The organism is Actinobacillus pleuropneumoniae (genome assembly GCF_003290385.1).
GTDB classification, from domain to species: Bacteria; Pseudomonadota; Gammaproteobacteria; order Enterobacterales; family Pasteurellaceae; genus Actinobacillus; species Actinobacillus lignieresii.
Window position 1 is genome coordinate 1384112 of the sequence record NZ_CP030753.1, and the last position, 230686, is coordinate 1614797.

215 protein-coding genes, 18 tRNA genes, 3 rRNA genes and 3 pseudogenes (1 of these 239 only partly in view) are annotated in these 230686 nt (G+C 41.6%); 91 read left to right on the forward strand and 148 right to left on the reverse strand.

What is annotated here, in order from left to right; all coding sequences use genetic code 11:
* The 3 genes in view from DRF63_RS06360 to DRF63_RS06370 are tightly spaced (at most 56 nt apart) and all read left to right on the forward strand, a layout consistent with a single transcriptional unit that may run on beyond the window.
* Window positions 1–291, forward strand: the final stretch of a protein-coding gene (locus DRF63_RS06360; protein WP_005598079.1) for an aminodeoxychorismate/anthranilate synthase component II. The gene continues 297 nt to the left of window position 1, outside the view; 291 of the gene's 588 nt are visible here — the last part of the coding sequence; the start codon falls outside the window, past its left edge; its stop codon occupies window positions 289–291.
* A gap of 56 nt (window positions 292–347) precedes the next feature.
* Complete coding sequence (gene trpD, locus DRF63_RS06365) at window positions 348–1352, forward strand: anthranilate phosphoribosyltransferase (RefSeq protein ID WP_005598082.1); 1005 nt, start codon at window positions 348–350, stop codon at window positions 1350–1352.
* A gap of 42 nt (window positions 1353–1394) precedes the next feature.
* Window positions 1395–2150: a class I SAM-dependent methyltransferase gene (locus DRF63_RS06370; protein ID WP_005598083.1), complete on the forward strand. Its 756-nt coding sequence runs from the start codon at window positions 1395–1397 to the stop codon at window positions 2148–2150.
* A gap of 26 nt (window positions 2151–2176) precedes the next feature.
* On the opposite strand, the gene DRF63_RS06375 is transcribed toward DRF63_RS06370, so the two are convergent.
* A complete protein-coding gene (locus DRF63_RS06375; RefSeq protein WP_005598085.1) occupies window positions 2177–3262 on the reverse strand; it encodes a prolipoprotein diacylglyceryl transferase in 1086 nt (361 codons plus the stop codon).
* Between the two features lie 195 nt (window positions 3263–3457).
* Between DRF63_RS06375 and DRF63_RS06380 the strand changes: the two genes are divergently transcribed.
* The gene (locus tag DRF63_RS06380) at window positions 3458–3673 is read left to right on the forward strand and encodes an HP1242/YdcH family protein (protein ID WP_005598087.1); all 216 of its coding nucleotides are present in this window, start codon (window positions 3458–3460) and stop codon (window positions 3671–3673) included.
* Between the two features lie 88 nt (window positions 3674–3761).
* Here the strand turns inward: DRF63_RS06380 and rplI are convergent, their stop codons facing one another.
* From rplI to rpsF, 4 genes are read right to left on the reverse strand one after another with little or no spacing between them, the layout of a single operon-like run.
* The gene (gene rplI / locus DRF63_RS06385; protein ID WP_005598089.1) at window positions 3762–4211 is read right to left on the reverse strand and encodes a 50S ribosomal protein L9; all 450 of its coding nucleotides are present in this window, start codon (window positions 4209–4211) and stop codon (window positions 3762–3764) included.
* Between the two features lie 17 nt (window positions 4212–4228).
* The gene (rpsR, locus tag DRF63_RS06390) at window positions 4229–4456 is read right to left on the reverse strand and encodes a 30S ribosomal protein S18 (protein ID WP_005598105.1); all 228 of its coding nucleotides are present in this window, start codon (window positions 4454–4456) and stop codon (window positions 4229–4231) included.
* Entirely contained in the window at window positions 4431–4805 is a 375-nt protein-coding gene (gene priB / locus DRF63_RS06395; RefSeq protein ID WP_005598106.1) for a primosomal replication protein N, read from the reverse strand. The genes rpsR and priB overlap by 26 nt, the downstream gene beginning before the upstream one ends.
* Window positions 4780–5154: a 30S ribosomal protein S6 gene (gene rpsF / locus DRF63_RS06400; protein ID WP_005598107.1), complete on the reverse strand. Its 375-nt coding sequence runs from the start codon at window positions 5152–5154 to the stop codon at window positions 4780–4782. Before rpsF ends, priB begins: the two co-directional genes overlap by 26 nt.
* Window positions 5155–5445: 291 nt before the next feature.
* Between rpsF and purD the strand changes: the two genes are divergently transcribed.
* Complete coding sequence (purD, locus tag DRF63_RS06405; RefSeq protein WP_005598108.1) at window positions 5446–6732, forward strand: phosphoribosylamine--glycine ligase; 1287 nt, start codon at window positions 5446–5448, stop codon at window positions 6730–6732.
* A 91-nt stretch (window positions 6733–6823) separates the two neighbouring features.
* On the opposite strand, the gene pnuC is transcribed toward purD, so the two are convergent.
* The 5 genes from pnuC to DRF63_RS06430 form a co-directional block, all read right to left on the reverse strand.
* Window positions 6824–7516 (reverse strand): nicotinamide riboside transporter PnuC, encoded by a 693-nt coding sequence (pnuC, locus tag DRF63_RS06410; RefSeq protein ID WP_005598109.1) that lies wholly within the window; start codon window positions 7514–7516, stop codon window positions 6824–6826.
* Between the two features lie 127 nt (window positions 7517–7643).
* A complete protein-coding gene (locus tag DRF63_RS06415) occupies window positions 7644–8267 on the reverse strand; it encodes a YfgM family protein (RefSeq protein WP_005598110.1) in 624 nt (207 codons plus the stop codon).
* 15 nt (window positions 8268–8282) lie between these two features.
* A complete protein-coding gene (hisS, locus tag DRF63_RS06420; protein ID WP_005598111.1) occupies window positions 8283–9554 on the reverse strand; it encodes a histidine--tRNA ligase in 1272 nt (423 codons plus the stop codon).
* Between the two features lie 127 nt (window positions 9555–9681).
* Window positions 9682–10794: a flavodoxin-dependent (E)-4-hydroxy-3-methylbut-2-enyl-diphosphate synthase gene (ispG, locus tag DRF63_RS06425; RefSeq protein WP_005598113.1), complete on the reverse strand. Its 1113-nt coding sequence runs from the start codon at window positions 10792–10794 to the stop codon at window positions 9682–9684.
* Between the two features lie 9 nt (window positions 10795–10803).
* Window positions 10804–11772 carry a RodZ domain-containing protein gene (locus DRF63_RS06430; RefSeq protein WP_005598115.1) on the reverse strand — a complete coding sequence of 323 codons (969 nt, stop codon included), beginning with the start codon at window positions 11770–11772 and terminating at the stop codon, window positions 10804–10806.
* Window positions 11773–12051: 279 nt separating this feature from the next.
* Between DRF63_RS06430 and DRF63_RS06435 the strand changes: the two genes are divergently transcribed.
* The gene (locus tag DRF63_RS06435; RefSeq protein WP_005598119.1) at window positions 12052–13608 is read left to right on the forward strand and encodes a SulP family inorganic anion transporter; all 1557 of its coding nucleotides are present in this window, start codon (window positions 12052–12054) and stop codon (window positions 13606–13608) included.
* 310 nt (window positions 13609–13918) lie between these two features.
* On the opposite strand, the gene argH is transcribed toward DRF63_RS06435, so the two are convergent.
* A complete protein-coding gene (argH, locus tag DRF63_RS06440; protein ID WP_005598124.1) occupies window positions 13919–15295 on the reverse strand; it encodes an argininosuccinate lyase in 1377 nt (458 codons plus the stop codon).
* Between the two features lie 281 nt (window positions 15296–15576).
* Window positions 15577–16620, reverse strand: a complete 1044-nt coding sequence (locus DRF63_RS06445; protein ID WP_005598126.1) for a Gfo/Idh/MocA family oxidoreductase — start codon at window positions 16618–16620, stop codon at window positions 15577–15579.
* 247 nt (window positions 16621–16867) lie between these two features.
* On the opposite strand from DRF63_RS06445, the gene DRF63_RS06450 reads away from it, so the two are divergent.
* The 3 genes from DRF63_RS06450 (at window position 16868) to DRF63_RS06460 (ending at window position 20597) form a co-directional block, all read left to right on the forward strand.
* Entirely contained in the window at window positions 16868–18676 is a 1809-nt protein-coding gene (locus DRF63_RS06450) for a monovalent cation:proton antiporter-2 (CPA2) family protein (protein ID WP_005598128.1), read from the forward strand.
* A 369-nt stretch (window positions 18677–19045) separates the two neighbouring features.
* The gene (locus DRF63_RS06455; RefSeq protein WP_005620203.1) at window positions 19046–19570 is read left to right on the forward strand and encodes a hypothetical protein; all 525 of its coding nucleotides are present in this window, start codon (window positions 19046–19048) and stop codon (window positions 19568–19570) included.
* Window positions 19563–20597: a ComEC/Rec2 family competence protein gene (locus DRF63_RS06460; RefSeq protein WP_005598129.1), complete on the forward strand. Its 1035-nt coding sequence runs from the start codon at window positions 19563–19565 to the stop codon at window positions 20595–20597. Before DRF63_RS06455 ends, DRF63_RS06460 begins: the two co-directional genes overlap by 8 nt.
* Window positions 20598–20702: 105 nt before the next feature.
* On the opposite strand, the gene DRF63_RS06465 is transcribed toward DRF63_RS06460, so the two are convergent.
* Complete coding sequence (locus DRF63_RS06465) at window positions 20703–21596, reverse strand: LysR family transcriptional regulator (RefSeq protein WP_005598130.1); 894 nt, start codon at window positions 21594–21596, stop codon at window positions 20703–20705.
* A 123-nt stretch (window positions 21597–21719) separates the two neighbouring features.
* Here DRF63_RS06465 and DRF63_RS06470 point away from each other — a divergent pair, with 123 nt between their 5' ends.
* The 4 genes from DRF63_RS06470 (at window position 21720) to DRF63_RS06485 (ending at window position 25703) form a co-directional block, all read left to right on the forward strand.
* On the forward strand, window positions 21720–22172 hold the full coding sequence (locus DRF63_RS06470; protein ID WP_043991859.1) for a nuclear transport factor 2 family protein: 453 nt from the start codon (window positions 21720–21722) through the stop codon (window positions 22170–22172).
* A gap of 371 nt (window positions 22173–22543) precedes the next feature.
* A complete protein-coding gene (locus DRF63_RS06475) occupies window positions 22544–24202 on the forward strand; it encodes a MotA/TolQ/ExbB proton channel family protein (protein ID WP_005598133.1) in 1659 nt (552 codons plus the stop codon).
* Window positions 24202–24894, forward strand: a complete 693-nt coding sequence (locus DRF63_RS06480; protein ID WP_005598134.1) for an OmpA family protein — start codon at window positions 24202–24204, stop codon at window positions 24892–24894. Before DRF63_RS06475 ends, DRF63_RS06480 begins: the two co-directional genes overlap by 1 nt.
* Window positions 24894–25703 (forward strand): HNH endonuclease, encoded by an 810-nt coding sequence (locus DRF63_RS06485; protein ID WP_005598136.1) that lies wholly within the window; start codon window positions 24894–24896, stop codon window positions 25701–25703. Before DRF63_RS06480 ends, DRF63_RS06485 begins: the two co-directional genes overlap by 1 nt.
* 46 nt (window positions 25704–25749) lie before the next feature.
* On the opposite strand, the gene DRF63_RS06490 is transcribed toward DRF63_RS06485, so the two are convergent.
* The 7 genes from DRF63_RS06490 to DRF63_RS06520 all read right to left on the reverse strand — a co-directional run bounded on the left by DRF63_RS06490 (window position 25750) and on the right by DRF63_RS06520 (window position 31337).
* Window positions 25750–26376, reverse strand: coding sequence for a glutathione S-transferase family protein (locus DRF63_RS06490; protein WP_005598138.1), 627 nt, complete (start codon window positions 26374–26376; stop codon window positions 25750–25752).
* 146 nt (window positions 26377–26522) lie between these two features.
* Entirely contained in the window at window positions 26523–26954 is a 432-nt protein-coding gene (locus tag DRF63_RS06495; RefSeq protein WP_005598140.1) for an organic hydroperoxide resistance protein, read from the reverse strand.
* Between the two features lie 181 nt (window positions 26955–27135).
* Window positions 27136–27636: an opioid growth factor receptor-related protein gene (locus DRF63_RS06500; protein WP_005598142.1), complete on the reverse strand. Its 501-nt coding sequence runs from the start codon at window positions 27634–27636 to the stop codon at window positions 27136–27138.
* Window position 27637: 1 nt separating this feature from the next.
* On the reverse strand, window positions 27638–28603 hold the full coding sequence (locus DRF63_RS06505) for an acyl-ACP--UDP-N- acetylglucosamine O-acyltransferase (protein ID WP_233432360.1): 966 nt from the start codon (window positions 28601–28603) through the stop codon (window positions 27638–27640).
* A 126-nt stretch (window positions 28604–28729) separates the two neighbouring features.
* A complete protein-coding gene (locus DRF63_RS06510) occupies window positions 28730–29911 on the reverse strand; it encodes a PD-(D/E)XK nuclease family protein (RefSeq protein WP_233432361.1) in 1182 nt (393 codons plus the stop codon).
* Window positions 29912–30076: 165 nt separating this feature from the next.
* The gene (locus DRF63_RS06515) at window positions 30077–30868 is read right to left on the reverse strand and encodes an HpcH/HpaI aldolase family protein (RefSeq protein WP_005598145.1); all 792 of its coding nucleotides are present in this window, start codon (window positions 30866–30868) and stop codon (window positions 30077–30079) included.
* 10 nt (window positions 30869–30878) lie between these two features.
* On the reverse strand, window positions 30879–31337 hold the full coding sequence (locus DRF63_RS06520) for a ferritin-like domain-containing protein (RefSeq protein WP_005598146.1): 459 nt from the start codon (window positions 31335–31337) through the stop codon (window positions 30879–30881).
* Window positions 31338–31455: 118 nt separating this feature from the next.
* On the opposite strand from DRF63_RS06520, the gene DRF63_RS06525 reads away from it, so the two are divergent.
* A complete protein-coding gene (locus tag DRF63_RS06525) occupies window positions 31456–32310 on the forward strand; it encodes an AraC family transcriptional regulator (protein ID WP_005598147.1) in 855 nt (284 codons plus the stop codon).
* 58 nt (window positions 32311–32368) lie between these two features.
* Here the strand turns inward: DRF63_RS06525 and DRF63_RS06530 are convergent, their stop codons facing one another.
* Window positions 32369–33268 carry a LysR family transcriptional regulator gene (locus DRF63_RS06530; protein ID WP_005598148.1) on the reverse strand — a complete coding sequence of 300 codons (900 nt, stop codon included), beginning with the start codon at window positions 33266–33268 and terminating at the stop codon, window positions 32369–32371.
* Between the two features lie 90 nt (window positions 33269–33358).
* Here DRF63_RS06530 and DRF63_RS06535 point away from each other — a divergent pair, with 90 nt between their 5' ends.
* Together DRF63_RS06535 and DRF63_RS06540 are read left to right on the forward strand one after the other, a co-directional pair.
* Window positions 33359–34420, forward strand: coding sequence for an NADH:flavin oxidoreductase/NADH oxidase (locus DRF63_RS06535; RefSeq protein WP_005598150.1), 1062 nt, complete (start codon window positions 33359–33361; stop codon window positions 34418–34420).
* An 81-nt stretch (window positions 34421–34501) separates the two neighbouring features.
* Window positions 34502–35539, forward strand: coding sequence for an LLM class flavin-dependent oxidoreductase (locus tag DRF63_RS06540; RefSeq protein ID WP_005598152.1), 1038 nt, complete (start codon window positions 34502–34504; stop codon window positions 35537–35539).
* Window positions 35540–35596: 57 nt separating this feature from the next.
* Here the strand turns inward: DRF63_RS06540 and DRF63_RS06545 are convergent, their stop codons facing one another.
* On the reverse strand, window positions 35597–36499 hold the full coding sequence (locus DRF63_RS06545; RefSeq protein ID WP_267978433.1) for an NAD(P)-dependent oxidoreductase: 903 nt from the start codon (window positions 36497–36499) through the stop codon (window positions 35597–35599).
* A 278-nt stretch (window positions 36500–36777) separates the two neighbouring features.
* Here DRF63_RS06545 and DRF63_RS06550 point away from each other — a divergent pair, with 278 nt between their 5' ends.
* The 3 genes from DRF63_RS06550 (at window position 36778) to DRF63_RS06560 (ending at window position 38853) form a co-directional block, all read left to right on the forward strand.
* On the forward strand, window positions 36778–37440 hold the full coding sequence (locus tag DRF63_RS06550) for an NAD(P)H-dependent oxidoreductase (protein ID WP_005598154.1): 663 nt from the start codon (window positions 36778–36780) through the stop codon (window positions 37438–37440).
* A 153-nt stretch (window positions 37441–37593) separates the two neighbouring features.
* Window positions 37594–38211 (forward strand): MarC family protein, encoded by a 618-nt coding sequence (locus tag DRF63_RS06555; protein ID WP_005601708.1) that lies wholly within the window; start codon window positions 37594–37596, stop codon window positions 38209–38211.
* A 30-nt stretch (window positions 38212–38241) separates the two neighbouring features.
* Window positions 38242–38853: an ACP phosphodiesterase gene (locus DRF63_RS06560; protein WP_419843684.1), complete on the forward strand. Its 612-nt coding sequence runs from the start codon at window positions 38242–38244 to the stop codon at window positions 38851–38853.
* A 73-nt stretch (window positions 38854–38926) separates the two neighbouring features.
* On the opposite strand, the gene fghA is transcribed toward DRF63_RS06560, so the two are convergent.
* The 6 genes from fghA to DRF63_RS06590 form a co-directional block, all read right to left on the reverse strand.
* Entirely contained in the window at window positions 38927–39784 is an 858-nt protein-coding gene (fghA, locus tag DRF63_RS06565; RefSeq protein WP_005598157.1) for an S-formylglutathione hydrolase, read from the reverse strand.
* Window positions 39785–39798: 14 nt separating this feature from the next.
* Window positions 39799–40593, reverse strand: coding sequence for a glutathione-dependent disulfide-bond oxidoreductase (gene yghU, locus DRF63_RS06570; protein ID WP_043991860.1), 795 nt, complete (start codon window positions 40591–40593; stop codon window positions 39799–39801).
* A gap of 175 nt (window positions 40594–40768) precedes the next feature.
* Entirely contained in the window at window positions 40769–41188 is a 420-nt protein-coding gene (locus DRF63_RS06575) for a type II toxin-antitoxin system VapC family toxin (protein WP_005598161.1), read from the reverse strand.
* Window positions 41189–41197: 9 nt separating this feature from the next.
* Complete coding sequence (locus DRF63_RS06580) at window positions 41198–41455, reverse strand: type II toxin-antitoxin system Phd/YefM family antitoxin (RefSeq protein WP_005598164.1); 258 nt, start codon at window positions 41453–41455, stop codon at window positions 41198–41200.
* Between the two features lie 149 nt (window positions 41456–41604).
* Window positions 41605–42723 carry an S-(hydroxymethyl)glutathione dehydrogenase/class III alcohol dehydrogenase gene (locus DRF63_RS06585; RefSeq protein ID WP_005598166.1) on the reverse strand — a complete coding sequence of 373 codons (1119 nt, stop codon included), beginning with the start codon at window positions 42721–42723 and terminating at the stop codon, window positions 41605–41607.
* Window positions 42724–42877: 154 nt separating this feature from the next.
* Entirely contained in the window at window positions 42878–44905 is a 2028-nt protein-coding gene (locus DRF63_RS06590) for a BCCT family transporter (protein ID WP_005598168.1), read from the reverse strand.
* Window positions 44906–45201: 296 nt separating this feature from the next.
* Here DRF63_RS06590 and DRF63_RS06595 point away from each other — a divergent pair, with 296 nt between their 5' ends.
* Both DRF63_RS06595 and DRF63_RS06600 read left to right on the forward strand, forming a co-directional pair.
* A complete protein-coding gene (locus DRF63_RS06595; RefSeq protein ID WP_005598169.1) occupies window positions 45202–45912 on the forward strand; it encodes a GNAT family N-acetyltransferase in 711 nt (236 codons plus the stop codon).
* Complete coding sequence (locus DRF63_RS06600) at window positions 45906–46748, forward strand: DUF72 domain-containing protein (RefSeq protein ID WP_005598171.1); 843 nt, start codon at window positions 45906–45908, stop codon at window positions 46746–46748. Before DRF63_RS06595 ends, DRF63_RS06600 begins: the two co-directional genes overlap by 7 nt.
* Before the next feature lie 78 nt (window positions 46749–46826).
* Here the strand turns inward: DRF63_RS06600 and tehA are convergent, their stop codons facing one another.
* The 11 genes and pseudogenes from tehA to ybaK form a co-directional block, all read right to left on the reverse strand.
* Window positions 46827–47777, reverse strand: coding sequence for a dicarboxylate transporter/tellurite-resistance protein TehA (gene tehA / locus DRF63_RS06605; RefSeq protein WP_005598173.1), 951 nt, complete (start codon window positions 47775–47777; stop codon window positions 46827–46829).
* Between the two features lie 95 nt (window positions 47778–47872).
* Window positions 47873–48523, reverse strand: a complete 651-nt coding sequence (gene hxpB, locus DRF63_RS06610) for a hexitol phosphatase HxpB (RefSeq protein ID WP_005598175.1) — start codon at window positions 48521–48523, stop codon at window positions 47873–47875.
* Between the two features lie 177 nt (window positions 48524–48700).
* Window positions 48701–48748: pseudogene (locus tag DRF63_RS11450) on the reverse strand (SEC-C metal-binding domain-containing protein); the annotation flags it as partial.
* Between the two features lie 12 nt (window positions 48749–48760).
* A pseudogene (locus DRF63_RS11415) lies at window positions 48761–49322 on the reverse strand (flavin reductase family protein).
* 86 nt (window positions 49323–49408) lie between these two features.
* Window positions 49409–51253, reverse strand: a complete 1845-nt coding sequence (locus DRF63_RS06625) for an ABC transporter ATP-binding protein (RefSeq protein WP_005598177.1) — start codon at window positions 51251–51253, stop codon at window positions 49409–49411.
* Between the two features lie 105 nt (window positions 51254–51358).
* Window positions 51359–51868 (reverse strand): S-ribosylhomocysteine lyase, encoded by a 510-nt coding sequence (luxS, locus tag DRF63_RS06630; RefSeq protein ID WP_005598178.1) that lies wholly within the window; start codon window positions 51866–51868, stop codon window positions 51359–51361.
* Window positions 51869–51922: 54 nt separating this feature from the next.
* A complete protein-coding gene (locus DRF63_RS06635) occupies window positions 51923–54589 on the reverse strand; it encodes a PqiB family protein (protein WP_005598181.1) in 2667 nt (888 codons plus the stop codon).
* A gap of 147 nt (window positions 54590–54736) precedes the next feature.
* Window positions 54737–55186, reverse strand: a complete 450-nt coding sequence (gene fur / locus DRF63_RS06640; protein ID WP_005598183.1) for a ferric iron uptake transcriptional regulator — start codon at window positions 55184–55186, stop codon at window positions 54737–54739.
* 30 nt (window positions 55187–55216) lie between these two features.
* Complete coding sequence (gene fldA, locus DRF63_RS06645; protein ID WP_005598185.1) at window positions 55217–55741, reverse strand: flavodoxin FldA; 525 nt, start codon at window positions 55739–55741, stop codon at window positions 55217–55219.
* 21 nt (window positions 55742–55762) lie between these two features.
* Entirely contained in the window at window positions 55763–56047 is a 285-nt protein-coding gene (gene ybfE, locus DRF63_RS06650) for a LexA regulated protein (RefSeq protein ID WP_005620439.1), read from the reverse strand.
* Between the two features lie 208 nt (window positions 56048–56255).
* Window positions 56256–56732 carry a Cys-tRNA(Pro)/Cys-tRNA(Cys) deacylase YbaK gene (gene ybaK / locus DRF63_RS06655; RefSeq protein WP_005598189.1) on the reverse strand — a complete coding sequence of 159 codons (477 nt, stop codon included), beginning with the start codon at window positions 56730–56732 and terminating at the stop codon, window positions 56256–56258.
* Window positions 56733–56816: 84 nt separating this feature from the next.
* On the opposite strand from ybaK, the gene DRF63_RS06660 reads away from it, so the two are divergent.
* The 4 genes from DRF63_RS06660 to DRF63_RS06675 all read left to right on the forward strand — a co-directional run bounded on the left by DRF63_RS06660 (window position 56817) and on the right by DRF63_RS06675 (window position 60821).
* Window positions 56817–57818, forward strand: a complete 1002-nt coding sequence (locus DRF63_RS06660) for an oxidoreductase (RefSeq protein WP_005598190.1) — start codon at window positions 56817–56819, stop codon at window positions 57816–57818.
* Window positions 57819–57878: 60 nt separating this feature from the next.
* On the forward strand, window positions 57879–59174 hold the full coding sequence (locus DRF63_RS06665) for an NCS2 family permease (RefSeq protein ID WP_005598191.1): 1296 nt from the start codon (window positions 57879–57881) through the stop codon (window positions 59172–59174).
* Between the two features lie 109 nt (window positions 59175–59283).
* Entirely contained in the window at window positions 59284–59634 is a 351-nt protein-coding gene (locus DRF63_RS06670; RefSeq protein ID WP_005598192.1) for a DsrE/DsrF/TusD sulfur relay family protein, read from the forward strand.
* Window positions 59634–60821, forward strand: coding sequence for a BaiN/RdsA family NAD(P)/FAD-dependent oxidoreductase (locus DRF63_RS06675; protein WP_005598193.1), 1188 nt, complete (start codon window positions 59634–59636; stop codon window positions 60819–60821). The genes DRF63_RS06670 and DRF63_RS06675 overlap by 1 nt, the downstream gene beginning before the upstream one ends.
* 77 nt (window positions 60822–60898) lie before the next feature.
* Here the strand turns inward: DRF63_RS06675 and infA are convergent, their stop codons facing one another.
* Both infA and DRF63_RS06685 read right to left on the reverse strand, forming a co-directional pair.
* Window positions 60899–61117, reverse strand: coding sequence for a translation initiation factor IF-1 (infA, locus tag DRF63_RS06680; RefSeq protein ID WP_005598198.1), 219 nt, complete (start codon window positions 61115–61117; stop codon window positions 60899–60901).
* A gap of 91 nt (window positions 61118–61208) precedes the next feature.
* Window positions 61209–61871 (reverse strand): YtjB family periplasmic protein, encoded by a 663-nt coding sequence (locus DRF63_RS06685; RefSeq protein WP_005598201.1) that lies wholly within the window; start codon window positions 61869–61871, stop codon window positions 61209–61211.
* Window positions 61872–61963: 92 nt separating this feature from the next.
* Here DRF63_RS06685 and serB point away from each other — a divergent pair, with 92 nt between their 5' ends.
* From serB to glgP, 4 genes are all read left to right on the forward strand, one after another.
* The gene (gene serB / locus DRF63_RS06690) at window positions 61964–62833 is read left to right on the forward strand and encodes a phosphoserine phosphatase SerB (protein ID WP_005598203.1); all 870 of its coding nucleotides are present in this window, start codon (window positions 61964–61966) and stop codon (window positions 62831–62833) included.
* 49 nt (window positions 62834–62882) lie between these two features.
* The gene (locus DRF63_RS06695; protein WP_005598205.1) at window positions 62883–63374 is read left to right on the forward strand and encodes a YajQ family cyclic di-GMP-binding protein; all 492 of its coding nucleotides are present in this window, start codon (window positions 62883–62885) and stop codon (window positions 63372–63374) included.
* A 48-nt stretch (window positions 63375–63422) separates the two neighbouring features.
* On the forward strand, window positions 63423–63620 hold the full coding sequence (locus DRF63_RS06700) for a DUF5363 domain-containing protein (RefSeq protein ID WP_043991861.1): 198 nt from the start codon (window positions 63423–63425) through the stop codon (window positions 63618–63620).
* Window positions 63621–63727: 107 nt separating this feature from the next.
* The gene (glgP, locus tag DRF63_RS06705) at window positions 63728–66127 is read left to right on the forward strand and encodes a glycogen/starch/alpha-glucan family phosphorylase (RefSeq protein WP_005598208.1); all 2400 of its coding nucleotides are present in this window, start codon (window positions 63728–63730) and stop codon (window positions 66125–66127) included.
* 77 nt (window positions 66128–66204) lie between these two features.
* Here glgP and malT read toward each other — a convergent pair whose 3' ends face one another.
* The 4 genes from malT to malK all read right to left on the reverse strand — a co-directional run bounded on the left by malT (window position 66205) and on the right by malK (window position 72493).
* Window positions 66205–68922 (reverse strand): HTH-type transcriptional regulator MalT, encoded by a 2718-nt coding sequence (malT, locus tag DRF63_RS06710; protein ID WP_005598210.1) that lies wholly within the window; start codon window positions 68920–68922, stop codon window positions 66205–66207.
* A gap of 113 nt (window positions 68923–69035) precedes the next feature.
* The gene (gene malM, locus DRF63_RS06715; RefSeq protein ID WP_005598211.1) at window positions 69036–69920 is read right to left on the reverse strand and encodes a maltose operon protein MalM; all 885 of its coding nucleotides are present in this window, start codon (window positions 69918–69920) and stop codon (window positions 69036–69038) included.
* Between the two features lie 71 nt (window positions 69921–69991).
* A complete protein-coding gene (locus DRF63_RS06720) occupies window positions 69992–71284 on the reverse strand; it encodes a maltoporin (protein WP_005598213.1) in 1293 nt (430 codons plus the stop codon).
* A gap of 69 nt (window positions 71285–71353) precedes the next feature.
* Window positions 71354–72493, reverse strand: a complete 1140-nt coding sequence (malK, locus tag DRF63_RS06725; protein WP_005598215.1) for a maltose/maltodextrin ABC transporter ATP-binding protein MalK — start codon at window positions 72491–72493, stop codon at window positions 71354–71356.
* 331 nt (window positions 72494–72824) lie between these two features.
* Between malK and malE the strand changes: the two genes are divergently transcribed.
* From malE to DRF63_RS06755, 6 genes are all read left to right on the forward strand, one after another.
* A complete protein-coding gene (gene malE, locus DRF63_RS06730) occupies window positions 72825–74009 on the forward strand; it encodes a maltose/maltodextrin ABC transporter substrate-binding protein MalE (RefSeq protein ID WP_005598217.1) in 1185 nt (394 codons plus the stop codon).
* A 78-nt stretch (window positions 74010–74087) separates the two neighbouring features.
* Window positions 74088–75638, forward strand: coding sequence for a maltose ABC transporter permease MalF (malF, locus tag DRF63_RS06735; RefSeq protein ID WP_005610464.1), 1551 nt, complete (start codon window positions 74088–74090; stop codon window positions 75636–75638).
* Window positions 75639–75688: 50 nt separating this feature from the next.
* Complete coding sequence (gene malG / locus DRF63_RS06740; RefSeq protein WP_005598221.1) at window positions 75689–76579, forward strand: maltose ABC transporter permease MalG; 891 nt, start codon at window positions 75689–75691, stop codon at window positions 76577–76579.
* A gap of 60 nt (window positions 76580–76639) precedes the next feature.
* On the forward strand, window positions 76640–78688 hold the full coding sequence (gene malQ / locus DRF63_RS06745) for a 4-alpha-glucanotransferase (RefSeq protein WP_005598223.1): 2049 nt from the start codon (window positions 76640–76642) through the stop codon (window positions 78686–78688).
* A gap of 217 nt (window positions 78689–78905) precedes the next feature.
* Window positions 78906–80492, forward strand: a complete 1587-nt coding sequence (locus DRF63_RS06750; RefSeq protein WP_005598225.1) for a carbon starvation CstA family protein — start codon at window positions 78906–78908, stop codon at window positions 80490–80492.
* 65 nt (window positions 80493–80557) lie between these two features.
* Window positions 80558–81352: a TatD family hydrolase gene (locus DRF63_RS06755; protein ID WP_005598227.1), complete on the forward strand. Its 795-nt coding sequence runs from the start codon at window positions 80558–80560 to the stop codon at window positions 81350–81352.
* A gap of 58 nt (window positions 81353–81410) precedes the next feature.
* Here DRF63_RS06755 and gorA read toward each other — a convergent pair whose 3' ends face one another.
* The 19 genes from gorA to cueR all read right to left on the reverse strand — a co-directional run bounded on the left by gorA (window position 81411) and on the right by cueR (window position 101921).
* On the reverse strand, window positions 81411–82781 hold the full coding sequence (gene gorA / locus DRF63_RS06760) for a glutathione-disulfide reductase (RefSeq protein WP_005598229.1): 1371 nt from the start codon (window positions 82779–82781) through the stop codon (window positions 81411–81413).
* A gap of 85 nt (window positions 82782–82866) precedes the next feature.
* Complete coding sequence (locus tag DRF63_RS06765; RefSeq protein ID WP_005598231.1) at window positions 82867–83385, reverse strand: TIGR00645 family protein; 519 nt, start codon at window positions 83383–83385, stop codon at window positions 82867–82869.
* Between the two features lie 101 nt (window positions 83386–83486).
* Window positions 83487–84125, reverse strand: a complete 639-nt coding sequence (locus DRF63_RS06770; protein ID WP_005598232.1) for a nitroreductase family protein — start codon at window positions 84123–84125, stop codon at window positions 83487–83489.
* 162 nt (window positions 84126–84287) lie between these two features.
* Window positions 84288–84581 carry an AzlD family protein gene (locus DRF63_RS06775; RefSeq protein ID WP_009875257.1) on the reverse strand — a complete coding sequence of 98 codons (294 nt, stop codon included), beginning with the start codon at window positions 84579–84581 and terminating at the stop codon, window positions 84288–84290.
* Window positions 84581–85285, reverse strand: a complete 705-nt coding sequence (locus DRF63_RS06780) for an AzlC family ABC transporter permease (protein WP_005598238.1) — start codon at window positions 85283–85285, stop codon at window positions 84581–84583. The genes DRF63_RS06775 and DRF63_RS06780 overlap by 1 nt, the downstream gene beginning before the upstream one ends.
* 28 nt (window positions 85286–85313) lie before the next feature.
* Entirely contained in the window at window positions 85314–86114 is an 801-nt protein-coding gene (locus DRF63_RS06785; protein ID WP_005598241.1) for a peptide ABC transporter ATP-binding protein, read from the reverse strand.
* A gap of 115 nt (window positions 86115–86229) precedes the next feature.
* Window positions 86230–87306, reverse strand: coding sequence for a class II fructose-bisphosphate aldolase (fbaA, locus tag DRF63_RS06790; RefSeq protein WP_005598244.1), 1077 nt, complete (start codon window positions 87304–87306; stop codon window positions 86230–86232).
* Window positions 87307–87407: 101 nt separating this feature from the next.
* Entirely contained in the window at window positions 87408–88583 is a 1176-nt protein-coding gene (locus DRF63_RS06795) for a phosphoglycerate kinase (protein ID WP_005612697.1), read from the reverse strand.
* Window positions 88584–88740: 157 nt separating this feature from the next.
* Window positions 88741–90129 (reverse strand): SLC13 family permease, encoded by a 1389-nt coding sequence (locus tag DRF63_RS06800; protein ID WP_005619201.1) that lies wholly within the window; start codon window positions 90127–90129, stop codon window positions 88741–88743.
* Between the two features lie 231 nt (window positions 90130–90360).
* Window positions 90361–91635, reverse strand: a complete 1275-nt coding sequence (sdcA, locus tag DRF63_RS06805; RefSeq protein ID WP_005598252.1) for a sodium/C4-dicarboxylate transporter SdcA — start codon at window positions 91633–91635, stop codon at window positions 90361–90363.
* Window positions 91636–91938: 303 nt separating this feature from the next.
* A complete protein-coding gene (locus DRF63_RS06810; RefSeq protein WP_005598255.1) occupies window positions 91939–93330 on the reverse strand; it encodes a DASS family sodium-coupled anion symporter in 1392 nt (463 codons plus the stop codon).
* A gap of 194 nt (window positions 93331–93524) precedes the next feature.
* Entirely contained in the window at window positions 93525–95438 is a 1914-nt protein-coding gene (parE, locus tag DRF63_RS06815) for a DNA topoisomerase IV subunit B (RefSeq protein WP_005598257.1), read from the reverse strand.
* A 77-nt stretch (window positions 95439–95515) separates the two neighbouring features.
* Window positions 95516–96808 (reverse strand): phosphate regulon sensor histidine kinase PhoR, encoded by a 1293-nt coding sequence (gene phoR, locus DRF63_RS06820; protein ID WP_005598259.1) that lies wholly within the window; start codon window positions 96806–96808, stop codon window positions 95516–95518.
* Window positions 96808–97497: a phosphate regulon transcriptional regulator PhoB gene (gene phoB, locus DRF63_RS06825; protein ID WP_080549926.1), complete on the reverse strand. Its 690-nt coding sequence runs from the start codon at window positions 97495–97497 to the stop codon at window positions 96808–96810. Before phoB ends, phoR begins: the two co-directional genes overlap by 1 nt.
* Before the next feature lie 131 nt (window positions 97498–97628).
* On the reverse strand, window positions 97629–98408 hold the full coding sequence (gene pstB, locus DRF63_RS06830) for a phosphate ABC transporter ATP-binding protein PstB (protein WP_005620432.1): 780 nt from the start codon (window positions 98406–98408) through the stop codon (window positions 97629–97631).
* Window positions 98409–98416: 8 nt separating this feature from the next.
* Window positions 98417–99160 carry a phosphate ABC transporter permease PstA gene (gene pstA / locus DRF63_RS06835; protein ID WP_233432375.1) on the reverse strand — a complete coding sequence of 248 codons (744 nt, stop codon included), beginning with the start codon at window positions 99158–99160 and terminating at the stop codon, window positions 98417–98419.
* Window positions 99161–99267: 107 nt separating this feature from the next.
* The gene (gene pstC / locus DRF63_RS06840; RefSeq protein ID WP_005598268.1) at window positions 99268–100221 is read right to left on the reverse strand and encodes a phosphate ABC transporter permease subunit PstC; all 954 of its coding nucleotides are present in this window, start codon (window positions 100219–100221) and stop codon (window positions 99268–99270) included.
* Window positions 100222–100369: 148 nt separating this feature from the next.
* Window positions 100370–101413, reverse strand: a complete 1044-nt coding sequence (pstS, locus tag DRF63_RS06845) for a phosphate ABC transporter substrate-binding protein PstS (RefSeq protein WP_005598270.1) — start codon at window positions 101411–101413, stop codon at window positions 100370–100372.
* A gap of 121 nt (window positions 101414–101534) precedes the next feature.
* A complete protein-coding gene (gene cueR, locus DRF63_RS06850) occupies window positions 101535–101921 on the reverse strand; it encodes a Cu(I)-responsive transcriptional regulator (protein WP_005598272.1) in 387 nt (128 codons plus the stop codon).
* A gap of 85 nt (window positions 101922–102006) precedes the next feature.
* Between cueR and DRF63_RS06855 the strand changes: the two genes are divergently transcribed.
* From DRF63_RS06855 to DRF63_RS06865, 3 genes are all read left to right on the forward strand, one after another.
* Window positions 102007–102459, forward strand: coding sequence for a DUF411 domain-containing protein (locus tag DRF63_RS06855; RefSeq protein WP_005598275.1), 453 nt, complete (start codon window positions 102007–102009; stop codon window positions 102457–102459).
* A 17-nt stretch (window positions 102460–102476) separates the two neighbouring features.
* A complete protein-coding gene (locus tag DRF63_RS06860; protein WP_005598277.1) occupies window positions 102477–102677 on the forward strand; it encodes a heavy-metal-associated domain-containing protein in 201 nt (66 codons plus the stop codon).
* A gap of 238 nt (window positions 102678–102915) precedes the next feature.
* Window positions 102916–105066 carry a heavy metal translocating P-type ATPase gene (locus DRF63_RS06865; protein ID WP_005598279.1) on the forward strand — a complete coding sequence of 717 codons (2151 nt, stop codon included), beginning with the start codon at window positions 102916–102918 and terminating at the stop codon, window positions 105064–105066.
* 97 nt (window positions 105067–105163) lie between these two features.
* Here DRF63_RS06865 and DRF63_RS06870 read toward each other — a convergent pair whose 3' ends face one another.
* Both DRF63_RS06870 and DRF63_RS06875 read right to left on the reverse strand, forming a co-directional pair.
* Window positions 105164–105985 carry an SDR family NAD(P)-dependent oxidoreductase gene (locus tag DRF63_RS06870; RefSeq protein ID WP_005620429.1) on the reverse strand — a complete coding sequence of 274 codons (822 nt, stop codon included), beginning with the start codon at window positions 105983–105985 and terminating at the stop codon, window positions 105164–105166.
* Window positions 105986–106012: 27 nt separating this feature from the next.
* Window positions 106013–106588, reverse strand: coding sequence for an NAD(P)H nitroreductase (locus tag DRF63_RS06875; protein ID WP_005598283.1), 576 nt, complete (start codon window positions 106586–106588; stop codon window positions 106013–106015).
* Between the two features lie 102 nt (window positions 106589–106690).
* Here DRF63_RS06875 and sppA point away from each other — a divergent pair, with 102 nt between their 5' ends.
* The 4 genes from sppA (at window position 106691) to DRF63_RS06895 (ending at window position 111362) form a co-directional block, all read left to right on the forward strand.
* On the forward strand, window positions 106691–108547 hold the full coding sequence (gene sppA / locus DRF63_RS06880; RefSeq protein WP_005598286.1) for a signal peptide peptidase SppA: 1857 nt from the start codon (window positions 106691–106693) through the stop codon (window positions 108545–108547).
* Between the two features lie 134 nt (window positions 108548–108681).
* Complete coding sequence (locus tag DRF63_RS06885) at window positions 108682–109449, forward strand: ribonuclease T2 family protein (protein WP_005598288.1); 768 nt, start codon at window positions 108682–108684, stop codon at window positions 109447–109449.
* The gene (locus DRF63_RS06890) at window positions 109450–109971 is read left to right on the forward strand and encodes a SprT family zinc-dependent metalloprotease (RefSeq protein ID WP_005598290.1); all 522 of its coding nucleotides are present in this window, start codon (window positions 109450–109452) and stop codon (window positions 109969–109971) included.
* Window positions 109972–110075: 104 nt separating this feature from the next.
* Complete coding sequence (locus DRF63_RS06895; protein ID WP_005598292.1) at window positions 110076–111362, forward strand: NAD(P)/FAD-dependent oxidoreductase; 1287 nt, start codon at window positions 110076–110078, stop codon at window positions 111360–111362.
* A 189-nt stretch (window positions 111363–111551) separates the two neighbouring features.
* On the opposite strand, the gene DRF63_RS06900 is transcribed toward DRF63_RS06895, so the two are convergent.
* From DRF63_RS06900 to DRF63_RS06930, 7 genes are all read right to left on the reverse strand, one after another.
* Window positions 111552–113891, reverse strand: a complete 2340-nt coding sequence (locus DRF63_RS06900; protein WP_005598295.1) for a Tex family protein — start codon at window positions 113889–113891, stop codon at window positions 111552–111554.
* Window positions 113892–113965: 74 nt separating this feature from the next.
* The gene (pilW, locus tag DRF63_RS06905; RefSeq protein WP_005598298.1) at window positions 113966–114514 is read right to left on the reverse strand and encodes a type IV pilus biogenesis/stability protein PilW; all 549 of its coding nucleotides are present in this window, start codon (window positions 114512–114514) and stop codon (window positions 113966–113968) included.
* A gap of 53 nt (window positions 114515–114567) precedes the next feature.
* A complete protein-coding gene (rlmN, locus tag DRF63_RS06910; protein ID WP_005598300.1) occupies window positions 114568–115749 on the reverse strand; it encodes a dual-specificity RNA methyltransferase RlmN in 1182 nt (393 codons plus the stop codon).
* Between the two features lie 249 nt (window positions 115750–115998).
* Window positions 115999–116074: transfer RNA gene (locus DRF63_RS06915), tRNA-Val, on the reverse strand.
* A gap of 50 nt (window positions 116075–116124) precedes the next feature.
* Window positions 116125–116200 (reverse strand) — tRNA-Val (locus DRF63_RS06920).
* 50 nt (window positions 116201–116250) lie between these two features.
* Window positions 116251–116326: transfer RNA gene (locus DRF63_RS06925), tRNA-Val, on the reverse strand.
* Between the two features lie 47 nt (window positions 116327–116373).
* Window positions 116374–116449: transfer RNA gene (locus DRF63_RS06930), tRNA-Val, on the reverse strand.
* A 203-nt stretch (window positions 116450–116652) separates the two neighbouring features.
* On the opposite strand from DRF63_RS06930, the gene gltX reads away from it, so the two are divergent.
* From gltX to DRF63_RS06950, 4 genes are all read left to right on the forward strand, one after another.
* Window positions 116653–118092: a glutamate--tRNA ligase gene (gltX, locus tag DRF63_RS06935; RefSeq protein WP_005598316.1), complete on the forward strand. Its 1440-nt coding sequence runs from the start codon at window positions 116653–116655 to the stop codon at window positions 118090–118092.
* Window positions 118093–118141: 49 nt separating this feature from the next.
* A tRNA-Ala gene (locus tag DRF63_RS06940) sits at window positions 118142–118217 on the forward strand.
* 211 nt (window positions 118218–118428) lie between these two features.
* On the forward strand, window positions 118429–118680 hold the full coding sequence (yefM, locus tag DRF63_RS06945; RefSeq protein ID WP_005598318.1) for a YoeB-YefM toxin-antitoxin system antitoxin YefM: 252 nt from the start codon (window positions 118429–118431) through the stop codon (window positions 118678–118680).
* Entirely contained in the window at window positions 118677–118937 is a 261-nt protein-coding gene (locus tag DRF63_RS06950; RefSeq protein WP_005605064.1) for a Txe/YoeB family addiction module toxin, read from the forward strand. Before yefM ends, DRF63_RS06950 begins: the two co-directional genes overlap by 4 nt.
* A gap of 158 nt (window positions 118938–119095) precedes the next feature.
* On the opposite strand, the gene DRF63_RS06955 is transcribed toward DRF63_RS06950, so the two are convergent.
* The 4 genes from DRF63_RS06955 to clpP all read right to left on the reverse strand — a co-directional run bounded on the left by DRF63_RS06955 (window position 119096) and on the right by clpP (window position 122188).
* Window positions 119096–119263: a Trm112 family protein gene (locus tag DRF63_RS06955; protein ID WP_005598320.1), complete on the reverse strand. Its 168-nt coding sequence runs from the start codon at window positions 119261–119263 to the stop codon at window positions 119096–119098.
* A 1-nt stretch (window position 119264) separates the two neighbouring features.
* The gene (gene lpxK, locus DRF63_RS06960; RefSeq protein WP_005598322.1) at window positions 119265–120245 is read right to left on the reverse strand and encodes a tetraacyldisaccharide 4'-kinase; all 981 of its coding nucleotides are present in this window, start codon (window positions 120243–120245) and stop codon (window positions 119265–119267) included.
* Between the two features lie 93 nt (window positions 120246–120338).
* A complete protein-coding gene (gene clpX, locus DRF63_RS06965; RefSeq protein WP_005598324.1) occupies window positions 120339–121598 on the reverse strand; it encodes an ATP-dependent protease ATP-binding subunit ClpX in 1260 nt (419 codons plus the stop codon).
* Window positions 121598–122188 (reverse strand): ATP-dependent Clp endopeptidase proteolytic subunit ClpP, encoded by a 591-nt coding sequence (gene clpP / locus DRF63_RS06970; RefSeq protein ID WP_005598326.1) that lies wholly within the window; start codon window positions 122186–122188, stop codon window positions 121598–121600. Before clpP ends, clpX begins: the two co-directional genes overlap by 1 nt.
* Before the next feature lie 121 nt (window positions 122189–122309).
* Here clpP and DRF63_RS06975 point away from each other — a divergent pair, with 121 nt between their 5' ends.
* Complete coding sequence (locus DRF63_RS06975) at window positions 122310–122702, forward strand: SufE family protein (RefSeq protein ID WP_005620423.1); 393 nt, start codon at window positions 122310–122312, stop codon at window positions 122700–122702.
* Window positions 122703–122763: 61 nt separating this feature from the next.
* On the opposite strand, the gene DRF63_RS06980 is transcribed toward DRF63_RS06975, so the two are convergent.
* From DRF63_RS06980 to ettA, 4 genes are all read right to left on the reverse strand, one after another.
* A tRNA-Asp gene (locus DRF63_RS06980) sits at window positions 122764–122840 on the reverse strand.
* Window positions 122841–122881: 41 nt separating this feature from the next.
* Window positions 122882–122958, reverse strand: a tRNA-Asp gene (locus DRF63_RS06985).
* Between the two features lie 102 nt (window positions 122959–123060).
* Window positions 123061–123834 (reverse strand): DNA polymerase III subunit epsilon, encoded by a 774-nt coding sequence (dnaQ, locus tag DRF63_RS06990; protein ID WP_005598329.1) that lies wholly within the window; start codon window positions 123832–123834, stop codon window positions 123061–123063.
* Between the two features lie 86 nt (window positions 123835–123920).
* Window positions 123921–125591 (reverse strand): energy-dependent translational throttle protein EttA, encoded by a 1671-nt coding sequence (gene ettA / locus DRF63_RS06995; protein ID WP_043991868.1) that lies wholly within the window; start codon window positions 125589–125591, stop codon window positions 123921–123923.
* A 164-nt stretch (window positions 125592–125755) separates the two neighbouring features.
* On the opposite strand from ettA, the gene DRF63_RS07000 reads away from it, so the two are divergent.
* The 3 genes from DRF63_RS07000 to DRF63_RS07010 all read left to right on the forward strand — a co-directional run bounded on the left by DRF63_RS07000 (window position 125756) and on the right by DRF63_RS07010 (window position 126917).
* Window positions 125756–126094, forward strand: a complete 339-nt coding sequence (locus DRF63_RS07000) for a carboxymuconolactone decarboxylase family protein (RefSeq protein ID WP_005598331.1) — start codon at window positions 125756–125758, stop codon at window positions 126092–126094.
* A complete protein-coding gene (locus DRF63_RS07005) occupies window positions 126087–126455 on the forward strand; it encodes a rhodanese-like domain-containing protein (protein ID WP_005598332.1) in 369 nt (122 codons plus the stop codon). Before DRF63_RS07000 ends, DRF63_RS07005 begins: the two co-directional genes overlap by 8 nt.
* Window positions 126456–126563: 108 nt before the next feature.
* Complete coding sequence (locus DRF63_RS07010) at window positions 126564–126917, forward strand: hypothetical protein (protein ID WP_005598333.1); 354 nt, start codon at window positions 126564–126566, stop codon at window positions 126915–126917.
* Window positions 126918–126974: 57 nt separating this feature from the next.
* Here the strand turns inward: DRF63_RS07010 and murA are convergent, their stop codons facing one another.
* The 7 genes from murA to mlaF form a co-directional block, all read right to left on the reverse strand.
* Window positions 126975–128249 (reverse strand): UDP-N-acetylglucosamine 1-carboxyvinyltransferase, encoded by a 1275-nt coding sequence (gene murA, locus DRF63_RS07015; RefSeq protein WP_005598334.1) that lies wholly within the window; start codon window positions 128247–128249, stop codon window positions 126975–126977.
* A gap of 119 nt (window positions 128250–128368) precedes the next feature.
* Window positions 128369–128629, reverse strand: a complete 261-nt coding sequence (locus DRF63_RS07020; RefSeq protein WP_005598336.1) for a BolA family protein — start codon at window positions 128627–128629, stop codon at window positions 128369–128371.
* Between the two features lie 12 nt (window positions 128630–128641).
* Complete coding sequence (locus DRF63_RS07025; RefSeq protein ID WP_005598339.1) at window positions 128642–128995, reverse strand: STAS domain-containing protein; 354 nt, start codon at window positions 128993–128995, stop codon at window positions 128642–128644.
* A gap of 9 nt (window positions 128996–129004) precedes the next feature.
* Window positions 129005–129643 carry a phospholipid-binding protein MlaC gene (gene mlaC / locus DRF63_RS07030; RefSeq protein ID WP_005598341.1) on the reverse strand — a complete coding sequence of 213 codons (639 nt, stop codon included), beginning with the start codon at window positions 129641–129643 and terminating at the stop codon, window positions 129005–129007.
* Between the two features lie 71 nt (window positions 129644–129714).
* Entirely contained in the window at window positions 129715–130242 is a 528-nt protein-coding gene (gene mlaD, locus DRF63_RS07035; RefSeq protein WP_005598344.1) for an outer membrane lipid asymmetry maintenance protein MlaD, read from the reverse strand.
* An 18-nt stretch (window positions 130243–130260) separates the two neighbouring features.
* A complete protein-coding gene (mlaE, locus tag DRF63_RS07040; RefSeq protein WP_012478520.1) occupies window positions 130261–131091 on the reverse strand; it encodes a lipid asymmetry maintenance ABC transporter permease subunit MlaE in 831 nt (276 codons plus the stop codon).
* A complete protein-coding gene (gene mlaF, locus DRF63_RS07045; protein ID WP_005598347.1) occupies window positions 131030–131833 on the reverse strand; it encodes a phospholipid ABC transporter ATP-binding protein MlaF in 804 nt (267 codons plus the stop codon). Before mlaF ends, mlaE begins: the two co-directional genes overlap by 62 nt.
* 260 nt (window positions 131834–132093) lie before the next feature.
* Here mlaF and DRF63_RS07050 point away from each other — a divergent pair, with 260 nt between their 5' ends.
* Window positions 132094–133485: a DegQ family serine endoprotease gene (locus DRF63_RS07050; protein ID WP_005598348.1), complete on the forward strand. Its 1392-nt coding sequence runs from the start codon at window positions 132094–132096 to the stop codon at window positions 133483–133485.
* Between the two features lie 39 nt (window positions 133486–133524).
* Here DRF63_RS07050 and DRF63_RS07055 read toward each other — a convergent pair whose 3' ends face one another.
* Window positions 133525–134412: a TIGR01777 family oxidoreductase gene (locus tag DRF63_RS07055; RefSeq protein ID WP_005598349.1), complete on the reverse strand. Its 888-nt coding sequence runs from the start codon at window positions 134410–134412 to the stop codon at window positions 133525–133527.
* Window positions 134412–134873: a transcriptional regulator ArgR gene (argR, locus tag DRF63_RS07060; protein WP_005598350.1), complete on the reverse strand. Its 462-nt coding sequence runs from the start codon at window positions 134871–134873 to the stop codon at window positions 134412–134414. Before argR ends, DRF63_RS07055 begins: the two co-directional genes overlap by 1 nt.
* Window positions 134874–135066: 193 nt before the next feature.
* On the opposite strand from argR, the gene mdh reads away from it, so the two are divergent.
* Together mdh and DRF63_RS07070 are read left to right on the forward strand one after the other, a co-directional pair.
* Window positions 135067–136020: a malate dehydrogenase gene (mdh, locus tag DRF63_RS07065; protein WP_005598352.1), complete on the forward strand. Its 954-nt coding sequence runs from the start codon at window positions 135067–135069 to the stop codon at window positions 136018–136020.
* An 89-nt stretch (window positions 136021–136109) separates the two neighbouring features.
* The gene (locus DRF63_RS07070) at window positions 136110–136379 is read left to right on the forward strand and encodes a hypothetical protein (RefSeq protein WP_005598355.1); all 270 of its coding nucleotides are present in this window, start codon (window positions 136110–136112) and stop codon (window positions 136377–136379) included.
* Between the two features lie 67 nt (window positions 136380–136446).
* Here the strand turns inward: DRF63_RS07070 and adk are convergent, their stop codons facing one another.
* The 6 genes from adk to zipA form a co-directional block, all read right to left on the reverse strand.
* On the reverse strand, window positions 136447–137091 hold the full coding sequence (adk, locus tag DRF63_RS07075) for an adenylate kinase (RefSeq protein ID WP_005598358.1): 645 nt from the start codon (window positions 137089–137091) through the stop codon (window positions 136447–136449).
* Window positions 137092–137242: 151 nt separating this feature from the next.
* Window positions 137243–139366, reverse strand: a complete 2124-nt coding sequence (locus DRF63_RS07080) for a TonB-dependent receptor domain-containing protein (protein WP_005620410.1) — start codon at window positions 139364–139366, stop codon at window positions 137243–137245.
* A gap of 176 nt (window positions 139367–139542) precedes the next feature.
* Window positions 139543–140823: an AmpG family muropeptide MFS transporter gene (locus DRF63_RS07085; protein ID WP_043990952.1), complete on the reverse strand. Its 1281-nt coding sequence runs from the start codon at window positions 140821–140823 to the stop codon at window positions 139543–139545.
* Window positions 140824–140961: 138 nt separating this feature from the next.
* Window positions 140962–141978, reverse strand: a complete 1017-nt coding sequence (gene galE / locus DRF63_RS07090) for a UDP-glucose 4-epimerase GalE (RefSeq protein WP_005598364.1) — start codon at window positions 141976–141978, stop codon at window positions 140962–140964.
* Between the two features lie 63 nt (window positions 141979–142041).
* Entirely contained in the window at window positions 142042–144090 is a 2049-nt protein-coding gene (gene ligA, locus DRF63_RS07095; protein ID WP_005598365.1) for an NAD-dependent DNA ligase LigA, read from the reverse strand.
* Window positions 144091–144153: 63 nt separating this feature from the next.
* Window positions 144154–145164, reverse strand: a complete 1011-nt coding sequence (gene zipA, locus DRF63_RS07100) for a cell division protein ZipA (RefSeq protein WP_005598367.1) — start codon at window positions 145162–145164, stop codon at window positions 144154–144156.
* Between the two features lie 119 nt (window positions 145165–145283).
* On the opposite strand from zipA, the gene cysZ reads away from it, so the two are divergent.
* Complete coding sequence (gene cysZ / locus DRF63_RS07105) at window positions 145284–146165, forward strand: sulfate transporter CysZ (RefSeq protein WP_005598369.1); 882 nt, start codon at window positions 145284–145286, stop codon at window positions 146163–146165.
* 59 nt (window positions 146166–146224) lie between these two features.
* On the opposite strand, the gene DRF63_RS07110 is transcribed toward cysZ, so the two are convergent.
* The 10 genes and pseudogenes from DRF63_RS07110 to nudE all read right to left on the reverse strand — a co-directional run bounded on the left by DRF63_RS07110 (window position 146225) and on the right by nudE (window position 155017).
* The gene (locus DRF63_RS07110; RefSeq protein ID WP_005598371.1) at window positions 146225–146551 is read right to left on the reverse strand and encodes a hypothetical protein; all 327 of its coding nucleotides are present in this window, start codon (window positions 146549–146551) and stop codon (window positions 146225–146227) included.
* 91 nt (window positions 146552–146642) lie between these two features.
* Complete coding sequence (gnd, locus tag DRF63_RS07115; protein ID WP_043991876.1) at window positions 146643–148097, reverse strand: decarboxylating NADP(+)-dependent phosphogluconate dehydrogenase; 1455 nt, start codon at window positions 148095–148097, stop codon at window positions 146643–146645.
* A 70-nt stretch (window positions 148098–148167) separates the two neighbouring features.
* A complete protein-coding gene (locus DRF63_RS07120; protein WP_005598376.1) occupies window positions 148168–148602 on the reverse strand; it encodes a hypothetical protein in 435 nt (144 codons plus the stop codon).
* Window positions 148603–148663: 61 nt separating this feature from the next.
* Window positions 148664–149200 carry a PDDEXK nuclease domain-containing protein gene (locus DRF63_RS11365; protein WP_249980086.1) on the reverse strand — a complete coding sequence of 179 codons (537 nt, stop codon included), beginning with the start codon at window positions 149198–149200 and terminating at the stop codon, window positions 148664–148666.
* A 51-nt stretch (window positions 149201–149251) separates the two neighbouring features.
* Window positions 149252–149686 (reverse strand): annotated as a pseudogene (locus DRF63_RS11370) (DUF1016 N-terminal domain-containing protein); the annotation flags it as partial.
* A gap of 146 nt (window positions 149687–149832) precedes the next feature.
* Entirely contained in the window at window positions 149833–151155 is a 1323-nt protein-coding gene (locus tag DRF63_RS07130) for an MFS transporter (protein ID WP_005598383.1), read from the reverse strand.
* Window positions 151156–151287: 132 nt separating this feature from the next.
* Window positions 151288–151986: a 6-phosphogluconolactonase gene (gene pgl, locus DRF63_RS07135; RefSeq protein WP_043991869.1), complete on the reverse strand. Its 699-nt coding sequence runs from the start codon at window positions 151984–151986 to the stop codon at window positions 151288–151290.
* Between the two features lie 86 nt (window positions 151987–152072).
* Window positions 152073–153560: a glucose-6-phosphate dehydrogenase gene (gene zwf, locus DRF63_RS07140; protein ID WP_005598388.1), complete on the reverse strand. Its 1488-nt coding sequence runs from the start codon at window positions 153558–153560 to the stop codon at window positions 152073–152075.
* Window positions 153561–153631: 71 nt separating this feature from the next.
* Entirely contained in the window at window positions 153632–154447 is an 816-nt protein-coding gene (gene cysQ, locus DRF63_RS07145; protein ID WP_005598390.1) for a 3'(2'),5'-bisphosphate nucleotidase CysQ, read from the reverse strand.
* A 12-nt stretch (window positions 154448–154459) separates the two neighbouring features.
* Window positions 154460–155017: an ADP compounds hydrolase NudE gene (gene nudE / locus DRF63_RS07150; protein WP_005598392.1), complete on the reverse strand. Its 558-nt coding sequence runs from the start codon at window positions 155015–155017 to the stop codon at window positions 154460–154462.
* Window positions 155018–155159: 142 nt separating this feature from the next.
* Between nudE and hslR the strand changes: the two genes are divergently transcribed.
* Both hslR and hslO read left to right on the forward strand, forming a co-directional pair.
* Window positions 155160–155564, forward strand: a complete 405-nt coding sequence (hslR, locus tag DRF63_RS07155) for a ribosome-associated heat shock protein Hsp15 (RefSeq protein WP_005598394.1) — start codon at window positions 155160–155162, stop codon at window positions 155562–155564.
* Between the two features lie 130 nt (window positions 155565–155694).
* Window positions 155695–156585, forward strand: coding sequence for an Hsp33 family molecular chaperone HslO (hslO, locus tag DRF63_RS07160; RefSeq protein WP_012478523.1), 891 nt, complete (start codon window positions 155695–155697; stop codon window positions 156583–156585).
* Window positions 156586–156652: 67 nt separating this feature from the next.
* Here the strand turns inward: hslO and DRF63_RS07165 are convergent, their stop codons facing one another.
* On the reverse strand, window positions 156653–157987 hold the full coding sequence (locus tag DRF63_RS07165) for an anaerobic C4-dicarboxylate transporter (RefSeq protein ID WP_005598398.1): 1335 nt from the start codon (window positions 157985–157987) through the stop codon (window positions 156653–156655).
* A gap of 852 nt (window positions 157988–158839) precedes the next feature.
* On the opposite strand from DRF63_RS07165, the gene DRF63_RS07170 reads away from it, so the two are divergent.
* A complete protein-coding gene (locus DRF63_RS07170; protein WP_005598400.1) occupies window positions 158840–159844 on the forward strand; it encodes an ornithine carbamoyltransferase in 1005 nt (334 codons plus the stop codon).
* Between the two features lie 21 nt (window positions 159845–159865).
* Window positions 159866–160813 (forward strand): carbamate kinase, encoded by a 948-nt coding sequence (arcC, locus tag DRF63_RS07175; protein WP_005598402.1) that lies wholly within the window; start codon window positions 159866–159868, stop codon window positions 160811–160813.
* A gap of 247 nt (window positions 160814–161060) precedes the next feature.
* On the opposite strand, the gene DRF63_RS07180 is transcribed toward arcC, so the two are convergent.
* From DRF63_RS07180 to thiP, 3 genes are all read right to left on the reverse strand, one after another.
* Window positions 161061–162482 carry a sucrose-specific PTS transporter subunit IIBC gene (locus DRF63_RS07180; RefSeq protein ID WP_005598403.1) on the reverse strand — a complete coding sequence of 474 codons (1422 nt, stop codon included), beginning with the start codon at window positions 162480–162482 and terminating at the stop codon, window positions 161061–161063.
* A gap of 189 nt (window positions 162483–162671) precedes the next feature.
* The gene (gene thiQ / locus DRF63_RS07185) at window positions 162672–163316 is read right to left on the reverse strand and encodes a thiamine ABC transporter ATP-binding protein (protein WP_005598404.1); all 645 of its coding nucleotides are present in this window, start codon (window positions 163314–163316) and stop codon (window positions 162672–162674) included.
* A complete protein-coding gene (thiP, locus tag DRF63_RS07190) occupies window positions 163313–164938 on the reverse strand; it encodes a thiamine/thiamine pyrophosphate ABC transporter permease ThiP (RefSeq protein ID WP_005598405.1) in 1626 nt (541 codons plus the stop codon). Before thiP ends, thiQ begins: the two co-directional genes overlap by 4 nt.
* Before the next feature lie 236 nt (window positions 164939–165174).
* Between thiP and ptsH the strand changes: the two genes are divergently transcribed.
* The 8 genes from ptsH (at window position 165175) to hypE (ending at window position 175057) form a co-directional block, all read left to right on the forward strand.
* On the forward strand, window positions 165175–165432 hold the full coding sequence (gene ptsH / locus DRF63_RS07195; protein WP_005598406.1) for a phosphocarrier protein Hpr: 258 nt from the start codon (window positions 165175–165177) through the stop codon (window positions 165430–165432).
* A 123-nt stretch (window positions 165433–165555) separates the two neighbouring features.
* Complete coding sequence (gene ptsI / locus DRF63_RS07200; RefSeq protein ID WP_005598407.1) at window positions 165556–167277, forward strand: phosphoenolpyruvate-protein phosphotransferase PtsI; 1722 nt, start codon at window positions 165556–165558, stop codon at window positions 167275–167277.
* A gap of 84 nt (window positions 167278–167361) precedes the next feature.
* Window positions 167362–167862, forward strand: a complete 501-nt coding sequence (gene crr / locus DRF63_RS07205; RefSeq protein WP_005598408.1) for a PTS glucose transporter subunit IIA — start codon at window positions 167362–167364, stop codon at window positions 167860–167862.
* A gap of 184 nt (window positions 167863–168046) precedes the next feature.
* On the forward strand, window positions 168047–169474 hold the full coding sequence (miaB, locus tag DRF63_RS07210) for a tRNA (N6-isopentenyl adenosine(37)-C2)-methylthiotransferase MiaB (RefSeq protein ID WP_005598409.1): 1428 nt from the start codon (window positions 168047–168049) through the stop codon (window positions 169472–169474).
* Window positions 169475–169703: 229 nt separating this feature from the next.
* The gene (gene uvrD / locus DRF63_RS07215) at window positions 169704–171902 is read left to right on the forward strand and encodes a DNA helicase II (RefSeq protein WP_005598412.1); all 2199 of its coding nucleotides are present in this window, start codon (window positions 169704–169706) and stop codon (window positions 171900–171902) included.
* A gap of 203 nt (window positions 171903–172105) precedes the next feature.
* Window positions 172106–172915, forward strand: a complete 810-nt coding sequence (gene hypB, locus DRF63_RS07220; protein ID WP_005598416.1) for a hydrogenase nickel incorporation protein HypB — start codon at window positions 172106–172108, stop codon at window positions 172913–172915.
* A gap of 11 nt (window positions 172916–172926) precedes the next feature.
* A complete protein-coding gene (gene hypD, locus DRF63_RS07225; protein WP_005598419.1) occupies window positions 172927–174042 on the forward strand; it encodes a hydrogenase formation protein HypD in 1116 nt (371 codons plus the stop codon).
* A gap of 1 nt (window position 174043) precedes the next feature.
* Window positions 174044–175057, forward strand: a complete 1014-nt coding sequence (hypE, locus tag DRF63_RS07230) for a hydrogenase expression/formation protein HypE (RefSeq protein ID WP_005598422.1) — start codon at window positions 174044–174046, stop codon at window positions 175055–175057.
* Window positions 175058–175136: 79 nt separating this feature from the next.
* Here the strand turns inward: hypE and hypF are convergent, their stop codons facing one another.
* The gene (gene hypF, locus DRF63_RS07235) at window positions 175137–177422 is read right to left on the reverse strand and encodes a carbamoyltransferase HypF (RefSeq protein ID WP_005598424.1); all 2286 of its coding nucleotides are present in this window, start codon (window positions 177420–177422) and stop codon (window positions 175137–175139) included.
* Window positions 177423–177656: 234 nt separating this feature from the next.
* On the opposite strand from hypF, the gene hybO reads away from it, so the two are divergent.
* The 7 genes from hybO to hybG are packed head-to-tail and all read left to right on the forward strand — an operon-like array spanning window position 177657 to window position 184008.
* Window positions 177657–178799 carry a hydrogenase 2 small subunit gene (gene hybO, locus DRF63_RS07240; RefSeq protein WP_043991870.1) on the forward strand — a complete coding sequence of 381 codons (1143 nt, stop codon included), beginning with the start codon at window positions 177657–177659 and terminating at the stop codon, window positions 178797–178799.
* Window positions 178792–179829 (forward strand): hydrogenase 2 operon protein HybA, encoded by a 1038-nt coding sequence (gene hybA, locus DRF63_RS07245; protein WP_005598428.1) that lies wholly within the window; start codon window positions 178792–178794, stop codon window positions 179827–179829. Before hybO ends, hybA begins: the two co-directional genes overlap by 8 nt.
* Window positions 179822–181003, forward strand: coding sequence for a Ni/Fe-hydrogenase cytochrome b subunit (hybB, locus tag DRF63_RS07250; RefSeq protein WP_005598431.1), 1182 nt, complete (start codon window positions 179822–179824; stop codon window positions 181001–181003). Before hybA ends, hybB begins: the two co-directional genes overlap by 8 nt.
* Window positions 181000–182709, forward strand: a complete 1710-nt coding sequence (gene hybC / locus DRF63_RS07255) for a hydrogenase 2 large subunit (protein ID WP_005598432.1) — start codon at window positions 181000–181002, stop codon at window positions 182707–182709. The genes hybB and hybC overlap by 4 nt, the downstream gene beginning before the upstream one ends.
* Window positions 182709–183206: a HyaD/HybD family hydrogenase maturation endopeptidase gene (locus DRF63_RS07260; protein WP_005598434.1), complete on the forward strand. Its 498-nt coding sequence runs from the start codon at window positions 182709–182711 to the stop codon at window positions 183204–183206. Before hybC ends, DRF63_RS07260 begins: the two co-directional genes overlap by 1 nt.
* Window positions 183199–183702 carry a hydrogenase-2 assembly chaperone gene (hybE, locus tag DRF63_RS07265; RefSeq protein WP_017357826.1) on the forward strand — a complete coding sequence of 168 codons (504 nt, stop codon included), beginning with the start codon at window positions 183199–183201 and terminating at the stop codon, window positions 183700–183702. Before DRF63_RS07260 ends, hybE begins: the two co-directional genes overlap by 8 nt.
* 27 nt (window positions 183703–183729) lie before the next feature.
* Window positions 183730–184008 (forward strand): hydrogenase maturation factor HybG, encoded by a 279-nt coding sequence (gene hybG, locus DRF63_RS07270; protein WP_005598438.1) that lies wholly within the window; start codon window positions 183730–183732, stop codon window positions 184006–184008.
* Between the two features lie 94 nt (window positions 184009–184102).
* On the opposite strand, the gene hypA is transcribed toward hybG, so the two are convergent.
* From hypA to mfd, 8 genes are all read right to left on the reverse strand, one after another.
* A complete protein-coding gene (hypA, locus tag DRF63_RS07275) occupies window positions 184103–184444 on the reverse strand; it encodes a hydrogenase maturation nickel metallochaperone HypA (protein ID WP_005598440.1) in 342 nt (113 codons plus the stop codon).
* Between the two features lie 129 nt (window positions 184445–184573).
* Window positions 184574–184649: transfer RNA gene (locus tag DRF63_RS07280), tRNA-Gly, on the reverse strand.
* Window positions 184650–184695: 46 nt separating this feature from the next.
* Window positions 184696–184782: transfer RNA gene (locus DRF63_RS07285), tRNA-Leu, on the reverse strand.
* A 32-nt stretch (window positions 184783–184814) separates the two neighbouring features.
* A tRNA-Leu gene (locus DRF63_RS07290) sits at window positions 184815–184901 on the reverse strand.
* Window positions 184902–184923: 22 nt separating this feature from the next.
* Window positions 184924–184999 (reverse strand) — tRNA-Gly (locus DRF63_RS07295).
* A gap of 26 nt (window positions 185000–185025) precedes the next feature.
* Window positions 185026–185112: transfer RNA gene (locus tag DRF63_RS07300), tRNA-Leu, on the reverse strand.
* Between the two features lie 11 nt (window positions 185113–185123).
* Window positions 185124–185199 (reverse strand) — tRNA-Gly (locus tag DRF63_RS07305).
* Between the two features lie 167 nt (window positions 185200–185366).
* Window positions 185367–188816, reverse strand: a complete 3450-nt coding sequence (mfd, locus tag DRF63_RS07310) for a transcription-repair coupling factor (RefSeq protein WP_005598442.1) — start codon at window positions 188814–188816, stop codon at window positions 185367–185369.
* A gap of 101 nt (window positions 188817–188917) precedes the next feature.
* On the opposite strand from mfd, the gene pepN reads away from it, so the two are divergent.
* Entirely contained in the window at window positions 188918–191527 is a 2610-nt protein-coding gene (gene pepN / locus DRF63_RS07315) for an aminopeptidase N (protein WP_005598444.1), read from the forward strand.
* A 137-nt stretch (window positions 191528–191664) separates the two neighbouring features.
* Here pepN and plsY read toward each other — a convergent pair whose 3' ends face one another.
* Window positions 191665–192255, reverse strand: a complete 591-nt coding sequence (gene plsY, locus DRF63_RS07320) for a glycerol-3-phosphate 1-O-acyltransferase PlsY (RefSeq protein ID WP_005598446.1) — start codon at window positions 192253–192255, stop codon at window positions 191665–191667.
* Between the two features lie 71 nt (window positions 192256–192326).
* On the opposite strand from plsY, the gene folB reads away from it, so the two are divergent.
* Together folB and cdd are read left to right on the forward strand one after the other, a co-directional pair.
* The gene (gene folB / locus DRF63_RS07325; protein ID WP_005598448.1) at window positions 192327–192680 is read left to right on the forward strand and encodes a dihydroneopterin aldolase; all 354 of its coding nucleotides are present in this window, start codon (window positions 192327–192329) and stop codon (window positions 192678–192680) included.
* Between the two features lie 108 nt (window positions 192681–192788).
* Entirely contained in the window at window positions 192789–193682 is an 894-nt protein-coding gene (gene cdd / locus DRF63_RS07330; RefSeq protein WP_005598450.1) for a cytidine deaminase, read from the forward strand.
* A gap of 46 nt (window positions 193683–193728) precedes the next feature.
* On the opposite strand, the gene ftsX is transcribed toward cdd, so the two are convergent.
* From ftsX to ftsY, 3 genes are all read right to left on the reverse strand, one after another.
* Window positions 193729–194667 carry a permease-like cell division protein FtsX gene (gene ftsX / locus DRF63_RS07335; protein WP_005598452.1) on the reverse strand — a complete coding sequence of 313 codons (939 nt, stop codon included), beginning with the start codon at window positions 194665–194667 and terminating at the stop codon, window positions 193729–193731.
* A gap of 9 nt (window positions 194668–194676) precedes the next feature.
* A complete protein-coding gene (gene ftsE, locus DRF63_RS07340; protein WP_005598455.1) occupies window positions 194677–195330 on the reverse strand; it encodes a cell division ATP-binding protein FtsE in 654 nt (217 codons plus the stop codon).
* A gap of 90 nt (window positions 195331–195420) precedes the next feature.
* Window positions 195421–197154 carry a signal recognition particle-docking protein FtsY gene (gene ftsY, locus DRF63_RS07345; protein WP_005598458.1) on the reverse strand — a complete coding sequence of 578 codons (1734 nt, stop codon included), beginning with the start codon at window positions 197152–197154 and terminating at the stop codon, window positions 195421–195423.
* A gap of 77 nt (window positions 197155–197231) precedes the next feature.
* Between ftsY and rsmD the strand changes: the two genes are divergently transcribed.
* The 4 genes from rsmD to tehB all read left to right on the forward strand — a co-directional run bounded on the left by rsmD (window position 197232) and on the right by tehB (window position 199727).
* On the forward strand, window positions 197232–197825 hold the full coding sequence (gene rsmD / locus DRF63_RS07350) for a 16S rRNA (guanine(966)-N(2))-methyltransferase RsmD (protein WP_005598459.1): 594 nt from the start codon (window positions 197232–197234) through the stop codon (window positions 197823–197825).
* A gap of 65 nt (window positions 197826–197890) precedes the next feature.
* Window positions 197891–198202 (forward strand): HI1450 family dsDNA-mimic protein, encoded by a 312-nt coding sequence (locus DRF63_RS07355; protein WP_005598462.1) that lies wholly within the window; start codon window positions 197891–197893, stop codon window positions 198200–198202.
* Between the two features lie 15 nt (window positions 198203–198217).
* The gene (gene hpaC / locus DRF63_RS07360) at window positions 198218–198730 is read left to right on the forward strand and encodes a 4-hydroxyphenylacetate 3-monooxygenase, reductase component (protein WP_005598464.1); all 513 of its coding nucleotides are present in this window, start codon (window positions 198218–198220) and stop codon (window positions 198728–198730) included.
* A 124-nt stretch (window positions 198731–198854) separates the two neighbouring features.
* Window positions 198855–199727: an SAM-dependent methyltransferase TehB gene (tehB, locus tag DRF63_RS07365; RefSeq protein ID WP_005598466.1), complete on the forward strand. Its 873-nt coding sequence runs from the start codon at window positions 198855–198857 to the stop codon at window positions 199725–199727.
* Between the two features lie 137 nt (window positions 199728–199864).
* On the opposite strand, the gene artM is transcribed toward tehB, so the two are convergent.
* The 5 genes from artM to DRF63_RS07390 form a co-directional block, all read right to left on the reverse strand.
* Window positions 199865–200548, reverse strand: a complete 684-nt coding sequence (gene artM, locus DRF63_RS07370; protein ID WP_005598468.1) for an arginine ABC transporter permease ArtM — start codon at window positions 200546–200548, stop codon at window positions 199865–199867.
* On the reverse strand, window positions 200548–201219 hold the full coding sequence (gene artQ / locus DRF63_RS07375) for an arginine ABC transporter permease ArtQ (protein ID WP_005598470.1): 672 nt from the start codon (window positions 201217–201219) through the stop codon (window positions 200548–200550). The genes artM and artQ overlap by 1 nt, the downstream gene beginning before the upstream one ends.
* A gap of 5 nt (window positions 201220–201224) precedes the next feature.
* Window positions 201225–201944, reverse strand: a complete 720-nt coding sequence (locus tag DRF63_RS07380; RefSeq protein WP_043991873.1) for a transporter substrate-binding domain-containing protein — start codon at window positions 201942–201944, stop codon at window positions 201225–201227.
* A gap of 19 nt (window positions 201945–201963) precedes the next feature.
* Window positions 201964–202698, reverse strand: a complete 735-nt coding sequence (gene artP, locus DRF63_RS07385; protein ID WP_005598473.1) for an arginine ABC transporter ATP-binding protein ArtP — start codon at window positions 202696–202698, stop codon at window positions 201964–201966.
* A 224-nt stretch (window positions 202699–202922) separates the two neighbouring features.
* Window positions 202923–203420 carry a YbhB/YbcL family Raf kinase inhibitor-like protein gene (locus DRF63_RS07390; protein WP_005598474.1) on the reverse strand — a complete coding sequence of 166 codons (498 nt, stop codon included), beginning with the start codon at window positions 203418–203420 and terminating at the stop codon, window positions 202923–202925.
* Window positions 203421–203492: 72 nt separating this feature from the next.
* Here DRF63_RS07390 and DRF63_RS07395 point away from each other — a divergent pair, with 72 nt between their 5' ends.
* Window positions 203493–204446 carry a calcium/sodium antiporter gene (locus DRF63_RS07395; RefSeq protein WP_043991874.1) on the forward strand — a complete coding sequence of 318 codons (954 nt, stop codon included), beginning with the start codon at window positions 203493–203495 and terminating at the stop codon, window positions 204444–204446.
* A 77-nt stretch (window positions 204447–204523) separates the two neighbouring features.
* Here the strand turns inward: DRF63_RS07395 and DRF63_RS07400 are convergent, their stop codons facing one another.
* Together DRF63_RS07400 and DRF63_RS07405 are read right to left on the reverse strand one after the other, a co-directional pair.
* Window positions 204524–204817: a helix-turn-helix domain-containing protein gene (locus DRF63_RS07400; protein ID WP_005598477.1), complete on the reverse strand. Its 294-nt coding sequence runs from the start codon at window positions 204815–204817 to the stop codon at window positions 204524–204526.
* The gene (locus tag DRF63_RS07405; protein ID WP_005619674.1) at window positions 204798–205169 is read right to left on the reverse strand and encodes a type II toxin-antitoxin system RelE/ParE family toxin; all 372 of its coding nucleotides are present in this window, start codon (window positions 205167–205169) and stop codon (window positions 204798–204800) included. The genes DRF63_RS07400 and DRF63_RS07405 overlap by 20 nt, the downstream gene beginning before the upstream one ends.
* 193 nt (window positions 205170–205362) lie before the next feature.
* On the opposite strand from DRF63_RS07405, the gene DRF63_RS07410 reads away from it, so the two are divergent.
* Window positions 205363–207114, forward strand: coding sequence for a protein-disulfide reductase DsbD (locus DRF63_RS07410; protein ID WP_005598482.1), 1752 nt, complete (start codon window positions 205363–205365; stop codon window positions 207112–207114).
* Window positions 207115–207171: 57 nt separating this feature from the next.
* Entirely contained in the window at window positions 207172–207741 is a 570-nt protein-coding gene (locus tag DRF63_RS07415) for an elongation factor P hydroxylase (protein WP_005598484.1), read from the forward strand.
* 43 nt (window positions 207742–207784) lie between these two features.
* On the opposite strand, the gene rsmI is transcribed toward DRF63_RS07415, so the two are convergent.
* Window positions 207785–208639 carry a 16S rRNA (cytidine(1402)-2'-O)-methyltransferase gene (gene rsmI / locus DRF63_RS07420; RefSeq protein WP_005598486.1) on the reverse strand — a complete coding sequence of 285 codons (855 nt, stop codon included), beginning with the start codon at window positions 208637–208639 and terminating at the stop codon, window positions 207785–207787.
* A 72-nt stretch (window positions 208640–208711) separates the two neighbouring features.
* Here rsmI and DRF63_RS07425 point away from each other — a divergent pair, with 72 nt between their 5' ends.
* The 4 genes from DRF63_RS07425 to dolP are packed head-to-tail and all read left to right on the forward strand — an operon-like array spanning window position 208712 to window position 212002.
* Window positions 208712–210460 carry a penicillin-binding protein activator gene (locus DRF63_RS07425; RefSeq protein ID WP_005598488.1) on the forward strand — a complete coding sequence of 583 codons (1749 nt, stop codon included), beginning with the start codon at window positions 208712–208714 and terminating at the stop codon, window positions 210458–210460.
* Window positions 210435–210806, forward strand: coding sequence for a YraN family protein (locus DRF63_RS07430; protein WP_005598490.1), 372 nt, complete (start codon window positions 210435–210437; stop codon window positions 210804–210806). The genes DRF63_RS07425 and DRF63_RS07430 overlap by 26 nt, the downstream gene beginning before the upstream one ends.
* 8 nt (window positions 210807–210814) lie before the next feature.
* Window positions 210815–211393 (forward strand): D-sedoheptulose-7-phosphate isomerase, encoded by a 579-nt coding sequence (locus DRF63_RS07435; protein ID WP_005598492.1) that lies wholly within the window; start codon window positions 210815–210817, stop codon window positions 211391–211393.
* A 21-nt stretch (window positions 211394–211414) separates the two neighbouring features.
* Entirely contained in the window at window positions 211415–212002 is a 588-nt protein-coding gene (gene dolP / locus DRF63_RS07440; protein WP_005598495.1) for a division/outer membrane stress-associated lipid-binding lipoprotein, read from the forward strand.
* Between the two features lie 69 nt (window positions 212003–212071).
* Here dolP and DRF63_RS11145 read toward each other — a convergent pair whose 3' ends face one another.
* The 17 genes from DRF63_RS11145 to DRF63_RS07520 all read right to left on the reverse strand — a co-directional run bounded on the left by DRF63_RS11145 (window position 212072) and on the right by DRF63_RS07520 (window position 225776).
* Complete coding sequence (locus tag DRF63_RS11145) at window positions 212072–212209, reverse strand: hypothetical protein (protein WP_005598497.1); 138 nt, start codon at window positions 212207–212209, stop codon at window positions 212072–212074.
* 4 nt (window positions 212210–212213) lie between these two features.
* Window positions 212214–213665 (reverse strand): membrane-bound lytic murein transglycosylase MltF, encoded by a 1452-nt coding sequence (gene mltF, locus DRF63_RS07445; protein WP_005598500.1) that lies wholly within the window; start codon window positions 213663–213665, stop codon window positions 212214–212216.
* A gap of 161 nt (window positions 213666–213826) precedes the next feature.
* Window positions 213827–213903 (reverse strand) — tRNA-Arg (locus tag DRF63_RS07450).
* Between the two features lie 72 nt (window positions 213904–213975).
* Window positions 213976–214052: transfer RNA gene (locus DRF63_RS07455), tRNA-Arg, on the reverse strand.
* Window positions 214053–214065: 13 nt separating this feature from the next.
* A tRNA-Ser gene (locus DRF63_RS07460) sits at window positions 214066–214160 on the reverse strand.
* A gap of 291 nt (window positions 214161–214451) precedes the next feature.
* Window positions 214452–216401 (reverse strand): heme lyase CcmF/NrfE family subunit, encoded by a 1950-nt coding sequence (locus DRF63_RS07465; RefSeq protein WP_005598502.1) that lies wholly within the window; start codon window positions 216399–216401, stop codon window positions 214452–214454.
* Complete coding sequence (gene ccmE, locus DRF63_RS07470; protein WP_005601970.1) at window positions 216401–216946, reverse strand: cytochrome c maturation protein CcmE; 546 nt, start codon at window positions 216944–216946, stop codon at window positions 216401–216403. The genes DRF63_RS07465 and ccmE overlap by 1 nt, the downstream gene beginning before the upstream one ends.
* Before the next feature lie 183 nt (window positions 216947–217129).
* Window positions 217130–217327, reverse strand: coding sequence for a heme exporter protein CcmD (gene ccmD / locus DRF63_RS07475; protein WP_005598506.1), 198 nt, complete (start codon window positions 217325–217327; stop codon window positions 217130–217132).
* Between the two features lie 12 nt (window positions 217328–217339).
* Window positions 217340–218071, reverse strand: coding sequence for a heme ABC transporter permease (locus tag DRF63_RS07480; RefSeq protein WP_005598508.1), 732 nt, complete (start codon window positions 218069–218071; stop codon window positions 217340–217342).
* Between the two features lie 50 nt (window positions 218072–218121).
* Window positions 218122–218784, reverse strand: a complete 663-nt coding sequence (gene ccmB, locus DRF63_RS07485; protein ID WP_005598509.1) for a heme exporter protein CcmB — start codon at window positions 218782–218784, stop codon at window positions 218122–218124.
* Window positions 218781–219416 carry a cytochrome c biogenesis heme-transporting ATPase CcmA gene (gene ccmA, locus DRF63_RS07490; protein WP_005598510.1) on the reverse strand — a complete coding sequence of 212 codons (636 nt, stop codon included), beginning with the start codon at window positions 219414–219416 and terminating at the stop codon, window positions 218781–218783. Before ccmA ends, ccmB begins: the two co-directional genes overlap by 4 nt.
* Window positions 219417–219556: 140 nt before the next feature.
* Window positions 219557–220267, reverse strand: coding sequence for a DnaA regulatory inactivator Hda (gene hda, locus DRF63_RS07495; RefSeq protein ID WP_005598511.1), 711 nt, complete (start codon window positions 220265–220267; stop codon window positions 219557–219559).
* Between the two features lie 238 nt (window positions 220268–220505).
* Window positions 220506–220621: ribosomal RNA gene (rrf, locus tag DRF63_RS07500) — 5S ribosomal RNA — on the reverse strand.
* A 159-nt stretch (window positions 220622–220780) separates the two neighbouring features.
* Window positions 220781–223682 (reverse strand): 23S ribosomal RNA (locus DRF63_RS07505).
* A gap of 266 nt (window positions 223683–223948) precedes the next feature.
* Window positions 223949–224024 (reverse strand) — tRNA-Ala (locus DRF63_RS07510).
* Window positions 224025–224075: 51 nt separating this feature from the next.
* Window positions 224076–224152 (reverse strand) — tRNA-Ile (locus tag DRF63_RS07515).
* An 82-nt stretch (window positions 224153–224234) separates the two neighbouring features.
* Window positions 224235–225776, reverse strand: a 16S ribosomal RNA gene (locus DRF63_RS07520).
* Together the 16S, 23S and 5S rRNA genes with 2 tRNA genes alongside form the textbook arrangement of a ribosomal RNA operon.
* Window positions 225777–226260: 484 nt before the next feature.
* On the opposite strand from DRF63_RS07520, the gene DRF63_RS07525 reads away from it, so the two are divergent.
* The 4 genes from DRF63_RS07525 to DRF63_RS07540 all read left to right on the forward strand — a co-directional run bounded on the left by DRF63_RS07525 (window position 226261) and on the right by DRF63_RS07540 (window position 230677).
* Window positions 226261–227094: a DUF5718 family protein gene (locus DRF63_RS07525; RefSeq protein ID WP_005598525.1), complete on the forward strand. Its 834-nt coding sequence runs from the start codon at window positions 226261–226263 to the stop codon at window positions 227092–227094.
* A gap of 180 nt (window positions 227095–227274) precedes the next feature.
* Window positions 227275–227532 (forward strand): oxaloacetate decarboxylase subunit gamma, encoded by a 258-nt coding sequence (locus tag DRF63_RS07530; protein WP_005618986.1) that lies wholly within the window; start codon window positions 227275–227277, stop codon window positions 227530–227532.
* A gap of 15 nt (window positions 227533–227547) precedes the next feature.
* Window positions 227548–229356, forward strand: a complete 1809-nt coding sequence (oadA, locus tag DRF63_RS07535; protein WP_005598528.1) for a sodium-extruding oxaloacetate decarboxylase subunit alpha — start codon at window positions 227548–227550, stop codon at window positions 229354–229356.
* A gap of 16 nt (window positions 229357–229372) precedes the next feature.
* Complete coding sequence (locus DRF63_RS07540; protein ID WP_005598530.1) at window positions 229373–230677, forward strand: sodium ion-translocating decarboxylase subunit beta; 1305 nt, start codon at window positions 229373–229375, stop codon at window positions 230675–230677.
* Window positions 230678–230686: the final 9 nt, after the last annotated feature.

The following is a 230686-nucleotide window of genomic DNA, read 5'->3' on the forward strand; positions in this document are numbered from 1 at the left end:
CATACCGGTACCGTTTTACACGGCAAGGTGTCAAAAATTGAACACGATAACCAAGCAATGTTCCACGGTATTAATAACCCGATGCCGGTTGCCCGTTACCATTCACTAATGGGTGATAATCTGCCAGAGGAGTTAGAAATTAATGCTCGCTTCGATAATATCGTGATGGCGATTCGCCACAAACAATTACCGATTTGCGGCTTTCAATTTCACCCAGAATCAATCCTAACCGTAGAAGGCACTAAATTATTAAAACAATCGGTCGAATGGCTGCTTTCCACACAACATTAAGCAAAAAAATTTAGAAAAATAACCGCTTATCAGTATAACGAAAACAGGATAACACTATGCAACTCGACAACATTCTTAGCCAATTATTTGAAAATCAAGCGCTCACGAAAGCAGAATCGCAATACTTTTTTGAACAAGTAATTCAAGGTAATGTTTCTAACGAACAACTCGCCGGCGCATTAATTGCGTTAAAAGTACGGGGCGAGACAATTGAGGAAATTGCCGGAGCGGTTGAAGCGGCATTTGCAAATGCAACCGCATTCCCAGCTCCCGATTACGCTTTTGCCGATATTGTCGGAACCGGTGGTGATGGACAAAACACAATCAATATCTCTACCGCCAGTGCGATTGTAGCGGCGACCTTAGGCTATAAAGTAGCAAAACACGGTAGCCGTAGCGTTTCCAGTAAAACCGGCGCAAGCGATGTGCTATCCGCATTAGGGATTAATGTTACGATTTCACCCCAAACCGCACGCCAAGCGTTAGATGAAAATAATCTCTGTTTCTTATTTGCTCCGCTTTATCACGCCGGTTTTAAACACGCCGTACCGGTGCGACAAACGTTGAAAACTCGCACGCTATTTAACATTTTAGGGCCGTTGGTCAATCCGGCACACGCTAAACGCCAATTACTCGGCGTTTATTCACCGGAAGTTTTGAAAATTTATGCAGAAACGGTACGCACCTTAAATTATCAACATTCGATTGTGGTGTACGGTTCCGGTTTAGATGAAGTGGCTGTACACGGCGAAACTTTAGTCGCCGAAATTGAAGATGACAAAATTCACTATTTCAGCCTCATACCGGAGGATTTTGGGGTTCAACGCCATTCGATTGAAGCTTTAAGAGGTGGAGAACCTACAGAAAATGCGGAAAAAATTACCGCTTTATTACAAGGCAAAGGCGAAGCGGCACATATTGATGCGGTAGCTGTAAATACCGCTATGCTCATGCGTACTTTCGGCGAACGAGATTTAAAAGCTAACGTACAACGTGTCAAAGACTTGCTGAGAACAGATAAAGCCTATCAGACCTTGCAAAATCTCGCCCAATACCAGTAACATATCGCCCACATTTGTGGGCTTTTTTATAGGAATAAACAGTTGAAAAAAAGTATTTACGATACCCCGATTTTCTTTGAACGTTATCAACAATTACGTGAAAACCCAATCAGTATGAATGAAGTGGTGGAAAAGCCTACGATGTTTTCACTTTTACCGGATCTTACCAATAAAAAAGTGTTAGATTTAGGCTGCGGTACCGGAGTGCATTTGGCGCATTATTTGGAATTAGGTGCGAATAAAGTTGTCGGGCTGGATTTATCGGAGCTAATGCTAAAACAGGCGGAAAGTGATTTAGCAAAAAATTGGCAAAAATCGACCGCTTTCTCACTGCACTGCTTGCCAATGGAACAATTAGATAAAATTCCGGAAGATAATTTTGATGTGGTCACCAGTTCATTTGCGTTTCACTATATTGAGGATTTTGCCGATTTACTTGCAAAAATTTCTGCAAAAATGACCGCTTGCGGCACACTGATTTTTTCCCAAGAACATCCTATTGTCACTTGCTATAAAGACGGCTATCGTTGGGAGAAAAATGAGCAAAAACAACAAGTTGCTTATCGTTTAAATTTCTATCGAGATGAGGGGGAGCGAGATAGAAGTTGGTTTCAACAAGCATTCAAAACCTATCATCGCACGATGGCAACGATTTGCAATCAGCTGATTCAAGCCGAGTTTGAAATCGTGCAAGTGGAAGAGCCGATGCTGGCGGAACAACCGCAATGGCATAATGAGTTTAAAGATCTACAACATCGCCCGCCACTTTTATTTATTAAGGCAGTTAAAAAAAATTAAGCAGCCAATCAACTGCTTAATACTCCTTATGAAAGAGGAAGTTTATAGTCCGGTGTCGGATCCATTTCCGGCATAATTTCTTTTTCCGGGTTTTCTACTTCTTCTTTAGATTGTTTCTCCGGCGAAGTGGTTTCTTTTGCTTTAGCCGGTTCTACCGGCGTTTCCGATTCTAACGGTTTCTCGGCTTGCGTTTCTTTAACCTCTTCCGCTTTTTTCTCTATTGCAACCGCTTCTTTATTAGGCTCTACGCTTTCTTTAGCTTGAGAGTTTTTTTCCGCTACCGCTGTTTGCGAATCAGTCGTCTTATGCTCAGTTACGGCTTCTTTTTTCGTTTCTACCGTTTTTTCAGCTTCTAACGGCTTTTGCTCAACCTGTTCTTTCACACCCGCTTTGTTCTGCGCCGAAGATTTATTCATAATCGGAGAAAGTAAGCTCGGTACTCCGATAGATTTTATCGCTTTAGTCGATTCTAATTTTGTCGATAATTGTTCGGAATCCACCGCTTGTTCCGTATGCGCCGTATCATCGCTCAATTCGGAAACCGCTGAAATATTTTCTTTGCTTGGCTCAAGCGACACTTCCTCTAAACTTTGCGTATATTCCAATGAACGATGAACCACTTGCTCGGCACCTTCCACTTTTTTAGTGATGAGCTTTTGGCTAAACTCAACTTTAGGATCGAGCCAAATCGCTAACATTGCATTATTAAACGCTCGATCAAATTCTTGCTCAATTACCTGATCGTTTAATACAAAATAGCCTTTATCCTCTAAGGCAATATAACTTAGCTCATCATCAGCTTTGATGTCCGGTAAAATCTTACGTAAGCGATCAATCACTTCATCTTGTTTCGGTAACGTAATACCTAAATCCGTCCACGATTTGGCAACGGAAATCGCAAAATCCCGACCGTCCACCGGCTTACTGTATTTTAAAGTCAGCATAATCGGGCGAGATTCTTGTTTGTATTCGCCTGTTTCGGTAAAAAGGGAGATATTATAAATTTTGAAAGGACCCCAAGTGTAATCAATATCATTAATTTTTTCCCACTTAGCGTAAGCCGTACCGCTTACTAAAGCGAAGAAAAAGGATAAGAGAGCTTTGTAACGCATTATTATTGTCCCTGTAAAACAAGCTGAGGCAGTATTATACCTGAGCTAATATTAGAGTAAATTCATCAATCTATTCCAATACAAATATTTTGTGATCAGCTTCAAAAAATCAAAAGAAAATCAATGCCGAATAAATAAAAAGGAGTAGTATCAAACTAAACCAATTGATTAACTAAGACATAATAGGAGTTGTATATGTTCCCTGAATTTCGTGAATTAATTACTCAATTAAAAAATAGCGATACGCATTTTTCTCGTTTATTCGACAAACATAACGAGTTGGATCAACGGATTAAAAATATGGAATCAAATATCGAGCTTGCTACAAATGATGAAATAGAAGTTCTTAAAAGAGAAAAATTACATATTAAAGATGAATTATATGCAATTCTTAAGAAAAAATCCGCATAGTTTCATCAAGTTCAGTATAAACGCTTAGATAATATATAAAAAAATACCCAGCTAAAAAGCTGGGTATTTCAGTTAATCATTACGATTATTATTCAGCAACTACGTTTATGGTAACTGCCGCATTCACTTCAGGGTGTAAGTGAACTTTAACTTCGTGTTCGCCGGTTGTGCGAAGCGGACCTTCACCTAAACGAACTTCTGATTTAGCTACTGCAACGCCTGCCGCTGTTAATGCATCAGCGATATCTTTTGCAGAGATTGAACCGAATAAACGACCGTCATCACCTGCTGTTGCAGATACTGATACTGCTGCGATTTCAGCAATTTTAGCTGCACGAGCTTGTGCTGCCGCTAACGCTTCAGCCGCTTTCGCTTCTAACTCGGCACGACGTGCTTCGAAGTGAGCGATGTTTGCTGCTGTTGCCATAACCGCTTTACCTTGTGGGATTAAGAAGTTACGTGCAAAACCTGATTTAACAGTTACTTGGTCGCCCACAGAACCTAAGTGAGCAACTTTATCTAATAAAATAACTTGCATTGTACTCGACCTCTCTATTACTGATGGTTGTCAGTGTATGGAAGTAACGCTAAGTAACGAGCGCGTTTGATTGCGCGAGCTAATTGACGTTGATACTTCGCACGAGTACCAGTGATACGGCTAGGAACAATCTTGCCGCTTTCAGAAATGTAGTTCTTTAATGTAGCGATATCTTTGTAATCGATCTCAACAACATTTTCCGCTGTGAAACGGCAGAACTTACGACGACGGAAATAACGTGCCATTTGGCTTCTCCTGATCTATAAATTCAATATGTTCGGCATGAACGACTAATTGGCTTAAACCGTTATAGTCTTTGTGAGTGTGGATAAATCCGTAAACTCTAATTTTATCGCCGAGCTTTATTTGTTGGGTTATTAAACTAAATTGATTGCCATTTAAAATCACTTGGATTTTACACCACGCTTGACGCTCTAAATTTACTTCGGTTTGAATTGAACGATGTTCAAGCCAAAAACGGTAATTCGGAACCCCTAACGGGTTTTGGCTTTGCTTAACCGTTGAAGCGACCGAGCCGCTCAGAATTAAGCAATTATCAATCGGCGAATTACTCGCCAGCTTCCTCTGATTCAACTTCAGCTACCGCTTCAGCAACTTTGCTTTCTTTCGCTTTCACCATTGGTGACGCTTCAGTTACTGCCGCTTTAGTGTGAACGATTAAGTTACGAAGAACTGCATCGTTATAACGGAAGTTAGTTTCTAACTCGTCGATTACACTTTGAGGTGCTTCTACATTCATTAACACGTAGTGTGCTTTGTGAAGTTTGTTGATTGGGTATGCTAATTGACGACGACCCCAATCTTCTAAGCGATGAACTTGACCGCCAGCTTCTTTAACAGACGCTGTGTAACGCTCAATCATTGCCGGTACTTGTTCGCTTTGGTCCGGGTGAACCATAAAAACGATTTCGTAGTGACGCATTGACTATCCTTACGGGTTAGCAGCCTCCAACTTTAGCCAGTCACCAACTTGTGGAAGCAAGGATTAAAAAAACAAATGTGACTGAACGGTGGAATTATACATGAATCTGTTGCTTTTGCAAGCGAATTTTATGGTTATGACGGTATTTTAAACGGAGTTTAACGGCAAAATTGACCATTTAAAAACGAAAGTCGGGTTTATTGATAAAAATACGAATAATAGTTCAGTATTTTGCAATCTTCTAGTACAATTACGCAAACGTTTGCTTTTGTTAATTTATAAGGAATCCAAATGAATGTATTAATTATCGGTAACGGTGGTCGTGAACACGCTTTAGCTTGGAAAGTTCGTCAATCGCCTTTAGTAAAAAAAGTGTTTGTCGCACCGGGCAATGCCGGCACCGCATTGGAAGAAGGTATCGAAAATTTGGCGATAGTCGCAACCGATGTTCCCGCATTAGTTGCTTTTGCGAAGGAAAACCAAATCGGCTTAACCATTGTCGGACCTGAAGCACCGCTTGTTATCGGTGTAGTTGATGCATTCCGTGCGAACGGCTTAAAAATCTTTGGCCCGACTCAAGCGGCAGCACAGTTAGAAGGTTCAAAAGCCTTTACTAAAGATTTCTTAGCTCGCCATCAGATTCCGACTGCCGAATATCAAAACTTTACCGAAATTGAACCGGCACTTGCTTACTTAAAACAAAAAGGTGCGCCGATTGTAATTAAAGCGGACGGTTTAGCTGCAGGTAAAGGTGTGATTGTTGCGATGACGCTTGAAGAAGCGGAAGAAGCGGTAAAAGATATGTTATCGGGCAATGCGTTCGGCGAAGCCGGTAGCCGCGTAGTTATCGAAGAATTTTTAGACGGTGAAGAAGCCAGTTTTATCGTGATGGTGGACGGTAAAAACGTTGAGCCGATGGCGACTAGCCAAGATCACAAACGTGTCGGCGAAGGCGATCAAGGTTTAAATACCGGCGGAATGGGGGCATACTCACCGGCTCCGGTCGTTACGCCGGAAATCCATAATCGTGTTATGCAAGAAGTCATTTACCCGACCGTGAAAGGTATGGCGGCGGAAGGCAATCCATATACCGGTTTCCTCTATGCCGGTTTAATGATTATGCCGAACGGACAGCCGAAAGTAATCGAATTCAACTGCCGTTTCGGCGATCCGGAAACCCAGCCGATTATGATGCGTTTAGAGTCGGATCTTGTACAACTTTGTTTAGCGGCTTGCGATGAAAAACTTGATACGATTAAATCAAAATGGTGTGAACAAGCGGCGTTAGGCATCGTGCTTGCAGCGGAAGGTTATCCGGGCGATTACCGTAAAGGCGACGAAATCAGCGGTATTCCAACTCAAGCACAAAAATCACAGAAAGTATTCCTTGCCGGTGTGGAGCAAAAAGACGGAAAATTAGTCACTAACGGCGGGCGTGTTTTATGTGCAACCGCATTAGGTAATTCGGTGTTTGATGCACAGCAACAAGCGTTAAAACTTGCCGAACAAATTCAATGGCAAGGACGTTTCTATCGCCGTGATATCGGCTACCGTGCGGTGGCAAGAGAAAAAGCGTAATTTGCTTTTTAAGCTAACAGCAAAAAATCAAGCGGTCTAATTGGTAAAATATTTTGCAAATTAGACCGCTTGTTATTTGTTGATAAAACGATTAACGCTGTGCGCTTTTCTCTAACTGTGTCCAGTTATAGAAACCGTAGAGCGAGTTAAGCAGATAAGCTCCGTACATTAAATACATCGCCGGTGTTTCCGCCCATAAGGCGATTGATAACACATTAAGTACAATCCACAATAACCATTGCTCACGATAGCGTAAAATCATCAGTAATTGTGCCGCTACGGTTGTGATAGTGGTAACGCCGTCTAAACCGGTCGAGCTACCGCCCGCCGCTTTGAGTGCTTGAATAAATAGAAAAGTCCCGATACCGATTGCCGCTAACAAAATAATCCAGCCTTTGACACTTAACGACTTGGCAATCACCGCCCCGCCGCCTTGACTGTCTTTTTGCATATTCGCTTGCCACACGAAGTAACCGATAAATTGCGCCGGCAAATACACATAAAGCACACTGTTCATTTCCCCGATAAAATTATTACCCCACGCCACATAAAAGTAGGTATAAGCAAAAATTAAACCGAATAAATAGTTACTGACTTTCCCCTTACTGACCAATACAACACAGATAATGCCGGCAATGCCAGAAATCATTGCCAAAATAGAATCCGGTGCTTGCACATAAGCCCAAACTTGCGCCGCAATAAAGGCAACTAACCAAATCACCTCAAAAGGTTTCCAGCCGGAAAGTTCTTGTTTAACAAAATTTGAAATTGTTTGCGTATTCATAACACGACCTCCAAATATAATAAAACCTGTACTATTCTAAGTGAAAACAAATATTAATGTAAAATATAAATCACATAATTTCCGATAAATATAAAAAAATAGGGCTGCACAAACAGCCCTATTTCGATTATAGATTATTTAAACGTACGTCAATCAATACTTTATCTTGATTGGTTGCGGTCGCTTTCGCTTTTTCATAAACGCCTTTCGCCGAAGCCTTATCGCCTTTCGCCACCAGAATATCACCGGTTAAGACTAATTTACGTTGCTCCCATACTTGATCCGTAATTTGACCTAAAGTCGCCAACGCATCGTCATAATTTTTTAGTTGATAATCCAACGTTGCCAAACGGAAGCGAATGATCGTTTGTAAGCTGGCATCGCTTGTTGAAGTAAGTGCGCTTTGCAATACGGTTTTCGCCGCTGCAAAATCCGCTTTTTCAACCGCTTGTTTTGCCGATTCCAATTGTGAGAACACCGCATAACTCGAATCTTTATTCTCACTGATAAACTTCTCGATGAGCGGTTGATTTTTCTCGGGATCTTGCAAATAGCTTTCCATAACATTTTGGTAGGTCGCCGAGGTTTGTTGCGCCGCCTGAACTTGGTGATTCTGCCAAAAGTTCCAGCCCAAAGTCGCCGCACAAGCAATGATGACGGCAACTAAAATCGGCGTACCGTTCTCTTTAAACCAATTCTTCGCCTCTTCGAACTGTTGTTCTTCCGTTTTATTTAAATATTCGTTACTCATTCATTTTTCCTAATGTTAAAAACGTTTTGTAAGTTCCGCGATTAAATCCGCTTGCGCGATTATGACTTGTTCCGCACCGCTTTGTAAATCTTTTAGCACCACGGTTTGTTGTTCAACTTCGCTTTCGCCGATAACCAATGCGATTTGCGCTTCCACTTTATCCGCACGTTTAAATTGTTTTTTGAAGTTACCGCCCGAGCAGTGAGTCATCACACCTAATTGCGGTAATTCGCTACGGATACGTTCCGCCATTTGGAACGCATTTAAAGTCGCGCCTTCACCCGAATAAACCACATAGACATCAACCGCTTTCGGTAAGTTGATCTCTTTATTCACTTCTTGAACAAGCAGAACCAAACGCTCTAAGCCCATCGCAAAACCGACGCCTTGCGTTGCATGACCGCCGAGTTGTTCGACCAAGCCGTCATAACGGCCGCCACCGCATACCGTGCCTTGAGAACCTAATGCCGAAGTTACCCACTCGAATACGGTTTTATTGTAGTAATCCAAACCGCGTACCAGTTTCGGATTCACTTCATAAGTGATACCCATCGCATCTAGTAAATGACAAAGGTGCGCAAAATGCTCACGGCTGTCATCATCTAAGTAATCCAATAATTTCGGCGCATCATTAAGTACTTCTTGTAACGCCTGGTTTTTGGTATCAAGAATACGTAACGGATTTTTAACTAAACGTTCTTTTTCTTCATCGCTCATTAAAGCAGTGTGATTTTCTAAGAATTTTACCAATGCCGAACGATAATTCGCACGAGCTTCAAGCGAACCGATAGAGTTTAATTGTAAAGACACGTGTTGATCGATGCCCAGTTCTTTCCATAAACGTGCGGTTAAAATAATTAATTCCGCATCAATTTCCGGATTAGGAATACCGAAAACCTCTACACCGGCTTGGTGAAATTGGCGGTAACGACCTTTTTGCGGACGCTCGTGACGGAACATTGGACCCATATACCATAAACGTTGTTCGTTATTGTAAATCCACCCGCGTTCGATCGCCGCACGCACGCAACCTGCCGTCCCTTCCGGACGAAGGGTTAATTGTTCGTCATTATCCCAGAAGGTGTACATTTCTTTTGAAACCACATCGGTCACTTCGCCGATTGCACGTGCGAAAAGCGGGGTGCTTTCGACAATCGGCATACGCACTTCGGAATAACCGTAACCGGCTAATACGTTACGTACTTTATTTTCAATCCACTGCCATAACGGCGATTCTGTCGGTGAGCAATCGTTCATCCCACGAATTGCTTGAATATTTTTAGCCACTTTATTTTCCTTTTATTACGCTAAAACCACGGACAACACAAAATAGTACGGCTGGTAAATTTTTGAAGAAAATTGACCGCTTGTTTTGCACAATATCCGTAAATCGGTGTCACCGTGGTTACTAAAATTAAATTTGTTCGATTTGAATTCGATTGTGTTGTTCGGCAACTCTTGCTCGAATTTTTGCTTCCAGTTGGTCAATTAATTTTTCATTATCGAAACGCTCTTTTTGGCGAACGCCGTCAAGATAGAAACCGCTCATTTTATTGGAACCGGTTACCCCTAAATCGGAAATCAGCGCTTCACCCGGCCCGTTTACCACACAACCGATAATGGAAACGTCCATCGGAGTTAAAATATCTTCCAAACGTTGTTCCAACGCATTTACCGTAGCAATAACGTCGATTTCTTGACGTGAACAAGTCGGGCAAGCGATGAAATTGATACCGCGAGAACGAATACGCAACGATTTTAAAATATCGAAACCGACTTTCACTTCTTCAACCGGATCCGCTGCAAGCGAAATACGCAACGTATCACCGATACCTTCCGACAGTAATAGTCCTAAACCGACTGCGGATTTGACCGAACCGGCTCTCGCACCGCCCGCTTCGGTAATGCCTAAATGCAACGGCTGTACGATTTGTTTGGCTAAAAGACGATAAGATTCGACCGCTAGAAAAACATCGGATGCCTTTACGCTCACTTTAAAGTTCTCAAAATTAAAGCGATCTAAAATATCTACATGACGTAATGCCGATTCCAATAATGCCTGCGGAGTCGGCTCGCCGTATTTCTCTTGTAAATCACGTTCAAGTGAACCGGCATTCACACCGATTCGAATCGGAATATTTTTATCTTTCGCACAGTCCACAACGGCGCGAATACGCTCTTCGTTACCGATATTACCCGGATTGATACGTAAACAATCCACACCGTATTCCGCCACTTTTAATGCGATACGATAATCGAAATGAATATCCGCCACGAGCGGTACGTTCACTTGCTGTTTAATCACTTTAAACGCTTCCGCCGCATCCATAGTCGGTACCGAAACGCGTACGATATCCGCACCGACACGCTCAAGCGATTTGATTTGTGCAACGGTAGCTTCCACATCGGTGGTACGCGTATTGGTCATCGACTGCACCGAAATCGGCGCATCGCCGCCGACTGCGACATTCCCCACCCAAATCTTTTTAGATTCGCGACGTTTAATTGGCGATTGATGAATTGACATTTCCAATCCTTATTGTGCTAAAGGTAATCTAATACGAGCAACACGCCCGTCAATTTTTAACGGTACTTCTTGGCCTTTATAATAAAGTTTTACATTCGCCGGCGCACCAATGGTTAAACGATACTGTTCATCGCCGTTAAATGTCAGCACTTCACCGTTACTATATAATTTTTCCGCTAAACTTTTCTTACTCTTACTGCCTTTTACCGTGATCCAGCTTTCTTTACCGGTAATTTCGATACGTAACTCATCATTACCGACGGCAGCCGCTTGAGATTGTTCCGCTGCCGGTTCGATAGCCGGTTGTTGTAACACATTAACCGCTTCGGTTGTCGCTTCCGGCGTAACGCTAACTTGCGGTTGTTCTGTCGCCGCAGCCGTATTTAGCGCATTATTTTCCGTCGGCATCGGTGAGGTAGTTTCCGCTTTAGGCGTTTCCATAACAGGTGCAACGGCTACAGGTGCGGACGGTGTTTCTACCACAGGGGCGGTAATTGGCGCAGTAGCCTGCGTCGCCATCGGCTCTACAACGGAACTGCTCACAATATGTTCTCGGCTTTCTTGTTCTTTTTGGTAATCTTGCCACCACCAAAGTAACGTCATCCCCACCGCACCTAATAAGACAAGAATAGTAAGATATTTCACCCATTTCGTTTGAGATTTTTGCACGACTTTAGGCGAAGGCGTTTTAATCGCGTCTTTAGGAATAATCACTTCGCCGTAATTTACGGTCGAAACCAAGGCCTCCGGCAGACGTAAGAAGCGTAAATAGTTGCGTACATAACCGCGTACGAAGGTCGGCGCTACATTTTGTAAAATAAAAATATCGTTTTCTAAAGACTCGATGTGAGATTTTTTTAAATTCGTTTTTTTGGCGACATCCTCAATGCTTAAATGCAACGCTTCACGCGCTTGTTTCAGCTTTTGTCCTAAAGGAATATCTTGATTTTCTTGCATTGGATGAGTTGATTCGGTCATAACGAGGCTCTTGATTAAAAAATTACAAAAAATTATTCGGAAGTTTAAAGATGTCACGCTTGTTTTGCAATCTTAACTCGCAATTTTGCACGAAAAATTTTCTTACCATGAATATTTTCGGCAAATTTATTCCATAGAATAAAAGAATTATCAAAATCTCTGATATAAACCAAAGATTATGCCGGTAAAAGGCGTAGAATATATTTCGCACTTTAGTCATTGTGCTAAAGCATGCTCGAAATATAGAAATAAAAAATATAGAAATAAGTGGTACCCATAATGATTTCCGAAAAAGATAAAACCCGTTTATTTAAACAAAATTTTGCCTCCGGTTTAGTCGTATTTTTAGTCGCCTTACCTCTATGCCTCGGTATCGCATTGGCGTCTGGCGCACCGCCGCTTTCGGGAGTCGTATCAGGTATTATCGGCGGTATTGTTATCGGCGCATTGAGTTCGTCACATATCAGCGTGGCAGGGCCTGCCGCCGGGTTGGTTGCGATTGTGCTTGCGGCGATTACTCAATTAGGCTCATTCGAATTATTTCTTTGCGCGGGTATCATCGCCGGCGTTATTCAACTCTCGCTCGGTTTTTTACGTGCCGGCAGTATTACCAACTATATTCCGATTGCAGTGATTGAAGGGATGTTAGCCGGTATCGGTATTTTAATTATTTTCTCGCAACTGCCGTACGCATTGGGGAATAAACAATTCTTCCAAGAACTGAGCCAATCCTTTATTAATATTCATCTAGGCTCGTTCAGCATTGCTCTGCTTTCGCTGTTTCTTATGTTGGGTTGGGACTCTTCCCCTACTCTTAAAAAAATTAAAATGCTTCCTTCGGCATTAATTGCAGTCATTATCAGTATTTGTCTGAATCGCTTATTTATCGGTATGGACAGCTCACTAGCCATTCCTGCAACACAGCTCGTCCAGTTACCGATTCCTAATTCTTGGGCGGAAATGAGCGATTTAATTCGTTTTCCGGATTTTGCCGGTTTCAGTTCGTCAATTGTCTGGGTAACCGGTGCAACCATGGCGATTGTCGCCTCAATCGAAACGTTATTATCAATTGAAGCCGCCGACCGTTTAGACAGTAAACGCCGCATTACCGATACCAACCAAGAATTACGCGCGCAAGGGGTGGGCAATATTGTTTCTTCCGTATTAGGCGGCTTACCGATTACTGCCGTGATCGTACGTTCTTCCGCTAACGCCAATGCCGGTGCAACCCACAAATTATCCAGTATCATTCACGGTGTTTTATTGTTGGTCTGTGTTTTAGCGATTCCGAGCATTTTAAATCAAATTCCGCTAGCCACTTTATCTGCCGTCTTAATTTTGGTCGGTTATAAATTGGCTCGTCCAACGGTTTTCAAACACTTCTGGCATAAAGGGATTTATCAATTTATTCCGTTTGTGGCAACGGCAGCAGCAGTGGTAGCGTTTGATTTACTCAAAGGGGTCGGATTGGGCTTAGTGATTAGTATTATCTTTTTATTACAAGGTAATATGAAGCGAGCTTACTATTTAAGCCGTGAAGAATTGGAAGACGCAAGTTACATCAAAATGCAGCTTTCCGAAGAAGTTTCTTTCTTAAATAAAGCGGCGATTAAAAAGACCTTAAAAAATATTCGCCCGAATTCTAAAGTGATTATTGACGCCTCTCGCACCTCTTACATTGCTTCAGACGTATTAGAATTAATTGAAGATTTCGCCAATATTACCGCACGAGAAAATCATATTCGTGTTTATTTGAAAGGCTTTAAATCCGATTACAATAACCAAGAAATCGACCACGCCAGCCACGTCAAAGTGGAACACGGCAGCCGAATTTAGATATTATTCTGAACCACGGAAAATACCGAATACACAGAATAAAAGAGAATTTGTCGTGCGTAGGCTACAAATAAACAAGCGGTCTGATTTTGCAAATTTCTTACAAAATCAGACCGCTTGATCTTATCCAAATCTCCAAAGATAGTACTCAACTCCTGTCGAGTGCTACTCGTTAATTGATATATAAGTAAAAAAATTAAAGGCACTCGTCAAAGGCTAGTACCATCACAAAGTGTTCTAGAGCCACAGAGTGGCTCACTCAGCCGTAGGCTGATCGTAACCACGTACGGCTTTGCCGTGCGTGGTAAAACTAAGCCCCTAAATTTACTTTAGCCGCTTCAATCGCTTCACGTACACGTTCCGGATTCACCCCGCCTTTCGCACTACGTTTTTCTAAACAAGATTCTAACGAAAGAATCAGGTAAACGTCTTCATCAATCACCGGGTGGAACTGTTTAAATTCCGCTACGCTTAACGCTTCCAACGGTTCACGTTTGCTGATCGCATAAACCACCGCTTCACCCACGATATGATGAGCTTCACGGAACGGAATACCTTTCGCTACTAAATAATCGGCAAGTTCGGTCGCATTGGAATAACCTTGCTGTGCCGCTTCACGGGTACGTTCTACGTTCACATTGATATCTTCCAACACTAACGCCCCAATCTCTAAGCAAGCCTGCCAGGTTTCCATCGCATCAAAGATGCCCTCTTTGTCCTCTTGCATATCTTTGTTATAAGCGAGCGGTAAACCTTTTAAGGTAGTGAGTAAACCTGATAATGCCCCGAAAACACGGCCTGATTTACCACGAATTAGCTCGCACGCATCCGGATTTTTCTTTTGCGGCATTAATGAAGAACCGGAAGTAACACGATCCGATAATTCTAAGAATGCCGACTCACCGCTATTGAAGAAAATCAAATCTTCGGCAAAACGCGATAAATGCACCATACTGATCGAAGCGGTTGAGAGCAGTTCTAACACGTGATCACGATCCGAAACCGAATCCAAACTGTTACGTGTACCGATTGCAAAACCAAGATCCTGTGCCAGTGCATCACGATCGATTGAATAAGCCGTACCGGCTAATGCGCCTGAACCTAACGGGCAAGTGTGCATACGTTTATAAGCATCGGTTAAACGGCTGAAATCACGCTCTAACATTTCGTAATACGCCATACACCAGTGTGCAAAAGTAATCGGCTGCGCACGTTGCAAATGGGTATAACCCGGCATCACCGCATTTTGATTTGCTTCGGCAGTTTCAACCAGTTTGTGCTGTAAGTTACGGATACGCTCTTGCAATACGACCGCTTGCACTTTACACCACATTTTCATATCCACCGCAACTTGGTCGTTACGGCTACGACCGGTGTGGAGTTTTTTACCTAAATCGCCGACTTTTTCGATCAGTTTTGATTCTACCCAGCTATGAATATCTTCCGCATCATCACGTAAAATAATCGCAATATTCGGCTCGATTTCCGCACGTAATTCTTTTAACGCCACCACTAATTGTTGGTGTTCCTGCTCGGTTAAAATACCGACCGAAGTAATCGCTTTCGCCCAACCGATTGAACCGTCAATATCTTGTAATGCTAAACGATAGTCAAAACGTAACGAGTCATTGAAAAATTTAAATTTTGCATCAGCTTCTTGTTTAAAACGTCCACCCCAAAGTGCCATATTGTGTTCCTTTTCGCTTCTTTAATCTTATTAAAAGATGTCCTGTACATCTGAATAGTGATATTTTGCATAAATATGCAAAATTATTCAATAATTATTTATTGCAAGCGGTGAAATTTCCTCGTTTTTTTGCAATTTGTATGATTTACATACAGAAAGTTGTAAATGTAGGCGAGTTAGATAGAGAGATCAAGAGATTTAAAGGCTATTTAGCAAAACAAAAAGCGGTGAAATTTGCAAAATATTTTACAAATTCCACCGCTTGTCATCTCAAATTTTTCTTACAACTTGATTTTCTGCCCATTACTTGCACTTTCAAATGCCGCTTCGATAATCTGTAAAACCAATATCACTTCCGCTAATTTAACGATAGGTTCAATACCTGCGGTAATCGTTTGATACAAATCATCTAGCAAATTTTGATAACTGGCTTGCGCATTCGGATAAGGCTTACGAATGACTGCGCCGTCAATTTCCGTATGCAATACGCCCCATTCGCTTTCCGGCTCAACGTTCCAATCGCCAATCGGCATTACTCCGCTGTTTAAATGCGCTTCTTGGCTGTCGAGCGATTTTTTCACATAAGAACCGTTTTTACCGTGTAATACGAAGGTCGGACTTGGCTCTCGTGCGTATTTAGATGCTTGTAAGGCAACCTTTAAGCCGTTTGCATAATAAAGATGTATATCAAAGTTATCATCCACCAATGCGCCGTCGTGTTGATAACGAATATCGGCAAACACCGCTTGCGGTTTACCGAACAGATAAATGGATTGATCGATTAAATGTACACCCAAATCATAAACTAAACCGGTACCGCGATCGCCGGCTTCTTTCCATGCTTTAGCATTTTTGCCTTTCGCATAACGATCGAAGCGGATTTCGCAATCCACGACCTCACCCACTAAATTTTTAGCCAAAACTTCTTTTGCGGTGGCAATATGGCTGTCCCAACGGCGGTTTTGATAAACGTACAGCACGACATTTTGCTGTTTGGCTAACCGTTCCAGTTCTAATGCCTCCGCCGAGCTTGCGACTAACGGTTTTTCAACCAACACGTGTTTACCGGCTAATAAGGCGCTTTTTACCATCTCATAATGCGTTTGGTTCGGCGTAGTAATAATAACCAAATCGATTTCCGGCGTAAGTAACGCTTGATATTCATGCACAATATTCACATCCGGCAGCCATTCTTTTGCTCGCTCGGTAGTACGCTCGTACACTTTCTGAATATGAAAGCGTTTGTCATTTTTAAGAAAAGGAATATGGAACAAGCGACTGGAATAACCGCTACCGGCAATCGCAACATTAAGAATTTTCATCATTTATGCTCCTGATTAAAGAAAATTAAATCCAGTATAGAAGAAAAAGAAAAAAATGCCCCGCTTTTTCTAGTTGTGGTTATTGTTTATAGTAATCCGAATCATTATGACAAGCGGTCTTTTCCTTACGAAAATTTGTTAAAACTCAACCGCTTGCCTGATCTTTTTCTAACTTTTCAATTCTTATCAAAGCTTTAGCTATTTTATGCTATTTTTATAATAAGATTTTTATTTTGAATTCGGAGGTTTTATGGCGGCAGAAGGTGCAAGCCAACTTACCAGTGTGGTAGCTTTATTAGGGGCGGCAATTATTGCCGTACCGATTTTTAAACGTATCGGTTTAGGATCAGTGCTGGGCTATTTAGCCGGCGGTTTAGCCATCGGGCCTTTCGGCTTCGGTTTATTTTCCGATCCGCATACCATTTTACACGTTGCCGAACTCGGCGTGGTGATGTTTCTGTTTTTAGTCGGGTTGGAAATGCAGCCGGCGCATTTATGGGGCTTACGCAAATATATCTTCGGCTTGGGCAGTTTTCAGGTGATTGGCGCGGCGATTGCGCTCACCGGTTTAGTGATGGCATTCGGTTATTCATGGCAAGTGGCATTTGTCAGTGCAGCAGGTTTCGTATTGACCTCCACGGCGATTGTGATGCAAGTATTAAGCGAACGAGGCGAAATGACTTCTGATCGCGGTCGCAAAATGGTATCGATTTTGCTATTTGAAGATATGTTAATCGTACCGCTATTGGCAGTAGTCGCTTTTCTGTCGCCTATCCATTCCTCGGAAACAGCCAGCACGCCGATTTGGCAAAAAATTGCGATTGCCGTGTTTGCGATGGTTTTCTTATTTATTATCGGCACCAAAGTACTGAATCCGTTCTTTAAAATGCTGGCACGCACCAAAATCCGAGAAATGATGACCGCCGTAGCACTTTTCGTAGTGCTTGGCTCGGCGTTATTAATGGAAGTGAGCGGACTTTCAGCGGCAATGGGAGCGTTTGCCGCCGGCGTATTGCTTTCCACCTCCAGCTTCCGCCACCAATTAGAGGTGGATATCGACCCGTTTAAAGGCTTATTACTCGGCTTATTTTTCCTTGCGGTCGGGATGTCACTGGATTTGAATGTGGTATGGGATAACTTAGGGTTAATTCTATCCGGCGTTATCTTAATGATGTTGGTTAAAGGCGGGGTAATTTTCCTAGTGGCTCGTCTTTCCGGCAGTAACAAATTAGATGCGCACGACCGTGCGATTGTGATGGCGCAGGGTGGTGAATTTGCGTTTGTATTATTTGCTGCAGCGCACGCTCAAAAAGTAATTGATGACACGGTACACGCCAATATGACGGCAATTGTGGTGCTATCGATGGTCTTCACGCCGTTAATGATTATTGCGAGCCAGAAATTTATCGTGCCTCGTTTGCAAAAAATTGACGAAATCAAACCGCATGATCATATTGAAGAACAGAACCCGATTATCTTGGTCGGCTTAGGTCGTTTCGGGCAAGTGGTCAATCATTTATTGCAAATGACAGGTTATCATCCGACCATTATCGAGCTGAATCCGAAACTTATTGCCGCCATGAAAAAGCGTGGCGTAAAAAGTTATTATGGTAACGGCGCTCACCCTGATTTACTTAAAGCGGCGGGTATTCAAACCGCACAAATGCTGATTGTGGCGATTGATAATCCGAAACAAACGTTAGAAATCGTGAAATACGCACGTAGTGTGAATCCACATATTAAAATCATCGCTCGTGCTTATGACCGTTACCACGTTTACGACTTGGTACAATCCGGTGCGGATATTGAAGTACGAGAAACCTTTGACAGTGCATTGCGTACCGGTAAACAAGCATTACGCGAACTCGGTTTGGATGCAGACAAAGTACATGAAATCGGTAATATGTACTTCGGCAAAGATCGCCATAGCGTGAAACTTATGTCAGAAGTGTACGACCCGAAAATCGAGCGTTTCAAAAACGAAGAAATGTATCGTATCGCTCTCGAACAAGACCAAGAAATTATGGCGGAAATCCAAAAGATTTTGGCGAGAGAGTAATCTTAGGAATACTCTACAAGCGGTCGTAAATCGTCAAAAATTTACGACCGCTTGTTTCGATGAGGGAATGTTATGCAAATTACCCCAAAACAAAAATATTAGCCTATTCACCATAAAACGGAAGATTCAAGTCAAGTTTGATTGAGTGATAAAACGGATAAAACCCACCGAACTTTTGGATTCATTTATAAATGAAGCTTTTTGAGATTCTAAAATCTATCACATTTAATGTGATCACTAAGGGCGAATCTATACCCTTATGATAGAGATTATCATTTTAAAAGTTTTAAAAAAGTTCCATTAAGCACTTGAAATATAAACTGGTCGAACCAATATATATTTTAATCTATTTTACATAAGGAGAATAACTTGTATCCAAAGGAACAGTATTGTTGGGCTATAGGCATAATTACTTATTTATTTCTATTACTAGGTTTATACATTTGGTTTGGAGGATTAACAATAAACCTTTTCTGTATTATCGAAGAAGGTTCTTCATGGAATCTATTTTTTAAAGCTATTAGAGAATATAGCTCTTTTCTTAATAGCTGCCTTATTGGTGGTGTTGGTGGAATTGTTTATTGCCTTAGAGCTGTTTACATAAATTTTTCAGTCTTAAAAAGATGGGATGAATCTTACCTAGTATGGTATTTAATCAGGCCTATTATTAGCTTAATTATTGGAGGAGTTAGTTATTTATTTATAAAAGCAGGGTTAGTTCTATTTAGTTCTTCTGAACAATATGAATTAAATCAATTAAGTATTCTTTCACTAGCTTTTCTTAGTGGATTAAATGTAGATAAATTCTTAAAAAAACTTGAAAGCATTGGTGAAACGGTATGGGGAATATCCCCATCAAATTTAGGGAAGACCGAAGGAGATAAAAATGCCTGATTTTTTTGAAATTGATTTTTTAGCTGTAGAAACTAAAAAAAGTGGGGATGCAATTACTATTCGATATTCTATTGATGGTAAGGAAACAATTCATGTTGTTGATGGGGGATTCGAAGCTACAGGAAAAGCAATAATTAAGCATTTACAGGAATATTATGGACAAAGCGGGACCGTAAATATTAGTAGAGTAATTGTTACTCACCAAGATCACGATCATACAAGAGGTCTAAGAACTGTTTTAGAAGAATGTAATGTCGGTGAACTCTGGATGTTAAGACCTTGGATATATAGCAATGAATTAGTTGATAAATTTAAACGATGGACAAATCCTGATAATTTATCTAAGCGATTAAAAGACATTTACCCAAACATACTGGCTCTTGAAGAAATTGCCAATAGAAAAGGAATTCCAATCTATGAGCCATTTCAAGGGAAAAAAATTGGAGAGTTTTTAGTTTTAGCACCATCAAAAAATCGATATTTAGATCTTGTTGCAGAATCATTAAGCTCTATATGGAATAGCGTTATACATTTTATTAATGCTAATTGGGGAGATGAAAACTTATCCAAAGAGCCAACAAGTGCTGAAAATAATATGAGCGTTGTACAATATGCCTCATTGAATGAACAAAATATTTTACTTACAGGAGATGCTGGTATAGAAACATTATCAGAAGCTATTGAATATCTAGAAAATCGAAATAATGGAATTATGCCTAAAATTCATCGATTCCAAGTTCCACACCATGGTTCAAGAAGAAATTTATCTTCTGAGCTATTAGATAAATTATTCGGAGAGAAATTACCTTTTCCACCAACGGTGGATAAATTTACTGCTTTAATTTCTTCAGCGAAAGAAGATAAAGATCACCCAAGAAAAGCTGTTATTAGAGCATTAAAACATCGAGGTGTTAGAGTTATTGCAACAGAAGGAATAACCATCTGTAGTAGTTCTTCTAATGCTCCTCACAGATCTGGTTGGGGACCAGTTACTCCATTAGAGTATCCGAACGATCAAGAAGAGTAAATTTTGAAGTAATATTACAGTTATTCTCTTTATTTATAATTATTTAACCAACAAACGGTCGATTTCCTGTAAAACCTTGCAAATCGACCGCACTTTCCCTTTTCCCTACCAATCCCTCTTCCCCTCAAACTCTTCCACTAAAAAATCTACAAAACTTCGTACCGCTTGGGAGAGTTGGCGGCGGGAGGGATAGACGGCGTACACTTGATAAGTCGGCATTTGCCAGTCGGGTAGAACAATTTGTAGTTGGTTGTTTTTGAGCTGTTGTTCAATAAAATACTTCGGCAACATGGCAATGCCACCGTCTGCTAAGGTGAAATTAAGTAATGCCCCTGTGTCGTTGATGGTAAGTTGGCTGGTCAGTTCCAACACGGTTTCTTGCCCGCCTTTGATAAATGTCCACTCTTTTCGGTTTACATTTGCGTGTGCTAAATAACGATGATTAGCTAATTCTTGCGGTGAGTGAATTGTGCCGTGCTGAGTCAAATAAGCAGGCGTTGCCACTAATAAAGAATGGCAAGTGAATAATGGGCGAGCCACAGCATTTGGATCGGGATTGTTCGTAAAACGGACGGCAAGATCGATTCCCTCTTCAACTAAATTTACCGTGTTATCCGCCAAAATCAGCTGAATATTCAGCTTCGGATGTTTGGCTAAAAAAGTGCGAATCGCATTGAGCAAATGGGTGCTACCAAATGCTGCATTCGAGGCAATTCGTAACGAACCTCGCAATTCCCCTCGCTGAGTTAAAAAATCCTGTTCAATAGCCGAGGTTAATTCCGTCATTTTTTTGCAATATTCGACCGCTTGTTCGCCTGCATCGGTCAGTGAAACGTGGCGGGTGGTACGTTGCAAAAGCCGAGCATTAAACCATTCTTCCATAAGAGCGACTGCGCGGGTAACTTTCGGGCGTGAAAGATCCAATCGTTCTGCCGTTGCAGTAAAACTGCCTGTTTCCGCCACCATTAAAAACACTTGAATTGCGGTAATTCTATCCATTTTCCACCCTTATTATTTCAATTTTTAAAACAATTATATTCAAAAAACCGCCTTTTTCCCATTTTTTATTTCAATATAATGGCAACAGATTATTTGAAACTCTTCAAGCAAAGGAAAATCAATATGAAAAAATTACTTAAAATTGCAGTAATTTCAACCGCACTTTTAGCCACAACAGCGGCAATGGCACACACCACACCGGAGCAAAATAAGAAAAATGCTCTTGAGTTTTACGAGTTAGTGTTCAACCAACACAAAGTACAAGAAGGTACAGACAAATACATCGGCAAAGAATATTTACAGCACAATCCGACCGTAGCGGACGGTGGCAAAGCCTTTGTGGACGCATTTGCGCCGTTCTTAAAAGAACATCCGCAATCACGTGCTGAAATCAAACGTGTGGTGGCGGAAGGTGACTTAGTGATGTTGCACGTTCATAGCACGTTAAATCCGCAGGATAAAGGCGAAGCGGTGGTGGATATTTTCCGCTTTGATGAAAACGGCAAAATCGTAGAACACTGGGACGTAATTCAAGCCGTACCAGAAAAAACGGCAAGCGGTCGTTCAATGTTCTAACGCAAATTTCAATTCACAAGCGGTCGAAAAACGAGAAAGTTTTGCGACCGTTTTTTATTGTAAAATATGCAGATAATACGACAGTGCCTTAGACACGAACAAAATTCACCGTTTGATGAAATGTTTCGCTTCGAAAAAGAGATGAAAACACCGTGAAAACCGTCGCTCTTATCCTTTACCCACATTTCAGCTTATTTCATTTTGCCGTGCCGCAAATGGTATTTTCCGCAACAGGATTGGCAAATGAGCCGTTATTTGATTTGAAAGTTGTGATGGGAAACTTTTGGGAGATTATTGTAATTTATAAATAAAACTTTCCCAATAATTATAAAGTTTAAGTTATAATACGAACCTTACCTTAGGAGCATATTATGATCACCTTTATTGAAAATTATTTAAAAAGCCTTCCTGCAGAAAGTATTACTAACTACTTTTTCTATCTAATGCTTGGTATTACTACTTTTAATCTTTTTTTATTCTTTGCATTACCTAATATTCGAGAAAGTTTCCGTTCTAGAATTCTTGATTACGCCCCAACACTTTTAACTTCATTGGGGATATTAGGAACATTCACAGGGATTGTGTCAGGGTTACTAAATTTTGATATTGAGAATATCGATAACAGTATTACTGAATTACTATCAGGAATGAAAACAGCTTTTTTAACCAGTGTAATCGGGGTTACGCTCTCTATTTCCCTCAAAGTAATCTTTACTCTATTTAAGAAAAAGAATAAGAAAAGTGATGAAAATAATTCAATGGATATTAAGAGTATTGTTAATACGCTATTCAAGCAAACAGAATACTTAAAATTGCAAACAGAAAAATCAGATGTATTAGCCGATAATTTGCAAGCAATGGTAAAAATGTTAGGCAGTGAGTCAGATGGTAGCCTACTTGGACAAGTCAAATTATTAAGAAGTGATTTATCCGACCAACAAAAATCATTGCAAAAAACGTTTACTCCAATGGCAGAAAATTTAGAAAAAATTCTAAATTCATTTAACGATCAAAAACAAATATTCTCAAATTTTGAAAATAAGTTATGGATTAAATTACAAGACTTTGCGGATATGATGTCTAAATCTGCTACGGAAGCAGTTATTGATGCTCTAAAAAAAGTAATCCAAGACTTCAATAATAATTTAACTGAACAATTTGGTGAGAATTTTAAACAATTAAATTTGGCTGTTATTAATTTGGTTGAATGGCAAGAGAATTACAAAAATCAATTAAATGAAATGATCTCTTTGTATAATTCAGGAATACAATCTTTAACAACCACAGAAACTGCAATTTCAAATATTGAAAATTCAACTCAGTCTATTCCAACTACGATGGAAAAATTAGATATGATAATTCGTTCTAATCAACAACAAATTGATCAGCTCGATGGGCATTTAAAGAGCTTTGCACAGTTGCGTGACAAAGCTGTCGAAGCAATTCCAGAAGTTCAGAAACAAATTTCAGCAATGTTGGAGAATGTAAACAAAGCAAATTCAGATTTAACTCAAGGTTTAAAAGAGAGTGGGGAAAAATTACAACAACATATTGCAAATACGTCGGATAAATTAGGACAATCAATAACAGAAACTTCGCAGAAACTAGGCGAAACAGCTAATTTAATTTCAACACAAAATAAAGAATTAACAGCATATCAAAAACAATTATTTGAGCAAATTACGCAATTTGCGAGTCGTTGGAATCATGAATTCAACGATAATGTAAAGCGTATTCATGAAGCATTTAACCATTCTGTTGAAGAAATGATTAAGTCGCAAGTTTCAGAAAACCGTAAGCTAATGCTTTCACTCGAAAAAGAAAGTGAAAATGCCTTGAAATCTACTGCTGAAAGTGTACAGAAACAATTAGATTTAATTGATAAGTCAATGCAAGAAGAAATAAATCGAGTAATGAAAGAAATGGGAGGAGCCCTTGCCGCAATTGCTAATAAGTTTACTGATGACTATGTCCGTTTAACAGAACAAATGGCAAAAGTAGTTCAGCAAAATAATCGAGGTAGATTCTAATGCAGATTGATTTTTCTAAATTGAAATTACAGCAACAAGAATCTGAAGATTCTCAATGGTTACCTGTTTCCGATTTAATGTCTGGTTTAATGATTTTATTTCTCTTTATTGCGGTGAGTTTTATCTTAAACGCCAAGCGTGTTGCCGATAATTACCAAGATAATCAAGAAAAAATCTATCAGGCATTGCAAACAGAATTCTCTCCTAAACTGAAAGACTGGAAGGCAAAAATTGATAAAGATACACTAACTTTTATTTTTACTGATCCAGAAGTTCTATTTGAAACAGGGCGTTCTGATCTCAATGCACCATTTAAGAAAATTTTAGATGATTTTTTCCCTCGGTATATGAAAGTGGTTGATAATTATAAAACATCAATTAGCGAAATTCGGATTGAAGGGCATACCAGCACTGAATGGGATCATAAATCAAGTGATGATATGGCTTATTTCTTAAATATGCAACTTTCCCAAGATAGAACTCGCTCAGTGTTAATTTATTTATATCAACTAGAAAACATTGCTCAATACCGCGATTGGATAAAAAGCAATTTATCTGCCGTAGGATTATCATCATCTAAAACCATTAAAAATACCCAAGGTATAGAAGATAAAGAGGCTTCTAAGCGAGTAACTTTTAGAATTATCACTAACGCTGAAGAACAATTAAGAAAACTTTCTGAGATAAAATAATGAAATTGTCAGTAGATTTTAGAGCCTTATTTACAGCAGTAAAGAAAATGGGGGTGGAGAAAATCACACCTATTTCCTTATTACCAACCAACCAAGCGATAAAAACAGATTTTGAAGTTCAAATCAATTCTCGATCTGGTTTTGAAGTATCAAACATTGAAGATGTTGAGGTAAAATTTGGTGTATTTACTTATAACGGCTGGCACGTTCTGCTATTTATACCTGACCATAGCTATGGCTCTACTTTTGATAGAACAATAGAAGATTCAAGCCAAGGAAATAAATATCATTTAACAGATTGTAGTACTTTGGAAAATATGCGACAAAGAGGGAGATTCCAACGCTACCACGCAACGAATAATACTGAAGGAATATTTACTATTTTTGATGCTTATGGGCGAGAAGCTGAAGTTGCGTTGCATGCTTGTAAGAATTGCTTACGCCAATTAGGATATTATCCATACAACACATTTAATTTAGTTGGTTTTTTTGAAAAATATGACTCCCATTTTTGCAATTTACCCAAAGCAATTAATCAGGATAAAGCAGGCTATCATCAAGACTGGGAAAATATTTCTCGACAATATCGTGAAAGCCACCAGTATTGTTGTGAGCAATGTGGAGTAAATTTAACATCTCATAAGCATCTATTAGATGTACATCATAAAAATGGTGTAAAGCAAGACAACCGAAAAGATAATTTAATTGCACTATGTAAAATTTGCCATAGCGAGCAGGATAGCCATGGTCATTATTATGTTAGTTTAATGGATAGACAAATCATTGAATCATTACGTTCTCCATTTTAATTCCTAAAAGACCGTAAACTCCTAACAATTTACGACCGCTTGTATTTTAGAATCGACTCAAATCCAACCCACCATCTGTTTTCTCATTCGCTTTGAGATAAGCTGGGTGGGTTTCGATTTGTTCGAGGTAACGAGTGATATTTGGATAATCCGCTTTATTCACATAGTTTAAGCCCCATTGCAGTGGGAAGCTTAATGCAAAATCTGCACCGGTAAGTTGTTCACCCACGATCCAAGTTTTGCCTTCTAACGATTTTTCTACGTGGCTGAAATATAAGCCCACTTGTGCATTGGTGTATTGGGCGAAGTCGCCTAAATCACCTTTCTTCGACACTAACGCCAGTAAGTTTGCGGAGAACATTGAGGCTGAAATCGCTAGCCAATAAACGTAATTAGAATAAGCATCGGTTTTGTGTGCTGGGGTGAAGCGGTTTTCAGTATCATAACGATCAAGCAAGTGTTGGATAATCGCATTGCCTTCCGCTAACACTAAATCGCCGTCTTGTAACACAGGTGCTTTGCCGAGTGGGTGTTGCGCTTTTAGTTCTTCTGGTGCGAATCCAGTGCCTTCTAAGCGGTCATAAATTTTGAGTTCGTAATCCAAACCGAGGGCTTCAAGTAGCCATACAATGCGGTGTGAGCAAGACTGCTTAAGATAATGTAGTGTAATCATATTTACTCCTAATAAGCGGTTGAATTTACAAGATTTTTTGCAAATTTGACCGCTTATTCTTAACCTAAATCGTCCCTACATTTGGTAGGTTTTACGGTGAACATTTTTCAAAAAAAAGACGCCTGAAATCAGACGGCAAAGGGGGATTATAAATCGAATGATTGGATTACATTCACATGTAGACGTACGTCCACGTTACCGCGCGTTGCGTTTGAATATGGGCAAACTTCGTGCGCTTTGTTGATTAAGGTTTTTGCTTCTTCAAGGCTTAAGCCTTCAACAGTGATCGTGATATCTAAATCTAGCGCAAATGCACCGTCTGGTTTTTGACCGATTCCCACGCCTACAGTGGTGCTAGATTTGGTTGGTTTTAAACCTAAAGCTGGAGCAACGTGGTTCATTGCACTGTCAAAGCATGCTGCATAGCCCATTGCGAAAAGTTGTTCTGGGTTTGTGCCGACTTTGCCACTTTCATTTTGGAAGCTAACTAAATCTAAACCAAGTGAACCGTCATCTACTCGAGTATGACCATCACGACCGCCAACTGCTGTTGCTGATGTTTTGTAAAAAATTTTCATAATATTGTCCTTGTTGAAGTGTTGTCTGAATGATGCTTATTTTATGGTTTTCATTCACCAATGCGGTAGCACATTTCTTTAAAATTCTTGCCTATTTCTACAAATATTTATATCACAGGGAAGTTTTACATCCATTTCAAATATTATCTGTAATATCAACAAGGGCTGTTTATAATTCATCCTAATATTCATCAAGCAAATGTTGCCAAATATCTAAAGTTCCCTCTTTTAAAACACCTTTTTCTTGTATCAATGCTATCGCTAATTTTTGCAAATTTTGAGCTAATTCTAAATGTCCACACCAAGCCAAAGAACGAATAATTCGGCTAATTTTCTTTTCTTCGTGTCCAATATTTCGTAGCCAATAATTGCGAACCTTTAATTCATCTGTAAGAAAAAGTGCAGTTCCTTTTCGATAAATTCCAAAATAATTAATAATATTATCAAATGAAATCAAATACTTTTCTTGAATCCCGATATTTTCCTTAAAGAAAACAAGATCTTCTCCTAATAACATTGGTGTGCTTCGATTCCATTTGGACGCTTGATTGACAGGAAATAGCCATTCAATCCAAAAATAACCGTCCCCAATCGCTCTTGGTTTAAGTTCCCAAAGACTCTGTAAATCAAAACCGAATTCTGTTTTGCGTAAACCTAAATAAAATTCATTAATCGGATGCATATTATTTCCCCAAAATCCGACTTTTTACTAACGCCACCAACAACTCAAATTCTCGATATTCTTTTTCTGCATAATGCTGTTTTGCAAAGGTAAGAAAATCATCAATGCCACTACAATGCTCAATTTTTTCTTCATCAAATTCATTCACATAACTGACCCAAATGCCATCATTCAGCGTATTGTAAAAACTAATTTCGTAATTATTCTTACCCATTACACAGCAAAAGCAGTCTTCTTCTCGTTTTAAATATGCATTATTTCCAATATTTGCAGAACCTCGTACCACAGCTTTTTCATCAATAATGGCGTTCCCCAAAATTTTAGATGAACCATAAATTTGTCCATTTCGTACCTTCGCATTTCCTATAACACCAGCACTATCCGTGATATATCCTCCTGAAATTTCAGCATTCCCCGCAATTTTAAAATAGCCAAATATGTTCATAATATGTGCATTGCCAAAAATTTTCGTATTATCCCAAATTCTACCAGCCCCACAAATGTGGGCATTGCCATAAATTTGCGCATTATTAAAAATATGAATCCCTCCATCAATTCGAGCATTATCAAAAACTTTAACGTTATCTGTTAAAGATAATTTTTGTGAAATATCACAGCCTGAAATAGATAAATAGGCATAGCCAAAAATTTCGACATTATCATTGATAAAAGCATAACTGCCACCATAAGCATCAACTTTGGCGTATCCATAAATTTGAGCATGATCGCAGATTTCTACATTACCACTAACGATAGCGTTATCTAATACTTTTGCATTGCCATAAATCAACACTCCACAAGCAACCCAACAATGATCAGCTTGTGATAAGTTGTCCTCACTTTCAATAAATCCCCCTAACTCTCCCGCTTTAACATAACTAAAGTCTTGTAATGCTTGAATTTGGTATAAAATTCGACCGTACTTTTCAATGTAGTTTTCTGTTAAACAGTATTTTTTGCGTTCCATCATTACTCCTTGGTTGAATTGTAGGAAATGATATGGAAGTCAACGACATTTTCTGTCGTACAAAGAAAAGCGGTGAAATTTGCAAATTCCTTTGCGAATTTCACCGCTTGTTAGATTATTTATCTACTATTTTTTAGAAACAGCTAAAAATTGTTGCCATAAATTGTGGACTAATGTCCAAAGGTATGTAGCTAATTCTTGATTTTCAGTATCAATTGCAAGCCAAGTTTCTTTTTCCCAATACCTTAAATTTAATGGCTGCATAGGGCAATGTAGCAATTTTCCCCACCATTCAGTCGTTTTTCCTCTTGCAATACGTTGAATTAAGGGTAAATATTGCTCGTTTTCGATAACATTCTTTGTATCCTTCCATTTAAACCCATAATACATTCCACTTGAATCTCGTTCAAAATGAATAACAAAAGGGAAAGATTTAGGAACCAACTTAATTAATTCATATTTATAGTTATTTTCTTCTGTAACCAAATCCCATTCAGATTTATCAAAAAGTTTATCTTCGTTAAATTTAACTTCTAATTGATAAATTAACTTAGATTTCAATGCGTTATAAAAATTATCTTTTAACACTAACATATCAAGCATTAATTCAATATTATCACGACTTGCAAATACAGTTTCTAGTAATTGATCATTTAATTTAGTCATATTCATGATTTCCATTTCTAAGAATTTTTTGAAATCTTCAATCCATATATTAAGTTTTTCAGACTGAATAGGGACATCATCTAGCCAATCTATTAAATCTAATGGTGTCCATACTTGCCCTTTTTTCTGCTCTACCATTTCATTCCAATTTTGAATAGAGGATTTTGAAGGCTCACATTTATAATTCGGCAGATATAGAACAAAATAATTTTCAGTATGGTAATACTTTAGATCTTCATAATAATCCTTTAATTGTTCGTATTGATCTACTGCACCACGCAATTTATTTTCAATGGATATAACCCACGTTATTACACCATTTTTTGTACCTTGAACAAAAATATCGTGACGTCGACCACATTCCGTTGGATGTTCCAACCAAACTGAAACATCATCGGCATTTTCGATAAATTGATCTAAAGATAATTTTCGCAAAAATGTTGTTAGAAATGATTTCCCCTGCCCATGACTCTCTTTAGGATCTAAAAGAAAGCCTAATATGCTAGATAACCCTATCTCATCTGTTCTTACAAATCTGAATAAATTAAGCTCTTGAAAATCCTTTTTCTCTAAAACCTTATTTTTATCTTTTAATATAAGATATTCAGATAATAGTATTTCTAATTTTTCTTTTATTGTCATATAAACATCCTATAGATAACTATTTAAAATAAAATAGAGTAATTTCAATGATATTTTTCTAACAGGTTTTAACTCTTGCTAAGCCCCAAGTTCTTTTTCTCAGAAATATTAAAGAAAAAAGTCATTAGCTATCAAGCTAATGACCTTTAATTAGTATGAAGGTAACTATTTCTCTAATTCTGCTTTAAAACTGGTAACTGTACTATCTGCAGCACTCGCAAGGAAAGCCGTATCTGCACCGAGAGCGAAGAATGATACGCCAAGATCAGCGTAGTGTTTTGCTTGTTCAGGTGTTGCAGCGATTGTGCCCACTGGTACGCCGAATTCACGAATACGCTTGATCGCATATTCCATTTTTGCCACTACGTCTGGATGCAGAATATTCGGACCTAATCCCATATCCACCGCTAAATCCGCAGGGCCTAGGAAAATCGCGCCTACGCCTTTTGTGCTTGCAATAGCATCTAAATTTTCCATACCTTTTAGGCTTTCGATTTGCAACATAATCATTGATTCATCATCAATGCGTTGTTGGTAATCAGGAATACGCCCAAAGCGAGATGCTCGCACTACGCCAGCCCCCATACCACGTTTGCCTTCAGCCGGATATTTCGCCCAACGAATGATTTGTGCCGCTTCTTCGCCACTTTCCACCATTGGTACGATGATATTTTGAATCCCTGAATCCATTAACTGCTTGAATGTGCCTGCCGCTGCCTCGCCCACACGCACCACTGGGGTCATTTCGTAAGGGGCAATCGCACGAGCCACGTTTAAAATGGTTTGAATGTTGTGCGGGCCGTGTTCCGCATCAATGAAAAGCCAGTCATAATCCGTGGTCGCAAGCACTTCCGCCACCTCAGCTGAGGTGGTTTCTAACGCCACGCCATACTGCATTTTACCCGCTTCAATATTATGTTTTAGGTTGTTATATAAAAAATCTTTTACGATTGCCATGATGAATTCCTTATAGCATTTTTGCTAAATAAACTTGTTTTCCGACCGCTTGGATTAAGTCGATTTGCGACTTCGTCCAGTTCAAATCTTCTTCCTCATCTTTATAATATTCTTTGATAAGGTCGTAAGAGGTAATATCTAAATAACCTGCATTTAATACTTCTTCAATAATTGGTAAGCCGTCTAGTGAGGCTTTTAAATCGTATGCTAAGAAGTCTTCAATATCGCTGAATATTTGACGAGCCGGAACTTCGTCTTGGCGAATTTCACCGTCTAAATCTAAAATTCGGTTATGGAATTGTGCAATAAAATCCAATTCGGATGTACCGTGTTCCGCATATTTTTCTGCAAGTTTAGTAAAGCCTTGGCTAGCAAATACACGAGCCATGATTTGGTGGTTTAGCGCATTTGCCGTAAGTTGTGTAGAGATATGTTGTAAAATTTCAATTGTTTTTTGTACGTCTTTCATTTTGTTTCTCCTTGATCACATCGATAAATTCATTGCGTTTGAAACTGTGATTATCTTATGATAGCTTTTGTTTTACAGGTATATTATTTCTCCAAACAACTTGCCTAATTCTACAAATATGCAAATTATTGATAAATTATTACCGCTTATACCGAAAAACCAAATTTGGCAAACGCCGATTGATGGACTTGTGATTCAGCACGCCGATCGCCCTACACCGGTGGCGAACACAATTCTAGAACCTCGCATTTGTATTGTGTTACAAGGCGAACGAAAAATTTGTATCGGTGATCAATGTACGCTATTTAGCAATCAACATTTTATGTTCTGTCCGGTAAACGTGCCATTGTCGGTAGAAGTGGTGGAAGCAAGCCCTGAAAAGCCCTACTTGATGATGACGATGAAAATCGACCTAAAAATGGTGGCAAGTATCGTGCCGCATATTCCAAAAACAATTGCAAAAAATCAACCAAAATCGACCGCTTTCTTACAATGGCAATTAGAAGAAAATTTGCTGGCTCAGTTTGAACACTTGATTGACTTGCTCAAAACACCGGAAGACATAGATTTTCTTGCGCCGCTTATTCAACAACAAATTTACTATGTTCTGCTAAAAAGTGATCAAGGGCAGAAATTACGAGAATTGGTACAAGTAGGCAGCCACACAAATCGAATCGCTCAAACCGCACTTTGGATCGAGCAACATTTGTCTGAGCCGTTACGAGTGGACGATTTAGCAAAACAGGCGGGAATGTCGGTTTCAGGTTTTCATTCGCATTTTAAAAAAATGACCAATATGTCACCGTTACAATATCAAAAATCACACCGCTTACTGGCTGCACAACGTTTGATCCAAGCCAAACAGAGCAATATCGCAAGCGTTGCTTTCCAAGTCGGTTACGAAAGTCCAAGTCAGTTTAGCCGAGAATATAAAAGACATTTTGGGGTAAGCCCAAAAGGAGATGCGAGCTAGTGTATTAGTGATAACAAGCGATCTAATTTCCCTAATTTTTTGCAAATACGTTCGTCAATTATTGTTTCGTCAAACTCTCCACCAACAAATTTCTGATCCATTGATATGCTGGGTCTTGGTGGGTGCGTTCGTGCCACGCCATTTGGATTGCAAAGCCCTGTACTTCAAGCGGAAGCTCTTTGCAAATCAATCCGCTAAAGTTATGAGATAAACGTGATGGCACCAATGCCACTACGTCTGTGCTACGTAAGATATTCGGTAGCAAAGAAAAGTGATTGACTGAGACTGACACACGACGAGCTTTACCGAGTTTAGCCAATGCCTCATCGCACACACCGTAAAATTGTCCGCCGTCATAAGACATCATTGCAAAATCCAATTCACAAAAGTTGTCTAAATTTAACAGTTGGTTTGCCATTGGGTGATCTGCTCGCATCACACAAACATAATGTTCTGTCAGCAACGGTTTGCTGTGTAAATCCGCCGGAATATGTTGGGTGGAAACCAAGGCAATATCAATTCTTGCCTGTTCAAATTGGGCTAACAAATCCACGTCTTGTGCCGGTAAAAAAGCGACACGAATTTTCGGTGCAAGTTGCTTTAAATGGGATAAAAAAGGTGTACCGATCGCTTCCAAGCCATAATCGGTAGAAGCAATCTTAATCGTCATTTCAGCCGTTTGCGGATCAAACTCCACCGGACGCAGCATACGATTCACTTCCGCCAAAACGGTCTTGACCGAAGGCATTAATGCCAAGGCTCTGGCAGTTGGCTCAATCCCGTGTTGTACACGTACAAATAACGGGTCACCAAAACTGTCACGCAGGCGATTAAGCATCGCACTCATTGCCGGCTGAGTCACCGACAAACGTTGTGCCGCTTTGGTCACGTTTCGCTCTTGCAAGAGTGCATCAAACGCTTTCAATAAGTTTAAATCCACCGTTCTAATATCACGCATCTTTATAACTTCCATAAACAAATATGATTAGTTTTTATATTATAACAAGCGGTAAAATTTATACAATTTTTTGCAAGTAAGGATTTAGACATGGCGAAATTTAGATATTTACAAACACCTTTCAAGCTCAAAAATCTTGAACTTAAAAACCGTATCGTGATGCCGCCGATGTGCCAATATTCGGCAACAGACGGTATGCCGAACGACTGGCATTTTGTGCATTACACCGCTCGTGCGATTGGTGGTGTCGGTTTAATCATTGTGGAAATGACCAACGTTGCGCCAAACGGTCGTATTACACCTAAGTGTTTAGGGCTATGGAATGATGAACAACGTGATGCGTTTAAACCGATTGTGGATTCAGTGCATAAATACGGCAGTAAAATTGTGGTGCAAATCGGTCACGCCGGTCGTAAAGCACAAGATTGTGATGATGTGGTTGCCCCTTCTGCAATTCATTACGGTGAATTAGATTATACAGGTCAGAATTTAAAAACTCCTCGTGAATTAAGCAAAGCGGAAATTCAGGAAGTGATTCAATCTTACCAAGATGCGGTAAAACGTGCAGTGGAAGCCGGCTTTGATGCGATTGAGATTCACGGCGCACACGGTTATTTAATTCACCAATTCTCATCACCGAAATCAAACCAACGTAGCGATGAATACGGTCAAGATCGCTTCTTATTCGGTGAGCAAGTAATTAAAGCCGCTAAAGCGGTAATGCCGGCGGATATGCCGTTGATCGTGCGTATTTCGGCACAAGAATTCGGTGCGGACGGCTTTGATGCGGATTACGGTGTGGAAATGGCAAAACGCTTTACGGCAGCCGGTGCGGATTGTATGCACGTAAGTGCCGGCGGTGACGGTGTGTTAGCGGAAAGTAAACATCCGCCATTTAATGCAGGCTATCAAGTGTATCTAGCTCGTGCGGTAAAACAAGCGACCGGTTTACCTACTATTGCTGTCGGTATGTTAGACGATGCGAATGTGGTTGATCATGTGTTATCAATCGGCGATGCGGATTTAGTAGCGGTTGGACGTGCGTTATTACGTGACCCGCAATGGGTATTAAATGTACAATATGCACAAAATGCGACAAATAGCAGTGGTGTTGAGTTTGTGCCGGCACAATATCAACGTGGTTATTTCTAATTAACGTCTATACAAGCGGTGTAAAAAGAAGCATTTTTTACACCGCTTTTTCTTATTTATCACACTCGGATGTATCACACTATGCAACTTTCTATTTTAAATCTCGTCCCAGTGCGTGAAGGACAAGACTACGCACAAGCAATGCAATCTATGGTAAAACTGGCACAACTGGCGGAAGAGCTGGATTTGGCTCGCTATTGGATTGCCGAACACCATAATATGAAAAACTTAGCCAGCTCGGCGACCACTCTGCTGATTCAACACACCTTAGCCAATACTAAGAAAATTGCGGTCGGCTCAGGCGGTGTGATGTTACCGAACCACAGCCCTTATATTGTGGCGGAACAATACGGCACGCTTGCGACTCTTTATCCGAATCGAATTCAGCTCGGTTTAGGCAGAGCGCCCGGTACTGATATGCGTACTGCGAATGCGTTACGCCGAGGAGCAAAACACTTCGAATTTCCGGATGAAATCGCAGAACTGCGTGGTTATTTCCAAAATACCAATCCGGTTTCCGCTTACCCTGCCGCCGGTTTAGATATCCCATTCTATATTTTAGGCTCCAGCACCGAAAGTGCGTATTTAGCCGCAGAATTAGGCTTACCTTATGCATTTGCTGCACATTTTGCACCACGAATGATGATAGAAGCGGTCGAAATTTATCGCCGTTATTTCAAACCGTCCGACTATTTGGCAAAACCTTATGTGATTATGGGCGTGAATGCGATTGTGGCGGACAGCGATGCGGAAGCACAAAGTCTGGCAACGACACAAACGCAATTCTTTATCAATGTCGTCACCAACGCACAGCAGAATTTACAACCGCCGATGGCAAATGATGCGGAAGTGTGGCAAAACTTTAATCGTACGGAAAACGAGCTACACTTCGGACCGGTCGATTTAAATGAAATTCCGATTTATCATCAAGAAAAAGCGGTGGTAAAACAAATGACCGCTTGCACGCTAGTCGGCTCGCCGACAACAGTTAAAGCTCAATTAACCCAATTAACTAAACAAGTGGAAATTGATGAAATTATGGCGGTGACTTATATCTACGATGAACAAAAACAAGCGAAATCTTACCGCTTGTTAAAGGATATTGTAGCGAGTATGTAATAGAAAAGCGGTCGTAAATTTTTAAAGATTTACGACCGCTTGTTTATGCAAATTGAATTATTCTTTCGCTAATTGTAAGTAAATACCTGAAACGTCTTGGCTACCTAAATCCGCTTTTACCGCTTCACGATATTGTGCGGCAACCGTTTCAACCGCCGGTAGCGTTAAGCCGGCTTTTTCCAATTCTCCGCAAGCTAAATTCAGATCTTTACTGGCGTGTTTGAGCATAAATGCTGCAGGGAATTCTTTCGCAAGCAATAATGGTTTTTTAGTTTGGAACATCGGTGAGTTCATTGCCGATCCGCCAATTGCTTCGGCAAGATCATTTAAATTAATGCCGAATTGTTCGCCCATTAACATCGCTTCCGCATAGGCTTCGCCAAATACGCCTAATAACGAATTAAGTACTAATTTCGCACCGGAGCCTTTACCCACATCACCGAAATGGAAAGTACGCTGACCGAGTACGTCAAATACCGGTTGTAACGGTTTTAACACCGCTTCTTGTCCGCCGAATAAAATCAGTAATGTCCCGTTTGTTGCAGGCACAACCGAACCGGAAACCGGTGCTTCGGCAAACAAGCCGCCGTGTTCTTCCACCAATACTTTTAGTTTTAAGTTTTCAGTCGGGGAAACCGTACTCATATTAACGATAACTTTACCTTGCAGTTTTGCACAAACGTCCGGATTTAAAATATCCGCTGCCGCCGCATAGTCCGAAACCATCAAAATAACCGCTTGGTTTTCAGATACTAATTGTTCTACCGAACTCGCAACTTTTGCACCTTTTGCTGCAAATTCAGCACTTTTCGCCGTATTTCGGTTATAAACACTGACATCGATATTATTCGCCAGTAAACGATTAACCATAGGTACGCCCATTTGACCTAAGCCGATCCAACCAATTTGTGTAAATGCTGTTGTCATAGTATTTTCCTTCTGATGTGGGACAAATTTAATTGATTGTAGCTTATTTTTTAAGGTTGTAAACGCTTAAAAAGCGACTTTCTAACATAAATTTCAATTATATTCCCTATAATAAAATATGATTAGATTTTATATCTTGGCATAGATTAAACTTCAGAATCATTCTTATATTATTTTTTACTCGGAAAGCAAATGTGAAATTGTGCAGAGTTATCGCATCTTTAACGATTGCACTAACTAAGCCATACAAATAATACGGATAAACTTGTTACAGCAAGTTGTTCAAACCTATAAAGAAAAGGAAAAAAACAATGTTTAATATTGAAAAAGAAAACGTTTTAGCGGCATTTAAATATCGTCGTGCAACACGTAACTATGATGCGTCTAAAAAAATCAGCGATGAAGATTTCGCTTATATTTTAGAGTTAGCGCGTCTTTCACCAAGCTCGGTCGGTTCAGAGCCGTGGAAATTTGTGGTGATTCAAAACCAAGAATTACGTAACAAATTAAAACCGGTTGCGTGGGGTATGGCGGCACAAATGGACGCTGCAAGCCATTTAGTGGTTTTACTTGCCAAGAAAAATGCAAGCCACGATAGCGAATACTTCAAAAAAGCGTTGGAACAGCGTGGTTTAACTGCTGAAGAAATGGAAAAAACTTTAGCGTTATACAAACAATTCCACGTGGAAGACATTAAGATTGCCGGTAACGAGCGTGCATTATTCGACTGGTGCTCAAAACAAACCTATATCGCTTTAGGCAATATGATGAGCGGTGCAGCGATGATCGGTATCGATAGCTGCCCAATCGAAGGTTTCAACTACGATGCAGTGAATAAAATCCTTGCAGAAGCCGGTGCATTCGATCCGAATGAATACGGCGTTTCCGTAATGGCGACTTTCGGTTATCGTGCCGGTGCAATCGCACCGAAATCACGTAAACCGATCGAAGAAATCGTAAGTTGGATTAAATAATCTTTAATACATTAAACGGTATGAGATCCTCTGATTTCATACCGTTTTTACTTATTACCTTCCCCACCCAAAAACACTGCTTTTATCGCCTTGACGAAATCGAAAATTCTGTTACTTTAACGAATAACTAAGTGATTTATTTGGAGTTTTACTGTGTTTGATTCATTAATTGTACAGTTTGTGGTGCTATGGGCGGTGATTGATCCGATAGGTTCTATTCCGGTCTATTTAGCCAAAACCAGTCATCTTTCCGCAGCAGAACGAAATAAAGTCGCTTTAAAAGCGGTCGGAATTGCCACTATCATCTTGCTCTTCTTCTTAGTTGCCGTGCAATCCTTATTTGAAATGATGCAAATTCCGCTTTCCGCCTTCCAAATTGCCGGCGGTTTAGTACTTTTGATCTTCGCTTTAACTATGATTTTTGGCGAAGGTAAGCCGGAAAACGAGATCAAAATGCAAACCAGCTTAAGCGAATTAGCGGTTTATCCGCTTGCCGTTCCGTCTATCGCCTCTCCCGGTGCAATGATGGCGATCGTATTATTAACCGATAATCACCGCTTTAGCCTAACGGATCAATTTATTACCACGCTGATTATGTTAGCGGTGTTGCTCATTACCTATTTCCTACTTCTTGTAGCAAGTAAAATTCAAAACGTCATCGGCAGTGTCGGTGCTTCGGTTATCAGCCGCGTAATGGGATTAATTCTCGCCGCCGTTGCAGTAAATAACTTGTTGGTTGGGATTCAGCAATTCTTCGGTTTAGCAAGTTAATTTGCTAGTAAAAACAAATAAAAAGAGACGATGAACTTTCTTGCCCACAGTATGATTTCCTTTGAATTGGATACAATAATGCCGAATAGCCGTACCTTATTCGGTAATTTTGCCGGCGATTTTTATAAAGGACGAATCGAGAATTTAGCGGTGGCAAGCCATATTCAAAACGGGGTTAGGTTACACCGTTTGATCGACAGCACGACAGATCGGCGAGAAAACTTCCTCAACCCGTTACTTGCCGAAGAATTGGGGCGATTTAAAGGGATTGTGTCGGATATTGTGATTGACCACTTTATCGCAAAAAATTTTAACCGCTTGTTTGGGCAAGAACTGGCACAAGTTGAAACAGACATTTTGAATAACATTGTCCAATATCAATCAATTTTTCCACAAGGCTTCTCTTCACTATTTAATTGGTTGGCACAGAATCGAGCGTTATCTCACTACGCTGACTTTGATTTTTTAGTTGAGCGAGTATTTACAGGAATGGCACAACGTATCACACGAGGCGAGATACTGCGCTCCGCAGGAAATGTGTTGAAAAAGCACTATATAGAATTGGAAATATTGGCGATACAAGAATTTAGCTACACCAAACAGGAAAGCCTACGTAAATACTTAACAGAATTTAATAACTAAAATCACAAACAAGCGGTCAAAATTTGCAAATTTTTTGTAAAATTTAACCGCTTACTTGTAATCAGTATTCTTCTTAGCGATCTTCCTGTGATTCCATTAACGCTTTTGCATGAAATGCAATATGCTTTTCAATAAAACTCGCGATAAAGAAATAGCTGTGATCATAGCCTTCGTGCAAATTGAGCGTGACATCAAAGCCCAGTTTTTGTGCTTTTTCGGCAAACATTTCCGGCTGCAATTGTGTTGGATAGAAGCTATCGGCAAGCCCTTGCTCAATCAAAATAGGGCGAGCCGGCGATACGTTATCTAATAACGCAAAGCTGTCATATTCAGCCCAAGCGGTCTGATCTTCGCCTAAATAAGCGGTAAAGGCTTTTTGTCCCCACGGCACTTGGCTTGGGGTAACGATCGGCGAGAAAGCCGAGATCGCACAGTAACGATCAGGATTCTTTAGACCGATTTGGATTGCACCGTGTCCGCCCATACTGTGACCTGAAATTGAACGTTTATCGCTAACTGGGAAGCTTACCTCAATAAGCGCCGGCAGTTCTTGCACGATGTAGTCATACATTTTGAAATATTTATCCCACGGTTGTTGGGTGGCATTGAGGTAGAAACCGGCACCTTGGCCTAAGTCGTAACCTTCATCATTTGCAACGGCTTCACCACGTGGCGAGGTATCCGGCATCACAATTGCAATACCGTGCTGGGCAGCAAATTGTTGTGCGCCGGCTTTAGTGGCAAAGTTCTCATCGGTACAAGTCAGCCCTGAAAGCCAATAAAGCACTGGTACTTTTTGCCCTTGTTCCACTTGCGGCGGCAAGTAGATGGCAAAAGTCATTTCACAGTGGGTGCTGTTTGAATAATGCGTATAACGTTCGTGATAGCCGCCAAACATTTTATAGCGGGCAAGTTGAGTAAGCGCGGTCATTTTTCTCCCTTTTTTTACGATTTAATCGGACGATATTCTTTGGCTAAGGCACGAATCACAGCCGAACGGTTAGCAATCTGTTCCGCCCAACTCATCAGGTGCGGATATTCGTGTACCGCTAAAAATTCAGCAGCATCATACACGCGATTTAACACGATTTGTCCATACCAGCCCCAAATTGCAATATCGGCAATGCTGTAATGTTCACCGCAAATATAGGTTTTGTCGGCAAGCTGTTTATTTAACAAATCCAATTGACGTTTCGTTTCCAGAGTAAAACGGTTAATCGGATACTCTTGCTTGGTTGGTGCATATTTGTAGAAATGCCCGAAACCGCCGCCAACGTAAGGCGCACTTGCCATTTGCCAAAATAACCAAGACAAACATTCGGTACGTTCGCTGAAATCGCTCGGTAAGAACGCATTAAATTTTTCTGCTAAATAAAGCAAAATCGTACCGCTTTCAAATACCGGCTGCGGTTTTTCACGGCTGTAATCGAGTAATGCCGGAATTTTTGAATTTGGGTTAATCGCCACAAAATCCGAACCGAATTGATCGCCCTGTCTAATATCGATCAGAAACAGATCATAAGCGGCTTTTTCGATGCCAAGTTCTAACAATTCCTCAAGCATAACGGTAACTTTTACGCCGTTTGGCGTACCCATAGAATACAGCTGTAAATCGTGTTCGCCTTTCGGTAAATGCTGTTCAAATAACGCACCTGAAGTCGGGCGATTGATATTAGCAAATTGTCCGCCGTTTGGCGCTTCCCACCGCCATACTTTTGGCGGTTGATATTCGGTTGTCATTGCTTTTCTCCATTGAATTTGCAAAAAATTGTATAAATTTTACCGCTTGTTAAGTTATAAAGGCTAATCACTTTTTCTGATATTTAATATAAAACGGGTTGATGTCTGGTTGTATAGGACGGAGATAAAAATAAGCAGAGTTTCATTCTGCCTATTTTGTTGGTGGAAAATGTGGCTACTCTTGGAACGGATTAAACACTCGCACGCCGTTTTTTGTAAAATCCGCCACATTGCGAGTGACTAAAATCAGATTGTGTTGAATCGCAGTCGCTGCAATCCACGCATCATTTTCAGGGGCATGATCGGGAATATGTAATTTGGCACAAATGCGGGCAGTTTCTTCATCAATGGTAAGAATTTTGCCTCTAAAAGTCGTTTTAATATCATTTTCAAACCACTTTCTTAGTATTGTTCCTTGTATGGGATCTTTACGTTCCATCGCTAAGATCCCTCGTTCAAGTTCCATTAAGACAACCGCATTAGTATAAATTTGAAATGCTGGAATAGTCGCAAGCCACACAACAACACCTTGATTAGCCTTTCCTTTTTCAATCTTACGAGTTTCACTAATTAAATTTGTATCCAGTAAATACATTAGCTCCTCCTAAAACTCTACCGGACGGCGTTGTCCGCGACTACGAGGTTGCAATTCAAGTTCTATATCCGCCACATTTGGATCGCTTGGTGTTAAGGCTTCTAATGCACTTCTGAATACAGGAGCCGTTTGGCGTTCATATTCAGTATAGTTCATCAACACAAACGCCGGTTCGCCTCGGTTGGTGATAATTACAGGGGCGGTAAGTGCCGCCTTTTGAGCTTTGCCAAGGTTTTGATTAAATTCACGGCTGGTTATAATTTTCATATTATTTCTCCTTTTGTAGCTAAGTTGCTACAAAAATAATAGTCTATTTTATGAACATTCGCAAGCCTATTGAAAAATGGTAGGGAAATTTTGAGAGAAGAAATTCGGTAGGAAAAACAAAAGGGGCTTACGCCCCTTATTTAATGAAATTAAAAGTGAATCACCGTGCGGATTGATTTACCTTCGTGCATTAAATCGAAGGCTTTATTGATGTCTTCCAACGGCATTGTGTGAGTGATGAAATCACGCAATTTAAATTCGCCTTTCATAAATTGGTCGATAATACCCGGTAATTCGGTACGACCTTTCACGCCGCCGAATGCCGAACCACGCCACACACGGCCGGTAACTAATTGGAACGGACGAGTACGGATTTCCGCACCTGCCGGTGCGACACCGATAATGATGCTTTCACCCCAACCTTTGTGGCAACATTCTAATGCCGAACGCATTAAATCCACGTTACCCACACATTCAAATGAGAAATCCACACCACCGTCAGTCATCTCGATAATCACATTTTGGATTGGCTGCTCGTAATCTTTCGGGTTGATACAATCCGTTGCACCAAGCTCTTTAGCTTTCTCAAACTTAGCCGGATTAATGTCGATCGCAATAATACGACCTGCACCCGCCATTCTTGCCCCGATAATTGCAGCAAGACCGATACCGCCTAAGCCGAAAATTGCGACTGTATCGCCTTTTTTCACTTTTGCCGTACGAGTGACTGCGCCGATACCGGTGGTTACGCCGCAACCAAGTAAACACACTTCATCAAGCGGTGCATTTTCTTGAATTTTTGCCAATGAATATTCGGAAACCACGGTATATTCAGAGAAAGTTGAAGTCCCCATATAGTGGAAAATCGGCTGACCGTCTTTAAAGAAACGTACCGTACCGTCCGGCATTAAGCCTTTACCTTGGGTTTCACGTACTGCCGAACAAAGGTTAGTTTTGCCCGATAAACAGAATTTACATTTACGACATTCTGCAGTGTAAAGCGGGATAACGTGATCACCCACTTTAAAATCGGTGACACCTTCGCCGACTGCTTCTACAATCCCTGCACCTTCGTGACCAAGTACGCACGGGAACACGCCTTCGCTATCTTGACCGGAAAGAGTATAAGCATCGGTATGACACACACCGGTTGCCACTAAACGGACTAACACTTCGCCTTTTTGCGGCGGCATTAAATCCAATTCTTCAATTTTTAGCGGTTCATTCGGCGCCCAAGCGACCGCCGCACGAGTTTTGATAAATTCCATGATTGCTTTCCTATTATCATAAAAAGTCTATTTTGCTATTTTATCCTATACTGAGATATAAAATATAATCATCTTTTCTTATAAGGATTATAACTGTAAATGATGTCTAAACTTGCTAAAAAATCAGTAAATTTGACCGCTTACGTTTACCGCTCTACTCCGCCAATTCGGTCGGTTCATGTGACATTAACTCTTGACCGACATCGCGTAACAAGCTGAGATAACGCTCATAATGTTTCAGAATATCGGCAATGATTTCATTATGCGTCATATATTGCACATCATAGCCGTTACGACCGTCAAAGAAATAGCTTAGCGGCTCGTAAGTCGTTTCATTCTGAATATGCGGTAAATGTTCGTCATTGATTAATTGCTCGGAAACTTGATGGCCGACCGAACGAATCCCATACATAAAATTTTGTAGCGACTCGGTATGAATCACAAACTCGACCGCCGGTTCGACTTCATCGAATTTAGTGATCACGTCCACATTCAGATCATATTCCGAAATGAGCTCTCGGCGTAATTCTCTCATCGCCGGTAAAGCGGTATGTTTTAAGAATTTTAAAATATCTTTGTCTTCGGTCTGGTTCAGCATTTGATTGAGACGAGTTTTCCAGTTTTCGCCTGACCATAAAACCGTAGTCGGATTAAATTTCGCCTCAAAATATTTTTTATCCACCGCTAAGGCTTTCATTAAACTGACACAAATAACGACCATCAACATCGCAAAAGGTAATGCGGTAATTAATGTCATTGTTTGTAAGGTCGCTAATCCGCCCGAGCCAAGTAAAGTAATAGCAACGATTGACATTAATATGCCCCACATCATCGCTTGCCAACGTGGCGAAGCTAAACTTTTATCACGAGAGGCAATATTGTTCAGCACATAAATCCCCGAATCCGCTGATGTGATAAAAAATAACGCAATACTAACCAACGCAATAAAACTGGTTAAACCTGAAAACGGTAAATACTCAAGGAATTTAAACAGTAAGGTTTCCGGCGTTGAAATCAAACCGGATAACATACCCTGTGCAACATTGTTATCCAGCCAAATCGCACTGTTACCAAATACGGTAAACCATAAAATGCCGAATAAGCTCGGAATGGCTAACACGCCGAATACAAATTCACGAATGGTTCTACCGCGCGAAATTCGAGCGATAAACAGTCCGACAAACGGCGCCCATGAACACCACCAAGCCCAATAAAGAATTGTCCAAGCATTAAACCATCCCGTTTGCTTACTCTCATAGGCATAAGTTTTAAAACTCAGTTGAACTAACTGGCTAAAATAAGTACCGATGTTCTCGCTAAACGCCGATAATAAATACAGTGTCGGACCGCTAATTAACACAAATAACAATAAGAATCCGGCTAATCCTAAATTAGTTTCGCTTAAAATTTTTACACCTTTTCCTACGCCCGAAATCGCTGACAAAATCGCAAGAGTCATCACGGTGATAATTACACCGATTTTCAGCCCAAAACCGCTTTCGTTTAACCAACCCAGCGCAACCAAACCTGATCCTAACTGTGCCGCACCAAAACCAAGTGTAGTAATGATACCGAATAGCGTAGCAACCAATGCCATAATATCGATCACATCACCTAAACGTCCGTTAATACGATCTTTTAACAGCGGATAAAAACAAGAACGTAATGCAAGTGGCAATTTATAACGAAAGCCAAAATAAGCGAGAGCCAGTGCAATCACACCGTAAATCGCCCAAGCGTGCATTCCCCAGTGAAATACCGTGTGTAATAAGGCTTGTTGCGCCTGCTGCTCGGTACTACCGGTACTAATACCGGACACATAATGCGAAAGCGGTTCGGCAACCCCGAAAAACATTAATCCCACCCCCATTCCGGCGGCAAATAACATTGCCATCCAAGACATAAAGTGAAATTCCGGTTCTTCTTCATTCGTACCTAACTTGATATTGCCGAAACTGCTCAACGACACAAAAATCAAGAAAAATAAAAATAACGATCCGACTAAAATATAAAACCAACTGAAATGTTGGAAAATTGTCGCTTTTAACCAATCCAATACCGTTTGGGTTTGGCCGGGTAAGAGCAAAGTAAAGGCAACAAGTAAAATAACAATGAATAAAGTGATACTCGTTACAAACGGATTAAATGATGATTTATCACGTAAAAATGCCGTGAGTTTCATAAATACTCCTTTGTCGATTTAAGATTAAAATAGTGTTCTATAACAGATGAAGAAGGTTCGAACGGAACCGAAAGAAAAGGCACAGACACCCTTAATTGACGAACAAGGATTGTTCAGATTGATTAAAACTGATATACCTTAGCATAAGATATCAATTTTATGCAAATTTTTAGCATTTTAATTTATTTTTATAGTTATTATAACCGTTTAAATAGCGGTTAAATTCCTAAAACTTTTTGTAAAGCAAGTTATTTAGTTTTAGAATCATCTTACTTTAGTTTTACGAGGAACAAGCGATGAGATATAACAGATTTAAACAGCCGATTGGCGAAGCGATGGAAAGTTTTTCTGAAGGAACACATCCACAAATTAAACAATTAATAGGACAATATACCGTTGTCAAAAAATTGGATACGGAAATACTGAAAAATCCTCAATATCTTGAAGATCTCTGGCAACTTTATGGTAGCGAAAGCCCTCTACAATACTGGACTTATCTTCCGATTGAACCCTTCTCAAATAAACAAACGTTATACTCATACCTCACCGATATGATTCAATCGCAAGATCCTTATTATTTAGCCATTTTCGATAAACAAACGGATAAATTGCTCGGCACTTTCGCTTTAATGCGTATTGATAGACAAAATCGAGTCATTGAAATGGGTTGGGTAATCTATTCCGAACAGCTACAACGTAGCCGAATTGCAACGGAAGCTCAATTTTTAGTCATGCAATATGTATTTGAAACACTGCAATATCGCCGTTATGAATGGAAATGCGATTCGCTTAATCAACCGTCTTATCGCTGTGCCGAACGTTTGGGCTTTCATTACGAAGGTACATTCCGCCAATTAGTCGTCTATAAACAACGTAGTCGTGATACCGCTTGGTTTTCATTACTTGATTGCGAATGGCAAGCGAATAAACAAAGATTAGAAAAATGGTTAAATCCGAATAATTTCGATGAAAACGGACAACAAATTTTAGCTTTAGGAAAATGTTAATGCCGAAAATTTATCTCGGTACGGGCGGATATAGCGATACCGATCTGATCGGCACGCTTTATCCGCACGGCACATCAAAAACCGACTTTCTAAATATTTATAGTCGCCATTATGACACGATTGAGATCAATAGTACTTTTCATGCGCCTATCGGCGGAAAAGCATTACAAGGTATGGTTGAAAAAGCGGAAGATAGGCTAAAATTCTCGGTAAAATTGCATCAAGATTTCAGTCATCAACGCACGGCAAACGAAGCACAAGCAAAGCTGTTTTTAAATGCGTTACAGCCTTTAATAGAACGAAATTGCTTGGCGAATCTGTTCATTCAATTTCCGCATACTTTTGAACGTACCACCGCCAATCGCCTATATTTGGCACAGCTGACCAAATGGTTTAGCGGTTTTCCGCTTGCCGTCGAGTTTCGCCACAGCAGTTGGCACATCGAACCGGTACGACAAACCTTTGCCAAACAACAAAACTTGATTTGGTGTAATGTCGATTATCCGACAAATATCGGACTACCCGCCTTTCATTTTTACAGCAATCAAAGAATCGCGTACCTGCGTTTACACGGACGCAATCCGCATTGGTGGAAAGCGGAAACCGCTCAACAACGACACGACTACCGCTATTCCGATCCGGAACTGCAACAATTGGCAAACTTACTTCATCAGCATCGTTCATCATTTGAACAGCTGTATATCTATTTTCAAAACACGACGAACAGCCACTCGTTTTACAATATCGCCACCTTAAAAGGCTATTTAGCCGAACTGAATTTTGAAGTAAAAACTGAAATTGATAAAACGGCGGGAGAACAGGGCGTACTATTTTGACGTAACAAAATAAACAAGCGGTTAAATTCGCAAATTTCTTTGTAAATCCGACCGCTTGTAAGCCAACTAGACACAATCTTATTTCAGCAAAAATCTGTTTGTGGCAATGAGGCGTAACGTCATTAAAGCTAACGTTAAAATTACTGTCGAGCCGATAATAAACATTAGCATTCCTAGAATTGCAATCGGTTCAGCCGATAATTCGTGATAGAAATGTAGTCCTACGCCCGCCATTGAGGCGGCGCCGAACGAGAAAGACCAAAGCCCCATAGACAGACCGTTTTGCATAATCCACGGCAGTAACTTAGCTAATAATAAGAATTGTAAAAGCCCATAGCCGATAAGCAAATAAACGAAATTATCTATTTTACCGCCATTTAAGCTAAAGTACGCCGAGCAGCAGACGAAAGCCGGTGCGAACTGAATACCGAACACCGGACGGACTGCCGGCGGAACGGGTTCTAAATTACGTAAACGTTGTTGTACCGCCGGTTCTAAACAGAACCAAGAAAATACGCCGGCACCGAGGAAAATCATCCCGAATTCATTTTGCCCCGCCATACCTAACGCATTGGCACTAACAAAATTCGCCGCCACCAACGGCAAATAAAGTACCGGTGTGGTAGCTTCGGTCGGGTGATTACCTTGCCACAGCTTACCGATACGCAACATCGCAAAACCTACCTGCCCGATAATGCCGCCGACTAATAAAATACGACTGATTAACAAACTATAGGGCTGAATTGCTATCGCTATGAGTAATGAAGTAATCATCGTCAGACTGACAAAACAACCCATAATCGAGTGAGCCAGTTCCGCTTTAGCTAACTCGGGATACTTCAGCCATTTATAGAGATAAACGCTAATCAAACTTGCCCAAACTAAGCTTGCAACCGCTAAAATCGATTCGCCGATAAATGTTGGAATTGCCAAAATTGTCGCCGCATAACGCCACGCTAAACCGAGTCCGGCAAGCCCGAGCACCATTCCTAAGTAATTGACCGGAATGGGAAACGTTTTTGTCATCATTATTCCTTTTTAATCTCTCTGTTTTTCAAACCGAATAAATGCGCAAACGGTCGTAAATTTTGCCAGATTTACGACCGCTTGCGACAAAATGTAAATTAAAGTTGCGCTAAAAATTGCTGATTGATTTCATTCATTTTCGCTAATTTAAAATCGGCTAACGCCCAATAATTTTCGTGAAAATCTAATTCATTAGGGATCACAATACAGCTCATCGAAGCGGCTTTCACCGAAATCATACCCGGTTTAGAATCTTCAATCCCGACACATTCTGCAGGCTCGATACCTAAACCTTTCGCCGCCTGTAAATAGACCGCCGGATGCGGTTTGCTATACGGCAGTTCCGCACCGGATGCGATATAGCTAAAATAATCGGCAATACCGCAGCTTTTCACGATATTATCCAACATATAACGGGGCGAAGCGGAGGCAATCGCAATTTTTATATCATGTCGTGCAAGTAATTCTAACGTTTCCGTTACACCGTTGATGAGCGGTTTCGCCTTTAAAATATTACTAATTGCCGCATCTAACAGCTCTTGAGCCACTTTTTCAATATCTAGCGGCTTTTGATACAGCTCGCTTGCATAACGCAACACCGGTACGGACGGCATGCCTCGTGTTCGAGCCAATTCCTGTTCGGTAATCGGAATACCGTAACCGTGTAAAAGCTCCAATTCCGTTTGTTGCCATAACGGCTCGGAATCAATTAATACCCCGTCCATATCAAAAATAAATGCCTTTTTCATCTCTTTCCCCTCACTGTAAATATCGCAAATGAAATATTGTACGAGATCCGACTCTTAAGGTTATATCAATTATTTCGTATCTCTTGGCTACGATCAAAAAGCGGTCTGATTTATCGGATTTTTTACAAAAAAATACCTTGCGATATACAAGGTATAAAATAAACAGAATCCGGCAGATTATTGCTTCATACAGCATTTTTTGTATTTTTTACCACTGCCGCACGGATAATATAAATATTACTTAACATCTAAACTTTCACCAATCAGATAAAACTGTCCGCCGGCAACATAATGTAACGTGCGTAAGTCATTTGTCGCTTGATCAAAAATCCAATGATTATCTTTAAACACGCGATCATCAGCATAAGCCGCTAATACTTTTCCGATAAAAAGATCGTGATCTTGTTGGTTCTCCGGATTACGGATCAATTCGCATAAAATCCAACCGGCGCAACCTTTTACTAACGGAATATCAAAACCGTCTTGATAAAAGATTTCTACATTATCCAATTTATGCATCAGTACGGCGTGAAGTCGAACCGAGTTTCAATACTAATTCCGCCTGATTTGCCACCGGAATTTGAATTGCAAATAAACCGCTTTTCTCGACTAATCCACGAGTAAATGCCTGCTTATCTAACACGGTCGTTACCTTAGAAAGCGGACCGTAATCCAAGGCACAAGACCAAGCTACCGCCATAACGTTTTCAATATTATCCGCTTTTGCCGACACCAAAGTTGTCGGTCCGATATTAAGTAAACGATATGATTTTTCAACCGGAACAGAAACAATCGCCATTTTTTCCTCGTGAATAAGCTTAAATCTAAGTGAATAAAACAAGCGGTCAGATTTACAAAATTTTCTACAAATCCGACCGCTTTCGATTAATGAATATCTTCAGCTAAAAAGCCACCGCTTTGATGCGCCCAAAGTTTAGCGTAAACGCCGTTTTGTGCCAATAATTCTTCATGGCTGCCTTGTTCCACAATTTCACCTTTATCCAACACAATCAGTCTATCCATCGCCATAATGGTTGAAAGACGGTGAGCTATCGCTACTACGGTTTTACCGTCCATTAACTCGGTTAAGTTTTCTTGAATAGCCGCTTCCACTTCCGAATCCAACGCACTGGTTGCTTCGTCTAGTAACAGAATCGGCGCATCTTTTAACATCACTCGTGCAATCGCAATACGTTGGCGCTGACCGCCGGAAAGTTTTACGCCTCGCTCACCCACATGCGCATCAAAACCGGTTCTACCTTTCGCATCTTGTAGATTCGGGATAAATTCCGCCGCTGCCGCTTTTTCTACCGCTTTCAGCATTTCTTCCTCGGTCGCATTCGGACGACCGTAAAGTAAGTTTTCACGTACCGAGCGATGTAATAACGAAGTATCTTGTGTCACTAAACCGATTTGTGAGCGAAGGCTTTCTTGGGTAATATCTCGTACGTTTTGCCCGTCAATCGTAATTGAACCGTTTTGAATATCGTAAAAACGTAGCAATAAGTTCGTGAGCGTGGATTTACCTGCACCGCTACGTCCGACTAAACCGACTTTTTCACCGGCTTTAATGGTTAATTCAAAATCTTTAAGTAACGGTTTTTTCGGATCATACGCAAAATTGACGTGTTCAAATTTAATTTCGCCTTTGCTAACTTCAAGCGGTTTTGCATCCGCTTTATCCACCACCGTATGCGGTTTTGATAAGGTTTGCATACCGTCTTGCACCGTGCCTAAGTTTTCGAATAAACGGGCAAACTCCCACATAATCCACTGCGATAAGCCTTTGATACGTAACGCTAATGCGGTTGAAGTGGCAATCGCACCGGCAGTAACTAATTCTGCTCCCCAAAGCCATAAACCGATACCGGCGGTTGCAACGATTAAACCGATACTCATCGCATTGGTAAGGGTTTCTATGACCGTTACCAAACGCATTTGTTTATGCACGGTAACCATAAATTCCTGCATTGATTCTTTCGCATAAGCCGACTCACGATTACCATGCGAGAACAGTTTTACCGTGGCGATATTTGAATACGCATCGGTAATGCGACCGGTCATTAAGCTGCGTGCATCAGATTGTTCTTGTGCAGCTTCCGCCAATTTCGGTACGAAAATGCGGATCGTCACCGCCAATGCAATCACCCATAGAATAAACGGTAAAAATAACCAACCGTCAAACTGTAAAAGGATAACACTGGAAGTCGTTAGATAAACCGCAACATAGACCAACATATCGGCACAGGTCATAATCACATCACGTACGGCTAAAGCGGTTTGCATCACTTTTGCTGAAACTCGTCCGGCAAATTCGTCTTGATAAAAGCCCATACTCTGACCGAGCATTAAGCGGTGGAAATTCCAGCGCAAACGCATTGGGAACACACCTTGTAACGACTGGAAACGGATGCTACTCGCTAAAAAGACGAATAAAATCCCTAACAAGGCGGTGCAAAACATCGCAATAATACTACCGCTTTTCTCCGCCCAAAGTTGCGCCGGAGAATATTGAGCGACCCAATCAACCAATTCGCCCATAAATTGAAACAGTACCGCTTCGATAATCCCGACTGCAGCGACTAATACGGTCAGCATAACTAAATAGCCTCGCATGCCTTTAGTCGCTTCAAAAATAAACGGGATTATTCCCGATTTGGGCGTTTTCGGCGGTGCTTCGGGGTAAGTTTCCACTCTTGCTTCAAACCAACTAAAAATTTTGTTGAACATCTTACTTTCCTGAAAAAACTAAAAGACGCCATAAGCGTCTGTCAAAGATTAAAATATATTTTTAAGAAGAAAAAGACGTAATAAACATTACGCCTTTTTGAAGGATTATGGATTTAATAATTTCTCATCAAGCGCTAAATCTTCGTTACGGTTTACGCCGATACCCTTGGCTAACACATCACGAGCGATTTGATGCGCTTCTTCAAGCGAATGCTCTTTATAAGAGCCGCATTGATATTCGTTTAATTCCGGAATTTTTGACACGTCCGGTACTTTATTTAAAGCATCTTCCATCGATTTTGTCCACGCCGAAACCACATCCGCTTCGCTTGGCGCACCGATTAACGACATATAGAAACCGGTACGGCAACCCATCGGCGAAATATCAATAATTTCTACACTTTCACTATTTAAATGATCACGCATAAAGCCGGCAAATAAGTGTTCCATCGTGTGGATACCACGCACCGGTAAAATATCAATATTCGGACGGCAAAAACGTAAATCGAATACGGTAATCGTATCGCCCTTCGGCGTCGTCATCGTTTTTGCAACACGCACTGCCGGTGCGTTCATACGAGTGTGATCCACTTTAAAGCTATCTAATAAAGGCATTTTTTACTCCAATTTAAAACTTAAAGGGGTAAGGTGATTACCCCATATCTGAAATTATTCTGCGATTCCTTGATCCCATTCAGGCGCTTCTTGCGGAATCTTACGTTGTAATAAGAAGTGGCGATTCGGTTTTGCTTGCGGCTGCACCACTCTGCCCGATGGCGTCGAGAATTCAATACCACCTTTTAATAACTGCGACATCGTTCCCGAATTCATACTCACCCCTTGTAGGCTGATATCCATGGTATAGCCGGAAGCCGCCCAGAATTCGGTATTATTACGCACCAAATGTTGGTATTTACTTTCGATACTCAAGTGAATCATCACTCTGTCGCCTAATTCACTTAGATTTAGACGTTTCACAATCCCCACTTGCATCCCTCGGTAAAGCACCGGCGCATCTACTTCAATCCCACGCGCATCACTGGTTTCCACAATCACCGGGAAGCCGTTCGCATAAATGGTTTTGTTGGTATCGGTATCGCTTAAACTAAATTGCGTTTTACGATTGCCGCTACCCGCATCGACATTAATGTAATTTTGTAACGCCGCATCAATATTTTTAACGCCGCTGGTGGTAATTTCCGGCGAGATTGCACTAAATCGGCTGCCTTCTTTCGCCACCAAAGCATAATATTGGCTATCAATGTAAGCGGTCGCTTTTATCTGTTTTTTTGCATTTTGCAACTCAAGCGATTCAATCTGACCGATAGTTAATCCCATATATTTGATGTCCATACCTTTTGAGAGTTTGGAGGCGTCTTTCGCAATTAAAGTAATACGGGTATTACCTGAAGTTGCTTTTGCTTGGCTGGCATATAAGGTTTTATCGCCTTTTGTACCACCGTTATCAAAGCTGATCGCACCTTTCAGAGTACGCATAAGCGGTGCGGCTTGCACGTTTAAACCTTTCATTGAAAGCTCGGCAGACACCGCCGGTTCAATCCAGAAACGGCTTTTATCACTGAGTAAATGGCGATATGCCGGCTCAACAAATAAATCGACATCAAATTTGTTTTTTTGCGGGCGCACTTTCAGCACTTCGCCGATTTGGAAGTTGCGATAAAGTACCACAGAACCTTTATCAATGCCGGACAAATCATTAGCCGATAAGGTTAATGTCGTTTTTTTCTCATCATCAATAATACCGGCTTCGGCACTTTCAACATCTTTATAAAGCGGATACTGCTTTTTCGCTTCGCCCTGCGCTTTGTTCGTCAGTAAACGAATACCGCCTTTTAACCAGTCGCTTGGCGAACCGGCTTGCACCCGCATCCCATCTAACCCGACCGATACGTCTAAATTTGAAATTGCCACAAATTTACTGTTAGCGGCAACTAAATGGCGATATGGCGGATAAATAATGCCTTGGAAAGTAACTCCGTCCAAAGTTAACTTACGTTTCAGCAATTCGCCGATTTGTACGTCGTTATAGTAAATCCCCTGTCCTTGATCCACACTATACGATTGCGGTGCGCTAAAAGTTAGTGCCAGTAAATTCGGGCGAGAAAGTAAATAATCCGCTTCCTTCTGCACTTCAAATTCGAGTTTAGGCTCGCCTTTGCCCGCACTAATATCAAAGTAAATCCCTCGTAGCAACTCTCCGACTTTACTGATTTGTTCTTTATTTAATGCAAACTTAGGTTCTTTTAGCAAAATTTGAGTACCGCTTTTAAATAAATCCACATGATTCGGATCAATTAACAGCGTACCTCGCGCCATTCCTTTCGCTAAAGGCTTACTTTCCGTTTTTGCATCTTTTTCATCACTCGGCGCCGATAAAGCTAAACCGGAAAGCACGCCGACTTGGATATTCTGATAGAAAACCGGCGTTTCATTCACTTTTAAATTCGGCATTATCGGCATAACGACATGGATTTCTTTACCTCGTTGCGCCGATTTTAAACTTTCGTATAGCGTAAACTTTTGTCCCTGCTCGGCAATCTTTGATTCATCCGGAGAATCAAAAGCTACCGCTCCCTGAACTACCGAAGCAATACTATCGACATTTACCGATACTCCGGATAAACCGATATTCGCATTAATTCCGCTAATGTTCCAAAAATGACTGTCTTGTTTTACTAAATTGGCATATTTTTTATCAATAACAACGTCAATTTCCACTTTCTTTTGATCAGCGGTAAAACGATAATCCGCAATACTGCCCACCGGTACTTTACGGAAGTAAACGCTTGCCCCGACCGTAATCGAGCCGAGATCATCCGAAATCAAACGGATCAATAAATCGCCGTCGGTTACCGCCACTGTCGGCGGTTCTTCTTCCGCAATAAATTCGTTGCTGCTTTTTCCTTCACCCGGTAACAGCGTAATATAGTTACCGGAAACCAACGCGTCTAAGCCCGATACGCCGGCAATCGAGGCACTCGGTTTTACCAACCAGAATTTGGTTTGTTCTCGTAACACGGATTTGGCTTCGGGATTCACTTCCGCTTGCACTTCGACTTTTTTAAGATCTTCTACAAAATAGACTTTTTTCACTTGCCCTATCTGCAAACCTTGGTAGCGAATGACGGTTTTTCCTGCGGTGATCCCGTCGCCTTCGTTGAAACGAATCGTGATCATTTCGCCCTGCTCTTTAAGGATCTGGAAAAATAACAATCCGCCAATCACGAAAGCAACGATTGGTAGTAACCAAAAAGGTGAGATTTTACGAGGCTGTCGAACCTTGGCCTCTACAGGCTGTGAAATATTATCCGTCATTAAATCGAGGTCTCTTTCAGATAGCGGTCGTTTTTACTAAAAATTTTACAAAACAACCGCTTAATTTCATATCCTTTAGATAACACAAAACCGAAGGCCTGCAAAACCTTCGGTATATGTCTGCTTTATACTGAACGATAAGATAAATTATTTTTTATCTTTTGAAGAATCACAATGTGAAATATCGCTACATTTCGCATAGAGATATAAACTGTGCGTCGCTAATTTCATACCGTGCTGTTCGCTGATTTCACGCTGACGGCGTTCGATATCCGGATCTTTAAACTCGAATACCTTACCGCAATCCATACAGATAATATGATCGTGTTCTTGCTCTACGTTAAGCTCGAATACCGCTTTATTCGCATCAAAGTTATGGCGAAGTAAAATACCGACCTCTTCAAATTGGTTTAATACGCGGTAAACCGTTGCCAAACCGATATCGGAACCCTGCTCTAATAAAATTTTATAAATATCCTCGGCAGAAAAATGTTGCATTTGTTCGCGATGTTGCTGCATTAACGCAAGGATGGTCAAACGAGGCTCAGTAACTTTCAAACCTACACTTTTAAGAAGTTTTGCATTTTCTTCAGACATAACTTGTTACCCTTCTCTCTCTTATATTCATTATGCTAACTGATCTAAGCACATCTCATCAAAGATCTGTTTACACCAACGGTTTACACGTTCACCGGTTAATTCCGGTTGGCGATCTTCATCAATACATAAACCGACAAATGTATTTTCGTCCACTAACGCTTGCGATACTTCAAAGCTATAACCTTCCGTCGGCCAATGTCCGACAATCACACCGCCGTTTTGCTCAACGACATCGCGAATGGTTCCCATCGCATCACAGAAATATTCCGCATAATCTTCTTGGTCACCGCAACCGAAGATACCGATGACTTTACCGCTAAAATCGATTTCTTTTAGCGTCGGCATAAAATCATCCCAATCCGCTTGAGATTCGCCGTAATACCATGTCGGAATACCTAAAAGTAAGAAATCGTACGCTTCAATATCTTCTTTAGCACTTTTTGCGATATCGCGTACATCGATTAAATTCGCACCGATTTCTTTTTGAATCATTTTTGCAATGTTTTCTGTATTACCAGTATCGCTACCGTAGAATAAACCTACTACTGCCATTTGAATTTACCTATTTTCTCTCTAATCAGTCTGATGACTATGAATATAGTCATTTAAAATAATTTCGATTAACTGTCCGCGTGTTACTCCGCGTTGCGACGCTTCATCCTCTAGAGTCTGGACTAAATCCGCATGTAATTTTAACTCTACACGTTTTAAGCCGGACGAACGATCTCGTTTCAGCTGATTACGTTTATTAATACGAACTTGTTGTTCTCTACTTAACGGATTAGTACGGGGTCGCCCGACTTTTGGCACGGTTGCGAACAGATCTAAGGTTATACAATCTGCATCCTGTTTTGCCATTTGTTCCACACGAAAAGATATTTGCCTATCATTCTAATAGACAAGTCTAATTGAGAATGAGAAGCTACTTACTAATAAGGCGACACTATATCACACTAATTTAATCTTGAAAATTGTACGTCCTAAATTTAATCCGGATTTTCAAAACTTTCCGTAACGATTATTATTCTTTATTTAAAATTACAAAAAACGGTAAAAATTCGACCGCTTATTCCTCCTTAATATCGGCAAAAGTTGCATTGAGCAAACTTGCCAAATCTTGCGGTGCAAGCTCTACGTCCAACCCTCGTTTACCGCCGGAAACAAACATCGTGGAAAATTGTTGTGCGGAGCTGTCAATCACGGTGGTTAAACGTTTTTTCTGTCCGAGCGGGCTGATTCCCCCTAATAAATAGCCGGTTGTTTTTTGGGCGATATCTTTATCCGCCATTTCCACTTTTTTCACGCCGAGCGCACTTGCCGCTCGTTTTAAATTCAAGGTATGCGAAACCGACACCACCATCACGGCTAATTTTTTCTGATCGCCGTTTTCCGCCACCAATAAGGTCTTAAATGTCTGATTGGCATCAATACCTAATTTTTCTACCGCTTCTTGCCCGAAATTGGTGTTATTCGGATCGTGTTCGTAAGGATGAAGCCTATGTGCAATTTTTTGCTTTTTCAATAAATTTATTGCCGGGGTCATTAGTTTTTCCTCTTAAAAATATGTACAATTACTCCCTTTGTGTGCGTTACGCCAAATCAAGCGTATAAAAAGGAGCAACTACTTATGTCTGGTTCAATGACATCAAATATCCGTTTAGCGATTGCCGCTGATTTTACCCTGTCATCAAAATTACTTGAAGCATTAGCTGAGAGTGATTTGCGCTTAGACAATATTTCTGCAATCGAAATCGAGCCGTTCGGTGAAGAACAATCCCTTTATATGGGCGGCAAAGCGATCGAGCAAATTGCGCTTGATGAAGTAAATTGGACGGATTTCAGCCACGTTTTCTTTGCCGGCAAAATGGCACAAGCCGAAGTCTTAGCCCAAGCGGTGCAAGCCGGTTGTATCGTACTCGATCTTTACGGTATTACCGCTCTAATTGCTAATGTGCCGGTTGTCGTACCGAGCGTTAATGATGAAGCGATCGCTAACTTACGCGAACGCAATATCGTGGCACTGGCAAATCCGCAAATCTCACAATTAGCTTTAACCCTCAAACCGTTTTTAGCTCAGCCGTTAAGTCATATTTTTGTGACTTCATTGTTACCGGCAGCATATTTCGGCGATGAAAAAGTGAAGGAACTTGCCGGACAAACCGCACGTTTGTTAAACGGTATTCCGTTTGACGAAAATGCGGAACGTATCGCATTCGATACCGTGCCGGCAAACGTGCAAGGCGAAGAGAAAAACTTACCGTTCTCTCGTGTTTTCGAATTACAACTTGCGAAAGTTTTACCGAATTTAACCGCTTCCACCACCTTCCATTCGGTGCAAACGCCGGTCTTCTACGGTATTTCGCAAATGGTCACCTTACATTCGGAATATCAATTAGATGTTGAGAGCGTTAGTGCAGAATGGCAACAACAAAATTGGCTACGTTTCCACGAAGAAAGCGTGATGACAGCGGTTAAAAACGGTGAAAACGAAGAAGAAAACTTACTTCAAATCAGCCAACTACTCGCAAAATCGGAAAACGAAGTGCAATTCTGGTCGGTTGCAGACGAGCAAAAATTCAGCTTGGCGTTTTTAGCGGTTCAACTGCTCAACTTAGTGTTGGAATATTAACTTTATCCGCTGCGGAACGTAAAATCGTTCCGTAGTTTCTTTCTTTGACCTGAGGTTTTTATGTTAGAACGTTTGTTCCAATTATCCGAAAAAGGCTCGAATGCCAAAACGGAAATCGTGGCGGGGGTTACCACCTTCTTCACCATGGTTTATATCGTATTCGTCAATCCGTCTATTCTCGGTGTTGCCGGTATGGATACCCAAGTGGTTTTCGTCACCACCTGTTTAATCGCCGCATTCGGGACGATTGCGATGGGCTTATTCAGTAACCTTCCTATCGCGCTTGCACCGGCAATGGGTTTAAATGCGTTTTTCGCCTTTGTGGTAGTACAAAAATTAGGTTACTCATGGCAAGTAGGGATGGGTGCAATTTTCTTAGGCTCGGTCGGCTTATTCTTATTAACCGTTTTCCAAATTCGTTATTGGTTTATGTCGGCGATTCCGCTCGGTTTACGTGTCGGTATCGGTGCGGGTATCGGCTTATTTATCGCCCTGATCGGCTTTAAAAATATGGGCTTAGTGGTAGCGAACCCGGCAACCTTAGTCGCATTGGGCGATCTACACGATCCGAAAGTATTAATGGGTATCTTAGGCTTCTTTATTATTGTCGTTTTAGCGGCTAAGAGCTTCCATTCGGGTGTATTAATCTCTATTGCGGTTATCACTACCTTAGCCTTAATCTTCGATCCGGCGGTAAGTTTTAACGGTGTAATGTCGATGCCGCCGAGTTTAGATGCGGTCGTCGGTCAAGTAGATATCGCCGGTGCGCTAGACGTTGGCTTACTCGGTATTATTTTCTCCTTTATGCTAGTAAACTTATTTGACTCTTCAGGCACATTAATTGCGGTAACCACCAAAGCCGGTTTTGCCGATAAACAAGGTCGTTTCCCACGTATGAAACAAGCTTTATTAGTGGACAGTACCGCAGGAATAGCGGGTTCGTTTATGGGAACTTCGGCAATCAGTACTTATATTGAAAGCGGCTCGGGCGTATCGGTCGGCGGTCGTACCGGTTTGACCGCAGTTACCGTAGGTATCTTATTCCTATTGACTATTTTCTTCTCGCCGCTTGCAGGCGTAGTTCCGGCTTATGCAACCGCCGGTGCATTAGTCTTCGTCGGGATTTTAATGGCTTCAAGTTTAATTGAAGTGAAATGGGACGACTTAACCGAAGCGACTCCGGCGTTTATCACCACCGCAATGATGCCGTTTACTTATTCGATTACCGAAGGTATCGCATTCGGCTTTATTTCATATTGCGTGATGAAGACCTGTACCGGTCGCTGGAAAGAAATCAATCCGTCGGTAGCGGTAGTTTCTTTACTGTTTATCGCAAAATTCGTTTGGGTTGGCTAATCTCATCTCACTTAATTCGGAATAGACGAACAGCACGGCATTTTGTAAAAATTTAACAAAATCAAACCGCTTGTCTAGTTCGTGTATTCCGTATTTTTAAGGAAATCTTATGCAAAAACTTCTCTTTATTTTTAATTCGGCGCCGTACGGCAACGAATCTTTCTTTAGCGGTTTACGTTTAGCATTACAGATTCAAGAACAGCATAAAGCGCAACTTAAACTGTTCTTAATGTCCGATTCCGTTACTGCGGCATTAAGAAAGCATAATCCGTCGGAAGGATATAATTTACAGCAAATGTTGGAAATTCTGACCGCACAAGGGGCAACGATTAAACTTTGCAAAACTTGTATCAATGCACGAGGTATGAGCGCGTTACCGCTTGCGGACGGTGTGGAAATCGGTACGTTAATCGAGCTTGCCGATTGGACGATGGAAGCGGATAAGGTCTTAAACTTCTAATGCAACATTTTGATGTCGTGATCATCGGTGCCGGCGCATCCGGTTTATTTTGCGCCGCACAGCTCGGGCAAGCCGGCAAACGGGTCGCTGTGTTAGACTCAGGCAAGAAAATCGGGCGTAAAATTTTAATGTCCGGCGGCGGTTTTTGTAACTTCACTAATCTGGAAGTTACGGCAAATCACTATCTCAGCCAAAATAAACACTTTGTCAAATCGGCGTTAGCTCGTTATACCAACTGGGACTTTATCGCTTTAGTTGCGCAATACGGTATCAGCTACCACGAAAAAGAGTTAGGGCAATTATTTTGTGACGAAAGCTCGCAGCAAATTGTCGATTTATTGCAAGCGGAATGCGACAAAGGCAAGGTCGAGATCTTTTTGCGACAAGCGGTCATTTTCGTCGAAAAATTTGCAAAAAATTTCCAAATTCAGACCGCTAGCGAAACCTTTGAAACCGAGCATTTAATCATCGCTACCGGCGGCTTATCTATGCCGGCGTTAGGCGCAAGCCCGTTCGGTTATAAAATTGCCGAGCAATTCAATATTCCGGTGATTCCGCCGCGAGCAAGCCTTGTACCTTTTACTTGGAAAGACTCGGACAAACATTTTGCGACACTTTCCGGCATTGCGTTACCGATTCGCGCTACTTGCGGGCAGCAAAGTTTTAGTAACCAAATGCTGTTTACTCATCGAGGTTTGTCCGGCCCGGCAATTTTGCAAATTTCTAATTATTGGGACTTAGGCGAAACGGTGGAAATTGATTTGTTACCTGCTGATGACATTTCAACAATCTTAACCGAATTGCGTCAATCTTCGCCGAAATTGCAGCTAAAAACCGTATTAAACCGTTATTTACCGAAAAAATTAGTCGAACTTTGGTTGGAACAAGGTGTTTTTAAAGATAATGTGATTGTTCAGTTAAGCAAAGCGGAATTAGCTCGATTAGATCAACTGATTCATCATTGGCAATTTTTACCCAACGGCACGGAAGGCTATCGTACCGCAGAGGTAACGATGGGCGGCGTTGATACCGATTTTATTTCGTCCAAAACCATGCAAGCGAAACACACCGAAGGGCTTTATTTTATCGGTGAAGTGTTAGATGTGACCGGCTGGCTCGGCGGCTATAATTTCCAGTGGGCGTGGTCGTCCGCTTTTGCTTGTGCGGAAGCGATTATTGAAAAATAACATTGATGATTGCTGCTACCCAAAACAAAAAACGGAAGCTGATTTCTCAACTTCCGTTTTTTGTTTTAAGCTTTTAATTAACGTGCGCGGAAAATAATACGTGCTTTGCTTAAATCGTATGGCGTCATTTCTACCGTGACTTTATCACCGGTTAAAATACGGATGTAGTTTTTACGCATTTTACCTGAAATATGTGCGGTAACAACGTGACCGTTTTCTAATTCCACACGAAACATTGTATTTGGTAAGGTTTCTAAAATCGTACCTTGCATCTCAATGCAATCTTCTTTAGCCATTGATTCCTCTTTAAATTAGGGTTTGGATATAAATAAAAAAACGGGGCTTATTATACTCTCATCAGCCTAAATTACAATCACTTCCAAGTGATTACTTGTGCCTAAACACTCGACGTTTCGAATGAAAACGCTGGGTTTGCGTTTTGCTCGAAATCAACGGTAATTTTACCGGAGTATGCACGATACTGATTCTACGGCGGAAGAAATAATGGTAACTGCTCGCAAGTAAACCGCCGGCTAATACCAAAATAATTAACTGCCCGTATAATTGATGAAAAATGCGCTCCACTTTACTTTTAGTGGTTTGTCCGTATTGCGCATCAAAAGTAACGCGTAAGAAACCGACGAGATCTTGCTGAGAAAAAATCGGCTCGACGATTTGTTGAGTAGCCGGTTGCGCTTTATCTTGCTGAAGCAGAGATTTAAATTCTAACGCATTACGACTTTGTGCGATCAGTACGCCGGCAGGCGAATATAAATTGGCATCAATCACAAAATCTTCTTTGGAAAAAGCATCCAACGCCTCGACCAAATCCTCGCTCTTCACGTTACGAACCAACATCATAGAAAATAAGTTCGCCTGTTGTCTGACTAACAAATGTGAAAGATTAGACACGTGGTTTACGCTTGCCAACTGCGAACCCAATTTAAACTGGTTAATCCCGCTTAAAATGACACTTACAATCATTACGCATAACACGCTAATTCCGGCGAGCAAGCCGAATTTTATTAATTTTTCACGAGTTACATACATAGATTAATTGCTAATAGCTAATTGATAATAGATAATTCCGAAAGCACATTATCTATGCACCATTGAAAAAAGTCTATTAAAAAGAGAACATTATGCCAAACACGATTTTTATCTTCGCTAAATCTCTGACAACACAACAAATCGAGCGATTTACCGCGGAAACGCAATCGGTATTACGCAAACAAACGGTTTATTTAGGCTATCATCTTGCATTTTTCGATACAAATTCGACCGCTTGCGATTTACGAGCCAAGGCGGCAAAAATCGAAGCGGATATCGCCGACCTAGCGATTACGCCGAATATAAACGAAGCCGGTTTATTAGTAATGGATATGGACTCCACCGCTATCAAAACTGAATGTATAGACGAGATTGCCAAACTGGCGGGTTCCGGTGAAATTGTATCGGCAATTACCGCCAGCGCAATGCGCGGCGAATTGGATTTCGAGCAAAGCTTGCGTAAACGAGTCGGTACATTGGAAAATGCACCGGAAAGCATTTTGCAAACCGTACGAGAAAAACTACCGCTGATGGACGGTTTTGAATTGATGGTCGGCGAGCTAAAATCACACGGTTGGAAACTGGCGATTGCTTCGGGCGGTTTCGATTATTTTGCCGACTATTTAAAAGAAAAATATCAGTTGGATTATGCGGTTGCCAATCAATTGGAAATTATCGACGGAGAATTAACCGGTGTCGTATTAGGAAAAGTGGTTGATGCACAATACAAAGCGCAAACCTTAACCAAACTGGGCGAGCAATTTCATATTCCACAAACTCAATGGGTTGCAATTGGTGACGGGGCAAACGATTTACCGATGATCAAAACCGCTGCCCTCGGGGTTGCGCTGCACGCTAAACCAAAAGTTCAAGAACAGGCGAAATTTGTGATAAACTTTGGCGACTTGAGCGCATTGTGCGTGCTGCTTAATGCGAAAAATCTCTATGTATCATCCAACTAGGTTAATGCAAACTGTGTTAGCCGTAGTTTTCAATAATGAGGAATAAAAAATGCCATCTTTTGATATCGTTTCTGAAATTACCATGCACGAAGTGCGTAACGCCGTTGAAAATGCTAACCGTGTTTTAAGCACACGTTATGACTTCCGTGGTGTTGAAGCCGTTATTGAGCTTAACGAAAAAAACGAAAGCATTAAATTAACCACCGAATCTGATTTCCAATTAGAGCAATTAATCGAGATTTTAATCGGTTCTTGTGTAAAACGTGGTATCGAACACAACTCGCTTGATATTCCAAGTGATGCGGAACATCACGGTAAACTCTACTCAAAAGAGATCAAACTTAAACAGGGTATCGAAACCGAAATGGCGAAGAAGATCACAAAGCTGATCAAAGATTCAAAAATTAAAGTTCAGACCCAAATTCAAGGCGAACAAGTACGTGTAACTGGTAAATCTCGTGATGATTTACAAGCGGCAATCCAGCTGGTAAAAGGCGCAGAACTTGGTCAGCCGTTCCAATTTAATAACTTCCGTGACTAACAAGCGGTTAAATTTTGCAATTTTTTTGCAAATTTGATGAGGTGAACTATGTCTGGTAAATCGTCAGATACATCACAAAGCTGGTTCAAAAAAATGCTGGCGAAATATGATAAATTTTGTGAAGAACTCGGTGTAAACCAAGGTGCTTGCCGTGGCTGCGTGCCGGTGGTGAAATTCGATCCGGAAAAAGAACCGAAATCAACAAAATCACAAGATAAAAACGCGGCAGAACAGCACTCAAGCTAGTCCTACTAATAAATCCTCCCTGACTAATTTTAGCGGGGAGGATTTTTTTATTCAGTGGCTTTTTGATAATAGCGAAAAATTTCTTACTTTCATTCTGGAGAAAATGTATGGCGCTCACGGCACAATTTTCAGCATTATTCGAACGTGGTTTACAAGCTTACTGCGAGGAACGTTCTTTAAATCCAACTCAATTATCCGATCAACAATGGTATCAGCTGGTGGCACAAGTCGCGCACCAAGCCGCTTTGCAATTTTTTCCGAAAAACGCACCGCTTGTTGATACTCGCAAAGTCAATTATCTTTCAATGGAATTCTTAGTCGGGCGCTTACTCGGTAATAACTTACAGAACCTCGGCGTATATCAATATGTGGTAGATGAAGTGGCGAAATACGGCAAAACATTGGTCGATATTTTAGAACAAGAAACTGATCCTGCTTTCGGTAACGGCGGTTTAGGACGCTTAGCCGCCTGCTATTTAGACTCAATGGCAAGCCTTGCTCAACCGGCAGTAGGCTACGGTTTACATTATCAATACGGCTTATTCAAACAAAGCTTTGATTGGGCGGGCAGACAACATGAAGAAGGCGATGCGTGGGGACGTGATTTCTTCCCTTTACAGTCACATCGTGCGGATTTCCGCCAACCAGTCGGCTTTGCCGGTGAAGTTCGTCATATTGCCGGCGATAAATACGAATGGCAACCGGCATGGACAATTTACGGTGAAGCGTTTGATTTACCGGTAGTCGGTTATAAAGGCGTACAACAACCGTTACGCTTATGGCAAGGCTATAGTGAAACCGCTTTTGATTTAGCCAAATTCAATGACGGCGATTATTTAGATTCGGAATCAATGGTAATTGATGCGTCAAAAATTACCAAAGTGCTTTACCCGAACGATAACCATCAAAACGGTAAAGAATTACGCTTAATGCAACAATATTTCCATTGTGCTTGTTCGGTAGCGGATATTATCAAAAATCACTTAGCTAAAGGCAGAACTCTCGACCAATTAGCGGAATTTGAAGTGATCCAATTAAATGACACCCACCCCGCAATCGCGATTCCTGAATTAATGCGCTTATTACTCGACCAATACGGTTACAGCTGGGAAAAAGCGTGGTCAATCTGTTCAAAAGTATTCGCTTATACCAACCACACCCTGTTACCGGAAGCGCTAGAACAATGGGATCAAAACCTTGTTGCTAAATTATTGCCTCGTCATTTAATCATCATTGAACGCATCAATCTTGAGCTTTACCAACAAGTCAAAGCCTGCTTTGATGAAGACGAATTAGCTAATGTGTGGGACGAAACAGCAATTATCGCCAATAATCGTGTACGAATGGCGAACCTTTGCGTGGTGGGGTCATTTGCAGTGAACGGCGTGGCACAAATTCACTCTGATTTAGTGGTTAGTGATTTATTCCCTGCTTATGCGAAATTATTTAACGGTAGATTCCACAATGTGACGAACGGTATTACCCCACGCCGTTGGATCCGTCAAGCTAACCCGTTATTAAGCGCATTACTCGATCAACATATTGAAGGCGACTGGACACAAAATTTAGAGCTGTTACGTCAAATCGAACCGCTTGCAGAAAATTCGGCATTTCAGACCGCTTACGCTGAGATTAAGCAACAAAATAAACAAGCATTGGCAAAAGTGATTGAAGAAACACTGGGTATTCAAGTGAATCAAAATGCGATCTTTGACGTACAAATTAAACGTTTCCATGAATATAAACGTCAACACCTCAATTTATTGAATATTATTGCTACTTATCAAGAGCTGAAAGCCAATCCGGATATGCCATTCGTGCCACGCGTCTTTATTTTTGCAGGTAAAGCCGCACCAGGTTATTTTATGGCGAAGCAAATTATTCAAGCGATTAATAATGTGGCGCACGTCATCAATCACGATCCGGATATGCAAGGTAAATTACAAGTAGCATTTTTACCGAACTACAGTGTAAGTCTAGCGGAAAAAATCATTCCGGCGGCAGATGTTTCCGAACAAATTTCCCTTGCAGGTAAAGAAGCTTCCGGTACCGGTAATATGAAATTAGCTCTAAACGGTGCTATTACCTTAGGCACACTTGACGGTGCGAATGTGGAAATTGCCGAATTTGCCGGCGAGGAAAATGTCGTGATTTTCGGTCATACGGTGGAATCTGTACGTGAATTACGTGAAAAAGGCTATGTTTCTCGTGAGTATTACGAACAAGATGAAGTTTTACGTAAAGCGATTGACGCGTTAGCGGACGGTTCATTTGCCGGCGGTAATAAAGAAATCTTCGAACCATTAGTTTATGATTTGCTAAACAAAGACTATTTCTGCGTATTAGCCGATTTTGCCAGCTACCGTGAAGCACAGCAAGAAGTTGCAAAACGTTACCAAAATCAGACCGCTTGGTTAAAATCTACGATTCTGAATACCGCTCGTCTCGGTAGCTTTAGCTCAGACCGCTCAATTCGTGATTACCAAACCAGAATTTGGAAAAGATAGCAAAACAAACGTGGGCAATGCCCACGTTTTTTCTTTCTTCTCCCTCGGTCACAAGCGATTAGTATTTTGCGTACAAATTAACTATATCCCATCATTCTCAATAAACTGCGTGTATATTCAATCGCTTCGCTACGATTCGCCACACCGATTTTTTGATACAAATTACGAATATGCGTTTTAATCGTAGTTATCGCTACCACCAATTCCTGTGAAATTTGCTCATTACTGTAACCTGAATAAATTAAACCGAGCACCTGCCACTCTCTCGCGGTAAGCGGGCTAATTTTAAGTAACTCCGGTACTTGTGGATTCTTCAACAAGTTAGCGACAAATTCCTCATCAAAATGCGCAAATTTATGGCGATTGTGCTGATTAATACTCCGCAAAATAAATTGTGCCTTACGGGTTGAAAGCTCATCAAGGACATTGATTTGTAGCAATTGGCGAATTTGCTGTGCCATCAAATCACCTTCAATCACAAAAGCACTGATAAAATTGGTTTGTTGGGTTAGATTTAACGCTCGAATCAAATCTTTTTGTGCAAGATCCATTCTACCTTGGCGATAAAATACTCGATTACGCAAAATCAGCGCTCGTTGCGTATCGCTGATTAAATTAAAGGTTGCAGAAGTTTGTAACAGGCGATTCAAAATATTCAACGCTTGTTCAAAATTATCCTGTAACAAATAACAACGAGCAATATTTCGCCATTGGCGTTGTAAAAAGTGATTATTGTCTTGTTCCGGAAAACTGACTTGCGTCAACCAACTTTCCAAATGCGACTTATCATCACTGATTTGCCAATACAGCATTTGTACTTCGTCAAAAGTTGAACGCCAATCCCAATGCACCGCCTGAGCAATAATTAAATTACGACATTGTTCTATCAAACGTCCGGCATTATTTAAATCGCCTTTAGTCAGCGAAACCTTTGCCAACAATGCCAAACAATGCGCTTGTTCGCCCTCTTTTTCTAAGACTTCAATACCGGCATTCGCCATCGCTTCCGCTTGATCTAAATGATGCCATTCCCACAAGATTTGCCCTTTTAAACGCAATAGAAATTCATGCATCGGAATTTGGTGTAAATGCTGCGCTTGTAAAGTGGTATCTTTTAGCAAATCATAGGCAGACTGCCAAAAGCCCTGTGCCGATAAAATTTCCGCTTGTTGCAGCTTCGACCATAACCATTGATGATAGGCCCTTTGCTCTAATGCCATTTTCTCCACTTTCTGCATTTGAACTAAGCCTTCTTTCAGATAGCCTCGACAATGTTGTGCTTCTCCAATAATGGAATTTGCAACAATTTGTGCATAACCGAAATCGGACGACAGATGAACAAGCGCCTGTTTTGCTAAATTATAGGCCTGCTCATCATTACCTTCATTAATTGCTACCTGAGCTTTTAGTGCATCAAAACGTGCTTGTAAATCGGCAACAAGCGGTTGATTTGGCTGAAATTTTTGCAAAATACCCGATACTTCTTGATGGCGGTGCTGGCTCTGTGCAAGCCACGCTTTTAACAGCACTAAGTTTGAGTCTTGCCAAAGTTGCTGCGCTGAAAGTAATGCCAAACAGTCTTCCAATAACTTAAGCTGACCTTGATGAAATAACGACCAACCATGTTCTTGTAAAATGGTATAAAGCGTTTGAGAATCTTCCAACATCTGCGCATGATAAAGCGCCTCGGATCCATAGCCTAATTTCAGCCACATCATCGCTGCAATTTTATGTAGCTCTTGCCATTCACAAGGCAGTTCTAAACGACAACTTTGCGCAAGATAAGATGCTAAAATCGGATGAAATTTCCACCAAATTTCACCATCGTCGTGCAATATCCTTTGAATAAAAAGCCCCATTTTTTCTAATTCATCGAGCTTTTTCACACCGTTTTCATCTTTGGTTAAAGCGAGTATCAATTTTTCATTCATCGAACGTAAAATCGCACAGCGTTGCATAAATAACTTAATTTCCGGCTCAACGTAATGGAATACTTCTTCATTCAGATAATCGGCAATATGTTGTTGATTGAGCTTGGCAAATAATTTTTCCGGAGAACGTAACAATTCAGGATTTTGCTTCACAGCAAAACTAACTAATTGCAATGCTGTTGCCCAGCCTTCAACCCGATCGCAAAGTGAGAAAACTTCATCATCTGTCAGCGACTCGTTAAATTTTAACGCTAAAAATTGGCGAGTTTCGGTCGGTGTGAATGCCAACTGATGCACATCAATTTCCAATAATTGCTCATGAATACGTAAATTGGTAATACTTAGTGGAGGAGTTAAACGTGATAAGACAATCAGGCTCATCGTCTGTGGTTGATGCTTTAACCAAAAACGAAGTGCATCGTGAATTTCGCTATTTTCAATATGGTGATAATCGTCTATCACTAAGTAAAAATGGCTACGCACTTGAGAAAGCTGAATCAATAACTGAGAGAAATAATCTACCAAATTATTTTGGTAAACAATTCCGGAAAAAGAGAGGTCGGTCGCTTGCGAAAGTGCAGCGGTAAAATATGCGGAGAATTGTTCTGTTTTGTTGTCACTTTCATCAAGTGAGTACCAACCGATACGCTGGTTTTTCGCTAATTGTTTTTCCTTCCATTGGCAAACCAGCGTTGTTTTGCCATAACCTGCCGGTGCAATAACCAGCGTCATCGGGTAAAATTCCGCCCGATTTAATTCATTTAAGAGTAATGTTCGTTCAACGGTTTCTGTCTCTTTGACGGTTCGATTGACTTTACTAGAAATTAGCTTAGTTGGAATCAATCTTGAAAATGTTGCTTGCATTTTTCCTCCATTACATACGATATGGAGATTCTAACAATTTTCTCCTTATTTAGTTAGTGGAAATAAAAAAACCACTGAAAATTCAGTGGCAAAAGGATAAAGATAAAAAACATCTATTTTTTAGCAGAAACTTGTTTTAAGAAGATTTGACGCGGTGAAGAAAGCCCTAGTTGCTCCGCTTCGTTTACTAAATTCATTGCTTTACTAATATCATTATTTTTTAATGCTTGTGTAACCGCTTCATTAAAGTATTGTTCTGTAGTTTTCTCTACAGCTTTCGGTTTTGCATTTTTTTGCGGATTTTTAACCGCTTGTACTTCCGTCCCTACCCTTTGAGCTGTCGGTTTCGTTTCAAATAATGCCCCACCATTAACCACATTGCCTAAACCGACAAATTGAGTACTCTGAATGCCATCTACATTAATTTGAATTTGTCCTGAATTAGTGTGTTTTACCAGTAAATCTGCAATTGCAGGCGGTTGGTTACCTTTTGCTTTTTCATATAATTTCACCGGGTGGGTAAATGTCGTTTGCCCTGCGAGATCTTTTTCAGTGGTGTAGATCAGTAAATAAATAAAATCTTGCCCGGTTGCCGGCGTTAAGTTTAATTCCGCTTGAATTTGCCCGCCTTCAAAGCCTCGTTCTTCCACAACTTTAAATTGTGAAGCGGGGTATGTTAGCGACTCATTAAAATTCGCATCTAGAACTAAAACATTCGGTACAAAAATATGGTCATTATCCACCACCAAACTACTCACTTTGATCTTGAGTGTACCTTGATTTGCCGGAATTTTATAACCGATTACCGCACTATTTGTACCTGCCAACGTTTGGCTAAATGTGCGGATTTGTTTTTCTGAAAGTTCATTAACAATCTTTTGTGAGAAAGTCACATCTTGCCAACCAAAACGGCTTAGTTCTGTCTTTGACGGTGTCGCTGCCATAGCAACCGATGTAAATAAAACACTTGATAAAAATGCTGCAATTTTGGTTTTCATAAATGCCTCTCTAAAAAACTATCTGTTACATCGTATAAAGGGGCGTAATACATACGCCCCAAATGGCTCAATTACCACCATGCTTCAAATTGAACACCGCCGATAAACTCGCCGTCTTTTGCTTTATAACCAGCGTCTGTGCGATTTGCCGTGTTAAATTTGTCATTCCAGTGTGCGTAAGTACCGAATACACGGATTGCAGGGCGAGCCCAAATGCTTGAGCCTGCTTGCCATTGTTGTGCAAGGGTGTATTTCACTAGGTTGTTTTTCTTACCTGTTGCTTGATCTTTGATCACATCATAGCCAACCTCAGCGATAGTACTCATTGTATCAGTCCATTTATACATTGGACGGATACCTGCTGAGTACCAAGTTTTGCCTTGTTTGTTGTCTAAGTCTGTTTTTTCATAGATTAACGCATACATTACTTCAACTTTGTCGCTGGCTTGAACAACGCCTTGGTTGATTAAGCGGAGCATATGACCACGGTTATCAGCTTTTGAACCTTGTGCGTGACCATTATTCCAAGATGTCATAGAGTCTTTTGCATATTGTGCAGTAAATTTATTGAAACCACCGAAGAAGTTACCTTGGGTATATTCTGCTGTTACCATATAACCATTTTTGGTTGCATCACTGTTTACATAAGCTGAATCGTCTTTTTTATGTGCGTTTGCGTAGTCAAAACCAAGTTCTAACGAGCCATCTTTCCAAAGTTCAATGCCGGCTAAACGTACATCGAAAATGTCGTTGTAAACATCTTTCTTAGAAATAGTCCCATCTTTTTCTCTATTGCTTTTATATGATTTTGTTACAGGATCATAATAGTAAGAGAATGCACCACCAGCTTCTGTATCACGAGTAACTGCTAAAGAGAGTTTACCGATGCCAACATCAATATTTTCAACCCCTGCACCCGGACCTGAAATATCCCAGTAGTAGAAGTCGTTCATATGAACATCGTGACGTTGATAGAAGCGTTTACCTGCCCATAATGTTGCACCCGGTAAGCTGTCTGCAAAGTTTTTGAATTGTACGTTTAATTCACGTAATGCAGGGCTTGTTTCTGTCCAGTCATTATTGTGTAACGTACCGCCATAAGCCACATTAGTATCGAAATAAATTGATTTTTCGCCCGATTTAAATAGCTCTTGACCAAGTTTTAACTCTGCGTAAGTATCTGATTCATTACCTAAACGGTATTTAAAACCGCCACCATTCACAGTAAATGCCGATTGCTCGCCACCACCTGAAGTCCAGCCGATACCGGAACGTGCATAACCGTGGAAATCAACCGCTAATGCACTGGTTGAAAGTAAAGCACTTGAAACTAAAGTTGCTAACATCGTTTTATTGAGGTTCATAGGAAACTCCTTTCTCTTTTCAGACAGTTTTTTTCATTATTAAAATTTAAGGGAAACCCTTAAGAACATTTATACGCCTTGCTCGACAAATAAACGTTTGCATGCCGTGCCATCTTCTCGGAAAAGATGACAACGATTCGGATTAATACCAATCGACATTGAATCGCCTTCTTTCACTAATACAATGTCATTTTGGCGATAGACCAAACTCTGTTTAATCGGTGGCATTTCAATATGAACTTGCGTTTCATTACCCAATTGTTCTACCACTTTTACCGTGCCGGAAATACAAACTTCACTTTGTTCACACGGTAATAAATGTTCCGGACGAATACCTAATGAAAGGTTATCTCCTACTTTTACGCCACCACTTTCAACCGGTACCCAGAAATTCAAATGGGTTGAGTCCGGTAATTCAATTTTCACTCCACCTTCACGTACATCTATCACTCGCACCGGTAAGAAATTCATCTTAGGTGATCCGATAAAACCTGCCACAAAACGATTTGCCGGATAATGATAAAGCTCTAATGGCTTACCCACTTGAGCAACGTTCGTTGTAAGATTGCTGCCTGCAGAAAGCGCTTGTAAAACAACAATTTTATCGGCGAGCGTCATGGCTTCGATTTGGTCATGCGTTACATAAATCATTGTTCTGCCAAGTTTTTTATGTAATTTTGAAATTTCTACACGCATTTGCACACGTAATGCCGCATCTAAATTTGAAAGCGGTTCATCCAATAAAAACACTTCAGGTTGTGAGACTAAGGTACGTCCAATTGCAACACGCTGACGTTGACCGCCCGATAATTCTTTCGGCTTGCGATTTAGTAAATGAGCGAGTTGCAGAATTTCCGCGACTTGGTTAACTCGCTGGTCAATTTCTTCTTTTTTTGCTCCGGCGAGTTTCAAACCAAATGACATATTTTCTGCAACAGAAAGATGGGGATAGAGGGCATAAGATTGGAATACCATACCGATATTTCGATTTGCCGGCGGTACATCATTCATTCGTTTATCCCCGATAAATAAATCACCGGAGGTAATTTCTTCCAAGCCAGCAATCATTCGTAATACGGTTGATTTACCACAGCCTGACGGGCCGACAAAAACAACAAATTCGCCGTCTTTAATTTCTAAATTAACATCTTTAGAAATATGTACATTGCCATACGATTTGCATACGTTTACTAATCGAACATCTGTCATTTTTTTATCCCTCTCGCTTTAAATTTGTTACGTAGTTTACGTATTTCTCTTTTTTCCACATCATACTTTCAGTAAATTTTTTCTTTCCACAACTCAATGTTTTTATTCTATTTTTTCTTATTTTTTTGTGAAACGGATCACAAAAAACATCCTCTATTTTGTGATCCGTTTCACAAAAACATCAAACTTTTACAAATCTGTGAACTACATCAATAAATTCTCATCTGGGGAGGAGAACGGGGGATGATGAAATGATGAGTAAATTTTTTATTATGCTCTACGTAAAAGACTGGAAATCGGTCTATCTCCAAAATCAAATGAGGAAAATCCTATGAAAAAACTTACTAAAACTGCATTAGCTGTATTAACAGGACTTTGTATTGCTCAAGGTGCAAATGCAAAAATTGTAGAAGGTCAACTCAATATCTGGATTAGTGCTGATAAAGGCTATAACGGTTTAGCTGAAGTAGGTAAAAAATTTGAAGCAGAAACTGGGGTAAAAGTCATTGTAGAACATCCGGGAAAATTAGAAGAACTTTTCCCTCAAGTCGCCTCAACCGGTGATGGTCCTGATGTGATTATCTTCGCCCATGACCGTTTCGGTGGCTACGCTCAAGCCGGTTTATTAGCCGAAGTAAAACCAAGTGCTGAATTTAAAGCAAAATTATCTGACATCGGTTGGGATGCGAATAAATATAACGGTAAACAAATTGCTTACCCAATTGCGATTGAAGCGATTTCATTAATCTATAATAAAGATTTAGTTGCGACACCACCAAAAACATGGGAAGAAGTAGAGAAACTTGATAAAGAATTAAAAGCTAAAGGTAAAAGTGCCATTATGTGGAACTTACAAGAACCCTATTTCACATGGCCGGTTATTTCGTCTCAAGGCGCTTATGCATTCAAATTTACACCAAATGGTTATGACGTAAAAAATATTGGTGTCAACAATGAAGGTGCACAAAAAGGCTTACAATTTGTTGTGGATTTAGTGAATAAAAAAGTGATTAATGCCGACATGGACTATGCAGTTTCAGAAGCGGCTTTCAATAAAGGCAATACGGCTTTAACCATTAACGGACCATGGTCTTGGGCAAATATTGAGAAAAGTGGTATCAACTATGGTGTCGCAGTACTTCCGACATTAAATGGTAAAGCATCAAAACCATTCGTTGGTGTATTAAGTGCAGCGGTAAATGCTTCTAGTCCGAACCAAGACTTAGCCAAAGAGTTCTTAGAAAATCACTTATTAACCGATGAAGGACTCACAACCGTCAACAAAGACGCGCCATTAGGTGCCGTTGCATTAAAATCTTTCCAAGAAAAACTTGCCAAAGATCCTCGTATCGCAGCAACTATGGCGAATGCGGAAAACGGCGAAATTATGCCAAATATTCCACAAATGAGCCGTTTCTGGTATTCAGAAAAAGCAGCTATTGGCAATGCGACAAGCGGTCGTCAATCTGTAAAAGCAGCACTTGATGAAGCACAGGCCAAAATTGAAAAAGAATAACTTTTGCTAACCTCACTGTTAGGACGCCTATTAGAGGCGTCCTATACCTCCAGCTTATCAATTTACAGGGGAAACACTATGCCAACATCAAATACAATGCCCCCTTCTCAACTTTGGGCTAAACGTCTATTTATCGGATTACTCTATCTGCTTTCTTTCTACCTCGTGTTCACCATTTATCTACAAGGCGAAATTCTCTTTGCCTTACTTGTTTTAGTTGTTGTGACCACAGGGATCTATATTTTTTCAAATCAATCAACTTATCGTTGGCGCTATGTTTACCCTGGCGTTTCTGCTATGGGGATTTTTGTGTTATTCCCGTTAATCTGTACTGTCGTTATCGCCTTTACAAATTATAGCGGATCCAATCAACTTAACTTTAAACAAGTCGTCCGCCAATTACAAAATCAGACTTACGCAGCAGGCGATCATCTGAATTTTAAATTGCTGCAAACTAATGAAAATCAGTATCAACTTGCATTAAGTAACCCTAATTCGCAAAAAAATTATCTTTCTGAACCGCTTGTATTGGATGCCCTCCCTGCTGAATTAGCTGTAACTGAAGTAGAGCAGCTCCCTAACATCTCGGTTGCCCCTTTAAAAACAATTACGCAAAACCGAACTAAATTACAAGCAATAAAAGTATTATTACCAAGCGAACAAATCGTTACGATGAGTTCTCTCCGCCAATTTGCTGAACAAAAAACACGCTATACATTTGATGAACAAAATCAGATCTTAACGAATAATGAGAGTGGTGAACGCTATAAACCGAATGATGATATCGGCTTTTTCCAACCTATTGACGAACAAGGTAATTTTACAGGCAATCGACTAGAACCAGGTTATACCGTTTCAGTAGGTTGGCAAAATTTCGTCAAAATCTTAACTGATGATGGTGTTCAAGAACCATTCATTAAAATCTTTATTTGGACTGTCGTATTTGCCCTTTTAACTGTGATTTTTACAACTTTACTCGGTATGATTTTTGCTTCGCTCGTACAATGGGAAGCATTAAAAGGTAAAGCGGTCTATCGTCTGTTATTAATTTTACCTTACGCCGTACCCGGCTTTATTTCGATTTTAGTCTTCAAAGGTTTATTTAACCAAAGTTTCGGTGAAATCAACCTCATTCTGAACCAATTATTCGGTATCCGTCCGGAATGGTTTAATGATCCGTTCTTAGCCAAAGCAATGTTACTGATTGTGAATACTTGGTTAGGCTACCCGTATATGATGATTGTTTGCATGGGCTTGCTAAAAGCGATTCCACACGATTTATATGAAGCTTCTGCGATTGATGGCGCAAGCGTATGGCAAAATTTCACGAAAATTACCATGCCATTGCTAGTTAAACCACTTATGCCGTTAATGATTGCCAGCTTCGCTTTTAACTTTAATAACTTTGTATTAATTCAGTTATTAACTAACGGCGGCCCAAATATGGTAGGCACAACAACACCGGCTGGTCATACCGATTTACTGGTCAGTTACACTTATCGTATTGCCTTTGAAGGTAGCGGTACACAAGACTTTGGTTTAGCGGCTGCAATCGCCGTCATCATCTTCTTGCTAGTAAGCGGATTAGCATTATTCCAAATCAGAATGACGAAATTATCACAAGATTAATTGACATTGTTCCTTCTACATACGAAGAAGGAGCAAAGAGGATATCAACTATGGCTATTGTTCAACCTAAATCAATGAAATTGCGTTTATTTTCCACGCATCTTTTTCTAATCTGTTTTTGTGCGATTATCTTATTCCCGATGCTGATGATTATCGGTATTTCATTACGTCCCGGAAACCTAGCAATCGGTGAATTGATCCCAAGTGAAATTTCACTTGAACACTGGAAACTCGCCTTAGGCATTAGTGTTACTCATGCGGACGGAAGTATAACCCCACCGCCATTCCCTGTTTTACTTTGGCTATGGAATTCCGTCAAAGTCGCGGGTATTACCGCTCTAATTACCCTCGCACTTTCAACCACTGCTGCGTATGCTTTTGCTCGTTTGCGTTTTGCCGGTAAAAGTTTATTACTGAAATCGATGTTAATTTTCCAAATGTTTCCGGCGGTACTTTCATTAGTCGCGTTATATGCCTTATTTGATCGTCTAAGCGATTACATTCCGTTCTTAGGTTTAAATACGCACGGCGGAGTAATCTTTGCTTACTTAGGCGGTATCGCAATGCATGTTTGGACAATCAAAGGTTATTTTGAAACTATTGATAAATCGCTTGAAGAAGCCGCTGCCCTCGACGGAGCAAGCCCGTGGCAAACTTTCCGCTTAATTTTACTACCGCTTTCTGTACCAATTTTAGCAGTTGTATTTATCCTCTCGTTTATCTCAAGCATTATCGAAGTACCGGTTGCTTCCCTATTGTTACGAGATGTTGATAACTACACCCTTGCAGTAGGAATGCAACAGTATTTACACCCGCAAAACTACCTCTGGGGCGACTTTGCCGCAGCAGCCATCTTGTCTGCTATCCCAATCACACTTGTATTCTTATTAGCACAACGCTGGTTAGTCGGTGGTTTAACTGCCGGTGGCGTAAAAGGATAACATTGGAGGAGCCTCCTCCGATTTGCAAAAAATAAATAAAAAATAACCGCTTATGAGGCTATGCTCACTAAGCAAAAAAGGAAAATCACAATGAAATCGCTTCACCCATACCTTAATCCTTATTTCTTTGATGAATATGGCAGACGCCGTTATGCTAGCCAAGCGGTCTGTCACAAAATTGCAAAACGCTTAGGTTCTCCTAAAAGCAAACCAATTATTCCTCCTGTAAAGGTAGCAACAGAAGGACAAGCGGTCTATATTCGACTAAATCTTGCAAATAGCAATAAAGCATTACAAGCTCGCTGGCAACTTCACTTAGAAAGCGGTGAAATACGTTGCGGTAAAGTAAAACGTAATGCGATCAATTTACCGAAAGATCTGCCTCTCGGCTATCATCATTTACAGCTTAAAAGTGAGCATTATTCACTGAACTGCCGCCTGATTATTACGCCGAAAACTGCTTTCCAGCCAAAAGAATTACAACAAAAACAAAAATTATGGGGCGCAATTTTACAACTCTATACGCTTCGTTCCGAACATAATTGGGGCATCGGCGATTTTAGCGATTTGAAAACCTTCTTAAGTCGACTTGCTGAAAAAGGTGGTGATTTTGTTGGGCTAAATCCAATTCATGCGATTTTCCCAGCCAATCCGGAAAGTGCCAGCCCTTATAGCCCCTCATCTCGTTTATGGCAAAACATTATTTATATCGATGTAGCAGCGATTGATGCCTTCCAACAATCTAGCGAAGCGCAAGCCTGGTTTCATTCCGCAGAAGTTCAACAACAGCTTATTGAGGCAAGAGCAAAAGACTACGTAGATTATTCGCAAGTGATGGGCTTAAAACTCGAAGGATTACGTTTAGCCTATGCCACTTTCGTTCAGCAAGATCAACAAGCTTTCGAACAATTTATCAATGAATACGGCGAAAGCCTAAAAGTGCAAGGTACATTCGACGCACTACATTATTGGTTATCCAGCCAATTTAGCGAGCAATGGGGTTGGAATTTCTGGGCGCAAGAATATCAAGACTACGCATCAAATGCAGTACAGACATTCCAAACGGAACATAGCCAATTAGTTCGTTTCTATATGTGGTTGCAATTTGTGGCTCAACAGCAATTAAGAGCGTGTAATCAATTGGCAAAAGCACTTAATATGCCTATCGGCTTTTACCGTGATTTAGCGGTAGGCGTTGCCGATAACGGTGCGGAAACTTGGGCGGATAAAGAGTTATTTGTGCTAGATGCCTCTGTCGGTGCACCACCGGATATTATGGCACCAAACGGACAAAACTGGGGCTTATCACCGATGCATCCGGAAGTGCTACAAGCTAGAGGATATCAGCCATTTATTGATTTATTGCGTGCCAATATGAAAGATTGCGGTGCATTACGTATCGACCACATTCTTGGTTTTGCACGTATGTGGTGGGTGGCAAAAGGCGATTCGGCTAAAAACGGCGCTTATGTACGTTATCCGCTAGAAGATTTGTTAGCAATTCTTGCGTTAGAAAGTCAGCGAAATCAGTGTTTAATCATTGCTGAAGCACTTGGTACAGTACCGAAAGGTATGCTACAGAAATTAGAAGACAAAGGTATTCTCGCTTATAACATTTTCTATTTTGAATGGGATCAACACGGCAGTAAGCCATTAGCTAATTATCCATATCAAGCGATGACGACACTCAGTACGCATGATTTACCAACCCTACAAGGCTACTGGAAAGGCTACGACTTTGATTTAGGCAAGAAATTTGGTGTTTACCCAAGTGAGAAAGTGCTTAATATTCTGAAACAAAGTCGCCATTTCAATAAAGAAGCGATTAGACAAGCGGTCGAAAAAGTCCAAGATCTTGCAAAAGATAGCGAAGGCGTAAACTTAAAATTTGTACATCAATTACAAATGTATGTAGCGGATACCAATTCTGCTTTATTTGGCACTCAGCCGGAAGATTGGCTAAATATGCTCGAGCCGGTAAATATTCCCGGAACAAGTAATGAATATCCGAATTGGCGTAGAAAATTAAGCCATACAATTAATGAGATTTTCAACCACGAGCAAATCAATCAACTACTTGATGCTTTCGAACAAAAACGAAATAAATAAGGATATAGCCACAAAGATTGTGGCTATTCTTATAAATTATAAGTTATCAAAATGAGGAGGATTTGAATAAAACTTTGAAGTTATTCACATTTATTACATAAACACCTATTTATAGTAACGAACTTAATTTACTTTATTCACGTATATTACTAAAATACAACGCCTTTTGGCGATTTGTGATTTCCAAACTATTCAAACTTTATAAGGTTACCTTACTATGTTGTGGTTCTTCTTTTGTGTAGCAGTCCTTGTACTCGGCTACTTCGTTTACGGTAAAATCATTGAAAAGATTTTCGTGATTAACCCCAAAAAAGCAACACCTGCTTATACAATGAATGACGGTGTGGACTATATGCCAATGTCTAAAACTAAGATTTGGCTTATTCAGTTATTAAACATTGCGGGTACCGGCCCAATCTTCGGTCCGATTCTCGGTGCGTTATACGGCCCTGTTGCAATGCTTTGGATCGTTATCGGTTGTATTTTTGCCGGTGCGGTACATGACTACTTCTGTGGTATGTTAAGTATTCGTAACGGTGGCGCGACAATGCCGGCGTTAGCGGGTAAATTCTTAGGTCGCCCGGTTAAAGTATTTATCAACGTTATGGCGTTAATCCTTCTATTATTAGTAGGTGTGGTATTCGTTGCAAGTCCGGCGCAATTAATGGCAACCATTACAATGGATGTATTCGGTGCAGCTGGAGGAACGTTACAATTAAACGATGCGGAAGCCGTTCACCAAGCGGTTGAAGCCGGTGGTATTACAGTTTGGGGTATGGATAAAGCAACCGTTATTTCTGTTTGGACATTAATTATCTTCGGTTACTATATCTTAGCAACTTTACTTCCAATTGATAAAATTATCGGTCGAATCTACCCATTCTTCGGTGCATTATTACTCTTTATGTCTGTAGGTATGGTGTACGGTTTAATTACCGCTCACTTCAGTGCAACCGATCCAATCGAATTCTTCCGTACCGTTAATGCGGACGGTCAAGGCTTAACGTGGGAAAAATTCACTCAAAACTTCCAAGTGAAGGGCGATGTTCCGATTTGGCCTTTATTATTCTTAACTATTTCTTGTGGTGCGTTATCAGGCTTCCACGCAACCCAAACCCCATTAATGGCGCGTTGTGCGGAAAATGAAAGCGAAGGTCGTTTCATTTTCTACGGTGCAATGATTACCGAGGGTGTAATCGCATTAGTATGGTGTATGGTCGGTCTTGCATTCTATGAAAATCCACAAGCGTTACAAGATGCAATTTCGGCAGGTTCACCGTCTAAAGTGGTTTATGACAGTTCATTACACTTCTTAGGCTTTATCGGCGGTATTTTCGCAGTACTCGGCGTAGTAGTATTACCGATTACTTCAGGCGATACGGCATTCCGTGCGGCACGTTTACAATTGGCTGAACTCTTTAAAATTGATCAACGTTCATTAGCTAAACGTTTAATGATTGCAGTACCGTTATTCGCATTAGGTTTCGTGGTATCAAAAATTGACTTCAGTATCTTATGGCGTTACTTCACTTGGGCAAACCAAATGACAGCAATGGTAATGCTTTGGACTGCGGCGGCATACTTATATCGCTACAAAAAATTCCACTGGGTATGTTCAATCCCTGCGTGGTTTATTACAACCGTATGTGCAACCTACTTGTTCTATAACAAAATCGGCTTCGGTTTAGATTATGAACTTTCGGTTTACTTAGGTTTAGCTTCAACCGTTGTTTGTATCGTGCTATTCTTCACAATGCTTAAACCGTTAGGCGAGCGTGACGAAGATGCTTATGCAGCAAACTAATCTTGATTAAAACGTTAAAAGCGAGGAAAATTTCCTCGCTTTTTTATTTTTAACCATTCTATTATATGCAATTCTTTGATACCCATACTCATTTGGATTATGTTTCGGAAAGCCTCAATCTTTCCATTCCCCAACTTGTTGAAAATGCCGAACATTCGAATGTAAAACGTATTTTGATTGTGTCCGTATTTGCAGAAAATTTCGCAAAAGTGACCGCTTGCGCCAAGCAAATGCCTAATAACTTAGTGTACGGTTTAGGGCTTCACCCGCTTTATATTCAACAGCACCAAACCGAGCATTTAGATAATTTGGAAAGGTTATTAGCCCGACAAGATCCGCAATGTACTGCGCTTGCGGAAATCGGTTTGGAAAGAGCGGTGGAATCGCTATGTACTCCTGATCTTTGGCAAAAACAATGTGAGTTTTTAGAAGCGCAACTTGCCTTCGCTAAGCGGTTTAATTTACCGGTAAATCTACATTCTCGCCGAAGTCATGATCAGCTTTCCGTCTTTCTAAAAAAAGCGAAATTAACCAATACCGGCGTTATTCACGGTTTTGCGGGAAGCTACGAGCAAGCGAAACGCTTTGTCGATTTAGGTTATAAGATTGGGGTTGGCGGCACTATTACTTATGCAAGAGCGAATAAAACCAGAGAAGCGATTCGTAAGCTACCTTTAGAAAGTTTATTGTTGGAAACCGATTCGCCCGATATGCCGGTATTCGGCTTTCAAGGAGAACCTAATCGTCCGGAATGCTTGGCAGTCAGTTTTCAAACGCTTTGCGAATTACGGAATGAATCGCCAGCGGTGATTGCGGAAACAATTTGGAACACCGGCGAACAATTATTTTGGTATAAATAAAAAACGGATACCTTAGTATCCGCTTTTCAAATGATATAGCCTACAGACTAGCGCACACTTAGCGCATTGTTACAAACTCTTCCGAACCGGTCGGATGAATGGCTACGGTGTTATCAAAATCGGCTTTGGTTGCACCCATTTTGATCGCTACCGCAAAGCCTTGAATCATTTCGTCCACACCGAAACCGATACCGTGTAAACCGACTACTTTTTCGTCTTTACCGACACACACTAATTTCATACGGCATGGCTGGCGATGTTGAGTCACAGCGGTGTACATCGCGGTAAACGAAGATTTATAGACTTTTACATTCTCCGCACCGTATTGTTCAATCGCTTGCGGTTCGGTTAAACCGACCGTACCGATCGGCGGATGGCTAAAGATAACGGTCGGTACTAAATTGTAATCCAAATGTTCGTTCGGTTTATTGTTAAACAAACGTTCGGATAAACGACGACCTGCAGCTACCGCAACCGGTGTTAATTCAATCCCGCCTTCGATAATATCGCCGACCGCATAAACATTCGGTACATTAGTATTTTGGAATTTATCGACAATAATCTGACCTTTCGCGTTAGTTTTTACGCCTACCGCATCAAGATTGATTTTATCGCACGCCGGTTCACGACCGATTGCCCAAATTAAGCAATCAACCGTAGCTTCACGTCCGTCCGCTAAGGTTAATACTAACGAACCGTCGGCATTTTTACGTACTTCTTGCGGAATCGCTTGAGTATGTAGCGTGATACCGTCTTGCGCCAAGACTTCTAACAACGTATCGACAATTAACGGGTCTTGCATACGTAACGGTGCGTGTTGGCGTACAAATAAATGCGTTTCGGAACCTAAGCTGTTCAATACGCCGGCAATTTCAACCGCAATATAACCGGCACCGACTACCGCAACACGTTTCGGCACTTCGCGCAATGCGAAGAAACCGTCCGAATCAATCCCGTATTCCGCACCTTTAATTGCCGGAATAGACGGACGACCGCCGGTCGCAATTAAAATATGATCCGCCGTCACTTGCTCGGAGCTACCGTCCGCATAAGTCACTTCAACCGTTTTCGCGGCCACAAATTTTGCGAAACCGTTTAATACATCGACGTTATTTTTTGCTAATACGTTGTTATATGAAGTGTGAATACGAGAAATATAGGCTTCACGACTCTCAATTAATTTTACGAAATCAAAATTATTCACCGTTACGTCGAAACCGTAATCCGGCGCATAGCTATTAATCGCTTCGGCGATATGCGCACCGTAGAACATTACTTTCTTCGGTACACAACCGACATTTACGCAAGTCCCGCCTAAATGCTTCGCTTCAACAATCGCACATTTTTTGCCGTAGCTTGCCGCTCGATTAATAGAGGCGATACCGCCGCTACCGCCGCCAATCGCTAGATAATCATAGTGTTTAGTCATAATCCTTTTCCTACATAAATAAAGAATAAAAGCGGTTCAATTCTAACCGCTTTTGGTAAAAATGCATTAAATTATTGTGATAGATTTAATGATGTTTTGTCGTAACCGAATGAGAGATTTTATCGGTATAAGCCATTGCCACCGCCGAAATTAAGAAAGTTACGTGGATAATCACCTGCCATTGCATGGTTTTTTCATCCAAATTACCGGCATTAATAAAGGTTTGTAGCAAATGAATCGATGAAATACTGATGATTGACATCCCCAATTTCACTTTTAGTACCGAAGCGTTTACATGGTTAAGCCATTCGGGTTGATCCGGATGATCATCCACTCTTAATCTCGAAACAAACGTTTCGTAACCGCCGACGATCACCATAATTAAGAGGTTAGCAATCATTACTACGTCAATTAAGTTTAACACCGTTAGCATAATGGTGTTTTCATCCATTACGCCGAGATTAACGATTAAGTTATAGAGCGATTTCATAAACTTATAAGCATAGATGCCTTGCACTACGATTAAGCCTAAATAAATCGGTAATTGTAACCAACGGCTGGCAAAAATAATCTTACTTAAAATCGAATTATTAACAGGTTGCATACTTCCTCAAATATAAAATAGCACTAAAAAAGCGGTCTAATTTTAGCAACTTTTTGCAAAAGTTTTAAGAAATCAGACCGCTTGTTTAACAAATATTACAATTACTTTTTAAAGCCCTGCCCGCTATTCCAAGCAGCGGTATATTCGAGAGGTAAACGACTGCTCGGCAGTGCCGCCGTTGCCGCCTTACCAATCGCTAATAGCATCACCGGTAAATAACGCTCCGCATCCACCTCAAGTACGGCTAATACCGCCGGACGGTCAAATACACCGATAGCATGGGTATCATAACCTTTATCTTTGGCAATTAACATTAATTGCATGGCGGCTAAACTGGTATCGGTAACCACTTGGTCGCGAATATCCTGTTCGGTTGCCGCATTATGTACGCTAAGGAGAAAATCCAATGAACGTTGTTTAAATTGTTGATGTAAGCAACCGGTCTCAATCGAGCGATCCAAAATATCATCCAGTAGCAGATGATATTGTAAATCCGCTAATACGAGAATCACCGCAGAAGCCGTTTCACAAGGCGGTACGTTGAAGGCAACCGAGCCGAGTAATTTACTTTTCTGTTCTACATCGTCCACCACGACAAAACGCCACGGTTGCAAATTTGCTTTAGACGGCGCAAGCTGCGCCAAGCCTAACATTTCCTCTAATTCTTGGCGTTCTATTTTTACATTCGGATTAAAAACTTTGACGGTTTTTCGTTGCTGAATCACATTTTTCAGTTCCATTTTTCATTCCTTCTATAGATTATTATTTATACCAGTGTACGTTTAGCCAATCTAAAGAGAAATAGTCTAAATGAGGTATTTAACACTTTTTATGCACTAGATCAAAAATACAACAAGCGGTTAAATTCGCTAAAAAATTTGCAAATTTAACCGCTTGCTCAACTAAAAGATTGCTCGCAATATGCCGGTTGAAACGATAGAAATCACGACGGTCGGAAATAACGAAAATTTCATCATCACTAAACAGGTGATAATCACCGCTAACGTATTGGCAAGATCGCCGGACATTATGATCGGAGCAATTACAGAAATTAATACGCAACCGGGTACCGCTTCCATCACTTTTTCGGTCGTTCGGCTTAATTTTCGGTTACGTAGCACCAGAAAACCGAGAACTCGCGTCAGATAGGTAGAAAAAGACATTAACACTATCGTAAGAAAAACACTCCATTCCATTATAATGTTTCTCCCTTATTCTCTCCCCTATGCCAAAAATAAGCGGATAAAATACCGGATAATGCGCCTGCAAGCACATACCAAGCACCGTCTATCGTGTGATAAACCAAGCCTGCAACCAATAAGCTGACAAACCACGGATGCGCCAATTTAAACGATTTCCACATACCTTTTAGCATCACTAAAAAGATGGCGGTAAACGACATATCGAAACCGTATTTTTCCAAATCGCCGACAAAAGGCCCGATATAAGCGCCGATCATACTGGAGCTAATCCACATCACATACAGGCTGAGCGCCGTCCCCATATAATAAGGAATGCTGATTGTCTTTTCAGAACGTTTTTGCGCATCCGCCAAGTTCATCGCCCAAACTTCATCCGTCATAAAGAACAGTAAGCCCAGCGATTTTAACCGACCGATATTTTTCATATACAGTGACAACGCTGCCCCCATAATTATATGGCGGCTGTTAATTAACATTGAAACTGCGACAATAACGCCGATAGCAAGCGGATGAGTCCAAAGATTCACGGCGGCAAATTCGGAACCGCCGGCAAAGTTCAGTCCGGTTAATAAGCCGATTTCATAAAACGGCATACCTTTCTGCGAGGCTTGTGCGCCTAACACTAAGCCTAAAGGAATAAAACCGAACATCATCGGGGATACTTCTTTGATTCCCCGTATAAATTCGTTGTGTTGCATATTTTTATCAGATTATTTTTTATTGATTTTAATAAGAGTCGCCCCATGCTTCCGGGGTCAATTTTTTGCCGAAATGACTTTCGATTAAACGTGCTGTAATCGGGCTTTGCGGATCTAACAAGACGTCTTTAGTTAAACCGTATTCGATAACTTCTCCCTCATGCATTACCATCAGTTTATCCGCAATATGTTTAATAATGCCGAGATGCTGCCCGACATAGATAAACGAAATGCCTAACCGCTCTTGCAAATTAAGCATTAGATTGGTGAGCTGCGTTTTAACCGAAAAATCCAAGGTACTTAGCGTATCGTCGGCAATAATAATTTCCGGAGAAAGAATCAAGGCTCGCGCTAAAGCGATACGTTGCTTTTGGCTGCTCGAAGTTTCGCGAATAGGAATTAAAGCGTGTTCGGGATACATACCGACTAAACGTAGCGTACTGAAAATTCGATCATTACGTTCGCTTTCATTCAGGTTTGTCGCTAAACGCAGAGGAGAATCTAAAATTTGACCGACATTATAATTCGGATCGAAAGCATCGTTCGGATCTTGGAACATCATCCGAATATGCTTCGCTCGAAAACGGTAATCGCCGAAATGAAGCGCCTGACCTTTAAAAACCATTTCACCGGAGGTAGGCTTGGTAATGCCGGCAATCATCTTGGATAAGGTCGATTTACCCGCACCGTTTTCACCGATAATTGCGATCGTTTCGCCCCGTTCCAGCGTAAAAGAAACATCTTTTACCGCATAAAAATCATGCTTACGAAACAGACCGATCCGGTCGGTAAAATGTTTATTCAGACGTTTAATATCAAGTAAAGGCATTTGATCATTGAATATGAATATTTGGAAAAACCATTATCAGTTATCCCTATACAATTATCAACGAAAAAGACCGCTAACAAGCGGTCTTTTTTACTAAAGTTTTTACAATCTGAAATTATAAAACGTTCACGCAGTTTAAGTCTTCGAAAGATTGTTCTAAGCGTTTAGACATAGATTCTTCCATTTTACGTAACCAAACACGCGGATCGTAGTATTTTTTATTTGGAGCGTCAGGACCTTCAGGGTTACCTAATTGACCTTGTAAGTATGCTTCGTTCGCTTTGTAGAATTGAAGAATACCGTCCCAAGAAGCCCATTGCGTATCGGTATCGATGTTCATTTTGATCGCACCGTAGCCGATTGCTTCACGGATTTCTTCACGGCTTGAGCCTGAACCGCCGTGGAATACGAAGTCGATTGATTTCGCAGGAAGATTACGTTCTTTCGAAACGAACTCTTGTGACGCACCTAAAATAGAAGGTTTTAATTTTACGTTACCCGGTTTATAAACGCCGTGTACGTTACCGAATGCCGCCGCAACGGTGAAACGCGGGCTTACCGGATTTAATTGATCGTAAACGTATAATACGTCTTCAGGTTGAGTATATAATTTCGCTTCTTCAACATCAGAGTTATCCACACCGTCTTCTTCGCCGCCGGTAATACCGATTTCGATTTCAAGCGTCATACCCATTTTGTCCATACGCGCTAAATACTCACGACAAATCGCCATATTTTCTTCAATCGGTTCTTCCGAAAGATCGATCATATGTGAAGAGAATAACGGTTTACCCGTTTCCGCAAAATGTTTTTCACCCGCATCTAACAAACCGTCAATCCACGGCAGTAATTTTTTCGCAGCATGGTCGGTATGAAGGATTACCGGCACACCGTATTCTTCCGCTAATGAATGAACGTGTTTCGCACCGGCAATCGCACCTAAAACATCCGCACGCGTACCGCTTGTCGGTTTAATACCTTTACCGGCGTAGAATTGCGCACCGCCGTTAGAGAACTGAATAATCACAGGTGATTTTACGCGTGCCGCCGTTTCCAATACCGCATTTACAGAGTCAGAACCTACGCAGTTTACCGCAGGGATAGCGAAGTTGTTTGCTTTAGCGTAAGCGAATACTTTTTGAACGTCATCGCCTGTTACTACACCCGGTTTTACGATGTCTAATAATGCCATTTTTGAGTTTCCTTTAAATAAATGATTCAGTAGGGGCGTATTACATACGCCCTTAATGGAGAGTTTTAGGACGTATGCAATACGCCCCTACACAAGATCAATTAGCCGTTTGCACGTTTTTCTAAAATTTCGACCGCCGGTAATACTTTACCTTCTACGAATTCTAAGAAGGCGCCGCCGCCGGTTGAGATATAAGAAATTTTATCCGCAATACCGAATAAATCGATTGCCGCTAAGGTATCACCGCCACCTGCGATCGAGAATGCGCCGTTTGCGGTCGCTTCTGCGATAGCGTTTGAAATCACTTCGGTACCTTTACGGAAGTTAGGGAATTCAAATACACCGACCGGACCGTTCCAAAGAATGGTTTTTGCCGATTTGATTATATTTGCCAATTCTTCTGCAGATTTGTCACCGATATCGAAAATTGATTCGTCCGCTTGAACTTCAGATACCGCTTTTTCCGTTGCCGGTGCGATTTCAGAGAATTCGGTACCGACGCGTACATCAACCGGAACAGGAATATTGGTTGCCGCCGCTAAACGTTTCGCTTCAGGAATTAAATCCGCTTCGTATAACGATTTGCCTACCGGGTGACCTTCCGCAGCAATGAAAGTATTTGCGATACCGCCGCCAACGATTAATTGGTCTGCAATTTTTGAAAGGCTGTCTAATACGGTTAATTTAGTAGAAACTTTTGAGCCGCCTACGATCGCTAACATCGGACGTTGCGGTTCTTTTAAGGCTTTACCTAGCGCATCCAATTCCGCCGCTAATAGAGGACCCGCACAAGCAACCGGCGCGTATTCCGCAACACCGTAAGTCGAACCTTCCGCACGGTGTGCCGTACCGAATGCATCCATCACGAATACGTCACAAAGCGCCGCATATTTTTTCGCAAGTTCAGGATCGTTTTTCTTTTCGCCTTTGTTGATACGAACGTTTTCAAGTACTACGATTTCGTTTTCCGCAACTTCAACGCCGTCTAGGTAATCGCGTACTAAACGTACAGGTACGCCTAAATCCGATGCGTTTAAGTAATCAACCACAGGTTGTAAAGAGTTTGCTTCTTCGAATACACCTTCAGTAGGACGACCTAAGTGAGAAGTCACCATTACTTTAGCACCTTTTTGTAAAGCTAATTTTAAGGTAGGAATGGTTGCACGAATACGTGCGTCAGATGTCACTTTGCCATCTTTTACCGGTACGTTTAAATCGGCACGGATAAATAAACGTTTACCGGCAAGATCAAGGTCTGCCATTTTAATCACTGACATAGTAAGTTCCTCTTTTTTAAGTTTCAAAAATAAAACAGGGCAATTATATCATTTTCTACCTATTTTGGGCGAATATAGATCAAATTCTTGCTTAATTTTGCAAAAAACCATCGATTTTGAACCGCTTAAACCGCCCAAAACGCTCCAAATGGAGTTTTTACCACCACGTCGTCCAGAAGAAATATGACATACAGCCTAAAATCGCAACACATAATAAATTCAGAATAAGCCCGACTTTAACCATTTCGCTTTGCTTAATATAACCTGTTGCAAACACAATCGCATTCGGCGGCGTAGCAATCGGCAACATAAAAGCGGCAGACGCACCGCAAGCGATAATCGCCGCCAATGAAATCGGCGGCAAGCCAAGTGAATTGGCGACGGAAATAAAAATCGGCATCATCAACGCCGCACTAGCCGTATTAGAGGTAAATTCGGTTAAGAAAACAATAAATGCCGCCATTGATAATGTCATAATTAACCAGTGTTTGTTACCAATATAATTCACAATACCGTCAGCTAAAATTTTGCTTGCTCCGGTATCTTTCAAGACGATGCCTAGCGTTAAACCACCGCCGAATAGCATTAATACGCCCCATTCGGCACGTTCTTGAATTTGCGACCATGTCGCGGTATTGGTAATACAAAGCACCACGACAGCAACCATAGCAATCACCGCATCGAAACTTTTAATCGATTCTTTTAGTTCTAAGACTTGGCGCACAATCGGTTCAATCGCACTACTGAAAGTCAGTAAAACCGCCGTAACACAAAATACAATTAGCGTGGTTAAACGTTTAGGCGTTAATGGGATATTTTCCACCTTCGCTTCAAACGGTACGTTAAAATTCGGGCGAAGTACCGCAAGTAATGCAATGACCATTGAAATCATTAATAGAATTGCAACCGGCATCCCATAAGCGAGCCATTCTGAGAAAGATACTTTAATATATGAAGCCAAAATCGCATTCGGTGCCGAGCCGACGACCGTTCCCATCCCGCCGATACTGGAACTGAACGCAATACCAAGCAATACGAAAACGTAGATTTTACGATGTTCCTTAAAATCCAATTGATGCAGGATTCCTAACGAAAGCGGCAACATCAAAGCGGCAACTGCGGTGTTATTAATAAAAAGAGAAAGCCCGGCGGTTACCGCAAATAAGTAAATGATGGTGCGTTTTAAATTGCCTTTCGCTAACCGTATTACGTGGTTAGCAATCCAAAGATCGATTTGATGGATATTTAATACGGCCGCAATAACAAAGCCGCCAAAAAACATAAAGATGATAGGTTCGGAAAAAGGTGCGAAAGCCGCTTTAGTGGACAAGACGTTCAGGAAGATGGCGAAGATAGGTACCATAAGAGAGGTAACCGTAATATTAAATGCTTCCGTCAGCCAAAGTATGCCGACAAAAATTAACAATGCCAATCCTCTATTTTCTTGCGGAGAAAAAGGTAACCATTTCAACAAGAGAAAAAACAAAATTAAATCGAGCGTCAAGATAATAACGCCTCGCATAGGGCTCTTTGTAGTTTTTGACATAATAACACCTCTAATTGTTTGCATATCGGTCTTTTTAGACTCTAAATTCGACAATAACCGATTTTCTGCAAAAGTAAATAGGGTATATATCAGAAACAATGAAATTTATCAATTTATTAACATTTTTTTTACAACTTTATATAGTGAAAGAAAAAGCGGTTAAATTTCCGAAAAACCTTGCAAGTTCTTATGAAAATTCAACCGCTTATTTAATCTGTTAGAGTTACCGCACTAAGAGAAGAACGGGAACAATATCGGTAATAACACCATACTTACGGCGATAGTAATCGCAATTAACGGTACGCCCGCTCTTGCATAATGAGCGAATCGGTAATGACCGACGGAAAGAATCATCGTATTCGCCGGCGTACCGATTGGCGTTGCAAACGCACAAGAAGAACCGACTACAATCGCCATTAATACCGCTCTCGGATCAGCCCCTAACGAATTAGCAATCGAAAGTCCTATCGGAGCGAGCAATGCGGCGGTCGCCGTATTAGACATAAAGTTAGTCAATAAGCAACTCAATAACAAAATGGTAAACAGAAGCGCGTTGGCACTCGGATGATCACCCAATAACCCTAAAATGGAATGCGCGATATCCGCACCGGCACCGGTACGTTGTAAAGCGTCAGCCAATGCCAAAGTTCCGGCAAAAAGGAATACTACTTGGCTATCAATCGCCTGATACGCCTGCTTCTCGGTAATCACGCGCATAATGACCAGAATTAATGCGCCGACGCAAGCGGAAATATACAGTTTGATCCCGATAGCGTCTTCAAATACCATCGCAAGTAACGTCGCTAATAAGACGACAAGGGAAACCCATTGCTTCCATCTCGGAATATGATTGTGGTGGTTATGGAATGCATTGTATTCCTCTTGTTCCACATGCGTATTCAATTGTTTAGGTAAAAAACGATAACCGATAAACACAAAATAAAGAACACCGACGATTAAAAGAGGTAAACCGATTTTCGCATATTCAAAAAAACCGAATTTCAGACCGGTTTGCGCTAACACGCCTTGAACGACAAGATTATTCGGCGAACCGATTAACGACAAATTTCCGCCTAATGTCGAAGCGAATGCCATCGGCATTAATAATCTCGAACGAGCAAAACCCGATTTGGTTGCAATACCTAAAATGACCGGAATTAAAATCGCCGCCGTTCCCGTATTTGATAGAACGCCCGACATTAAGCCGGTGATCACCATCAATACCACCATAAGTTGGCGCTCGCTTTTAGCAAACTTGCTGACCACTCCGCCGATTTTATTCGCCATACCGGTTTCAAATAATGCTCCACCGATGACAAACATCGCAACAAACAAAATAACATTAGTATCGACAAAACCTAAAAAGGCGTCTTTGGCAGGTAATACGCCGGTAATCGCTAAACCGACAGTGACAATCATTGCGGTCACCGCGAGAGGCAATTTCTCTAAGGCAAACATCACGATCGCAAATACTAAAAAGCAGAGTGTAATTGCACTCGGGGTCATAAAGGCTCCTATCATAAGTTTTGAATATAGCGAATTAGAATACGATACATATTTCTTATTCCAAAGTAAGCTATAATCTACCCGAAAAGGTTATCCCCGTGCAAAACAAATGTCACTTATATGAATTAGATCAAACAAATTTCAATCGTTTTTCACATAAATAATACAAAACATAGCAAAAAATGCTCAATAATTTCCATTACAAACAAAAAAAGTGCATTTTGTTAGTTCTAACAAACGCACCTTTTTTATTCTATTTAGTTATTTTAAATTCATTTAAGTTCTGAATCCTATCCTTTAGGATTAACGCCAGAAGAAATATCCTACGGTCGCAATCACGAACACGCATAGAATGTTTAACCAGAAACCGGCTCTAACCATTTCACTCTGTTTAACTTGCCCCGTACCGAATACAATAGCATTCGGCGGTGTCGCCACTGGTAACATAAAGGCACAAGACGCCCCTAAACCGATAATTAACGCTAACCCGAGCGGCTCTACATTTAACGCCTGAGCGATAGAGATAAAGATTGGCACTAATAACGCCGCACTTGCCGTATTGGAGGTAAATTCGGTTAAGAAAATAATGAACGCCGCAACGATTAAACCGATAACATAATAGTGACCGCCTTCAATTAAGCTAACGATGCCGTCCGCCATAATCTTACTTGCACCGGTTTGACCTAATACGCTACTTAAGGTTAAACCGCCGCCGAATAGGAATAATACGCCCCATTCCGTACCTTCTTGAATTTGTTGCCAACTTGCAATACCGGTAATACAAATCAGTGCAGCCGCTACCATTGCCACCATACTGTCAAAGCTGCCGATCTTACCTTTTAAACCAAGTAATTCGGATAAGAGCGGATTTAAGTAGGAGCTGAATACCCAACTTAATGCGATTAATACGAAAATCACTAAAGTAAGAATACGTTTTTTATCCAATTCAATGACTTCGAACGATTGTTCGAATTGCACGTTAAATCTCGGTTTAAATACTATATAAAGCGTACCAAGCATTAACGGCATTAAAACAATCATTATCGGTAAACCGTAGCTCATCCAATCGGCAAAAGTTAAATGGAGTTGCGACGCTACAATCGCATTCGGCGGACTACCGACCAAGGTTCCCATACCGCCGATACTTGCGCTATAAGCGATACCGAGTAATACGAACACATAAGTATTATGGTCTTCTTTCGGATCCAGTTTACTTAAAATCCCCATCGCTAACGGTAACATCATTGCCGCTGTTGCGGTATTACTCATCCACATCGAAAGGAATGCGGTCACTAAGAATAAATACAGTACCGCAACGGAAAGTTTACCTCTTGAAAGTGCCATAATCTTATTGGCAATCAAGCGGTCGAGTTTCTGAATATGTAATGCGGTCGCTAGGGCAAAACCACCGAAGAAAAGGAAAATGGTCGGATCGGCAAAAGCGACCAACGCTTCTTTTGATTTAACCAAACCTAACGCTACCGAAAGAATCGGAATCAGTAATGCGGTTACCGTGACGTGTAACGCTTCCGTTAGCCATAAAATCGCTACAAAAACTAATAAAGCCAAGCCTTTATTCGCTTCGGGCGCAAAAGGTAAGGTACTTAATAAAATAAAAAAGAGCACAACATCGGCGAGAAAAATTATGCCGTTACGCATACTCGCTTTGTTTGACGGAGTTGAATTGCTTCCCATAAGAACACCATTATCGTTAGGTTAAAGAATAGCTTGCACTATACCTAAAATTATTTAGAAAAAAATAAAAATGTTATAAAAATGTGAACTTCTTCAAAAAATTTTTAACGAAATTCACATAAACACAAGCGGTCGATTTTTACTCGCTTTTTACAAAAAAACTAAAAAAATCGACCGCTTGAATATCCGGCGAATTAAACGCTTAATTCCGCCTCGTCACCACGATTTTGTAACCATTGCTTACGATCTTCCGCGCGCTTTTTCGCCAACAACATATCCATAATTTCAAAGGTATTCGGCTCGTTTTCTTCGGCTACGTCCAATTCATCAAGGGTAAGCTGAACCAAACGGCGCGTACTCGGATCCATGGTAGTTTCACGTAATTGGCTCGGGTTCATCTCCCCCAAACCTTTAAAACGCTGTACGTTCGGTTTACCTTTTTTCTTGGCAAGACGAGCTAAAATCGCTTCTTTTTCCGCTTCGTCAAGGGCGTAATGTACTTCGTCTTTACCGATATCAATCCGATAAAGCGGCGGCATTGCCACATAAACGTGGCCGTTTTTGACTAAATTTGGGAAATGGCGCAAGAACAAGGCACATAATAAGGTTGCAATATGTAAACCGTCCGAATCCGCATCGGCGAGAATACATACCTTACCGTAACGTAATTCCTCTAAACTATCGCTGTCGGGATCAATCCCAAGTGCTACCGCAATATCGTGAACTTCTTGAGAGGCAAGCACTTGATCGGAAGACACTTCCCAAGTATTCAGAATTTTACCTCGTAACGGCAAAATCGCTTGATAATCTTTATCACGCGCCTGTTTCGCCGAACCGCCCGCAGAATCGCCTTCCACTAAGAACAACTCGGTACGGCTTAAATCTTGTGAGGTACAATCGGCCAATTTGCCCGGTAATGCGGGGCCGCTCACTAACTTTTTACGCACTACTTTTTTCGCCGCACGTAAACGACTTTGTGCCGATGAGATCGCCATTTCGGCAATCAATTTACCGGTTTGTACGTTTTGGTTTAACCATAAACTGAACGCATCTTTGATTGTGCTATCCACATAACTTGACGCTTGACGGGAAGAAAGACGCTCTTTGGTTTGCCCTGCAAATTGCGGTTCTTGAATTTTTAACGAAAGCACGTAAGCACAACGATTCCACACGTCATCAGCGGTTAATTTGACACTCTTCGGCAATAAATTATGAATTTCACAAAATTCCACCATTGCTTTTAATAAGCCGTTACGTAAACCGTTTACGTGCGTACCGCCTTGTGCGGTCGGAATCAAGTTTACATAACTCTCAGCCAATAGCTCGCCACCTTCCGGTAGCCAAGTTAATGCCCAAGTTACCGCTTCGGTTTCGGAAGTAACATCGCCGATAAACGGTGGATTCGGTAAACATTCGAATTCTTTTAACGTTTCGCTTAAATAGTCGGATAAACCGTCCTCGTAATACCAAGTTTCGCTGCTGTTATTGATATGATCAACGAAGTTGAGGGTTAATTTCGGACAAAGTACCGCTTTGGCACGTAATAAGTGGCGTAAACGGCTGGCCGAAAATCTCGGCGAATCGAAATATTTTGGATTCGGATAGAAACGAACGGTCGTACCGGTTTGTTTTTTCGGACAGCTGCCAATCACGGTTAATTCTTCAACTTTTACCCCGTTTTCAAAGGCAATCGTATAAATTTCGCCGTTACGCTTGATTTTGATTTCCACACGTTGCGAAAGAGCGTTTACCACCGAGATCCCTACCCCGTGTAAACCACCTGAAAACGTGTAGTTTTTATTGGAAAACTTACCGCCTGCATGCAGTTTGGTCATAATCAATTCCACACCGGAAATTTTTTCGGTAGAGTGGATATCAACCGGCATTCCTCGGCCGTTATCAATGACTTCCAACGAATTATCCGTATGCAGGATCACATCGATTTGAGAGGCATAGCCCGATAACGCTTCATCGACACTATTATCAATAACTTCTTGCCCTAAATGGTTCGGACGAGTGGTATCGGTGTACATTCCGGGGCGAAGTTGGACGGGTTCAAGATCTTTTAAAACGGTAATTTCATCGGCACCGTAGCGTTTATCAGACATGACTAAGCTCTCTTTGTGGACAGAAAAGCAGGCATTTTACTGGCAAATTCCCCATTTGTTGAGTAAAAAATACTGTTTTAATGATTTTTTGTTTCACCAAGCAGCGATTTTTTGATGATAAAGCTAAACCGGCTGCCTTTGCCGAATTCACTTTTAATTTGTAACTGCGAGCCGTGTTGTTCCAACGCATATTTAACAATCGCCAAACCTAAGCCGCTGCCGCCGGTTTGATTGCTGCGCGACTCGTCCACTCGATAGAAACGCTCGGTTAAATGCGGTAAATGCTCGTCTTCGATACCGATACCGTTGTCTTTAACGCTAAATTCCGCACCTTCTTCGCACCAATGCCAATCCACCTCAATGGTTGCACCGTCACCGGCATGTTTAACCGCATTGTAAATCAAGTTGGAAACCGCACTTTGCAACTGGGTTTCATCGCCTAATACAGTAATATTCGGCGTGATATTAAAAATAATTTGTTGCTTGCTCTGATTTAAAAAATCCGCATTTTTTTGTAAAGCGGAAATCATCGCCGACATTTCAACCACATAATGTTCTTTACTGGAAGACGTCTCAATTTTTGCCAATAAATTAAGCTGATCCAATAAATTTCCCATCCGTTTCGCTTGGGATTGCATCGCATGAATACTTTTTTGCTGCAATTCGGTTTCCGCCTGCCCTTCCAATAATTCCAAATAACCTCGCAATACGGTCAGCGGCGTGCGCAATTCGTGATTCATATTGGTTAGGAACATTTGTCTGGAATGCAATAAACGAATCATTTGCGTCACGTCACGCGCAATAATTAAATAACTTTCGCTGTCATAATCGTTTAAATGAAATTCGATATATCGCCCGTCACTGTCCATTAAGACAAGCGGTCTGTTTTTCTTATTTTGATGAAAATATTTTTTAAACTCTTCATAAAAAATCACGTTAAATACGCTTTTTTCTAACTTTTTGTCCCAATAAAACTTTAAGATTTCTTGTGAAGCGTTGTTACACCATAGAATAGTACCGGCATGGTTACAAATAATGATACCGTCCGGCAAATATTGAATATTTCGATTTAATTTCGAGAGTAAGCGTAAGGTTTTGATTTTCTCGCGACGATTACGTTTTTGATAAAACGCGACGGTTTGCGAGATATGTTCCCATGTCGTCAGCACTTTACGGCTGCTGTCGCGATTCGGATCAATCAGATGCAATAAACGTTGCTCGTTATAATGATGCCAAACCAGTAACAGCACCAAAATTAGCCCCAACCAAGTCAGGAAGTCCCAAGCAAATAAGCCGAATAAAAATGCCGTCGCAACGGCAAGCATCGCTTCGATAAAAAAATGCTTGAAAGAAAGGCTGAATTTTTTCATTAATTATCCTGAAAGTGGTTGGAAAAACGATAACCGGATCCGCGTACCGTTTGCACATAGCGCTCGAAACCGCAGGGTTCCAAACTTTTTCTTAACCGACGAATATACGAATCGACCGTTCTGTCTTCCACATAAATATCATTGCCCCAAACAAAATCCAGTAATTGTTCTCGGCTATAGACTTTTTCCGGATGAGTCATAAAAAAGTGTAATAATTTATATTCGGTACTGCTTAAGCTAATTTCTTTTTTTTGGAAGGTAACGCGTTTGGCATTTTGATCCAAGATCAGATCATCTATATTGATAATATCGTTATTTTGATAGGTTCGTCTAAGTAAGGATTCGATTCGGGCAATTAACACTTTTGGCGAGAACGGTTTAGTCACATAATCGTCCGCACCGGTATTAAGACAAACAATGCAATCGTCTTCCGAACTGCGAGCGGTGAGCATTAAGATAGGAATTTGTGCGGTTTCTTCCGATTTTTTTAAATATTGAATAAACTGAATGCCCGAACGCCCCGGTAACATCCAATCCAGTAGAATTAACTTCGGTTTCTCGCTCAGCTTTTTGACCGCACTTTGATAATCCTCGGCTTCGAGCACTTGATAATTCTGCTGTAATAAAAACAGAGAGATCATTTCTCGGATAGCTCTTTCATCTTCGACAATCAGAATTTTTTCATTTATCTTATGCTTCTAATCCTTTGCGCCCCATCGTCTGCTTCTAACTTTCTGCTCTGATAAGCGGTCGAATTTCACCAAAAATTTGCAAAATTTTAGCAAAATCCGACCGCTTGCGTCGATTCATTTTAGTGAAATTAACCCATTCTACCTCGAATGTAATCTTCGGTACGTTGGAATTTCGGTTTATCGAAAATTTGTTTGGTTTCACCAAATTCGACTAATTCGCCTAAATACATATAAGCGGTGTAATCCGAGCAACGAGCCGCCTGTTGCATATTATGGGTCACAATCGCCACCGTATAATCGTGTTTCAACTCTCTGATCAATTCTTCTATTTTCATGGTTGAAATCGGGTCGAGCGCCGAACAGGGTTCGTCTAACAATAACACTTCCGGTTTTACCGCAATACCGCGTGCAATACATAAACGCTGTTGCTGACCGCCGGATAAACTGTCGCCGCTTTGATTTAATTTATCTTTCACTTCGTTCCACAATGCGGCTTTGGTTAATGCCCATTCGACACGATCATTTAATTCCGATTTCGGTAACTTTTCAAATAAACGGATACCAAACGCTACATTATCATAAATTGACATCGGGAACGGAGTCGGTTTTTGGAAAACCATACCGATTTTGGCTCGAATTAATGCAATATCAGTTTCGGTCGTTAATAAGTTTTCACCTTCAAACAGAATTTCCCCTTGCGCACTTTGGTTTGGATATTGTTCATACATTCGGTTTAAGGTACGTAATAAAGTTGATTTACCGCAACCGGAAGGGCCGACAAATGCGGTAACTTTATTTTTCGCAATGCGCAAATTGATATTTTTTAAGGCATGAAAATCACCGTAAAAAAAGTCTAAGTTATTGATGGCGATTTTAGTGTCTTGTAGTGAAATTAATTCGTTACTCATTGCATTTCCTATTGTTGTTTCGGTTTGAAAAAGATACGGGTGAGAATATTTATACATAACACAAACCCGGTAATTAATGTTGCGCCCGCCCAAGCAAGGCTATTCCAATCTTGGAACGGACTTGCCGCATATTGATAAATGACCACCGGTAAGTTTGCCATCGGGGCGTTCATATCCAGCGAGCTGAATTGGTTTGAAAGTGCAGTAAACAATAACGGTGCGGTTTCCCCCGAAATACGCGCCACCGCCAATAACACCCCGGTAATAATCCCTGAGCGAGCCGCTTTATAACAAACCATCGTAATCATACGCCATTGCGGACAACCTAATGCCACAGCAGCTTCACGTAAGTTATTCGGAATCAGATTCAGCATACTGTCGGTGGTACGTATGACCACCGGAATCACTAAAATAGCGAGCGCAAAAGAACCCGCCCAACCTGAATAATGCTTCACATGCGAAACGTAAATCGCATAGATAAATAAACCGATAATAATCGACGGCGCCGAAAGTAAAATGTCGTTAAGGAAGCGGGTAACTTTTGCCAACTTACTGTAACGTCCGTATTCGGCTAAGTAAGTACCGGCTAAAATACCTACCGGCGTACCGATTAAAGTGGCGAAAACCAACATCATAAAGGAACCCATAATCGCATTACTTAAACCGCCCGTTTCATTCGGTGCCGGCGTCGGTAAGGTAAACAGGCTTAAAGAGAGTTCCGGAATCCCTTTATGAATTAGGGTAAATAAAATTCAACCTAGCCAAAACAGCCCGAACCCGACCGCAAAGAAAGAACCCGAGAGCATAACTTTGTTTACACATTTACGGCGGTAAAAACGCCCGTTTTTATTACGATACATTATTTCTTTCCTTCTTTTTGGGTCATTTTTAAAATCATTAAGCGAGAAATACTGAGTACGGCCGTAGTAATTAAGAATAAGATTAAACCTAATTCCATCAACGCCGATTTTTGTAATCCGGTCGCCTCATTAAATTCATTCGCAATTGATGAAGCGATTGAAGCGGACGGCGAGAAGAGCGATTCAGGTAAGTTAAATGCATTACCGATTACGAAAGTGACCGCCATCGTTTCACCCAATGCACGTCCGAGTCCTAACATCATACTGCCGACCACACCGGCTTTGGTATAAGGTAATACGATTTTCCAAACTACTTCCCAAGTGGTTGAACCTAAGCCGTAAGCACTTTCTTTCAACATCGGCGGTACCACACCGAACACTTCTCGCATCATCGAGGTGATATAAGGAATGATCATAATCGCTAACACCAACCCGGCGGTAAATAAACCGATACCGAAAGGTGCGCCGGAAAATAACACGCCGATAAGCGGTAGGTCGCCAAGTACCTCAATTAAAGTCGGTTGAATATATTCTTGGAACAGCGGTACGAAAACAAATAAACCCCACATACCGTAGATAATCGAAGGAATCGCAGCCAACATTTCTACCGCTACGCCAATCGGACGTTTCAACCATTCCGGTGCAAGTTCCGTTAAAAAAACCGCAATTCCGAAAGAAATCGGTACCGCAATCAATAACGCGATTAACGCAGAAATCAAAGTACCGATAACCGGTACCAGCGCACCGAAATTCTCATTAATCGGATCCCAATCGTTGGTCCATAAGAAACTTAGACCAAAGCGTGTTAATGAATCCCAGCTGCCAATAACTAATGAAATCAAAATGGCTGCCAACATCGCAAAGACAAGCCAAGCAAAAAATTGTGTCGTATGCTTAAATATACCTTCCGCTAAAGGATGATTTAAACAGCCCGGTTTATGAATATTCGACATAAAAAACTCCAATGTTTTATCTTGGTACTTATTTTAAAAAAAGAATATGACAGTTTTATGACATCGCCGTCACACAAAAACAAAAGCGGCTGAATCTAAAGTTTACAAAAAACACTTCAAATTCAACCGCTTATTTCTTATTTAACGATTAGCGAACCGCTTTACCGTCTTTATCTTTTACTTCGTTTTGCCATTTTTGTTTGATTTTCGTTACGACTTCATCCGGTAACGGCACATAATCTAACTCCGACGCCGCATTTTTACCTTTCTCAAATGCCCAATCAAAGAAATCAAACACCGCTTTGGTTGCGGTCGGATTATCCGCTTGTTGATGGACAAGGATGAAACTTGCCGCCGTAACAGGCCATGAGTTATCGCCGCTTTCATTGGTTAGCACAATACCCATACCTTTCGCTTTATCCCACTGCGCATTTGCAGCCGCCGCCATAAAACTTTCGCGTGACGGTTGTACAAATTTACCCGCTTGGTTTTGTAACGAAGCCCAAGCTAAGTTATTTTGTTTCGCATAAGCATATTCGACATAACCGATGGAATATTTAAGTTGTTTCACATAAGCGGCTACGCCTTCATTACCTTTACCGCCTTGACCGGTAGGCCATTTAACCGATTTACCTTCACCGACTTTTTCTTTCCATTCCGGTGACACTTTTGATAAATAGTTAGTCCAACCGAATGTTGTACCCGAACCGTCCGAACGACGTACTACAACAATACTTTTATCCGGTAAATTTAATGAACCGTTTAACGCTTTAATCGCCGGGTCATTCCATTTAGTAATTTTACCGAGGAAAATATCCGCCAATACCGTACCGGATAATTTTAATTCGCCGGCTTTAAATTCCGGTAAGTTCACCACCGGTACCGTACCGCCGATAATCGCCGGGAATTGTAATAATTTGTGTTGATCCAATAATTCCGCTTTCATCGGATCGTCCGACGCACCGAAATCAATCGTTTTTGCGATAATTTGTTGCTGACCTCCGCCGGAACCGATAGATTGATAATTTACTTTATTACCCGTTTCTTTTTCATAAAGTGAAGCCCATTTCGCATAAATCGGATAGGGGAATGAAGCGCCTGCACCGGTAATCGTTTCAGCATAGCTTGATGCCATTACGCCTAATGAAAGCCCGATTACAACGAATTTTTTAGCTGCTTTTACCAATAACATATTGTTCTCCTCATTGATGTTTGAACTAGCTGTTTGGAATAGATTATTTGGTCTGTGCGCATTCTAAAAAAACAATATGACGATTTGATGACAATTTAAAAAATAATAATTTACAAAAAAGTTAGCGTTTTAAACCGCTTAATATCGAGCATTCGGGGCTATCATTACCGCAACAAGAGTTACTCCAACTTTTTAATAATGTCAGCATTTGCTGTAAATCGGTAATTTTCTGCTGAAGTTCTTCAATATGTTGTTCGGTAAGTTTCTTTACTTCGCGACTGGTGCGATGCGGATCATCATTTAGTTTTAATAATTCGCTGATCTGCACTAAAGAAAATCCGACCTTACGTGCATTACTGATGAAATGTAAACGCTCTAAATCCGCCGCCGAATAAACTCGGTATCCGCTACTTGAACGAGTTGCTTGCGGCAATAAACCGGCTTTTTCATAATCCCGAATTTGTTTTGCCGATAATTCGGTATGTTTTGCTGCTTGACTAATATTCATTCTGTTACCTCTTGACCTTAACCTAGGGTTAAGGATTAGCATATAAAAAAATTCAGTATTCGTCATTCTTTTTTATGAGGTAACTATGAAATTTCGTCTGTTAAAAACCGTTTCGCTTTGTGCAATGTTTGCGACTTCTTCTTTTGCTTATGCAGTCAATAATATTGAAGTATGGAAAAGTCCGACTTGCGGCTGTTGTAACTTTTGGATTGATCACTTAAAACAACACGGTTTTAACGTAACGGCAAATGACACCGGCAATGCTCATATACACAATACATTACAATTAAAACCCAAGTTGCAAGCCTGCCATAGTGCGGTAGTGGACGGTTATTTGATTGAAGGTCACGTGCCGGCACAGGACATCGAACGTTTACTCAAAGAAAAACCGGCTGATGCGGTAGGTCTAATCGTACCGGAAATGCCTCTTGGCTCGCCGGGTATGGATCAGCCGAAACATATGGGGCATAAAGATAAATATGATGTGCTGTTACTTAAAAAAGACGGCACAACCACCATTTTCAATTCATACAACTAATCATTGGGAGAAACAAAATGTCAATTACACTCAAACTTGACGGCTTACATTGCGGTAACTGCGTAAAAAGCGTTGAAAAAGCCTTAAATGCTGTAGAAGGCGTGACTAAAGCGACCGTAACTTTAGATCCGCAACAAGCGATTGTGGAAGGCTCTGTTAATGCAGAAACACTTATCGCCGCCGTTGATGATATTGGCTTTGAAGCGGAAGTTATTTAATCCTTATAATTATTGATATTCAAAGAAAATCCCCCTCTTTAGCAAAGAGGGGTGGGGGAGATTTGGCAGTAGTGATAACAGAGAAAATAGTATAAAAATGTATAAATTTATATCTATTTTCTAGTATTCGGTTTGCTATTCTTGTTTAGACAAATCTCCCCTAGCCCCTCTTTACTAAAGAGGGGAACAAAAATATAAAACCACCATTCCGTGGTTAAACTTACCGGAAAGAAAAGATATGGCTAAAGAACAACAACTTTTAATTGACGGTATGCACTGTGCCGCTTGCGTGCGTCGGGTTGAAAAAATTTTGATGAAAGTGGAAGGAGTGACTTTTGCTTCGGTCAATCTTGCCGATCAAACCGCATTTGTACAGGGCGAAGCGGATCCGCAAGCGATGGTACAAGCGGTCGAAAAAATCGGTTTCGGCGCAGAAATTTTAGAAAGCGAACAAGAACGCCGAGCCAAACAACAAGCCCAAACCCAGCGCACTTTAAGCCATAAAAAATGGCAATTTATTATGGCGTTAATTGTCGGTTTCGGCTTAGTCGTATTGGGACTGGTTATCGGTATGATCCCAAACTCAACCAATTTAATGTATTGGTTTATCGCCGCAGCCGTCAGCTTATTTACAATGTATTTTGCCGGTAAAGATTTCTTTATCGGTGCATGGGTCAGCCTTAAAAATAAAGCCTCCACTATGGACACCTTAGTCGCTCTCAGTACCGGTGTCGCTTGGCTCTACTCCTTCTGGCTAACGCTTTTTCCCCAACCGCAGGCACACGTTTACTATGAAGCCAGCGTGATGATTATCGGCTTTATCAATCTCGGTAAATTTCTTGAACTAAAAGCGAAACAACATTCCTCACTTGCCTTAGAAAAATTACTTGATCTCGCTCCGCAACAAGCGGTCGTTTTTGATCAAAATAATGCGACTCAAACGATTCCGGTCAAAGGCATCAAGCCGGAAATGCGTGTGCAAGCACTCACCGGCGACCGCCTTGCGGTGGACGGCAGATTGGAAAGCGGTTCTATTTGGGTCGATGAATCAATGCTCACCGGCGAAGCGTTACCGATTGAGAAAAAAGTCGGCGATAAAGTACGTGCCGGAACGCTGATTCAAGACGGAGCGGGTATCTATATTGCCGAACAAGTCGGTAGCCAAACCGCCCTTGCTCGTGTGATTAATGCCGTGCGTCACGCACAATCAAGTAAACCGCCACTCGCCCAGTTTGTCGATAAAGTGGCAAGTGTTTTCGTACCGGTTGTGGTTTCAATTGCGTTGATAAGCGGTCTAGTTTGGCTATTCTTAGGCAAAGACTTTTCATTTGCCCTCTCGATTTTTACCACCGTATTAATTATCGCTTGCCCCTGTGCGCTCGGTTTGGCAATTCCGCTTTCCACCATTGCTGGCGTGGCTCGTGCCGCTGAATTCGGCGTATTAGTACGGAATATCGAGGCTTTGCAAGCCAGTTCTGAAATTGACACACTGGTGTTCGATAAAACCGGCACACTCACCACCGGCGAAATGACGGTTTCGGATATCCAAACCTTTAACGGTTTCGAGCCGAATCGAGTGTTGCAACTGGCAAAAAGTTTAGAAGTCCACGCTTCTCACCCGATTGCCAAAGCGATTGTAAAATTTGCCGAAAATCAGACCGCTTGTGAAGTGACTAATGTACAAGTGGTCAAAGGAGCGGGGATTGTTGCCAACTTAGGCGAAGATCAAATCAAGGTCGGTAATGCGAAGTTTGTCAATTTTTCCGGGAATTTAACCGCTTCTCGAGCCACGCAAATTTTTGTGGCGGTAAATGATCAATTAGCCGGTATTCTGTCGGTGGAAGATCAGCTGTGTGACGAATCTAAAGCGGTGATTGAAAAATTTAAAGCACAAGGTTATCAATGCTTAATGCTGACCGGTGACCGCCAAGCAACCGCTGAATATTTTGCACAACAACTCGGTTTAGACGGAGTGATCGCCGAAGTTTCACCGGAGCAAAAAGCGGATAAAATTCGTGAATTACAAGCTCAAGGTAAAAAGGTGGCGATGATTGGCGATGGGATTAATGACGCACCGGCTCTCGCTCAAGCAAATGTGGGCATTGCGATGCACAACGGCTCGGATATTGCGGTCGAAACTGCTGATCTCTCGCTGATGCAACACGGCTTGGCACCGGTACTACAAATCCTACCGTTTGCTAAACGGGTATTACGCAATATGAAGCAAAGTTTGCTCGGTGCATTTATGTATAACGTGATTGCCATTCCGCTTGCCGCCGGCGTGCTTTACCCTTTTACCGGCTGGCTGCTCAACCCGATGATCGCCGCCATTGCAATGACAATGTCTTCCATCACCGTGGTGCTGAACAGTCAGAGATTGTTGAAGTAGCTTATAAACAAGCGGTCAAATTCTGCAAAAACTAACCACGGAATACACGGAAATATTATTCGGTGTAATCCGTGTATTCCATGGTTTTATAATGCTATTAGCCACCGGACTTACGGCACACAAAATCGAACCATGTAGTCGGTAAAATACGTCTTAGCCACCAAAACAGTTTAGTTGGGAATGTGACTTGATAACGGGCTTTCGGTTTGCTATCGCTTAAGGCTTTTAGACAAGCTTCCGCCACCGCTGATGCCGGTTTAGCAAACGGGTTATCATTCTTTTTAGTTGCCAAACGCTGATATTGTTTTTGGTTAAATGCCGTTTTAGCGGTATGTTCCACATTAATATATTTATTAAGTTTATCCAAAGAATTAGAACGGAAATCGCTTAAAATCGGGCCCGGTTCAATCAAACTAACATAAATATTCGAGCCGTGTAATTCGTGACGCAGCGTATCCGCCATGCCTTCCACCGCAAATTTAGTCGCATTATAAGCCCCTCGAAAGTGCATTGCGGCAAAGCCTAGAATACTGCTGGTGAGTAAAATACGTCCGTGATTTTGGGCGCGGAAAATTTTAAGTGCATGATTCATCACTTCCCACACACCGAATACATTGATTTCGAATAATTCACGTAACGCTTCTCGCGGTAAATCTTCCACGCAACCCGGCTGTCCTTGCCCTGCATTGCAAAATACTGCATCCAAGCCACCGCTTGCTTTTATATATTCAAAGGCTTGGGCAATTTGTGCCGAATCTTGCACGTCAAGCCGAATGCATTCGAAGCCTTCCGATTGCAAGCGGTCGATATCCGCCGATTTTCTGCAACTGGCAATCACTCGCCAGCCATTTTCTTTCAATAATTTGGCGGTCGCATAACCGATACCGGAAGAACAACCGGTAATTAGAATCGTCTTCATACTTTCCTCTAATACGCCCTGCAATCGTTAGCGAATCACGCTCACAAAGCCTTCCGTTTCTTCCGCTTCTCGTGCCAACGAAATACCGTCGTCTTCTTTCGGCGATCCGACTAACAATAAACCGATTACTTTATCACCGGCACGGCAACCGAACATTTCACGCAATAGTGAGCCTTCCACCCATTTTTTGCTGATCCAAACCGTTTCAAAGCCTTGCGCATTTGCGGCTAATTGCATCGCATAAGTTGCACAGCCTGCACTAACAATCTGTTCCCATGCCGGTACTTTCGGTGATTCGTGATTAATTTTTGCCACAATGCCGATCACCATCGGCGCTTGGCCGGAAAGTTTTTCCGCCTTAGCCGCATTTTTTTCGTCCATATTAAACTCAATAGCTGCGGCAGCTAAACACTCATGTAATTTCGCCATTCCGCTTTTTTCGATCACCACAAAATGATAAGGCTTCATCTTGCCGTGATCCGGCGCACGTAACGCCGCTTTAATCATATTTTCAACTTGCTCCGCAGAAGGGGCGATTTCACCGAATTTTTTATTTGAACGACGGTGTTGTAATAAATCTAAAATATCCATAGTCAGTAACATTTTCGTGTAAAAATTAGCATAAGAATAACATATTTTGTTAATTCCACGTCTTTTTTATGGTATTTTATTGCGCAAATTTCTTACGTTTTAATTAGGATAATTATGTTAAAAATATTAAAAGGGATTTATCAAATTTTCCGTTGTATTCGTGAATTTGTAATGAGCCTGTTTTTTATTATCTTTGTATTGGTTTGCTTTGCTTTTCTGGCTTTAATCAATCAAGAAAGCGGCTCGACGAAGCATACGAATTTTATAGAAAAAGGCGCATTAACGCTTAATTTAGACGGCTATTTAGCCGATAACCACGACAAATACGGCGATCTCCATCGTTTAGTACAGGCTGAATTAGGCAATCACGAGCCGATAAAAATTTCCACTTTTGATGTGGTACGTGCGATTGCCAAAGCGGCTAAAGATGAACGTATTACCGGATTGGTGCTGGATTTAGCCTATTTCCAAGGCGGCGACAGCGCCTCGTTACATTTTATCGGAAATGAAATTAGCGAATTTAAAAAATCGGGTAAACCCGTCATTGCCGTCGGCGAACAATATAGCCAGCCGCAATACTATTTAGCCAGTTTCGCCGATAAAATTTACCTGAATAAAGCCGGTTTTGTCGATATTCATGCGCTCAGTCACAGCAATGTTTATTTCAAAACGTTGCTCGATAAAATTGAAGCCGAACCGCATATTTTCCGTGTCGGTGCTTATAAGTCGGCGGTAGAGCCGTTTATCCGCGACGATATGTCCGCCGAAGCGAAGCAGAACGCCCAAACTTGGCTGACTTCCATTTGGCATAATATCCGCCAAGATATTGCGCAAAATCGTAAGATTCCTGCCGAACAGGTGCTATTGGACAGCCAAACTTATATTGAAAAATACAGACAACTAAAAGGCGACGACGCGCAATATGCGTTAAGCCAACAATTAGTTACCGATATTGCAACAAACGCACAAATTCAGACCGCTTTAGTCGAACGATTCGGCAAAGATAAAGACGGACATTACAACAGTATCGATTATTTCGATTACGCAATGGAACTCAATGATCGTTTTAACGTACAAGCCGAACATAAAATTGCCGTGGTAAACGTCGAAGGGCAAATTATTTCGGGCGAAAGCGATGCTAGTTCCGCCGGAAGCGATACGATCGTCAAATTATTACGTAAAGCCCGTGAAGACGATAACGTACGAGGCGTGATTTTAAGAGTAAACAGCCCGGGCGGTAGCGCACTTGCTTCGGAAATTATCCGCCAAGAGGTGGAAGAAATTCAAAAAGCCGGTAAACCTGTGGTCGCATCAATGGGCGGTATGGCGGCTTCCGGCGGTTATTGGATTTCGGCGACCAGCGATAAAATTATCGCCAGTCCGACCACCATTACCGGTTCGATCGGGATTTTCGGCTTGGCAACCAGCTTTGAAAAAACCGCTAAAAATTTAGGCGTCACAGAAGACGGTATTTCGCTTTCGCCGTTTGCTTCGTCCAGCCCGTTAAAAACGTTGCCGAAAGAACAAGCGGAAGTAATCCAAATCAGTATTGAAAGCGGCTACGACCGATTCCTAGAATTAGTCAGTCGCGGACGTAATATGTCTAAACAAGCGGTCGATAAAATCGCACAAGGTCAAGTATGGTCGGGCGAAGACGCGTTAAAACACGGCTTAGTCGATGAATTAGGCGATTTTACCGCTGCTTACAGTGCGGTTATCGAGTTGGTAAACCAACGACGTAAAGCGAATAACGAAGCGGAAATCGAACACTTTAGAAGCCAATGGATGATTGATAGCGACGATAGTCTGTTCGGTTCATTGCTAAAAGGCTCTAAACTCAAATTCCAGTTGAGTTCATGGTTAGGGCTTCCGGTTGCAGCTCAGGCGCAGCAATCGCTCGAATTACTGCAAAAATTCAACGACCCTAAATATACTTATTTATATTGTCTTACCTGCGGTACGATAAAATAGCATGTTACAAGCGGTCGGATTTGCAAATTTTTTCGCAAATCCGACCGCTTATTTTTTCTTCCCTCACCTCTCTTTTTTGTTTATAGTAACGCCCTTTCCAACTACTCGAATCCGTCTTTTCAAACTCATTAAATATGAACCAAAAGCAGCTTATCAAATTGGCCGCCTTACTGATTCTTGCGGCGATCTCTTATTTTTTTGGCAGTCAAACGAACACGTCGAAACCGGTTAAACAAGCACAAAAACAGCAACAAAACGACTATGCAGCGGAAAACGATACGCCGATTGCCAAAGCACCGCAGCCACAATCCGCTTCGGCGACTCAAGCGGCGCTTTCGATGAATTACGATTCCAAAATGTATGAAGATAAAATCGGGCAAAATAAACACGCACCGGTTGATTACTATATGCTAGCGCTTTCTTGGTCGCCGGCTTTTTGCGATTCGCAACGCCATAAAAACCAAGGCGATGTACCGCAACGTTTAGCTTATCAGTGCGCCGGCAGTCAAAACTTCGGCTGGGTTATCCACGGTTTATGGCCGCAAAACGCCAAAGCCCGTTCGGTGGATGATCACCCTCGCTATTGCCAAGGCGATCTACCGGAAGTTTCGGCGAAAATTATTGAGCAATATCTACCGGAATCACCGGGGGCCGCATTATTACAAGGCGAATGGGAGAAACACGGCAGCTGCGCTTTCGATAGCGCGGAAAGCTATTTTGCCAAACAAAAAGAGTTGTTTTACAGCCTAAAACTACCGGCAAAAAATCTCCGCAAAAACGATTTATTCCAATGGATGCGTAAACATAACCCTCAGCTGCGCGGCGTTTATTTAGGTGCAAGCAAAACCGAACTCTATGTTTGCTACGATAAAAAATGGCAACCGATGGACTGTCCGAAATAAATGACGGAATTAACAGAAAACAGCGCGCTAATGCGTCGGCTGAAAATGCAGGTTCAACGTCAGCTTAAACGTAATTTGGAGCAAGCCGACCGTTATTTCAATAAAACTTTTACACCGCCGACGGTCAGTTATGCCGTACGCGGCGTAAAAGCCGGTGTCGCTTATCTGCAACGTAATGAAATTCGCTTTAATCCCGTTTTATTGGCGGAAAACGGACAATCTTTTATTCAACAAGTGGTACCGCACGAACTTGCTCACGCTTTGGTTTATCAACAGTTCGGGCGAGTTCAACCGCACGGCAAAGAATGGAAAATGATGATGGAGCAAGTTTTCGGCGTACCGGCGGAAACCTATCATTGTTTCGATACGCAAAATGTGGTCGGTAAACAATTCGCTTATCAATGCGGCTGCCAAACGCATCTGCTTTCCGTTCGTCGTCATAACGCTATCGTGCGAGACGGTCGCCGTTATCTCTGTAAACGCTGTAAACAAATCCTCACTTCCAAAGACAATTTAGCATAAGAGCCAAAATAACCTTAAAAGATACTGGACTTTATTGTTCAAGCGCCTAAAATTAACCCAAATTTTTTGACTTTTATCAATTTATTATCTTTTGGAGTATTGCAATGACAATCGAAACAATCGTTGTAGTCGGCGGCGGTGCAGGCGGTTTAGAGCTTGCGACTTACCTCGGCGACAAATTAGGTCGTAAGAAAAAATCGAAAGTGATTCTTATCGACCGTAATACGACCCACCTTTGGAAACCTTTGTTACACGAAGTGGCAACCGGTTCTTTGGATGAAGGCATCGATGCGCTTAGCTACCGTGCGCATGCCAAAAATCATGCTTTCGAGTTTCAACAAGGGACTTTAACGTCGGTTAATCGTGATAAAAAAGAAATCACGCTTGCGCCGATTTATAACGAACAGAATCAGTTATTGGTTAAAGAACGTCATATCGCTTACGATAAATTAGTGATTGCGATCGGCAGTAAATCGAACGATTTCAATACTAAAGGCGCAGCGGAACACTGCATTTTCTTAGATGGCTCGGAGCAAGCGAAGCAATTCCAAAAACGTATGATGGAATTGTTCTTACATTTCTCACATAGTGAAGATCAAGATGTAAAAATCGCAATCGTCGGCGGCGGTGCAACCGGTATCGAACTTTCCGCCGAGCTTTATAATACGGTTAAACATTTAAACGAATACGGCTTCGGTAAATTACACCGAGCCAGTTTGAAAGTGACGTTAATCGAAGCGGGTCCTCGTTTAATTCCGGCATTAACCGAAAAAGTATCCGCTTCGGCTTTAGCGGAATTGCGCAAAGCCGGCGTGGACGTTCGTTTAAATACGATGATTACCGAAGCGGTGGAAGACGGCTTAATCACTAAAGACGGCGAAAAAATTGAAGCCAATCTGATGGTTTGGGCGGCAGGGATTAAAGCGCCCGAGTTTGTCAAGGAATTCGGTTTTGAAACTAATCGTCTCAACCAAATTGAAATCAAAGAAACCTTACAAACCACGGTAGATGATTCGGTATATGTTATCGGCGATTGCGCCTCATTAATCCAAGACGGCAAAGCAATTCCGCCACGTGCGCAAGCGGCACACCAAATGGCTACCCAATGCGGTAAAAACATTGTTGCCTTACTTGAAGGCAAAGAGCAAAAACCGTTTAAATTCAATGATAAAGGCTCTCTGCTTTCGTTCTCTCATTTCGGCACGGTCGGTAACTTGATGGGTAACTTAATGAGCGGCGATATGTTTATCGAAGGTAAAATCGCACGCCTTGCATACCTCTCTCTATATCGTATGCACCAAGTCGCTTTACACGGCTGGGTAAAAACCGCTCTGATTTTATTCGTCGGTCAAATTAACCGCTTCCTCAGACCGTCAATGAAGTTACACTAAGCAAAACAAGCGGTTATATTTCCGCAAGATTTTGCAAAAAATTAACCACGGAATACACAGATTACTCGGAAATTTTATTCGGTGTAATTAGTGTGTTCCGTGGTTTTATTTAAGCTATATTCTACTCTCTCCCCTTGCGGGAGAGAGACAGCTTATTGAAGCGTTTAGCGAAAACAAGCAGAGAGGGAATTACTTCTTCCAACCTTTCAACGCATCGGCAAACGCATTGTTGGCGAACTGATTATGTTGCGATTTATTGCCAGAGAAGCGGTCGGATTTTTCGCTATTTTTGCGATTTTCTTGCGGATTTCGACCGCTTGCCGGTTTGTCGGTCGGCTTATCTTCTAAACGCATAGTGAGCGCAATACGTTTACGCTGTACGTCCACTTCTAAGACCTTCACTTTCACCAAATCACCGACTTTCACCACTTTATGCGGATCTTCCACAAAGCTGTTCGATAGCATTGAAATATGCACTAAACCGTCTTGATGCACACCGATATCCACAAAAGCACCGAAATTTGCCACATTTGTTACCGTCCCTTCTAAGATCATACCGACTTTCAGATCCTTAATATCTTCTACGCCGTCCATAAAGGTTGCGGTTTTAAATTCACCGCGTGGATCGCGTCCCGGTTTTTCCAACTCTTTGAAAATATCGTTTACAGTCGGTAAACCGAATTGTTCGTCCACAAAGTCTTTTGCATTCAGTTGGTGAATACGAGTCGCATTACCCATTAATTCCGCAAGGGTTGAATCGGTTGCTTGGAGAATTTTTTCCACCACCGGATAAGCCTCCGGATGCACGCTAGAAGCATCTAACGCATTTTTACCGCCGATAATTCGCATAAAACCGGCACACTGTTCAAAGGCTTTCGGCCCTAAACGAGGCACTTTTTTCAGGTCGGAACGTGCGTTAAAACGTCCGTTTTCATCGCGAAACGCCACGATATTTTGTGCTAATGTTTTGCTCATACCGGCAACACGAGCCAATAACGCTGCAGAAGCGGTATTAAGATCCACCCCAACCGCATTTACACAGTCTTCAACTACTGCATCCAGTTTGCGAGCCAGTTGTGACTGGTTAACATCGTGCTGATACTGCCCCACGCCAATCGCTTTCGGTTCGATTTTTACCAATTCCGCTAGAGGATCTTGTAAACGGCGAGCAATCGATACCGCACCACGTAATGAAACATCCAATTCAGGGAATTCATTTGCCGCTAATTCGGAAGCCGAATAAACCGAAGCGCCCGCCTCACTTACCACTACAGTTTGAGGAATCAACATATCCGGTTTGTTTTCTTTGATCTGTTTTAACACATCCTTGGCAAAACGCTCCGTTTCACGAGAAGCCGTACCGTTCCCAATCGCAATCAGCTCAACATTATGCTGCTTAATTAATTTATACAGCGAAACTTCCGCTGCCGCTTTGCCTGTCGTGTGCGGATAAATGGTATCGGTCGCCAATAATTTACCGGTATTGTCCACCACAGCTACTTTCACACCGGTACGTAAGCCCGGGTCTAAGCCCATGGTATTTTTTGCACCTGCCGGTGCTGCCATTAATAGCGCAGACAGATTGCGAGCAAATACGTCAATCGCTTCTTCTTCCGCTTTCTCACGCAATGCGCCCATTAATTCGGTTTCCAAATGAAGTGCCGCTTTAATTTTCCATGTCCAAGCAATCACTTGCTCACGCCATTTGTCTGCCGGTTGTTGATTGAATATCACACCTAAATGCTGGCGAATAATTTCTTCGCAATGGCTTGTTCGAGCGCCTTCTTCCGCTTCAGGATCCGCATTTAACGAAAGTGATAATACGCCTTCGTTTCTGCCTCGGAACATTGCTAACGCACGGTGCGAAGGTACAGATTTAAACTGTTCGCTATGCGCAAAATAATCGCGGAATTTTTCGCCTTCTTCTTCCTTACCTTCAATCACTTTTGATTCTAGCGTTGCGTAAGCGGTCAAATATTGGCGTAATTTTGCAAGTAATTCGGCATCTTCTGAAAAACGCTCCATCAGAATATAACGCGCACCGTCTAACGCAGATTTAACATCCGCTACACCTTTTTCCGCATCAATAAAAGATTCCGCTAACATTTCCGGTGATTGGTTCGGATCATTCCATAAGCTATCTGCCAACGGCTCAAGCCCCGCCTCAATAGCAATTTGCCCACGAGTACGGCGTTTCGGTTTATAAGGCAGATAAAGATCTTCTAATTCGGTTTTACTTTCAGTCGTTTCGATTTTGGTACGTAATTCATCCGTCAATTTACCTTGATCTTCAATTGACTTAAGGATCGTTTGACGGCGATCATCCAACTCACGCAAATAAATTAAACGTGTTTCAAAGTGACGTAATTGAGTATCGTCTAAACCGCCGGTGACTTCTTTACGATAACGTGCGATAAATGGAATAGTATTACCCTCATCGAGTAATTTGATTGCGGCGAGAATTTGATGTGAGCCAACAGAAAGTTCTGTGGCAATAATCTGGCTAATTTGTGTATTGAGCTCTGACATTACGTTTTCCTAACAAATAAAATTCGCTTTATTTTATCAGTAAAAAAGACAATGCCCAAAAATAAAAGTTCGAGCTAGCGTAGTGCCGCCGCTCTTGCTTTATCCAGCTTTTCTAATTGGCTTAACGCTTCGTTTACTTTAGCTAAATTCGGCTCTTGTTTGGCACATAACACAATATTTTCGAGGCTATCGGCTTGATGATAATAAGGTTGTTCGCTTTTCACCGCTTGCTCAAACTGCTGATATGCCTGATCAAATTTGGCTTGTTTACACAGAAAAGTTCCGTAATTATTTAAGACATCCGGACGATTATCACTTGATTTCAATGCTTGCTGATAAGCCTGTTCCGCATGAACTTGATCACCGATTTGCTGATAGTAATAAGCTAAAACAGAGTGAGGCAAATAATCGTTTTGATCGTGGCTTAGCGCTTTATCAATATTCTCTTTCGCTTTGGGTAAATCATGTTGATCGAGATACGCTAAGGCTAAATTAATCCGGGCTTTAACCGCTTCCGAACGATTAAAGGTAATTTGGGAGGTTGGAAGCTGAGAAGAACAACCGAATAACACGGATAACAGCATACAAGCGGTCAAATTTCGCAAAAATTTTGCAAGGTTCATATTGTTCTCCTCAAGATATACTCCCCTCACTTAGTTGCGAAGGGAGAAATTAGTTAATGGTTTTGTACCGCAATACCTTTGCCAAACTTACGTTTTTCCATGGTACGTTTGGTTCGGTCGATGACATCACCGGCAAGCTGACCGCAAGCGGCATCAATATCATCACCGCGAGTTTTGCGTACAATAACCGTAAAACCGTATTCCATTAACGTTTTTTGGAAACGATCCACTCGGCTATTTGAGCTCTTACCGTAAGGTGCTTCCGGGAAAGGGTTCCATGGAATAAGGTTGATCTTACATGGGGTATTTTTTAATACTTCGGCTAACTGATGCGCGTGTTCCGTGCCGTCATTAACGTGATCTAATAACACGTATTCAATCGTCACTTTACCGTGGTTCGCATTCGATACTTCAAGGTATTTATGCACCGAATCCATCAGCATTTTGATATTATACTTTTTGTTAATCGGCATAATTTCATCACGCAATTCATCATTCGGTGCATGCAATGAAATCGCTAATGCTACGTCAATTTTTTCACGCATAATATCAAGCGCCGGCACAACACCTGCCGTTGAAAGTGTTACACGGCGTTTTGATAACCCGTATGCAAAGTCATCTAACATAATTTCCATTGCCGGAATTACGTTATTTAAGTTGAGTAACGGTTCGCCCATTCCCATCATCACCACGTTGGTAATCGGACGCACACCGGTTACCCCGAAGTTACCAATGATTTTCGAAGCTCGCCATACTTGACCGATAATCTCGGAAACGGTTAAGTTACGGTTAAAACCTTGTTGAGCGGTTGAACAGAATTTACAGGCTAACGCACAACCAACTTGAGAAGAAACGCATAAAGTCGCACGGTCATCTTCCGGGATATATACGGTTTCGATTTGCTGATCACCCACCTGCATCGCCCATTTGATTGTGCCGTCGCTTGAACGCTGTTCGACAGAGACTTCCGGCGCTTTGATTTCTGCAATTTGTTTTAATTTTTCACGCAATACTTTATTGATATTGCTCATATTATCGAAATTATCTTCACCGAAATGGTAAATCCATTTCATTAATTGGTCGGCACGAAACGGTTTTTCGCCCATTTCGGCAAATAACTCACGCATTTCCTTGCGAGTTAAGTTCATAAGATTAATTTTTTCTGATTTAGGGTGCTGTACTGCGACATTCGTTGCTTGAATTTCGCTCGCACAAGTTTGGGTTTGTTCTGACATGAGAGTAAAAGCCTCGTTGTTACACGGTTTACGGCAAAAGGATTAGTTTTGCAGGTTGATAAAATAAAAAAGACCGCAAATTTTACTCGTCAATCAGTATTAAGGCTAGTGATTTTTAAACGAAATAGGAAGTTTTTAATTTGATGTTTGCGATCAAGATCGCAAAAAAGCGACAAAATATAAGAATAAAAAGCAAAACAGCCAATTTTAAATACTATTTGATGGTGAATTATAAAGATAAGGAAATAGTGGTGGGCGATACCGGTCTCGAACCAGTGACCCCCTCCTTGTAAGGGAGGTGCTCTCCCAACTGAGCTAATCGCCCTCATGATATAGCCTTTGCTATAGCTTGAAGTTTATGATGAAAACCTAAAGTGGTGGGCGATACCGGTCTCGAACCAGTGACCCCCTCCTTGTAAGGGAGGTGCTCTCCCAACTGAGCTAATCGCCCACTTGAGATTTCATCAAAGGGAATTGAAAAACGGAACACTTGTTGAAAAGTGGTGGGCGATACCGGTCTCGAACCAGTGACCCCCTCCTTGTAAGGGAGGTGCTCTCCCAACTGAGCTAATCGCCCGTTTTCAATTATTAGATTGTAATCAACACGAGACACTTATTGGAAAGTGGTGGGCGATACCGGTCTCGAACCAGTGACCCCCTCCTTGTAAGGGAGGTGCTCTCCCAACTGAGCTAATCGCCCGTGTTGTGGAGTGGCATTATAGAGATTTTTCATTTATCGTCAAACGCTTTTTTAACATTTCGGCGTGTTTGTTGAATTTTTCGTCCAAAACCTCCATTTTTTACGTTTTTTAACCTTCAACCACCGGATTAACCGTAGTAGAATAGAAAAATCTTTTGTTTAAAAAAGCCAATCACGGCAAATCATTTAATAGGCTCACAATAATGAATATCGAAACTCTTTTCCCCTTAGATCCGAATGTAAAAGTGCGTACCCGTTTTGCGCCTAGCCCGACCGGCTATTTACACGTTGGCGGCGCACGTACCGCTTTATATTCTTGGTTATATGCAAAACATTTTAACGGTGAATTCGTATTACGTATTGAAGATACCGACTTAGAGCGTTCAACACCGGAAGCTACCGCTGCTATTCTTGAAGGTATGGAATGGTTAAATCTTGCTTGGGAACACGGTCCATATTATCAAACCAAACGTTTTGGCCGTTATAACCAAGTTATCGATCAAATGATCGAACAAGGTTTGGCGTACCGTTGCTACTGCTCAAAAGAACGTTTGGAAAACTTACGTCACGAACAAGAAGCGAATAAAGAAAAACCTCGCTACGACCGTCATTGTTTAGCTCATCACGATCAACCTACGGATGCGCCGCACGTTGTGCGTTTTAAAAATCCGCAAGAAGGTTCGGTAGTGTTTGACGATGCGGTACGCGGTCGTATCGAAATCAGTAATAGCGAATTAGACGATTTAATTATTCGCCGTACGGACGGTTCGCCGACTTATAACTTCTGTGTGGTGGTAGATGACTGGGATATGGGGATTACTCACGTTGTTCGCGGTGAAGATCATATCAACAATACGCCTCGTCAAATCAATATCTTAAAAGCGTTAGGCGCACCGATTCCGACTTACGCTCACGTGTCAATGATTAACGGTGATGACGGTCAAAAATTATCGAAACGCCACGGGGCGGTAAGCGTAATGCAATATCGTGACGACGGTTATTTACCGGAAGCGTTAATTAACTATTTAGTCCGTTTAGGTTGGGGGCACGGCGACCAAGAAATTTTCAGCCGTGAAGAAATGATCGAATTATTCGACATTCACTCGGTAAGCAAATCGGCAAGTGCGTTCAACACCGATAAATTACAATGGTTAAACCAACACTATATGCGTAGTTTACCGGTCGAACACGTGGCGAAATATTTAGCGTGGCATATGAATGATCAAGCTATCGATACCTCAAACGGCCCTGCGTTAGAAGAAATCATTCCGGTATTAAGCGAACGTGCGAAAACATTAAAAGAATTAGCTGCCGCGAGCCGTTATTTCTATCAAGAATTTGATGGATATGATGAAAAAGCCGCTGCGAAAAACTTTAAAGCGGAAGCGGTTGCACCACTTGCAAAATTATTGGAAAAATTAACCGCTTTAACCGATTGGAGCGTAGAAGCGATTCACGATGCGATGAACGCGACTGCTGCCGATTTAGAAATCGGTATGGGTAAAGTAGGTATGCCGTTCCGTTTAGCGGTAACCGGCTCAGGCCAATCACCGTCAATGGATATTACTGCAAAATTAGTCGGACGTGAACGTACTTTAGCCCGTATCCAAAAAGCGATCGAGTTTATTCAAGCGCAAGCATAATTTCCTATTGACAGTTACAGTGGCTGCATTTATTATGTCGCCACTTTTCGGGGATATAGCTCAGTTGGGAGAGCGCTTGAATGGCATTCAAGAGGTCGTCGGTTCGATCCCGATTATCTCCACCAATTCAAAATAAACTGATGTAAATAAACGTCTACACAAGCCTTATAGCACAACGCTTTAAGGCTTTTTATTATCTCTACATGCCTTGCGTATCCTGAAATCATTATTAATGATAGGAACATAACTAACCGGCTCTATTTTGTTGTTTACCGTTGTCTTTTATTGTTTCTGTATGTACAATATATTGTACATATGAATCAAAAGGAGTAATAAATGCAAGCAATAACCTACACAGAAGCACGCCAAAATCTAGCCGGTACGATGTCAAAAGTAGCAGAAGATTTTGAGCCTATTTTAATTACAAGAAGCAAGGGCGGAAATTGCGTACTTATGTCGTATGAGCAGTATTGTTCACTTGAAGAAACCGCCTATTTGATGCGTTCACCCACCAATGCAAAACGGCTATTGGATAGTGTGGCGGAATTAAGACAGGGACAAGGCATTGAAAGAGAGCTAATCGAATGAAGCTAACTTTCTCGTCTAATGCGTGGGAAGATTATTTATACTGGCAAAAAACCGATAAAATAATTTTGAAACGTATAAACAGCCTGATCAAAGATATTCAACGCCAACCATTCGAAGGCATAGGAAAACTGGAGCCGCTAAAATTCAATCTTTCGGGATTTTGGTCAAGGCGAATCAATGAAGAACACCGCTTAATTTACAGCGTGGAAGATGAAGCAATTTTAATAGTAGCGTGTAGATACCATTATGATCAGTAATTTAAAACGCCTTATTCAGAAATGGATAGGGCTTTTTTATTACCGATAAACTATGGCTATGATGGCCATAGTTCGCAATCGCAAGCGGTGAAATTTCAACGATTTTTTGCAAAAAGTCCGTAAAAATTGACCGCTTGTGCTTTAAATTTTTAAGACATTTAGTCTTCGAGCTTTTCGCCTGCTTCCGGTAATAAAACCGGAATACTGTTTTCAATTGGATAAGCTAATTTTGCTTCACGGCTAATCAAGCGATTATTGGCTTTATCCCATTCCAGTCCGGTATTGGTTACCGGACAAGCAAGATGATTAATTAGTTTTTCGTTCATATTATTTTCCTAATCGTTTTAAAATCGGTTCGAGTAAACAAGCAGTCGATTCCGGAGAAAATTTTGCAGAAACCGGTACATACCACCAATTTTGCTGAGCAAAAGTTCGGCATTTTACCGCATCTTTTTCCGTCATAAGTAATGGAATTTGTTCGGCTGCAAGCGCTTTAAGTTGAGCTGGTTCAAATGCTTGGTGATCGGCAAAGCCTTGTGTTTTAAGTAATTTAACGCCTAAATTTTCAAGCATATTAAAAAATCGGGGAGGATGCCCGATTCCGGCAATCGCCACACATTCTTGCCCGATAAAATCAGTTATCGGCTTTTGCTCGCCCGTTCTTAGATTAACGGCAAATTCAGGCTCGAGTGTCATTAAATGTTCATTCTGATGAGCAATACCACCGTTACAGATAATCGCTTGTACCGTTTGTAAACGGCTTGGCAGCTCACGCAAGCCGCCGGCAGGCAAAACAAAACCGTTACCAAAACGACGTATGCCATCAACCACAACCCATTCGATATCTCGCTGTAAGGCGTAATGTTGCAAGCCGTCATCGGTAACAATTAAATCCAGCTTAAATTGATTCAGTAATAATTCGATACTTTGCTGACGATTAGCTGAAATTGCCAGCGGCACACCGGTTCGTTGCACAATCAACACAGGTTCATCGCCCACCATTTCCGCTGAACTCTGGTTGGTGACTAATTGAGGAAAATCCTTACTTTTGCCGCCATATCCGCGCGAAATCACACCGACTTTCACACCACGTTGTTGTAGCTGTTCCACAAGCCACACAACCACAGGCGTTTTTCCGTTACCACCCACTGAAATATTACCGACCACTAACACCGGCACCGGAGAGCGGTAAGATTTTAAGATTTTTTTGCGAAACAAAAACAAGCGGATTTGACTAACCAGCCAAAACAACAATGAAAACGGCGCAAGCAGCCAAGTGATAATTGAGGTAGATTGCCAAATATTCATATAATTTCTTTAAAGATACTATCGTTTGCGTAACGGCGATGCCTACAGATAAAACAAATGGACAATGAAGAACATTGTCCATTTTAGCGATGCTTACTCTACTTTCGGCTTATCGCCGTTTTCAACACAACCTTTGCCAACCGTCACTTTTTTCACATTTTTCTCTGCTTTAAGTGTCGGCAAGTTATACATCGTATCTAACAGTAGATTCTCAACAATCGAGCGTAAACCGCGTGCACCGGTTTTGCGTGAAATAGATTTCTGCGCGATTGCAATTAACGCCTCTTTGGTAAATTTCAGCTCAACACCTTCCATTTGGAATAATGCTTGATATTGCTTGATAATCGCATTTTTCGGTTCGGTTAAAATTTGAATTAACGCTTCTTCATCCAGTTCTTGTAACGGAGTCACAACCGGTAATCGACCGATAAGCTCCGGAATTAAACCGAATTTAACCAAGTCTTCCGGCTCAACTTGTTTGAATAACTCGGTGAGATCTTCACGTTCTTTATCTTTTTTCAATTCTGCGCCAAAACCGATTCCGCCTTGCTTGTTACTACGAGCCTCGACAATCTTATCTAAACCGGCAAACGCTCCGCCGCAAATAAAGAGGATTTTAGAGGTATCGACCGGAATCGTTTCGCCTTTCGGGTGCTTACGGCTGCCTTGCGGGTTGATATTCGCTACCGTGCCTTCGATTAATTTTAATAACGCCTGTTGCACGCCTTCACCGGATACGTCGCGGGTAATCGACGGGCTTTCCGACTTACGGGTGATTTTGTCAATCTCATCAATAAAGACGATACCGCGTTCCGCTTGTTCCGCATCAAAATCACATTTCATCAGTAATTTTTGAATCACGTTTTCTACGTCTTCACCGACATAACCGGCTTGCGTCAGCGTGGTTGCATCCGCAACCGCAAAGGGTACGTTTAAACGGCGCGCTAACGTTTCCGCCAATAAGGTTTTACCGCTACCGGTCGGGCCGATTAATAAAATGTTACTTTTACCCAACTCTACGCCGTTGGTTTCTTTATGACCGGAAAGCGCGTTACGTAAACGTTTATAGTGGTTATAAACCGCTACGGACAACACTTTTTTCGCATGCTCTTGACCGATAACATACTCATCTAAATGCGCATTGATCTCGTGTGGCGTCGGCACATTTTCAAAAAACTTCTGTTCATCCTGTTTTTCATCGATTAACGGTTCTTCTTCGCCGTTTAACAATGCGTAAGACTCTTCAATACAGTGATTACAGATATAACCTTCCGTACCTTCTACCAGTTGATCAACTTCGGTACGTCTTTTACCACAAAAACTACAATGCGGTTCTTTCTCGAAATTTGCCATTATTTCATATCTCTGTGCGTTAAAACTTTATCAATTAGACCGTATTCCATCGCTTCAACCGCCGACATAAAATTATCTCGCTCGGTATCCGCCGCCACTTTCTCAAACGGCTGTCCGCTATGCTCCGCCATTTTTCGAGTCAGCATTTCTTTTAATTTTAAAATTTCTTGCGCCTGAATTTGAATATCGGTCGCTTGTCCTCTCGCACCGCCTAGAGGTTGGTGGATCATCACACGAGCATTCGGTAAAGCGAAACGCTTACCCTTCGCGCCGCCAGATAACAAGAACGCCCCCATTGAGCAAGCCTGTCCGGTACAAAGTGTCGCCACATCCGGTTTAATAAAGTTCATGGTGTCGTAAATCGCCAAGCCGGCGGTAACTACGCCGCCCGGTGAGTTAATATATAAATAAATATCTTTTTCCGGATCTTCCGCTTCTAAGAAAAGCATTTGAGCGACGATTAAATTCGCCATATGATCTTCCACTTGCCCTGTTAAAAAAATAATACGTTCTTTCAACAAGCGCGAATAAATATCATACGATCTTTCGCCTTTGGAGGTTTGCTCAACCACTATTGGTACTAATGCCATTTTTGTATTCCTATATAAAATCAAAAAACGAGTAATTCTATCAAACTTTAAGAAAATCATTAACAATAAGCGGTCAGATTGTTAAAATCTTTTGCAAAATTTAGAGGTAATCAATAAAAATATGACTTTAACTGACATTCATCAAAAATTCGAGCTTTGCAAATCTTGGGAGGAAAGATACCGCTTGCTGATTCAATTAAGCCGTCAGTTAGCTAAACCGACTGAAGAAGAGTTAGCGCAATTGCCTGAAATTCACGGCTGCGAAAGTCGTTTATGGTTTGAGTTTCAAGCGACACCACGTAAGGTTCGCGCCTATAGCGACGCCCGTTTAATGCAAGGGATTTTATTTATTGTCACTATTGCGTTGTCGGAAAAATCCATCAGCGAATTACAAACATTCTCAATTCCAAAACTTTTTGAAACATTAAAAATTTCCCAAAATTTGACCAGTACTCGTCTTAACGGCTTGCAACAAATCCAAGCGGTTATTTCACGTTTATGTCAAAGCGAATAAATGATTGATTCTATAAAACGAAAAAAGCCTCTGATTTCTCAGAGGCTTTTTCTTGAAAAAGTGGCGGAACGGACGGGACTCGAACCCGCGACCCCCTGCGTGACAGGCAGGTATTCTAACCAGCTGAACTACCGCTCCACACGGTATTATCGAATTAAATTCAATAACTAAAAATTAATTGGCGGAATGGACGGGACTCGAACCCGCGACCCCCTGCGTGACAGGCAGGTATTCTAACCAGCTGAACTACCACTCCGCAACTGGTAAGCCGAATCATACGGATTTATACCGCAACCGTCAAACAATTTTTCACGAAACGAATTTATTTGCTTATTTTAAAATCAAATAAATCAAGCAATTAGTGAATTTGCTCCGATTCCATTTCATTCGAGCGCATCCAAATACAATTCCCCTTAGATTTTTTATCAATCAGTTTGAGATATTCTTCGTGTGCCGTTTGCTCTTCTTCACTCAGAGATAACACAATTAAACCGCTTGTTTCAAACTTCGTTATTGTGCCTAAACCGAGATCCGCAACATTTTCGTGATTCGAAGTGGCATCTTCTTCACCTAATAAAGCCAGCTGCCCGCCGGTCATCATTAGGAAAACGTCCGCCAGAATCTCCGCATCCAGTAACGCCCCGTGAAGCACACGTTTACTGTTATCAATGCCTAAACGATCGCACAATGCATCTAAGTTATTACGCTTGCCCGGGTACATTTTTCGAGCGACCGCAAGACTATCGGTCACACTGCACATTTCAGCCGTCTTCGGCGGTGGGTTTTCCAAATAAGAAAACTCTTGATCCATAAATGCCACGTCGAAGGGGGCATTATGAATGATTAGCTCTGCACCTTTAATAAATTCAATAAATTCGTCCGCAACTTCGGCAAACACAGGCTTATCTTGCAAAAACTCATTGGTAATGCCATGAACTTTAATCGCCTCTTCTTCCACTTCACGTGGCGGTTTAATATAGACGTGAAAAGTACGGCCGGTTAAGCGACGATTAATCACTTCGACCGCACCGATTTCAATAATATTATGTCCAATTTGCGGTGGTCCGCTAAAACTCATACCGGTTGTTTCGGTATCCAGCACCACCTGTCTTACTATCGGTTGTTCACTCATTTTATTGCCTAATCAAAAGATGCAAGCGGTCGAATTTCAAGGAAAATTTGCAAATTTTCACTAAAATCCGACCGCTTATTCACGTATTACTTCGCAATACGTTTATATTTGATACGGTGAGGTTGCGTTGCCGCATCACCTAAAGTTTTCTTCTTCCACTCTTCATAATCAGAGAAGTTACCTTCGTAGAAGGTCACTTTACCTTCATCGCCGTAATCTAAAATATGGGTTGCGATACGGTCTAAGAACCAACGGTCGTGCGAGATCACCATGGCACAGCCCGGGAATTCTAAGATCGCATTTTCTAACGCACGTAAAGTTTCAACGTCCAAGTCATTGGTCGGTTCGTCCAATAACAATACGTTACCGCCACGTTGCAGAAGTTTCGCTAAGTGTAAACGACCGCGCTCACCACCGGATAACTCGCCTACACGTTTTTGCTGATCTACACCTTTAAAGTTAAAACGACCGACATACGCACGACTTGGAATTTCAAAGTTACCGATAGTCAGAATATCTTGACCGTTCGACACTTCTTCCCATACGGTTTTCTTATCGTCCATCGAATCACGGAACTGATCTACAGAGGCTAACACTACCGTTTCACCCATTACGATTGAGCCTGAATCCGGTTGTTCTTGCCCTGAAAGCATACGGAATAAAGTCGATTTACCCGCACCGTTGGCACCGATAATCCCTACGATCGCCCCTTTTGGAATCGAGAAGGATAAATTATCAATTAAAGTACGGTCACCGTAAGATTTGCTTAAGTTACTCACTTCGATAACTTTATCACCTAAACGCGGACCAGGCGGAATAAAGAGTTCGTTGGTTTCGTTACGTTTTTGATATTCACCCGAATTAAGCTCATCAAAACGAGCCATACGGGCTTTACTTTTCGCTTGGCGACCTTTCGGGTTTTGCCGTACCCATTCCAACTCTTTCGCAATCGATTTTTGGCGTGCAGATTCCGCTGCCGCTTCTTGTTCTAAACGTTTTTCTTTTTGCTCTAACCAAGAAGAATAGTTACCTTCCCAAGGAATACCTTCACCACGGTCAAGCTCTAAGATCCAGCCTGCTACGTTATCTAAGAAGTAACGGTCGTGGGTAATCGCTACTACCGTACCTTCATAGTCATGTAAGAAGCGCTCTAACCACGCTACCGATTCCGCATCCAAGTGGTTGGTCGGTTCATCTAACAATAACATATCCGGTTTTTCGAGTAATAAACGGCAAAGCGCCACACGACGGCGTTCACCACCCGATAAATGTTCGATTTTCGCATCCCATTCCGGTAAACGTAACGCATCCGCCGCACGTTCTAATTGGTTATCCAGATTATGACCGTCATGCGCTTGAATAATCGCTTCTAAATTCGCTTGCTCCGCAGCTAATTTATCGAAATCCGCATCCGGATCGGCATATAACGCATACACTTCGTCTAAACGCGTTAGCGCATTTTTTACTTCCGAAACCGCTTCTTCAATCGCTTCACGCACGGTTTGTTGCGGATCTAATTTGGGCTCTTGCGGTAAATAACCGATTTTAATCCCCGGTTGCGGACGAGCTTCACCTTCGAACTCTTTATCCACGCCCGCCATGATACGTAATAAAGTTGATTTACCCGCACCGTTTAAACCAAGCACACCGATTTTTGCACCCGGAAAAAAGCTTAAAGAAATATCTTTAAGGATATGACGCTTCGGCGGCACGACTTTGCCGACACGATGCATTGTATAAACAAATTGTTGGGACATTTTTATTCCTCATTTCTCTTATGAAAATCGCTAGTTATTCTACTTGAATTTCCGGCGGAAATATAGGTTTGCAAAATTTCTTAAAAATTTCACCGCTTATTGTAATATTCTTTAAAATCTATCGTCCAAAACAGCGTATCCACATTCAATAAGAGGAAAATTTTATGTTTCAAGACTGGAAAGCTCATACGGCGCACGTGAAAAAATCATTCGGCGCATTGGGTGCGAAGCATCCTAAAATGTTTGAAGCTTATCAAGCTTTAGGTGCAGCGGCGGCAGCGGAAGCGCTTGATCACAAGACGCGTGAACTAATTGCGCTTGCCGTAGCGGTAACCACTCGTTGTGACAGCTGTATTAGCGTACATGCGGAAGAAGCGGCAAAAGCCGGTGCAACGGAAAGCGAGATTGCGGGCGCATTAGCAACCGCTATTGCGTTAAATGCAGGTGCGGCTTATACCTATTCTTTAAGAGCTTTAGAAGCAGTGGCGGTTCAAGATGAATAAATTAACTTACCTTTTAGGCGCTTTAGTGTTAGCTACTCCCGTCCTAACGCAAGCGGCGGAAATGAAAGAGACGGAGCAAACAATGCAAAATGCACCGCTAAAAGCTAAAGGTATTTGGATTGACGTCCGTACTGCGGACGAATTTCAACAAGGGCATTTAGACGGTTCGATTAATATTCCGTTCGAACAAATTGCGGATCATATTAGCAAAGTAAGCCCGAATAAAGACGAACCGGTACATCTGTATTGCCGTTCCGGACGTAGAGCGGAAACCGCATTACAAACGTTAAAACAACTCGGCTATAACAATGTAACTAACCACGGAGGCTATCAGGAACTGATCGAAAAAGGTTATAAATAAATAGAAACTAGATTTCTTATTAATGATTATTACACACTTTTAAGTACAAAAATTAACCCAACAGATTTCTTTAATTTTTACTTTCTAAAATTCTAAAAGGAGAACTTCATGAAAAAATTAACTCTACTTTCTTTATTATTCGCATCAGTTTCAATGCCTGCATTAGCGAATGCGGCGGATATGAAACATGACGACATGATGAAAGCCGATTCGATGAAACACGACGGTATGATGAAAGATGACGGTATGAAACACGACGGCATGATGAAAGATGATGGTATGAAACACGACGGCATGATGAAAGATGATGGTATGAAACATGACGGAATGATGAAAGATCACGCCATGAAACACGATGGCATGATGAAAGATGACAAAATGATGCACGATAAATCAATGTCGAATAAAAAAATGAAAGACGGCAAGAAATCACATAAACAGAAAAAAGATTCCGGTATGTAATTTTGCCTATAAAAATGACCGCTTGATGCGGTCATTTTTATTTAAAACAGCAGAAAATTACTCTTCAAACTTAGTTGAAAATCTCTCGATTTTTGCCCCGATTCCACGTAATTTATCTTCAATATGTTCATAACCGCGGTCAATGTGATAAATACGATCCACGATAGTTTCACCTGAAGCGATACAACCGGCTAATACTAAGCTAATTGATGCGCGTAAATCCGTCGCCATCACTTCCGCCGATTTTAATTTTTCGACACCGTGGCAAATTGCGGTATTACCCTCAATTTCACCTTTTGCCCCCATACGATTTAGTTCGGGAATATGCATAAAACGATTTTCAAAAATCGTTTCGGTAATACGGCTTGTTCCTTCCGCTACAACGTTAAGCAAAGTAAATTGCGCTTGCATATCGGTTGGGAACCCCGGATGCGGCATAGTACGAATGTTTACCGCTTTCGGACGCTGACCCTTTGAGTCTAACGTAATCGTATCTTCGGTTACGGTGACTTCCATACCCGCTTCACGTAATTTTTCAATTACCGCTTCTAAAGTATCCGCTTTGGTTCCGCGACAAGTAATTTTACCGCCGGATATCGCTGCGGCGACTAAGAATGTGCCGGTTTCAATGCGGTCGGCAACGATACGATGCTGGCAACCGGTTAAACGTTCCACACCTTCGATAGTAATCGTATCAGTACCCGCACCAGAGATTTTTGCTCCCATTGCGTTTAAGAATAATGCGGTATCTACGATTTCAGGTTCACGCGCCGCATTTTCAATTGTCGTTGTACCTTCCGCTAAGGTCGCCGCCATCATTACCGATAATGTCGCACCTACGCTGACTTTATCCATATAAATACGCGCACCGTGTAAACGACCGTTTGAAGTCGCCTTCACATAACCTTCATCCAATTCGATAAGCGCACCCATTTTTTCTAAACCGGAAATATGCATATCGACGGGACGAGCACCAATCGTACAACCGCCCGGCAATGAAACTTGCCCTTCGTGGAAGCGAGCGACGAGCGGCGCTAACGCCCAGATCGAAGCACGCATGGTTTTGACTAATTCGTAAGGCGCAACGTAGTGATCGATTTTACTTGCGTCAATTTGTACTGCGCCGCTTTCGTCACGTTCAACCACTACACCTAATTTACGTAAGATTTTAAATGTCGTGTCCACATCTTTAAGATCAGGAACATTAGTTAAAGTCACAGGTTCTGTTGCCAAAACGGCAGCAAAAAGAATCGGGAGTGCCGCATTTTTAGCACCTGAAATATCAACGGTTCCGCTTAATGTAAAAGGACCGTGAACACGAAATTTTTCCATTATAAAATCCTTCGAAAATAAATAATTGACGATTGATAACCGAATAACTCAAAATACAAGCGGTCATTTTTGCAAAAGCGACCGCTTAATCATTCATTATCTTTCACTTATTGCAATCTTTAGCCGGCAATATTGAGTAGGCGATCTTTTTTCCACTGCTCTGTTGAAAATACTTTAATGGTTAAAGCATGGATAGCATTCGTTGTGAAATATTCGCCTAACGGCGCATAAACGGCTTGTTGCTGTTTTACTTTTGATAATTGCGCAAGCTCATCACTCACCACAATCACACCATAATGCGAATTCTCACCTTGTGCATGAATTTCACTTGCATGAGGCAATGCGTTTTTCAGAATTTCTTCAAGTTGTTTTGGTTCCATTTAGGTATATCCTCAATACTGACAACATTTTTTATTGTCACAAACTAAAAAAGTATTTAACCAATCCGTTAAATCAAAAAGATCCGCTAAAGTTTTTACGACTTCGGGAACATGAATCAAGCAATTTGGCGTTTGTTTTTGATAATAATTCAGTAATTCGGCAAGTAATGTAAAACCGGCGGAATCAACACGCTCAAGATCTTTTAAATCCCAGTAAATATGCTGATTACCTTTCGGCGATAAAAAAGAAGCACGCTGCCTCCAAAGCGGAAGCAACGTGTCTCGAGTTAATTCACCGGATAATTTTACAAATAAGCTTTCATTATTTTGCTGAACGCCCCATTGTAATATTTTTTGTGGTTTCATAAAACTATATTATTTGCTTAATGTAATAGGTTGTTTAGCCGATTTAGCCACTTGAGCGGTAAGCGCATCAATACCTTTTTGGCGTAATACGCCGCTCCATTCGTTTTGTTTAGTCGCAACCATACTTACCCCTTCGGCAGCCATGTCATAAGTCTGCCATTCACCGGATTTACTGTTTTTACGCCATTTAAAATCTAATTTCACCGGTTGTGCGCCGTTTGATTGGATTAAGTTTACACGAATACTTACGATCGTTTTTCCGCCCGTCGGTTTCTCATTTTCAACTTGTACTTGTTGATCCGTATATTGCGTTAATACTTGCGCATAAGATTGCTCGACAAATTGACCGAAAGCGGTAAAAAACGCTTCGCGTTGTGCATCGGTTGCCGATGATAAATTTTTACCTAACACTAATTGACCGGCATATTTTACATGCACGTGAGGCATTAAATCGTTACGTACAATCGTACGTAGATATTCTGGATTTGCTTTAATTTTACCTTGATTCGCTTTAATATCACCGAATAATTTATCCGCTGCTTGTTGTGTTAAAACATACGGGCTTGTTTCAGCAAATGCTTGAGCTGAGAATAACGTTACTACTGCAACAAAACCGGTTACGATTACTTTTTTGATATTTTTTAACATTTAAAATCTCCAAATGTAAGGCGGTCGTCCCACCCGAAATAAAATCTTACTTACCGTATAACATTAAGTAATTATTGTGCTTTAGGCTCTTCTTCCTTACCTTCCGCATTTTCTCCGTCAGCTTTATCCGATTTTTTATCACCGTATAAGAACTGACCGATCAAATCTTCCAATACCATTGCCGAATTGGTATCGACAAAACTACTGCCTTCTTTCATATATTCCGTTTCGCCTTCCAACATAAAACCGACGTTTAACGCAATATATTGTTCACCCAATAAACCTGACGTTTTAATCGAAAGCGAACTGGTATCCGGAATTTTATTAAAATCTTCATTTACCGCTAACGATACTTTAGGCGTATAAGTTTGGGCGTCCAAACTAATATCCGAAACTCGCCCTACGACTACCCCGCCGACCTTAATCGGCGCACGCACTTTTAGTCCGCCGATATTGTCAAAAGTTGCATAGAGCGTATAAGTTTTTTCCGAAGTAAACCCTTGTACGTTCGCTACTCGTAAACCTAAAAATACTAATGCGGCTAAGCCGAATAATACAAATAGACCTACCCAAAATTCATATTTAATTGATTGACGCATTATCTTTTCCTTTGTGAATTAACCGCCGAACATAATCGCGGTTAAAATAAAATCCAATCCGAGTACGACTAATGAAGCGTGTACTACCGTTCTGGTCGTTGCTTGGCTAATTCCCTCTGAAGTCGCTACGGAATCATAACCGTTAAATAACGCTATCCAGACGACCGCAAACGCAAAAATAATACTTTTGATAAAACCGTTAATCAGATCGCTCCAATCTACGGAATTTTGCATTACCGACCAAAAACTGCCGCCATCAACACCTTTCCAATCAACCCCGACTAACGAACCGCCCCAAATACCAATAGCGGTAAAAATTGCGGCTAAAATCGGCATGGAAATCACGCCCGCCCAAAAACGCGGCGCAATAATGCGTCTTAACGGATCAACCGCCATCATTTCAAGGCTGGAAAGCTGTTCAGTCGCCTTCATTAAACCGATTTCGGCAGTTAATGCGGAACCGGCTCGACCGGCAAATAATAACGCGGTTACAACCGGACCAAGTTCTCTTAAAAGCGAAAGAGAAACCAAAGTACCTAAGCTCGTTTCCGCTGCGAAATCTACTAGTACTACATACCCCTGCAAGCCGAGTACCATCCCGATAAACAACCCGGAAAGCATAATAATCAGTAAGGATTGTACACCTAAAACATATAATTGTTTAATTAATAGCGGCGTATGTTTACGAAATTGCGGTTTACCGATAAGTGCGCCAAGCAACATAAAAGTCGCTCGCCCAAAAGCTCGGATAAAGTCGATAACAGTGGAACCGATGCCACTAATAAAATTAATCACTAAATAGCTCCTCGGTATAATCCTTAGCAGGATAATGGAAACGTACCGGCCCATCCGCTTTTCCTGCTAGGAATTGAATGACTTGCGGGTCCTGACTCGCCGTTAAGGCTTCCGGCGTTCCTTCCGCAATCACACGTTTATCCGCAACAATATAAGCATAGTCTGCAATACTTAGGACTTCCGTCACATCATGCGAAACGACAATAGAAGTTAAATTAAGTACCTGATTTAATTTTTTAATCAACTCGACTATCACGCCCATACTAATCGGATCTTGTCCGGTAAAAGGCTCGTCATACATAATTAATTCCGGATCAAGTGCAATCGCACGCGCCAAAGCGGCACGTCTTGCCATCCCGCCCGACAATTCCGCCGGCATGAGATCCGCCGCACCTCGCAAGCCGACCGACTCTAGTTTCATTAGAACTAATTTACGAATGAGCTGTTCGGGTAATTTCGTATGTTCACGAATAGGAAAGGCGACATTATCGAAAGTGGATAAATCCGTGAACAAGGCCCCCGACTGAAATAACATTCCCATTCGTTGGCGAATCGCGTATAACTGGCTATTTGAAGCTTTGCACACATCTTCGCCGTCAAATAGTATCTCACCAGACTCGGGGACAATTTGTCCGCCAATTAAACGAAGCAAGGTTGTTTTACCAATACCTGACGGCCCCATAATTGCGGTAATTTTCCCTTTCTGCACTTTCAAATTTAAGTTGTTATAAATGACACGCTCACCTCGTTTAAAGGTAAGGTTCTTTACTTCAACTAAGTATTCATGAGCAAGCATTGGAATTTTCTTTATTTATATAAAACATCATAAAATGGTTGGCAATACTCTATTAACTGCCCCATAAAGTCAAAGGATTTTTAAATTTTGACAGAAAATGAACAATTTAATGACAAATTTTTTGTCTTAACAGAGGATGATTTTTTATAAATACACTTGCTTTTTAAAGGAACTGCCACCAAATTAAGTGGTCTGAGGAAACGCGAGTAACAATGCGAACTCGTTTTATTGTTGCACACAACTTAAAAGGATAAATATAAATGAATAGAGTAATGAAAAAATCAATTTTAGCTTCATTATTAGGTCTAGGTTTATTTTCAACGCCGGCGACGACTTTTGCCACTTTACCGATTGCCATTGACGGGCAAACAATGCCCAGCCTTGCGCCGATGATAGAAAAAGTACGTCCTGCGGTAGTAAGTATTGCGGTTGAAGGGAAAACACAAGCGGGAAAAACCCAATATCGCCGTGATATTCCGGAAGAATTCGAATTTTTCTTTGGACCGGATATGTTCGGTGAACGCAGTGCGCCACGTAATTTCCGAGGGCAAGGATCCGGCGCGATCATCAATGCCGAAAAAGGTTATGTGATTACCAATAACCACGTAATCAAGGATGCGGATAAAATTACTATTAAACTTGAAGACGGTCGTGAATTTAAAGCAAAATTAGTCGGTGCGGATCCGTTATCCGACGTGGCATTAGTACAAATGGAAAACCCGAAAGATTTAATCGAATTAAAATTTGCCGACTCGGATAAATTGCGCGTCGGTGATTTTAGTGTAGCAATCGGCAATCCGTTCGGTTTAGGTCAAACCGTAACATCCGGTATTATCTCCGCATTAGGACGTTCGACCGGTAGTATCGACGAAGGTTATGAAAGCTATATTCAAACGGATGCTGCGGTAAACCAAGGTAACTCTGGCGGTCCGTTAATCAATTTAAACGGTGAATTAATCGGTATTAATACGGCGATTATCTCTCCGAGCGGTGGGAATGCGGGCATTGCTTTCGCAATTCCGAGTAATATGGCGAATAGCCTTGTACAACAAATTATCGAATTCGGTGAAGTGAAACGCGGTATGTTGGGTATTAAAGGCGGTGAATTAAATGCCGATCTTGCAAAAGAGTTTAATATCAGCGCACAACAAGGTGCATTTATCAGCGAAGTGTTTGCTGATTCGGCTGCAGCTAAAGCCGGCTTAAAAGCAGGCGATGTTATTACTGAAATTAACGGTCAAAAAATCCGTAGTTTCAGTGAATTACGTGCAAAAGTTGCAACGTCCGGCGTAGGTAAAGAAATCGAGCTAACTTATTTACGTGACGGTAAAACGGAAAAAGCGAAAGTGACTTTACAAGCGGAACAAGGTAAAAGCGTAAGCGCAACCACGAAGGACATTCTCCCCGGACTTAAAGGGGCGGAATTAACTAACTTCGATAAAGATCGCGTTAAAGGCGTCGCGATTGCGAAAGTAGAAAAAGGCTCGTTAGCGGAACAACGCGGTTTGGCGGAAGGCGATGTGATTGTCGGGGTAAACCGCATTGCTGTAGAAAATCTTACGCAATTACGTCAAGTCTTAGATTCAAAACCGTCTGTCGTTGCCCTTAATATTTTACGTAACGGCGCAAACTTTTACTTAATTCTTCAATAAAAACGAAGCATAAAAAATCCCACCGTTGGTGGGATTTTTTTATTTAAGCATTTGTACAAAGTCTAATATTTCATATTTAAATTTAAAACCCGCATCCTGTAATTTCTTAGGAATAAGCGGTTGATTATCCAATAATAATTGCGCACGTTCTCCCAATACCAGTTTTAAGATGAAGCCCGGTACGGGGAAAATCGCATATTTTCTTAAAGCGTCTGCTAAACGGCGATTAAATTCGGTATTCGTAACCGGTTGCGGTGCAACAAGATTAAAAGCTCCTCGACATTTTGTATTTTTCAGCAGAAATAACACCGCTTGTATATGATCTTCCAAACTAATCCACGCCCAATATTGCTTACCGGAACCTAATCTACCGGCTAAATTAAGACGATATAGCGGTAACATCTTTGCTAAAGCACCGCCGTGCTTAGCCAGCACTATTCCGGTTCGAATCAAGCAAACTCTCGTCACACCATTCGCTTCCAACGCCGCTTCTTCCCATTGTCGGCAAATTTGTGCCGTAAAGTTTGTACCGCTGCTTGCCGATTCGGTATAAAAATTATCCGATACGGCTAAATCACCGTAAAATCCGCTTGCCGATCCGGAAATAAAGGTATGAGGAGGATTCGAACTCGCTTTTATTAAGCGCACTAATTCGGCGGTAATATTTACCCTGCTATCAACTAAAACTTTTTTCTGCTCGGCTGTCCAAGCCTTATTAAAAATAGGCTCGCCGGCAAGGTTGATCACCGCATCAAATTGATTAAAATCTTTAAAACTTGTTAAATCTCGGCAAAATTCGACCGCTTGCGGCAATGTTGCGGGCATCGCTTGACGAGTTAAAATCGTCAAATTATGCCCTTCCGCAACTAATGCTTTCACTAAAGCCTGTCCGATAAAGCCGGTACCGCCGGTAAGAAAAATGTTCATTAGAAAGAAGACTCGAATAATTCGGTGACATTCTGCATCAGAACTTCCACCGGAGTAACCTTAGTCGGTGTGATAAAAATCGTATCGTCACCGGCAATCGTGCCTAAAATACCTTCGCTTTTTCCCATCGAATCAAGCAAACGCGCGATAAGCTGTGCCGCACCCGGGCTGGTTTTTACCACAATCAACACATCATTATGATCAATATCCACCACTAAATTTTTTAGCGGACTGGACGTTGTCGGCACGCCTAATTCCGCAGGCAACTGATAAACCATTTCCATCTTGGTATTACGCGTTCTGACCGCGCCGAATTTTGACAACATACGAGAAACTTTGGACTGATTAATATTCTCAAAGCCCAGCTCTTGTAGTGCGGTGACGATCTCACTCTGTGAACCGAATTTTTCTTGCTTTAATAATGCTTTAAACGCTTCGGATAACTTATCAAGCTTTTCCATTTTCGCCCTTTTTTATTTAATGATAAATACTAATTTATGACCGATTCTTGCTTACTTATACCAAAAAATCAATCTAAATCAAACATTAGAAAAATTTTTTATAAATATTAGTTTATTAAGCATCAATCCGAATAAATGTTTGGTAAACTTACCCTAGTTCTATTTTTTAACTATTATTGATTAGGAGTTATTTATGAAAGTTGCACTTTTAGGCGCAGCGGGCGGGATTGGTCAAACCTTAGCCCTATTATTAAAACTTCGTTTACCTGTCGGCACCGACTTAGCGTTATATGATATTTCCCCCGTAACGCCGGGGATTGCGGTCGATATCAGCCACATACCGACTTCGGTTAGTGCGGTAGGTTACTCCGGTGAAGATCCGAGTGAGGCGTTAAAAGGCGCAAATCTTGTAATTATTACCGCCGGCGTAGCGCGTAAACCGGGTATGACGCGTGCGGATTTATTCAATATCAATGCGGATATCGTTAAAAATCTAGTCGAAAAAGTAGCGGAAGTTTGCCCGAAAGCTTGTATCGGTATCGTAACCAATCCGGTCAATACCCTTGTGCCGATTGCGGCGGAAGTACTACGTAAAGCCGGTGTTTATGATAAACGTAAATTATTCGGTGTAACGACGCTTGACGTGGTTCGCGCCAAAACATTTACTTCCGAATTAAAAGAGAAACATGTCGAAACGGTTAAAGTTCCGGTAATCGGCGGTCACTCAGGTCCGACTATCCTTCCTCTTCTTTCTCAAGCATTGTCCGAAGGTCTTCCGCTTTCATTTACTCAAGAAGAAATCGAGGCTTTAACTTATCGTATCCAAAATGCCGGTACTGAAGTAGTAGAAGCTAAAGCCGGCGGCGGGTCGGCAACGCTTTCTATGGCGGAATCCGGCGCACGTTTTGCCGTTGCGGTATTTAAAGCGTTATTAGGTGAAGATTGCGTACGTTACGCCTATGTAGAAAGTAAAGAGGGTTCTGGTTATCCCGAATTCTTTGCTCATCCGGTACGTTTCGGATTAACCGGTGTGGAAGAACTGTTACCTATCGGCAAATTAAGCGAATATGAACAAGCAAAACTGGACGAGTTAAAACCTGTGCTTGAAGCGGATATTGCTCTCGGTAAAAATTTTGTAAATCCATAATGAAATATAAATAAAGGGTTGAGTTATTCAACCCTTTTTTATATGCTCAAAGCGGTTGCTTATTTTTTAACTCTATAAGGATTTTAATTATGCGTAATCGTCACGTATTTTCTCTATTGGTTCTATTAACTACCGTTACCGCTTGTTCCTCTCATCAAAAGGTTCAAGTAGTTAAAGTTCCGGCAACAAAGACCGAATATACACAAGTGCAAAATATGCCGAATATTGATAGCAGTAAAATTCCTGCAAATGTAACCGCAATTTGTGTCGATGGCAGTTATTCCACTTCTCCTATTGCCGAAGCTTGCTTAGGCAACGGAGGTGCAAAACAAATTATTTCTCGCCATCATTCCTACTAAGATATAAAAAAACAAGCGGTTGATTTTAATAAAAAATCAACCGCTTTTTCATATTTATTTAGGAAGATTAACCTAAAATTTTCGCTAATTCCGCACTCACTTCTTCAACCGGTTTTGTACCGTCTAAACGCTCGTAACGCGTATTACCCGCTTCCGCTTCCGCCGTATAGTAAGCAATTAACGGCTTGGTTTGTTTGTGATAAATCGCTAAGCGCTCTAATACCGTTTCAGGTTTATCGTCTTGACGAATAATTAAGTCTTCGCCGGTTACGTCATCTTTACCTTCCACTTTCGGCGGGTTGTAAACCACGTGATAAGTACGACCGGAAGGCTGGTGTACACGACGACCGCTCATACGTTCAACAATCACTTCGTCCGCAACATCAAACTCTAAGACTAAATCAATTTTCACACCCGAATCTTTTAATGCGTCCGCTTGCGGAATCGTGCGAGGGAAACCGTCTAATAAGAAGCCGTTTGCGCAATCCGGTTGTGCGATACGATCTTTAACTAATGCAACGGTTAATTCATCCGGTACTAATTTACCTTCGTCCATTAACGCTTTTGCTTGTTTACCAAGCTCCGTGCCTTCTTTAATTGCCGCACGGAACATATCGCCGGTTGAGATTTGCGGAATACCGAATTTGTTCATCATAAATTGTGCTTGCGTGCCTTTACCTGCACCCGGCGCACCTAAAAGAATAATTTTCATAGGGAAAACCTCTAAAAAATGAAAATATAACGAATAAAAAAGCTAAGGCAGTAACCTTACCGATTACTGCCTGAAATTGCAAATTTTTTATGAAAAATAACCGCTTGCAAGAAGCCCTCACAAGCGGTTATTTATACACTTATTTTAGCAATTAGAAAGTGTAATTTACATTTACACGGAAGTCACGACCTGCAGACGGTAGGCTAGTAGCACCTGCACGTTGGCTATGGCTCTTATAATTTTTATTAAATGCGTTATTTACCGCAAAGTTAAGTGTTAAGTTTTTATTTGCATCCCAACTTGCGTAGAAATCATTTACACCATAGCCTGACTGTTTAACCGGAGCTGTTGTCGCATTTGAACCACGGCTTGGCGTACCGGTTTCACCTTCAACAAAACGACCTTTCCAACCGATTTCTAAACTTGGATTTTCAAACTTATAAGAAAGACCTGTAGTCCACGTACGTCCGGTTGCTACCGCATATACTGTACTATCTAAACTTGCATCATTGAAAACCCAAGTTTCAGGCTTACTGTCCGCCACACCTAAGCGGAAAGTGAAGCCGCTATATTTATAAGCTGCACCTAATTCATAACCTTTATTACGTAATAAGGCTGAATTAACTAAAGTATTATTTAATACTGCATGAGCATCTTTCACTTTTTGCCAGAAGTAGCTACCATTAAGTGAAATTTGATCATTAAAATCATAGTTAAAACCAATCTCCGTATTACGTGCTTTTTCCGCTTTTAAGTCATCAGCAACACTACGAGCGGAACTACCGCTTAATGCTACTTCGTAGAAACGTGGGCTACGTGTCGCATAGTTTAAGTTTGTATTTAAGCTTAAACCTTGAACGACTTCCCAAATTAAACCGACGCTTGGACTAAATGCACCGTCACTGACTTTTTTACCGTCATTGGCTTTAAAGTCAAAATGGTCATAACGTAAACCGGTTGTCATGGTCACCGGACCAAAGCCCCAAATACCTTCTACATAAGCACCAATATCTTCTTTTTCTTGGTTATTCGTTACACCTGTCGCTTCTAATCTTCTCGTTCTACGGTTTTCAGCAAAAGCTTCTAATGAATTTGGTTTACCTTCTTGGTGGCGATAATTCACACCATATTTTACAAAATGATCACTACCGATTTCAGAGTCAAAATTGATATTCGCCCCTTTGATTACCACTTTCGTTTTTGAATTAGTATCGGTTTCTTCACGTGAGTTTTCTAATAAGTAAGCGTTTGCTTTTACTTCATTAATAAGACCTAAATTTTTACCGATATATTCAAGGTTAGTGGTATTTTGAGTCGTAATACGGTAACGAGGATCGTTATTTGCATCATTTGCAACTAAAGCACCATTTTTATCAAGTAAGTAACGAGTTGGACGACCATTACGATCCACTCCAGCAGCAGCCCCTAATTGATATCCGGCAGCACGTTGTTCAGACGTTAAACTTGCTGTTGTTGTCCAGTCCTGAGAGAAATCAAATTCTTCACGTAATGCACGCTCACCGTGATAACGCTCTTGGCGATGGCTTAATACCACACGATGATCTTCGTTAATATCTACACCGAATTTAGCTAATAAACTACGCTGACCTAATGCACTGTTTTTAACCGTGTCGCTACCCTCTTTATTGGAATAACCTTTACCGCCTTTGTAATTTTCAGCTGTTTCCCAATTACCGCTTAATAACGCATCAAATGCACCGGATTTACCATAAACGCTCGCACCTTGCGAATGACCTTTATTGCTACTTACACCGGCATTTAATTTAAAACCAAAATCTTGTCCTTCTCTTAATAGATCTTTTGCATCCACAGTTGTCGCTTCGATCGATCCGCTAGTTGCACCAATACCTGCACTTGCAGAACCTGCGCCCTTACGCACGTCAATACGTTTAATTAATGACGGATCTAACATAAAACGGCTTTGATGGTGGAAAATCTGAGCATCAGAGTAAGTATTATCCACTTTAATATCAATTTGATCTTGCCCCATTCCACGAATAGTTGTCCATTGTGAAGTACCTCCCGTACCACCACCGAAATTGATAGCAGGTTCAGCACTTAAAACACCACGTAAATCTTCTTTTGTACCTTTATTTAAATCTTTTAAAGTTACAACATTCGTTCTACTTTTTGCACCGGCATTTTCCGAAACAACAGAAACAACATCTAAATTTACTGTATTTTCTTGGGCATAAGCCAAAGATGTTGTTGCAAGAAATACTGCCATAGAGAGTTTTGATGGAGAGAATCGCATTTGACCGCCTTATTAATTTTGAGAATTAATCGTATTTGCAATAAAGTTCTGTAAATATACTTAAATCTATAATACGAGTCAATCTCATTTTTGAATAAAGTTATAACTAAAACATATAAAAATGCCCTCTTATAAAAAATATAAGAGGGCATTTTATAAGTAACTAGTTAATTACATTATTTATTTTGCCACGGCGCAACCTTAATCAACATCAACATTCCCGGAATAGCTACAAAGAAGCAAATCCAGAAAAACTTATAATAGCCGAAGGATTCGACCAAATGTCCGGTATAAGCGCCTAAGAATTTACTTGGCAGTGCAGCGAGGCTGGTAAAAATCGCTAATTGCATTGCGGTGTACATCGGGTTGGTTTCGCGAGCCATAAAAGCGACAAATGCCGCCGTACCTAAACCAACACCAAGATACTCTCCCGCCATCACAATACCCAATTTAAATAGCTCGGCAGAACCGATGGAAGCGGTCGGAAAATATTCAAAACTTGCAAGATAAGCAAAACCTAGAATGGTCACTAACTGTACCGAACCAAAAATCCATAATGCTCGGTTTACGCCCAATTTCAGCATTGCCACCCCACCGATAATACCGCCGCCGATACTGCACCAAAACGAGGTGGTTTTTACCACCGCCGCGATATGCGACTTGGTAAAGCCCATATCCAAGATAAATTTGGTTTGTAATGAAGTCGCCAACGAATCACCGAGTTTATAGAAGAAAATAAACAGAATAAGCCCCACTGCACCCCATACACCTTTGCGGCTAAAAAATTCTTTAAACGGATCGACAAATGCCATATAAAACGGTTTGCTTTTATCAATCGGTGTACTTTTAGGCTCTTGAGCAAATAGCGTAACAAATAGGCATGGCAACATAAATGCGGCAGTAATAAGGAATACCGTTTGCCATGGGTAATGATCGGCTAAGAAAAGCGATAAACCGCCCGGTATTAGCCCGGCGATACGATAAGCATTCACATGAATGGAATTACCTAAGCCTAATTCATTGTCCGATAAAATTTCTCGTCGGTAAGCGTCCACCACAATATCTTGCGTAGCAGATAAAAAAGCTAAAATTACCGAAAGCACAGTAATAATACCGATATCCACTACCGGATCAAAAAAGCCGAATCCGGCTAAAATTACCAATAAACCTACTTGAGCAAGAAAAATCCAGCTACGGCGGCGTCCTAAAAACGGTGGAAAATAGCGATCTAACAACGCAGCCCATAAGAATTTCCACGTATAAGGAAGTGACGTTAAAGTAAAGGCGGCAATGGTTTTAATATCAAGATTTGCCGAGGTAAACCAAGCCGGCATTAATTGGATCAGCACAAATAAAGGTAAGCCGGAACAAAAGCCGGTATAAATACAAAGCAACATATTTTTGGTAAAAATTTGTCGCCAAATTGAGGGTTGAGGTGAAGAATGAGAAGCGGTCATTTTTTCCTTTTCTTTTGCAAATGAAATGATAATACGCCAACTTTGTATTAGCTTAATTATCAAACATCATAACAGAAATTTTCAGAGATAAAAAAGGCACAAACCTAAACGCTTGTGCCTTCGTTTAATTAATGCTTGTTAGCCTTTATAACCGTTCGGGTTATTTTTTTGCCAATTCCAAGTATCTTTCATCATTTGCTCTAAACCGCGTTCAGTTTTCCAATCTAGCTCTTTTAACGCCTTAGACGGTTCAGAATAGCAAACGGCAATATCCCCCGGGCGGCGATCAACCAATTTATAAGGTACTTTAATTTCGTTTGCCGTTTCAAACGCTTTTACCATATCAAGCACCGAGTAACCTGTTCCCGTACCTAAATTATACACGTGGAAACCGGCATCATTTTGGTGCTTATCCAACGCTTTTAAGTGTCCAAGCGCTAAATCTACCACATGGATATAGTCACGCACACCGGTACCGTCGTGTGTTTCGTAATCACTACCGAATACTGAAAGCTCTTTTAATTTGCCCACTGCAACTTGGCTGATATAAGGCAATAAGTTATTTGGAATACCGTTCGGATCTTCGCCGATTAAACCGCTTTCATGCGCTCCGGCCGGATTAAAATAACGTAACACGACCGCACTTAATTGTGGGAACGCTTTTACCGTATCTTCCAATATGCGCTCAACCATATATTTTGATGTGCCGTATGGATTTGTCGTACCGCCAACCGGGCAAGATTCTACAATTGGGATAATTTGCGGGTCGCCGTAAACTGTTGCAGATGAACTGAATACAATCGTATTCACACCCGCCGCTAACATTTCTTCGACTAAAACGATAGAACCGGTTACATTATTTTGATAGTAACGGAGTGGCTCACGCACGCTCTCACCTACCGCTTTTAAACCGGCAAAGTGGATAACAGATTCAATTTTATTTTCTGCAAAAATTTTACGCAGAATATTACGGTCTAAAATATCACCTTGATAAAAAGTTACCGATTTACCTGTAATCTGTTTTACTCGCTCTAATGAAACTTCACTGGAATTAGATAAATTATCTAATACGACAATTTCACGATTTGCATTTAATAATTCGACAAGCGTATGCGAACCGATATAACCCGCACCGCCAGTTACTAAAATAGCCATTTGTAAATCCTCTTAGAAATTCGACCGCTTGTATTTTACGCTTTTTTGCGTACAAACGATAATTTAATTTTCACCGGTTAAAGCAATAAATTCTTGTTCGGTCAATACCTTAACCCCCAATTCTTGCGCTTTTGCCAACTTTGAACCGGCTTTTTCTCCGGCAATCAAGTAATCGGTTTTACTTGAAACCGAGCCGGATACTTTACAACCGAAACTCTGTAACAATGCTTTTGCTTGATCTCGAGTTAATTGAGTCAGCGTACCGGTTAAAACCACGCTTTTACCTTTTAGCGGGTTATCCGCAATTTCAACTTGCACCACATCTTGCCAATGTATGCCTTGTGAAATCAGATCTTCGACCACCGTAACATTGTGAGGTTCTTGCCAGAAACGTACAATACGATTTGCCACCACTTCGCCGACATCTTGTACTTCTTGCAATTGCTCGAAAGTTGCCGCACGGATCGCATCTAAATTATGGAAGTGATTCGCTAAGTTTTGTGCGGTGGCTTCGCCGACATCACGAATGCCTAATGCAAATAGGAAACGTGCCAAAGTGGTATTTTTCGCTTTTTCGATGCTGTTCAACGCATTTTGTGCTGACTTCCCGCCCATTCGCTCCAAACGCATTAAAGTGGTGTGTTCGAGTTTAAATAGATCCGCCGGTGTATGCACCAGCTCACGCTCCATTAATTGTTCGATCAATTTCTCGCCGACACCATCAATATCCATCGCCTTACGGGAAACGAAATGCTTCAATGCCTCTTTACGCTGTGCGCCACAGAATAAACCGCCGGTACAGCGAGCAACCGCTTCACCTTCCACACGCACCACTGCCGATTCACAGACCGGGCAAGCGGTCGGAAATTCGATTTTTTTTGCATTTTCCGGGCGGCGTTCCATCACTACTCCGACAATTTGCGGAATCACATCACCGGCACGACGAATAATCACCGTATCGCCGATGACAATGCCTAAACGCTCAATTTCATCGCCGTTATGCAAAGTGGCATTACTCACCGTCACACCGGCAACAAATACCGGCTCTAATTTTGCGACCGGGGTAATCGCCCCGGTTCTGCCCACCTGAAATTCCACATCATTCAGCACCGTCATTTCTTCTTGTGCCGGGAATTTATAAGCAATCGCCCAACGCGGCGAACGAGAAATAAAGCCGAGCTGTTCTTGTAAGCCAATGTCATTCACTTTTAGCACCGCGCCGTCAATGTCATAGCCGAGTGTCGGACGCTTCGCTTGAATATCCGCGTAAAAGGCAAGTAACTGCTCACGTCCTGTTGCCAAGCGAATTTCATTATTGACCGGAATACCGATAGACTTCAGCCATTGCAAACGTTCAAAATGGGTTACCGGTAATTCGTCATCCGATTCATACACCCCAATCCCGTAAGCATTTAACACAAGCGGGCGCTGACGAGTGATTTTCGGATCTAACTGACGTAATGAGCCTGCCGCCGCATTACGCGGATTGGCAAAGGTTTTCTCGCCTTTTTCCAACGCACGTTCGTTCAGTGCTTCAAAGCCTTTTTGCGGCATAAACACTTCGCCGCGCACTTCTAAGCGTGCCGGCGGATTGTCCATATTCAGTTTTAACGGAATATTGCGAACGGTTCGAATATTTGAGGTAATATCCTCACCGGTGGTACCGTCACCACGAGTTGCCGCTTGGCTTAACACACCGTCCACATACAAAATACTGACCGCCAAACCGTCTAATTTAGGTTCGCAACAAAAAGCAAGCGTATGCGGATCTTCAGTAATATAACTTTCCATACGACGTAAAAAACCGTCTAATTCTTCATCGGAAAAAGCATTATCCAACGATAACATCGGAATTTCGTGTGTGACTTGCGCAAAACCGTCCAGCGGTTTCGCCCCGACACGTTGGGTCGGTGAATCGGCGGTAATCCACTCCGGATGTTGCCATTCCAGATTTTTTAATTCGTTCATTAAACGGTCGTATTCCGCATCCGGCACTAACGGATTATCCAATACGTGATAATAGTATTCGTATTCTCGTAATTTTTGGCGCAACGCTTCTAATTGTGCGAAAGTCGTGCCCGATTGATCTTGCATTTGTGATAATAAAGGCATTAGGAAATTCTCGATAAAAAAGACCGCTTAACAAGCGGTCGTTTATGCTAAAAGTTTTACAAATTAGCTGACACGAGCTAAATAGGATTGGCGTGAGTTCTCATCAAAGATTTCTCGATGTTCGTTTAACACGAAACCGCCGAGTGCTTGTGCGAGATTTTCCGTCGTTTTTAATAATAATTTGAGATTTACAACATCATTACCTTCTGACGGTAAATGCATAAATAATACTAAACCGACCGTTGAAAAATGCTCGATTTTCGTTAAATCGAAGATACCCGGTTGCATCATATTCGCTACGCTGAAAATTACCGGCGAAGCGCTGTTGCCCATATGTTGGTGACGGTGGAAAATTTGGTATTCACCATATTGAAAACCTAACGCTTCGAGGCTTTGCACGACATAATCGCCGCGGAACTGCTGACCTTCCGGCGCAACCACATAAAGAGTAAGCATATTATTTTCGGCAACCGGTTTTTGTTCCGCTACCGAATCCGCCTGCATGGAATTTTTCGCCAATTCGACTCGTACCGAAGCATCGGAATAAATATCCACATCTCCTTGCGCCGCTTGACGTTCCAATTCTTCTACCGATTGTTCTAACACGGAAGTAGCTTCCGCAATCGGTGATTGCGGCGCTTGAGTAAATGCCGGCTCAATATGCTGCGGTTGCGTTTGATATTGCACTTGTGTCTGATATTGAGGCTGCACGGGTAGCACCGGCTGACCGCTATAAATCGGAGTTTCTTCTACTTTACTTTGATAAGCGGCGGAATCTTGTCCCGGTAAATTAATTTTAATTTCACGCAATGAGCTTTCTACTTCCTGCTGAATTTGCACCGGATTATCCGCTTCCGTTTCGCCGTGTTGTCCTGTTGTCTGCGCGTAAGACTGTGGATTAAGCGAAGGCGGCACGTCCGAAACAATGTTATTAATCGGCGTTGAAGGCGGTCGGGTCGAGAAAGTATTCGAGAAAATACGTGATTTTTCACGACGAGCCGACCATAAACTGAAACCGATTAATACGGCGATTAATAAGCCCGCTAAAATAAAGAAAAGAATATGAAGCTCCATTTGGGGTCCTCTTTCATTTGAAATAATCTACAAAATTTAAATTTCACTATTTGCGAAAATAATGTGTCTAGCTTACCATATTTCTGATAAAAATTTGAGTTATTAAGGATAGATTAATTATGTCATCTGCATTCAACGAACCGCAAAGTGAATTAGGCTTAGGTTTCCACTATTTTATTTACGGCTGGCGATTAATGTTACAACGCCGGTTAATGCCGTTTGTCCTGATACCGGTAGCGATTAATGCGGTGTTAATGATCGCATTACTTTGGTTCTTTATCAGCCATATTGCCGGCTGGGCGGACTGGATCGTCAGCTTTATGCCTTCTTGGCTGGATTGGCTGACTATGATTTTAGTACCGCTTGCCGTGCTTTCATTAATTATGCTGTTTTATTTTACCTTTACTACCATTACCAACTTTATTGCCGCCCCGTTTAATGCGTTGCTGGCGGAAAAGGTCGAATTACAACTGACCGGAGAACAGCTTAATAATATGACGGTAGCGGAAATGTTAAAAGACGTACCGCGTATGCTAAAACGTGAATGGCAAAAAATGGCGTACAGTATTCCTCGTTTTATTGCACTGTTTTTATTAAGTTTCGTACCGGTTGTCGGGCAAACCGTGGTACCTGTTCTAACCTTTGTGTTCGGCGCTTGGTTATTAGCGATTCAATATTGCGACTACCCGTTCGATAACCATAAAATCAGTTTTAAACGTATGCGCAACGCTCTCGGGCAACGCAAAATTTTAAATTTCACCTTCGGTACATTCGTCAGTATTTTTACCGCTTTACCTTTTGTGAATTTAGTGGTGATGCCGGTTGCCGTCTGCGGCGCAACCGCAATGTGGGTGGAAGAATATCGCAACTTTATGTTAGGTAAAACGTCCGATTTTGACGGCGCGGACTATACCACTAAAACCGGCAGAGAAGTCAGCACGGAAACTCGCTCCGGTGCGGTAAATCCTAACGTACGTAACGGTAACGTTAAGCCTCATTAAGCGGTCCGATTTCTCCTGTTTTTTGCAAAAAGAAGCCTCTCTTTCGAGAGGCATTTTAGTTATTTAGTTTTAGTGCTTTTCACTTTTTTAACTGCTTTTTTAGCTTCCGATTTTACCGCCGTAGCGTTTTCCTTTACCGTCTCTTGCGCTTGCTGTACAACCTGTTCCTGCTGCGCCTGTCTTTCAAAACCTTTTTCTTTCATACAAGCGTCAAATTTAATTTGATCTTTGCTTTCACCGACAGATTCTTGGCAAGCTTTTAACGCCTCTTCTACTTTAGTAAGCGAACTCGCTTCCGTAACTTGAGAGACCTGAGCAGGATCATTTGGTGACGAACATGCTGCTAATAATACCGCCAAAGTAGAAATACCGAGTGATTTTTTCATAGTGAAGTCCTAATTTGAGTTAAAAAAAGCGGGTAATTCATTTATTACCCGCTTTTTAGAAGCTTCTCTAAGCAATTAGTTCAGCAATATCTTACACATCATAAGTGGTTGAAGCTGTGTTACCGCCGCGACCTGTCCAGTTGGTGTGGAAGAACTCGCCGCGCGGTTTGTCGGTACGCTCATAAGTGTGCGCCCCGAAGTAGTCACGCTGTGCTTGCAACAAGTTTGCCGGCACACGCTCTGAAGTATAACCGTCTAAGAACGTGATCGCAGATGCCATACACGGCATAGGAATACCTACTTCGATAGACTTCGCTACCACTTTACGCCAGTCTGCCATCGCATTTTCTAAAATGCCTTTGAAGTAATCGTCCGAGCCTAAGAATACTAAGTCCGGATTCGCTTCATACGCATCACGAATATTGCCTAAGAAACGGCTACGGATGATACAACCTTCACGCCATAAAAGTGCGGTTGCACCGTAGTTGATATCCCAACCGAAGTTTTCTGACGCTTCACGAATAAGCATAAAGCCTTGTGCGTAAGAAATGATTTTTGAAGCAAGTAATGCTTTGCGAACCGCTTCAATCCACTCTTTTTTATCGCCTTCAACCGGCGTAATAGTTTTGTTGAATAATTTTGACGCAGCAACACGTTGATCTTTAAATGAAGATACGCAACGAGCAAATACCGATTCAGTGATTAAGGTTAATGGAATACCGAAATCAAGTGCGTTGATCCCTGTCCATTTACCTGTGCCTTTTTGACCTGCAGTATCTAAGATTTTCTCAACTAATGGCGTACCGTCTTCGTCTTTATAGCCTAAAATATCGGTGGTGATGTCGATTAAGTAGCTGTCTAATTCGGTTTTCTTCCACTCTTGGAAAATCGCTTGCATTTCATCGTAGCTTAAACCTAAACCGTCTTTTAAAAATTGGTAAGCTTCGCAAATTAACTGCATATCGCCATATTCGATACCGTTGTGAACCATTTTCACGAAATGACCGGAACCTTCTTTGCCCACCCAGTCACAGCAAGGCTCGCCTTTGTCGGTTTTCGCTGAAATCGCTTGTAAAATCGGTTTAACGTGTTCCCACGCTTCAATGTTACCGCCCGGCATAATTGAAGGCCCGTGACGCGCACCTTCTTCACCGCCCGAAACGCCGGTACCGATAAAACGAATACCTTTCGCCGCTAAATCTTTAACACGACGGTTTGAGTCAGGGTAATTTGAGTTACCGCCGTCAATAATGATATCGCCTTCTTCTAAATGCGGAAGAAGCGCTTCAATAAATTGATCCACCACTTCACCGGCACGCACCATTAACATCACTTTACGCGGTTTTTCTAATTTCGCCGCTAAATCTTCTAACGAATAAGCACCGATAATATTGGTACCTTTCGCCGCCCCTTCCAAGAACTCATCCACTTTTGAAGTAGTGCGGTTATACGCCACCACTTTAAAGCCGTTGTCGTTCATATTTAAAATAAGGTTCTGACCCATTACCGCTAAACCGATAACGCCGATGTCGCCTTTTACTGACATTGTTTTCTCCTGTTGGTTTTGATTCGTTACAAGCGGTCGAATTTGTAACATTTTTTGCAAAATTGACCGCTTATTTAATTAATTTTTCCATAGCTGAAAATAATGTTTTTGTTACTTTCATATTATCTTCATCTGTTGCACGTTCTTTGGCAAACCATTCAATAACGTCATTTTCTTCTGAATGTCCATAAAAAAGAGTTGCAAATTTCTCTAACATTTCGCAACCAGCACCTCTAGTTCTTGATGTACCAAAGATAAAATCACATTGTTTATGATGTAATTCATACAAATTATGGCTAATTTCCCATTCACTATCACCTGAAGAGTAGAAACCAATACGCATATTTTCGTATTGGAATACTGCTATAAAATCAATATTGTTGCTGTGACGAGAAAAATACACTAGTTTATCCAAGTACTTTGCATTTATTTTTTCCAGTAGTTTATTAAATGTGGTTGTTTTTCCTTTATTGCCTGCACCGTATAAAATAAAAAGTTTTTTCATAATCGCCCCTAGTTTTTACATTTACTCAATCTGTTAAAAATGCGGTAAATCTTACAGCACTTCAACTAAAATTCTGCTCAAAAATCATTTTCTGCTGTTCAAGCTCCCGTACCAGTTCTTCTTCGCTTGGTAAATATGCCATATATTTGCTGGCGAAAAGTTGGGCGTTGTCATTTAGCACCGAGTATTTCGCCACAACGCTATCCGCTTCGGTACAAAGTAATAAACCGATTGTCGGATTATCGTCCGCTCGTTTTTGCAAATCGTCATACATTCGCACATACATATCCAGCTGCCCGATATTTTGGTGCGTGAGCTTTTCGGTTTTGAGTTCCACTATCACAAAACATTTTAGAATGTAATTATAGAACACTAAATCAATAAAGAAATCGGAAGTTTCCGTACGAATATGTTGCTGACGTGCAACAAAGGCAAAACCTTTACCAAGCTCCAACATAAATTGTTGCAAATTATCAATCAGTGCTTTTTCCAGCTCCGCTTCGCTATAAGCCAAATGAGTCGGCAGATTCAGAAATTCTAATACGGTCGGCGATTTAATAAAATCGCTCGCTTGTAATTTTTGTGTTTTTTGTTGCATTTCCGCCTGCACAAGTTCTTTGTCTTGGCTTGCAAGTAAACGTTCATAATAGAGAGTGGAAATATTTCGATCTAAAGTTCGTACCGACCAATGATTTTCCGCCGCTTCGGTTAAATAATAAAGACGAGCTTTATCATTTGATACCTTTAAGCAACGCTGAAAATGCGACCAACTCAATTTGGCGAACAGTGTTCGCCATTTTGGTAAGTCGCTGAATAACAAATAAAACTGACGAATTTCTCGTAATGAACGATAGCTAAAACCTTTACCAAATTCTTGAGTTAATTAGGTCGAAAGCAATTGTAAAACTTGCTTACCATACTCCGCTCGATCTGAGCCATTCTGTTCTTCCAATACAATTCGCTCACCGATTTTCCAGTAGGCTTCCACCATAGCGGAATTTACCGCCGCATAGGCTTGCTGACGAGCGGAATGTAAAATCTGTTTAATTTCGTTAAGATAAGATGTTGTCAGCTTATTTTTCATATATTCTCCTTTATTAAAAAATAAAACATACTTATACACGTAAGCGGTCGAATTTGCAGAAAAGTTTGCAAATTCGACCGCTTATGATTTATAGGAAAAGTGCTTGCGTCCGTGAAACACTATGAATACTTAATATATTCCTACAATCAAATTTTACTTTCACGTTTGAAGGCTAATGCTAGGGTTGATAGTAACATCACGCCCGCCACGGCGATATATAAATCTTGTTTCGCCAAGCCACCGTCAAGCAACATTCCTGCGACTGTCGGCGCAAGAATTGAACCTGCACGCCCTGCACCAATCGCCCAGCCCACACCGGTATTACGGATATCCGCATCGTAAGTCGCCGGATTGATAGTGTATAAACCGCTGATACAGCCGTTTACTAACGCCCCGACAACCACCCCCATTGCCATCGCCACGCCGAGCGCCGAAGATGAAAGAATAAATACCACAATCGCAATTGCTGATAACACGGTAAACAGCATTAATACCGCTCTTGCCTGCCAACGGCTGGCGATTAAACCGTAGATTAACGAACCGCCCGCACCGCCAATCGAAATCGCCATGCCTACATTGATACTGTCTTCCACCGTCATTCCCGCTTCTTTGAGCAATGCCGGAGTCCATGAGCTGATAAAATAGAAGCTGAACATAATGGCAAAGAACGAAAGCCATAATAATAAGGTTGAACGGCGATATTTATCATTAAACAGCTGAGAAATCGGCAGCTTGGTTTTCACCGCTTCAACTTTTTTCGGTAGCTCCCAATCGCCGTTAAAACCAATTTTTTTCGCAATGTGATTTAAGCGTGCTTTGGCGTTTACCGGTTGCTTCATGGTTAAAAAGTCGATCGACTCCGGTAACCAAATAAATAACACAACCCACACGACCGCCGTCATTGCCGCACCGGCAAAATACACCGCATGCCAGCTATAAGTCGCTTGCAACTCTTTCGCCATTATACCGCCGATCATCGCACCGATACCGAAGCCTGCCGCATAAACGCTGATCGCAAAGCTACGCCATTTTTTTGACGAATATTCGCTAGTGATCACATTAGTGCCGACTAAAATACCGCCCACTCCCAAACCGGTAATTACACGTGAAAAACCAAGTACAAACGGTGTGGTCGCTAATCCCGAAAGTAACAAACCAATCGCCGATAACGCTACGGAAAGTAATAATAACGGACGACGACCGAATTTATCCGCCAATGGCGCAAGGAAAAGCGAACCGATCGTCATACCGGCTAAACCGGCACTGATTAACACACCGAACTCAGTTTTAGATAAACCAAACTCTTTAGAAATATTGGTGGCGGTAAAGGCAATCGCCAATACGTCGAAACCGTCTAAAAAGTTCATCACGGCAGCCATAATTACGATTGCCCATTGATATACGCCCATACGTCCGTGATCAATCGCGAACCTTAAATTATTCGTATATTGTGGCGTTTGAATTGTCATAGGTATTCCTCATTAAAGATTTTCATTTAATAGGAATCCTAAATGAAACAATTGCAAAGAACAACGCAAATCTGCAATAACAGCATTGAAAAATATTAAGCTAAATTATGAATTTCATTCATAATCTACAAACTATAACAATTTTGCCGCTTCTTGGTCTAAGTACCACTCGGTTACACCGTTTTTCGCTTTGATACGAGCCGCCGGATACGGCAGTTTTTCCGCTTCGGTTTCGTTAATTTCTTTTAAAACTTCCGCTTTTGCCGCACCTGTTACCAAGTAAGTGATACGTTTCGCCTGTTCAAGCAATTTAGCGGTTTTTGAGATACGAATTTGACCGCTTTCAGGATGTTTGGCAATAACCGCCACATTCTGGTCATTAAAATCGGTTTGATGAGGGAAAAGCGAAGCGGTATGACCGTCATTGCCCATACCGAGAATGATCCAATCAAAGGCTAAATCAGGTATGCAAGCGGTCAATTCTTGTGAAAATCTTGCAAGCTCTTGTTCTACCGGCTCTTCACCGCGAATACGGTGAATATTTTGTTGAGGAATTTGAATATGCTCGAAGAGTAACTTTTGCACTTCGCCGTAATTACTTTCCGGATCAGTCGGCAGTACCATACGATCATCCCCCCACCAAAAGTGCAGATTTTGCCATTGAATTTCGCTATTGAACGGTGCTTGCGCTAACGTTTTAAACAGTAATTTAGGGGTTGAACCGCCGGATAAGGAAATATGTACCGGACGGTTTAATTGACTGTATAACACAAATTCTTGTGCGATTTTTTCCACCGCTTGTTGAGCGGATTGGAAGGTAATGTAATTCATTAACATTTCCTTTTAATTCATACTCAAATCTCCCCCCAAGCTCTCTTTTCTAAAGAGGGGGAAGGAGGGAGATTTATTTGCTAAATTTATACTTTTTTCTTCATCACGCCTGACGGTTTACGCCAGACTTTACCGTGTTTGGCGATAAGTTTATCCGCTTCGGTCGGACCCCAAGTGCCGGCTTCGTATTCATAAACTCTGCCTCTTTCCGCTTTATAATCTAAAATCGGCTGAACGAATTTCCAACAAGCGTGTACCGCATCGGTACGCGCGAATAAAGTCGCATCGCCTTTCAACGCATCTAATAATAAACGCTCATAAGCGGTTAATAGGCTGGAAGCCGAACTTAAATCGGAATAACGGAAGTCCATGGAAACTTCTTTCGCCTCAAAGCCTGCACCCGGTTTTTTCAAGCCGAAACGCATTGAAATCCCCTCGTCCGGCTGCACTCGGATAATTAATTTATTTTCCGGCGCATTTTGGCTGAAGACCGGATGCGGCGTGGTTTTAAAATGAATCACAACTTCGGTTACACGGGTCGGTAAACGTTTACCGGTACGCACATAAAACGGCACGCCCGCCCAACGCCAGTTATCAATCTCACACTTAATCGCCATATAGGTTTCGGTATTCGAATCCGCCGGTACGCCTTTTTCTTCTAAGTAACCGGCAGCCGCTTGATCATCCACTTCGCCTTTGGTGTATTGCCCGAGTACCACATTATTTTTTACGTCTTCGGTAGTAAGTGGATGTAAACAATGCAGCACTTTAGCCACTTCGTCACGCATTGAATCGGCATTAATAATTGCCGGTGGTTCCATCGCCACCATCGCCAACACTTGTAATAAATGGTTCTGGAACATATCACGCATTGCACCCGAACCGTCATAATAACCGCCGCGCTCCTCTACGCCGATCGCTTCCGCACCAGTAATTTCTACGTAATTAATGAAATTACGGTTCCATAAAGGTTCGAATAAACCGTTTGAGAAACGTAATACTAATAAATTTTGTACCGTTTCTTTCCCTAAATAGTGATCGATACGGTAGATTTGATGTTCTTCAAAGTAATGATGAATTTTCTCGTCTAATTCTTTAGCGGTTTTAATATCGTAACCGAACGGTTTTTCGACGATGATACGTTTCCAGCCGTATTCTTCGGTGGTTAAACCGTGTGCGGCTAAACATTCCGGAATTACGCCGTATAAACTCGGCGGCGTAGAAAGGTAATAAAGCGTATTACCGCAACTGCCGTATTTGTCGTGCAATTCGTCTAAGCGAGGTAATAATTTAGCATAGTCCAAGGCATCGGACGTATTTACCGCTTGATAATACAAATGGGTACAGAAGTCTTCTAACTCCTGTCCTTGTGCTTTCTCAAATTTAACTAACGCATCACGCATTTTGGTACGGAAAGAATCGTCCGTTAATTCGGAACGCGCTACGCCCAATACCGAGAAATGCTGCCCTAAGCGACCAACTCTAAACAAGTTATAAAGTGCCGGAATTAACTTACGAAAAGTTAAATCGCCCGATGCACCAAAAATAACAATACAACTATTTTCAATATTCATTTTTTTCTTTTTATCCTAAGTGTATGAATTATTTAACCAATATGTAACATTTTAAAAAGGATTACAAATAACTATTGTGCATTAAATCTAAAAATTTGTTCCCAAGCCAAATGCTTATCCGCCACCATCACGAAATAGGGGTTGATAAAAGTTGAACGCCGATTATAAGTAAGCGGCTCAAACTTCAAATTAAAAATTTTGCCGCCTACTTCCGAAAGTAATACTTCGGCAACCGCCGTATCCCATTCTCCGGTATCGCCGAAACGTACGTAACAATCCGCTTTACCTTCGGCAAGTAAACCCGCTTTTAAACTGCTTGAACCGTATTGGAAGATTTCCGCTTGATAAGATTTATCTACCGAATTTAATACCGCCTGCTGCGCAGATGCACCCATCGTAATCTTCAAGCGATTATCCTGAAGTAAGCCCTGATGTCCGACAAGCGGTCGAATTTCGCCGTTTTCTTGCAAAAATGCGCCGTTTCCCGCCATAGCAAAATAAGTCTTCGCTAAAATCGGAGAATGGATCACACCTAACACTGGGCGATGATCTTGCACTAAACCGATTACCACAGAAAATTGATCGGTACGATCAATAAATTGTTGCGTCCCGTCTAACGGATCAATGATCCAATATTCTTGCCAAGTTTGTCGATCCGCTAATGCGATATTGCAATTTTCTTCGGATAAAATCGGCACGTCCGGCGTTAATTGACGAAGTTTTTCCGTTACGAATTGGCTGATAAACAGATCCGCCTCCGTAACCGGCGTATGATCCGCTTTGATTTTGACCTGTACCGAACACTGATAAAAACGTTTAAGGTGTTCTCCCGCTTCTATCGCAATCCGTTTAACCGCTTCCAACAGCGTTGAATTTAATGGTTGCATACTAAAATTCCCTTATTTCCGACCGCTTGCCAGATAATCTCTTAGCATAAACAGGGCGGATAAATTTCTTGATTCCGCAAAATTCGGATCAGCCAGTAATTCGTCTATATCGGCTAACGGTATGCGTACGATTTCTAACGGCTCTGGCTCATCACCCGCTAATTTGGACGGATAAAGATCTTGAGCAATAAATAAGTGCATTAAACCGAACATATGGCTCGGGCCGCTATAAAGCGAACGTAAAAATTCGATCCGTTTTGCGCCGAAGCCGATTTCTTCTTGTAATTCTCGATTGACACTGACTATCGGCTCTTCGCCCGAATCAACGATCCCTTTCGGAAAACCTAACTCATAACGTTCGGAACCTACCGCATATTCTTTGACAAAAATAAGATGCTGATCTTGAATCGGTATGACCATCACGGAAGAACGACGTTGCGGCGTTAAACGCTCAAATCGACGTTCTTCACCGTTTGAAAAACGCAAATCGACCGCTTGTACTTCAAAGATACGTGTTTTAGCGATCGTTTCTACTGAAAGAATTTCCGGGAGCTGACGTGCTGTGGTCATAAGATATTCTCATTACTACTATTTAATTTTCTAAAGATACCATATTTTATGATAAAATTTATTTAAATTTATGCAGTAAATTCCGTATAAATAAAATCATTTACGTTCAAATTGATCTAAGTATCTTAATTAGGTGTTTTTCATGAAAAATACAGCGGAACGAGATAATGAAGTTCGCCTTGATAAATGGCTGTGGGCGGCTCGTTTTTACAAAACGCGTTCGATCGCCAAAGCAATGATTGAAGGCGGTAAAGTGCATTATAACGGGCAAAGAGCGAAAACCAGCAAAACGGTCGAAATCGGCGCAACTATCAAGCTACGCCAAGGTAACGATGAAAAAGAGATCATCGTCACGGCACTCAGCGACCAACGTCGAGGCGCACCGGAAGCGCAATTGCTTTACCAAGAAACCGAAAAAAGCATTAAACAACGTGAAGCGATTGCCTTTGCTCGTAAAGCGAATGCGCTTTCGATGCCGCATCCGGATCGCCGCCCGAATAAAAAGGAACGCCGTGATTTGGTAAAATTTAGAGATCAAATATTGTAATTTATCAATTCGCCCCTATATTGAACTCGATTTGACGGCACACAGTTTACGGTGTGCCTTCTTTTATTTTAACAAGCGGTCAAATTTGTACATTTTTTTGCAAATCACACCGCTTTCATTAGGAAAAACCATGAGTTATACAAAAGACAACGACAAGCTTTATCGCTATTTATTTCAAAACCGTGCCGTGCGCGGCGAATGGGTTCGTTTAAACGATACCTTTACCGAAACGCTGAATACCCACCAATATCCGAAAGCGGTACAAAATTTATTAGGCGAAATGTTGGTCGCAACCAGCCTACTTACTGCGATTATGAAATTTGAAGGAACGATTACCGTCCAAATTCAAGGTGACGGCCCACTCAAATTAGCGGTGGTAAACGGTAATGAAAAACAACAGTTACGTGCATTAGCGCGTACTCAAGCGGAAATTGCCGATAATGCGAGCTTAAGCGAAATGATCGGCAACGGCGTATTGGTCATTTCGATTATGCCGAATGACGGCGAACGTTACCAAGGGGTGATCGCGTTAGATAAACCGACTATTCGTGAATGTTTGGAAGATTATTTTATTCGTTCCGAACAGCTTCAAACGCATTTAGTGATTCGTACCGGCGAATATGAAGGTAAAGCGGTTGCCGGCGGTTTATTATTACAAATTATGCCGGACGGTACGGGTATGCCGGAAGATTTCGAGCATTTAATGACGCTTGCCGAAACGGTGAAAGACGAAGAATTATTCGGCTTAGAAGCGGAAGAACTTTTATTCCGTCTATATCACGAAGAACAGGTTGAAGTCTATCCGCCGCAAGAGACCGAATTCTATTGCGGCTGTTCCCGCGAACGTTCGGGTAATGCGATTTTATTGTTACCGATGGAAGAAATCGATGAAATGCTTGCTGAGAAAAACGGTGTCATCGATATGCAATGCGAATGCTGCGGCACGCAATATTTCTTTGATAAAAACGCCATTATGGAATTTAAACAAGAAGCGGATAAACTCAATCAATTAGGTTTATAACGCAAAAAATAAGCGGTTCGATTTTGTATAAATTTTACTAAATCGAACCGCTTACTTTATTGAGTCATTAAATCAGAATATTTGCTAATGCAATACCCACACAACATGCGGTAATTACCCCGACTAAACCCGGTGCCATAAAGCTGTGGTTGAAGTAGTATTTACCGATTTTGGTTGTACCTGTCACGTCAAAGTTTACCGTTGCGATATCTGACGGATAGTTAGGAATAAAGAAGTACGCATAGGTTGCAGGCATTAAACCGACTAATAACGGTGCCGGTAAACCGATGGCAATACCGACTGGTAATAACATTTTCGCCGTTACCGCTTGGCTGTTTACCACTACGGATACTGCAAATAATGCGAAGGCGAACGTCCAAGGCTGCGCTTTAATCATTTCGGTTACACCCGCTTTAAATGAAGGCATCGCATAACTGAAATAAGTATCGCTCATCCACGCAATACCGAAGATTGCGATAGTCGCCACCATACCGGATTTAAATACTACGCCGTTCGGTACTTTTTTCACATCGGTTTTGGTTAATACTAAGATTAAACCGCCGAAAGTCAGCATCACGATTTGAATGATTTTATCCATACCGGCCGTTTTGCCCGTATCCGCCATCACCGGTTTAATTGCCGGCACCATTGCGATAATAACGATCGTTGCGATTGCCGCTAAGAATAGATAAACGGAATTTTTCGCACTTGCCGGTAATTGCTCGTCTAATGAAGTAGAACTGGTTTCTTCAATTTGTTTACGCAATACGGGGTCTTGCATACGACGTTGATATTCCGGATCATCCTCAAGCTCTTTACCGCGACGTAAACTATATAAACACATTGCAAGTACACCAACAAATGTTGCAGACATGGTTACCGCTACGATATTTAAAAGTGTAACGCCTTCAAAGCCCGGTAATTTGGTAATTTCGGTTAAGTAATACGCCACTGCAGCTGAAAGCGGGCTACCGGTAATCCCTAATTGCGAAGCAACCGATGCCGCCGCCATCGGGCGTTCAGGACGAATTTTATTTTTTAACGCAATGTCACCGATAATCGGCATAATTGAATATACCGAGTGGCCGGTACCTAACATTAAAGTCATTACATAAGTTACGATAGGACCAAGTAGCGTGATGCGTTTCGGATTACTACGTAAGATACGTTCCGCGATTTGTAACATAAATTTCAAACCGCCCGCCGCTTCAAGTACGGACGCACAAGTCACCACGGCTAAAATGACCAACATTACGTCAATCGGTGCTTTTGAAAGCGGCATACCGAGGAAAAATACTTCCACAAATAAACCGATACCGGAAACAACCCCTAAACCGATACCGCCGTAACGGCTACCCGCATAGAGGAATGCTAATAAAAGCAAAAATTCTGCATAAAGCATATAAACTCCAAAAAATTAAAAATAACTAATCACTGTGCGCAAGTGTACTTGAGCGAGTGCCGTGATTCTTTGCATTTGATCAAAAACAAATTAACACTTTAGTAGTATTTTTTCAAAAATTAAAATATTCCGTTATACCTATCAAAATATCGCTATAAATTGAGCAATGCTTACTTGACGAGTTCGAAAATGTTATTATTTAAACGATATATTTTTGCTCGGAGGAACTATGCTCGAAATTTATCTGCTTGCCATCCCGTTTTGTTTTCTGATCGTCTTCTTTTCACAATTCTTTCGTCTTGGTTTGCTTAAAGCCGTATTGTTCAGCTTATTGATTGCCGTCACTTGGCCTGTTTCATTCGTCGTTCTTGGGTTTAACCGACTTTTTCGTTCTCGTTAAAGACCGCAATCAATACGTTTAGTCCGTCATCACTATACTCCTATAAATTTTTATTCAATTATCAACAAAAATCCTTGCATTTAATGAATAAAAATGCAAAATAAAAGAATTATTATTCATACATAAATTTAGATTGAATTAACGACTTGATAGCAAACGTTTGCTTTGTTAGAATTATGCGCCTACTTCTACGAGAAAGGTTAATGGCGACTCTCAAGTACCAACCTCATAAATTTTTAGGAGTAAAAATGTTAAACCCTACCCTTTTTATGCCCGTAAAAGGCATAACGGATAAAATAGCGAATCCTTTCGTCGTATTTGTCCATTTCATTTCAAAGCATTCTCGTCTTGCAATTCCACATTTTATATATCCACGATCTCGAATAAGTTGTTTCACTTATACAAGCGGTCAAATTTTTAAATCTTTTTACTTATAAAACAGGAGCAATATCATGGCATTTAACCTTAAAAATAGACATTTACTCAGCCTTGTAAACCACACTGAACGTGAAATCAAATTCTTATTAGACTTATCCCGCGATCTAAAACGAGCGAAATATGCAGGAACCGAACAACAACGATTAAAAGGTAAAAACATTGCGTTAATTTTTGAGAAAACTTCAACCCGTACCCGTTGCGCTTTTGAAGTGGCGGCCTACGATCAAGGCGCACACGTAACTTATATTGACCCGACTTCATCGCAAATCGGTCATAAAGAATCGATGAAAGACACCGCTCGCGTGTTGGGCAGAATGTACGATGCGATTGAATACCGCGGCTTTAAACAATCGGTGGTAAACGAATTGGCGGAATATGCGGGCGTGCCGGTATTCAACGGTTTAACCGATGAATTCCACCCGACCCAAATGTTAGCCGACGTTCTCACTATGATCGAAAATTGTGAAAAACCGTTAAGCCAAATCAGCTATGTTTATATCGGTGACGCACGTAACAACGTAGGTAACTCATTACTGTTAATCGGTGCGAAATTAGGAATGGACGTTCGTATTTGTGCGCCGAAAGCACTATTACCGGAAGACAGCCTTGTTGAAATGTGCCAAAAATTCGCAGCGGAAAGCGGTGCAAGAATTACCGTAACCGACGATATCGATACCGCAGTAAAAGGGGTGGATTTCGTACATACCGACGTTTGGGTATCTATGGGCGAGCCGCTTGAAACTTGGGGCGAACGTATCGATATGCTAATGCCGTATCAAGTTACGCCGGAACTCATGAAACGTACCGGTAATCCGAAAGTGAAATTTATGCACTGCTTACCGGCATTCCATAACAGCGAAACCAAAATCGGCAAACAAGTTGCGGAAAAATATCCGGCTTTAGCAAACGGTATCGAAGTAACCGAAGACGTATTCGAATCGCCGGCAAACGTCGCTTTCGAACAAGCGGAAAACCGTATGCACACTATCAAAGCGGTCATGGTTGCAAGCTTAGCGTAAGAAGTAGAAAAAGGAACAAACATGAAAATCGTAGTAGCTTTAGGCGGTAACGCTTTATTAAAACGCGGTGAGCCGATGACCGCCCAAAACCAGTCGGCAAATATCAAAATCGCCGCAGAACAGTTAGCAAAAATCAAACCAAATAATGAATTAGTCATTTCACACGGTAACGGTCCTCAAGTCGGATTAAGCGCATTACAACACGCCGCTTACCACGCGATTGATAACAAAATCGAGCCTTATCCGCTTGACGTGTTAGTTTCGCAAACCGTCGGTATGATTGGTTATATGTTACAACAAGAACTGACCAATCTCGCACCGGAACATCCGACGCAAACCTTAGTCACTCAAGTGATTGTTGATGCGAAAGATCCGGCTTTTGCCAAACCGAGCAAACCGATCGGACAGGTTTACTCAAAAGAAGAAGCGGAAAAACTCGCCGCTGAAAAAGGTTGGACGGTAATGGCGGACGGTCAATATTACCGCCGAGCGGTGCCAAGCCCGAAACCGCAATCGGTTACCGGTATTGAAGCGGTCAAAGCGTTATTGGCACAAGATCAAATCGTGATTTGCGGCGGCGGCGGCGGCGTGCCGAGTATTCGTGACGAACAAGGTAAATTACAAGGTGTGGAAGCAGTTGTGGATAAAGATCTTGCCACTGCGGTGATTTCACAACAACTTGATGCGGATTTATTTATTATCGCAACCGATGTCAAAGCGGCGTGCGTAAACTTCAACAAACCGGATCAATTACAAATTGCCAAAGCAAACCCGGCGGAGTTGGAAAAACTGGCGGACGAATTTGCACCGGGTTCAATGGGACCAAAAGTACAAGCTGTGATTAACTTTGTTAAAGCAACCGGTAAAGATGCTGCAATCGGCTCACTTTCCGATATTCAAGATATTGTAGCCGGTAAAGCGGGAACCCGTGTCACCAACAGCATTTCCGGTATTGAGTTTTATAAGTAAGCAAAAACAAGCGGTTAGATTTTGCTAAAAATCTGTAATATCAAGTAAGGGCGTACCGAGTACGCCCTTTTTTAATACAATTGATTGGTTACGGTAATATTTATACTATCGTTTTCTGTGAAGTTCCGTGTATTCCGCGGTTAAACTCCCATTTGCAAAAAATCGAACAAATTTAACCGCTTGTAGCATAAACGAAAGCCCATAAACCTTACGCTTTAGGGGCTTTCTCTATTGTTTTATCGCTAAATTATTTTTTAGCTTGTGCTTTTTTCACCCATACCGCTGAGATTGAGAACGCAACGATAAATGAAATTGCCATACCTACAGAGTACATTGCAAGGCTGTCCGGTTTGATTGACGGCACACCTAAGAAACCCGCCGCACCTAATGCAATCGCTTTCACGTTAAAGAATGCGATAAACGCAGACGCTAAACCTGAACCAACCATTGCCGCAACGAATGCTTGACGGTAACGTAAGTTCACACCGAACATTGCCGGTTCCGTAATACCTAATAATGCAGAGATACCGGACGGCACGGCTAAACCGCGTACTTTCGCATCTTTCATTGCGAACGCTACCCCTAAACACGCCGCACCTTGTGCGATGTTAGACATTGCTGCAATTGGGAAGATAAATGTACCGCCGGTATTCGCCATTTCCGCTAATAATTGCGTTTCTACCGCAATAAAGGTTTGGTGCATACCGGTGATGACGATTGGTGCATAGAATGTACCGAAGATTGCGCCGCCGATAAAACCTAAGCTGTCATATAACCAAGTTAAACCTGCTGAAATAGCGGAACCCGCTTCACGGCCGAACGGACCGATTACCGTGAAAGCTAACACACCTGCGATAAATAAAGACATCATCGGTGTCACAAGGTTATCTAAATAAGAAGGTACAAATTTACGGAAACCTTTTTCAAGGGTTGCTAACACCCACGCAGAAACGATGGTTGGGATTACCGTACCTTGATAACCGACTTTTTCAATTTCAAAACCAAGTACGTTCCAGTATTTGATGTTACCTTCCATTAAGGTTTTAGCATAATTCCAGCCGTCTGCTAATGCAGGGTGAACTAATAACATACCGAGTGCCGCACCTAAGAACGGGTTACCACCGAATTTACGCGTTGCGGAGAAACCGAGTAACACCGGTAAGAAGACAAACGGTGCGTTTGCAATCGTATTGATAAAATCAATCAGATCCGCAAATTGCGGATATTTACTTGCAACCGACTCGCCTTCCCAGAAGAAACCGACCGAAGTCAGCATTGAGTGGATACCCATCAGCAAACCGCCTGCCACGATTGCAGGAATGATCGGTACAAAAATATCCGCTAACCCTTTTACTAAGCGTTGTAACAACGGTTGATTAGCCGCACCTGCCGCCGCCACTTCAGACGTACTCATATCGCCGATGCCCATTTGTTTTTGCATCTCAGCGTGTACTTTGTTTACTGTGCCTGAACCAAAAATAATTTGGTATTGACCGCTGGTTGAGAATTGACCTTTAACGCCTTCGATATTCTCAATCGCTTGTTTATCTACTTTTGACTCGTCTGCAAGGGTTAAACGTAAGCGTGTTGCACAGTGTGCAAGCGTTGTGATGTTGCTTTTACCACCGAGTTTCTCGATCGTTTGCTCCGCAATTTTCGGAAAGTTCATAGTTTGCCACCTATTTTTTTATATCAAAAATTTAATGATTATATTTTAACTAAAACGTTTTAGCTAAAACAGAAAATTCTGCTAAAACGTTTTAGTTTTGTCGATTAGATCACAATTTTAGCAAGTCTAGTTATGATTAAGTACAAAATTCAACCAAAAATCATTTACTAAACGCAAAATACAGCTTAACTAGACAATTAATTTATCCGTTAAAATTTTTCCGTTTTCGATCATTAAAATACGATCAAATAACGATTTACTTTCTTCAAATTGGTGAGTAACCATCAATAAGGTTAAATTTTGTTGTCGGCAAATTTCCGCCACTAATGCTTGAAGTTCGTTTCTACGTTTAGGATCAAGTGCTGAAAACGGCTCATCGAGCAGTAAAATCGGCTGTTTACGTAATAAAGTTCTCGCCAAGGCTACTCGTTGCTTTTGCCCGCCGGAAAGTTGATCCGCTCGTCTATTCAGTAAATCGGCGATTCCCATTTGCTCGGCGATCTGTTGTACTTGAGCTTTCTGATCGCTATTGAGTTTTAAACTAGGAATCAGAGCTAACCCGATATTTTGTTCAACCGTAAGGTGTGGAAAAACATTATTATCTTGAAATAACATCGAAACGGGACGTTCAGCCACTTGTGTTGCGGTATGATTGAAATTATTCAGCCAAATTTGACCGCTTGTCGGCTGCTCAAAACCGGCAATCAAATTTAATAAGGTGCTTTTGCCTGCGCCGCTTTCCCCAACAATCGCAACACGTTGTCCCTTTGGTACTTCCAGCACAAAATGCATTGGGATTTGTTCATAATCAAAACGGACATTCAAGCGAATCATTTGATTTTCTCTTTCTGTGCTATAAATAAAAACGGCAATAATGTGAATAGCATCAATACTAAAGCAGTCACCGCCGCATCTTCGGTTCGATAACTGCCAAGTTGTTGATATAACAAATAAGGTAACGAGCTAAAATCCGGGCTTCCGAAAAAAGCAATAACCGCAAAACTCCCTAAGCTGGAAGACATTGCCAGAGCAAACGCACCGATAAGCGGTCTAATTAAATAATTTTTTTCCACAATCCACCAACGGCGAAACCCGCTTAGCCCTAAACTGCGCGCTAATTTATCTTGTGCGGTAAGTGAATGCCACATTGCGGCAAAAATAAGACGATAAATATAAGGTAATAAAATTAAGCCGTTACAAATACCGACTAGCCATAATAAGTGGGATGTACTTAATTCAATCTCCATTAGCAATAGAAATAAACCGACCGCTAAAAGAAATACCGGTAAAATCAAAGGGTAAGTCGCAACACCACTCAAAATACTATATTGCAATTTTTTATGTTTAAATGCCAGCTGTCTGGTTTCCAACGCTAATAAATAAGCAAGACATAATACCGAACCGGATGCGATTAAACTCAGCAATAACGAAAACCAAGCGGCTTCCCATAACGCCGAATTTAACAATCGCTCACTTAAATTGGAAACGGAAATACCGGACCATACAACGCTGGTAAGCGGTAAAATAATCAATAAACTTTGCAGCAGCAGTACGATTTGCAACCCTTTCTTTTGCCATCCCATCGGCTTAGGTTTCCAAATCATATCCACCACCGGCGTATATTGTTTGGCGTTGTTAAAGGCATACTTAGTGGTAAAGTCCATTAGCAGTTGCAACAAGATACCTACCGCTAATTGAACCATAATCAATATAACCGCTTTTGCAAAATCAAACTCAAAAGTCACCGCTTGATAGATAGCGACTTCCAATGTGCTGTATTTCGGACTGCCGCCTAACATTAGTACGATAGGGAAACTGGTAAAACAAATTAAAAAGACGTTTGCAAAAGCATAGGGTAAAATCCCGCTTAACATCGGTAATTCGACGATCTTAAAATAAGACCAGCCTTTCAGATTCATTTGTGCGGCTAAACGATGTTGGCTGCTTGGAATAAGAGTTAAACTCTCCACACAATATTTTGTCACTAACGGCACATTAAAAAAAACATGGGCGAGCAAAATGCCTTGTAAACCATATAGTTGAAATTGCCACTCAATACCCAACCATTGTAGAAATGCCGCTATCCATCCCGAATTTCCCCAAAATCCGATTAATGCGAAAATAACCACAAGCGAAGGTAACGCCCAAACAAAGGAAAGAATTTTATACAGATAAGATTTTCCGATAAAGTCCAAATAAAAAAACGCTCTGGCTAATAAAACACCTAACATACAGGTAAGAACCGCCGATAATCCGGCCTGTAAAAAACTATATTTTAAAATCGGTAATACATCGGAAACACTCCACATACTGTCGTCTTGTCGATGTGCCATTAATGCAAACAGACTCATGGCATAAATCGCCACAATAATGCCATATACCGACCAAGCGGAGTATCTTGCGAGGAAACGAGAGAAATTTTCTTTGATCGTAAAAGAATGAATAAATTTTAACATATGCTCAACTATTTTTTACGCAATCGTTTAATTAGCGCTTATTTCCCGAAATTGACGTGAGGCAAAATTCACTCCTTTTGATTAATTAATACGCGTATATTTAATATTTATCAAAAGATTTTCAGGTTTTAAGCGTGTTTTTAGATCTTTTTTGTAGTAAAGTTAGCACAAATAGTAATGGGTTTTAATTACTTAAACCGATTTTTTTCACTTTAAAAATTTAAGAGGAATCTTATATGTACTCAAAAGACGTTGTTATTACTGCACCTAACGGTTTACATACTCGCCCTGCAGCAGAGTTCGTTAAAGCGGCTAAAGGTTTTGCATCGGATATTACGGTAACTTCCGGCGGTAAAAGCTCAAGTGCGAAAAGTCTGTTTAAACTCCAAACATTAGGTTTAACGCAAGGTACGACAATCACTATTTCCGCTGAAGGTGAAGACGAGCAAAAAGCGGTTGATTTCTTAGTAGATTTAATTCCTACTTTAGAATAATTTCTTTCCGTTTCTTATTATGTTGTAAAGCAGCCCTATTGCCATTCCTATTAAAAAATAGGGATGGAATAGGGTTGTATTGTGCTATATGAGCATTTAATCACTTTTAGACAAGGACATATTATGATTACAGGTATTGCAGCTTCTCCGGGTGTTGTGTTTGGTAAAGCGCTCGTATTAAAAGAAGAACCTATTGTACTTAATACCCAAAAAATCACAGCGGATCAAATTGAAGCTGAAAAAGCCAAATTCTTTGCCGGCCGTGAAAAAGCGGCGGCACAATTGACTGCAATTAAAGAGAAAGCAAGAGGTACTCTCGGTGAAGAAAAAGAAGCTATCTTTGAAGGTCATTTAATGATCTTGGAAGATGAAGAGCTGGAAGAAGAAATTCTGGGCTATATTGCGGATAATCTTGTAACGGCGGATGTTGCGGCAAGTAAAGTTATTGATATGCAGGCATCTATGTTGGCAGAAATTGATGACGAATACCTAAAAGAACGTGCCGGCGATATTCGTGATATCGGTAACCGTTTACTACGCAATATTTTAAATATGCACATCATCGATTTAGGTGATATTCAAGAGGAAGTTATTTTAGTTGCTTACGACTTAACGCCTTCCGAAACCGCACAATTAAACTTAGATAAAGTATTAGGTTTCATTACCGATATCGGCGGTCGTACTTCGCATACTTCAATTATGGCTCGTTCATTAGAACTTCCTGCAATTGTCGGTACAAACGATATTACCGCTCGTGTTAAAACCGGCGATACATTAATTTTGGATGCGGTAAATAACCAAATTCATATTAATCCTTCCGATGAGGCACTTGCCGAATTTAAAGCGATTCAAGAACGCGTTGCAGCGGAAAAAGCCGAACTTGCGAAATTAAAAGATTTACCGGCGGAAACTTTAGACGGTCATCGTATTGAAGTGGCGGGTAACATCGGCACCATTCGTGATGTGGACGGCGTCTTACGTAACGGCGGCGAATCGGTCGGTTTATACCGTACCGAATTCTTATTTATGGATCGTAGCGAATTACCGAGCGAAGAAGAGCAATTCCAAGCGTATAAAGAAATTGTTGAAGCGATGGACGGTAAACAAGTTGTATTACGTACCATGGATATCGGCGGCGACAAAGAATTACCGTACTTAAACCTACCGAAAGAAATGAATCCGTTCTTAGGTTGGCGTGCGGTGCGTATCGGTTTAACACGTCGTGAAATCTTAGATACGCAATTACGTGCGGTATTACGTGCTTCGGCATTCGGTAAATTAGCGGTAATGTTCCCAATGATTATCTCGGTTGAAGAGATTCGTGAATTAAAAGCAATCGTTGCGGAATTAAAAGAACAGCTCCGTGCGGAAGGCAAAGCATTTGATGAGAACCTACAATTAGGTATCATGGTTGAAACGCCGTCTGCAGCGGTAAATGCTCGCCACCTAGCGAAAGAAGCGGACTTTTTCAGTATCGGTACGAACGACTTAACCCAATATACCCTAGCGGTTGATCGCGGTAACGAAATTATTGCGCATTTATATAATCCGTTAAGTCCATCGGTATTGAACTTAATCAAACAAGTGATTGACGCTTCACATGCCGAAGGTAAATGGACCGGTATGTGCGGTGAGTTGGCCGGTGACGTTCGTGCAACCGCATTATTACTCGGTATGGGCTTAGACGAGTTCAGTATGAGTGCGATTTCCGTCCCTCACGTGAAAAAACTTGCTCGCTCGATTAATTATGCCGATGCAAAAGCATTAGCGGATGAAGCGTTAGCGCAACCGACGGCTACGGATATTGAAAAGCTGGTCAATGATTTTTACGCTAAACTGAACTAATTTTCAATAAATGGCATACAAAGACAAGATTCTCGTATAGAATGTACGGGTATTTTGTCTATTATTAAAATAACGGAGATTTCTATGGGCTTTTTCGACAAATTATTCGGCTCAAAACAAGCAGCCGCAAAAGAGGTTAAAGTATATTCTCCTCTTTCAGGTGAAATCGTAAACATCGAAGACGTACCGGACGTGGTATTCTCAGAAAAAATCGTAGGTGACGGCGTTGCTATTCGCCCGAATTCAGATACCATCGTTGCACCGGTAAACGGCACAATCGGTAAAATCTTTGAAACCAATCACGCATTTTCAATCGAATCGGAAGAAGGTGTTGAATTATTCGTTCACTTCGGGATTGATACGGTTGAATTAAAAGGTGAAGGCTTCACACGTGTGGCGCAAGAAGGTCAATCGGTAAAAGTCGGCGATCCGATTATTAAATTTGACTTGGAATTACTTGAAGGCAAAGCTAAATCGGTACTGACACCGGTCGTAATTTCCAATATGGATGAAATCAGCAATTTAGATAAAAAAGTCGGTCAAGTTGTTGCCGGTGAAAGTGTTGTATTAACCTTAACCAAATAATTTCATTCAACAAAGAAAAGCATATGCCACGGTACTATATCGTGGCATTTTTGTTTGCTAATTTTATTTAGTTATAGCGAAAAAATAAGCAAACGGGTACAATAAACCGAATTTGTGCGTAAAGGGATTCCTCTTTACGCTTTTATTTTTAACTTATTGATATATTTATTATTTTCTAAAAATTATGGCGAAATTGCATATTACGACTTGGGGCTGCCAAATGAATGAGTACGACTCATCCAAAATGGCGGATCTTTTAAATTCCACACACGGTCTAGAACTGACCGATAAACCGGAAGAAGCGGACGTTTTATTACTTAATACCTGCTCAATCCGCGAAAAAGCGCAAGAAAAAGTCTTCTCGCAGCTTGGTCGTTGGAAAAATTGGAAAAAAGATAAACCGGATCTGATTATCGGTGTCGGCGGTTGCGTAGCGTCGCAAGAAGGCGAACATATTCGTGATCGTGCGCCGTTTGTTGATATCGTATTCGGTCCGCAAACATTGCACCGTTTACCGGAAATGATCAACAAAATCCGTGGCGGTGACCGTGCGATCGTCGATATTTCTTTCCCGGAAATTGAAAAATTCGACCGCTTGCCGGAACCGCGTGCCGAAGGCCCGACCGCTTTCGTTTCCATTATGGAAGGTTGTAATAAATACTGCTCGTTCTGCGTAGTGCCTTACACTCGTGGTGAAGAAGTTTCTCGTCCGGTGGATGACGTATTATTTGAAATCGCACAATTAGCGGAACAAGGCGTACGTGAAGTGAACTTACTCGGTCAAAACGTGAATGCTTATCGCGGTGAAACTTTTGACGGTGGAATTTGCACATTTGCAGAGTTACTGCGTTTAGTGGCGGCGATTGACGGTATCGACCGTGTACGTTACACCACCAGCCACCCGATTGAATTTACCGACGACATTATTGAAGTTTATCGTGACACGCCCGAATTAGTGAGCTTCTTACACTTACCGATTCAAAGCGGTGCGGATCGCGTATTAACTATGATGAAACGTAACCATACGGCATTAGAGTATAAAGCGATTATTCGTAAGTTACGTGAAGTTCGTCCGAATATTCAAATCAGCTCAGACTTTATCGTCGGCTTCCCGGGTGAAACGGCGGAAGACTTCGAACAAACCATGAAAGTGATCGAGCAAGTAAACTTCGATATGAGCTTCAGCTTTATCTACTCCGCTCGTCCGGGTACACCGGCGGCGGATTTACCGGATGATATTTCGGAAGAAGAGAAAAAAGCGCGTTTAGCTCGTTTACAACAACGTATTAACCACCAAGCAATGCAATTCAGCCGCGCAATGTTAGGTACGGAACAACGTGTATTGGTGGAAGGCCCGTCTAAAAAAGACATTATGGAATTAACCGGTCGTACCGAAAACAACCGTATCGTGAATTTCCAAGGCACACCGGATATGATTGGTAAATTTGTCGATATTAAAATCACCGATGTTTATACCAACTCATTACGCGGCGATGTGGTTCGTACCGAAGACGAAATGGGTTTACGTGTGGTCGAATCGGCGGCAAGCGTGATTGCTCGTACTCGTAAAGAAGACGATCTCGGCGTCGGCAAATATGTTGTAAATCTATAATAGTAAATTAAGCAGATCTTATTAAACTAAGATCTGCTTATTTTTTATTCTGGCTTTACCTCTTTCAATATAATTCAATCCTTTCGTATTTTATTCTCATATAGCTTCCCAACCTTCCTTTTCGAATAAGAATATTTATATACTTTGCAAATATTTTATAAAATTCAACCGCTTTGATCTATAATAAGATTAACTGTATAAACGAACATTAATTAAATACGAGGCGGTAATGGATTTTTCTTTATTATTAGACGGGTTAAATGATAAACAGCGAGAGGCTGTCGTTGCGCCGTTGGGCAATTATTTAGTGTTGGCGGGAGCCGGCTCTGGTAAAACACGAGTGCTTACCCATCGTATTGCGTGGTTAATCGGCGTAGAAAATGTACCGGAATCAAATATTCTGGCAGTAACCTTTACCAATAAAGCAGCGGCGGAAATGCGCCACCGTATCGAACATACCCTTTCTTCCAGCAGTCATCACCGCCTGTTCGGTATGTGGGTCGGAACGTTCCACAGCATTGCCAACCGTTTGTTACGCTCGCATTATCTTGATGCTAATCTACCGCAAGATTTCCAAATTATGGATAGCGAAGATCAGCAGCGTTTACTTAAACGTTTGTTAAAGCTGCACAATATTGATGAAAAGCATTTCCCGCCGAAACACGTGGCGTGGTATATCAGTGCGCAAAAAGATAAAGGTAAACGTCCGAAAGATATTGATCATCATAACGATCCGAACGAGAAGAAATTAGTTCAAATCTACCAAATCTATCAAGATGCCTGCGATCGTGCCGGTTTGTTAGATTTTGCCGAATTATTGATTCGAGCTTATGAACTTTTCCGAGACAAACCGCCGATTTTGCAACGCTACCAACAACGTTTTCAGCAGATTTTGATCGATGAGTTTCAAGACACCAACAATATTCAATATGACTTAATCCGTCTGCTTGCCGGTAAAACCGGTAACGTGATGATTGTCGGCGATGACGACCAATCGATTTACGGCTGGCGTGGTGCGCAGGTTGAAAATATTCAGCGTTTCTTAAATGACTACCAAAAAGCGGAAACCATTCGTCTTGAGCAAAATTACCGCTCGACCGGACATATTTTGGCGACCGCCAATGAGTTAATTTCCAATAACGAAGACCGCTTGGGTAAGAATTTATGGACCGATCAAGGCGATGGCGATCCGGTTGAAATTTATTGTGCCTTTAACGAATTGGACGAAGCCCGCTTTGTTGCCTCACAAATCAAACAATGGAAAGAAGACGAAGGCAGTCTGAACGAATGTGCGGTGCTATATCGTAGTAACAGCCAATCTCGTGTGATTGAAGAAGCATTGATTCAAGCGAATATTCCTTACCGTATTTACGGCGGTATGCGCTTCTTCGAACGCCAAGAAATCAAAGATGCGCTGGCGTATTTACGTTTGATCGCTAATCGCCAAGACGATGCGGCATTTGAACGAGTGATTAACACACCGCCAAGAGGAATTGGCGAACGCACCTTAGATACGATTCGTCAAATTACTCGTGATCGCCAAATAACCTTGTGGCAAGCGATTCAAGTGGCTGTGCAAGAAGAACAGCTTTCCGGCAGAGCCGCTTCCGCCTTACTACGTTTTGTCGAATTGATTAATGCGCTCGAGCAAGAAACCGAGCAAATGCCACTGTTTGAACAAACCGATTTTGTGATTAAAAAATCCGGTTTGTACGAAATGTATAAACAAGAAAAAGGGGAAAAAGGCGAAGTTCGTATCGAGAACTTAGAAGAGCTGGTTACCGCCACTAAACAATTCAGCAAGCCTGACGAAGCGGAAGAAATGTCGGATCTCACCGCATTTTTAACTCACGCTTCATTAGAAGCCGGCGAAACGCAAGCCTCTCCGCATCAAGATTATGTCGAATTAATGACGTTACATTCGGCAAAAGGCTTAGAATTCCCCCGTGTATTTATAGTGGGTGTGGAAGAAGGCATTTTCCCAAGCGGAATGAGCTTTGACGAAGGCAGACTGCAAGAAGAGCGCCGTTTGGCTTATGTCGGTATTACCCGTGCGAAGAAAAAATTGACGATCAGTTATGCCGAACTCAGACGTTTATACGGCAAAGAAGAGCGTCATATCGCTTCTCGTTTTATTGCCGAATTGCCCGAGCAGCATATTCGCGAAGTACGTTTGAGAGGCTCTATCAATCGTGCGGCAAGTTTTGCCCCAAGCACGCCTTTTGCAAAAAATTCGGCAAAAACGACCGCTTCTTGTTTAGAAGACAATAGCTGGAAAATGGGGCAAAAGGTGCAACACGCTAAATTCGGACAAGGCACGATTGTTAATGTGGAAGGCAGCGGCGAAGCGACCCGTTTGCAAATCGCCTTTGCAGGTAACGGTATTAAGTGGTTGATTGCTAAGATGGCAAATTTAGAGAAAATTTAAACCGCTTGATATAGGGTGAATATCGGCATATATGATTTATTCATATATGCTTTTTTTCTATTTAATAAAAATATCTCCGCTATCTCTTATATACCTAATTTAGGCTATTTTATGGGTATTGTGATCCTGATCAACTTAGCCGAATTGAAAGTATAGTCTAATCTCTATAATGATCATCATACTTTGTAGTTAGGGAGATAAATATGTGTTCGACTTGCGGATGCGGTAGTGCTCAAGTAAGAATCGGAGAATTGCCGCACACTCATTCTAATGATGGAGAAATTCCCTCAAAACCTCAACATTCCAACCCTTTCGTTATCAACGGCATTGCCGAAATACAAAAACCGGATACGGCAAACGTTCAAACTCGCTTACTTAAAATCGAACAGGACGTATTAGGCGAAAACAATCAATATGCACGTTTAAATCGTGATTTCTTTAAACAGAACAATATCTTGGCGTTAAATTTAGTTTCCAGCCCCGGTTCCGGTAAAACGACATTACTCGCTTCTACACTCACTTCTTTGAAAGAACGTAAGCAATGTTATGTGATTGAAGGCGATCAGCAAACCGAAAACGATGCGAATCGAATCAGAGCGACGGGAGTGCCGGCATTACAAATTAATACCGGCAAAGGCTGTCACTTGGATGCCAAAATGGTGTTAGAAGCGTTAGCAAAACTGCAACCGAATCCGAACAGTACCGTATTTATCGAAAATGTCGGCAACTTGGTATGTCCTGCCGAATTTGATTTAGGCGAGTTTGCGAAAGTAGCGATTCTCTCGGTAACGGAAGGCGAAGATAAGCCGCTGAAATATCCGCATATGTTTATGGCGGCTAAATTAATGATTATTAATAAAATAGATCTCCTGCCTTATCTCAATTTCGATTTGGAAAAATGTATTGCCTATGCAAAACAAGTGAATCCGAATATTCAAATCTTTTGTCTTTCCGCCACTTCCGGTGAAGGTATGGAAACGTGGTTGGACTGGTTGGAAAGTCAGACGGCTTAAGGAATTATAGAATGCAATTTGTCGATGAATTTAGAGATCCCGTTCTGGCTCGTAAATTAATTACGCATTTACAGCAATTAATGCAAAAGTTGCCGCAATTCAGTAAAAAACGACCGCTTTATTTGATGGAAGTATGCGGCGGTCATACCCATACGATTTTTAAATTCGGTTTAGATCGTATTTTGCCGGAAAGTATCGAATTTATTCACGGTCCCGGTTGTCCGGTATGCGTATTACCGATGGGGCGAATTGACGTATGTATTGAAATTGCTCGCCGCCCCGATGTTATTTTTTGTACTTTCGGCGATGCAATGAGAGTAAAAGGCAGACTAGGTTCTTTATTGGATGCCAAAGGACAGGGTGCAGATATTCGTATCGTCTATTCGCCCTTGGATGCACTCAATATTGCCCAACAAAATCCGGATAAAAAAGTGGTTTTCTTTTCTCTCGGATTTGAAACGACAATGCCGAGTACGGCGATCACATTACAACAAGCCAAAAAGCAACAGGTAAATAACTTCTTTATTGTTTGCCAAAACATTACGATTATTCCTACATTACGAGAATTATTACGACAAGAGCAAGTATTAATTGACGGCTTTATCGCACCGGGTCACGTCAGTATGATTATCGGCACCGCTCCCTATCAACCGCTTGCCGAGCAATATCATAAACCGTTTGTGGTTACCGGCTTTGAGCCTTTAGATTTATTACAAGCGATTGTGATGCTAGTCGAACAATTCGTCGAGAATCGTTGTGAAGTTGAAAATCAATACAAGCGGATTGTTCAATCCAACGGTAATCTAATCGCACAGCAGGCAATGCAAGAAGTCTTTCAATTGAAAAAAAGTAGCGAATGGCGAGGATTAGGCGAAATTGCAGAATCAGGGGTTGAGCTTACCGAGCAGTATGCGCAATTCGATGCCGAAAAACATTTTAATACGCATGTACATGCCGTGGCGGATGATCCGTTAGCTCGTTGCGGAGATGTGCTTACCGGGAAATGTAAACCGAGCGATTGCCCTTTATTCGGTCAAAAATGTAACCCGAATAGTGCCTATGGTGCATTAATGGTTTCTTCTGAGGGGGCTTGTTCGGCTTACTATCAATATCGGAGAGAAATGTAATATGAGCGATATTATTACGATGTCCCATGGAAACGGCGGACTATTAATGCAAAAATTAATTCAAGAATATTTTATGGACGCATTTAATAATCCTCTGCTTTCACAGGCTGAAGATCAAGCTCGCTTACCTTTAACCGCTTTAACATCACAAGGCGACCAACTCGCTTTTAGTACCGATAGCTTTGTCATAGATCCTATTTTTTTCCCCGGTGGGAATATCGGTAAATTAGCGGTATGCGGTACGGTAAACGATGTTGTGGTAAGCGGTGCCGTTCCCCTTTATCTTTCATGCGGCTTTATTTTAGAAGAAGGCTTCCCGCTTGAACAGCTAAAGCAAGTGATTAGCGAAATGGCAAATTGCGCTAAAAAAGCAGGTATTCAAATTGTTACCGGAGATACTAAAGTAGTACCGAAAGGAGCGGCGGATAAAATTTTCATTAATACCAGCGGTATCGGTGTCATTCCTGCTCAAATCCAATGGGGAATGCATCAAATTAAAACGGGCGATAAAATTATTGTAAGCGGCACATTAGGCGATCACGGCGCAACTATTCTGAATTTACGAGAGAAACTCGGTATCCAGACGGATCTGATTAGCGATTGTAATGTCCTAACGCCGTTAGTCGATTTACTACGCCCGATAGAAGGAATTAAAACCCTTAGAGATGCAACCAGAGGCGGCGTAAATGCGGTATTACACGAATTTTCACAAAGCAGCGGACTCGGTATGCAAATTTACCAAGATGCGTTACCTATTCGTACTGAGGTAAGGGGGATATGTGAACTGTTAGGCTTGGAAGCGATAAACTTTGCTAATGAAGGAAAACTCGTCGTTATTACAAGTGCCGAGACGGCACAAGCTGCGTTATCCGCTCTCCAGACTCATCCTCTCGGAAAAGATGCTGCAATCATAGGCGAAGTTATTTCCGATAAAAAAGTTCGCTTAATCGGATCTTTCGGACAAAGTCGTTTATTAGATCTACCGACTATCGAACCTCTACCGCGTATTTGCTAAGCAGAAACATCCGAAATATTATACCGTAAATATAACACTGTAATTTATAAGGGCGAATTTATTCGCCCTTACATTAATATTAATCATAGCTTGCGATCACCGCTTGACCGAGAGCTATACCGCCGTCTCCCATGGGAAATTCATGTCCAGTCAATAGCTTAAAATCGGATAACATTGATTTAATTAAATAACGCAGTAATCGGTTATGCCACACACCTCCGGACAATACGATAGTTTTAATATGATATTTATCCGCTTGTAAACGTGCTAGGTTCGCTAATCCTTGTGCTAACGAATAATGAAAAATCCAAGCTTTTTCTGCCGAAGAAGCCTCCAAAGCCAACCAATCCGACCAAAAATCCGCTAAATTTAATTGATTATGTTCATTTAAAGAGATTGTGATACCGTTACGTAAAGTTTCTCCCGTTTGAGCATACTGCCAAGCTATATTTTCCAGTTTACAAGCCGCCTCTCCTTCCCAAGTTATCCGATCGGTTACAATACCTAAAGCATAAGCTACCGCATCGAATAAACGCCCTGCGGAAGAAATCAACGGCGCGTTAATGTTAGCTTCAACCGCTCTCACTAAAGGCTGCCAATTTTTATCTCGTATCAGTTCTATGATTTTTTCATTATTTTGCCAATTTGGTACAAAGGCTAAACAATGTGCAAGAAAACTGCGCCATGGTTGTTTAGCGGCAATATCTCCGCCAATCAACGCCACTTGAGGCAATCCGCCTAAATATTGACTACCGTTTTGAGAAACCAATAAACATTCCCCGCCCCATAATTGGGAATCCTCTCCCATTCCGATACCGTCTAATGCCAAACCGATAACTTGTTCTTGCAAATAATTATGTTCCGCCAATACGCTAACGATATGCGCGTGGTGATGTAACACCTCGATCAACGGAATATGATATTTTTCGGATAAAGTCTTTCCCAGTTGATGCGTAAAATAACCGGGGTGTGCATCAACGGCGATCAAATCGGGAGTAAATTGATAAATTTGTTCGAATAATGCGATATTATCAATTAATTGCTGTTGTATTTGCTCATTTTGCATATCTCCTAAGTGTTGGGTAATCACGGCATTTTTCTTACGTAATAAACAGAACGTATTTTTTAAATCGGCACCTAATGCCAAAATATTCTTATCGTTATCAATAGATAAAGCGGTTTCGTTAGGCACATAACCGCGTGCTCTACGTAACGTTTCTTTACCGTCAAACGATACTCTAACCAGCGAATCGTCCGCTCGTTGCACAATATCTCGATTATGCAGCAACCAGTAATCGGCTAAATCCGCTAACGAATCAAGAGCATCTTGATTATTAAGCGCAGGGGGTAATCCGCTACGGTTTGCACTAGTCATAACCAATGGCATATTCACTTCATGCATAAGCAAATGCTGTAACGGATTGCTAGGTAACATAACGCCGATTTCGGCTAAATCGGGAGCGACTAAATCGTGTACTCCGCGCACTTTATGCTTTGCTAATAACACTATCGGTGCCGCACTACTTTGCAATAATAAACGTTCTTCTTCAGCTAATTCCGTTAGCCAATCAAGATTAGGTACCATTACCGCAAAAGGTTTGCTAGGTCTGACTTTTCTATGACGTAATAAATCTATCGTTTTCGCTTGAGTAGCATCACAAGCCAGATGAAATCCGCCTAATCCTTTAACGGCAACAATGTAGCCTTGGCGTAATTTTTCGACCGCTTCTAAAATTGCGGAATAGTGTTGCGTAATCCACTGTGTTCTATCGCAGAAAATGATATGCGGTCCGCATTCGGGACAAGCGTTAGGCTGCGCGTGAAATCGTCTGTCCGCCGGATCTTTATATTCCTGCTTACAGACAGGGCAAAAAGCAAAATCACGCATGGAGGTGTTATGGCGATCATAAGGTATCGAACGAATAATCGTAAAACGAGGACCGCAGTGAGTACAATTGGTAAACGGGTAATGAAAGCGGCGGTTATTTATATCAAAGATCTCATTAAGACAAGCGGGACAAGTCGCAGCATCCGGAATCACTTGGGTATCCATTTGACTGTTTTCGCTTTCACGAATTAGGAATGCATTCGGATCAAGTATCGAATCCCACTCGGTAGGTTGAATTTGTAATGAAGTAATCTGTGCCAATGGCGGAAGTTTATTTTGTAGATCATATAAAAAGGCATCGAGTTTTTTCGTTTCGCTCTCGGTTAATATTCTAATCAAAACACCTTGCCCGTCATTATTTACATCGCCGTATAAATGGTGTTCATTTGCCAATTGCCAAACGAACGGACGAAAACCGACACCTTGTACCTTTCCTTTTACTCGAATTTCAATACCGTTATACGCCGTATTCCCCATGATGATTTCCCCACTTCAAACAACTTTACTTTTGTTAAACTAACCGACGGTAAATTAATACTCCCCGTCCAAGAAAACAATGATTCTTATCAATAAATACCCCCTTCTACAGCAATCTACCCATTTAGATGTAATTTCTTAAAAACCTTAATTTTTATGAGATAAATCAAATTTATTGCATATTAAAGAGCCTATGATTAGCCCATATATAAAGTGTGTATTTAGGAGTGAAATATGCAACGATATGATGACCTGTTTTCTGTCCTTACCGATGTTTCTCGTCGGGATTTTATGAAATTATGTACCGCCTTAGCCGCAACGATGGGGTTAAATGCTAAAGCAAGCGCAGAAATGACTAATGCCTTAACCAGCCCGCAACGCCCTCCGGTAATTTGGATTGGCGCGCAAGAATGTACCGGTTGTACGGAATCTTTATTACGTGCGACGCACCCTACGGTAGAAAACCTTGTATTGGATTTGATTTCTCTTGAATATCACGAAGTGCTATCGGCGGCTTTCGGTGACCAAGCGGAAGATAATAAACATAATGCAATGCATAAATATAAAGGTCAGTATATTTTAGTCGTGGACGGTTCTATTCCGGTTAAAGACGACGGTATATATTGTATGATTGCGGGTAAACCCGTTTTAGAACATATCAAAGAAGCCGCTAAAGATGCGATGGCAATCATTGCTATCGGTTCGTGCGCTGCGTGGGGCGGCGTTCCTTCAAGCGGTAATAATCCGACCGGTGCAAGCAGTTTATCCGATATTTTACCGGGTATGCCGATTATTAATATCCCGGGTTGTCCTCCTAATCCTCATAATTTCTTGGCGACCATCGCCTATATTATTACCTATAAAAAATTACCGAATATGGACAAACTTAATCGTCCGTTATTCGCTTACGACAGACTTATTCACGAAAACTGTTATAGAAGACCGCACTTTGATGCGGGAAGATTTGCACGCGAATACGGCGATGAAGGACACCGACAAGGTTGGTGTTTATACCATTTAGGCTGTAAAGGTCCGGAAACTTACGGTAACTGTTCAACCCTTGAATTCTGCGATGTCGGCGGTAATAACTGGCCGGTCGGTATCGGTCATCCTTGCTACGGCTGCAATGAACAAGGCGTCGGATTTACCAAAGGCATTTTCCAATTGGCTACGGTGGAGAACCCGACACCAAGAGTGGATAAGCCGAGTGTAAATATCACGGAAGGAAATCCCGCCTCAAAAACCGTTATCGGTTTACTCGGCGGAGCCGCCGGGGTACTGACCGGGGTGAGTGTGATGACGTTACGCAGTTTGAGTATTCAACATAAAGCTCAACAACAAGCTTCAAATAATTCTCGGGAACAATATCATGAATAGACGTAAGTTTCTAAAAGTAGGCATCGGCGGCGGATTAGCTTCCGGTCTTACACCGAGCGTTGCTAACGCTCAAGCGGAAAATCGTCCTCGGATACCGACTGCCGTCGGTATGTTGTACGATTCTACGCTTTGTGTAGGTTGCCAAGCTTGTGTCGCCGAATGTCAGAATTTAAATAAAACGGCGATTAATCCTGTCGGAGAGCAAACTTGGTCGAATAACGATAAACTATCGCCTTTCACACGAAACATTATTCAAGTTTGGTCAAACGGGGAAGGTAAATATAAGGATCAAGTCGATAACGGTTACGCTTACATTAAAAAACAATGTATGCACTGTGTTGAACCCAATTGCGTAACAGCCTGTCCGGTGCAAGCGCTGACTAAAGACGAAAAAACCGGTATCGTTAATTATGATCCCGATATTTGTACCGGTTGTCGTTATTGTATGGTTGCCTGTCCGTTTAACGTACCTAAATACGACTATAACAACCCGTTCGGCGAAATCAGCAAATGCGAACTTTGTAACCAAAAAGGATTGGAACGTATTGATAAGGGCGAGAATCCGGGCTGCTGTCAGGTTTGTCCGACCGGCGCAATTATTTTCGGTAGCTATAACGACTTATTAGCCGAAGCTAAACGCCGTCTGACGTTACTGAGAGGAACGGAGTATGACTACCCTCGTCAAACGGTAGATAGTAAAGATACTTATAAGGCTAAAGTACCTCTATATCAACAACATATTTACGGAGAAACCGAAGGCGGCGGTACGCAAGTATTGGTACTTAGCGGCGTTCCGCATGAAAATTTAGATTTACCTCAGTTGGACGAACTGGCGACAGGTACGCGAGCGGCACATTTACAACATACCTTATATAAAGGCATGATCTTACCGCTAGTCGCTTTGGCGGGTTTAACCGCAATGACTTATAGAAGTCTGCATGCGGATAAAATCGAAGCTAAAAAACAGGAATGGAAATTAGCTCGCGAACAGATGAAAGTAGAAGAAGAGAAGGAGGATCACCATGGCTAAAGCTCGTCCTCTCGGCGGTCGTTTAATATCAATCCCCGTATTGGTATTCGCACCGCTTGCCGCTATTTGCGCTTTATTAATATTACGTCGTCTGATTTTCGGTATCGGTTCCGTGACCGAACTGAACGGCGGTTATCCTTGGGGGTTATGGATCGGTTTCGACTTATTGGTCGGAACGGGATTGGCCTGCGGGGGCTGGGCGTTAGCATGGACGGTATATGTCTTTAATAAAGGTAAATACCACCCTTTAGTACGTCCCGCATTATTAGCCAGCTTATTCGGATATACCTTAGGCGGCTTATCCATCACTATCGATATGGGGCGTTATTGGCATTTGCCTTATTTTTTCATGCCGGGACAATTCAATACCTCTTCCGTATTATTTGAAACGGCGGCATGTATGACCGTTTATATTTGTGTTGTGACCTTAGAGTTCGCACCGGTCATTTTAGGTTACTTCGGTTTGAAAAAATGGTTCGATAAGCTGAATAAAATCATGTTTTTCTTAGTTGCGTTAGGCGCTTTATTACCGATGATGCACCAATCCTCAATGGGTTCTTTAATGATTGTTGCAGGTCATAAAGTACACCCTGTATGGCAAAGTTACGAAATGCTGCCTATCTTTTCGTTATTTACCGCATTTATTATGGGCTTCTCCATTATTATTTTCGAAGGATCATTAGTCAAAGCGGGATTAGCGGGAAAAGCACCGGACGAAAGACATTTATTCACACGTTTAGCCAGAGTAGCGGCAATTCTAATCGGATTATTTATCGTCGTTCGTTTCGGAGAGTTAATTTATAACGATAAGTTACATTACGTCTTACAAGGCGATTTCTATTCATTAATGTTTTGGTTAGAAGTAAGCTTAATGTCCCTACCTATTTTCACATTATTCTTAGGCGACAAATTTTCCGATAGCCGTTGGTTGTTTATCTCGGCACTTTGTATGATCGGCGGCTCGGCATTATGGCGTATGAATTATTCCATCATTATGTTTGATCCGGGCATGGGGTACGATTACTTCCCGTCGACGCCGGAACTATTAATTTCAATCGGTTTTATTTCTATTGAAATTTGCGCCTATATATTAATTGTTAGATTATTCCCTGTATTACCAGTTATCCAAGAAGCACATCAAGAAAATAATATTCAATCCGGAGTGAGAGCATGACAACTAAACAACGTATTACTATCGACCCTGTTACGCGAATCGAAGGTCATTTACGTATCGATTGTGAAATCGAAGACGGAAAAGTCACCAATGCTTGGTCATCAGGTACCATGTGGCGAGGCATGGAAAATATTATTCAGGGCAAAGATCCTCGCGATGCTTGGATGATTATGCAACGAATTTGCGGCGTTTGTACGACGGTACACGCTATTGTCAGTGTGAGAGCGGTGGAAGACGCAATCGGTGCGAAAGTACCGCTAAATGCGCAATATATTCGCAATATGATTTTAGCCGCACATACGATGCATGACCATATCGTACATTTTTATCAACTTTCCGCAATGGACTGGGTGGATATTACTTCTGCGCTCGAAGCCGATCCTGAAAAAGCGGAAGCGATGTTGAAAGGTGTTTCCACATGGTCGCTGAATAGTGCAAACGAATTCCGTAACGTGCAAAATAAATTAAAAGCGTTGGTTGCAAGCGGGCAATTAGGTATTTTTGCCAACGGATATTTCGGTCATCCGGCGATGAAGTTACCGCCGGAAGTAAATTTAATTGCGGTCGCTCACTATTTACAAGCGTTGGAATGTCAGCGTGATGCCAACCGTATCGTGGCGTTATTAGGTAGTAAAACCCCTCATATTCAAAACTTAGCGATAGGCGGCGTTGCGAACCCAATTAACTTAGACGCCCAATCCGTACTCAATTTAGAACGGCTAATGTTCGTGAAAAGTTGTATAGACAAATTGAACGATTTTGTGAACCAAGTTTATAAAATCGATACCGCCGTTATTGCCGCACATTATCCTGAATGGTTACAACTAGGAAAAACATCACGTAACTATTTATCCGTACCGGAATATCCTTTAAATGAAGATAATACGAAATTCGTACTTTCCGGCGGTTACATTGAAAACGGAGATCTATCTACTTTCCGCAATATTGCCGACTATAAAGACGAATTTCTCTTAAAAGGGATTAAAGAAAGCGGCAAACATGCTTGGTATGAAGATGATGAAGCTTTAGAACCGTGGGCGGGATTAACCCGTCCTAAATATACCGGATGGCAAGAAGACGGAAAATATTCTTGGGTAAAAGCCCCTTCTTTCTATAATAAAGTCGTTGAAGTCGGTCCTTTAGCTTATCTTATGTGCGGATTGGCAACCGAAAACAAATTAACCGTAAAACACTTCAATGAAGTGAAAAACTTATATAAAACTCTCACGCAAAACGAATTATCCGTTGATGATTTGCATTCTACCTTAGGACGAATCATCGGACGTACCGTACATTGTTGTACACTTAACGATTTACTTGTTCAACAATGGCAATTGCTGATAGAGAATATCGGTAGAGGCGATACCGATGCTTACTTAAAAGCGGAAATTCCGCCGACAGGCGAATTTAAAGGTGTTGGTTTTAGCGAAGTACCGAGAGGTATGCTATCTCATTGGATTGTAATCAAAGACGGTAAAATCGCGAATTATCAAGCCGTAGTACCGTCCACTTGGAACTCCGGTCCGCGCAACCAAAACGATGAAATGGGACCTTATGAGCTATCTTTAATCGGTACGCCTGTTGCTGATCCGAAGAAACCGTTAGAAATCGTTCGTACGATTCACTCGTTCGACCCTTGTATGTCTTGTGCCGTACATGTCGTTAATACCGAAACGGACGAAGTAACCGAGGTTAAGGTACTATAATGAAACCGTTAATCTTAGGAATCGGAAACATTTTATTAAGCGATGAGGGTGTCGGTGTCAGAGCAGTTCAGGAACTGGAACAAAAACCGGAACTTACGGCGTTCTTAGATATTGTTGATGGCGGAACATGCGGAATGGAACTCCTCGATTGTATCGCCAATCGCAACCATCTGATTATTATAGATGCGGTACTTGCCAATAAAAATGCGGGAGAAATTATCGTATTGCACAATGAAAAAATCCCGACATTTTTTTCACGTAAAATGTCGCCGCATCAGCTTGGCATTTGCGATGTATTATCGGCATTGACCTTAACGGAAGAATTGCCTGAACATCTATGCCTAATCGGCATCCAACCGGAATCGTTGGAATCCGGAATCGGATTAACTAAAACAATAGAAAATGCGTTTCCGTCTATTTTTCATTGTTTAGCGCAACAACTGGCGGCTTACGGATTTAATGATCCGTTATTACTTCGAGAGTTGGAAAATGTATAGACACCAAAATACATCAATCGATGGCCCATTATCCGAAGTAATGGGGTTTAACGACAATCCGGGAGTATTATTTCGAAAGGAGATGGAAAAAATATCCGCTAATATGCAGGATTTACCGTTTTATCGGTACGATATTCCTTGTTTCGCACCTAATTTCATTTTGTATGAAGGGCAATGGATAGGTTCCGTTTTAACACCTTGGATGATAAGTATCGTCATTATCCCAGGACCGGAACAATTATGGGAAGGAAGAACGGTTGGAGATAAGCTCAGCTTACAATTGCCCTATAAAGCAATGACGTTTACCGTAAGTAGTATCGACTCAATACCGCAGTATTTAAGTTGTTCGTTACTCTCTCCGATTGATCCGAATTTAACCGCCGAACAAGCGGTTCAATTAACGAAAGATTGCTTAACAATGTTACTGTCGTTACCTATAAAACAGCAGGTGCCTGATATAAGTAAACGTAATATTTTTAGTGCCATGTTAAAATAACCCATCTAAAAGAATAGGAAAATTATTATGTGTTTAGGCGTACCGGGAAAAATCGTCAAAATCGGGCAAAGTGCGTTCGAACTTGCTACCGTAGATGTTTGCGGCGTGCAAAGAGAGGTTAATATCACTTTAATCTGTGATAGAGATCCTAAAGAGTTATTAGGTAAATGGGTATTAATTCATGTCGGTTTTGCTATGAGCATCATGGATGAACAAGAAGCTAAAAATACTTTAGACGCTCTACTGTCCATAAATCAGCTGGAACATGAATTAACTGATTTTGAAGGATTAAGACCTGCATCTTAGTGAGATAGCTAAAAATAAATAGAAAAAAAGCCGAATAAAAAGTGTTTATAACACAACGTTATTCGGCTTTCTTATACCAATCAAGAAAATACTCTTATTTTACCGCCAGTTCTTTTATTTTTAATTCGCTGCCTTGTTGAATATGCAAATCCTGAGAACCGCAATGAGGACATATCGTTTGGGCTACGGCTAACTCGACCGATAGACTACAGCCCCAGCACCACGCTTTTGCAGGTATATCGATAAAGTGTAATTGACAGCCTTCTGCTATCGTATCTCGACAAACGGTATTAAAACAAAATTCCAATGACGATTTTTCCACACAAGATAAAGCGCCGATTTCCAGCCATAAATCGGTTACCTGTTTAACGTTTTGAGGCTGACATTCTTTCTCTATGATTTGAAGAATACTTTGGCATAAAGACATCTCGTGCATAACCATTCCTTATTTTATTAAATTACAAATGTCGTTAGAAAAAACGATATAAATTTTGCTTAATTATAATATAAATAAGTTAATACGAAGATACTTAAGATAGGTAATATAGCGGATTTAAATATAGAATGGAGCGGGAAACGAGGTTCGAACTCGCGACCCCGACCTTGGCAAGGTCGTGCTCTACCAACTGAGCTATTCCCGCATTGAGATTATTTTAATTTAAAATAATTTGGAAGTTTATTATCGAATGGTGCCCGAGGCCAGACTTGAACTGGCACGCCCCGAAAGGCGAGGGATTTTAAATCCCTTGCGTCTACCGATTCCGCCACTCGGGCTTCGATAATCAATTTTATTTTAAGCTTTAAAATGGTGCCCGAGGCCAGACTTGAACTGGCACGCCCCGAAAGGCGAGGGATTTTAAATCCCTTGCGTCTACCGATTCCGCCACTCGGGCACAACCTTTTTAAATCTTAAAATGGAGCGGGAAACGAGGCTCGAACTCGCGACCCCGACCTTGGCAAGGTCGTGCTCTACCAACTGAGCTATTCCCGCGTAATTTAAATTTTATCATTCTAAAATGGTGCCCGAGGCCAGACTTGAACTGGCACGCCCCGAAAGGCGAGGGATTTTAAATCCCTTGCGTCTACCGATTCCGCCACTCGGGCTCATCTTAAAATGGAGCGGGAAACGAGGCTCGAACTCGCGACCCCGACCTTGGCAAGGTCGTGCTCTACCAACTGAGCTATTCCCGCAATAAAAACGCTACGTTATTTCGTAGCGATTTATGTGCCGTATTTTAGGGATTTTTGAAACGTTGTCAAACACAAATTTCAAAAAAAGTTTCATTAGGCGAAAATTCAATCCATTTGTTGAAATTTTGCAAAAAACCGGTAAAAGTTCACCGCTTGTTTTTTATAAATCAAACCAATTTTTCAATCAGTTCCGAGACAAATTCCAATCGTTCCGCATTATCGGCAAGCGGTAAATTAAAACGGAATTTTTGCGCCCCTTCAAATTTATAAACGCTCTTATCTGATTGAATCAATTGTAAGAACTTCATCGGATCAGGTTGAGCGCTTGGTTTAAATTCCAAATAGCCGCCGTTAATCCCCGCATCAACTTTCTTCAAGCCGAGCGGTTTTGCCAAATGACGAAGCTGAGTGATCTGGAATAGGTTTTTCGTTGCTTCCGGTAATAATCCGAAACGGTCAATCAATTCGACCTTCAGATCTTTCAATGCTTCAACACTTTCTGCCGAGGCGATACGTTTATAGAACGATAAACGCATATTCACATCTGGTACATAATCGTCCGGTAGCAATGCCGGTATGCGTAACTCGATATCCACTTGATTTTGGGTGATTTCTTCTAAAGTCGGTTCACGCCCTTCTTGTAAGGCTTTTACCGCATTTTCGAGCAGATCCATATAGAGCGAGAAGCCGATGCTTTCGATTTGCCCGCTTTGTTCCGCACCGAGTAATTCGCCCGCACCACGAATCTCTAAATCGTGAGTGGCTAATACAAAGCCCGCACCGAGGTTATCAATCGAACTTATTGCTTCCAAACGCTGTTGAGCGTCTTTAGTTAGTGCTTTCGGCGGCGGCGTTAATAAATATGCGTAAGCCTGATGATGAGAACGTCCGACACGTCCACGCAATTGATGTAACTGCGCCAAACCGAATTTATCCGCACGCTCGATAATAATCGTGTTAGCGGTCGGCACGTCAATCCCGGTTTCGATAATGGTTGAACACACCAATAAATTAAAACGTTGATGATAGAAATCGCTCATCACGCGTTCCAATTCACGTTCACGCATTTGCCCGTGTCCGATCACAATCCGAGCTTCCGGCACAAGTTCCGCTAATTTTGTAGCACAGTTTTCGATAGTCGCCACATCATTGTGTAGGTAATATACCTGTCCGCCACGCAGAATTTCACGCAGAATCGCTTCTTTAACGATTAAATCATCATGTTGGCGCACAAAGGTTTTAATCGTCAATCGGCGTGCCGGCGGGCTGGCAATAACGGAAAGATCTCGCATGCCGTTTAACGCCATATTCAGCGTACGAGGAATCGGCGTTGCGGTTAGCGTGAGAATATCGACATTAGCTCGTAATTGTTTAATCTTCTCTTTTTGACGCACACCGAAGCGGTGTTCTTCATCAATAATGAGTAAACCAAGATCTCGGAATTGCACGTCTTCTTGTAGCAGTTTATGCGTGCCGACTAGAATATCCACTTTGCCTTCCGCCACCTTTTCCAAAATTGCTTTTTGCTCTTTGGCAGTTTTAAAACGAGAAAGCACCTCAACATTAATCGGATAGTTGGCAAAACGGTCTTTGAAATTCTCGAAATGCTGTTGTGCCAACAACGTTGTCGGCACAAGCACGGCAACTTGTTTATGGTTTTCAACTGCTAAGAAGGTCGCTCGCATCGCCACTTCGGTTTTACCGAAGCCGACATCACCACAAACTAGCCGATCCATTGCTTTTGGCAAGCACATATCACTAATGACCGCATTGATTGCAGTTTTCTGATCTTCGGTTTCTTCAAACGGGAAAGTGTGGCTAAACTGCATAAAGCTGTCTCGATCGTAGGCAAACGCAAAGCCTTTTTGCGATTCTCGTTTTGCATACACATCAAGTAATTCCGCCGCAACATCTCGGATTTTCTCCGCCGCTTTTTGGCGTGTTTTCGCCCACGCTTCCGAACCGAGTTTGTGCAACGGAGCCGTTTCATCCGCACCGCCGATATAACGGGAAATCAGATGTAGCGATGCCACCGGCACATAGAGCTTCGCCTCGTTTGCATATTGCAACACAAGGTATTCCGCTTTAATTCCGCCTGCATCCAGTACGGTTAGCCCTGCATAACGCCCAACACCGTTTTCCAAATGCACCACCGCTTGCCCGATTTTCAGTTCCGCAAGGTTACGGATTAGCGTATCCGGATTGACTGTTTTTCGGTTTTTCTCCGCTCGCTTGGTTTGGACTTTTTCACCAAGAAAATCCGTTTCGCAAATAATTGCTAAATTTTGACCGCTTGTATTTTCAATGATAAAGCCCTGATCAAGCGGTGAAATAATCAGGGAAATTTGCGAATCAATTTCTGCGAACGATTTAACTTGTTTCGGCTTGAGTTTTAACGGCGCAAGTAATTCGAGCAAAGTTTCTCGGCGACCTTCACTTTCTACTGAAAATAAAATCCGCCCGTCAAATTTTCCACGAAATTTATTAAATGTCTCAAACGGATCTTTTAACTGCGAGTTAATCGCTAATTCCGGCAATTTCTCAATATTCGCATTTTGTTTAGCCGCCGATTTTCTGACTTTTTCCGCACTTAATGTCAGGCGTGGATAACCTTTCAGATGACGATTGACTTCATCAACCGAGAACCATAATTTGTCCGGCGGCAGTAGCGGACGCATCGGATCGACTCGGCGGCTTTCATAGCGCTGAGCGGTATCTTTATGAAACTGCTCCGCTTTTTCCGAAATACCGTCAAAAGTAATAAATAAGGTATTTTCCGCTAAATAATCAAATAGGCTCGCCATTTCATCAAAGAACAGAGGTTGCCAATATTCAATCCCTGCATTCAAGATACCTTTACTGACTTGCTGATAAATATGCTCCGGTTCACGACGAATCTCACCGAATTGTTCACGAAATTTGCTTCTAAAATGCTCGATTCCATTACTATCAGTCGGGAACTCGTGTGCCGGTAGTAAATTAATTTCGTTGATCTCGGCTATCGTACGCTGACTGTCCGCATCGAAAGTGCGGATCGAATCGATTTCATCGTCAAAAAAATCCAAACGGAACGGGCTTTCCGCTCCCATCGGATAGAGGTCTAGCAACGCGCCACGTACGGCATATTCGCCGTATTCCAACACTTGTTCCACTGCACGATAACCGGCATTTTCCAGCTGTAAACGTAACGATTGAATTGAAAAACGATCGCCTTTTTTAATCAGTAGTACATTATTGGCGAGATAACTCGGCGGACAAACTTTTTGTAAAAGGGTGCTGATTGGCAACAGAAAAATTTGTTTATTGCCTTGCTGTAAGTGAAACAGTGCCGAAAGGCGCGCGGAAATAATATCTTGATGCGGTGAAAAATTATCGTACGGTAGTGTTTCCCAATCCGGAAAGACGGAAACCGGTAATTTACTGAATTGCATTAAGGCTTTTTCAAGACGTAATGCGGTACGGGTATCCGGCGTGACTACCACGCTTAAACCGTTAAATTGTTCCGTAGCTTGCGCAATAACAAGCGTATCGGCGTGCCCGATTAGATTGCCGAGCGTTTGGTGATCTTGATATTTGCCGCCGATTTCCGGCAGATTTAAATTGAAATGGAATGTCATAAGCGGTCAGATTCTTTGGAAAATTTGCGACTATTTTAGTACAATTACGTTCGCTTCTCTATGGCGAGTTTCTTCTTGCCGAATCATTCAAGGAAAATAGTATGCAACCTAAAGCAAAATATAGAAAAGATTATCGCGCGCCGGATTTTACTATCACAAATATTTATCTCGATTTCCAACTTGACCCGAACCGTACTTTCGTCACCTCAACCTTAACCGTAGAACGTAAAAATAATGAGGCGACGCATCTCCGTTTAGACGGACATAGTTTTGATTTCCTCTCGTTAAAGTTAAACGGCGAAACCTTTGAACGTTTTGAAAAAGATAACGATTCTTTAACCGTTGATGTTACAGGTATTGACTCTCCGTTTGAATTACAAATTGAAACCGGTTTAAATCCGGCACAAAATACTTCTCTACAGGGCTTATATCAATCGGGCGACGGCATTTGTACCCAATGTGAAGCGGAAGGTTTCCGTCAAATTACTTATATGTTGGATCGCCCCGACGTACTTGCAAAATATCGTACAAAAATCACCGCTTCCAAAGCGAAGTATCCGTTCTTGCTTTCTAACGGTAACCGTGTTGCACAAGGCGATTTAGAAGACGGTCGCCATTGGGTCGAATGGGAAGATCCGTTCTTTAAACCAAGCTATTTATTCGCATTAGTTGCCGGTGATTTCGATTTGTTACAAGATAAATTTATTACCAAAAGCGGTCGTGAAGTAGCATTGGAGATCTATGTTGATCGCGGTAATTTGGATCGTGCCGGTTGGGCGATGGAAAGTTTAAAACGTGCAATGAAATGGGATGAAGATCGCTTCGGTTTAGAATACGATTTAGATATCTATATGATTGTCGCAGTCGATTTCTTTAATATGGGCGCAATGGAAAACAAAGGCTTAAATGTTTTCAACTCTAAATTTGTGCTGGCAAAACCGGAAACTGCCACCGATACCGACTATTTAGATATTGAGAGCGTAATTGCGCACGAATATTTCCATAACTGGACCGGTAACCGTATTACCTGTCGAGATTGGTTCCAATTAAGCCTTAAAGAAGGCTTGACCGTGTTCCGCGATCAGGAATTTACTTCGGATTTATGGTCACGTCCGGCAAAACGTATTGAAGACGTACGCTTATTACGTGCCGTGCAATTTGCCGAAGACGCCAGTCCGATGGCGCACCCGATTCGTCCGGAAAAAGTGATTGAAATGAATAATTTCTACACCGTGACCGTCTATGAAAAAGGCGCGGAAGTGATTCGTATGATTCATACTTTATTAGGCGAAGAAAAATTTCAAAAAGGGATGCAATTATATGTTGCGGAAAATGACGGATCTGCGGCGACTTGTGAAGATTTCGTTTCGGCAATGGAGCGTGCTTCAGGTATTGATTTAACCCAATTCCGCCGTTGGTACAACCAATCCGGTACGCCTGAACTGAGCGTAAGTGACGAATATGATGAAATGCACCATATCTACCGTTTGCACGTTTCACAACATACAGCGCCGACCGCGGATCAATTGGAAAAAGTAAACCTACATATTCCGTTCAAAATCGAGTTATATAGCGAACAAGACGGCGCGCCGATTAGTTTACAATTTGAAGGTACTACATTAAACAATGTGCTGGATGTCGTACAAGAGCAACAAACCTTCGAATTTCATAATGTAATGCACAAGCCCGTACCTGCGCTGTTATGCGATTTTTCTGCACCGGTGCGTTTAGATTATGCCTATACCAATGCGCAATTAATTGCCTTACTCAAATTCGCACGGAATGATTTTGTACGCTGGGATGCGGCGCAAACTTTATTTAATAACGAGTTACGTCTGAATTTGGCACTCCATCAATCGGGAGAGGCCTTTACTTTCTCCGCCGAATTAACTGAAGCGTTGGTTTATTTATTGGATAACTATGAATCGAATCCGGAATTAACCGCTTTAATGCTAACGTTACCGAAAGAAACCGAATTCGCCGAATTATTCAAAACAATTGATCCAATCGGTATCGCAATTACCCGTGAATTTATGTTACGCACCATCGCCGAAACCTTACGCGATCGTTTACTGAACGTATATAATCGTAATCGTTGCGACGCTTATCGTGTTGCGACGGAAGATATGTCAAAACGTGCGTTGCGCAATTTATGTTTATCTTATTTAGCCTTTACCGATTTAGGTAACGGTTTAACTTATAAACATTATCAACAAGCGGATAATATGACCGATACTTTAGCGGCACTTTCCGCCGCTACTAAAGCGCAATTAGCTTGTCGTGATCAATTGTTAGCGAACTTCGAACAGAAATGGCATCATGACGGCTTAGTGATGGATAAATGGTTTATGCTCCAAGCGACAAGACCGGACGACAACGTGCTGGAAATCGTTCAAGAGCTACTTAACCATCGTAGTTTTAATTTTAACAATCCGAACAGATTACGTGCGCTAGTCGGTGCGTTCTGTAACCAGAATCCGAAAGCCTTCCATGCGATTGACGGCTCCGGCTATCGATTCTTAGTGGATATTCTAATCAAATTAAACGATAGTAACCCACAAGTCGCATCACGTTTAATCGAACCGTTGATTAAACTTTCTCGTTATGATAACCAACGTCAAACGTTAATGAAGCGCGGTTTGGAACGTCTTCGCGGCTTGGATAATTTAGCGCGCGATTTATATGAGAAAGTCGAAAAAGCGTTGCAATAAGACGAGAATGAGACAGATAAAAAAGCCTAATTCGTAAGAATTAGGCTTTTTACCATATTGCTTAAACAAGCGGTTGGATTAAATGGAATTTTTGTAAACTTCTCATTAAATTCAACCGCTTATTCAATCGGAATCTTTTATTTTCTAGCCCACATCGGTTGTTCTTGTCCTCGCCATAGACGCTGGATATTATCGTGATGACGATAGACTAATAAACAGCATACCAAAGCCACCGGAAAGGTAAATTCGGGTAAAAACCACCAAATATAAAACGGCATAATCAATGCGGTGATTACTGCGCTCAGCGAAGAATAGCCGAACAATAAAAATACAATTAACCAAGTACATAGTCCGGCTGCCGAAGCAGCAAAACTGATTGATAACAACGCACCGAACGCTGTCGCAACTCCTTTCCCGCCTCTAAAGCGAAAGAACAGCGGGAAAATATGTCCCAAACATGCCGCCAATGCAATCAGTCCGATTTCCGAAGGCTCCAGCTTAAAGTTAAACGCCAATAAAACCGGTAAACCGCCTTTCAAAATATCAAACAACAACACACCGAGCGCCGAGAATTTTCCGCCTATACGTAAAACATTCGTCGCGCCCGGGTTATGCGAACCGTTCTCTCTGGGATCCGGTAAGCCTGCCAAACGACAGAAAATAATTGCGCTTGAAACCGAACCTAACAAATAGGCAAATACTATTAACAAATAGACGGTAATACTCATAAATTGTCCTTCAATTGGCGTTCTATGCTATATTCTCGGCAATGTTATCACAAACTGATTAAGGAACTAAAATGGCGGATAAAGTTTTTATTCACGAATTGACAGCTTTTGCTTCCATCGGTGCTTATGATTGGGAACATACGATCAAGCAACGCTTAGTGTTTAATATTGAAATGGAATGGGATTTTACCAAAGCGGTAGCAACGGATGACGTGCAATATTGCTTAAATTATGCGGAAGTATCGGAAAAAATATTAGCCTTTGTCGAATCCAAACCTTTTAAGTTGGTTGAAACCGTCGCCCATCAAGTCGCGGATTTCTTACAGAACACTTATGCTATTCGCGCCTTACGTATCGAATTACATAAACCGAAAGCGGTCGCGCAAGCAAGTAGCGTCGGTGTGATTGTAGAACGAGGTATTTAACAAATATTCTTTTTAAACCTTTTATCCGATAAGTAAGATCTTCATCACTATAGGAGTGCTTATTTGCGGTTATAATAAGCCCCCGTCAAACAGAGGAGCAAAAGCATAATGCCAACTTTATTTGCACTTAAAGAACGTATCGCTCAAGTTGTTCAAGAAAAAAATGATCCTATAGTAACCGCAGTGGCTACAACCTTAGCGGAACAACAGTACAACGCATGCTTTTCTGCGGAACAAGTAAAATTATGGAAGCGACAATTTAAATGCTCGTCGGTTGAATTGGCGCTTGCCTGTTTACCAATTGCCGCCTGTTACGCACTTGTACCGATTTCTAACTTTTATGTGGGAGCGGTTGCAATCGGGGAATCCGGTCGCTTTTATTTCGGGGCGAATCAAGAGTTTAACGCGCAAGCGATTCAACAAACCGTACATGCCGAGCAAAGTGCGATTTCCCATGCATGGCTTGCCGGTGAAACGGCGATTACCGATATGGTGGTAAACTATACGCCTTGCGGTCATTGCCGCCAGTTTATGAACGAATTAAACAGTGCGAAAACCTTAAAAATTCATTTGCCACACAGCCAAAATAATTTGTTACGGCAATATTTACCGGACTCTTTCGGCCCTAAAGATCTAAATATTGAAAAGGTATTATTTGATCAACAAACGCATTCGCTACCGCTTCGGGGCGACTTATTAACGCAAGCGGCGATTCAAACGGCGGCACAATCTTATGCACCATATAGCAAATCGTTAAGCGGGATTGCCTTACAAGTCGGCGAACAAATTATTTGCGGACGTTATGCGGAAAATGCGGCGTTTAACCCGAGCTTTTTACCGTTACAAAGCGCGTTAAATTATCGCCGTTTAAGCGGTAAATCAGATGAACGGATTAGCCGTATTGTAATGGCGGAAAGTAAAGGCACAACCAGCCATCGCCAAATGAGCGAAGCGTTAGCGGAAAGTTTTTTAGGACTAAACCTAGAATATATCGAAGTATAATCGCAAAAATGAAAAAAGCACCTTAGGGTGCTTTTTTATATATTGATTAGTATTTGGAACCGATTCGGAATATATGTCGATTAGTCGCAATTTTTGCTGATAACCAACCGATAAAGATACAAGCGACAATCAGGAAGAACATTTCACTGAACGCTAAACCGTTCAACTCAAATTTCACTGTAAACATATCGGTCACGTATTTCACCACACCGGTAAAGTAACTGATTAACACCGCACTAAACAGAATGGCAAGCAAGCTACCGAAAAAGCCGTAAATCATACCGGTATAAAGGAACGGACGAGCAATAAAGTGATCGGTTGCGCCTAATAATTGCTGCACTTCAATCGACGCTTTACTATTCGCCACATCGGTACGCACCGCATTACCCACCACTAAAAATACCGCAATTAACATTAGCAAAGTGCAAACCATCGCAATGCGAGCGATTAACCAAGTTAAAGCGGTTAATTTTTCCAACCAGCCGTTATCTAAACGAACTTCTTGCACGCCTTTGATCGCTTGTAAACCGTTACGAAACTCCAACATCGTATCGTTGTCGGTAAACTGTTTTTTCGGTTTGAGCGTAACTACCGCCGGTAACGGATTATCGTCAATAATATCTAACGCTTCGCCGAAGCCGGACCAAGAACGAAACTCTTCCAAACTCTGCTGGCGAGAAATATAGTTGAGCGATTCGATTTTATCCGCATCAAAGTGGCGAATACGTTCCACCACCGCATTCACATCGTGTTCGGCAAGGTTTTTATGCAGATAAACCGTTAATTCCGGTTCCGGATAAAATTCGGTTGCCGCTTGATGGGTATTTTTCCAAAGTAAGTAACTGACGGTCGGAATGGTAAGCGAAACCGCAATCACCAATACGGTTAAAAAAGTACCGAACTTGCGCTTTTTAAGATCTTGCCAAACCGAACGTAAGGTATAACGTGTTTGCGCACCGAAAGTCGTATTAAATGAACGAGCCATATTGTTTCCTTAATTTCTGAGATGACCTTGCTCTAATACTAAGCACGGTTTCGGACGTTTTGAAATAATATTGGTATCATGCGTTGCCACTAAAACCGTAGTACCCGCCTGATTAAATTCCTCAAACAAACGGAAAATTTCAAACGAGAGTTTTTCGTCTAAGTTACCGGTCGGTTCGTCGGCTAATAATAAAATCGGACGATGTACGATCGCACGGGCAATATCGACACGTTGTTGCTCACCGCCGGAAAGGTGTAACGGCAAATAATTGGCTTTATTCGCCAAGCCGACACGCTCTAAGGCAATACGCGCTTCACGCTCGACCACTTGCTGATGCATACCTTGAATAATTAACGGTAGTGCGACATTATCTAAAATGGTACGATCGGTAAGTAAGCGGTAATCTTGGTGAACCATACCGATTTGGCGACGTAAAAACGGCAACTCGTGCGGCTCAAGACGGGTAATGTCGTGTCCGTTAAACATCACTTGTCCGCCGTTTGCGCGCTCAATGCCCATAATTAACTTAAGTAAGGTACTTTTACCGGCGCCGGAATGACCGGTTAAATACGCCATACCGCCGGCAGGCAAATGGAAATTAATCCCCTGCAAGGCAGGCTTACCGCCTTTATAAGCTTTACTTACATTTGTGAATTTAATCATTATGTTTACCTTTTCTACTATTAGAAAATAGCGGTCCGATTTCGCTGATTTTTTGCAAAAATTGTCTTTTCAGCCTATTTGTAATCATTGCTATTCTTCGTGTTCGAATAATGCTTCGATAAATTCTTCCGCATTGAACGGACGGAGATCTTCAATTTTTTCTCCGACCCCGATAAAACGAATCGGAATGTTAAATTGGTCGGCTATCGCAAAGATCACGCCGCCTTTTGCCGTACCGTCCAGTTTCGTTAATGTAATACCGGTTAAGCCGACTGCTTCGTTAAATAACTTCGCTTGGCTGATCGCATTTTGTCCCGTGCCGGCATCTAAAGTGAGCATAATTTCGTGCGGTGCGCTTTCATCGTATTTTTTCGTCACGCGCACGATTTTTTTCAGCTCGTCCATTAAGTTGTTTTTATTCTGCAAACGACCTGCGGTATCTGCGATAAGAATATCAATCCCTTTTGAAGCCGCCGATTGCATCGCATCGAAAATTACCGAAGCGGAATCCGAACCGGTAGATTGTGCGACAACAGGAATATTGTTCCGTTCCCCCCAAACTTGTAACTGCTCCACTGCTGCGGCACGGAAAGTATCGCCGGCGGCAAGCATTACCGATTTGCCTTCCGCTTGGAATTTACGCGCCAATTTACCGATAGTGGTAGTTTTACCGACCCCGTTTACCCCGACCATTAAAATCACATAAGGCTTTTTACTCGTGTCGATTTCAAGCGGCTGGCTAACAGGTTTTAACACCTCGCCAAGTTCAAGTTTTAATTGTTGATAGAGTAAATCGGCATCTTTAAGCTGTTTCTTAGAGGCGTGTTGAGTTAAGTTATTGATAACTTTCGTCGTCGTCGGCATACCTAAATCGGCGACCAATAACTGCTCTTCCAATTCTTCAAATAAATCGTCGTCGATTTTTTTACCGCTAAAGAAATTACGGAAACCGGAACCGATACTTTGTTTCGTTTTAACTAAGCCTTTTAATAGACGGCTGAAAAAACCGCCTTCACTCGGTTTTTCTTGGTATTCGTCCGTTTTTGGTTCGGCTTGTTCGTGTTCCGCTTTTTCCGTTTCAAGCTCGACCAACTCTTCCAGTTCTTCAAAGTTTTCTTCCGCATCAGACTTGGTTTTCACTTCACCGGCAAGCTCGGCATCAACCACTTTCTCAACACGTTTTTCGATTTGCTGATGGCGGTTAATTTCGCTTTCGGTTGCAGATTTTTCGCTAAATTCGACCGCTTGTGGAATTTCTTGAGGCGATTCAACATTCGGAGTAGATACTACCGATACAATTTCTTCCGTTGGCGTAAGCGGTTGCTCAATCTTCGCCGTATCAATAATAGAAACCGACTCTTCTTTTTCTTGCTCGAAAGATTGTTCTATTTTATCCGCCGCTTCATGCAAAAAGTCTTTAGCATCTTCAACTTTATCTTCAACAAACTGCTCGAGTCGTTCCGATTTTTGTTCAGCGAATGCTTCGATCTGCTCAAGTTTTTGCTCGATCGTATCCTCAATACGTTCAACAAAATCTTCAGCTTGTTCCGCTTTTTGCTCGACCGCATCAATCAATTCTTTCACTTCCGGCTGAGAGGCGATTTGCTCAAACTTATCTTCAATTTTATCTTCGAGAGCTTCTAATTTTTGTTCTACCGTTTCTTGTAACTGCTCAACCTTTTGTCCCGCTTGTTCTACTTTTTGCTCTACAGTTTCTTCTGCAGCCGATTCGGTATGTTGTTCGGTTTGGATTTCCGCTTGTTTCGGTTCATCTTTTTTACCGAAACCTAACCAAGACCAAAAACCTTTTTTCTTTTCTGCCATATTTTTCTCACTTTTCCTTCAAAATGGACTAAACTTGTATAGTTTATCAAATAATCCTTATTTTTCCTTTAGTTAGTATGAAAAAAAATCGTAATTCCACTTTACAAAACAAGCCGACCGGCGAAGTGCGCGTGATTGCCGGACTGTGGCGAGGGCGAAAGCTGCCGGTGTTAAATACGGAAGGTTTACGCCCGACCACCGACCGAGTAAAAGAAACGCTGTTTAATTGGCTAATGAATGATGTAGCAGGCAGTCGATGTTTAGATTGTTTTGCGGGCAGTGGTTCTCTTGGGATTGAAGCGCTCTCTCGCCAAGCACAAGCGGCTGTTTTTCTTGAGAAATTTGCAAATGCGGCAAATCTGCTGAAAAATAATTTAACCTCGCTTAAAACTACAAATGGCACCGTAATTAATACCGATACGCTGCAATATTTAGCCCAAAAGAACTCGCAGCCAGGATTTGAAGTGGTATTCGTCGATCCGCCTTTTAATCACGGCTTTGTGCCGAAAGTGCTAACATTATTGGCTGAAAATCATTGGCTTGCCGACAATGCGTTGATTTATGTGGAAACGGAAAAGAACCATCCGCCGCTTGAATTACCGAGCAATTGGCAAATTCTTAAAGAAAAAACCGCCGGACAAGTAATAAGTCGCTTGATCCAATGTCTATAAATTTGACTTTCTAAACCTTTATTGGCAAATTAAGTCGCTATTTTTTTATATAAAAGAAACAAATTATGAACAAATTAACTCCGGATGAAGCGATTGATCTCGCTTATGATATTTTCCTTGAAATGGCAGGTGAGAACTTGGATCCTGCGGATATTTTATTATTCAATTTACAATTTGAAGAGCGCGGCGCGGTAGAAATGGTCGAAACCTCGGAGAATTGGGATCAAGAAATCGGTACGTTAATCGATCCCGACGCTTTTGCCGAAGTATGGGTCGGTTTAGTAAACGATAAAGATGAAATGGATGACGTATTCGCTCGTTTCTTGATTTCTCACGATGCGGATAACCGAGAATATCACGTGATCTGGAAGGAATAATTTAAAAGGAGCTTTATGTCTTGTATTCCGAAACCTCAAGAGGTACCTGAATTTTCACAACAATTTCGTAATGCGATGGCGCATTTATCCGCTGCGGTAAGTATTGTGACCACAAACGGGTCTGCCGGCAAAATCGGTATTACCGTATCATCGGTTTGCTCGGTGACCGATACGCCGCCGACCTTGCTTTTCTGTATCAATCAAAGCAGTTCCGTTCACGATATCATTAAGCAAAACGGTAAAGTGTGCATCAACGTATTAAGCCACGAACAAGAAGAAATGGCGAAGCATTTTGCTTGTATGATGTGCAGCAGTATGGAAGAACGTTTCGCTTGGGATATTTGGGACGAAGGCTTTGACAGACAACCGGTATTACGCGGTTCGATTTCAGCCTTACAAGGCGATATTGTCGATACCCATTCGGTGGGTACACATACTATTTTTATGGTTGAGCTGAAACATATTGATGTCACCCCAAATACCGGTTTAGTCTATTTCGGCCGCCAATTTAAAGGCATCGAAATTTAAAAAGCGATCTAATAAATCTTAGGTATTTTTGATATAACCGACTATTTTAGTCGGTTTTTTTATTGCCTAGAAAAATCAGAGGAGTAAAATTTGCCATTATTTTATTCGTTAGAGAGGACTCATCATGCAAAATTTAATTTGCTATAAACAAATGCCGGTTTGGAGCAAAGACAGCCTGCCACAAATGTTTCAAGAAAAGCACAATACGAAGGAAGGAACTTGGGCAAAACTGACCATTCTTAAAGGCGAACTAAAATTTTATGAATTGACTGAACAAGGAGAAGAAGTCAATAGCGTGATTTTTACCCCTGAAAATCAGCCGCCGTTTGTAGAACCGCAAATTTGGCATAAAGTTGAAGCACTTTCCGATGATTTGGAATGTCAGCTCGCATTCTATTGCGAAGCGAAAGATTACTATGCGAAAAAATATAATCTAACCACAACTCATTCTGAAGTGTTAAATTCAGTGAATTATGTGAAAGCCGGTAAAGCGTTGGATTTAGGTTGTGGGCGCGGACGTAATTCTCTCTATCTGAATTTATTAGGTTTTGATGTAACGGCGGTGGATCATAATTCCGAGAGTATCGAATTCTTAAATTATATGATTGAGAAAGAGAATCTGAGCAAGATTGAAACTGGTATTTATGATATTAACCAAGCAACGATTGGCAATCAAAATGGCGAATATGATCTGATTGTTTCGACAGTTGTAATGATGTTCTTAAACCGTGAACGCATTCCGGCAATTATTGAAAATATGCAAAAAAACACCAAAGTCGGTGGCTATAATCTGATTGTGTGTGCGATGAGCACCGAAGAATATCCATGCCCGATGCCGTTCTCATTTACCTTTGGCGAGGGAGAGTTAGCAAACTATTATCAAGACTGGGAATTAGTAAAATACAACGAAGATTTGGGCGAATTGCATAAAACCGATGCGAACGGCAACCGTATTAAAATGCGCTTTGCAACGATGTTAGCCAAGAAAGTCGCCTAATTCCTCTTAATTAGCGAGCTTTCCCAGAAAAACAAGCGGTCTGATTTATCGGGAAATTTGCAAATTTCTCTCAAAATCAGACCGCTTGTTCGTATATAAAAAAGGTACTCGTCAGAGACGAGCACCATCGCTAAAATTTACGCTTTCTCGGCTTCCGGACGCTCAAACGCCAACACCTTCGCCTCTACTCTGCGCAACAGAATCGTCATAATACCGGTAATTACTAAGTAAATCGCTCCGGCAATACCGTAAATGGTAATCGCATCGTATTCCGTACCGTATAACTGGCGGGCATAGCCCATAATATCCAATAAGGTGATGGTTGAAGCTAACGATGTGCCTTTGAACACTAAGATAATCTCATTGCTATACGACGGTAACGCACGGCGCAATGCGTATGAAATTAAAATTTTCAGAGTGTCTAAACGGCTTAAACCAAGTGCCGCACAGGTTTCCCATTGTCCTTTCGGAATCGCTTTTACCGCGCCGTGGAATAATTGAGTCGAATACGCCGCACTATTTAACGCTAACGCTAATGCGGCACAAAACCACGCATCGGATAGGAATTGCCAAGCAAAGCTATCGACAATCCATTGGAATTGTCCGGGCCCATGATAAATCAAAAAGAACTGTACCAATAACGGTGTTCCGGTAAATAGCATCAAATAACCGTTTACGATTGCCTTAATCAGTTTGCTTTCCATTGAAAGTAAGAAGGTCAAAATCACCGCTAATACAAACGCAATCAGCAATGAAACGGCGGTTAAGCTCAAACTGGTCGGAATCCCTTGCGCGATAACGGCTAAATAATCTTGAAACATTATTTACCCCCTCTTTCAAAGCGAGTGAAACGTTTTTCAAGTCCGGCAATAATTACTTGGCTAATTAAAGTAATCGCTAAATAAATTAATGCCGCCAAACCGTACCATGTGAAAGGCTGATGTTCATTGGTATTAATTAAATCCGTCTGACGCATTAAATCGTCCACGCCAATCAAAGAGATCAACGCCGTATCTTTTAACAACACTAACCATTGATTACTTAAACCCGGTAAAGCATGACGCCAAACCTGCGGCATAATAATTCTTAAAAACGTATGCGCACGACTTAGCCCTAATGCCGCACCGCTTTCCCATTGTCCGTTCGGTACGGCTTGAATCGCGCCACGCAATGATTGCGAAGCATAGGCGGAAAAAATTAAGGAAAGCGCTAATACCCCGCAACTAAACGCACTAAACTCAACATATTCGCCGGTAATTTTTTCTACCAATTCGGTTGAACCGAAGAAAATCAGTAAAACGACTAAAATCTCCGGCAAACCACGCAATAAGGCTAAAAAAATAGAAGTCGGTTTACTCACACAAGGTTGTTTACTGGTTTCAAGTACCACAAACAACATTGAAAGTAATAAGCCGACTATCAAGGAAGTCAGTGCCAACCCTAAGGTCATTAGGGTGGCACTATAAATAAGCGGAAGATATTCTGAGAACATAAAAATTATTTAGTCATCCATTTATCGTAGATTTTTTGATATTCGCCGTTCGCTTTAATGGTCGCTAAACCTTTATTTAATTCCGCGACTAATTCGCTATTCGATTTATTTACCGCAATACCTAAACCGTTACCGAAATATTTTTTATTGGTTACTTTGTCACCTACGAATGAAAGCTCCGCTTCTTTCGATAACATATCCGCTAATACCGCAGTATCGCCGAAGATAATATCAATACGACCGTTTTTTAAATCCAATACCGCATCTTGTAACGAAGCGTATGCTTTAGGTGCGTATTGTTTTGCTTCTGCTAACACATATTGCTGGAAGGTCGTACCGTTTTGTACGCCGACATTTTTAGCCGTATTTAAATCCGCTTTACCTTTTACCGCAATAAAACTTGCCGAACTATCATAATAAGCATCGGTAAATGCCACTTGTTTTGCACGGGCTTCAGTAATATCGATTGCTGAAATTGCGCCATCAATACGTTTTTGTTTTACCGCTTGAATTAAACCGTCAAACGCTTGGCTTTTGAATGAGCAATTTGCTTGGATTTCTTTACAGATTGCATTGGCGATATCAACGTCAAAACCAATGATTTCGCCTTTCTCATTGGTCAATTCAAACGGAGGATAGCTTGGCTCCATTGCAAAAGTTAAATCTTTTGCTTGTGCTGAAAATGCGCTAAGTGCGAGAGCTGATACTAATAATAATTTTTTCATAATGTGTCCTTGCATAAGTTTATTCTGAGTGAGAGAGATAATTTTCAAATTGAGCGGTTTTCGGATGTTCAAAACAGTCCGCTCCGCCTTGTTCGATAATTTTGCCTTTTTCCATATATACCACTTTGGTTGCCACTTTACGTGCGACACCGACTTCGTGAGTAACGATAACCTGAGTAATACCAGTTCCTTGTAATTCTTTAATAATATCAACCACTTGTGCAGTAATTTCCGGATCTAATGCTGCTGTCGGTTCATCAAACAGTAAGACTTGTGGCTGCATCATTAACGCACGGGCAATTGCCACACGTTGTTGCTGACCACCGGATAACTGTAATGGAAAGCGATCAGCAAATTCGCCTAAACGTAAACGATCCAAATGTGCTTTAGCACGTTGAATTGCTTCTTCCTTAGCTAAACCAAGCACCTTCATTGGCGCTTCAATCAGGTTTTGTAAAACGCTTAGATGCGGCCATAAATGATATTGTTGAAACACCATACCGACTTCACGGCGTAATAATGCGATTTCTTTCGCATCGGTTTTAACAGAAAGGTTGAATTTATGTTGTGCAATTTCAAGCGTACCGGATTGTGGGATTTCCATTAGGTTTAGCGTGCGGATTAATGTACTTTTACCCGCACCGCTCGGACCTAACAGCACCACCGTATCGCCTTTTTCAATATCTAAATTAATATCGAATAATGCTTGGCTTGAACCGTAAAAAAAGTTGACATTGTGAATACGAATTGCCATTCGTGTAAAATCCTGTGTATTTCAAATAACTGAATGAATAGTAAAATTTATTGCATAATTATGCAAGTTGTTTTTATTATGATTTTGTAAAATTTTTATAAAGAACGACCGCTTGTCATTCAATATAACAAGCAGTCGTTTTTCTCCGAAGTTTTACCGTTGCCGGCGCGAGCATCCTCACTCCTACCGTCTAGCTAATTCTCTCTTAAGTATGAACTTAAACCTTAAACATCATAAGTTCCCATCACGGTTGCCGTAGCTAAAATATGGTCTTGCATTGCGAAATGCAGATCGTTAAAACGGAAACCGGAAATTAAATTCAGCTTGGTATCCAACGCATACACGATAAGTTCGTAACGATGTTTACAATTCGGCGGTGCCATACCGCCGTAATTTGAAGCTTCTTCGATAGAAAAGTTGCCTAATTTACTTGCCCAGGAATTTGCACCTTGTACAAAATCGGTTGCGGTTAGACTTTCGTTTTCAGCAATTTTAGTGCGCTCTAAATCGGCAATTAACCAATGAATCCACACAAAACCGCTGGCGGTAATCGCATCTTTATCTTCCAGTACTACTGCAAAGGATTTCGTCCCTTCAGGTACCTCACTAATTTCAAACGGAATCGAATAACTCGGCGTACCGTTCGGGCTGAATTGGCTGCCGCGTTTGCCGTATTTATCTTCAAACGCTCCGTTTTTAATCGCTGAACTCGTTACTTTCATAGCACCTTCCTTATAGTTAATTATCAAAAATTAACCTATACTATACGCCCATTTAATTTATTAGGAAATATGATGTTATACGCTTCACTTGCCATTGTAATCGGCTTAATTTTACTCGTCTGGAGCGCGGATAAATTTGTAGAGGGTGCGGCTTCTTCCGCCCGTCATTTCGGCATGTCTCCGCTTTTAATCGGTATCGTGATTGTCGGTTTCGGCACCTCGGCGCCGGAAATGTTGGTATCCGCCTCTTCGGCACTAAAAGGCGCTTCGGGGATTGCGCTCGGTAACGCTTACGGATCCAATATCACTAATATTGCGCTTATCTTAGGGGTTACCGCCTTAATCAAACCGATTATTGTCGCTTCCGAAGTGATTAAGAAAGAACTGCCTATGTTAATTTTAATTACGTTAGTGTCAGCGTATATGCTGTTCGATGCGCAAGTCACCCAAATAGAAGCGGTCATTTTATTGATTATTTTTGCCGTTTATATGGGATGGACAATATGGGTCGCATTGCGCAGCAAAAATGATACGCTTGCTCAAACGGAATCTTTAAATGAAGAGAGATTGCCGATTGGCAAAGCACTCTTCTGGGTCGTTATAGGTTTACTATTTTTAATGGCAAGTTCCCAATTGCTTGTTTGGGGAGCGGTCGAAATCGCCAAATATTTCGGCGTGAGCGATTTAGTTATCGGTTTAACCATTGTAGCGGTCGGCACGTCATTACCTGAACTGGCCTCTTCAATTATTGCCGCCCGTAAAGGCGAGTCCGATCTTGCTTTAGGAAATATTGTCGGATCAAATTTATTTAATACGTTAGCAGTGGTCGGGATTGCCGGCGCTATCGAACCGATGCAAGTGGAAGCGGAGGTGTTCTCCCGTGATATGCTCGTGATGTTGGCGGTAACCGTTCTGCTATTTTTCTTTGCGTTTAGCTTCCGTAAAAGAGCGGGCAGAATTAATCGGGCGGAAGGTGCGATTCTCTTTATATGCTATGTCGCCTACACCTTATATCTGTTGGTTTAAAGAGCCGAATAAAATAAATCAAGCGGTCGTTTTTCTTGGAGACTTTGCAAAAATCTTCGGAAAAACGACCGCTTGTTTTAACGTACCGTTTTGTTTTTATCTAACGGTACGATTTGTAAAGTTTTCCCCAACGGCACAAGCAACTTTAATACCGTCGCCAACGACGGATTAACCGAGCCTTTTTCTACCCGAGCAATCATAGATTGTTTTACGCCGCTTAATTTCTCCAATTTTCGTTGAGAGATACCGAGCTGCTGACGGGTTTCAATGATTTCTAAAATAAGCCGTATGCGAAACTGAGTTTCCGCTATTTCCGACTCGTCAAAAATTTCTTGTTCAAACGATGTCCAACTAGAACCAATAGGGCTCATCTTTTATTCTCTCCTGTAAATCCGCCAACCGAACTTTTGCACGTTCTATTTCTCGTTTCGGAATTCGATAATTCTGTTTGGCAAAATAATGCAACAACACAAATTTTCCCCGAATAATACTTGCAAATAACAGGCAATCGCCCACCGGACGTAACTGCCAAATACGATCTTCCAAATGCTTAATATAATTCTCACCGGCTCGAGTACCGTGCAAATGTAAAATACTCAAATGATGGCTGATTTTGTGTAATCGTTCTCGACTGCCTTCCTGCCGTTCTTTTAGTAGCCTTAACAGAAATTCTTTTACGGGTTCTCTCCCCCGCTTATCTCGATAAAAGACTATTTCATACATCGTTTTTTTCTCCTTTTGAATGAAAACGCGTAAATTAATTATGGCTTTATCGAGTAACTTTCTCAACACAAAATGTCATTTTATGTCAATTTTTTTAAGAAATATTCACGATTTTTGTTGTAAGAAGCAGGCATTTTGCCTGACCTTACTTATTTATATTACAATACGCCACCTTTTATCTTTCTATATCGATATGCTAAAACGTTTTATTTTTCTCTTGGTCGGCATAACGCTAACCCTTTCCGCACACGCCGGTTTATTCGGTAACGACCAACCCAAATATTTGAGCGGAGCCGAAGCATTCGCTTTTTCCGCCACACCGAAATCCGATAAACAAATTGAGCTGAACTGGCAAATTGCCGACGGTTATTATCTGTATAAAAAAGAAATACAGGTCACGCCGCAAAATGCCGAAATCCAACCGTTAGCGTTCCCTGCTGCGGAAAATTATCACGATGAGTTTTTCGGTGAGGTGGAAATTTTCCGTAATCAGCTGACGTTGCCGATAACGTTCTCTGCAGAACAAGCGAACGCTAGTCTTTCGGTTCATTATCAAGGCTGTACCAAAGGTTTCTGCTATCCGCCCGAAACGGTCACCGTTAGTTTAGACGGGCAACAAGCGGTCGATTCCGCTCAAAATGTTGCAAAAAATAGAGAAAATTCAACCGCTTCTCAGCCTTTGGCTAATGCACCGAAAGCGGAACAGGATCAGCTTGCCGAGAATTTAGCGAACAATCGCTTATCGATTTTTTGGTTCTTTTTACTGGGTATCGGTTTAGCCTTTACCCCGTGCGTATTACCAATGCTGCCGTTATTATCTGCAATTGTGATTGGCAATAAGCAACGCCCTAATACGTTCAAAGCTTTATTACTCAGCTTTGCTTACGTACAAGGTATGGCGCTTACTTATACGCTATTAGGCTTAGTGGTGGCGGCGATCGGCTTACCGTTCCAAGTGGCGTTGCAAAGCCCGCCGGTGCTGATTTCGCTTGCGATTTTATTCACTATTTTAGCCGCTTCGATGTTCGGCTTATTTGAAATCCGTTTGCCGAATTCATGGCAGCAAAAACTGAATGCAATGAGCCAAAAACAGCAAGGCGGTGCATTTGGTAGCGTATTTGTAATGGGGATGATTGCCGGCTTAGTGGCTTCGCCTTGTACTTCGGCGCCGTTATCCGGCGCATTGCTGTATGTTGCCCAAAGTGGGGACTTGCTCACCGGCGGATTAGCACTCTATTTATTAGCCTTAGGAATGGGGATTCCGTTAATTCTGATTACCTTATTCGGCAACCGTATTTTACCGAAATCGGGCGATTGGTTATTAAAAGTCAAAACCGCCTTCGGTTTCGTGATGTTAGCCTTACCGGTCTTTTTACTTAGCCGTATTTTACCGAGCCATTATGAGCCGTTGATGTGGTCGGCGCTGGCAATGGTGTTTGTCGGCTGGTTGATTAGCGTGATTCCGACACAAGGCGTCATCAAACAAGCGGTTAGAATTGTACTGTTTCTTACCTTTGCGGTTGCTTCTTACCCTTGGGCGAATTTAGTATGGAATCAAGGCAACAGTAGCCATTCGGCACAAGTAAGCAACCACTTAGCGTTTGAACGCGTACAATCCCTTGCAGAATTACAGGAAAAATTGACCGCTTCACAGGGCAAAAAAGTGATGTTGGATCTGTATGCCGACTGGTGTGTCGCCTGTAAGGAGTTTGAGAAATACACCTTTACCGACCAAGCTGTACAGCAAAAATTAGCTGAGATGGTGGTATTACAAGTGGATATGACCAATAATTCGGCACAAAACGATGAGCTGATGAAACACTTCAACGTACTAGGTTTACCGACCATTTTATTCTTTGATGAGAACGGTAAGGAACTGACACAATCAAGAGTTACCGGCTTCTTAGAAGCAAATCAATTTTTAAATTGGCTAAATCAGTTATAATCTCACGGCACAAGTTGATCGCTTGTGCCATTTTTTATTAATCACAATAAGTTTGCTATGAACCAAGACAATCATAAAATTGAAGACATTATTCGTATTTTCGATGAATGTTTCGCCGAAGAATACAATACTCGCTTAGAAAAGGGCGAAGACTACCCGATTTACTTACCCGCATTTTTAGATGAAGACGGCGTGAAATCCGATCGTCCGTACAATGTAATTTTATTTGCACACGGCTATTACAGCAGTGCATTACACGAAATCGCTCATTGGCTAGTGGCAGGAACTGAACGCCGTAAATTAGAAGATTTCGGTTATTGGTACGAACCGGACGGACGCTCGGCGGAACGTCAGCGTGAATTTGAATCGGTGGAAGTTAAACCGCAAGCGATTGAATGGGTGTTAGCAACTGCCGCCGGATTCCGCTATTTTGCCAGTGCGGATAATCTTTCCGGCAATCCGGGCGATAATTCCGTGTTTAAACAAGCGGTTTTTGATCAGGTAAAAATTTATGCGGAGCGTGGTTATTTACCGAAACGAGCCGAAACGCTACGTAAAGCGTTAGCCGAATTCTACGGCACAGAGGATAAAATTGATTTAGCAAATTTTGATTTGGCGAGAATCTAACAAATAAGCGGTTAAATTTTTAGGAAATTTAACCGCTTGTATTTTAGTTATCGGAAAGATATTCTAAACCGTACTGATAAAGTGCATTCTTTTTATAGCCGAAAGTCTCCGCTACGATTGCCGCCGCTTTTTTCAGCGGTAATTCTTGGCAAAGTAAACCGAGTAATTTGACCGCTTGAGCAGAAAACGCTTCATCTGCCTGTTCCGGTTTTCCTTCCACCACTAACACAATCTCACCTTTAATGCGATTGCTGTCTTCATTTAACCATGCAATTAAATTTGCCAACGTATCGCCATGAATAGTTTCCCACGTTTTGGTAATTTCACGAGCCATCACCACATAACGATCTGCGCCCAACATTTTCTGCATATCTTCAAGCGTATCTAAAATGCGATGGGTTGATTCATAAAAAATCAGGGTACGCGGTTCATCAGCCACTTCTGCTAATTTATCGCAACGTGATTTTGTCTTAGCCGGTAAGAACCCTTCAAAACAAAAGCGGTCTGAGGCAATACCGGACGCACAAAGTGCAGTAATTGCGGCACAAGCGCCGGGTAACGGCACAACTTTGACTCCGGCTTGGCGGCAATGGCGCACCAAGTGGAAACCCGGATCACTAATTAATGGCGTACCGGCATCGGAGATCAGCGCAATATTCAGCCCTTGTTGTAATTTTTCAACTAATACCGCTGCTTTTTGTTGTTCATTATGATCGTGTAAGGCAAAAAACGGTTTTTTGATACCGTAATGGCTAAGTAATAAACCGCTATGACGAGTATCTTCGGCGGCAATTAAATCGACTTGAGCAAAAGTATCCAGTGCGCGTTGCGTAATATCGCCAAGGTTACCGATTGGTGTCGCCACAATATACAAAGTACCGTTTTGTTCGTTTTTCATTTGATTTTCACTCGTTTGATAAGTAAGATTTCAATATTATTCCGCCCATTATAGTCTATTAGGAGCAATACAATGGCGACTATTTTAAAACAGAAAATAAAAACTGTCTTTGTCCCAACCGCAATGGCGCTTTTTCTTTCTGCTTGTACCGGTACAAGTTTTTTTGAAAACCCATTAACCAAAACGGTCAAAGACGAAGCATACGCAACGTCGGAGTTTTATATCAATAAAGCGGATCGAGCCACAGATAAAGAAGATAAAATTACTTATCGCCTATTAGCCGTTCGTAAACTGATTGATGAAAATAAAGCGGCAGAAGCACAAAATACCTTCGACGATCTCACTCTATCGCTCGCCGATATCCAGAAAAATGAAATTCAAAAAGTAGAATATAACTTGGTTGCGGCGCAACTTGCGGCATTACAGGGTAATGAAGCACAAGCCGTTTCACTTTTAAGACTGGTGCCGACGACCCAATTAAGCCGTACGCAAAGTATGCGTTACTATCAAACACAAGCGCGTATTGCGGAAAATCGTAAAGACGTGCTTGAAGCGGTGAGAGTGCGTTCTTTAATGACTTCTCAATTAATCGATAATAAGTTACGTCAAGAAAATAACAATCAAATTTGGTCATTATTACGTAATGCGAATAAAGGTGCGTTGTCTATTGCCAATCCGGGACCGGGCGAAACCGAGTTTGCCGGTTGGTTAGCTTTAATTGCGGTTTACAACCAAAACGTTTCGACACCGGCGCAAATGCCGCAGGGTATTAATAACTGGAAACAACTCTATCCGAATCATAGTGCGGTAACGGTCATGCCGGCGGAGTTACAAAACGTATCGAATTTCCAACAAACCCAATTAAACGGCATCGCTTTACTTTTACCGTTAAGCGGTGACGCTAAAATTTTAGGCGATATTATCAAAAAAGGCTTTAATGACGCTAAAGGCGCGGACTCCATTCCGGTGCAAACATACGATACGGATAGCGGTTCGGTCGAAAGTATTTTGGCACAGGCTAAGCAACAAGGCGCACAAACGATTATCGGTCCGTTACTAAAATCTCGTGTCGATGAAATGTTGTTAAGTCCTGAAATCCGAAATGTGAATGTATTGGCTTTAAATTCGACACCAAATGTAAAAGCGATTCCGGGCGTATGTTATTACGGTTTATCGCCGGAAGCGGAAGCGAGAGCCGGAGCGGATCGCTTATATCGCGACGGTTATTCGCGTGCTATCGTTGCCGCATCACAAGATGATTTCGGACAACGTTCCGCAGATGCATTCTCACAACGTTGGCGACAATTAACCAATACGGATGCGGACGTACGCTATTACAATATTCCTCAAGATGCGGTTGTCGCAATTCAGAATTCGGGCGGTGTGCAAGGTGCGGCATTATATGCGTTAGGTACCGCCGAGCAGTTACTTGAATTAAAACAAGGTATCGACGGTTCATCGCTTGCCGGACAATTGAATATTTATACCTCTTCACGCAGTAATTCGCCGAATAACGGTATCGAATTCCGTACCGCAATGGAAGGAGTGAAATTCAGTGAAATTCCTCTGCTTGCGGACCCGAATTCGGACGAATATAAAAAAGCGGAAACTTTAGCGGAAAGCGATTTCTCGATGATGCGTTTATATGCAATGGGTTCCGATGCTTGGGCGTTAGCAAATAAATTCAATGAATTCCGCCAAATTCCGGGTTATAGCGTTTCAGGTTTAACCGGTAATTTAACCGCCAGCCCTAACTGTAATATCGAACGCGGAATGTCTTGGTTGCAATATCGTAATGGTGCAGTGGAAAACGCTAACTAAACGTTCGCAAGGTGCGAATTTTGAACAAAAAGCCCGTGAATTTTTAGAACGAAACGGGCTTAAGTTTATTGCGGCAAATCAGCAATTCAAATGCGGCGAATTGGATTTGATTATGCGCCAAGGCGATACCTTCGTTTTTGTAGAAGTTCGCCAACGTAAAAGTAATCGATTCGGTTCCGCAGTCGAAAGTATAGATTATCGGAAGCAACAAAAATGGCTGGATGCCGCCAATATGTGGCTGTTTACGCGACATAAGCAAAGTTTGGATACCGCAAATTGCCGCTTTGATGTTGTCGCCTTTGAAGGAAATGATCCGCCTCTTTGGATCCCAAATTTTTTAGGATAGTTCTTTTCATGCTCGAAAAAATTCAAGATCGTTTTACCGAAAGTATCCAGATCCAAATAGCGGCGGCCGAATTACTCCCCAAAACCTTGAGTGAAGCGGCTAATCGTGTAGTCGCCTGTTTATTAAGGGGAAATAAAATCATCGTATGCGGACACGGTCGCTCTTATGCCAATGCACAACTACTTGTCAGCCATTTATTACATAAATACGATTTAAATCGCCCCAGTTTCTCGGCATTATTATTGCAATTCGACGGCGTACTTGCCGGCGTACTCGCACAAGATAGCGAATTGGTAAATATCTACCGCAAACAGTTACAAGCCGTAGCAAAAGACGGCGATATTTTTATTACCTTTTCGCCTACCGGTAATGAAGAAGCGGTTTTAAATGCGATTCATTCGGCAAAAAATGAAGGGCTGGAAATCATTACTTTTACCAGTAGCCGTAATGACCATACGCAAGGCTTATTGGATGAGCACGATCTCGAAATTTCTATGCCGTCCAGTAGCGAACTGAGAGTGATTGAAGGTCATCAATTTTGTGTAAACGTGCTATGCGAATTAGTTGATCACTTACTTTTTTCTTAACTTTATAAAAAGGATATTGTTATGCTTACGTTAAAAAAAATCGGTTTAACCAGTTTATTTGCCGTCAGTCTTCTATCTCTGCAAGGATGTATCGCTACTGCGGTTGTCACTTCCGCTGCGGTTGCCGGCAAAGTGGCGATGGATCCTCGTAGCGCGGGTACTCAAGTTGATGATGAAGTGCTTGAAGAGCGTGTGGCGTATAACTTAAGCAAAGATGCTCAGCTTAAAGAAGAAGCCCGTATCAATGTGGTGGCTTACAACGGCAAAGTATTATTAATCGGTCAAGCGCCTACTATGTCAGCTTCGGAAAGTGCTAAAAATCTTGCAGCCGGTGCGGAGGGTGTGACAGAAATTTATAATGAAATTCGCACAGGTGAAAAAATCGGTGTCGGACAAATCTCTATTGACAGTTGGATTACTACTGCGATTAAATCAAAACTGTTAGCCAACTCGGAAGTAAAAGCCACAGAAGTTAAAGTCATTACCGAAAACGGTGAAGTCTTCTTAATCGGAAAACTCTCACCGGCACAAGCGGATGCCGCAGCCGAAGTAGCTCGTAATGTGCGCGGGGTAAATAAAGTAATTAAAGTGATTAATTACGTACAATAACCGATATGAAAAACCGCCTTTAACAAAAGGCGGTTTTTTTACAAAAAACAAATGAAATTCGACCGCTTACTATTCCTCATTTTGCATCGCAATAAAAGCTAATCTTCGTCGTTCCGCAATACGGTGCTTCGTTTTCCAGATATGAAAAAGACGACGCGCTTTATGATTACACACGAGTTTTTTCTTGGTTTTAAGTTTACGTTTCATTGCTCTATTCCTTCAAAGTTGAATCCGATTCTTTGCTTATCCCTTGCGGAACACTCGGTTGCTCTTCATTATTCTGGATTTGTTGTTCCTCTACCCTTTGATGGTTAATGATACTACTATAATATCGACGAATATTTTCGACATACTGAAATGCCTCAAACCCTCGAGCATAGCCGTATTTTAAACCGCTATAATGACGCTTCTCCGCTAAAAGCGGTAGGTTCTTCTTCACATCCAACCAATTATCCGGATTACCGCCCAACTGCCTCGTTAAACGGCGAACATCCAATAAATGCCCGAATCCCATATTATAAGCGGCTAATCCGTACCAAATACGATCTTCTTTCGGTACCGTTTCGGGAATTTGTCTCATCAGCATATGAAGATATTCGGAACCGGCACGAATACTTTGTTCCGCACTAGTTCGATCCGTAATTTTCATACGCTCTGCCGTATCTCTGGTCAGCATCATCATACCGCGTACACCGGTCGGAGAAGTCGCATTCGGATCCCAATGCGATTCCTGATAAGCGATAGCCGCCAGCATCTGCCATTCCAAATCGCCGCGATACTTTTCAAACAGGGACTGATATTTAGGTAAGACCAATTTAATTGCTTTTAAATAACTTTGTATATCGACGTAATCAAAATGCGCCAAATGATTAAAATATTTTTCTTCGATCCGTGAGATCAATCCGGTTTCGTTCGCATGATTCATAAAATCCAATACCGCAGCTTGCAGCTCACTATAAGAACTGTTCGGTAAATACCACAATACCGGCGCCTCATCGGTTAAATCGAAACCGACCGCAATATTCGGGCGGATATGTTGTGCGGCGGAAATATCAACGGATATGCCGACCGTATAAGGAATTTTTCCCTCGGCGACTTGGAGCAATAACTCTTCCTGCGTAAACTGATTAGTAGTTTGCCAACTTAGTTTCGGATTATCTTCTTTTAAGCGTTGTAAAATCGGCAATACCGCCGAACCGGCAGGTATGATCAAATCACCTTCTAATTCCGACAGTTTATAAGGGCGGTTACTGCCTTTTTTATATACGACTTGCCAAGAAGCGGAATAATAAGCCGAACCGATTTGAAACTGCTTACTCAATTCCGGCTGGTATAACAAGCCTGCCGCCGCAATATCCACTTTATTGTCTTTTAATGCGCTAAAGAGCTGCTCACTGTTATCAAAAGTTTTAATATCCAATCTTACATCAAGATAATTAGCAAACGATTTGGCCAATTCGTATTCTATCCCGGCTGTACCTTCCGCCCCGATAAAATAGGAAAGAGGATGATTAACCATTCCGACTCTTAATATTTTACGTTGTTGAATTTGGTTATAGCGGTTTTCTTCCGCCTGCATTAATTGTTGCCACGGAAATACCATATCCCAAGCCCAAAGCAAAAGCGCAAAGCCTGCAATGAATCTGGCAATTAATCCTTTCAATATAAAATCCTCTATATTTCAATTACCATATAAGTCTAGCCGAATTTTCCCGATTACGGAATAACCCTATATGATTTATTCTAAACAACAATAATCGTTAATATGATTAAAAGGAATAAAATTAGGTATTTATAGGAAATAAAAAGAAATGATTTATGAAATGGCGCACCCGAGAGGATTCGAACCTCTGACCGCTCGGTTCGTAGCCGAGTACTCTATCCAGCTGAGCTACGGGTGCGTTATATTTTGAATGGTGAGTTATTTAGTTTTATCAGCGACCGTTTTAATTTGAATAGAGTAAAAATCAAAATGGCGCACCCGAGAGGATTCGAACCTCTGACCGCTCGGTTCGTAGCCGAGTACTCTATCCAGCTGAGCTACGGGTGCGTGATAAAGTAAATGGCGGTGAGAGAGGGATTCGAACCCTCGATAGAGCTTTTGAACCCTATACTCCCTTAGCAGGGGAGCGCCTTCAGCCTGCTCGGCCATCTCACCACTCACTGTGTCTGTGGCGCACATATTACTAGAATAAAAAAATATGTCAAACGCTTTTTCTGAAAAATCCTAAAAAATTGGACGTTTGTCTATGTAATAAGCAAAAAGAATGATTTTTACAACTATTATGAATAAATCTCAAGCATATCATAGAGTTAGCGAACAACAACGGAAATTATTTCAAGTGTTTTTCAGCTCTGTCCGAATGGTTTAAAAAAGTAAAAAGCAGTCATTTTCGGATCACTATTTTGCAATAGTTTCTCTAAAAATGACCGCTTGTCTATTAAAGCATTATGCAGCTTTTTTAACTACGTTTAATCTGTAACGTTTGTCAAACATACAGAGCAAACCGCCGAACACCATAAATAAGCCGCCAATCCAGATCCAGCGAACAAACGGTTTATAATATAAACGTACGCCCCATGAACCGTCTTCCAACTTTTCACCTAAAGCGGCATATAAGTCTCTTCTAAAGCCCCAGTCGATTGCCGCTTCGGTCATCCCCATTTTACTGACGTTATAGAAGCGTTTCTCCGCATTCAGAGTCGATTCATATTGCCCTTGACGCGAAATCTCAATTTCAGCCGTGCCGCCCTGATAGTTCGCACCGTCGGTAATTTTGATTCCTTTGAAAGTAAAGTCGTAACCTTGAAGCGATACCGTATCGCCGACATTCATACGTACGTTTTTCTCTACGCTATAGTTTTGGCTGAATGCGATTCCGAATACTGTCATTGCGACACCTACGTGCGCCAATACCATCCCCCAATGAGAACGGGATAATTTAAACACACCGGCTAAAAATGAATGTCTATGCGTCGCTCTTTGATGTAATTCATATAGGCTCAAAATGACAATAATCGATGCCATCATCACGCCTAATACCGAAGTGGCAGTAATACGGTCGTGCAGTAAATACGGTAAGCCGAAACCGAGTACCACCATCATAATTAAGGCAATAATTACCGGTGTTCGAATCGCAGATACTTGATCTCTACGCCATTTTACTAATGGCCCGATACCTAAAATAAACGAGAACGGTACCATTAAAATTAAAAACATTTGATCAAAGAACGGCGCACCGATCGAAATCGTGCCTAAACCGATTTGTTTATGTACTAACGGTAATAATGTACCCAGCAGCACTACGGATAAGAATGCCATCAGCATTACGTTATTAATTAACAACATCGATTCTCTCGAATAACGTTCATAATTATCCAAACTTTTAATTTTCGAGCCTTGTAAAGCGTAAAGTAATAATGAACCGCCAATTACTAAAACTAAATAGGCAAGAATATACAAACCGCGAGTCGGATCGGAAGCAAACGCATGTACCGAAACCAAAATACCGGAACGTACTAAGAAGGTGCCTAATAAACACAGCGAGAACGCCAATATCGCCAGTAAAACCGTCCAAGCTTTAAAAGTACCGCGTTTTTCCGTAACGGCTAACGAGTGAATCAGTGCCGTTCCGGCAATCCACGGCATTAACGAAGCATTTTCAACCGGATCCCAGAACCACCAGCCTCCCCAGCCTAATTCGTAATAAGCCCACCACGAACCGAGTACGATACCAAGTGTTAAAAATACCCAAGCCGCCATTGTCCAAGGACGAGACCAACGAGCCCAAGCGGTATCCAATCTTCCGGTCATTAGTGAAGCAATCGCGAACGCAAATGCCACCGAGAAACCGACATATCCCATATATAATAACGGCGGATGGAAAATCAGTCCGACATCTTGCAACATCGGATTTAATTCTCGACCGTCCGCAGGAAAATCGGGGAAAGTACGTTTAAACGGATTTGAACTAAAGATTAAGAAAACCAAAAATCCGATACTGATTAATCCCATTACACTCAATACGCGCGAAACGGCTTCTTCCGGCATCTGGCGAGAAAATGCCGCCACAGCGATAGACCAAAGCGAAAGCAACCAAACCCATAACAGCATTGATCCTTCGTGCGATCCCCAAACCGCAGAAAGACGATATTGGATAGGTAATGTTGAGTTGGAGTTATTCACTACGTATTGCACGCTGAAGTCATTTACCGCAAACAGATAAAAAAGCGAACCGAATGAAATCGTTAATGCTAAAAACATTGCCCATGTTATCGGACGAGCTAACGCCATAAGAGTACTATTCTGTTTTTGTGCACCAACAAGCGGTAAAATTGCCAAAAAAATTGACAATCCGAACGCAAGTGCCAATGCGTAATTACCTAATTCCGCAACCATTAGTTAGCTTCCCCTTGTAAGGTCTTTAATGTTCTTTCGATTTCAGCTTTATCACGTGCCGAAGTACCTTTTAAATCCGCTTCGGAAATACCTGCAGCACCATGCTGTTCTTTTAATTTATCGCCTAACTCCGGCGGCATATAGTTTTCATCGTGTTTAGCCAATACTTCCGTAGCTTTTAAACGAGTCGGTTCGATTAAAACCCCTTGCGCTACAATACCTTGCCCTTCACGGAATAAATCCGGCAAAATCCCTTCATATTCAACCGTGATAGACGGCCCGATATCATTCGCCTCAAATTCTACTTTCAGCGTTTTATCATCACGCTTTACCGATCCTTCCACAACCATTCCGCCCACACGGATACGTTGCCCTACTTCAGGTTTTTGGTCTGGATCATCGTTTTTACCATTTACAATCTCTGATGGCGTATAGAATAAGTCAATATTTTGACTTAGTGCATAAAGCGTTAAGCCTGCGGCTACCGCAACACCGAAAATGATTGAAACCACCACTTTCAATCGAGATTTACGTCTTGGATTCATAGTAATCACCTTCTAAAAGTATGCCGACGGCACACAATATTAAATAATCGAATATAACTTAATATAACAGGAATTTGCTTGATACCCGCCGTCAGTTCTTTGTTCATCCGGATTTATACACTGATATATTGATCAAGAACTAAGCAGTCAAACACTTACAAAATATAGCTGAAATCTAACCGCTTACCGTGCTTGTTTATTCAACTGAGTTTCGCGAGCTTGCTCTTTCTTAATATTTTGCAAAATTTGTTTATGTTCACGCTGAGTTTGCCAAATAAGGATTCCCATTGCGAGTAACGATACGGCATAGGAAAGCCATACGTAAAAACCGTAATTGCCCATTGAGAAGAACTCACTAATAGATTCAAATTGAAATTGCATAAGTTTTTCTCCTTATTTACTTAATGTTTTCGCCCAAGGACGCTTACGTTCATCATTTAATAACGCGATACGATAACGCCAAATGCTGAACCATGCGGTAAAAATTAAACTACCGAAAATCGCTAACAATAACGGAATTAACATTTCCACCGCCATAGACGGCTTATCTAATTTAGTAATAGTCGCACCTTGGTGTAACGTATTCCACCATTCTACCGAGAAATGGATAATAGGGAGATTTATTACCCCGACGACGGCTAATACGCCTGCCGCTTTCGCACCGGTTTGTTTATCTTGGAAAGCCGAATACAACGCCATTACCCCGATATAGAGGAAAAACAACACCAAAGCCGAAGTTAAGCGAGCATCCCATACCCACCAAGTTCCCCACATCGGTTTACCCCAAATCGCACCGGTCGCAAGCGAGATAAATGCGAAAACTAAACCGATCGGTGCCATTGAAATCATCGCAAGATTGGCTTGGCGAATCTGCCATACTAATGCCACTAATGCGGCAACCGCCATAGAACCGTATACACCCATCGACCAAATTGCCGCAGGCACGTGAATGAAGATAATACGATAACTATCGCCTTGCTGATAATCTTTAGGCGCAAACCCAAGCCCCCAAACAAAAGCAACCGCTAACATAATAAAACTTAACCAACCTAATACCGGTTGAATTTTCCCTAATAATCGATATTGTGTTTCCGATTTAGCATAGGGATGAAGCCATTTCCACATAACATCTCCAAATTACAAAAAAGATTAAAAATCTCACCGCTTTTCATTACTTACTGAAGGCTTATTCTTAATGCGCCTGCTATTGCAAAAGGTGAGAAAGTCAGCGTCAAAGCCAATATCGCCCCGATAATCGCAAGCTGCCCACTATATCCCATATTCAATGTCGCCGCTTCTAATACGGCTGCGGCAAAAATCAGCACCGGTAAAAATAACGGTAGAATAAGTAAGCTTAGTAAAGTTCCGCCTTTACGCAAACCGACCGTTAAAGCGACGCCAATCGCACCTAAACAACTTAAAATCGGCGTACCAAGTAATAAGGTTAGCACCAATGCACACCATACATTTGTTTCTAACGAAAGTAAGATTGCCGCAACCGGCGAAAGCAGAATTAGCGGAAGTCCCGTTAGTAACCAATGCGCAATCACTTTCGCTAATGCGACCTGCGGTAAACCGATAGGCAATAACATTAATTGCTCAAGCGAGCCGTCTAAATAGTCGTCACGAAAAAGTCTTTCAAACGATAATAAAGCGGAAAGTAATGCCGCTACCCAAGCGACGCCCGGTGCGATTTTCCCTAATAATTCGGGATTTGGTCCCATAAGAAGCGGGAACAAAGTAATCACAATCAGAAAGAACCAAAGCGGGTTCAATATTTCCGCCGGCTTACGCAAAGCGATGGTTAATTCGCGTTGAATAATAGTAAATAAAATCATAGTTTAAACTGATCCAAAGATAAGATTTTAACTTTATGACTTTCCGCCGCTTGATGACTGGTAAAAATAACCATTCCGCCATTTTCGCAATGCTTTTCAATATGGACGATTAAATCGGAAACTCCTTTCTTATCAATAGCGGTAAAAGGCTCGTCTAAAATCCAAAGCTTTTGCTTTATCAGCCATAATTTCGCTAAAGCGACCCGGCGTTGCTGACCGGCGGAGAGGTACGAACAAGCAAGTTCTTCTCTGCCGATTAAACCGACCTTATCTAAGGCATACCATAACGCTTCATCATCAAGCGCCAGCCCTTGGATTTTTTGATAAAAACGTAAATTTTCCCAAGGAGAAAGCTCCGGTTTAACCCCTGCATGATGCGCCAAATAAAATAATTCCGAATAATATTCATCACGTTGTTTTTGAATAGGAATATCATTCCATAAAACATATCCTTCGGCAGGCATCGCAAGCCCCGCAAGAATACGTAATAAGCTGGTTTTGCCTATACCGTTATGACCTTCAATTTGTACCCATTCACCGGATGTAACAGAAAAGTTACAATTTTCAAATAAACGATTTTCACCTCGCTCGCAAGCAAGATTAGTAATGGTTAATTGATTAGTATGTGTCATAACAATGAATAATAAGAAACAGATAGGCAAAGTTTAACATAAGAGGGAGATTTAACGTAGCCATATCATTACCTCTTTAGAGGTAATAAGCGGTTAAATTTAACAAATTTTTTGCAAATTTTGACAGGAATCAAACCGCTTTACAAACCGAGAATTTCTTTCACAAAAGGAACCGTCAATTTGCGTTGAGCTTGCAAAGAGGCACGGTCTAAACGGTCCAACTCTGTTGATAATGTTTGTAAATCCCGATCCAAACGTTTTAGCAAGAAATTGGCAACTTCATCGGAAAGTTCCATTCCCTTTTGATAAGCATTTCGTTGCAAAATGATACGCTTTTGATCATCACTTAAATCGTTTAGCTGGTAAACCTCGCCCCAAGTCAGACGAGAACGAAGATCCGGTAAATTGATCTGCAATTGATGAGGAGGACAGTCCGCACTAATCAATAACAACGTTTTATGCCCATTACCAAATAAACTTTGCTGCTCACGAATCAAATTAAAAAGATTAAAGATAGCCAGTTCCCATTCTTCATTACCTGCGACAATCTGAATATCATCCAAACAAATCACATCTAATTGTTCGGCGTTATCCAAAACCATAGGCGAAAAGTATTGTGATTTTTCTAAAGGAATATAGCTGGAAGTTTGTTGATTCAGTAAATAATGATTACTTACCGCTTTTAAGAGATGACTTTTACCACTACTTTTTCCGCCCCAAATATAAAAGAACGGCTGTTGTACATCGATAAAATTTTGACGTAACGAATCTAGCAGTACAAGACTGTTTTCCGCATAAAAATTATCGAAAGTTTCATCATCAACTTGATGAATGGGTAATGGTAATTGCAAAGAAATATTTTCAGTCCTATAAAAATTCAATAACTTTAAAAGGATAACGGAAAAGAATGATTTTGAGAAGTAGAAAAAGAAAATATATTGTTTTAACTTTCAAATACCTTCCAACTAAAAAAGCAGTTAAAAGCAAATTTCTTTTGTCTTTAAAAGCTAAAAAGCCAAAAGCAAAAACCCCGTAGTTATCGCTAACCACAGGGTTTCTTGCTTCGTTTTCGCTTTCGCGCTAAATTCAATCTGGCGATGCCCTACTCTCACATGGGGAAACCCCACACTACCATCGGCGTTACTGCGTTTTACTTCTGAGTTCGGAATGGAGTCAGGTAGAGCCACAGCACTCTGGTCGCCAGAATATTCTGTTGATGTCTTTCGTCTTCTTTATCTGTCTTTCCCTTTGTTCTTTTCTTCTTAAATTCGAAACAAGCCGTCACTGATTTTTTCGTTTTTTGTCTTCTTTAGTTCTTGTTAGCATTTAACTTCGCTTCACGCCCAAAAACACTTGAGCGTTGTATAGTTAAGCCTCTCGGGCAATTAGTATGTGTTAGCTCAACGTATCACTACGCTTACACACCACACCTATCTACGTCGTAGTCTCCAACAACCCTTACAGTCTTATAGACTGGGAGAACTCATCTTAAGGCAAGTTTCGTGCTTAGATGCTTTCAGCACTTATCTCTTCCGCATGTAGCTACCCAGCAGTGCCTCTGGCGAGACAACTGGTACACCAGTGATGCGTCCACTCCGGTCCTCTCGTACTAGGAGCAGCCCCTCTCAATTCTCCAACGCCCACGGCAGATAGGGACCGAACTGTCTCACGACGTTCTAAACCCAGCTCGCGTACCACTTTAAATGGCGAACAGCCATACCCTTGGGACCTACTTCAGCCCCAGGATGTGATGAGCCGACATCGAGGTGCCAAACACCGCCGTCGATATGAACTCTTGGGCGGTATCAGCCTGTTATCCCCGGAGTACCTTTTATCCGTTGAGCGATGGCCCTTCCATTCAGAACCACCGGATCACTATGACCTGCTTTCGCACCTGCTCGACTTGTCCGTCTCGCAGTTAAGCTTGCTTATACCATTGCACTAACCTCACGATGTCCGACCGTGATTAGCAAACCTTCGTGCTCCTCCGTTACGCTTTGGGAGGAGACCGCCCCAGTCAAACTACCCACCAGACACTGTCCGAGACCGCGTTCCGCAATCTTCGTTAGAACATCAAACGTTAAAGGGTGGTATTTCAAGGACGCCTCCAACAACACTGGCGTGTCATCTTCAAAGGCTCCCACCTATCCTACACATCAAAATTCAATGTTCAGTGTCAAGCTATAGTAAAGGTTCACGGGGTCTTTCCGTCTAGCCGCGGGTACACCGCATCTTCACGGCGATTTCAATTTCACTGAGTCTCGGGTGGAGACAGCCTGGCCATCATTATGCCATTCGTGCAGGTCGGAACTTACCCGACAAGGAATTTCGCTACCTTAGGACCGTTATAGTTACGGCCGCCGTTTACTGGGGCTTCGATCAGGAGCTTCTCTTTCGATAACACCATCAATTAACCTTCCAGCACCGGGCAGGCATCACACCCTATACGTCCACTTTCGTGTTTGCAGAGTGCTGTGTTTTTAATAAACAGTTGCAGCCAGCTGGTATCTTCGACCGGTTCAACCTTCGTGAGTAAATCACTACAATCTACGCCGGCGCACCTTCTCCCGAAGTTACGGTGCTATTTTGCCTAGTTCCTTCACCCGAGTTCTCTCAAGCGCCTGAGTATTCTCTACCTGACCACCTGTGTCGGTTTATAGTACGGTTTAGTATAACCTGAAGCTTAGTGGCTTTTCCTGGAAGCGTGGTATCGGTTACTTCAGTTCCGTAGAACCTCGTCATCACTTCTCGGTGTTGAATGGTGTTCCGGATTTGCCTAAAACACCCACCTACCGGCTTAAACGCACATCCAACAGTGCGATAACCTAACCTTCTCCGTCCCCACATCGCAGTTATACCAAGTACGGGAATATTAACCCGTTTCCCATCGACTACGCTTTTCAGCCTCGCCTTAGGGGCCGACTCACCCTGCCCCGATTAACGTTGGACAGGAACCCTTGGTCTTCCGGCGAACGAGTTTTTCACTCGTTTTATCGTTACTTATGTCAGCATTCGCACTTCTGATACGTCCAGCAAACCTCTCGATTCACCTTCGTCCGCTTACAGAACGCTCCCCTACCCAACAATGTTTCCATTGATGCCGCAGCTTCGGTGACTAGTTTTAGCCCCGTTACATCTTCCGCGCAGGCCGACTCGACTAGTGAGCTATTACGCTTTCTTTAAATGATGGCTGCTTCTAAGCCAACATCCTAGCTGTCTAAGCCTTCCCACTTCGTTTCCCACTTAACTAGTACTTTGGGACCTTAGCTGGCGGTCTGGGTTGTTTCCCTCTCCACGACGGACGTTAGCACCCGCCGTGTGTCTCCTGAGTATCACTCTTCGGTATTCGCAGTTTGCATCGGGTTGGTAATCCGGGATGGACCCCTAGCCGAAACAGTGCTCTACCCCCGAAGGTGTCCGCTCAAGGCTCTACCTAAATAGATTTCGGGGAGAACCAGCTATCTCCCGGTTTGATTGGCCTTTCACCCCCAGCCACAAGTCATCCGCTAATTTTTCAACATTAGTCGGTTCGGTCCTCCAATTAGTGTTACCCAATCTTCAACCTGCCCATGGCTAGATCACCGGGTTTCGGGTCTATACCTTGCAACTCAATCGCCCAGTTAAGACTCGGTTTCCCTTCGGCTCCCTTATTCAGTTAACCTCGCTACAAAATATAAGTCGCTGACCCATTATACAAAAGGTACGCAGTCACAAGATTTCTCTTGCTCCCACTGCTTGTACGTACACGGTTTCAGGTTCTATTTCACTCCCCTCACTGGGGTTCTTTTCGCCTTTCCTTCACAGTACTGGTTCACTATCGGTCAATCAGGAGTATTTAGCCTTGGAGGATGGTCCCCCCATCTTCAAACAGGATTTCTCGTGTCCCGCCCTACTTGTCGTTAGCTTAGTACCATAATAATGTTTTCGGATACGGGATTATCACCCTCTACGATTGAGCTTCCCAGCTCATTCTCCTAACAAAACCATTATCACTAACAGGCTCTTCCGCTTTCGCTCGCCGCTACTTACAGAATCTCGGTTGATTTCTTTTCCTCGGGGTACTTAGATGTTTCAGTTCTCCCGGTTTGCCTTATTAAGCTATGTATTCACTTAATAATAGTAGATTCTTCATCTACTGGGTTTCCCCATTCGGATATCTTGGATTAAACGCTTCTTATCAACTCATCCAAGCTTTTCGCAGATTAGCACGTCCTTCTTCGCCTCTGATTGCCAAGGCATCCACCGTGTACGCTTAGTCACTTAACTATACAACCTCAAATGTTTTCAAATATTTTCAAATTTTATTTGAACGCATTCAACGCGATACTTTATTCAACTAAACACTTAGCTGCTTTTGTTCAGCTAAGATTTTCAAGATAATTACTTATCTTTTACTACTCAGACTTTCTTTCGAAAATCTCTCAGTTTTCAGCTTGTTTCCAATTTTTTAAAGAACAATTTAAGACAATAATTTGACTTATCATCATGACTAAATAAACAAATCTTTCACTTATTCACTTAGTCATGATGATTGGTGGAGATAAGCGGGATCGAACCGCTGACCTCCTGCGTGCAAGGCAGGCGCTCTCCCAGCTGAGCTATATCCCCATACATCATAACTCAATATAATCACACCTTTCAGCTTTCACTCGTTTTGAGTGGTGGGTCTGAGTGGACTTGAACCACCGACCTCACCCTTATCAGGGGTGCGCTCTAACCACCTGAGCTACAGACCCAAAAGGATGCCGGATTATATCCGTTTTCGTCTTCTTTCTATCAAACAATCTGTGTGAACACTCGCTGTCGCTCAATTTCTGGTAAGGAGGTGATCCAACCGCAGGTTCCCCTACGGTTACCTTGTTACGACTTCACCCCAGTCATGAATCATACCGTGGTAAACGCCCCCCTTTCGGTTAAGCTATCTACTTCTGGTACAACCCACTCCCATGGTGTGACGGGCGGTGTGTACAAGGCCCGGGAACGTATTCACCGCAACATTCTGATTTGCGATTACTAGCGATTCCGACTTCATGGAGTCGAGTTGCAGACTCCAATCCGGACTTAGACGTACTTTGTGAGATTTGCTCCATGTCGCCATCTTGCTTCCCTCTGTATACGCCATTGTAGCACGTGTGTAGCCCTACTCGTAAGGGCCATGATGACTTGACGTCATCCCCACCTTCCTCCGGTTTATCACCGGCAGTCTCCTTTGAGTTCCCGACCTAATCGCTGGCAACAAAGGATAAGGGTTGCGCTCGTTGCGGGACTTAACCCAACATTTCACAACACGAGCTGACGACAGCCATGCAGCACCTGTCTCATGGTTCCCGAAGGCACTCTCGTATCTCTATAAGATTCCATGGATGTCAAGAGTAGGTAAGGTTCTTCGCGTTGCATCGAATTAAACCACATGCTCCACCGCTTGTGCGGGCCCCCGTCAATTCATTTGAGTTTTAACCTTGCGGCCGTACTCCCCAGGCGGTCGATTTATCACGTTAGCTTCGGGCACCAGACTTAAAGCCCAATCCCCAAATCGACAGCGTTTACAGCGTGGACTACCAGGGTATCTAATCCTGTTTGCTCCCCACGCTTTCGCACATGAGCGTCAGTACATTCCCAAGGGGCTGCCTTCGCCTTCGGTATTCCTCCACATCTCTACGCATTTCACCGCTACACGTGGAATTCTACCCCTCCCTAAAGTACTCTAGTTGACCAGTATGAAATGCAATTCCCAGGTTAAGCCCGGGGCTTTCACATCTCACTTAATCAACCGCCTGCGTGCCCTTTACGCCCAGTTATTCCGATTAACGCTCGCACCCTCCGTATTACCGCGGCTGCTGGCACGGAGTTAGCCGGTGCTTCTTCTGTAGTTAACGTCAATTACCAAATCTATTAAATTTGATACCTTCCTCGCTACCGAAAGAACTTTACAACCCGAAGGCCTTCTTCATTCACGCGGCATGGCTGCATCAGGGTTCCCCCCATTGTGCAATATTCCCCACTGCTGCCTCCCGTAGGAGTCTGGACCGTGTCTCAGTTCCAGTGTGGCTGGTCATCCTCTCAGACCAGCTAGAGATCGTCGGCTTGGTCAGCCTTTACCTAACCAACTACCTAATCCCACTTGGGCTCATCTTATGGCAGGTGGCCCGAAAGTCCCACCCTTTAATCCATAGATATTACGCGGTATTAGCTACAGTTTCCCGTAGTTATCCCCCTCCATAAGCCAGATTCCCAAGCATTACTCACCCGTCCGCCACTCGTCGGCAAAGAAAGCAAGCTCCCTTCCCGTTACCGTTCGACTTGCATGTGTTAAGCCTGCCGCCAGCGTTCAATCTGAGCCATGATCAAACTCTTCAATTCAAAAAGTTTAATCGCTCAATATTCTGCTTAGCTAAGTTCACTTCGCTTTCCTAACTCAACGTTAAGAAAACTGAAAAATATGAATTTCTAGTTTAAGCACTTATTAAGACTTCAAAATTAAAAATATTTTTTAAATCAAGTCAATCAACAAGTGCCCACACAGATTGTCTGATAAGTTGTTAAAGAACAAAAAAGAACGACGCACTGCATTTACTTCTCGTTCACAACAGTGCGTCGTTGTGTGGGATGCATTATAGAGAAATCTAAATTCCTTGCAAGTTCTTTTTGCAAAAAAATCTTGAAAAAGTGATTGAAAGAACAGATTTAATACAATTCGAGTGTTTTTTATTACTTTTCTGATAAAAAAGTAATAAATCTTATAAGTTAGCTAAAATAATTCTAGCTTACTTCGCATAAAATTCCCTTTCTTTTTCTTCTATTAATCGCTACATTTGTAGTACTTAATCATATAGAGGTAGATATTATGCAAAAAGAACATTTTATTGGTTTAGGTGTTGCTGGCAATTTTGCCGGTCATTTAGAGCAAGCGGGTGAAGCGGCGGATTTCTTACAGGTAAAAACAGAAGAAGCGATTCAGCCAAAAGCGATTTTTCCTTTCTATGTCCCAAGCCAAACCTTAACCCCAACGGAACAATTCCTTGCAACTTATCCCCTATCCCACGATACCATTACCTTTCCAGATGATGCTGACAATCTACAAATTGAACCGGAAGTTGCATTGATTTGCGAAATTGAATATCAAAACAATCAAGTCATCGCCCTCAAGCCGACTCATTTTGCCGCTTATAATGACTGCTCTATTCGCCGTCCGAATGCACGTAAAATTTGTGAAAAGAAAAATTGGGGCAATGCCTCAAAAGGGATCTCTGAGACATTGATTCCGTTAGATCATTTTGTACAAGGTGGTATTTTAGATAATTACAATATTGCTTGTTTCCATAAACGTGACGGTAAACTCAATGTATATGGCGAAGATAGCCCGGCGGTAAGCTATAGTTACTTTCATCAAAAACTGTTGAACTGGATTGTAGATAAGATGAATAACCAACCGGATCAAGGACCGATGAACCATATTGCCGAATTACTTAAACAAGCGGATTACCCGACAAAAGCAGTAATCAGCATCGGTGCTACTCGCTATACTGAATTTGGCGAGCAAAACTTCTTACAAATTGGTGATACAAGTATTGTGGTGGTTTACAATGCTAAAAAGTATTCATTCGAACAAATTATGGAAATGGCTGAAACCAAAATATTTGCCGAAGACATTTCCGCCTTAATTCAACACGTCTGTTAATAGATACAAGCGGTCATATTTGGAGTGAAATTTGCAAAAAATTGTTAAATTTGACTATTTATTTTTCATCATGAGATAAAAAATGTGAGCCGCTTGGCATTTCTCGGCTAAATTATTTGCGCGACGATCATAATTTAGCTATCTTGAATAAGTTAATACAATAGACTTAAAGGTATGTTTATGACAAATGCAGAACTTTTTGGTGAAGGCATAAATTTGATGATTTCGGGAATGGGCTTCGTGCTACTTTTCCTTATCGTATTAATTTATGCGATTAGCTTCATTTCTACGCTAATTAATAAATACTTCCCCGAACCTATCCCCGCTCCCGTAGCAAAACCAGTGCCAAGCGCTGTTCCAACTGATAATTTAGACCATTTACGCCCCGTGATTGCGGCTGCTATTGCCCATCATCGTCGTCAACAAGGATTAAAATAATAGAGGATTTTTATCATGACTATTCAAAATAAAAAAATTGCAATTACTGATGTTGTTTTACGTGATGCACACCAATCTTTGTTTGCGACACGACTACGTTTAGACGATATGTTACCGATTGCAGCTGAATTGGATAAAATCGGTTATTGGTCTTTAGAGGCATGGGGCGGAGCAACATTTGATAGCTGTATCCGTTTTTTAGGTGAAGATCCTTGGGTTCGTTTACGTGAGTTGAAAAAAGCGATTCCAAATACCCCGTTACAAATGTTATTACGCGGACAGAATTTATTAGGTTACCGCCATTATGCGGATGATGTGGTTGATCGTTTTGTAGAACGTTGCGTCACAAACGGGATGGATGTGTTCCGTGTATTTGATGCGTTAAATGACCCTCGTAATATGCAAGCGGCATTACAAGCGGTCAAAAAACACGGAGGTCATGCACAAGGTACGTTAAGTTATACCACCAGTCCGGTACACACGTTACAAACGTGGTTAGACGTAACCGAACAATTATTGGAAATCGGGGTAGATTCTCTCGTTATCAAAGATATGTCAGGTATCTTAACCCCAATGGCTGCGTACGAGTTAGTCAGTGAAATTAAAAAACGTTATGACGTAGAACTTCACTTACACTGCCACTCAACCACCGGTATGGCGGAAATGGCATTATTAAAAGCGATTGAAGCGGGTATTGACGGTGTAGATACCTCTATTTCTTCAATGTCCGGCACTTATGGTCATCCGGCAACCGAATCCATCGTGGCAACGCTTCAAGGTACGCCTTACGACACCGGTTTGAACATTCCTCAACTTGAAAAAATCTCAGCTTATTTCCGTGACGTTCGTAAAAAATATGCGAAGTTTGAAGGGCAATTACGTGGTGTAGACAGCCGTATTTTAGTTGCACAAGTGCCGGGCGGTATGTTAACCAACCTTGAAAGCCAGTTAAAACAACAAAATGCAAGTGACAAACTTGATCTTGTATTACAAGAAATCCCTCGCGTACGTGAAGATCTCGGTAATATTCCGCTTGTTACGCCAACATCTCAAATCGTCGGTACCCAAGCAGTAATGAACGTGTTAATGGGCGAGCGCTACAAAACCATCGCCAAAGAAACCGCCGGTATTTTAAAAGGCGAATACGGTCGCACACCTGCACCAGTCAATAAAGCGTTACAAGAACGTGTGCTTGAAGGTGCTGCGCCGATTACCGATCGTCCGGCAAACCATATCACACCGGAAATCGATAAATTAGTGGCGGAAGTGACCGCACAGGCTAAAGAGAAAGGCATTACGCTTTCAGAAAATACGATTGATGACGTGTTAATCGTGGCGTTATTCCAACAAGTCGGTTGGAAATTCTTAGAAAATCGTAATAATCCGGCTGCCTTCGAACCGGCTCCGACCGCAGAAGTTGCAAAAGAAGCGGCAAAACCGACCGCTTCTCACACAGCAAAAGCAGGCGAACCAGCCGTTTATACGGTTGAACTTGAAGGCAAAGCCTTTGTAGTGAAAGTCAGTGAAGGTGGTGATATTACTAATATTGCACCAACAGCGCCAGCTGCCGCACCACAAGTTGTAGTACCAGCTGCAGCAACCAGTGCAAATGCTGAACCGGTCAAAGCACCGATGGCAGGTAACATTCTTAAAGTTGAAGTAACCGAAGGTCAACAAGTTGCGGAAGGCGATGTGTTATTAATTCTTGAAGCAATGAAAATGGAAACACAAATTTGCGCACCAAAAGCCGGTAAAGTTCAAGGCGTTGCGGTAAAACAAGGTGATGTCGTTGCCGTTGATCAAGTCTTAATGAATCTTGCTTAAACGATAGGGAGTTAATATGGAAGGTATTATCGCTCTGTTTCAGGGTATGGGTATTATGCATATGGAGCTAGGGCAAGCGATTATGATTGCGGTCAGCCTGTTATTGCTCTGGCTTGCAATTGCCCGCGGCTTTGAACCACTCCTTTTATTACCAATCGGCTTTGGCGGTTTATTATCCAATATTCCGGAAGCCGGCTTGGCTATGACCGCTTTAGATAATCTGCTACATCACGGCACAACCGAACAGTTTGCGATTATTGCGGCAAAAGTTAATAGCACAAGCTTAGATCTTGAGAATATTAAAGCTGCGATTGCCTTAGCGGCACCTTCGGTACAAAACGAATTGGAAGTGATTGCCGGAGATATGGGTTATACTGCCGGTGTGTTAGCACTCTTCTATAAAGTGGCGATTGGCTACGGTGTTGCACCGTTAATCATCTTTATGGGAGTCGGTGCAATGACGGATTTTGGTCCGTTACTCGCAAACCCTCGTACACTCTTATTAGGTGCTGCGGCACAATTCGGTATTTTTGCAACCGTACTTGGCGCTTTAGGTTTGAACTGGTTAGGTATTATTGACTTTACCTTACCACAAGCGGCGGCGATCGGTATTATCGGCGGTGCGGACGGCCCGACCGCTATCTATCTAGCAAGTAAACTTGCGCCGGAGTTACTCGGTGCGATTGCAGTGGCAGCTTACTCTTATATGGCGTTAGTACCGTTAATTCAGCCGCCGATTATGAAAGCGTTAACCACAGATGCCGAACGTAAAATCCGTATGGTGCAATTACGCACGGTAAGTAACCGAGAAAAAATTCTATTCCCGATTCTCTTGCTCTTACTCGTGGCATTATTGTTGCCGGATGCGGCACCGTTACTCGGTATGTTCTGTTTTGGTAACTTAATGCGTGTCAGCGGTGTGGTGGAACGTTTAAATGATACGGCTCAAAACGCGCTAATCAATATCGTGACGATTTTCCTTGGCTTATCGGTCGGTGCGAAATTAGTTGCGGATAAATTCCTCCAACCGCAAACCCTCGGTATTTTAGTGTTAGGCGTAATCGCATTCTGTATCGGTACGGCAAGCGGTGTATTAATGGCGAAATTGATGAACAAGTTCAGCAAAAATAAAATCAACCCGCTTATCGGTTCTGCCGGTGTTTCTGCCGTGCCAATGGCAGCGCGTGTATCAAATAAAGTCGGTTTGGAATATGACAAACAAAACTTCTTATTAATGCACGCAATGGGACCGAACGTAGCCGGTGTAATCGGCTCCGCTATCGCAGCCGGCGTTATGTTGAAATATATTGCGGCAATGTAATCGCTATAT

Bases quoted from the DNA above. Each gene is read 5' to 3' on its own strand.
- trpD (WP_005598082.1), top strand. From the start codon at position 348: ATGCAACTCGACAACATTCTTAGCCAATTATTTGAAAATCAAGCGCTC.
- DRF63_RS06375 (WP_005598085.1), bottom strand. From the start codon at position 3,262: ATGCGTTACAAAGCTCTCTTATCCTTTTTCTTCGCTTTAGTAAGCGGT.
- DRF63_RS06380 (WP_005598087.1), top strand. From the start codon at position 3,458: ATGTTCCCTGAATTTCGTGAATTAATTACTCAATTAAAAAATAGCGAT.
- rplI (WP_005598089.1), bottom strand. From the start codon at position 4,211: ATGCAAGTTATTTTATTAGATAAAGTTGCTCACTTAGGTTCTGTGGGC.
- rpsR (WP_005598105.1), bottom strand. From the start codon at position 4,456: ATGGCACGTTATTTCCGTCGTCGTAAGTTCTGCCGTTTCACAGCGGAA.
- rpsF (WP_005598107.1), bottom strand. From the start codon at position 5,154: ATGCGTCACTACGAAATCGTTTTTATGGTTCACCCGGACCAAAGCGAA.
- purD (WP_005598108.1), top strand. From the start codon at position 5,446: ATGAATGTATTAATTATCGGTAACGGTGGTCGTGAACACGCTTTAGCT.
- pnuC (WP_005598109.1), bottom strand. From the start codon at position 7,516: ATGAATACGCAAACAATTTCAAATTTTGTTAAACAAGAACTTTCCGGC.
- DRF63_RS06415 (WP_005598110.1), bottom strand. From the start codon at position 8,267: ATGAGTAACGAATATTTAAATAAAACGGAAGAACAACAGTTCGAAGAG.
- ispG (WP_005598113.1), bottom strand. From the start codon at position 10,794: ATGTCAATTCATCAATCGCCAATTAAACGTCGCGAATCTAAAAAGATT.
- DRF63_RS06430 (WP_005598115.1), bottom strand. From the start codon at position 11,772: ATGACCGAATCAACTCATCCAATGCAAGAAAATCAAGATATTCCTTTA.
- DRF63_RS06435 (WP_005598119.1), top strand. From the start codon at position 12,052: ATGATTTCCGAAAAAGATAAAACCCGTTTATTTAAACAAAATTTTGCC.
- argH (WP_005598124.1), bottom strand. From the start codon at position 15,295: ATGGCACTTTGGGGTGGACGTTTTAAACAAGAAGCTGATGCAAAATTT.
- DRF63_RS06445 (WP_005598126.1), bottom strand. From the start codon at position 16,620: ATGATGAAAATTCTTAATGTTGCGATTGCCGGTAGCGGTTATTCCAGT.
- DRF63_RS06450 (WP_005598128.1), top strand. From the start codon at position 16,868: ATGGCGGCAGAAGGTGCAAGCCAACTTACCAGTGTGGTAGCTTTATTA.
- DRF63_RS06460 (WP_005598129.1), top strand. From the start codon at position 19,563: ATGCCTGATTTTTTTGAAATTGATTTTTTAGCTGTAGAAACTAAAAAA.
- DRF63_RS06465 (WP_005598130.1), bottom strand. From the start codon at position 21,596: ATGGATAGAATTACCGCAATTCAAGTGTTTTTAATGGTGGCGGAAACA.
- DRF63_RS06470 (WP_043991859.1), top strand. From the start codon at position 21,720: ATGAAAAAATTACTTAAAATTGCAGTAATTTCAACCGCACTTTTAGCC.
- DRF63_RS06475 (WP_005598133.1), top strand. From the start codon at position 22,544: ATGATCACCTTTATTGAAAATTATTTAAAAAGCCTTCCTGCAGAAAGT.
- DRF63_RS06480 (WP_005598134.1), top strand. From the start codon at position 24,202: ATGCAGATTGATTTTTCTAAATTGAAATTACAGCAACAAGAATCTGAA.
- DRF63_RS06485 (WP_005598136.1), top strand. From the start codon at position 24,894: ATGAAATTGTCAGTAGATTTTAGAGCCTTATTTACAGCAGTAAAGAAA.
- DRF63_RS06490 (WP_005598138.1), bottom strand. From the start codon at position 26,376: ATGATTACACTACATTATCTTAAGCAGTCTTGCTCACACCGCATTGTA.
- DRF63_RS06495 (WP_005598140.1), bottom strand. From the start codon at position 26,954: ATGAAAATTTTTTACAAAACATCAGCAACAGCAGTTGGCGGTCGTGAT.
- DRF63_RS06500 (WP_005598142.1), bottom strand. From the start codon at position 27,636: ATGCATCCGATTAATGAATTTTATTTAGGTTTACGCAAAACAGAATTC.
- DRF63_RS06505 (WP_233432360.1), bottom strand. From the start codon at position 28,603: ATGGAACGCAAAAAATACTGTTTAACAGAAAACTACATTGAAAAGTAC.
- DRF63_RS06510 (WP_233432361.1), bottom strand. From the start codon at position 29,911: ATGACAATAAAAGAAAAATTAGAAATACTATTATCTGAATATCTTATA.
- DRF63_RS06515 (WP_005598145.1), bottom strand. From the start codon at position 30,868: ATGGCAATCGTAAAAGATTTTTTATATAACAACCTAAAACATAATATT.
- DRF63_RS06520 (WP_005598146.1), bottom strand. From the start codon at position 31,337: ATGAAAGACGTACAAAAAACAATTGAAATTTTACAACATATCTCTACA.
- DRF63_RS06525 (WP_005598147.1), top strand. From the start codon at position 31,456: ATGCAAATTATTGATAAATTATTACCGCTTATACCGAAAAACCAAATT.
- DRF63_RS06530 (WP_005598148.1), bottom strand. From the start codon at position 33,268: ATGCGTGATATTAGAACGGTGGATTTAAACTTATTGAAAGCGTTTGAT.
- DRF63_RS06535 (WP_005598150.1), top strand. From the start codon at position 33,359: ATGGCGAAATTTAGATATTTACAAACACCTTTCAAGCTCAAAAATCTT.
- DRF63_RS06540 (WP_005598152.1), top strand. From the start codon at position 34,502: ATGCAACTTTCTATTTTAAATCTCGTCCCAGTGCGTGAAGGACAAGAC.
- DRF63_RS06550 (WP_005598154.1), top strand. From the start codon at position 36,778: ATGTTTAATATTGAAAAAGAAAACGTTTTAGCGGCATTTAAATATCGT.
- DRF63_RS06560 (WP_419843684.1), top strand. From the start codon at position 38,242: ATGAACTTTCTTGCCCACAGTATGATTTCCTTTGAATTGGATACAATA.
- fghA (WP_005598157.1), bottom strand. From the start codon at position 39,784: ATGACCGCGCTTACTCAACTTGCCCGCTATAAAATGTTTGGCGGCTAT.
- yghU (WP_043991860.1), bottom strand. From the start codon at position 40,593: ATGACAACCGAATATCAACCGCCAAAAGTATGGCGGTGGGAAGCGCCA.
- DRF63_RS06575 (WP_005598161.1), bottom strand. From the start codon at position 41,188: ATGTATTTACTGGATACAAATTTAATTAGTGAAACTCGTAAGATTGAA.
- DRF63_RS06580 (WP_005598164.1), bottom strand. From the start codon at position 41,455: ATGAAAATTATAACCAGCCGTGAATTTAATCAAAACCTTGGCAAAGCT.
- DRF63_RS06585 (WP_005598166.1), bottom strand. From the start codon at position 42,723: ATGGAATTTATCAAAACTCGTGCGGCGGTCGCTTGGGCGCCGAATGAA.
- DRF63_RS06590 (WP_005598168.1), bottom strand. From the start codon at position 44,905: ATGAAACTCACGGCATTTTTACGTGATAAATCATCATTTAATCCGTTT.
- DRF63_RS06595 (WP_005598169.1), top strand. From the start codon at position 45,202: ATGAGATATAACAGATTTAAACAGCCGATTGGCGAAGCGATGGAAAGT.
- DRF63_RS06600 (WP_005598171.1), top strand. From the start codon at position 45,906: ATGTTAATGCCGAAAATTTATCTCGGTACGGGCGGATATAGCGATACC.
- tehA (WP_005598173.1), bottom strand. From the start codon at position 47,777: ATGATGACAAAAACGTTTCCCATTCCGGTCAATTACTTAGGAATGGTG.
- hxpB (WP_005598175.1), bottom strand. From the start codon at position 48,523: ATGAAAAAGGCATTTATTTTTGATATGGACGGGGTATTAATTGATTCC.
- DRF63_RS06625 (WP_005598177.1), bottom strand. From the start codon at position 51,253: ATGTTCAACAAAATTTTTAGTTGGTTTGAAGCAAGAGTGGAAACTTAC.
- luxS (WP_005598178.1), bottom strand. From the start codon at position 51,868: ATGCCTTTATTAGATAGCTTTAAAGTGGATCACACTCGTATGAACGCA.
- DRF63_RS06635 (WP_005598181.1), bottom strand. From the start codon at position 54,589: ATGACGGATAATATTTCACAGCCTGTAGAGGCCAAGGTTCGACAGCCT.
- fur (WP_005598183.1), bottom strand. From the start codon at position 55,186: ATGTCTGAAGAAAATGCAAAACTTCTTAAAAGTGTAGGTTTGAAAGTT.
- fldA (WP_005598185.1), bottom strand. From the start codon at position 55,741: ATGGCAGTAGTAGGTTTATTCTACGGTAGCGATACTGGTAATACAGAA.
- ybfE (WP_005620439.1), bottom strand. From the start codon at position 56,047: ATGGCAAAACAGGATGCAGATTGTATAACCTTAGATCTGTTCGCAACC.
- ybaK (WP_005598189.1), bottom strand. From the start codon at position 56,732: ATGACCCCGGCAATAAATTTATTGAAAAAGCAAAAAATTGCACATAGG.
- DRF63_RS06660 (WP_005598190.1), top strand. From the start codon at position 56,817: ATGTCTGGTTCAATGACATCAAATATCCGTTTAGCGATTGCCGCTGAT.
- DRF63_RS06665 (WP_005598191.1), top strand. From the start codon at position 57,879: ATGTTAGAACGTTTGTTCCAATTATCCGAAAAAGGCTCGAATGCCAAA.
- DRF63_RS06670 (WP_005598192.1), top strand. From the start codon at position 59,284: ATGCAAAAACTTCTCTTTATTTTTAATTCGGCGCCGTACGGCAACGAA.
- DRF63_RS06675 (WP_005598193.1), top strand. From the start codon at position 59,634: ATGCAACATTTTGATGTCGTGATCATCGGTGCCGGCGCATCCGGTTTA.
- infA (WP_005598198.1), bottom strand. From the start codon at position 61,117: ATGGCTAAAGAAGATTGCATTGAGATGCAAGGTACGATTTTAGAAACC.
- DRF63_RS06685 (WP_005598201.1), bottom strand. From the start codon at position 61,871: ATGTATGTAACTCGTGAAAAATTAATAAAATTCGGCTTGCTCGCCGGA.
- serB (WP_005598203.1), top strand. From the start codon at position 61,964: ATGCCAAACACGATTTTTATCTTCGCTAAATCTCTGACAACACAACAA.
- DRF63_RS06695 (WP_005598205.1), top strand. From the start codon at position 62,883: ATGCCATCTTTTGATATCGTTTCTGAAATTACCATGCACGAAGTGCGT.
- DRF63_RS06700 (WP_043991861.1), top strand. From the start codon at position 63,423: ATGTCTGGTAAATCGTCAGATACATCACAAAGCTGGTTCAAAAAAATG.
- glgP (WP_005598208.1), top strand. From the start codon at position 63,728: ATGGCGCTCACGGCACAATTTTCAGCATTATTCGAACGTGGTTTACAA.
- malT (WP_005598210.1), bottom strand. From the start codon at position 68,922: ATGCAAGCAACATTTTCAAGATTGATTCCAACTAAGCTAATTTCTAGT.
- malM (WP_005598211.1), bottom strand. From the start codon at position 69,920: ATGAAAACCAAAATTGCAGCATTTTTATCAAGTGTTTTATTTACATCG.
- DRF63_RS06720 (WP_005598213.1), bottom strand. From the start codon at position 71,284: ATGAACCTCAATAAAACGATGTTAGCAACTTTAGTTTCAAGTGCTTTA.
- malK (WP_005598215.1), bottom strand. From the start codon at position 72,493: ATGACAGATGTTCGATTAGTAAACGTATGCAAATCGTATGGCAATGTA.
- malE (WP_005598217.1), top strand. From the start codon at position 72,825: ATGAAAAAACTTACTAAAACTGCATTAGCTGTATTAACAGGACTTTGT.
- malF (WP_005610464.1), top strand. From the start codon at position 74,088: ATGCCAACATCAAATACAATGCCCCCTTCTCAACTTTGGGCTAAACGT.
- malG (WP_005598221.1), top strand. From the start codon at position 75,689: ATGGCTATTGTTCAACCTAAATCAATGAAATTGCGTTTATTTTCCACG.
- malQ (WP_005598223.1), top strand. From the start codon at position 76,640: ATGCTCACTAAGCAAAAAAGGAAAATCACAATGAAATCGCTTCACCCA.
- DRF63_RS06750 (WP_005598225.1), top strand. From the start codon at position 78,906: ATGTTGTGGTTCTTCTTTTGTGTAGCAGTCCTTGTACTCGGCTACTTC.
- DRF63_RS06755 (WP_005598227.1), top strand. From the start codon at position 80,558: ATGCAATTCTTTGATACCCATACTCATTTGGATTATGTTTCGGAAAGC.
- gorA (WP_005598229.1), bottom strand. From the start codon at position 82,781: ATGACTAAACACTATGATTATCTAGCGATTGGCGGCGGTAGCGGCGGT.
- DRF63_RS06765 (WP_005598231.1), bottom strand. From the start codon at position 83,385: ATGCAACCTGTTAATAATTCGATTTTAAGTAAGATTATTTTTGCCAGC.
- DRF63_RS06770 (WP_005598232.1), bottom strand. From the start codon at position 84,125: ATGGAACTGAAAAATGTGATTCAGCAACGAAAAACCGTCAAAGTTTTT.
- DRF63_RS06775 (WP_009875257.1), bottom strand. From the start codon at position 84,581: ATGGAATGGAGTGTTTTTCTTACGATAGTGTTAATGTCTTTTTCTACC.
- DRF63_RS06780 (WP_005598238.1), bottom strand. From the start codon at position 85,285: ATGCAACACAACGAATTTATACGGGGAATCAAAGAAGTATCCCCGATG.
- DRF63_RS06785 (WP_005598241.1), bottom strand. From the start codon at position 86,114: ATGCCTTTACTTGATATTAAACGTCTGAATAAACATTTTACCGACCGG.
- fbaA (WP_005598244.1), bottom strand. From the start codon at position 87,306: ATGGCATTATTAGACATCGTAAAACCGGGTGTAGTAACAGGCGATGAC.
- DRF63_RS06795 (WP_005612697.1), bottom strand. From the start codon at position 88,583: ATGTCAGTGATTAAAATGGCAGACCTTGATCTTGCCGGTAAACGTTTA.
- DRF63_RS06800 (WP_005619201.1), bottom strand. From the start codon at position 90,129: ATGTCAAAAACTACAAAGAGCCCTATGCGAGGCGTTATTATCTTGACG.
- sdcA (WP_005598252.1), bottom strand. From the start codon at position 91,635: ATGACCCCGAGTGCAATTACACTCTGCTTTTTAGTATTTGCGATCGTG.
- DRF63_RS06810 (WP_005598255.1), bottom strand. From the start codon at position 93,330: ATGGGAAGCAATTCAACTCCGTCAAACAAAGCGAGTATGCGTAACGGC.
- parE (WP_005598257.1), bottom strand. From the start codon at position 95,438: ATGTCTGATAAACGCTACGGTGCCGATGAAATTACCGTTTTAAAAGAT.
- phoR (WP_005598259.1), bottom strand. From the start codon at position 96,808: ATGAAAAAATTCAGCCTTTCTTTCAAGCATTTTTTTATCGAAGCGATG.
- pstB (WP_005620432.1), bottom strand. From the start codon at position 98,408: ATGAGTAACGAATTAATTTCACTACAAGACACTAAAATCGCCATCAAT.
- pstC (WP_005598268.1), bottom strand. From the start codon at position 100,221: ATGTCGAATATTCATAAACCGGGCTGTTTAAATCATCCTTTAGCGGAA.
- pstS (WP_005598270.1), bottom strand. From the start codon at position 101,413: ATGTTATTGGTAAAAGCAGCTAAAAAATTCGTTGTAATCGGGCTTTCA.
- cueR (WP_005598272.1), bottom strand. From the start codon at position 101,921: ATGAATATTAGTCAAGCAGCAAAACATACCGAATTATCGGCAAAACAA.
- DRF63_RS06855 (WP_005598275.1), top strand. From the start codon at position 102,007: ATGAAATTTCGTCTGTTAAAAACCGTTTCGCTTTGTGCAATGTTTGCG.
- DRF63_RS06860 (WP_005598277.1), top strand. From the start codon at position 102,477: ATGTCAATTACACTCAAACTTGACGGCTTACATTGCGGTAACTGCGTA.
- DRF63_RS06865 (WP_005598279.1), top strand. From the start codon at position 102,916: ATGGCTAAAGAACAACAACTTTTAATTGACGGTATGCACTGTGCCGCT.
- DRF63_RS06870 (WP_005620429.1), bottom strand. From the start codon at position 105,985: ATGAAGACGATTCTAATTACCGGTTGTTCTTCCGGTATCGGTTATGCG.
- DRF63_RS06875 (WP_005598283.1), bottom strand. From the start codon at position 106,588: ATGTTACTGACTATGGATATTTTAGATTTATTACAACACCGTCGTTCA.
- sppA (WP_005598286.1), top strand. From the start codon at position 106,691: ATGTTAAAAATATTAAAAGGGATTTATCAAATTTTCCGTTGTATTCGT.
- DRF63_RS06885 (WP_005598288.1), top strand. From the start codon at position 108,682: ATGAACCAAAAGCAGCTTATCAAATTGGCCGCCTTACTGATTCTTGCG.
- DRF63_RS06890 (WP_005598290.1), top strand. From the start codon at position 109,450: ATGACGGAATTAACAGAAAACAGCGCGCTAATGCGTCGGCTGAAAATG.
- DRF63_RS06895 (WP_005598292.1), top strand. From the start codon at position 110,076: ATGACAATCGAAACAATCGTTGTAGTCGGCGGCGGTGCAGGCGGTTTA.
- DRF63_RS06900 (WP_005598295.1), bottom strand. From the start codon at position 113,891: ATGTCAGAGCTCAATACACAAATTAGCCAGATTATTGCCACAGAACTT.
- pilW (WP_005598298.1), bottom strand. From the start codon at position 114,514: ATGAACCTTGCAAAATTTTTGCGAAATTTGACCGCTTGTATGCTGTTA.
- rlmN (WP_005598300.1), bottom strand. From the start codon at position 115,749: ATGTCAGAACAAACCCAAACTTGTGCGAGCGAAATTCAAGCAACGAAT.
- gltX (WP_005598316.1), top strand. From the start codon at position 116,653: ATGAATATCGAAACTCTTTTCCCCTTAGATCCGAATGTAAAAGTGCGT.
- yefM (WP_005598318.1), top strand. From the start codon at position 118,429: ATGCAAGCAATAACCTACACAGAAGCACGCCAAAATCTAGCCGGTACG.
- DRF63_RS06950 (WP_005605064.1), top strand. From the start codon at position 118,677: ATGAAGCTAACTTTCTCGTCTAATGCGTGGGAAGATTATTTATACTGG.
- DRF63_RS06955 (WP_005598320.1), bottom strand. From the start codon at position 119,263: ATGAACGAAAAACTAATTAATCATCTTGCTTGTCCGGTAACCAATACC.
- lpxK (WP_005598322.1), bottom strand. From the start codon at position 120,245: ATGAATATTTGGCAATCTACCTCAATTATCACTTGGCTGCTTGCGCCG.
- clpX (WP_005598324.1), bottom strand. From the start codon at position 121,598: ATGGCAAATTTCGAGAAAGAACCGCATTGTAGTTTTTGTGGTAAAAGA.
- clpP (WP_005598326.1), bottom strand. From the start codon at position 122,188: ATGGCATTAGTACCAATAGTGGTTGAGCAAACCTCCAAAGGCGAAAGA.
- DRF63_RS06975 (WP_005620423.1), top strand. From the start codon at position 122,310: ATGACTTTAACTGACATTCATCAAAAATTCGAGCTTTGCAAATCTTGG.
- dnaQ (WP_005598329.1), bottom strand. From the start codon at position 123,834: ATGAGTGAACAACCGATAGTAAGACAGGTGGTGCTGGATACCGAAACA.
- ettA (WP_043991868.1), bottom strand. From the start codon at position 125,591: ATGTCCCAACAATTTGTTTATACAATGCATCGTGTCGGCAAAGTCGTG.
- DRF63_RS07000 (WP_005598331.1), top strand. From the start codon at position 125,756: ATGTTTCAAGACTGGAAAGCTCATACGGCGCACGTGAAAAAATCATTC.
- DRF63_RS07005 (WP_005598332.1), top strand. From the start codon at position 126,087: ATGAATAAATTAACTTACCTTTTAGGCGCTTTAGTGTTAGCTACTCCC.
- DRF63_RS07010 (WP_005598333.1), top strand. From the start codon at position 126,564: ATGAAAAAATTAACTCTACTTTCTTTATTATTCGCATCAGTTTCAATG.
- murA (WP_005598334.1), bottom strand. From the start codon at position 128,249: ATGGAAAAATTTCGTGTTCACGGTCCTTTTACATTAAGCGGAACCGTT.
- DRF63_RS07020 (WP_005598336.1), bottom strand. From the start codon at position 128,629: ATGGAACCAAAACAACTTGAAGAAATTCTGAAAAACGCATTGCCTCAT.
- DRF63_RS07025 (WP_005598339.1), bottom strand. From the start codon at position 128,995: ATGAAACCACAAAAAATATTACAATGGGGCGTTCAGCAAAATAATGAA.
- mlaC (WP_005598341.1), bottom strand. From the start codon at position 129,643: ATGTTAAAAAATATCAAAAAAGTAATCGTAACCGGTTTTGTTGCAGTA.
- mlaD (WP_005598344.1), bottom strand. From the start codon at position 130,242: ATGCGTCAATCAATTAAATATGAATTTTGGGTAGGTCTATTTGTATTA.
- mlaE (WP_012478520.1), bottom strand. From the start codon at position 131,091: ATGGGCCGGTACGTTTCCATTATCCTGCTAAGGATTATACCGAGGAGC.
- mlaF (WP_005598347.1), bottom strand. From the start codon at position 131,833: ATGCTTGCTCATGAATACTTAGTTGAAGTAAAGAACCTTACCTTTAAA.
- DRF63_RS07050 (WP_005598348.1), top strand. From the start codon at position 132,094: ATGAATAGAGTAATGAAAAAATCAATTTTAGCTTCATTATTAGGTCTA.
- DRF63_RS07055 (WP_005598349.1), bottom strand. From the start codon at position 134,412: ATGAACATTTTTCTTACCGGCGGTACCGGCTTTATCGGACAGGCTTTA.
- argR (WP_005598350.1), bottom strand. From the start codon at position 134,873: ATGGAAAAGCTTGATAAGTTATCCGAAGCGTTTAAAGCATTATTAAAG.
- mdh (WP_005598352.1), top strand. From the start codon at position 135,067: ATGAAAGTTGCACTTTTAGGCGCAGCGGGCGGGATTGGTCAAACCTTA.
- DRF63_RS07070 (WP_005598355.1), top strand. From the start codon at position 136,110: ATGCGTAATCGTCACGTATTTTCTCTATTGGTTCTATTAACTACCGTT.
- adk (WP_005598358.1), bottom strand. From the start codon at position 137,091: ATGAAAATTATTCTTTTAGGTGCGCCGGGTGCAGGTAAAGGCACGCAA.
- DRF63_RS07080 (WP_005620410.1), bottom strand. From the start codon at position 139,366: ATGCGATTCTCTCCATCAAAACTCTCTATGGCAGTATTTCTTGCAACA.
- DRF63_RS07085 (WP_043990952.1), bottom strand. From the start codon at position 140,823: ATGACCGCTTCTCATTCTTCACCTCAACCCTCAATTTGGCGACAAATT.
- galE (WP_005598364.1), bottom strand. From the start codon at position 141,978: ATGGCTATTTTAGTAACTGGCGGTGCGGGTTATATCGGTTCGCATACG.
- ligA (WP_005598365.1), bottom strand. From the start codon at position 144,090: ATGCCTTTATTATCACAAATGCAAGATCAATCGGGCACGACTTTCGCA.
- zipA (WP_005598367.1), bottom strand. From the start codon at position 145,164: ATGGAGCTTCATATTCTTTTCTTTATTTTAGCGGGCTTATTAATCGCC.
- cysZ (WP_005598369.1), top strand. From the start codon at position 145,284: ATGTCATCTGCATTCAACGAACCGCAAAGTGAATTAGGCTTAGGTTTC.
- DRF63_RS07110 (WP_005598371.1), bottom strand. From the start codon at position 146,551: ATGAAAAAATCACTCGGTATTTCTACTTTGGCGGTATTATTAGCAGCA.
- gnd (WP_043991876.1), bottom strand. From the start codon at position 148,097: ATGTCAGTAAAAGGCGACATCGGCGTTATCGGTTTAGCGGTAATGGGT.
- DRF63_RS07120 (WP_005598376.1), bottom strand. From the start codon at position 148,602: ATGAAAAAACTTTTTATTTTATACGGTGCAGGCAATAAAGGAAAAACA.
- DRF63_RS11365 (WP_249980086.1), bottom strand. From the start codon at position 149,200: ATGCAACAAAAAACACAAAAATTACAAGCGAGCGATTTTATTAAATCG.
- DRF63_RS07130 (WP_005598383.1), bottom strand. From the start codon at position 151,155: ATGACAATTCAAACGCCACAATATACGAATAATTTAAGGTTCGCGATT.
- pgl (WP_043991869.1), bottom strand. From the start codon at position 151,986: ATGAATTACATTACCTTCCAATCCGCTCAACAAGCGGTGGAAAAAATC.
- zwf (WP_005598388.1), bottom strand. From the start codon at position 153,560: ATGAATATTGAAAATAGTTGTATTGTTATTTTTGGTGCATCGGGCGAT.
- cysQ (WP_005598390.1), bottom strand. From the start codon at position 154,447: ATGCAACCATTAAATTCAACGCTGTTGGAAGCGGTTAAACGGATTGCG.
- nudE (WP_005598392.1), bottom strand. From the start codon at position 155,017: ATGACCACAGCACGTCAGCTCCCGGAAATTCTTTCAGTAGAAACGATC.
- hslR (WP_005598394.1), top strand. From the start codon at position 155,160: ATGAAAAATACAGCGGAACGAGATAATGAAGTTCGCCTTGATAAATGG.
- hslO (WP_012478523.1), top strand. From the start codon at position 155,695: ATGAGTTATACAAAAGACAACGACAAGCTTTATCGCTATTTATTTCAA.
- DRF63_RS07165 (WP_005598398.1), bottom strand. From the start codon at position 157,987: ATGCTTTATGCAGAATTTTTGCTTTTATTAGCATTCCTCTATGCGGGT.
- DRF63_RS07170 (WP_005598400.1), top strand. From the start codon at position 158,840: ATGGCATTTAACCTTAAAAATAGACATTTACTCAGCCTTGTAAACCAC.
- arcC (WP_005598402.1), top strand. From the start codon at position 159,866: ATGAAAATCGTAGTAGCTTTAGGCGGTAACGCTTTATTAAAACGCGGT.
- DRF63_RS07180 (WP_005598403.1), bottom strand. From the start codon at position 162,482: ATGAACTTTCCGAAAATTGCGGAGCAAACGATCGAGAAACTCGGTGGT.
- thiQ (WP_005598404.1), bottom strand. From the start codon at position 163,316: ATGATTCGCTTGAATGTCCGTTTTGATTATGAACAAATCCCAATGCAT.
- thiP (WP_005598405.1), bottom strand. From the start codon at position 164,938: ATGTTAAAATTTATTCATTCTTTTACGATCAAAGAAAATTTCTCTCGT.
- ptsH (WP_005598406.1), top strand. From the start codon at position 165,175: ATGTACTCAAAAGACGTTGTTATTACTGCACCTAACGGTTTACATACT.
- ptsI (WP_005598407.1), top strand. From the start codon at position 165,556: ATGATTACAGGTATTGCAGCTTCTCCGGGTGTTGTGTTTGGTAAAGCG.
- crr (WP_005598408.1), top strand. From the start codon at position 167,362: ATGGGCTTTTTCGACAAATTATTCGGCTCAAAACAAGCAGCCGCAAAA.
- miaB (WP_005598409.1), top strand. From the start codon at position 168,047: ATGGCGAAATTGCATATTACGACTTGGGGCTGCCAAATGAATGAGTAC.
- uvrD (WP_005598412.1), top strand. From the start codon at position 169,704: ATGGATTTTTCTTTATTATTAGACGGGTTAAATGATAAACAGCGAGAG.
- hypB (WP_005598416.1), top strand. From the start codon at position 172,106: ATGTGTTCGACTTGCGGATGCGGTAGTGCTCAAGTAAGAATCGGAGAA.
- hypD (WP_005598419.1), top strand. From the start codon at position 172,927: ATGCAATTTGTCGATGAATTTAGAGATCCCGTTCTGGCTCGTAAATTA.
- hypE (WP_005598422.1), top strand. From the start codon at position 174,044: ATGAGCGATATTATTACGATGTCCCATGGAAACGGCGGACTATTAATG.
- hypF (WP_005598424.1), bottom strand. From the start codon at position 177,422: ATGGGGAATACGGCGTATAACGGTATTGAAATTCGAGTAAAAGGAAAG.
- hybO (WP_043991870.1), top strand. From the start codon at position 177,657: ATGCAACGATATGATGACCTGTTTTCTGTCCTTACCGATGTTTCTCGT.
- hybA (WP_005598428.1), top strand. From the start codon at position 178,792: ATGAATAGACGTAAGTTTCTAAAAGTAGGCATCGGCGGCGGATTAGCT.
- hybB (WP_005598431.1), top strand. From the start codon at position 179,822: ATGGCTAAAGCTCGTCCTCTCGGCGGTCGTTTAATATCAATCCCCGTA.
- hybC (WP_005598432.1), top strand. From the start codon at position 181,000: ATGACAACTAAACAACGTATTACTATCGACCCTGTTACGCGAATCGAA.
- DRF63_RS07260 (WP_005598434.1), top strand. From the start codon at position 182,709: ATGAAACCGTTAATCTTAGGAATCGGAAACATTTTATTAAGCGATGAG.
- hybE (WP_017357826.1), top strand. From the start codon at position 183,199: ATGTATAGACACCAAAATACATCAATCGATGGCCCATTATCCGAAGTA.
- hybG (WP_005598438.1), top strand. From the start codon at position 183,730: ATGTGTTTAGGCGTACCGGGAAAAATCGTCAAAATCGGGCAAAGTGCG.
- hypA (WP_005598440.1), bottom strand. From the start codon at position 184,444: ATGCACGAGATGTCTTTATGCCAAAGTATTCTTCAAATCATAGAGAAA.
- mfd (WP_005598442.1), bottom strand. From the start codon at position 188,816: ATGACATTCCATTTCAATTTAAATCTGCCGGAAATCGGCGGCAAATAT.
- pepN (WP_005598444.1), top strand. From the start codon at position 188,918: ATGCAACCTAAAGCAAAATATAGAAAAGATTATCGCGCGCCGGATTTT.
- plsY (WP_005598446.1), bottom strand. From the start codon at position 192,255: ATGAGTATTACCGTCTATTTGTTAATAGTATTTGCCTATTTGTTAGGT.
- folB (WP_005598448.1), top strand. From the start codon at position 192,327: ATGGCGGATAAAGTTTTTATTCACGAATTGACAGCTTTTGCTTCCATC.
- cdd (WP_005598450.1), top strand. From the start codon at position 192,789: ATGCCAACTTTATTTGCACTTAAAGAACGTATCGCTCAAGTTGTTCAA.
- ftsX (WP_005598452.1), bottom strand. From the start codon at position 194,667: ATGGCTCGTTCATTTAATACGACTTTCGGTGCGCAAACACGTTATACC.
- ftsE (WP_005598455.1), bottom strand. From the start codon at position 195,330: ATGATTAAATTCACAAATGTAAGTAAAGCTTATAAAGGCGGTAAGCCT.
- ftsY (WP_005598458.1), bottom strand. From the start codon at position 197,154: ATGGCAGAAAAGAAAAAAGGTTTTTGGTCTTGGTTAGGTTTCGGTAAA.
- rsmD (WP_005598459.1), top strand. From the start codon at position 197,232: ATGAAAAAAAATCGTAATTCCACTTTACAAAACAAGCCGACCGGCGAA.
- DRF63_RS07355 (WP_005598462.1), top strand. From the start codon at position 197,891: ATGAACAAATTAACTCCGGATGAAGCGATTGATCTCGCTTATGATATT.
- hpaC (WP_005598464.1), top strand. From the start codon at position 198,218: ATGTCTTGTATTCCGAAACCTCAAGAGGTACCTGAATTTTCACAACAA.
- tehB (WP_005598466.1), top strand. From the start codon at position 198,855: ATGCAAAATTTAATTTGCTATAAACAAATGCCGGTTTGGAGCAAAGAC.
- artM (WP_005598468.1), bottom strand. From the start codon at position 200,548: ATGTTTCAAGATTATTTAGCCGTTATCGCGCAAGGGATTCCGACCAGT.
- artQ (WP_005598470.1), bottom strand. From the start codon at position 201,219: ATGTTCTCAGAATATCTTCCGCTTATTTATAGTGCCACCCTAATGACC.
- DRF63_RS07380 (WP_043991873.1), bottom strand. From the start codon at position 201,944: ATGAAAAAATTATTATTAGTATCAGCTCTCGCACTTAGCGCATTTTCA.
- artP (WP_005598473.1), bottom strand. From the start codon at position 202,698: ATGGCAATTCGTATTCACAATGTCAACTTTTTTTACGGTTCAAGCCAA.
- DRF63_RS07390 (WP_005598474.1), bottom strand. From the start codon at position 203,420: ATGAAAGTAACGAGTTCAGCGATTAAAAACGGAGCGTTTGAAGATAAA.
- DRF63_RS07395 (WP_043991874.1), top strand. From the start codon at position 203,493: ATGTTATACGCTTCACTTGCCATTGTAATCGGCTTAATTTTACTCGTC.
- DRF63_RS07400 (WP_005598477.1), bottom strand. From the start codon at position 204,817: ATGAGCCCTATTGGTTCTAGTTGGACATCGTTTGAACAAGAAATTTTT.
- DRF63_RS07405 (WP_005619674.1), bottom strand. From the start codon at position 205,169: ATGTATGAAATAGTCTTTTATCGAGATAAGCGGGGGAGAGAACCCGTA.
- DRF63_RS07410 (WP_005598482.1), top strand. From the start codon at position 205,363: ATGCTAAAACGTTTTATTTTTCTCTTGGTCGGCATAACGCTAACCCTT.
- DRF63_RS07415 (WP_005598484.1), top strand. From the start codon at position 207,172: ATGAACCAAGACAATCATAAAATTGAAGACATTATTCGTATTTTCGAT.
- rsmI (WP_005598486.1), bottom strand. From the start codon at position 208,639: ATGAAAAACGAACAAAACGGTACTTTGTATATTGTGGCGACACCAATC.
- DRF63_RS07425 (WP_005598488.1), top strand. From the start codon at position 208,712: ATGGCGACTATTTTAAAACAGAAAATAAAAACTGTCTTTGTCCCAACC.
- DRF63_RS07430 (WP_005598490.1), top strand. From the start codon at position 210,435: ATGGTGCAGTGGAAAACGCTAACTAAACGTTCGCAAGGTGCGAATTTT.
- DRF63_RS07435 (WP_005598492.1), top strand. From the start codon at position 210,815: ATGCTCGAAAAAATTCAAGATCGTTTTACCGAAAGTATCCAGATCCAA.
- dolP (WP_005598495.1), top strand. From the start codon at position 211,415: ATGCTTACGTTAAAAAAAATCGGTTTAACCAGTTTATTTGCCGTCAGT.
- DRF63_RS11145 (WP_005598497.1), bottom strand. From the start codon at position 212,209: ATGAAACGTAAACTTAAAACCAAGAAAAAACTCGTGTGTAATCATAAA.
- DRF63_RS07465 (WP_005598502.1), bottom strand. From the start codon at position 216,401: ATGGTTGCGGAATTAGGTAATTACGCATTGGCACTTGCGTTCGGATTG.
- ccmE (WP_005601970.1), bottom strand. From the start codon at position 216,946: ATGAATCCAAGACGTAAATCTCGATTGAAAGTGGTGGTTTCAATCATT.
- ccmD (WP_005598506.1), bottom strand. From the start codon at position 217,327: ATGCAATTTCAATTTGAATCTATTAGTGAGTTCTTCTCAATGGGCAAT.
- DRF63_RS07480 (WP_005598508.1), bottom strand. From the start codon at position 218,071: ATGTGGAAATGGCTTCATCCCTATGCTAAATCGGAAACACAATATCGA.
- ccmB (WP_005598509.1), bottom strand. From the start codon at position 218,784: ATGATTTTATTTACTATTATTCAACGCGAATTAACCATCGCTTTGCGT.
- ccmA (WP_005598510.1), bottom strand. From the start codon at position 219,416: ATGACACATACTAATCAATTAACCATTACTAATCTTGCTTGCGAGCGA.
- DRF63_RS07525 (WP_005598525.1), top strand. From the start codon at position 226,261: ATGCAAAAAGAACATTTTATTGGTTTAGGTGTTGCTGGCAATTTTGCC.
- DRF63_RS07530 (WP_005618986.1), top strand. From the start codon at position 227,275: ATGACAAATGCAGAACTTTTTGGTGAAGGCATAAATTTGATGATTTCG.
- oadA (WP_005598528.1), top strand. From the start codon at position 227,548: ATGACTATTCAAAATAAAAAAATTGCAATTACTGATGTTGTTTTACGT.
- DRF63_RS07540 (WP_005598530.1), top strand. From the start codon at position 229,373: ATGGAAGGTATTATCGCTCTGTTTCAGGGTATGGGTATTATGCATATG.